This is a genomic window from Micromonospora sp. DT53 (assembly GCF_049841535.1).
Classification (GTDB): Bacteria; Actinomycetota; Actinomycetes; order Mycobacteriales; family Micromonosporaceae; genus Micromonospora.
Genome location: NZ_JBNCKM010000007.1, coordinates 1 through 230,686, shown reverse-complemented (window position 1 = coordinate 230,686; position 230,686 = coordinate 1). Strand labels below are relative to the sequence as shown.

Annotated in this window: 192 protein-coding genes, 3 pseudogenes and 1 riboswitch (1 of these 196 cut by a window edge); of the genes and pseudogenes, 114 read left to right on the top strand and 81 right to left on the bottom strand. The window is 68.9% G+C overall.

Annotated elements, in window-relative coordinates; translation table 11 throughout:
• Positions 1-287, top strand: the final stretch of a protein-coding gene (locus tag ACLQ3B_RS22910) for a gluconokinase (RefSeq protein WP_425782735.1). 1,240 nt of this gene lie to the left of the window's left edge; the window shows 287 of its 1,527 coding nt (coding positions 1,241-1,527); its start codon lies off the left edge, out of view; its stop codon occupies positions 285-287.
• Here the strand turns inward: ACLQ3B_RS22910 and ACLQ3B_RS22905 are convergent.
• Genes ACLQ3B_RS22905 through ACLQ3B_RS22890 form a run of 4 tightly spaced genes read right to left on the bottom strand, consistent with a single transcriptional unit; the run spans position 265 to position 4,374 of the window.
• Positions 265-1,155 carry an ABC transporter permease gene (locus ACLQ3B_RS22905; protein WP_425782734.1) on the bottom strand — a complete coding sequence of 297 codons (891 nt, stop codon included), beginning with the start codon at positions 1,153-1,155 and terminating at the stop codon, positions 265-267. The two genes, ACLQ3B_RS22910 and ACLQ3B_RS22905, sit on opposite strands and share 23 nt — an antisense overlap.
• Positions 1,155-2,048, bottom strand: a complete 894-nt coding sequence (locus ACLQ3B_RS22900) for an ABC transporter permease (RefSeq protein WP_167493079.1) — start codon at positions 2,046-2,048, stop codon at positions 1,155-1,157. The genes ACLQ3B_RS22905 and ACLQ3B_RS22900 overlap by 1 nt, the downstream gene beginning before the upstream one ends.
• Positions 2,045-3,157 (bottom strand): ABC transporter ATP-binding protein, encoded by a 1,113-nt coding sequence (locus ACLQ3B_RS22895; protein WP_425782733.1) that lies wholly within the window; start codon positions 3,155-3,157, stop codon positions 2,045-2,047. The genes ACLQ3B_RS22900 and ACLQ3B_RS22895 overlap by 4 nt, the downstream gene beginning before the upstream one ends.
• Positions 3,154-4,374, bottom strand: coding sequence for an extracellular solute-binding protein (locus ACLQ3B_RS22890; protein ID WP_425782732.1), 1,221 nt, complete (start codon positions 4,372-4,374; stop codon positions 3,154-3,156). The genes ACLQ3B_RS22895 and ACLQ3B_RS22890 overlap by 4 nt, the downstream gene beginning before the upstream one ends.
• Before the next feature lie 185 nt (positions 4,375-4,559).
• Between ACLQ3B_RS22890 and ACLQ3B_RS22885 the strand changes: the two genes are divergently transcribed.
• On the top strand, positions 4,560-5,642 hold the full coding sequence (locus ACLQ3B_RS22885) for a LacI family DNA-binding transcriptional regulator (protein ID WP_425782731.1): 1,083 nt from the start codon (positions 4,560-4,562) through the stop codon (positions 5,640-5,642).
• A gap of 146 nt (positions 5,643-5,788) precedes the next feature.
• Complete coding sequence (locus tag ACLQ3B_RS22880; RefSeq protein WP_425782730.1) at positions 5,789-9,250, top strand: alpha-glucuronidase family glycosyl hydrolase; 3,462 nt, start codon at positions 5,789-5,791, stop codon at positions 9,248-9,250.
• Between the two features lie 146 nt (positions 9,251-9,396).
• On the opposite strand, the gene ACLQ3B_RS22875 is transcribed toward ACLQ3B_RS22880, so the two are convergent.
• Entirely contained in the window at positions 9,397-12,396 is a 3,000-nt protein-coding gene (locus ACLQ3B_RS22875) for a glycoside hydrolase family 95 protein (RefSeq protein ID WP_425782729.1), read from the bottom strand.
• A gap of 516 nt (positions 12,397-12,912) precedes the next feature.
• Here ACLQ3B_RS22875 and ACLQ3B_RS22870 point away from each other — a divergent pair.
• The 3 genes from ACLQ3B_RS22870 (at position 12,913) to ACLQ3B_RS22860 (ending at position 14,939) form a co-directional block, all read left to right on the top strand.
• The gene (locus ACLQ3B_RS22870; protein WP_425782728.1) at positions 12,913-13,173 is read left to right on the top strand and encodes a hypothetical protein; all 261 of its coding nucleotides are present in this window, start codon (positions 12,913-12,915) and stop codon (positions 13,171-13,173) included.
• Between the two features lie 98 nt (positions 13,174-13,271).
• Positions 13,272-14,309 carry a DUF3800 domain-containing protein gene (locus tag ACLQ3B_RS22865; protein ID WP_425782727.1) on the top strand — a complete coding sequence of 346 codons (1,038 nt, stop codon included), beginning with the start codon at positions 13,272-13,274 and terminating at the stop codon, positions 14,307-14,309.
• A gap of 285 nt (positions 14,310-14,594) precedes the next feature.
• The gene (locus ACLQ3B_RS22860) at positions 14,595-14,939 is read left to right on the top strand and encodes a DUF1330 domain-containing protein (protein WP_425782726.1); all 345 of its coding nucleotides are present in this window, start codon (positions 14,595-14,597) and stop codon (positions 14,937-14,939) included.
• Here ACLQ3B_RS22860 and ACLQ3B_RS22855 read toward each other — a convergent pair.
• Positions 14,848-15,456, bottom strand: a complete 609-nt coding sequence (locus ACLQ3B_RS22855) for an RNA-guided endonuclease InsQ/TnpB family protein (RefSeq protein ID WP_425782891.1) — start codon at positions 15,454-15,456, stop codon at positions 14,848-14,850. The two genes, ACLQ3B_RS22860 and ACLQ3B_RS22855, sit on opposite strands and share 92 nt — an antisense overlap.
• Before the next feature lie 315 nt (positions 15,457-15,771).
• Here ACLQ3B_RS22855 and ACLQ3B_RS22850 point away from each other — a divergent pair, with 315 nt between their 5' ends.
• The 3 genes from ACLQ3B_RS22850 to ACLQ3B_RS22840 all read left to right on the top strand — a co-directional run bounded on the left by ACLQ3B_RS22850 (position 15,772) and on the right by ACLQ3B_RS22840 (position 19,139).
• Complete coding sequence (locus tag ACLQ3B_RS22850) at positions 15,772-16,476, top strand: hypothetical protein (protein ID WP_425782725.1); 705 nt, start codon at positions 15,772-15,774, stop codon at positions 16,474-16,476.
• Positions 16,477-16,757: 281 nt separating this feature from the next.
• Positions 16,758-17,972, top strand: a complete 1,215-nt coding sequence (locus ACLQ3B_RS22845; protein ID WP_425782724.1) for a sialidase family protein — start codon at positions 16,758-16,760, stop codon at positions 17,970-17,972.
• 291 nt (positions 17,973-18,263) lie between these two features.
• Positions 18,264-19,139, top strand: coding sequence for an alpha/beta fold hydrolase (locus tag ACLQ3B_RS22840; RefSeq protein ID WP_425782723.1), 876 nt, complete (start codon positions 18,264-18,266; stop codon positions 19,137-19,139).
• Positions 19,140-19,146: 7 nt separating this feature from the next.
• Here the strand turns inward: ACLQ3B_RS22840 and ACLQ3B_RS22835 are convergent, their stop codons facing one another.
• Positions 19,147-19,377: a hypothetical protein gene (locus ACLQ3B_RS22835; protein ID WP_425782722.1), complete on the bottom strand. Its 231-nt coding sequence runs from the start codon at positions 19,375-19,377 to the stop codon at positions 19,147-19,149.
• A 96-nt stretch (positions 19,378-19,473) separates the two neighbouring features.
• Between ACLQ3B_RS22835 and ACLQ3B_RS22830 the strand changes: the two genes are divergently transcribed.
• The gene (locus tag ACLQ3B_RS22830; protein ID WP_425782721.1) at positions 19,474-20,199 is read left to right on the top strand and encodes a TetR/AcrR family transcriptional regulator C-terminal domain-containing protein; all 726 of its coding nucleotides are present in this window, start codon (positions 19,474-19,476) and stop codon (positions 20,197-20,199) included.
• 170 nt (positions 20,200-20,369) lie between these two features.
• Complete coding sequence (locus ACLQ3B_RS22825) at positions 20,370-20,768, top strand: hypothetical protein (RefSeq protein ID WP_425782720.1); 399 nt, start codon at positions 20,370-20,372, stop codon at positions 20,766-20,768.
• A gap of 9 nt (positions 20,769-20,777) precedes the next feature.
• Here ACLQ3B_RS22825 and ACLQ3B_RS22820 read toward each other — a convergent pair whose 3' ends face one another.
• From ACLQ3B_RS22820 to ACLQ3B_RS22810, 3 genes are all read right to left on the bottom strand, one after another.
• Positions 20,778-21,161 (bottom strand): hypothetical protein, encoded by a 384-nt coding sequence (locus ACLQ3B_RS22820; protein ID WP_425782890.1) that lies wholly within the window; start codon positions 21,159-21,161, stop codon positions 20,778-20,780.
• A gap of 135 nt (positions 21,162-21,296) precedes the next feature.
• Positions 21,297-22,466, bottom strand: a complete 1,170-nt coding sequence (locus ACLQ3B_RS22815; RefSeq protein WP_425782719.1) for a hypothetical protein — start codon at positions 22,464-22,466, stop codon at positions 21,297-21,299.
• Positions 22,463-22,978 (bottom strand): SigE family RNA polymerase sigma factor, encoded by a 516-nt coding sequence (locus tag ACLQ3B_RS22810; RefSeq protein ID WP_425782718.1) that lies wholly within the window; start codon positions 22,976-22,978, stop codon positions 22,463-22,465. Before ACLQ3B_RS22810 ends, ACLQ3B_RS22815 begins: the two co-directional genes overlap by 4 nt.
• 355 nt (positions 22,979-23,333) lie before the next feature.
• Between ACLQ3B_RS22810 and ACLQ3B_RS22805 the strand changes: the two genes are divergently transcribed.
• The gene (locus tag ACLQ3B_RS22805; protein WP_425782717.1) at positions 23,334-24,380 is read left to right on the top strand and encodes an SMP-30/gluconolactonase/LRE family protein; all 1,047 of its coding nucleotides are present in this window, start codon (positions 23,334-23,336) and stop codon (positions 24,378-24,380) included.
• A gap of 222 nt (positions 24,381-24,602) precedes the next feature.
• Here ACLQ3B_RS22805 and ACLQ3B_RS22800 read toward each other — a convergent pair whose 3' ends face one another.
• Together ACLQ3B_RS22800 and ACLQ3B_RS22795 are read right to left on the bottom strand one after the other, a co-directional pair.
• Positions 24,603-25,271 (bottom strand): response regulator, encoded by a 669-nt coding sequence (locus tag ACLQ3B_RS22800; RefSeq protein WP_425782716.1) that lies wholly within the window; start codon positions 25,269-25,271, stop codon positions 24,603-24,605.
• Positions 25,268-26,500: a sensor histidine kinase gene (locus ACLQ3B_RS22795; RefSeq protein ID WP_425782715.1), complete on the bottom strand. Its 1,233-nt coding sequence runs from the start codon at positions 26,498-26,500 to the stop codon at positions 25,268-25,270. The genes ACLQ3B_RS22800 and ACLQ3B_RS22795 overlap by 4 nt, the downstream gene beginning before the upstream one ends.
• 196 nt (positions 26,501-26,696) lie before the next feature.
• Here ACLQ3B_RS22795 and ACLQ3B_RS22790 point away from each other — a divergent pair, with 196 nt between their 5' ends.
• Both ACLQ3B_RS22790 and ACLQ3B_RS22785 read left to right on the top strand, forming a co-directional pair.
• Complete coding sequence (locus tag ACLQ3B_RS22790; protein WP_425782714.1) at positions 26,697-27,371, top strand: ABC transporter ATP-binding protein; 675 nt, start codon at positions 26,697-26,699, stop codon at positions 27,369-27,371.
• On the top strand, positions 27,368-29,659 hold the full coding sequence (locus ACLQ3B_RS22785; RefSeq protein WP_425782713.1) for an FtsX-like permease family protein: 2,292 nt from the start codon (positions 27,368-27,370) through the stop codon (positions 29,657-29,659). Before ACLQ3B_RS22790 ends, ACLQ3B_RS22785 begins: the two co-directional genes overlap by 4 nt.
• A 38-nt stretch (positions 29,660-29,697) precedes the next feature.
• On the opposite strand, the gene ACLQ3B_RS22780 is transcribed toward ACLQ3B_RS22785, so the two are convergent.
• Entirely contained in the window at positions 29,698-30,336 is a 639-nt protein-coding gene (locus ACLQ3B_RS22780; protein WP_425782712.1) for a hypothetical protein, read from the bottom strand.
• Positions 30,333-30,494 carry a hypothetical protein gene (locus ACLQ3B_RS22775; RefSeq protein ID WP_425782711.1) on the bottom strand — a complete coding sequence of 54 codons (162 nt, stop codon included), beginning with the start codon at positions 30,492-30,494 and terminating at the stop codon, positions 30,333-30,335. Before ACLQ3B_RS22775 ends, ACLQ3B_RS22780 begins: the two co-directional genes overlap by 4 nt.
• Before the next feature lie 73 nt (positions 30,495-30,567).
• Here ACLQ3B_RS22775 and ACLQ3B_RS22770 point away from each other — a divergent pair, with 73 nt between their 5' ends.
• The 6 genes from ACLQ3B_RS22770 to ACLQ3B_RS22745 all read left to right on the top strand — a co-directional run bounded on the left by ACLQ3B_RS22770 (position 30,568) and on the right by ACLQ3B_RS22745 (position 39,006).
• Positions 30,568-34,650 carry a tetratricopeptide repeat protein gene (locus tag ACLQ3B_RS22770; protein WP_425782710.1) on the top strand — a complete coding sequence of 1,361 codons (4,083 nt, stop codon included), beginning with the start codon at positions 30,568-30,570 and terminating at the stop codon, positions 34,648-34,650.
• Between the two features lie 46 nt (positions 34,651-34,696).
• Positions 34,697-35,437 carry a haloacid dehalogenase-like hydrolase gene (locus ACLQ3B_RS22765; RefSeq protein ID WP_425782709.1) on the top strand — a complete coding sequence of 247 codons (741 nt, stop codon included), beginning with the start codon at positions 34,697-34,699 and terminating at the stop codon, positions 35,435-35,437.
• Positions 35,438-35,818: 381 nt separating this feature from the next.
• Positions 35,819-36,340, top strand: a complete 522-nt coding sequence (locus tag ACLQ3B_RS22760) for a hypothetical protein (RefSeq protein WP_425782708.1) — start codon at positions 35,819-35,821, stop codon at positions 36,338-36,340.
• Positions 36,341-36,342: 2 nt separating this feature from the next.
• Complete coding sequence (locus tag ACLQ3B_RS22755; RefSeq protein WP_425782707.1) at positions 36,343-36,915, top strand: hypothetical protein; 573 nt, start codon at positions 36,343-36,345, stop codon at positions 36,913-36,915.
• Positions 36,916-36,922: 7 nt separating this feature from the next.
• Complete coding sequence (locus tag ACLQ3B_RS22750) at positions 36,923-38,161, top strand: MAB_1171c family putative transporter (protein ID WP_425782706.1); 1,239 nt, start codon at positions 36,923-36,925, stop codon at positions 38,159-38,161.
• Positions 38,158-39,006 (top strand): oxygenase MpaB family protein, encoded by an 849-nt coding sequence (locus ACLQ3B_RS22745; protein WP_425782705.1) that lies wholly within the window; start codon positions 38,158-38,160, stop codon positions 39,004-39,006. Before ACLQ3B_RS22750 ends, ACLQ3B_RS22745 begins: the two co-directional genes overlap by 4 nt.
• Before the next feature lie 145 nt (positions 39,007-39,151).
• Here the strand turns inward: ACLQ3B_RS22745 and ACLQ3B_RS22740 are convergent, their stop codons facing one another.
• Genes ACLQ3B_RS22740 through ACLQ3B_RS22725 form a run of 4 tightly spaced genes read right to left on the bottom strand, consistent with a single transcriptional unit; the run spans position 39,152 to position 44,680 of the window.
• On the bottom strand, positions 39,152-41,476 hold the full coding sequence (locus ACLQ3B_RS22740) for a glycoside hydrolase family 3 N-terminal domain-containing protein (protein ID WP_425782704.1): 2,325 nt from the start codon (positions 41,474-41,476) through the stop codon (positions 39,152-39,154).
• 38 nt (positions 41,477-41,514) lie between these two features.
• On the bottom strand, positions 41,515-42,381 hold the full coding sequence (locus ACLQ3B_RS22735) for a carbohydrate ABC transporter permease (protein ID WP_425782703.1): 867 nt from the start codon (positions 42,379-42,381) through the stop codon (positions 41,515-41,517).
• Complete coding sequence (locus ACLQ3B_RS22730) at positions 42,378-43,376, bottom strand: carbohydrate ABC transporter permease (RefSeq protein WP_425782702.1); 999 nt, start codon at positions 43,374-43,376, stop codon at positions 42,378-42,380. The genes ACLQ3B_RS22735 and ACLQ3B_RS22730 overlap by 4 nt, the downstream gene beginning before the upstream one ends.
• Positions 43,373-44,680 (bottom strand): extracellular solute-binding protein, encoded by a 1,308-nt coding sequence (locus ACLQ3B_RS22725; RefSeq protein ID WP_425782701.1) that lies wholly within the window; start codon positions 44,678-44,680, stop codon positions 43,373-43,375. The genes ACLQ3B_RS22730 and ACLQ3B_RS22725 overlap by 4 nt, the downstream gene beginning before the upstream one ends.
• A 140-nt stretch (positions 44,681-44,820) precedes the next feature.
• Here ACLQ3B_RS22725 and ACLQ3B_RS22720 point away from each other — a divergent pair, with 140 nt between their 5' ends.
• The 4 genes from ACLQ3B_RS22720 (at position 44,821) to ACLQ3B_RS22705 (ending at position 50,892) form a co-directional block, all read left to right on the top strand.
• On the top strand, positions 44,821-45,825 hold the full coding sequence (locus ACLQ3B_RS22720) for a LacI family DNA-binding transcriptional regulator (protein ID WP_425782700.1): 1,005 nt from the start codon (positions 44,821-44,823) through the stop codon (positions 45,823-45,825).
• A 117-nt stretch (positions 45,826-45,942) separates the two neighbouring features.
• Positions 45,943-47,790: a glycoside hydrolase family 15 protein gene (locus ACLQ3B_RS22715; RefSeq protein WP_425782699.1), complete on the top strand. Its 1,848-nt coding sequence runs from the start codon at positions 45,943-45,945 to the stop codon at positions 47,788-47,790.
• 111 nt (positions 47,791-47,901) lie between these two features.
• Positions 47,902-48,456, top strand: a complete 555-nt coding sequence (locus ACLQ3B_RS22710; RefSeq protein ID WP_425782698.1) for a hypothetical protein — start codon at positions 47,902-47,904, stop codon at positions 48,454-48,456.
• Positions 48,457-48,702: 246 nt separating this feature from the next.
• Positions 48,703-50,892 carry a HelD family protein gene (locus ACLQ3B_RS22705; RefSeq protein ID WP_425782697.1) on the top strand — a complete coding sequence of 730 codons (2,190 nt, stop codon included), beginning with the start codon at positions 48,703-48,705 and terminating at the stop codon, positions 50,890-50,892.
• A gap of 22 nt (positions 50,893-50,914) precedes the next feature.
• On the opposite strand, the gene ACLQ3B_RS22700 is transcribed toward ACLQ3B_RS22705, so the two are convergent.
• A complete protein-coding gene (locus tag ACLQ3B_RS22700) occupies positions 50,915-52,225 on the bottom strand; it encodes a caspase, EACC1-associated type (protein WP_425782696.1) in 1,311 nt (436 codons plus the stop codon).
• Positions 52,222-52,632, bottom strand: coding sequence for an effector-associated constant component EACC1 (locus ACLQ3B_RS22695; RefSeq protein ID WP_425782695.1), 411 nt, complete (start codon positions 52,630-52,632; stop codon positions 52,222-52,224). The genes ACLQ3B_RS22700 and ACLQ3B_RS22695 overlap by 4 nt, the downstream gene beginning before the upstream one ends.
• Positions 52,633-52,805: 173 nt before the next feature.
• Between ACLQ3B_RS22695 and ACLQ3B_RS22690 the strand changes: the two genes are divergently transcribed.
• From ACLQ3B_RS22690 to ACLQ3B_RS22655, 8 genes are all read left to right on the top strand, one after another.
• A complete protein-coding gene (locus tag ACLQ3B_RS22690) occupies positions 52,806-54,560 on the top strand; it encodes a putative baseplate assembly protein (RefSeq protein WP_425782694.1) in 1,755 nt (584 codons plus the stop codon).
• A 237-nt stretch (positions 54,561-54,797) separates the two neighbouring features.
• A complete protein-coding gene (locus ACLQ3B_RS22685; protein ID WP_425782693.1) occupies positions 54,798-55,568 on the top strand; it encodes a hypothetical protein in 771 nt (256 codons plus the stop codon).
• Complete coding sequence (locus ACLQ3B_RS22680) at positions 55,565-57,817, top strand: hypothetical protein (protein WP_425782692.1); 2,253 nt, start codon at positions 55,565-55,567, stop codon at positions 57,815-57,817. Before ACLQ3B_RS22685 ends, ACLQ3B_RS22680 begins: the two co-directional genes overlap by 4 nt.
• A gap of 11 nt (positions 57,818-57,828) precedes the next feature.
• Complete coding sequence (locus ACLQ3B_RS22675; RefSeq protein WP_425782691.1) at positions 57,829-59,550, top strand: vWA domain-containing protein; 1,722 nt, start codon at positions 57,829-57,831, stop codon at positions 59,548-59,550.
• Positions 59,551-59,618: 68 nt separating this feature from the next.
• Complete coding sequence (locus tag ACLQ3B_RS22670; RefSeq protein WP_425782690.1) at positions 59,619-60,293, top strand: vWA domain-containing protein; 675 nt, start codon at positions 59,619-59,621, stop codon at positions 60,291-60,293.
• Positions 60,294-60,625: 332 nt separating this feature from the next.
• Positions 60,626-61,531 carry a protein phosphatase 2C domain-containing protein gene (locus ACLQ3B_RS22665; protein WP_425782689.1) on the top strand — a complete coding sequence of 302 codons (906 nt, stop codon included), beginning with the start codon at positions 60,626-60,628 and terminating at the stop codon, positions 61,529-61,531.
• On the top strand, positions 61,528-62,658 hold the full coding sequence (locus tag ACLQ3B_RS22660) for a hypothetical protein (protein WP_425782688.1): 1,131 nt from the start codon (positions 61,528-61,530) through the stop codon (positions 62,656-62,658). The genes ACLQ3B_RS22665 and ACLQ3B_RS22660 overlap by 4 nt, the downstream gene beginning before the upstream one ends.
• A gap of 40 nt (positions 62,659-62,698) precedes the next feature.
• Positions 62,699-63,382, top strand: a complete 684-nt coding sequence (locus ACLQ3B_RS22655; protein WP_425782687.1) for a Crp/Fnr family transcriptional regulator — start codon at positions 62,699-62,701, stop codon at positions 63,380-63,382.
• Here the strand turns inward: ACLQ3B_RS22655 and ACLQ3B_RS22650 are convergent.
• The gene (locus ACLQ3B_RS22650; RefSeq protein ID WP_425782686.1) at positions 63,379-64,920 is read right to left on the bottom strand and encodes a hypothetical protein; all 1,542 of its coding nucleotides are present in this window, start codon (positions 64,918-64,920) and stop codon (positions 63,379-63,381) included. The two genes, ACLQ3B_RS22655 and ACLQ3B_RS22650, sit on opposite strands and share 4 nt — an antisense overlap.
• 86 nt (positions 64,921-65,006) lie before the next feature.
• Positions 65,007-65,972 carry a hypothetical protein gene (locus tag ACLQ3B_RS22645; RefSeq protein ID WP_425782685.1) on the bottom strand — a complete coding sequence of 322 codons (966 nt, stop codon included), beginning with the start codon at positions 65,970-65,972 and terminating at the stop codon, positions 65,007-65,009.
• 449 nt (positions 65,973-66,421) lie between these two features.
• On the opposite strand from ACLQ3B_RS22645, the gene ACLQ3B_RS22640 reads away from it, so the two are divergent.
• The 4 genes from ACLQ3B_RS22640 to ACLQ3B_RS22625 all read left to right on the top strand — a co-directional run bounded on the left by ACLQ3B_RS22640 (position 66,422) and on the right by ACLQ3B_RS22625 (position 69,775).
• Complete coding sequence (locus ACLQ3B_RS22640; RefSeq protein WP_425782684.1) at positions 66,422-67,258, top strand: CPBP family intramembrane glutamic endopeptidase; 837 nt, start codon at positions 66,422-66,424, stop codon at positions 67,256-67,258.
• Positions 67,255-68,412 (top strand): sensor histidine kinase, encoded by a 1,158-nt coding sequence (locus ACLQ3B_RS22635; RefSeq protein WP_425782683.1) that lies wholly within the window; start codon positions 67,255-67,257, stop codon positions 68,410-68,412. The genes ACLQ3B_RS22640 and ACLQ3B_RS22635 overlap by 4 nt, the downstream gene beginning before the upstream one ends.
• A complete protein-coding gene (locus tag ACLQ3B_RS22630) occupies positions 68,409-69,068 on the top strand; it encodes a response regulator (protein ID WP_425782682.1) in 660 nt (219 codons plus the stop codon). Before ACLQ3B_RS22635 ends, ACLQ3B_RS22630 begins: the two co-directional genes overlap by 4 nt.
• Positions 69,069-69,133: 65 nt before the next feature.
• The gene (locus ACLQ3B_RS22625; RefSeq protein ID WP_425782681.1) at positions 69,134-69,775 is read left to right on the top strand and encodes a nucleotidyltransferase domain-containing protein; all 642 of its coding nucleotides are present in this window, start codon (positions 69,134-69,136) and stop codon (positions 69,773-69,775) included.
• Between the two features lie 152 nt (positions 69,776-69,927).
• Here ACLQ3B_RS22625 and ACLQ3B_RS22620 read toward each other — a convergent pair whose 3' ends face one another.
• Positions 69,928-71,262 (bottom strand): dihydrolipoyl dehydrogenase family protein, encoded by a 1,335-nt coding sequence (locus ACLQ3B_RS22620; RefSeq protein ID WP_425782680.1) that lies wholly within the window; start codon positions 71,260-71,262, stop codon positions 69,928-69,930.
• 222 nt (positions 71,263-71,484) lie between these two features.
• Positions 71,485-71,754: a hypothetical protein gene (locus ACLQ3B_RS22615; RefSeq protein ID WP_425782679.1), complete on the bottom strand. Its 270-nt coding sequence runs from the start codon at positions 71,752-71,754 to the stop codon at positions 71,485-71,487.
• A 173-nt stretch (positions 71,755-71,927) separates the two neighbouring features.
• Here ACLQ3B_RS22615 and ACLQ3B_RS22610 point away from each other — a divergent pair, with 173 nt between their 5' ends.
• Entirely contained in the window at positions 71,928-73,169 is a 1,242-nt protein-coding gene (locus ACLQ3B_RS22610) for a PQQ-dependent sugar dehydrogenase (RefSeq protein WP_425782678.1), read from the top strand.
• A gap of 66 nt (positions 73,170-73,235) precedes the next feature.
• Here ACLQ3B_RS22610 and ACLQ3B_RS22605 read toward each other — a convergent pair whose 3' ends face one another.
• The 5 genes from ACLQ3B_RS22605 to ACLQ3B_RS22585 form a co-directional block, all read right to left on the bottom strand.
• Positions 73,236-75,131 (bottom strand): CocE/NonD family hydrolase, encoded by a 1,896-nt coding sequence (locus ACLQ3B_RS22605; RefSeq protein WP_425782677.1) that lies wholly within the window; start codon positions 75,129-75,131, stop codon positions 73,236-73,238.
• 116 nt (positions 75,132-75,247) lie between these two features.
• Positions 75,248-75,829 carry a TlpA family protein disulfide reductase gene (locus ACLQ3B_RS22600; protein ID WP_425782676.1) on the bottom strand — a complete coding sequence of 194 codons (582 nt, stop codon included), beginning with the start codon at positions 75,827-75,829 and terminating at the stop codon, positions 75,248-75,250.
• Positions 75,826-76,260, bottom strand: a complete 435-nt coding sequence (locus tag ACLQ3B_RS22595) for a hypothetical protein (protein WP_425782675.1) — start codon at positions 76,258-76,260, stop codon at positions 75,826-75,828. Before ACLQ3B_RS22595 ends, ACLQ3B_RS22600 begins: the two co-directional genes overlap by 4 nt.
• Positions 76,261-76,345: 85 nt before the next feature.
• On the bottom strand, positions 76,346-78,400 hold the full coding sequence (locus ACLQ3B_RS22590) for a M6 family metalloprotease domain-containing protein (RefSeq protein ID WP_425782674.1): 2,055 nt from the start codon (positions 78,398-78,400) through the stop codon (positions 76,346-76,348).
• A gap of 179 nt (positions 78,401-78,579) precedes the next feature.
• Complete coding sequence (locus ACLQ3B_RS22585; RefSeq protein WP_425782673.1) at positions 78,580-79,497, bottom strand: dihydrodipicolinate synthase family protein; 918 nt, start codon at positions 79,495-79,497, stop codon at positions 78,580-78,582.
• A 256-nt stretch (positions 79,498-79,753) separates the two neighbouring features.
• On the opposite strand from ACLQ3B_RS22585, the gene ACLQ3B_RS22580 reads away from it, so the two are divergent.
• On the top strand, positions 79,754-80,983 hold the full coding sequence (locus tag ACLQ3B_RS22580) for a PucR family transcriptional regulator (RefSeq protein WP_425782672.1): 1,230 nt from the start codon (positions 79,754-79,756) through the stop codon (positions 80,981-80,983).
• A gap of 106 nt (positions 80,984-81,089) precedes the next feature.
• A riboswitch (SAM riboswitch) is annotated at positions 81,090-81,210 on the top strand.
• 28 nt (positions 81,211-81,238) lie between these two features.
• A complete protein-coding gene (locus ACLQ3B_RS22575) occupies positions 81,239-81,841 on the top strand; it encodes a hypothetical protein (RefSeq protein ID WP_425782671.1) in 603 nt (200 codons plus the stop codon).
• 39 nt (positions 81,842-81,880) lie between these two features.
• Here ACLQ3B_RS22575 and ACLQ3B_RS22570 read toward each other — a convergent pair whose 3' ends face one another.
• On the bottom strand, positions 81,881-82,600 hold the full coding sequence (locus tag ACLQ3B_RS22570) for a GIY-YIG nuclease family protein (RefSeq protein WP_425782670.1): 720 nt from the start codon (positions 82,598-82,600) through the stop codon (positions 81,881-81,883).
• A gap of 94 nt (positions 82,601-82,694) precedes the next feature.
• Here ACLQ3B_RS22570 and ACLQ3B_RS22565 point away from each other — a divergent pair, with 94 nt between their 5' ends.
• Genes ACLQ3B_RS22565 through ACLQ3B_RS22555 form a run of 3 tightly spaced genes read left to right on the top strand, consistent with a single transcriptional unit; the run spans position 82,695 to position 84,586 of the window.
• Entirely contained in the window at positions 82,695-83,468 is a 774-nt protein-coding gene (locus ACLQ3B_RS22565) for a hypothetical protein (RefSeq protein ID WP_425782669.1), read from the top strand.
• A 9-nt stretch (positions 83,469-83,477) separates the two neighbouring features.
• The gene (locus ACLQ3B_RS22560) at positions 83,478-83,795 is read left to right on the top strand and encodes a hypothetical protein (protein WP_425782668.1); all 318 of its coding nucleotides are present in this window, start codon (positions 83,478-83,480) and stop codon (positions 83,793-83,795) included.
• A gap of 41 nt (positions 83,796-83,836) precedes the next feature.
• Complete coding sequence (locus ACLQ3B_RS22555; RefSeq protein ID WP_425782667.1) at positions 83,837-84,586, top strand: hypothetical protein; 750 nt, start codon at positions 83,837-83,839, stop codon at positions 84,584-84,586.
• 12 nt (positions 84,587-84,598) lie between these two features.
• Here ACLQ3B_RS22555 and ACLQ3B_RS22550 read toward each other — a convergent pair whose 3' ends face one another.
• Positions 84,599-85,018 carry a hypothetical protein gene (locus ACLQ3B_RS22550; RefSeq protein WP_425782666.1) on the bottom strand — a complete coding sequence of 140 codons (420 nt, stop codon included), beginning with the start codon at positions 85,016-85,018 and terminating at the stop codon, positions 84,599-84,601.
• Between the two features lie 275 nt (positions 85,019-85,293).
• Here ACLQ3B_RS22550 and ACLQ3B_RS22545 point away from each other — a divergent pair, with 275 nt between their 5' ends.
• Positions 85,294-85,551: a transcriptional regulator gene (locus ACLQ3B_RS22545; protein WP_425782665.1), complete on the top strand. Its 258-nt coding sequence runs from the start codon at positions 85,294-85,296 to the stop codon at positions 85,549-85,551.
• A gap of 100 nt (positions 85,552-85,651) precedes the next feature.
• Here the strand turns inward: ACLQ3B_RS22545 and ACLQ3B_RS22540 are convergent, their stop codons facing one another.
• Positions 85,652-87,196, bottom strand: coding sequence for a hypothetical protein (locus ACLQ3B_RS22540; protein WP_425782664.1), 1,545 nt, complete (start codon positions 87,194-87,196; stop codon positions 85,652-85,654).
• A 269-nt stretch (positions 87,197-87,465) separates the two neighbouring features.
• On the opposite strand from ACLQ3B_RS22540, the gene ACLQ3B_RS22535 reads away from it, so the two are divergent.
• A complete protein-coding gene (locus ACLQ3B_RS22535) occupies positions 87,466-88,089 on the top strand; it encodes a DinB family protein (protein ID WP_425782889.1) in 624 nt (207 codons plus the stop codon).
• Positions 88,090-88,283: 194 nt separating this feature from the next.
• Entirely contained in the window at positions 88,284-88,604 is a 321-nt protein-coding gene (locus ACLQ3B_RS22530; RefSeq protein ID WP_425782663.1) for a hypothetical protein, read from the top strand.
• Between the two features lie 53 nt (positions 88,605-88,657).
• Here the strand turns inward: ACLQ3B_RS22530 and ACLQ3B_RS22525 are convergent, their stop codons facing one another.
• The 3 genes from ACLQ3B_RS22525 to ACLQ3B_RS22515 form a co-directional block, all read right to left on the bottom strand.
• The gene (locus tag ACLQ3B_RS22525; protein WP_425782662.1) at positions 88,658-89,200 is read right to left on the bottom strand and encodes a 2'-5' RNA ligase family protein; all 543 of its coding nucleotides are present in this window, start codon (positions 89,198-89,200) and stop codon (positions 88,658-88,660) included.
• A 50-nt stretch (positions 89,201-89,250) separates the two neighbouring features.
• Entirely contained in the window at positions 89,251-89,601 is a 351-nt protein-coding gene (locus tag ACLQ3B_RS22520) for a hypothetical protein (protein WP_425782661.1), read from the bottom strand.
• Between the two features lie 1,291 nt (positions 89,602-90,892).
• Positions 90,893-91,543, bottom strand: coding sequence for a CatB-related O-acetyltransferase (locus ACLQ3B_RS22515; protein ID WP_425782660.1), 651 nt, complete (start codon positions 91,541-91,543; stop codon positions 90,893-90,895).
• Between the two features lie 266 nt (positions 91,544-91,809).
• Here ACLQ3B_RS22515 and ACLQ3B_RS22510 point away from each other — a divergent pair, with 266 nt between their 5' ends.
• Positions 91,810-91,944 (top strand): hypothetical protein, encoded by a 135-nt coding sequence (locus ACLQ3B_RS22510; RefSeq protein ID WP_327031646.1) that lies wholly within the window; start codon positions 91,810-91,812, stop codon positions 91,942-91,944.
• Positions 91,945-92,028: 84 nt separating this feature from the next.
• Here the strand turns inward: ACLQ3B_RS22510 and ACLQ3B_RS22505 are convergent, their stop codons facing one another.
• Positions 92,029-92,196, bottom strand: coding sequence for a hypothetical protein (locus ACLQ3B_RS22505; RefSeq protein ID WP_425782659.1), 168 nt, complete (start codon positions 92,194-92,196; stop codon positions 92,029-92,031).
• 402 nt (positions 92,197-92,598) lie between these two features.
• On the opposite strand from ACLQ3B_RS22505, the gene cspE reads away from it, so the two are divergent.
• The 3 genes and pseudogenes from cspE to ACLQ3B_RS22490 form a co-directional block, all read left to right on the top strand.
• On the top strand, positions 92,599-92,802 hold the full coding sequence (cspE, locus tag ACLQ3B_RS22500) for a transcription antiterminator/RNA stability regulator CspE (protein WP_043326981.1): 204 nt from the start codon (positions 92,599-92,601) through the stop codon (positions 92,800-92,802).
• Between the two features lie 236 nt (positions 92,803-93,038).
• Positions 93,039-93,194: an SDR family NAD(P)-dependent oxidoreductase gene (locus tag ACLQ3B_RS22495; RefSeq protein ID WP_425782658.1), complete on the top strand. Its 156-nt coding sequence runs from the start codon at positions 93,039-93,041 to the stop codon at positions 93,192-93,194.
• Positions 93,173-93,307: pseudogene (locus tag ACLQ3B_RS22490) on the top strand (SDR family NAD(P)-dependent oxidoreductase); the annotation flags it as partial. The gene ACLQ3B_RS22495 and the pseudogene ACLQ3B_RS22490, both read left to right, overlap by 22 nt.
• 341 nt (positions 93,308-93,648) lie before the next feature.
• On the opposite strand, the gene ACLQ3B_RS22485 reads toward ACLQ3B_RS22490, so the two are convergent.
• Positions 93,649-94,851, bottom strand: coding sequence for a low temperature requirement protein A (locus tag ACLQ3B_RS22485; protein ID WP_425782888.1), 1,203 nt, complete (start codon positions 94,849-94,851; stop codon positions 93,649-93,651).
• 380 nt (positions 94,852-95,231) lie between these two features.
• Between ACLQ3B_RS22485 and ACLQ3B_RS22480 the strand changes: the two genes are divergently transcribed.
• Positions 95,232-95,843 carry a hypothetical protein gene (locus ACLQ3B_RS22480; RefSeq protein WP_425782657.1) on the top strand — a complete coding sequence of 204 codons (612 nt, stop codon included), beginning with the start codon at positions 95,232-95,234 and terminating at the stop codon, positions 95,841-95,843.
• A gap of 273 nt (positions 95,844-96,116) precedes the next feature.
• On the opposite strand, the gene ACLQ3B_RS22475 is transcribed toward ACLQ3B_RS22480, so the two are convergent.
• From ACLQ3B_RS22475 to ACLQ3B_RS22460, 4 genes are read right to left on the bottom strand one after another with little or no spacing between them, the layout of a single operon-like run.
• Positions 96,117-96,773, bottom strand: coding sequence for a response regulator (locus ACLQ3B_RS22475; protein ID WP_425782656.1), 657 nt, complete (start codon positions 96,771-96,773; stop codon positions 96,117-96,119).
• The gene (locus ACLQ3B_RS22470) at positions 96,770-97,924 is read right to left on the bottom strand and encodes a sensor histidine kinase (RefSeq protein WP_425782655.1); all 1,155 of its coding nucleotides are present in this window, start codon (positions 97,922-97,924) and stop codon (positions 96,770-96,772) included. Before ACLQ3B_RS22470 ends, ACLQ3B_RS22475 begins: the two co-directional genes overlap by 4 nt.
• A 23-nt stretch (positions 97,925-97,947) precedes the next feature.
• Positions 97,948-98,697: an ABC transporter permease gene (locus ACLQ3B_RS22465; RefSeq protein WP_425782654.1), complete on the bottom strand. Its 750-nt coding sequence runs from the start codon at positions 98,695-98,697 to the stop codon at positions 97,948-97,950.
• On the bottom strand, positions 98,694-99,590 hold the full coding sequence (locus ACLQ3B_RS22460) for an ABC transporter ATP-binding protein (protein ID WP_425782653.1): 897 nt from the start codon (positions 99,588-99,590) through the stop codon (positions 98,694-98,696). The genes ACLQ3B_RS22465 and ACLQ3B_RS22460 overlap by 4 nt, the downstream gene beginning before the upstream one ends.
• A 158-nt stretch (positions 99,591-99,748) precedes the next feature.
• Here ACLQ3B_RS22460 and ACLQ3B_RS22455 point away from each other — a divergent pair, with 158 nt between their 5' ends.
• The 3 genes from ACLQ3B_RS22455 to ACLQ3B_RS22445 all read left to right on the top strand — a co-directional run bounded on the left by ACLQ3B_RS22455 (position 99,749) and on the right by ACLQ3B_RS22445 (position 109,136).
• The gene (locus ACLQ3B_RS22455) at positions 99,749-102,703 is read left to right on the top strand and encodes an ATP-binding protein (protein WP_425782652.1); all 2,955 of its coding nucleotides are present in this window, start codon (positions 99,749-99,751) and stop codon (positions 102,701-102,703) included.
• Positions 102,704-102,783: 80 nt separating this feature from the next.
• A complete protein-coding gene (locus ACLQ3B_RS22450) occupies positions 102,784-102,936 on the top strand; it encodes a hypothetical protein (protein WP_425782651.1) in 153 nt (50 codons plus the stop codon).
• A gap of 14 nt (positions 102,937-102,950) precedes the next feature.
• On the top strand, positions 102,951-109,136 hold the full coding sequence (locus ACLQ3B_RS22445) for a S8 family serine peptidase (RefSeq protein ID WP_425782650.1): 6,186 nt from the start codon (positions 102,951-102,953) through the stop codon (positions 109,134-109,136).
• Positions 109,137-109,372: 236 nt separating this feature from the next.
• Here the strand turns inward: ACLQ3B_RS22445 and ACLQ3B_RS22440 are convergent, their stop codons facing one another.
• Positions 109,373-110,290: an NADP-dependent oxidoreductase gene (locus ACLQ3B_RS22440; RefSeq protein WP_425782649.1), complete on the bottom strand. Its 918-nt coding sequence runs from the start codon at positions 110,288-110,290 to the stop codon at positions 109,373-109,375.
• A gap of 531 nt (positions 110,291-110,821) precedes the next feature.
• Between ACLQ3B_RS22440 and msrA the strand changes: the two genes are divergently transcribed.
• The 3 genes from msrA (at position 110,822) to ACLQ3B_RS22425 (ending at position 112,949) form a co-directional block, all read left to right on the top strand.
• A complete protein-coding gene (gene msrA / locus ACLQ3B_RS22435) occupies positions 110,822-111,328 on the top strand; it encodes a peptide-methionine (S)-S-oxide reductase MsrA (RefSeq protein WP_425782648.1) in 507 nt (168 codons plus the stop codon).
• 327 nt (positions 111,329-111,655) lie between these two features.
• A complete protein-coding gene (locus tag ACLQ3B_RS22430) occupies positions 111,656-112,312 on the top strand; it encodes a TetR/AcrR family transcriptional regulator (RefSeq protein WP_196924001.1) in 657 nt (218 codons plus the stop codon).
• A 208-nt stretch (positions 112,313-112,520) separates the two neighbouring features.
• Positions 112,521-112,949, top strand: coding sequence for a carboxymuconolactone decarboxylase family protein (locus ACLQ3B_RS22425; RefSeq protein ID WP_425782647.1), 429 nt, complete (start codon positions 112,521-112,523; stop codon positions 112,947-112,949).
• A gap of 133 nt (positions 112,950-113,082) precedes the next feature.
• Here the strand turns inward: ACLQ3B_RS22425 and ACLQ3B_RS22420 are convergent, their stop codons facing one another.
• Positions 113,083-116,268, bottom strand: a complete 3,186-nt coding sequence (locus ACLQ3B_RS22420; RefSeq protein ID WP_425782646.1) for a penicillin acylase family protein — start codon at positions 116,266-116,268, stop codon at positions 113,083-113,085.
• A gap of 294 nt (positions 116,269-116,562) precedes the next feature.
• On the opposite strand from ACLQ3B_RS22420, the gene ACLQ3B_RS22415 reads away from it, so the two are divergent.
• Complete coding sequence (locus ACLQ3B_RS22415) at positions 116,563-117,207, top strand: alpha/beta fold hydrolase (protein ID WP_425782645.1); 645 nt, start codon at positions 116,563-116,565, stop codon at positions 117,205-117,207.
• A gap of 154 nt (positions 117,208-117,361) precedes the next feature.
• Here the strand turns inward: ACLQ3B_RS22415 and ACLQ3B_RS22410 are convergent, their stop codons facing one another.
• Both ACLQ3B_RS22410 and wrbA read right to left on the bottom strand, forming a co-directional pair.
• A complete protein-coding gene (locus ACLQ3B_RS22410) occupies positions 117,362-118,789 on the bottom strand; it encodes an MFS transporter (protein ID WP_425782644.1) in 1,428 nt (475 codons plus the stop codon).
• 26 nt (positions 118,790-118,815) lie between these two features.
• The gene (gene wrbA / locus ACLQ3B_RS22405; protein ID WP_425782643.1) at positions 118,816-119,493 is read right to left on the bottom strand and encodes an NAD(P)H:quinone oxidoreductase; all 678 of its coding nucleotides are present in this window, start codon (positions 119,491-119,493) and stop codon (positions 118,816-118,818) included.
• Positions 119,494-119,569: 76 nt separating this feature from the next.
• Between wrbA and ACLQ3B_RS22400 the strand changes: the two genes are divergently transcribed.
• Complete coding sequence (locus ACLQ3B_RS22400; protein ID WP_425782642.1) at positions 119,570-120,034, top strand: MarR family winged helix-turn-helix transcriptional regulator; 465 nt, start codon at positions 119,570-119,572, stop codon at positions 120,032-120,034.
• A gap of 83 nt (positions 120,035-120,117) precedes the next feature.
• Positions 120,118-120,630: an LURP-one-related/scramblase family protein gene (locus ACLQ3B_RS22395; RefSeq protein WP_425782641.1), complete on the top strand. Its 513-nt coding sequence runs from the start codon at positions 120,118-120,120 to the stop codon at positions 120,628-120,630.
• A gap of 26 nt (positions 120,631-120,656) precedes the next feature.
• Here ACLQ3B_RS22395 and ACLQ3B_RS22390 read toward each other — a convergent pair whose 3' ends face one another.
• The 3 genes from ACLQ3B_RS22390 to ACLQ3B_RS22380 all read right to left on the bottom strand — a co-directional run bounded on the left by ACLQ3B_RS22390 (position 120,657) and on the right by ACLQ3B_RS22380 (position 122,599).
• On the bottom strand, positions 120,657-121,049 hold the full coding sequence (locus tag ACLQ3B_RS22390; protein WP_425782640.1) for a VOC family protein: 393 nt from the start codon (positions 121,047-121,049) through the stop codon (positions 120,657-120,659).
• A 124-nt stretch (positions 121,050-121,173) separates the two neighbouring features.
• Positions 121,174-122,097 carry an NADP-dependent oxidoreductase gene (locus ACLQ3B_RS22385; RefSeq protein ID WP_425782639.1) on the bottom strand — a complete coding sequence of 308 codons (924 nt, stop codon included), beginning with the start codon at positions 122,095-122,097 and terminating at the stop codon, positions 121,174-121,176.
• Between the two features lie 106 nt (positions 122,098-122,203).
• Positions 122,204-122,599 (bottom strand): MerR family transcriptional regulator, encoded by a 396-nt coding sequence (locus ACLQ3B_RS22380; protein ID WP_425782638.1) that lies wholly within the window; start codon positions 122,597-122,599, stop codon positions 122,204-122,206.
• A gap of 66 nt (positions 122,600-122,665) precedes the next feature.
• Between ACLQ3B_RS22380 and coaD the strand changes: the two genes are divergently transcribed.
• Entirely contained in the window at positions 122,666-123,190 is a 525-nt protein-coding gene (coaD, locus tag ACLQ3B_RS22375; RefSeq protein ID WP_425782637.1) for a pantetheine-phosphate adenylyltransferase, read from the top strand.
• Between the two features lie 61 nt (positions 123,191-123,251).
• Here the strand turns inward: coaD and ACLQ3B_RS22370 are convergent, their stop codons facing one another.
• Positions 123,252-123,515 carry a hypothetical protein gene (locus ACLQ3B_RS22370; protein WP_425782636.1) on the bottom strand — a complete coding sequence of 88 codons (264 nt, stop codon included), beginning with the start codon at positions 123,513-123,515 and terminating at the stop codon, positions 123,252-123,254.
• 72 nt (positions 123,516-123,587) lie between these two features.
• Entirely contained in the window at positions 123,588-123,746 is a 159-nt protein-coding gene (locus ACLQ3B_RS22365; RefSeq protein ID WP_425782635.1) for a hypothetical protein, read from the bottom strand.
• A 214-nt stretch (positions 123,747-123,960) separates the two neighbouring features.
• Here ACLQ3B_RS22365 and ACLQ3B_RS22360 point away from each other — a divergent pair, with 214 nt between their 5' ends.
• The 11 genes from ACLQ3B_RS22360 to ACLQ3B_RS22310 all read left to right on the top strand — a co-directional run bounded on the left by ACLQ3B_RS22360 (position 123,961) and on the right by ACLQ3B_RS22310 (position 138,440).
• Complete coding sequence (locus ACLQ3B_RS22360) at positions 123,961-125,166, top strand: esterase-like activity of phytase family protein (protein ID WP_425782634.1); 1,206 nt, start codon at positions 123,961-123,963, stop codon at positions 125,164-125,166.
• Between the two features lie 380 nt (positions 125,167-125,546).
• Positions 125,547-129,458, top strand: coding sequence for a Pls/PosA family non-ribosomal peptide synthetase (locus ACLQ3B_RS22355; RefSeq protein ID WP_425782633.1), 3,912 nt, complete (start codon positions 125,547-125,549; stop codon positions 129,456-129,458).
• Positions 129,455-130,798 (top strand): M1 family metallopeptidase, encoded by a 1,344-nt coding sequence (locus ACLQ3B_RS22350; protein WP_425782887.1) that lies wholly within the window; start codon positions 129,455-129,457, stop codon positions 130,796-130,798. The genes ACLQ3B_RS22355 and ACLQ3B_RS22350 overlap by 4 nt, the downstream gene beginning before the upstream one ends.
• 442 nt (positions 130,799-131,240) lie before the next feature.
• On the top strand, positions 131,241-131,753 hold the full coding sequence (locus ACLQ3B_RS22345; RefSeq protein WP_425782632.1) for a flavin reductase family protein: 513 nt from the start codon (positions 131,241-131,243) through the stop codon (positions 131,751-131,753).
• Positions 131,754-132,818 (top strand): ABC transporter substrate-binding protein, encoded by a 1,065-nt coding sequence (locus ACLQ3B_RS22340; RefSeq protein WP_425782631.1) that lies wholly within the window; start codon positions 131,754-131,756, stop codon positions 132,816-132,818.
• Positions 132,815-133,651: an ABC transporter permease gene (locus ACLQ3B_RS22335; RefSeq protein WP_425782630.1), complete on the top strand. Its 837-nt coding sequence runs from the start codon at positions 132,815-132,817 to the stop codon at positions 133,649-133,651. Before ACLQ3B_RS22340 ends, ACLQ3B_RS22335 begins: the two co-directional genes overlap by 4 nt.
• Positions 133,627-134,364, top strand: a complete 738-nt coding sequence (locus ACLQ3B_RS22330; protein WP_425782629.1) for an ABC transporter ATP-binding protein — start codon at positions 133,627-133,629, stop codon at positions 134,362-134,364. The genes ACLQ3B_RS22335 and ACLQ3B_RS22330 overlap by 25 nt, the downstream gene beginning before the upstream one ends.
• Positions 134,365-134,366: 2 nt before the next feature.
• Entirely contained in the window at positions 134,367-135,698 is a 1,332-nt protein-coding gene (locus tag ACLQ3B_RS22325) for an LLM class flavin-dependent oxidoreductase (RefSeq protein ID WP_425782628.1), read from the top strand.
• An 18-nt stretch (positions 135,699-135,716) separates the two neighbouring features.
• The gene (locus ACLQ3B_RS22320) at positions 135,717-136,781 is read left to right on the top strand and encodes an aldo/keto reductase (RefSeq protein ID WP_425782627.1); all 1,065 of its coding nucleotides are present in this window, start codon (positions 135,717-135,719) and stop codon (positions 136,779-136,781) included.
• The gene (locus tag ACLQ3B_RS22315) at positions 136,778-137,329 is read left to right on the top strand and encodes an NAD(P)H-dependent oxidoreductase (protein ID WP_425782626.1); all 552 of its coding nucleotides are present in this window, start codon (positions 136,778-136,780) and stop codon (positions 137,327-137,329) included. The genes ACLQ3B_RS22320 and ACLQ3B_RS22315 overlap by 4 nt, the downstream gene beginning before the upstream one ends.
• A gap of 49 nt (positions 137,330-137,378) precedes the next feature.
• Positions 137,379-138,440: an LLM class flavin-dependent oxidoreductase gene (locus tag ACLQ3B_RS22310; RefSeq protein WP_425782625.1), complete on the top strand. Its 1,062-nt coding sequence runs from the start codon at positions 137,379-137,381 to the stop codon at positions 138,438-138,440.
• A 55-nt stretch (positions 138,441-138,495) separates the two neighbouring features.
• Here ACLQ3B_RS22310 and ACLQ3B_RS22305 read toward each other — a convergent pair whose 3' ends face one another.
• Both ACLQ3B_RS22305 and ACLQ3B_RS22300 read right to left on the bottom strand, forming a co-directional pair.
• Entirely contained in the window at positions 138,496-138,918 is a 423-nt protein-coding gene (locus ACLQ3B_RS22305) for a GNAT family N-acetyltransferase (RefSeq protein ID WP_425782624.1), read from the bottom strand.
• A gap of 44 nt (positions 138,919-138,962) precedes the next feature.
• Positions 138,963-139,346 carry a hypothetical protein gene (locus tag ACLQ3B_RS22300; RefSeq protein WP_425782623.1) on the bottom strand — a complete coding sequence of 128 codons (384 nt, stop codon included), beginning with the start codon at positions 139,344-139,346 and terminating at the stop codon, positions 138,963-138,965.
• A gap of 292 nt (positions 139,347-139,638) precedes the next feature.
• On the opposite strand from ACLQ3B_RS22300, the gene ACLQ3B_RS22295 reads away from it, so the two are divergent.
• Together ACLQ3B_RS22295 and ACLQ3B_RS22290 are read left to right on the top strand one after the other, a co-directional pair.
• The gene (locus ACLQ3B_RS22295; protein ID WP_425782622.1) at positions 139,639-140,139 is read left to right on the top strand and encodes a DUF523 domain-containing protein; all 501 of its coding nucleotides are present in this window, start codon (positions 139,639-139,641) and stop codon (positions 140,137-140,139) included.
• A 294-nt stretch (positions 140,140-140,433) separates the two neighbouring features.
• Positions 140,434-140,682, top strand: a complete 249-nt coding sequence (locus ACLQ3B_RS22290) for a hypothetical protein (RefSeq protein WP_425782621.1) — start codon at positions 140,434-140,436, stop codon at positions 140,680-140,682.
• A 106-nt stretch (positions 140,683-140,788) separates the two neighbouring features.
• Here ACLQ3B_RS22290 and ACLQ3B_RS22285 read toward each other — a convergent pair whose 3' ends face one another.
• The 4 genes from ACLQ3B_RS22285 to ACLQ3B_RS22270 form a co-directional block, all read right to left on the bottom strand.
• Complete coding sequence (locus tag ACLQ3B_RS22285) at positions 140,789-144,544, bottom strand: NACHT domain-containing protein (RefSeq protein ID WP_425782620.1); 3,756 nt, start codon at positions 144,542-144,544, stop codon at positions 140,789-140,791.
• Between the two features lie 434 nt (positions 144,545-144,978).
• On the bottom strand, positions 144,979-145,446 hold the full coding sequence (locus ACLQ3B_RS22280) for a GNAT family N-acetyltransferase (RefSeq protein ID WP_425782619.1): 468 nt from the start codon (positions 145,444-145,446) through the stop codon (positions 144,979-144,981).
• Positions 145,447-145,630: 184 nt separating this feature from the next.
• Positions 145,631-146,488 carry a DUF1707 SHOCT-like domain-containing protein gene (locus tag ACLQ3B_RS22275; protein WP_425782618.1) on the bottom strand — a complete coding sequence of 286 codons (858 nt, stop codon included), beginning with the start codon at positions 146,486-146,488 and terminating at the stop codon, positions 145,631-145,633.
• A 605-nt stretch (positions 146,489-147,093) separates the two neighbouring features.
• A complete protein-coding gene (locus tag ACLQ3B_RS22270) occupies positions 147,094-147,573 on the bottom strand; it encodes a MarR family winged helix-turn-helix transcriptional regulator (RefSeq protein WP_425782617.1) in 480 nt (159 codons plus the stop codon).
• 30 nt (positions 147,574-147,603) lie between these two features.
• On the opposite strand from ACLQ3B_RS22270, the gene ACLQ3B_RS22265 reads away from it, so the two are divergent.
• Both ACLQ3B_RS22265 and ACLQ3B_RS22260 read left to right on the top strand, forming a co-directional pair.
• Positions 147,604-148,707, top strand: a complete 1,104-nt coding sequence (locus tag ACLQ3B_RS22265) for a GNAT family N-acetyltransferase (protein ID WP_425782616.1) — start codon at positions 147,604-147,606, stop codon at positions 148,705-148,707.
• 114 nt (positions 148,708-148,821) lie between these two features.
• The gene (locus ACLQ3B_RS22260) at positions 148,822-149,151 is read left to right on the top strand and encodes a hypothetical protein (protein WP_425782615.1); all 330 of its coding nucleotides are present in this window, start codon (positions 148,822-148,824) and stop codon (positions 149,149-149,151) included.
• 99 nt (positions 149,152-149,250) lie between these two features.
• Here the strand turns inward: ACLQ3B_RS22260 and ACLQ3B_RS22255 are convergent, their stop codons facing one another.
• The gene (locus ACLQ3B_RS22255; RefSeq protein WP_425782614.1) at positions 149,251-150,174 is read right to left on the bottom strand and encodes an EamA family transporter; all 924 of its coding nucleotides are present in this window, start codon (positions 150,172-150,174) and stop codon (positions 149,251-149,253) included.
• Between the two features lie 72 nt (positions 150,175-150,246).
• Here ACLQ3B_RS22255 and ACLQ3B_RS22250 point away from each other — a divergent pair, with 72 nt between their 5' ends.
• Entirely contained in the window at positions 150,247-151,155 is a 909-nt protein-coding gene (locus ACLQ3B_RS22250) for a LysR substrate-binding domain-containing protein (RefSeq protein ID WP_425782613.1), read from the top strand.
• Positions 151,156-151,191: 36 nt separating this feature from the next.
• Here ACLQ3B_RS22250 and ACLQ3B_RS22245 read toward each other — a convergent pair whose 3' ends face one another.
• Positions 151,192-151,548 (bottom strand): hypothetical protein, encoded by a 357-nt coding sequence (locus tag ACLQ3B_RS22245; protein WP_425782612.1) that lies wholly within the window; start codon positions 151,546-151,548, stop codon positions 151,192-151,194.
• A 122-nt stretch (positions 151,549-151,670) separates the two neighbouring features.
• On the opposite strand from ACLQ3B_RS22245, the gene ACLQ3B_RS22240 reads away from it, so the two are divergent.
• The 3 genes from ACLQ3B_RS22240 (at position 151,671) to ACLQ3B_RS22230 (ending at position 155,257) form a co-directional block, all read left to right on the top strand.
• Positions 151,671-152,339, top strand: coding sequence for an HAD family hydrolase (locus ACLQ3B_RS22240; RefSeq protein ID WP_425782611.1), 669 nt, complete (start codon positions 151,671-151,673; stop codon positions 152,337-152,339).
• Between the two features lie 222 nt (positions 152,340-152,561).
• Positions 152,562-153,305: a hypothetical protein gene (locus ACLQ3B_RS22235; RefSeq protein WP_425782610.1), complete on the top strand. Its 744-nt coding sequence runs from the start codon at positions 152,562-152,564 to the stop codon at positions 153,303-153,305.
• Positions 153,306-153,568: 263 nt separating this feature from the next.
• Positions 153,569-155,257, top strand: a complete 1,689-nt coding sequence (locus ACLQ3B_RS22230; protein ID WP_425782609.1) for a hypothetical protein — start codon at positions 153,569-153,571, stop codon at positions 155,255-155,257.
• A gap of 345 nt (positions 155,258-155,602) precedes the next feature.
• Here ACLQ3B_RS22230 and ACLQ3B_RS22225 read toward each other — a convergent pair whose 3' ends face one another.
• A complete protein-coding gene (locus tag ACLQ3B_RS22225; protein WP_425782608.1) occupies positions 155,603-156,439 on the bottom strand; it encodes a hypothetical protein in 837 nt (278 codons plus the stop codon).
• A 39-nt stretch (positions 156,440-156,478) separates the two neighbouring features.
• On the opposite strand from ACLQ3B_RS22225, the gene ACLQ3B_RS22220 reads away from it, so the two are divergent.
• A complete protein-coding gene (locus ACLQ3B_RS22220; protein WP_425782607.1) occupies positions 156,479-157,105 on the top strand; it encodes a TetR/AcrR family transcriptional regulator in 627 nt (208 codons plus the stop codon).
• Between the two features lie 241 nt (positions 157,106-157,346).
• Here the strand turns inward: ACLQ3B_RS22220 and ACLQ3B_RS22215 are convergent, their stop codons facing one another.
• Together ACLQ3B_RS22215 and ACLQ3B_RS22210 are read right to left on the bottom strand one after the other, a co-directional pair.
• Positions 157,347-157,802, bottom strand: coding sequence for an anthrone oxygenase family protein (locus ACLQ3B_RS22215; protein ID WP_425782606.1), 456 nt, complete (start codon positions 157,800-157,802; stop codon positions 157,347-157,349).
• Between the two features lie 386 nt (positions 157,803-158,188).
• On the bottom strand, positions 158,189-158,665 hold the full coding sequence (locus ACLQ3B_RS22210) for a GDSL-type esterase/lipase family protein (protein WP_425782605.1): 477 nt from the start codon (positions 158,663-158,665) through the stop codon (positions 158,189-158,191).
• 449 nt (positions 158,666-159,114) lie between these two features.
• Between ACLQ3B_RS22210 and ACLQ3B_RS22205 the strand changes: the two genes are divergently transcribed.
• The 5 genes from ACLQ3B_RS22205 (at position 159,115) to ACLQ3B_RS22185 (ending at position 162,275) form a co-directional block, all read left to right on the top strand.
• Positions 159,115-159,399: a hypothetical protein gene (locus ACLQ3B_RS22205; protein WP_425688972.1), complete on the top strand. Its 285-nt coding sequence runs from the start codon at positions 159,115-159,117 to the stop codon at positions 159,397-159,399.
• 115 nt (positions 159,400-159,514) lie between these two features.
• Positions 159,515-160,633, top strand: a complete 1,119-nt coding sequence (locus ACLQ3B_RS22200) for a hypothetical protein (protein ID WP_425782604.1) — start codon at positions 159,515-159,517, stop codon at positions 160,631-160,633.
• Between the two features lie 26 nt (positions 160,634-160,659).
• On the top strand, positions 160,660-161,070 hold the full coding sequence (locus tag ACLQ3B_RS22195) for a hypothetical protein (protein ID WP_425782603.1): 411 nt from the start codon (positions 160,660-160,662) through the stop codon (positions 161,068-161,070).
• Positions 161,061-161,528, top strand: a complete 468-nt coding sequence (locus ACLQ3B_RS22190; RefSeq protein WP_425782602.1) for a hypothetical protein — start codon at positions 161,061-161,063, stop codon at positions 161,526-161,528. Before ACLQ3B_RS22195 ends, ACLQ3B_RS22190 begins: the two co-directional genes overlap by 10 nt.
• Positions 161,529-161,678: 150 nt before the next feature.
• Positions 161,679-162,275 (top strand): hypothetical protein, encoded by a 597-nt coding sequence (locus ACLQ3B_RS22185; protein WP_425782601.1) that lies wholly within the window; start codon positions 161,679-161,681, stop codon positions 162,273-162,275.
• A gap of 320 nt (positions 162,276-162,595) precedes the next feature.
• Here the strand turns inward: ACLQ3B_RS22185 and ACLQ3B_RS22180 are convergent, their stop codons facing one another.
• Positions 162,596-163,891 (bottom strand): hypothetical protein, encoded by a 1,296-nt coding sequence (locus ACLQ3B_RS22180; RefSeq protein WP_425782600.1) that lies wholly within the window; start codon positions 163,889-163,891, stop codon positions 162,596-162,598.
• Positions 163,892-164,222: 331 nt separating this feature from the next.
• Positions 164,223-164,441 carry a hypothetical protein gene (locus ACLQ3B_RS22175; RefSeq protein WP_425782599.1) on the bottom strand — a complete coding sequence of 73 codons (219 nt, stop codon included), beginning with the start codon at positions 164,439-164,441 and terminating at the stop codon, positions 164,223-164,225.
• Here ACLQ3B_RS22175 and ACLQ3B_RS22170 point away from each other — a divergent pair.
• The 7 genes and pseudogenes from ACLQ3B_RS22170 (at position 164,433) to ACLQ3B_RS22140 (ending at position 171,513) form a co-directional block, all read left to right on the top strand.
• Complete coding sequence (locus ACLQ3B_RS22170) at positions 164,433-165,293, top strand: hypothetical protein (RefSeq protein ID WP_425782598.1); 861 nt, start codon at positions 164,433-164,435, stop codon at positions 165,291-165,293. The genes ACLQ3B_RS22175 and ACLQ3B_RS22170 overlap by 9 nt on opposite strands.
• Before the next feature lie 486 nt (positions 165,294-165,779).
• The gene (locus ACLQ3B_RS22165) at positions 165,780-166,574 is read left to right on the top strand and encodes a hypothetical protein (protein WP_425782597.1); all 795 of its coding nucleotides are present in this window, start codon (positions 165,780-165,782) and stop codon (positions 166,572-166,574) included.
• 289 nt (positions 166,575-166,863) lie between these two features.
• Complete coding sequence (locus ACLQ3B_RS22160; RefSeq protein ID WP_425782596.1) at positions 166,864-167,748, top strand: DUF1963 domain-containing protein; 885 nt, start codon at positions 166,864-166,866, stop codon at positions 167,746-167,748.
• A gap of 145 nt (positions 167,749-167,893) precedes the next feature.
• Positions 167,894-168,439, top strand: a complete 546-nt coding sequence (locus ACLQ3B_RS22155; RefSeq protein ID WP_425782595.1) for a GNAT family N-acetyltransferase — start codon at positions 167,894-167,896, stop codon at positions 168,437-168,439.
• A 138-nt stretch (positions 168,440-168,577) separates the two neighbouring features.
• A complete protein-coding gene (locus ACLQ3B_RS22150) occupies positions 168,578-168,952 on the top strand; it encodes a VOC family protein (RefSeq protein WP_110565188.1) in 375 nt (124 codons plus the stop codon).
• Positions 168,953-169,230: 278 nt separating this feature from the next.
• Positions 169,231-170,304, top strand: a pseudogene (locus ACLQ3B_RS22145) (IS701 family transposase); the annotation flags it as partial.
• A 321-nt stretch (positions 170,305-170,625) separates the two neighbouring features.
• Positions 170,626-171,513: a GNAT family N-acetyltransferase gene (locus ACLQ3B_RS22140; RefSeq protein WP_425782594.1), complete on the top strand. Its 888-nt coding sequence runs from the start codon at positions 170,626-170,628 to the stop codon at positions 171,511-171,513.
• Between the two features lie 192 nt (positions 171,514-171,705).
• On the opposite strand, the gene ACLQ3B_RS22135 is transcribed toward ACLQ3B_RS22140, so the two are convergent.
• A complete protein-coding gene (locus ACLQ3B_RS22135) occupies positions 171,706-172,515 on the bottom strand; it encodes a nucleotidyl transferase AbiEii/AbiGii toxin family protein (RefSeq protein ID WP_425782593.1) in 810 nt (269 codons plus the stop codon).
• A gap of 434 nt (positions 172,516-172,949) precedes the next feature.
• Here ACLQ3B_RS22135 and ACLQ3B_RS22130 point away from each other — a divergent pair, with 434 nt between their 5' ends.
• Positions 172,950-173,354, top strand: a complete 405-nt coding sequence (locus tag ACLQ3B_RS22130; protein WP_425782592.1) for a hypothetical protein — start codon at positions 172,950-172,952, stop codon at positions 173,352-173,354.
• Between the two features lie 748 nt (positions 173,355-174,102).
• Here the strand turns inward: ACLQ3B_RS22130 and ACLQ3B_RS22125 are convergent.
• The 3 genes from ACLQ3B_RS22125 to ACLQ3B_RS22115 form a co-directional block, all read right to left on the bottom strand.
• On the bottom strand, positions 174,103-175,368 hold the full coding sequence (locus tag ACLQ3B_RS22125; protein WP_425782591.1) for a WXG100 family type VII secretion target: 1,266 nt from the start codon (positions 175,366-175,368) through the stop codon (positions 174,103-174,105).
• A gap of 84 nt (positions 175,369-175,452) precedes the next feature.
• A complete protein-coding gene (locus ACLQ3B_RS22120; protein WP_425782590.1) occupies positions 175,453-175,860 on the bottom strand; it encodes a hypothetical protein in 408 nt (135 codons plus the stop codon).
• Between the two features lie 37 nt (positions 175,861-175,897).
• Entirely contained in the window at positions 175,898-177,553 is a 1,656-nt protein-coding gene (locus ACLQ3B_RS22115; RefSeq protein ID WP_425782589.1) for a S8 family serine peptidase, read from the bottom strand.
• A gap of 262 nt (positions 177,554-177,815) precedes the next feature.
• Here ACLQ3B_RS22115 and ACLQ3B_RS22110 point away from each other — a divergent pair, with 262 nt between their 5' ends.
• The 4 genes from ACLQ3B_RS22110 (at position 177,816) to ACLQ3B_RS22095 (ending at position 181,442) form a co-directional block, all read left to right on the top strand.
• On the top strand, positions 177,816-178,610 hold the full coding sequence (locus tag ACLQ3B_RS22110; RefSeq protein WP_425782588.1) for an aminoglycoside adenylyltransferase domain-containing protein: 795 nt from the start codon (positions 177,816-177,818) through the stop codon (positions 178,608-178,610).
• 273 nt (positions 178,611-178,883) lie between these two features.
• On the top strand, positions 178,884-179,522 hold the full coding sequence (locus tag ACLQ3B_RS22105; RefSeq protein ID WP_425782587.1) for a class I SAM-dependent methyltransferase: 639 nt from the start codon (positions 178,884-178,886) through the stop codon (positions 179,520-179,522).
• Between the two features lie 391 nt (positions 179,523-179,913).
• Positions 179,914-180,594 carry a DUF6226 family protein gene (locus tag ACLQ3B_RS22100; protein WP_425782586.1) on the top strand — a complete coding sequence of 227 codons (681 nt, stop codon included), beginning with the start codon at positions 179,914-179,916 and terminating at the stop codon, positions 180,592-180,594.
• 389 nt (positions 180,595-180,983) lie between these two features.
• Positions 180,984-181,442: a hypothetical protein gene (locus ACLQ3B_RS22095; RefSeq protein ID WP_330438216.1), complete on the top strand. Its 459-nt coding sequence runs from the start codon at positions 180,984-180,986 to the stop codon at positions 181,440-181,442.
• 57 nt (positions 181,443-181,499) lie between these two features.
• Here ACLQ3B_RS22095 and ACLQ3B_RS22090 read toward each other — a convergent pair.
• Positions 181,500-181,966 (bottom strand): annotated as a pseudogene (locus tag ACLQ3B_RS22090) (tyrosine-type recombinase/integrase).
• Between the two features lie 698 nt (positions 181,967-182,664).
• Here ACLQ3B_RS22090 and ACLQ3B_RS22085 point away from each other — a divergent pair.
• The 6 genes from ACLQ3B_RS22085 to ACLQ3B_RS22060 all read left to right on the top strand — a co-directional run bounded on the left by ACLQ3B_RS22085 (position 182,665) and on the right by ACLQ3B_RS22060 (position 187,025).
• The gene (locus ACLQ3B_RS22085) at positions 182,665-183,036 is read left to right on the top strand and encodes a hypothetical protein (RefSeq protein WP_131309512.1); all 372 of its coding nucleotides are present in this window, start codon (positions 182,665-182,667) and stop codon (positions 183,034-183,036) included.
• A 255-nt stretch (positions 183,037-183,291) separates the two neighbouring features.
• Positions 183,292-183,672 carry an Mth938-like domain-containing protein gene (locus ACLQ3B_RS22080; protein WP_425782585.1) on the top strand — a complete coding sequence of 127 codons (381 nt, stop codon included), beginning with the start codon at positions 183,292-183,294 and terminating at the stop codon, positions 183,670-183,672.
• A 192-nt stretch (positions 183,673-183,864) separates the two neighbouring features.
• Positions 183,865-184,779: a protease inhibitor I9 family protein gene (locus ACLQ3B_RS22075; RefSeq protein WP_425782584.1), complete on the top strand. Its 915-nt coding sequence runs from the start codon at positions 183,865-183,867 to the stop codon at positions 184,777-184,779.
• 385 nt (positions 184,780-185,164) lie between these two features.
• Positions 185,165-185,602 carry a DUF6188 family protein gene (locus ACLQ3B_RS22070; protein ID WP_425782583.1) on the top strand — a complete coding sequence of 146 codons (438 nt, stop codon included), beginning with the start codon at positions 185,165-185,167 and terminating at the stop codon, positions 185,600-185,602.
• Between the two features lie 135 nt (positions 185,603-185,737).
• Positions 185,738-186,184 carry a hypothetical protein gene (locus tag ACLQ3B_RS22065; protein ID WP_425782582.1) on the top strand — a complete coding sequence of 149 codons (447 nt, stop codon included), beginning with the start codon at positions 185,738-185,740 and terminating at the stop codon, positions 186,182-186,184.
• A 307-nt stretch (positions 186,185-186,491) separates the two neighbouring features.
• Positions 186,492-187,025 (top strand): DUF3592 domain-containing protein, encoded by a 534-nt coding sequence (locus tag ACLQ3B_RS22060; RefSeq protein WP_405425881.1) that lies wholly within the window; start codon positions 186,492-186,494, stop codon positions 187,023-187,025.
• Positions 187,026-188,082: 1,057 nt separating this feature from the next.
• On the opposite strand, the gene ACLQ3B_RS22055 is transcribed toward ACLQ3B_RS22060, so the two are convergent.
• The 5 genes from ACLQ3B_RS22055 to ACLQ3B_RS22035 form a co-directional block, all read right to left on the bottom strand.
• Positions 188,083-188,328 (bottom strand): helix-turn-helix domain-containing protein, encoded by a 246-nt coding sequence (locus tag ACLQ3B_RS22055; protein WP_425782581.1) that lies wholly within the window; start codon positions 188,326-188,328, stop codon positions 188,083-188,085.
• 230 nt (positions 188,329-188,558) lie between these two features.
• Positions 188,559-189,704 carry a tyrosine-type recombinase/integrase gene (locus ACLQ3B_RS22050; protein ID WP_425782580.1) on the bottom strand — a complete coding sequence of 382 codons (1,146 nt, stop codon included), beginning with the start codon at positions 189,702-189,704 and terminating at the stop codon, positions 188,559-188,561.
• A gap of 406 nt (positions 189,705-190,110) precedes the next feature.
• The gene (locus ACLQ3B_RS22045; RefSeq protein ID WP_425782579.1) at positions 190,111-193,419 is read right to left on the bottom strand and encodes an AAA domain-containing protein; all 3,309 of its coding nucleotides are present in this window, start codon (positions 193,417-193,419) and stop codon (positions 190,111-190,113) included.
• Positions 193,420-193,943: 524 nt separating this feature from the next.
• Entirely contained in the window at positions 193,944-194,204 is a 261-nt protein-coding gene (locus tag ACLQ3B_RS22040; RefSeq protein ID WP_425782578.1) for a hypothetical protein, read from the bottom strand.
• 242 nt (positions 194,205-194,446) lie between these two features.
• On the bottom strand, positions 194,447-195,622 hold the full coding sequence (locus tag ACLQ3B_RS22035; protein ID WP_425782577.1) for a metallophosphoesterase: 1,176 nt from the start codon (positions 195,620-195,622) through the stop codon (positions 194,447-194,449).
• A gap of 287 nt (positions 195,623-195,909) precedes the next feature.
• Here ACLQ3B_RS22035 and ACLQ3B_RS22030 point away from each other — a divergent pair, with 287 nt between their 5' ends.
• The 3 genes from ACLQ3B_RS22030 (at position 195,910) to ACLQ3B_RS22020 (ending at position 199,491) form a co-directional block, all read left to right on the top strand.
• Positions 195,910-196,251: a hypothetical protein gene (locus ACLQ3B_RS22030; RefSeq protein WP_425782576.1), complete on the top strand. Its 342-nt coding sequence runs from the start codon at positions 195,910-195,912 to the stop codon at positions 196,249-196,251.
• Between the two features lie 164 nt (positions 196,252-196,415).
• Complete coding sequence (locus ACLQ3B_RS22025; protein WP_425782575.1) at positions 196,416-196,676, top strand: hypothetical protein; 261 nt, start codon at positions 196,416-196,418, stop codon at positions 196,674-196,676.
• A gap of 787 nt (positions 196,677-197,463) precedes the next feature.
• A complete protein-coding gene (locus tag ACLQ3B_RS22020; RefSeq protein ID WP_425782574.1) occupies positions 197,464-199,491 on the top strand; it encodes a hypothetical protein in 2,028 nt (675 codons plus the stop codon).
• 508 nt (positions 199,492-199,999) lie between these two features.
• Here the strand turns inward: ACLQ3B_RS22020 and ACLQ3B_RS22015 are convergent.
• The 3 genes from ACLQ3B_RS22015 to ACLQ3B_RS22005 form a co-directional block, all read right to left on the bottom strand.
• Positions 200,000-200,344, bottom strand: a complete 345-nt coding sequence (locus tag ACLQ3B_RS22015; RefSeq protein ID WP_425782573.1) for a hypothetical protein — start codon at positions 200,342-200,344, stop codon at positions 200,000-200,002.
• 149 nt (positions 200,345-200,493) lie between these two features.
• Positions 200,494-206,937 (bottom strand): RHS repeat-associated core domain-containing protein, encoded by a 6,444-nt coding sequence (locus ACLQ3B_RS22010; protein WP_425782886.1) that lies wholly within the window; start codon positions 206,935-206,937, stop codon positions 200,494-200,496.
• 229 nt (positions 206,938-207,166) lie between these two features.
• Entirely contained in the window at positions 207,167-210,748 is a 3,582-nt protein-coding gene (locus ACLQ3B_RS22005) for a LamG domain-containing protein (RefSeq protein ID WP_425782885.1), read from the bottom strand.
• 1,044 nt (positions 210,749-211,792) lie between these two features.
• On the opposite strand from ACLQ3B_RS22005, the gene ACLQ3B_RS22000 reads away from it, so the two are divergent.
• The 4 genes from ACLQ3B_RS22000 (at position 211,793) to ACLQ3B_RS21985 (ending at position 220,353) form a co-directional block, all read left to right on the top strand.
• Positions 211,793-213,280: a hypothetical protein gene (locus ACLQ3B_RS22000; protein ID WP_425782572.1), complete on the top strand. Its 1,488-nt coding sequence runs from the start codon at positions 211,793-211,795 to the stop codon at positions 213,278-213,280.
• Positions 213,277-215,913, top strand: coding sequence for a hypothetical protein (locus ACLQ3B_RS21995; RefSeq protein WP_425782571.1), 2,637 nt, complete (start codon positions 213,277-213,279; stop codon positions 215,911-215,913). Before ACLQ3B_RS22000 ends, ACLQ3B_RS21995 begins: the two co-directional genes overlap by 4 nt.
• 120 nt (positions 215,914-216,033) lie before the next feature.
• A complete protein-coding gene (locus tag ACLQ3B_RS21990; RefSeq protein ID WP_425782570.1) occupies positions 216,034-216,726 on the top strand; it encodes a hypothetical protein in 693 nt (230 codons plus the stop codon).
• Between the two features lie 33 nt (positions 216,727-216,759).
• Complete coding sequence (locus ACLQ3B_RS21985) at positions 216,760-220,353, top strand: AAA family ATPase (RefSeq protein ID WP_425782569.1); 3,594 nt, start codon at positions 216,760-216,762, stop codon at positions 220,351-220,353.
• Here ACLQ3B_RS21985 and ACLQ3B_RS21980 read toward each other — a convergent pair.
• Complete coding sequence (locus ACLQ3B_RS21980) at positions 220,259-220,912, bottom strand: DNA-binding response regulator (RefSeq protein WP_328534780.1); 654 nt, start codon at positions 220,910-220,912, stop codon at positions 220,259-220,261. The genes ACLQ3B_RS21985 and ACLQ3B_RS21980 overlap by 95 nt on opposite strands.
• A 189-nt stretch (positions 220,913-221,101) precedes the next feature.
• Between ACLQ3B_RS21980 and ACLQ3B_RS21975 the strand changes: the two genes are divergently transcribed.
• On the top strand, positions 221,102-221,365 hold the full coding sequence (locus tag ACLQ3B_RS21975) for a hypothetical protein (protein ID WP_355139557.1): 264 nt from the start codon (positions 221,102-221,104) through the stop codon (positions 221,363-221,365).
• Positions 221,366-222,609: 1,244 nt separating this feature from the next.
• Here the strand turns inward: ACLQ3B_RS21975 and ACLQ3B_RS21970 are convergent.
• Positions 222,610-223,776: a PucR family transcriptional regulator gene (locus ACLQ3B_RS21970; RefSeq protein ID WP_425782568.1), complete on the bottom strand. Its 1,167-nt coding sequence runs from the start codon at positions 223,774-223,776 to the stop codon at positions 222,610-222,612.
• Between the two features lie 249 nt (positions 223,777-224,025).
• Between ACLQ3B_RS21970 and ACLQ3B_RS21965 the strand changes: the two genes are divergently transcribed.
• Entirely contained in the window at positions 224,026-224,496 is a 471-nt protein-coding gene (locus ACLQ3B_RS21965) for a hypothetical protein (RefSeq protein ID WP_425782567.1), read from the top strand.
• 52 nt (positions 224,497-224,548) lie between these two features.
• Here the strand turns inward: ACLQ3B_RS21965 and ACLQ3B_RS21960 are convergent, their stop codons facing one another.
• The 3 genes from ACLQ3B_RS21960 to ACLQ3B_RS21950 all read right to left on the bottom strand — a co-directional run bounded on the left by ACLQ3B_RS21960 (position 224,549) and on the right by ACLQ3B_RS21950 (position 226,086).
• Positions 224,549-224,683 (bottom strand): hypothetical protein, encoded by a 135-nt coding sequence (locus tag ACLQ3B_RS21960; protein WP_269215519.1) that lies wholly within the window; start codon positions 224,681-224,683, stop codon positions 224,549-224,551.
• Positions 224,684-224,716: 33 nt separating this feature from the next.
• On the bottom strand, positions 224,717-225,007 hold the full coding sequence (locus ACLQ3B_RS21955; RefSeq protein ID WP_425782566.1) for a hypothetical protein: 291 nt from the start codon (positions 225,005-225,007) through the stop codon (positions 224,717-224,719).
• 494 nt (positions 225,008-225,501) lie between these two features.
• Positions 225,502-226,086 carry a transglutaminase-like domain-containing protein gene (locus ACLQ3B_RS21950; protein ID WP_387125243.1) on the bottom strand — a complete coding sequence of 195 codons (585 nt, stop codon included), beginning with the start codon at positions 226,084-226,086 and terminating at the stop codon, positions 225,502-225,504.
• A gap of 374 nt (positions 226,087-226,460) precedes the next feature.
• Between ACLQ3B_RS21950 and ACLQ3B_RS21945 the strand changes: the two genes are divergently transcribed.
• Both ACLQ3B_RS21945 and ACLQ3B_RS21940 read left to right on the top strand, forming a co-directional pair.
• Positions 226,461-226,934, top strand: coding sequence for a hypothetical protein (locus tag ACLQ3B_RS21945; protein WP_145796082.1), 474 nt, complete (start codon positions 226,461-226,463; stop codon positions 226,932-226,934).
• Positions 226,931-230,212: a tetratricopeptide repeat protein gene (locus tag ACLQ3B_RS21940; RefSeq protein ID WP_425782565.1), complete on the top strand. Its 3,282-nt coding sequence runs from the start codon at positions 226,931-226,933 to the stop codon at positions 230,210-230,212. The genes ACLQ3B_RS21945 and ACLQ3B_RS21940 overlap by 4 nt, the downstream gene beginning before the upstream one ends.
• Positions 230,213-230,686 lie beyond the last annotated feature (474 nt).

Here is a 230,686-nt window from a genome sequence, read left to right as displayed (position 1 = left end):
CGGCAGTCCTGGACTGCCCGGTCCGCGTCGCGGGGGTGGGCGACCACGTCACCCTCGGCGCGGCGGCGCTCGGGCTCTTCGCGATCGGCCACACCGCCGATCTTCAGGCGGCGGTCACCCAGCTCGATCCCCGAGTCGCCGGCGGGGAGCCCGTCGCGGTCGATCCCGCTCTCGCCGCGGCCTATCGCGGTCTGCGGACGAGGCTGCCCGCGCTTCTCACGGTCGCGGGTCGCCTGGGCGAGATCCTCGACACCGGCGTCGGCCTCAATGCTCCGGCTCGTCCTTGACCTGTGCCACCAGCTGGGTCGGGTTGACGTAGCGCAGCGCGACGACGAGCAGGACCAGCATCATCGAGGTGTAGATGACCGCCATCGCGTCGACCGACTGCTGGGCCCTGATCCCGGAGGCGGACATCGAGTAGTAGAGCGCCACCACCAGGGTCTGCGAGTCGGGCCCCGCGGTCAGGAAGGTGAGTTCGAACATGCCCACGGTCCGGACCAGCACGAGGATCGCGGACGCGAGGATGCCCGGCACGAGCAGCGGCGTGAGGATCCGGAGGAACACCGTCCGCAGGCCGGCGCCGCACATGCGCGCGGCGCTCTCGATCCGCGGGTCGATCTGTTCGATGAACGGGGTCATGGTCAGGATCACGAAGGGCACCGACGGTACGAGGTTGGCGAGCACCACCCCGGACATGTGCCCAGCCAGGCCGAACTTGTAGAGGACTGTCGCCAGCGGGATGCCGTACGTGATCGGGGGCATGAGGATGGGCAGCAGGAACACGAGGAAGATCAGCCGTTTGCCCGGGAACGAGCGCCGCGCGAGGGCGTAGGCGGCCGGCACGCCGATCACCAGCGAGAGGCCCACGACGAGGACGGAGACCTCCAGCGTCACGACGATGACCGACAGGAGCGCGAACTCGTCCCAGGCCCGGGCGTACCAGCTGGTGGTGTAGCCGTCCGGGAGCCAGGTGTCGAACCACCGCTGGCCGAACGAGCTGACCAGCACGGACGCCACGACGCCCAGCAGGTTGAGGAAGAAGAAGACGACGACGCCCCACACGATCCAGGCTGCCGGCCGCGCGGCGATGCGCCGCCGCCGGTCGGTGCTGGTGGCGGGGGGCCGCGCCGGTGGCGCCTGGGTGGTCGTTGCCATCAGCCCTTGCCTCCGGTGGAGCCGGTGTAGAAGCGGCTGCGAGCGGCCAGCACCACCGCGATGATGACCAGCTCGACGAAGCCCATGATCATCGCGATCGCCGACGCGTACGGGTAGTCGTACTGCTCGTAGGCCGCCTGGTAGGCGGCGAGGGAGATGACCCGGGTCTCACCGGCCGGGTTGCCGACCAGGACCGCCGACGGGAACACGCTGAACGCCAGGACGAACGTCAGGCAGAACGTCGTGGCGAGACCGGGCATCAGCAGCGGCAGGGTGATCCGGGTGAACCGGCGACGCCAGTCCGCGCCCAGCGTCGCGGCCGCCCGTTCCAGGGTCGGATCGATGCCGGACAGGTACGACAGCACCAGCAGGAACGCGAACGGAAAGCCGGTGATCACCAGCGAGAAGAACACGCCCCAGTAGTTGTGGGTCAGCCGCACCGGCTCGTCGACGAGGTTGCTGGCCAGCAGGATCCGGTTGAACCAGCCGGTCGGGCCGAGGAAGTTCAGCAACCCCTGTGCGGTGAGGACCGTGCCGAGGGTGATCGGCACGACCAGCAGCGTGGTGACCAGCCGCTTGCCCCGGAACCGGCCGCGCATCCGGTAGGCGATCGGCACCGCGGCGAGGACGTTCAGGAGCGCGGCGGGCAACGCGATCCGCAGGGTGATCCAGATCGTGCCCCGCTCGTAGGAGTCGGAGAAGAACCGGGCGTAGTCGCTGAACGGCCCGCCCTTCGTCGGCTGGAACGAGAGCGTCAGCCCGTAGAAGAACGGGTAGAGGAACAGGGCGATGACGAAGACCAGGGCCGGGACCAGCAACCAGAGCTGACGATCGACGCCCCGCTCGGCGAGACGGTGGCGCCAGTGCGTGAGCGGCCTCCCGGCGCCACTCACCGCGTCGCCCCCGAGGCGTCCGCGAGGCGGTTCGTCTCTGCCGACGCGTCGGCGGGATAGACGAGCAGCCGCTGCGGGTCGACGGCGAGCTTGACCTGGTCACCCGGTGCGATCCGCTGCTCGGTCCGCAGGTGCAGCAGCAGGCCGGTGTCGGTGCGGGCCTCGGCCGCCAACTCGCGGCCCTGATACTCCACCACCTCGACCGTCGCCGACATGGCGTTGCGCGTCTCGCCGGGCCCGTCGACGCGGATGTCCTCGGGGCGTACGGCGACCACGGCGTCCGCCCGGGTCTGGAGGCCCCCCACCACCTCACCGAGCAGGCGATGGCCGGACGACTCGACGGTGGCCCGGCCGCCGTCGAGCTGCTCCACCCGCCCCCGCCACAGGTTGCGGTAACCCATGAAGTCGGCGACGTGCCAGTTCGCCGGCCGGGTGTGCAACTCGCGCGGCGAGCCGATCTGCTGCACCCGCCCCTCCCGCAGCACCACCAGCCGGTCGGCCAGGGAGAGCGCCTCCTCCTGGTCGTGGGTCACGTAGACGGTGGTGAGGCCCAGCGACTGGTGCAGTCGGCGGATCTCGGTCCGCATCTCCAGGCGCAGCTTGGCGTCGAGGTTGCTCAGCGGCTCGTCCATCAGCACCAGGGACGGCTCGAACACGACGGCTCGGGCGATGGCGACGCGCTGCTGCTGGCCGCCCGAGAGCTGACCGGGCAGCTTGTCGACGTGGTCCTCCAGTCGCACCAGGCGCACGGCCTCCTCCGTACGCCGGCGCGTCTCCTCCTTGGGCAGCCGCCGCATGCGCAGCCCGAAGGCGATGTTCGCCCGGACCGTCAGATGCGGGAAGAGGGCGTAGCTCTGGAACACCATGCCGAAGCCGCGCCGCTCCGGTGGCAGCGTGTCGATGCGGCGCTCGTCCTGCCAGATGCTGCCCGCCGTCAACGGCAGGAGCCCGGCCAGGCAGTTCAACGCCGTCGACTTGCCACAGCCGGACGGGCCGAGCAGGGCGATGAACTCCCCCGCCTCGATCGTCAGGTCCAGCTCGGTGAGCGCGGCCTGGCCGCCGAACCGGCGGGACACCCCGTCCAGCCGCAGCTGGGAGAAGGCGCTCATCCCTGCTTGACCTTCCCGCCGCCGATCTCGCGGTCCCAGCGGCTGAACGCCGCGACGAGGCTCTTCGCGTCGAGCGGCACCTCGGTCGGGTTCCCGGCGATCAGCGCGTCGTACTCGGGGCGGCCGAACTCCCGGATCGCGTCCTGGCTCTTCTGCGGCGCCGACGAGAGCTGGACCTCCTTGATCGCCGGGCCCGGGTAGAAGTAGCCCTCGTCGTACGCCTTCGCCTGCTGTTCGGGAGTGAGCATGAACGCCAGCAGGGCCAGCACCGCGGCCTGGGTGTCGGTCGACACGCCCTTGGGCAGGACGGCGTAGTGCGCGTCGGTGACCCAGTGGAAGCCGTCGATCGGGGTGATCCTGGCCTCCTTGGGCACCGTGCCGAGCACCCGCGGGTTGATGTCCCATCCGGTGGTGCTGACGATGAGGTGCGCGGTGCCGTTGGCAAGGTTCTTCATCGTCTCGGTGGTGCCGGACGGGTAGTAGTCGACGTACTGGCCCAGCTCCTTCAGGAAGGCCCACGTCTTGTCCCAGCCCGCGGTGGGGTCCTTGGGGTTCGAGTCGCCCAGGATGTAGGGCAGACCCATCAGGAACGTCCGGCCCGGGCCGGAGTTGGCCGGCCGGGCGTACTGGAATTTCCTGGGGTTGGCCCTGGCCCAGGCGAGCAGCGCCTCCGCGCTGGTCGGGGGCGAGGCGAGGCGGGCCGGCAGGTATTCGAGCAGCGGACCCGACGGGTAGTAGGTGACGGTGACGCCCGCGTTGCCCGCGAGCTTCTGCATCGCGGCGGCCGGCTCCAGGTAGTTGCCCATCCCGCCGAGGCGGTCCTGGAAGGTCGGCAACACGTCGATCCAGAGCCCCTGCTCGATCCCGGCGGCCAGGCCGTCGACGCCGGTCAGCACGAGACCGATGTCCACCCGGTCCGCACCCTGCTGAGCCTTGATCTTTCCGGCCAACTCGGGCGCCGGCGCCTTCGAGTAGGTCACCCGGGAGATCACGTCGGGGTTCTTCGAGACGAACTCGTCGATCATCCCCTGGGTCAGCTGGAGGTTGCCCGCCACGTCGAGGACGTTGAGCGTGACGGCCTTACCGGGCCGCTGTGGCACCTCGCCGGTGCTGTCGCCCTTGGAGTCGCCGGGGGCCTCGGGCGCACCACACCCGACCGCGCCCACCAGGAGCGACGATGCCGTACCCAGGAGAGCGCCGCGCCGCGAGATACCCATGAGCCGTTCCCTCCGCCAGGTGTCGTCCCCGCTGATTGAGGCAGCCGGCGCGCCGCGGCGGCAACGGGTTGCCATGTATTGCCTCGCGCGAATGCGATCGGGCCGCTGGATTGTTGCAGGGGCATTGCCGAGTATTCACGGCCGCCATACCATGATCACGGCGCGTAGCCGGGAGGAGCATGAAGATGCCCGACCACATCAGGCCGCCGGGACCGCGAGTCACGATCTACGACGTCGCCCTCGAAGCGGACGTCTCACCGTCCACGGTGTCCCGCGCCTTCTCCCGACCGAGTCGCGTCAACTCCGAGACCGCCGCACGGATCCGGCAGGTCGCCGAGCGACTGGGTTACCGGACCAACCCCCTCGCGCGTGCCCTCACCACGTCCCGCACGCAGATGATCGCGCTGGTCATCGCCGACATCACCAACCCGGTGTACGCGGAGATCGTGCGCGGCGCGCAGGAGGCGGCGACCGACGGCGAATACACCACAGTGCTGATCGACGCCCAGGAGTCCGACCGGCTGGAACGGGCGGCGGTGGAACGCACCATGTCCACGGTCGACGGCATAGTCCTGGCCAGCAGCCGGATGTCCGACTCGGCCATCCGGATGGTGGCCAAGCAGCGGCCGGTGGTGGTCCTCAACCGCGCTCTCGCCGACGTGCCCTGCGTCGTCACGGACGACAGCCGTGGGGTGCGGCGGGCCGCCGAGCACCTCGGCGAGCTGGGGCACGACCACATCACCTACGTGGCGGGCCCGCAGGCGTCCTGGCCCAACGGCATCCGTTGGCGCTCGCTGCTCGAGGCGGGCATGGAGCTGGAGATCAAGGTTCGCCAGATCGGGCCGTTCAGCCCCACCATGGCCGGCGGTGAGCGGGCCGCGCAGGAACTGTGCGCGCGTCCCGCGACGGCGGTCCTCGCCTTCAACGACCAGATGGCCATCGGGATCATCCGCGGCCTCAGCCGGATGGGCGTCAACGTTCCGGGCGACGTCAGCGTCGTGGGCTTCGACAACATCCTCGCCGCCGACATCGTCACACCCGGGCTCACCACCGTCGCGGCACCGCTCTACGCGGAGGGCTCGGCCGCGACCCGGCACCTGCTCACGATGATCGAGGGGGCGCCCGGGCACACCGGCCGGCCGATGGTCCTGCCGGTACGCCTCGTGGTCCGCGACTCGACGGCCGCCCGCAACCCGAGCCCTGGTCGCGCCCGACCACAGTGGCCGCGGCAGCGGACCGTGCCCGACCCGGCGGCCCATCTGCGGTGAGGCCGCCCGGCCCGCGACAAGAAACGACAACTCGTTGCCGCGGCGCGGACCCGCCGGGAAGGATCGACGCACATCCATCCAGCAACGTCGTTGCGCTCGCGGGACGGGCCGAACGGCGTGCCCAGCGGACGAACGAGGAGATGGCGATGAACCGAGCTTCGGTGCCCCGGCTACGGCGCACCCTCATCGTGTTGGGCACGGCCCTCGCCACCGTCGCGGCCACCCTCACGGTCGCCACCACCACGCCGGTCGCCGCGGCCCCGTCGCCGGACGACTACAACGGCTCGGACCTGTGGCTGCGGTACGTGCCGGTCGACGACGCGAAGCTGCTGCAGGACTACCGCCGCGCGGCCACCGCGATCGTGGTCGAGAACGCCGACGCCACGAAGGTCCACCGGCACACGACTGACCTCGCCATGGCTCCCGGTTCCAGCGAGAAGCTTGTCGAGACCACGCTGGGCGCCGCCCGGGACGAGCTGGTACGCGGCCTGGGCGGGCTGCTCGGTCAGCCGACACCTGTGACGACGGTCGACGCCGGCTCGGTCCCGGACGGCGCGGTCGTGGTGGGCACGCCGACGAGTTCGCCGCTGGTGGGCCGCACCATTGCGGCCCGCGACCTGGCCAAGGTGGGCAACGAGGGTTTTCTCGTCCGCTCGGTGTCGAAGGGCAGGGCACGGTTCACCGTCATCGCCGGCAACAGTGACCTCGGCGCGCTGTACGGGACCTTCGCCTTCCTCCGGCTCCTGCAGACCCAGAAACCGATCGACCACCTGCGCGTCGCCGAGTCACCGAAGATCAAGCACCGGTTGCTGAACAACTGGGAGACCGAACGCCTCTACGCCGGCAACAACGCCTCCGGAATCGGCGGGCTGAACGGCGAGAGCGGGGCCATCTTCAACTTCGCCGCGACCGGTGCCAGCGCCGGCCGGAACCTGCCCGTCATCCTCGACCGCTACCTCGTCATGGCCCGCGCGTTGGCGTCGCTGGGCATCAACGGCATCACCATCAACAACGTCAACGCCGACAACGCGTACCTGACCAGCGCCCGCATCGCGCAGGAGGCCGCCCTCGCCGACGCGCTGCGTCCGTACGGCATCAGGTTGGGCCTGTCGATCCGCTACACCGCGCCCACCGACAGCCGGTTCGCGCCGGACACGCTGACCAACAGCCAGCTCGACCCGTACGGCGCGGACTTCCGGGGCTGGTGGCACCGCCGGGCCCAGCAGATCCAGGCCGCGATCCCGGACTTCATGGGACTCACCGTCAAGGCCAACTCCGAGGGTCAGCCGGGGCCACAGGACTTCGGGTACGACCACGGTGACGGCGCCAACGGCGTCGCCGCCGCGGTGGCGCCGCTCGGGATGACCGTCCACTGGCGGACGTTCGTCTACAACGCCGAGGTCGACAACGATCGGCTCAAGCGGGCCTACCTGGAGTTCGGGCCGATCGACGACGAGGTCCAGCCGGACGGCAGCCGGGGACGCTTCGCCGACAACGTGTTCCTGCAGACCAAGAACGGGCCACTGGACTTCCAGGCCCGGGAGCCCATCCACCCGATGTTCGGCCGGATGGAGAACACCAACCAGGCCCTGGAACTCCAGATCACGCAGGAGTACACCGGCCAGAACTGGATGCTGGCCTACCTCGGCCCGATGTACGAGGAGATCCTCAAGACCGACACGTACGCGACCGACGCGAACGGGAAGCTGCTGAAGAAGCGCCTAGTCGGCAACATCGTCGACGGGACCGCCCAGCACCACCCGGACACCGCCATCGTGGGTGTCGCGAACCTCGGCAACGCGGACAACCTGACCGGGCACCACTTCGGCCAGGCGAACCTCTTCGCGTTCGGCCGTCAGGCGTGGGACTGGACGCTCGACTCGACGGACATCGCGACCGACTGGACGCGGATGACCTGGAGCAACGACCGGCGCGTCGTCGACACCATCCGCACGATGATGATGGGGTCGTGGGAGTCGCTGGTCAGCTACCAGACGCCGCTGGGCATCGGTCACCAGTTCGCCGAGGGCGTCCACTACCGTCCCGACCCGGCCGACTGGGCGGGCCGCGACGACTGGAGCCCGATCTACTACAACAAGGCCGACAGCGTCGGTCTGGGCTTCGACCGCTCCCCCACCGGCAGCAACCTGGCCGCCCAGTACTTCCCCCGGTTGCAGCAGCGCTACGGAAACATCAAGACGGTCCCGGAGAACCTGCTGATGTGGTTCCACCACGTACCGTGGGGTCATCGGATGGACAGCGGCCGGACGTTCTGGGACGAGCTGGTCTACCGCTACCAGATGGGCGTCCAGTACGTGACCTGGATGCGGGAGACCTGGGACACGCTCCAGCCCGACATCGACGCACGCCGGTTCGCCGAGGTACGCGCCAAGCTGGCGGTCCACGAGGCCGACGCCGCCGACTGGCGGGACACCTCGGTGAACTACTGGAAGGAGTTCAGCGGGCGGGACGTCCCGGTCGACGACGCGCCACTGTCGGCGAAGATCGTCGTCAACGGGAAGACGTTCGGTGGCTTCAACCTGTCGGAGGCCTCGTACACCATCCCGGTGCCGGCCGGGGCGTCGCCGACCATCACCAAGGTGCGGACGGCCGACCGGAAGGCCCGCTACGAGATCATCTCCCAGGCGTCCGCCGTACCCGGTCAGGCGGTCGTCAAGGTCACGACCGAGAGCTTCTTCGGCCCCCTGGTGAAGAACTACGTCTTCAACCTGGTGCCCGACACGACGCTGACGGCCCTGCGCGTCGATGGCAAGCGACTGGCGTCCTTCTCCCCGACGGTGCCGCGCTACAACGCCCTCCGGCCGGCCGGCACCACGACCGTGCCGACGGTCACCGCCAACGCCGCGGACCCCGCCGCCTCGGTCGCGGTGGAGCAGGCGACAAGCCCCACCGGGCAGGCCCGGGTCACCGTCACGAACGGCGCAGCCTCGTCGGTCTACACCGTGGACCTGAACACCAGCAGCACGGGCAGCGACGAGTTCGACTCGACCCAACTCGGCCCGCAGTGGCAGTGGGTCCGGCCGGACGAGAGCACGCGGCGTCTGGCCGACGGGTCCCTGGTCATCACCGCGCAGCAGGGCGACCTCCAGGGCAGCGCCAACACCGCGAGGAACCTGGCCCTCCAGGACGTCGACGGCGACTGGACGGCCGAGTCCAGGGTCGTCTTCTCCCGCCCACTCGCCACCAACAACGAGCAGGGCGGTGTTCTCGGGTACGCGGACGACAACAACTACGTGAAGCTCGCGTGGGAGATGGGCAACGCGACCGCGGCTGTCAACAAGGCCCGGATCGTCTTCCTCCGCGAGCAGAACGGCACAGCGTCGACCCTGGAGATCACCGGTGCCGACGCCCAGCGCATCGTCGGGGCCGACGGCGCCATCTGGCTCCGACTGACCAAGATCGGGGACAGCTACCGCGCCTACTACTCCAGCGACGGAAGCGTCTACCGCTACATCGGCTCCACCACGCTGAACGTCGAGTCGACGAAGGCCGGGCTGCTGGCCTTCAACCGGGCCGGCGCCTCCACCGACCTCGACGTCGCCTTCGACTACTTCCGGATCGAGAGCCGCGGCGAGCGCGTCCGCTAGTGCCGTGACCGGAACGGTGGCCGGGTCCGGTGACACGCCGGATCCGGCCACCGTGCGGCTCGATGGATTGCACCGACAGCCGCGACCGGGCCCGTCCCCAGGTGGGACGGGCCCGGTCACGCTCCCCCGAGCAGGATCAGCTGCCGTCAGCCCCCGATCGCGATGGCGAAGACGTGCATGGTCGGCACGTTCGTGGCGGGCCGGGCACTGATGTTAGGCAGCACGACCGAGGCCACCGCCTTGGTCTGCAACGCGACACCCACGTAGTAGATGCAGGCGGCGGTGGCCTGACGGCCGTTGTTGGGCCGGTTCTGGTACGCGGACACGATGGCCGCGGTAGCCCCGGACACCGGCCCGCCGTACCAGTCGGGCGAGCTCAACGTGAACGTCTGGCGGGTGCCGTCGGCGTAGACCACAGTGCCGGTCCCGGACACCGCGCCGTAGGTGCCGGTCAGCAGGAAGCCGAGCGTTCTGCCGGTGCCGGTCACGCCGATGGTCTGGCCCGAGGCGATGGCGTTGTCGGCGGCCCCGGAGCTGACGTTGGGCCAGCGGAAGTTGACCCCGTTGCGGCTCACCGTGCCGCCCGGGCTCGCGCCGGCCGCCGCCAGGGCCTGCGCGGAGAGCGAGGCCCCGCCCCCGTCGATGTTTCCAACGTTGGTGTTGCTGTCGCTGGTGATGCCGACGTTGCTGAAGCTCTGCTCCAGGGTGGGTGTGGCGACGCCGGTGCTGGTGACCCGGTAGGTGCGTCCGGCCTGCACGGTGACGTCGATGACGTCGGACTCGATCCGGGTGGTCCGGGCCGCCGTACCGTCGGAGGTGTCGACCACCGTGACGGTGCCGGTCAGGATCCGGGAACGCAGGCGGACGGTGCCGGCGCGGTCCGGTCGGACGAGGATCTCGGTGGCCGCGCCGCTCGCCCAGGTGATGCCGACCGTGTGCCCGCCCCGACCACGCAGGCCGGTCACCCGCCCGCTCGGCCAGGCCGGCGGCAAGGCGGGCAGGACGTGCAGTTCGCCGATGTGGCTCTGCAACAGCATCTCGGCGATGCCGGCGGTGGCGCCGAAGTTGCCGTCGATCTGGAACGGCGGGTGCAGGTCGAACATGTTGGGCGCGAGTCGCGCGGTGGTGGCGAGGTAGCGGATCAGGTCGTGGGCCCGCTTGCCCTCCTCCATCCGCGCCCAGAAGTTGATTTTCCAGGCCAGCGACCAGCCCGTTCCGTCATCGCCGCGCAGCGCCAGGGTCCGCCGGGCCGCCTCGAACAACTGCGGCGTGCCGCGCTTGGTGATCTGGTTGCTGGGCGCCAGCCCGTACAGGTGCGAGATGTGCCGGTGGTTGGGCTCGGTCTCCACCCAGTCGTAGAGCCACTCCATGATGTTGCCGCGCGAGCCGATCTTCATGGGGGCGAGCCGGTCGCGGGTGGCGCGAACCTGCGCCCGGAAGGTGCTGTCCACGTCGAGGATCTCGCTCGCCCGGGCGCACGCGTCGAACAGGTCCCGCAGGATCTGGTTGTCCATCGTGGGGCCGGCGCACACGCTGGCGTTCGAGTGGTGGCTCAGCTCCGGCGAGTTCGACGGATTGGTCACCAGGTAACCGAGGGTCGGCTCGGTCACCAGGGTGTTGAGGAAGAACTGCGCCGCGCCCTTCATGGCCGGGTAGTTCGTCCGCAGGAACTCGATGTCGCCGTTGAACAGGTAGTGGTCCCAGATCAACGTGGACAGCCAGGCACCGCCGGTCTGCCACATGCCCCAGAACGCGCCGTCCACCACCGCGGTCGCCCGCCACGCGTCGGTGTTGTGGTGGGTGACCCAGCCACTGGCGGCGCCGTACTGCACCTGGGCGGTCCGCGTACCGGTGACGGCGAGGTCTCTGACCAGGTCGAAGACCGGGTTGTGGCACTCGGCCAGGTTTGTGGTGTTGGCCGGCCAGTAGTTCATCGGCAGGTTGGCGTTGATCGTGTACTTCGAGTCCCAGGAGGGGGCCAGCGAGTCATTCCAGATGCCCTGGAGGTTGGCCGGCTGGGTGCCGGGCCGCGAGGACGAGATCAGCAGGTACCGCCCGAACTGGAACAGCAGCGCCGAGAACTGCGGGTCGTTCACGGTGTTGTGCTGGGCGATCCGGACATCCGTCGTCTGGTCGGCCGCGGACGTGCGGCCCAGATCGAGGGTGACCCGCCCGAACAGCGCCTGGTAGTCGGCCACGTGCCGGCTGCGCAGCTGGTCGTAGCTGCTGGCCCGGGCGGCGGTGAGACGCTGCCGGGCGATGCCCTGGTAGTCGCCGCCGACGTTGCGGTAGTTGACGTAGCTGGAGCCGATGGAGATCAGCAGGGTCACGCTGTTGGCGTTGGTCACCCGCAGGGTGCCGCCGGAGCTGGACACGCTGCCGCCGCTGACCGTGGCGTTGGCCAGGGCGAGGAAGCGGACCGCGCCGGTGACGCCCTCCATGTTCCCGGAGACGCCGTCGAGGCCGATCGTGGTGCCGTCCGGGCTGGAGACCGTGGTGCGCTGCGGGCTGTCGAAGGTGGCGGTGAAGCTGATCGAGCCGGTCCGGTCGGCGGTCAGGCGAATCGCGATGACCTGGTCCGGCGCGCTGGCGAACACCTCCCGCTGGTGACGAACCCCGTTCAACACGTACGTCGTCGTGACGGTGGCGGTGGTGAGGTCGAGCGTCCGGTTGTGCTGTGAGGCTCCGCTGGCGGATCCGAAGGCAAGCCGGAGGTTGCCGACGGTCTGGTAGGCCAACTGACCGCCGGGGTTGCCCATCATGGTCTGGTTGATCAGATCCTGGGCCTGGGTCCACTGGTTCGCGTTGACCAGCCGCCGGATCTCCGCGAGCGCTCCCGCACCCCTGGGGTTGCTGGGGTCGTGTGGCCCACCGGCCCAGACGGTGTCCTCATTGAGCTGAAGCCGCTCGGTGTCGACGTTGCCGAAGACCATGGCGCCGAGCCGGCCATTGCCGATCGGCAGCGCCCGCAACCAGTCGGTGCCGGCGCCCTCGTCGTACCAGAGGGCGAGGTCCCCGGCGGCCAACACCTGCGGCGGTGCCACCGAGTCCGCCTTGGCCACGGCGGTCCAGGGCACCGGCAGGAGAGCGCCACCCGCGCCGGCTGCGCCGATCTTGAGGGCTTGCCGTCGGGTCAGGTCTGACATCGATCCTCCAAACGGTGACCAGTCCGGCCACCCCGAAGCGTGACAACTATGGGACTCGACATGGGGATCCGCTTGGTGGGCCAACCGGGACCCTGCCTGAGCAGGCCGACGCCGGGCCTTGGCAAGCCAGACATCTGATGTGTTTCGGGAAGGTTACTCCGCAGCCACAGAATAGGCAACGGTCGATCGATGGGTGGATGTCGTGCCTCGCTGGCCGGTCAGCAAGATGCGTGGGCGGGTGAGTGGCGGCGGAATGACGCGACACAGCACGACGAATCTCCAGATTGACGCCCACGACGACCCGCCCCGATGGACATACATCAGATGTACGGGGCTGGGCGCGCACCTGCTCCGACGCGCACCCCGAAGCGGCAGCGCAACCCCGGTGGGTCCACGGACGTGTAATGGGAAATCCCGACCGATGCCGCACCCGCCTCGCCCGCCACGCCGCCCACAGCTGTCAACGTCTCGCCGACCCGCAGCGCGTCGTCCAGCACCACCCCGGCCGCCTATCCGGTGAGCGCGGCGACCCTGCAGCGCGCCTCGGGGTTGAACAACAACACCCACCGGATCGACAGGGACCAGATCAGGTGCGCGAGGCAGTGGGCCACGGCCGGCGTGAAGGCCGTCGACCCCGGGATGCAGGGCGACGGTGTGCCGGTGTTCAAGCACTCGGACGGCAGGTGGCAGAAGGTGGGTGAGGGCAGCGCGCTCGAATGCACCCCGTTCGGCATCCCGCCGGAGATCGGCGAGCAGGTCGGCTGCCGCGACCACTGAATGGTCGGCTGGCGTCGACGGGCCGCGCTGCCGTACACAATCGGGTTGTTCTCTGCCGGCGCACGGGTGACCATGGCGGCATGGGCGGGAGGGCGGCGGTGAGATCGCCTCTTCAGGGCGGACTACCGCCGGGCGGCCCGGACGTGGTCGGGGCCGTGGTGGAGATCGCCTGCGACGAGTCGGGCTTCTCCGGCAGCAACCTGCTGCACTCGACCGCCCCGGTGATCACGCACGCGAGCGTCGACCTGACAGTCGATGAGGCGGTTGCGCTCATCACCGCCCTGCGGTCCGGGTTCCGGTTCGCGCCGCACGAGCTCAAATCCGGCCGGTTCCTGCGCGGCTCGGGTGCGGAAGAGGCACTGGAGTGGTTCCTCGCGGCGGTGGCCGGCCGGGCGCACGTCCACCTCATCGACAAGGAGTTCTTCCTCGTCACCCGTGTCGTCGACTTCCTGCTGACCGAGCCGTCGTACGCGGCGGGCACCCGTCTCGCCCGCGAGCACCATCCAGCCGCTCTCGCCCTGTACGAGGCCGGACGCACGACCGGAAGCGACTGGGGCTCCTTCCTGTCGGCGTTCGTCGACCTGGTCCGGATGAAGCGGCGGCTTCCGGTCGACCAGACCGTGCGGCGCTTCTTCCAGGCCCGGGACGCACTGCGGCGACACCGCCTCGGCACGGCGGCCGACGCCGTCCTCGACGGGCTCAGCCCCAGCCACGTGCGGGCCGTGGTGGCCAGGCTCGACGTCGACGACCGCACGGTCCCTCCCCCACTGGAACCGCTGCTGCCGGCGCTGGCCGAGACGGTCCTGTCCTGGAGCGGCGGCCAGCGGCAGGTGCTGGTGACCCACGACGAACAGAGCGCCCTGACGGCCGACCGGCTGACCCGCCTTCAACGGGTGTTGGCCGACAGCGGCGACGGGTCGACGGCCGGCAACCCGTTGCCGAACGGGGCGTCACCCCTGGCGGGGCTGGTGATGGTCGACTCCCGCGACGACCCGCGCGTCCAGATTGCGGATCTCCTCGCCGGAGTGGCCCGGCGCATGCCCGACATCATCGACGACGCGCTCCGTCAGCCGCCGCCCGCTCCCAGGGCTTGGCCGGGATCGTCCGGTCTCGACGAAGCTCAGATGCCGGGCTGACCCTCCCGCCTCGATCGACAGGTCGAGCTGGCTCATCCCGCGAGTCCGGCGCCAGTCGCGCAGCAACTCCCCCACTGGTGGCCCAGGCCGGGTCGAGATCATCACTCACCGACCCTAGTTCCGCGCCGGCACCTCCGCCATTACCCTCGAGGTAATCGACAGCCCGCCACGGCATCGGAGAAACCTCTTCTGGCACGACCGGTCCGGTACGGGGACGCAGCGGCCGGCGCCGCTCGCCACCCCTGCTACCCAGCTCGGAACACCAGACGCAAAGGACCGACAATCATGACCGCGTACGCGCTCGCCCACCTCCGCAAGGCGGCCATCCACGCCGACGTGCTGACGTACCTGGAGCGAATCGACGCCACCCTCGCGCCTTTCGCGGGCCGGTTCCTCGTCCACGGCGGTGCCATCGACGTCCTGGAGGGCGACTGGCCCGGTGATGTGATCGTCATCGAGTTTCCCGACCTGACCCAGGCCCGCTCCTGGTACCGGTCCAGCGCCTATCAGGAGATCAAGCCCCTGCGGACGAGGCACCTCACCGGCGAGGTGATTCTCGTCGACGGAGTCGAGCCCGGCCACGACTCGTCGCAGCTGGCCGCGACCATCCGCCGCGCCACCGATCGTTGACGTCCTCTCCGCCTTGAAGGGGTGGAGATTCCGGTCTGCTATACCCGCGAGGGGCAGGCTTCCGGTGGGTTACCGCTTCCCTGCGCGGTGCCGGCACGGGTGCCGGTCTTGCCTGCGCTCCACGGTCGTTGAGGTCCGCCCGTCCGGCGGCCCTGATGTTCTTGGCGGCGTTCACGTCTCGGTCGTGCAGGCTGCCGCATGGGCAGCCCCACGTCCGGACGTTGAGCGCCATCTTGTCGTTGATCCGGCCGCAGGCCGAGCACATACGGGTCGACGGGAAGAACCGATCTACCCGGGCGAAGGTACGCCCGTACCGGGCGGCCTTGTATTCCAGCATGGCCGCGAACTGCGACCACCCAGCGTCATGCACCGACTTCGCCAACCGTGTCCGGGCGAGACCGCTCACGCACAGGTCCTCGACGAACACCGCTTGGTCGTCGCGGATGATCTGCGTCGAAAGCTTGTGCTGCCAGTCCCGCCGGGTGTCGACCACCTTCGCGTGTCTCCGGTGAGCTATGACGCGGCTGCGGTCCGGGCGCCCCGGGCCGGCAGGCCTACCCTAGGCCGGGGCGGAGTCGCGCGAGTTGAGAACACCAACCTCACCGGAACAACCGGCATAGAGTCCCGCGTTCACGTCGGCGGTGGCGAGCGCCAGCGTTTGGCCGGGTGGTACCCCCTCGCGCAACGGCAATACGCCGTGGAGCGCAGTCAGAGATACGACGCCGATGCGACGTGGACGGATGACTCCGGCGGCATGCTCGCTCCGTGCATCAACATAGGAGCCCAACACACCCGACAGCCATCGTCGTCTATCTGGCGGGGAGGCCCCGCCGTGCGTGAGACACCATCTGTGGCCTCTCGGCTGCACGCCCTGAGTGGGTTGCTGTACGTCCTGTCGTTCGCCGCCGCGATGCTCCTCCCAGGGCTAATCAGTTCACCCGGCGAGCCGCTGGTTACGCCGTACTCGTCCGACGCCGATGTCCAACAGTTCCTCAATAGCGGCTCACCCAGTGCACCGGTTGGCGCGTTCTTCCAGGCGCTGGCAGCGGTCGCACTGCTGGTGTTCACCGCGTACGTCGCCGTCACGATGCGCCGGCGGGGCGACATCGGCCGAGCCGCTGGGCTGGCGCATGCCTCCGGTGCGGTCGCCTCCGCGCTGCTGCTGTCGTCGGCGGCCGTTCAATGGATCATGTCTCGTCCCGGCAGCGGATCGGATCTGCGGGTCTTCCGGTTCGCCATGGACCTCGCCTTCGTGACCGGCGGTCCCTTGCACATCGTGACGCTCGGCCTCTTCGTCGGCGCCGCCTCCGCCGCCATGCTGCGGACCAGGGCGCTGCCGAGCTGGCTCGGAAGGCTGGGGATCGGCATCGCGACGCTGTGCGTACTCGCGATCTTCTCGCTGCTGGCCTCCGCGGCGTCGGTCTTCATCCCGGCCGGAAGGTTCATCGGCTTCATCTGGTTCGCCGCCGCCAGCGTCCTGCTGGCACGACGCGGCCGACTCGCACCCGATCCGGTCGACCTGGCGAGCACGCGATGAGCGGACGAGCTCCTACCGCCCTGCTCGTCACGGCCCTGTTGGTGACCATGACTCTCACGCCAGGCAGCAGCGCAGCGGGCGCGTCGGTGGCGCCATCGGAGGTATCCACGGGTCGGGCGTGGGTCTCTGGGCCGAGCCCATTCGGCGCCTGCCCTTCGGCCGCCCTTGACGATCTCCTACCCGCCGGCGCGCTCGAACCGACCGTCGCCGCCAACCCCCTGAAACGTCAACAGCTGGTGTCGGTGTGGACACAGGACCGGTTCAGAGGACTGGTCGCTGGGGTGAGCGCCGACGGCGGCCACAGTTGGCGGCGGGTGCTGATTCCGGGGACGAGCCGATGCACGGGCGGGACCTTCGACTACGTCGACGACGTGTGGCTGTCATTCGGCCCAACCGGCATGCTGCATCTGTCGGCGCACGTGTTCGACGCACCCGAGACCACACCCAGCGGACTCATCACAGCCCGATCCCTCGACGGCGGTCTCACCTGGAGTAAACCGGTCCTCGTGGTGACGGAGCGCGATCCGGACGGCGGGACGTACGTCGGTGGGGCGATCGTGGCTGATCCGAAGGACCCCGCACGCGTCTACACGGTCGTACCGAAGATCATGGAACCCGACCAGGAGGGCGAGCCGTTCCGCGGAGCGGTGGTCTTCGCCGCCAGCGGTGATGCCGGACGCACCTGGCGGGCGCGGCAGATCTATGCGCCGGGGGAGAACCGGCTGACCACCGGACACCAGATCGTGGTGCTCCCCAACGGGACCCTTGTCGACTCCTTCACCCTGTTCGACCTCACCGGCGAGCGGCCCACCCGGCACGTTGCCGTGATGCGGTCGCAGGACCGTGGCGCCACCTGGTCACCTCCCCACCTGGTAGCCGAGATGCGGTCGGCCGGCGTCAGCGATCCGCAGTCGCCGGGGGACCAGGTCTCCAGCGGCAGCGCCGCGCTCATCGACGCGGCGGTCGATCCGGCCAGCGGGCGGATCTACCTGGTCTGGCAGGACGCCCGCTTCAGCGGCGGGCAGGCGGACGCAATCGCACTGTCCGTGTCGGACGACAGCGGGCGCCACTGGTCCACGCCGGTAAAGGTCAACCGCAGCCCGACGTACGTCCCGATCGGCAACCAACAGGCATTCACCGCATCGGTTGCAGTCGCCGCCGACCATACCGTCGCGGTCGACTACTCCGATTTTCGTCACGACGACCCCGCCGGGGCGCTATGGACCGATCGTTGGCTGGTGACCTGTCGCCCGACACCCAAGCTTGATTGCGCGACCGGGGTCGGGTTCGACACCGAGGTAAGACTCACCAACGAGCCATTCGACATGCGGCATGCCCCCTTCCTGAATGAAGTCGGCCCCCCGGGCTTTTTCCTCGGCGACTACGCCGGCCTGACCAGCGCCGGACCACACGACTTCGTCGCCACGTTCTCCCAACCCGACCCGGTGGCGTCCCCGCGCGTCGCCGCCGTACGGGTCTGGGACGCCAACCGATAGCCGCGTTGTGGCTGGCCGTGGGCCGGGCGGGACCGGAAACCGGTCCGGTCCTACCGGTTGATGCCCGGCCCGGCGGCTGGCCGAGGGCACTGGACCAGGGCACGACCGGGCCTTGACGGCCCTCCCACGCGGGCCGGTGCACCGCCCTGAAGGGCGGTGCACCAGCCCGCATTCCGATAGCACTCGACCCTCGCCCGCCAGGATCGACGCACGAGCGCCGTCCCGAAGAAACGGATGGCTGGCCGCCCTCAAGGCACCCTGACACCAGTCAGCCGGCCGTAGTCTCATCGGATGCAGGACATCCAGACGCACACCCTGGTCATTCCCGGCGTCGACCTGGTCTACGACGTCCGCGGCCCACTACCTCCCGCTGGCGCCCATCGTGCGCTGCTCATGATCGGCCAACCGATGACGGCGGAGGGCTTCACCGCGCTCGCCCCGCACTTCACGGACCGCACGGTCCTCACCTACGACCCGCGTGGTCTGGGCCGCAGCGTCCGCAAGGACGGTCGGGCCGACCACACGCCGCAGCAGCAGGCCGCCGACCTGCACGCGCTCGTCGAGGCGCTCGACGTCGGTCCGGTCGACGTGATGGCCAGCAGCGGCGGTGCGGTGACGGCACTCGAACTGGTCGCCGCCCACCCCGGCGACGTCGCCACCCTGGTGGCGCACGAACCGCCGATCAACGCCGTACTCCCCGACGCCACGGCCGCCGAACGCGCCCGAGCCGGCTTCTACGAGGCGTACCAGGCGAAGGGATCGGGTGCGGGGATGGCCGCGTTCATCGCGATGACGTCCTGGCAGGGCGAGTTCACCGATGCCTACTTCGCCCAGCCCACGCCCGACCCGGCGATGTTCGGCTTGGCGGCCGACGACGACGGCGGCCGCGACGATCCACTGCTGTCGCAGAACTCGTTGGCGATCTCCGACTACCGCCCCGACGCGGATGTGCTCACCGCCGCGCCCACCCGCATCGTGGTCGCGGTCGGCGAGGAGTCGGCCGGAACGTACACCGCCCGCGCCGCCCTGGGCCTCGCGGCGCTGCTCGGCCAGGAGGCTGTGGTGTTCCCGAGCCATCACGGCGGGTTCCTCGGCGGCGAGTTCGGCTACGCGGGCAAGCCCGAGGAGTTCGCGGCGCGGCTGCGGGAGGTGCTGGACGCCGGCTGAGGTCTGCTCACCGGGTCGTGTCGGGGTAGACCTCGACGTCGTAGAGCAGTTGGACGTTGCGGCGGCCGTTGGTGATGCCGACGAAGACCGGATCACCGGCCGGGGTGCGGCCCTGGCGCCACACCTGCTCCCGGGCGGCCTCCCGCGAGTCGTGATGGGTCTTGCCGTCCTGATGCAGGTGCAGCACCCGACGGGCGGTGACCCGATCACTGTCGAGGTGGACTCGCAGGAGAGGCATTCCGGGGACCTCCTTGCGCCAACCGTCACTCCGACTTTCCTTTGGACAACCACCTTACCGTCGTTAAATTCTCTGTCCATCTGTTTAGGATCCCCCATGACCCCCGTCGAGCTCGGCACGTCCACCTCACCCTCGACGACGCGACCGGACAATCCCACCGCGCCGCCGGTATGGCTGCGCGCTGCGCCGTCGCAAGCGCGGCGGAAGCCACCCTTGACCCTCGAACGCATCGTGGACGCAGCCGTGATCGTGCTAAACGAACTCGGCGCCGAGGGCCTGACGATGCGCTGCCTCGCACAGCGGCTCGACGTGACGGCGACCGCGTTGTACTGGCATGTGAGGACGAAGGACGACGTCCTGGACCTGGCCGTCGACCGGATCTTCGGCGAGGTACCCGTTCCGGACCCGAGCGACGACTGGCTGGAGGACATCCGCGGCCTCGCTCGCGCCTGGCGCCGCGCCATACTGGACCATCCCTGGGCAGCAGGGCTGATCGGACGCCCCATGCTCGGTCCCAACGTGCTGGCCCGCACCGAGTTTCTCCAGTCGGCGCTGGTACGCGGCGGCTGCAGCGGGCTGCACCTCGCGGTGACAACACGCCTGCTGGCCAACTACGTGATCGGCGCCTCGCTCACCGAAGCCACCTGGCGACGGACCACGGAGCCCGAAACCAGGGCAGCGGCCCGCGCCCACATCGTGGCGAACGCCAACGCCTATCCGACCCTCGACGCCTCGGGCCACCTCGACGACACCCGGTGGGACGACGACCTGTTGTTCGACGAGGGCCTCGACGACATTCTCCGCACCGCGGCCCGGCGGTAGCGAGCACGCCCACCGGCACCGGTGCCATCGGACGTCGCCAGCCCCGCACCGCAGGGAACGAGCAGGAAGCCGGGCCTCGTGCAGGTGGCCCGACCAGCCGTATCGTGAGACGCGGAGACGACGATCCGCCGCCTTCGATGACATGCCCCACGGCGGTCGAGGAGAACGAGATGATTGGTCTGGCCACCGTCGGCGCAATCGTGGGCGTCCTGCTCGTCGGTCTCGCGGTCCTGGTCCGCAAGCCGGCCGACACCCGGTCGGTGCTCAGATGGTCGGCCCTGGCGATCACCGTGCTGGTGGCCGCCGCGCTGACCCCCTTCACCGTGGACGACTCCGGCGCCGCGGCAAGCTACCTGCTCGGCGTTCCCGTCGTCGCGGCGCTGCTGCCCGTTGTCGCGCAGCGGGTCGGTCGACTGACCCTGGCCGCCGATCTGGTGGCCACGCTCGTCCTCACCGGCTGGGGCCTGCTGCTCGGGTTGGGCATCGGTGGCGCGTTCCTACCGGCGGTGCTACTCCTGATCGCCAGCGCTGCGGGCAGCTGGGCGCCGCGACCGTCCACAACCGGGTGAAACAGACCCTCAGCCGTCCGGGGTGAACAACCCCTGGACGCCGACGACGATCGCGATGAGGCCGAAGATCGCGAGCAACAGCCGCACTCCGGTGGCACCGTCCGACTGCTCGTCGCGCGGCGTCGACCGTCCGGTCAGCCGGCCCCACAGCAGGGCGAGCCCCACCCCGATCCCCACCACCTCGAAGTGGAACACCCGGGGACCCGACACCAGATGAACGATCAAGTAGTAGCCGCCGGTCACCAGCGCCACGAGCCCGACCACCCACGCGATCGGGGCGGCCCGAGCGGCGAGGCGGCCCAGGTCGTCACCGACGCGCGGCAGCAGCCGCAGCACCGCCACGGCGAGCAGGAAGCCACCGACGATATTGGCGAGGTCGAGCAGCAGCGCCATAATCACGAGAAGTCTCCGTCGATCGGGTGATCAGCCGGTGGGAGCGTACCCACGGACCCGGTCGGTTGAAACGGTCCGGACGGCACGCTCCCGGCACGCCCCGATGGGTGGCGTTCGGCTGGGCCTCTCAGCCGGTCACCGTGTGCACCGCCAGACCAGCGGCCGCCACACCTCGTTCTCGTGGACGGCCCCGACCACCGTCAGACCGTCGTCGCTGATCGCCTCGGCCGTGTACGTGCCCGCCTCGGTCGCCCGGACCTCGGGTCGGCCCGGCAACCGGCGGGAGGTGCCATCCGGGGCGACGACCAGCGGTGCACCGTCGCTGACCAGTACCTCGCCGTTGCCGGCAATGCCGCTCGCCCCGGGGAAGGGCAACAGGCTCACCGCTCCGGTGGCGAGATTCCACCGCACCGGCAGCATCTGCACGCCGCCGTTCTGCCGGCCACCGGGAACCATGCCGACAGCCCATTCGCCGTGCGCCGACTCGACCGACGCCCGCGGGTAGCCGTCGGGCACCGCCAGCGCCGCCCCGACGCCCTGCGGCGTCCACCGGTAGGGCCGATCACCCACCGTGCCGACGATCGTGCCGTCCTCGGTGATCGCGGTCGCGGACGATCCCGGTTGGCCGACCAGCCGGTACTTCTGGGGCTGGTCCGTCGACCACAGCACAGCCTGGTGCGAGTCGTCGGCCCTGCGGGCGGTCCCGACGATGTCGCCCCGGCCGTTGACGGCGTGCACGAGCACCGCGTCGTACCCGCGCGGGGTAGCCAGGGAGCGCAACTTCCCATCCCGGTACAGCCAGCCGGCGCCGTCGCCGTTGGTGCCGACCACCTGGCCACTGGCGTTGACCGCGCCCGCGTGCTCCGCGGCAGCCGGCAGGACGACCGGCCGGCCGTCGGTCCACCGCACGACCCGCCCGTCCTCCTGCCCGGTTCCGATGTCGCCGACGATGTGCCGCCCGGTGGGGTCGACTCGGTAGGCCACCGCGACCGGACCGCCGACCGGCCGCGACAGCCACGACGCCTGGCAGGTGACCGCCGGGCGCGGAGCGGGCGACCCGGTTTCGGCAGGCGACACCGCGAGCGTCGGTGCGGTCGGAGCAGGCGGGCTGGCGGTCCCGCCGACCTGAACGGCGCCCACGACGCCGACCCCGGCCAGCACCGTCAGCGCGGCGATCCCGCCGACGCGGCGACGCTGTCGGCGACGTCGGCCGTCGCGGACCGCCCGGCGCAGGTCGACCCGCGGCTGGGGTACCGGCACCGACCGCAGCAGCTCGGCGATCCGCTGATCGTCCACCGTGGTCATCTCGGGCTCCTCACTGACATCTCGGTGACGTCGAGCACCTGGCGAACGGCCGCCAGCGCCCGCGCGGTCTGCGACTTCACGTTGCCTTCGGAGCAACCCATCGCGGCGGCCGTGTCGGCCAGCGACAGGTCGCACAGGAACCGCAGGACCAGCACGGTGCGCTGACCACGCGGAAGGCGGGCGAGCGCGGTGAGCACGCTGTCCCGCTCGGCCAGGTCGTCATGCGGTGTCACCGGCGAGCGCTCCGGCTCCGGCACCGACCCCAGCAGCCGGACCTTCGCCCAGCTCAACCGCTTCTCGTCGACGAGCTTGTGCACAAGCATCCGATGCACGTACGCGTCGACGTTGTCGGCCCGGCTGACCCGGCGCCAGTTCACGTAGAGCGCCGTGACCGTCTGCTGCACCACGTCGTCGGCCAGATGGGCGTCGCCGCACATCAGGAACGCGGTCCGATGCAGGCTCGGCAGTCGCGCGGAGACGTACTCCACGAACTCACCCTCGGCATCCACCATCGAGGCTCCCTCCTCCGCAAGCTCGACGGGATCGGACGACCATCAGGTTGCGTCCCCGTCGACAGTCATGACCCAAGCCCATTGCCCGCGTCCGGCTGGAGCCCGGGGCGGGCCGCCGCTGATCTGTCCACTGTGGTCGTACCGGAAGGATTTTCCGAGGGGCTACTGCATTGACCAGCGTCTTTACGTAGAAGGCCTGATGCGTTTCGGAATCAACGACGAAAGAATGCTGCGGGTCGCCGGTTCATAACCTAGGCTCCCGAATATCCACACCGACGGCCCGCCCTCACGCCGTGCCAGCCACCGAACCTTGCACGCCGGCCATCGCAACCTTCGACGCCGATTGGAGTATTCGATGACCTGGCGTCCCACCATTGCCGCACTGGCCGGCCTGTGCCTCGCGGTCACCGCCACCGCACTGCCCGCCGGTGCTGCCGTCGACGCTGAGCATGTTAGCGCTCACGCCGCACTCGCCGGTCCGCCCGGCGCACCGCCCGGGGTCTGCCCGACGGGGGCCAGTTACGGCTCGCCGCTGCCGGCCAGCACCGTGACGGCCCCGCGCATCCAGGGCGGGTTCACCTTCCTCGAAGGGCCGGTCTGGGTCGCCGACGGCGGCTACCTGCTGATGTCCGACATGGCCGGCGGCACCGGTCCGTACAACGTCCAGCCGTCGACGATCCGCCGGCTCACCCCGCCGGCGACCTTCGACACGTTCATCGCCAACTCGGGCAGCAACGGCCTGGCGCTCAGCGCCGACGGCCAGCAACTCGTCGCGGCCACCCACGACCAGCGCAGCGTGTCCACCTACCGGCTGAGCGACCGGGCCCGCGGCACCGTCGCGGCGAACTACCAGGGTCGGGCGTTCAACTCGCCGAACGACGTCGCGGTCCGTTCGGACGGCGTCGTCTACTTCACCGACCCGAACTTCCAACGCGGTAACCGCCCGGACCAGATGAACGGACGTACCAGCGTCTTCCGCGTCTCCAACGGCCGGGTGTCGTTGGTCGACGACCGGTTGCGCCAACCCAACGGCATCTCGCTCTCGCCGGACGGGTCCGCGCTGTACGTGGGCGCCTACTCCGAGAACAAGATCTACAAGTACGTCGTCCAGCCCGACGGCAGCGTCGGCGCCCGCAGCGTCTTCGTGAACTACATCGGCGGCCCGGACGGCGGCACGATCGACTGCGCCGGCAACGTCTACTGGACGTCGGGCGGCGACTCCCTGGTCCACGTCTACTCCCCCGCGGGCACCGAGCTCGGCACGATCCGGTCCGGCAGCTCCGGCACGACCAACGTGGCGTTCGGCGGCTCCGACCGGCAGACCCTCTTCGTCACGTCGGGCCGGTGGGGCGACTCCGGGCTGTACAGCGTGCGGCTCAACATCCCCGGATACCCGTACTGATCAGGGGCGACAGCATCGGTGGCGTGGCGGCGGCGAGCAGCCGCCACACGCTCAGTCGAGCACCGGCCGCGACAGCGGTCGCGCAACGACGTCGCCGCCCGCCGATGCTCAACGGGCGGCGACGTCGTGGGTGTTGCCGTCGGCGATGGCCTGGAGTTCGTCGGGGTTGGCAGGGCCAGCATCGACGAAGTCTCGCCGAACAGGCCGAACCCGGCAGCCGGGTCAGTCCTCCGGCGAACCGGGACTGACCAGACCGGTCTCGTAGGCGACCACCACCGCCTGCACCCGGTCGCGCAGCTGAAGTTTGGCCAGGATCCGGGCGACGTGTGTCTTCACGGTCGCCTCGGACAGGTGCAGCGCGGCGGCGAGTTCGGCGTTGCTGAGGCCACCGGCCAGGAGACGAAGAACCTCCGTCTCGCGCCGGGTGAGCGTGGCGAGGTCTCGATGCAGCGTCGCCGCCTGTGGGTCGCGGTTGACGAAGCGTCGCACCAGACGGCGGGTGATCGTCGGCGCGAGCAACGCGTCGCCGTCCTGGACCATGCGCACGGCCGCGACGAGATGCTCCGGTGTCACGTCCTTGAGGAGGAAGCCGCTGGCACCGGCCGTGAGCGCGGCGTAGACGTACTGGTCCAGGTCGAACGTGGTCAGGATGATGATCCGCGGAGCCCTGGCGGCCCCGCTGACGATGCGGCGGGTCGCCTCGAGACCGTCGAGCACGGGCATGCGCACGTCCATCAGGACGACGTCGGGGCACGTGCGCCGGACGGCGTCGACCGCTTCCGCGCCGGTCGCCGCCTCGGCCACCACATCCAACCCGCCGGCCGCGAGGATCATGCGGAAGCCGGTGCGGACCAGGGCCTGGTCGTCGGCGATCACCACGCGAAGCGTCACGCCTCCTCCAGGGGGATCAGGGCCTCGACCGTGTAACCGGCGCCGGGCTGCGCTCCGGCGCGCAGTGTCCCACCGTATAGCGCGAGCCGCTCCCGCAGCCCGATCAGGCCCCGCCCGCCCGTCGCGCCGGACGCGGCCGGGTTGCCGGCCTCGGTGTTGCCGACCTCGATCCGCAGCGTCTCCGCGGAATATTCGACGACGACTGTCGCAGCGGCACCTGGCGCGTGCCGGACCATGTTGGTCAACGCCTCCTGCACCACCCGATAGGCGGTCAGCCCGACACCGGGGCTGACCGGACGCTGCTCGCCGGAGACGGTCAGTCGAACCGGCACGCCCACGTCATGCATGCGTCCGATCAGCTCGGGCAACCCTTCGATCCCGGGCTGCGGGCTCTCCGGCCCGTCGGAGGCCGACTCGGACAGCAGGCCCATCACGTGCCGGAGTTCGGTCAGCGCGGCCCGGCCGGTCGACTCGACGGCGTGCAGCGCCTCCCGTGCCTGGCCCGGCGCGGTGTCGAGCACCGTCCGGGCGGCGCCGGCCTGGATGACCATCACGCTCACGTGGTGCGTGACGACGTCGTGCAGTTCGCGGGCGATCCGGGCCCGTTCACCGGCGACGGCGTCCCGCAGCGCATCCGCCTGGGCGCCGGCCTCGGCGGCGAGCCGCCGCGAGTCCTCGCCCGCTCGGCGTCGCCACACGTGATAACCCCCGGCGGCGGCGACCAGCGGGGCCAGCAGGACGAACGGCAGGTAGTCGGCCGGCACGCTGATCAGCATCAGCTGACGCAGGACCGTGGCAAGCAGCACGGCCACCGGCACGGTGGCCAGCGCGGGAATCCGGTACGGGCTGTGCGCGACCGCGCTGTAGACCGCGACGAGGCAGGCCAGCACCACGCACGGGTACAGGTTCGGCTGTCGGCCCCCGTTCGTCAGCAGCACCAACGACGCGGCGGCCATCGTCGTCCAGAGCACCGCGAGCGGATACCGGCGGCGCAGCACCAGCGGCGCACACATGACGAAGACCAGCAGCAGTGCCCCGAGGTCCGAGTCCGGCTGCGCCGGTTGCACCTCCGGCAACACCGCGATCGGCGGCAGCGGCTGGATGACCCGCGCGTCGTCGGTGGCGGCCTGGAAGCACGCGAGCCCCAACGCGCCCGCCAGCGCACCGTCGAGCAGCAGTGACCGCCAGCCCGGCCGTGGCAGTGGTCCCGTCGACACGATGCTTCTCACCAGCCCATTCTCGCCCTCGACGGCGGCTCGGGCGTCAGCCGAGATGAGCAGATCGACTACATCGCGGGGATGACCCGGACCGAAGATCAACCATCTGCGGTACGGCCGCTGCGCCACCGGACCGACGCGCGGTCCCCGCACCCACACCTAACGTCACAGCCGGCAAAACCACCGAACCGACCCAGAGGGGCGCCACATGACCAACCCGCTGATCGAGCTGTGCGGGGTGACCCGCCGCTACGACGAGGGACCGCCCGCGCTCCAGGACGTGTCACTGACCGTCCGTCCGGGCGAGTCCGTCGCCGTGCTCGGCCCGTCCGGCAGCGGCAAGTCCACGCTGCTCAACCTGGTCGCCGGCCTGGACCGGCCGAACGAGGGCACGGTGACCGTCGCCGGTGAGCGGATGGAGAAGCTCGGTGAGGCCGCGTCGGCCCGCTTCCGACGCGCACACGTGGGCCTGGTCTTCCAGTTCTTCAACCTGCTCGACGATCTGACCGTGCTGGACAACGTGCTGCTGCCCGCCCAACTGGCCGGTACGCCGGGACGCGCGGCACGCGAGCACGCGGCCCAGCTGCTGGACTCGCTCGGCATCGCCCGGCACGCCACCGCGTACCCGGGACGGCTCTCCGGCGGCGAGCGCCAGCGTGTCGCCGTCGCCCGCGCCCTGATCAACCGACCGGCGCTGCTGCTGGCCGACGAGCCGACCGGCGCCCTGGACACCGCCTCCGGCGAGGACGTGCGGCACCTGCTCAACGACCTGCACGACAGAGGACAGACGATCGTGCTCGTCACCCACGACCTGCGGCTCGCCGAGGCGTGTGCCACCCGCACCATCGGCATGCGTGACGGCCGTGTCGAGGAGGACCGGTGAGCGGCCTCGGCCGGGTGATCCGGTCCGGGGTACGACGTCGCCGGGTGCAGACCACGGTGATCGGGCTTGTCGCGGCGGCGGCCGTGACCGCCTCCGTGCTCGGCGCCGGGCTGCTGGTCGCGTCGCGGGCACCGTTCGACGACGCGTTCGCCGCGCAGCGCGGCGCGCACCTGACCGTGCAGGTGGACCCGAACGTGGCCACACCGGCGCAGCTCACGGCGTCGGCGTCGGGTGTGGCGGCATCCGCCGGCCCGTATCCGCTGCGGGTCGTCACCCTGGAGGGTCAGGAGGGGATGCGGATGCCGCCGCTGACCGTCGTCGCCCGCGCGGAGCCCGGCGGCGCCGTGGACCGGGTCGAGCTGGCCGGCGGACGGTGGGCGACCGGACCGAACGAACTCGTGATGGGCGGCGGTGCCGTCCGCATCCCGATCGGCGCCCGCCTGACGACGGCTGGCGGCACCGTGCTCACCGTGGTCGGTACGGCCCGATCGGTCAGCGCCACCGCGTCCGCCTGGGTCCTGCCGTCCACGGTGGCCGCGCTCGACGGGCCGGGCACCGTGCGGGGGTACCAGATGCTCTACCGGTTCGCGGCCGCGAGCAGCCCGGCGCAGGTCGACGCCGGCCGCGACGCCGTGGCGGCGGCGATGCCGCCCGGCGCGGTCACGGCCGCCCGTTCCTGGCTCGACGTCCGGCAGCGCGCCGCCGAGGACTCCGCTGTCTTCGTGCCGTTCCTCGTCGCGTTCGCGCTACTCGGCATCGTGATGGCCGTGCTGGTGGTCGGCACGGTGATCGCCGGAACAGTTGGCGCGGCCACCCGCCGGATCGGCATTCTCAAAGCACTCGGTTGCACGCCCGCCGGCATCGTCCGCGCCTACGTCGCGCAGGCGTTACTCCCGGCCACCGTCGGCGCCGTCGCCGGCACCATCGCGGGGAACTTGATCGCGCTGCCGGTGCTGGCCGAGACCGAGCAGCTCTACGGCTCCGCGAACACCACAATCGCCTGGTGGGTGAGCGTCCTGGTCGCGGGCGGGGTCCTGACGGTGGTGGCGGTGACCGCCTGGGCGGCCGCGCTACGGGCCGGGCGACTCCCCACCGTCGACGCGATCGCGGTAGGGCGCGCCTCCGGTCCCGCACGCGGCCGGCGGGCATCCCGGCTGGCGGCGCGGCTGCCCGTGTCCCGGCCGGTCGGGCTCGGCCTGGCCCGCCCGTTCGCCCGGCCGGTGCGCACGACCGCGATCCTGCTGGCGGTCGCGTCCGGCGCGGCCACTGTCACGTTCGCGACCGGGCTCGGCGCGTCGCTGCTGCGCATTCAGAGCGCGCTCGAACAGAACACCGCGGACGTCACCGTCGGCGGTACGCCCGGCGTCGGTCCCCCTGCCGCGTCCACCGCCGATCCGGCGTCCGTGCAGGCGACCATAGCGACGCGGGAGGACACCCGGGCCTGGTACGGGCTCGCGCAGGCGCCGGGCACAGTTCCCGGCGTCACCGACCCGCTGACCGTCACCGCCATCACGGGCGACGCGGCCTGGGACGGCTTCGAGATGGTGTCCGGGCGCTGGTTCAGCGCACCCGGCGAGGCCGTCGCGGGCGCACCCCTGCTGGCGGCGACCGGAAGCCGGGTGGGAGACGTCGTCACCATCCAGATCGAGGGTACGGCCGTCCGCCTGCGCATCGTCGGCGAGATCTTCGAATCCAGCCGGGGCCTGTTCACCGGCGCCGACACGATTCCCGGCCTGCCCCCGGTGGAGTACCGCATCGCGCTCACCGACGGAGCCGACGCCAGCGACTACGCGGAGAAGCTGACTGGCGCTCTGACCGCCCAGGGCCTCGTCGCGCATCCGAACGGCCTCGACGTCGACCCGCTCCTCGTGGTCGTGCAGGGCCTGACCACCGCGCTGACGCTGCTGCTGATCGCCGTGGCCGCGCTGGGCGTGCTCAACATGCTCGTGCTCGACCTGCGCGACCGGGTTCACGATCTCGGCGTACACAAGGCGCTGGGGATGACCCCGAGACAGACGATCGCGATGGTGGTGGCATCCGTCGCCGGGGTCGGGGTGGTCGGCGGCCTACTCGGCGTACCCGTCGGCGTGGCGGTGCAGCGGCTGGTCGTACCCGCGATGGCCGCCAGTGGCGGGCTGCACCTGCCGGAGACGCTACTCGACGTGTACGGACCCGTCGCGCTGGCCGCGCTGGCACTGGGCGGGCCGGCGATAGCCCTGCTCGGCGCGCTCCTGCCGGCCGGGTGGGCGGCACGGACGCGGACGGCGACGGCACTGCGTACCGAGTAGCGCGGGCCAGGACGGCCTCGGCCCGACGTGGCGGCGCGCTAGCCGGCGGTCGCGGCGATGAACACCACCGCCCCGAGCACCACAAGCGCGCCGGCCACGAAGGTCTGCCGGCGGGCCCGACGCAGCGCCTCCCGGACCTGCCAGGCGTGCGCGGTGGCGAGCAACCAGCGCAGGTACGGGTCGGTCCGGACGATGTTGCGACGCGCGGTGGCGAGCCCTTCCTGGAGGGCGGCCCGCTCCTGCGGCGGGGCCGTCGGCAGGCGGCCGGTGATCTCCGCGGCGATCCGGCGATGCCGCAGCAGGCCGTCGACGTCGCCGGCGTACCCACCGAAGTGGTACCAGGGTTCGGCCTCCAGCCGCTCGCGCAGCCCGCGCAGCTCCGGTGAGGTGAGCGACGCCGGCGTGGTCATCGGCGGAACGAGCACTTCGCTGGTCCGCCAGATCGCCCAGGCCACACCGAGCAGCGTCACCAGCAGACCACCGCCCGCCCACGCCGCGTGACCCCAATCGGTGACTTTGCCGGCGGCGATCAGCGGGCCACCGCCGAGCAGCAGCGCGCCCACCGCGCCGGCCGAGGAGATGATCCACCGTGCCGCCGCCCGGCTGTCCGCGACCGAGTCCAACGGGGACGGCAGCGCGTCCAGCCCCGCGCCGATCGTCGGCGACTCCCCGGTCATCGGGCGTCGTCGCGGAAGACGACGCCCAGCGGGCCGTTCCCGTCGTCGGGCAGATCGGTGTACGGAACCCAGCGCTGGCCGTCGAAGAACTCCAGCTCGCCGCTGTCGTTGATCCGCACGGCGTTGACCTGCGCAAGCTCCTCAGGATCGTCAGCCATGGATACAGTATCGGTCAGTCCGGCAATCCGCCCCGGCGTCGGGTCGTCCGCCGGGTGACCACGGGGGGCCTCTGTGATCCGGTTGACCGTCAGCGCGACCGACGTGGTCCTGGCCGTCGGGGGCGACCGGCGGCGACACCCGGTGGGCCCGGCCGATCAACGCACGGCCGACCTGCTCTGGCGGCTGCGCGGCAATCCTTCGGTGGAGCTGTCGTACGAGGTCGGTGTCGCGCTCGGCCGCCGCTTCCTCGACGCTCCCGGCGCGGCCCTGCGCACGGAGCTGGCCCGACCCGGCCGGCACCGGCTCGGCATCGAGGTCGTCGACGCCGCCCTGGCCGACCTGCCCTGGGAGACCCTGGTGCTGCCCGGCGACGAACTGCCGCTGGCGCTGCACCCCGACGTCGACGTCTGCCGGACCGGCCCCGACACACCGGTACCCGCGGTCCGGGTGGACGGCCCGCTGCGGATGCTCGCGGCGATCGCGAGCCCGGACGACTCCACCCAGCCGCTGCTGGACCACGAACGAGAACTCGGGCGGATCCTCGGCGCGGTGGAACCGGGGCACCGGCACGGGGCACGGGTGCGCGTCCTGGAGTGGGGTAGCGCCGCCGCGATCCGGGCCGCCCTCGCCGAGGAGCCGTTCCACGTTCTGCACGTCTCCAGTCACGCGCGCCCCGGCGCGCTGCTGCTGGAGACCCCCACCGGCGCGGAGGACCGCGTGGACGCCACACGGTTCCTGGCCGACGTGCTGCCAGCGGGTCGGACCGTGCCGTTGATCGTGCTCGCCGGCTGCTCCACTGCCCGCCAGGATCAGCGGGAGCTGCCCGGGCTGGCCGGCGCGCTGCTGACCCACGGCGCGCCGGCGGTGCTGGCGATGAACGGGACGGTCAGCGACGGGTACGCCATCGAGTTCTGCGCTCGTCTCTACGAGCGGCTGGCCGCCCGCAACGAGCCGGAGTTGCTGGCGGAGGTCTCCGCCGTACGCCGCGAGCTGGCACCGACCGCGGCCGAGTGGTGGGTGCCGACGCTGTTCCTGGCCGACCACGGGCTGCGGCTGGCCGGCGCACGGGTCGGCGCGGCCGTCGCCCCGCCGCCCGGCCAGTCGGTCGTCGGGGACGGCGTGGTGCGCGCGCCCACGGACTTCGTGGGCCGCCGGGAGATCCTGCGCCGGCTGTCTCGGGGAAAACTGCGGGTGCTCGTGCACGGCATCGGCGGGATCGGCAAGACGAGTCTCGCCGCGGAACTCGCGCAGCGGTTCCGCGACGCGGACGGCATCGTGGTGGCGACCCACGGCGACGCCACCGTCGACGGGATCCTCGACGAGCTGCGCCGCCAGGTGGAGAGCCGATGCGCGGGGGCGGCCCCGGACGACCCGCTGCGGCGATGCCTCGTCGCCCTCGCCGAGCCCGGCCAGGGCTGGCGGCGACGGCTGGACGCGATCGACGGCGACGGCCCGCCGCTGCTGCTCGTCCTCGACAACGCCGAGGATGCCCTGGACGCCGAGCACCGGTTGACCGACGCGGACCTGGCCGCGTTCCTCACCGCCTGGGCTGCCCGGCACGAGGTGGTCGTGACCAGCCGGCACCCGTTCCCGGTCGCCGGTCTGGAAACCTGCCACCTCGGTCCGCTGTCCTGGCAGGAGACCCGCAAGCTGCTCTGGCGGCTGCCGGGCGTCGGTCGGCTGGCGCCGGCGGAACAGCAGCGGATGTGGCACCGGCTGGGTGGCCACCCGCGCGCGCTGGAATACCTCGACGGCCTGCTGCGCGACGACGGCGCCCGATCCGGCGAGGTGGCCAGCCGCCTGGCGGCGGTCGACGGCGGCCGGGACGCCGGGCCGGAGCAGGTCGGCACGCCGCTGGCCGAGGCCGGCGCGTTGGCCGCCGAGGACGTGCTGCTGCCCAGGCTGCTCGCCCGCCTGGACGCCGTCCCGGCCGCCCGCCGGTTGCTGCTCGGCGCGGCGGTGTACCGCACACCGGTAGACCGCACCGGCCTGGCCTGGCAGCTCGCCGACCCGGCGGACGGCGGCGACCCTCCAGCGGAGCCCGCAGGGCTGGACGAATCGGTCGAGGCCCTGTCGCACCTGGGGCTGCTCGCCCCGGTGACCGGGGGCCACCTGGTGCACCGGTGGACGTCGGCGAGCCTGCTGCGGATCGTCGGCCGCGACGCGGTGGTCGACTCGCATCGCCGGGCGGGCCGTTACTGGGGCTGGCGGGCCCGGTCCAGCAGCGACCAGCACGACTTCATCCGCCGAGCGGTCGAGGCGCGGTACCACCACCTGGCGGCGGGTGACATCGACGAGGTCGTCACCTACTCCGAGCTGGCCTGCCAGGAGTTGCACGCGGCCGGGCACTGGGCCTGGGAGGAGAAGATCTGGCGGGAACTACTGCCGATGGCGCCCCCGGGTTCGGCGCGCTCGGCGAGCTTCCTCAAGGGACTCGGCGACGTGCACCTCGGCCGGGGCGAGTACCCGCAGGCGACGGAGCGCTACGAGGCGGCGCTGGCCGCGTACCGGGATCTCGGCGACGACACCGGGGTCGGCAAGCTCCTGCACCAGTTGGGCCTGGTCGCCGACGACCGGGGCGACCGGGCGACCGCGGACCGCCTGTACCAGGAGGCGTTGGCGATTTTGAGCCGGCTCGACGACCGCGGGGCCGTCTCCCGAACCCTGCACCAGCTCGCCGGCATCGCCCGCGGCAACGGCGACACCGAGCTGGCCATGTCGCGTTATCTGGAAGAGCTGGCGATCGTCCGGGAACTCGACGACCTGGACGGGATCGCGGCGAGTCACCACCAGATCGGCGTGCTCGCCTTCGAAGCCCGGGATTTCGTGAAGGCGGAGCAGTGCATCGAGGTGGCGATCACCACCTACGGGCGGTTGGGCGTCCGGGTCCAGCAGGGCAGTGGGCTGGTGATGCTGGGGCGGATCGCGCTCGCCCGCTTCGCCTACGACATCGCCGAGTCCCGGGTCCGCGCTGCCCTGAAGATCTTCGAGGAGGTCGGCAGCAACGGTCACATCGCGGAGTGCACGCTGCTGCTCGGTCACCTCGCTCGCGACCTCGACGACCTCGAATTCGCCGAGAGCTGCTTCGCCCGCGCCCGGACGATCGTCGCGGCCCTCGGCGAGGACCGGCTGCTGCGCCGCTGTGACGAACTGCTCGGTTGCGTCCGAACCGTGCTCGGCCGGGCTGCCGAGGCGCTGCCGCACACGCTGAACGCCATCGGCGGGGACGACGAGCCGCCGCACCAGTCGGCCCTGGAATGGTTGGCCGTGCAGCGCCTGGAGCTGGGTCTGCCGGCCTTCTCCGACCTGCTGGCGCGGCACCTCGACCCGCGGCAGGCGGCGCAGCGGGTCGAGTGGGTCGAGGCGTACCTGCGGTTCCGCTTCGACGGTTCCCACCCGACCCCGCTGGGCAGCGGATACGTCCTGCTGGCCATCGCGGCCGCCCAGGCGGGCGAGTTCGGCACCGCACGGATGTGTCTCCTGCGGGCGTTGCCGATCTGCGCCGCCGCCGGCCATCGGGCGGGGGTCGCCAAGTGCCATGAGGACCTCGGCCGGGTGGCTCTGGAGACGCGCCGGCTGGTCGAGGCCCGGTCCCGTTACGAGCAGGCGCTGGAGGTCTACCGGGTGCTGCGCCACGAGCCCAACCAGGCCATCGTCCTGCACCAGCTCGGCCGGGTCTGCGAGGAGCAGGAGGATCTCGCCGGCGCGGACGGGTTCTACCGCCGCTCGATCGCCATCAAGAAGCGGCTGGGGAACCGGTCGGGTGTCTCCAACAGCACCTTCCACCTCGGCCGGGTGGCAGGTCTGCGCGGGGACCGGGCCCTGGCCGAGCGGTGCTACCGGACCTGCCTGGGGATCGACCGCGAGCAGGGCAACTGGGAGGAGGTGGCGCTGGACCAGGTGGCGATCGGGCAACTGCGCGTCGAGCAGGGCCATCCTGCGGAGGGGATCCCGCTGATCGTCGAGGCACTGGCCATCGATCGGCAGATCGGGTCGACGAACGCGGCGCTCGACCTCAACGCGCTGCGGGAGCTGCGGGCCACGCTCGGCGACGAGGTGTTCACGGCCATCCTCACCGACGCCTTCGGCCCGGCCCATACCGTCGAGGTGCTCAACCTGATCGCGGTGTTACCGACAGCGGCCGAGCCGATCTGAGCCAGCCACAGCCCGCGCCTCCGAATCTCACCCGTAAACTCGGCAGATGCGAACCGCCCGTGGCACCGGGGTCGGTAGACCGATGAGGGGGTCGGCCGCAGGCATCGTGATCTTCGATTTCGACGGTGTCCTGCTGCGCGGGGACGCATTCGGGTTGTTCCTGCGACGCAATGCTTTCTCGGGTGCGCGGCTGCCGCTCGCCGTCGTCCTGCTGGTTCTCCTCGCGCCGATCGCCACCATTCCCACCTTCCGTCCGTGGGCGGCGCGGTGGGTGAGCCGGATCGGTTTGTTGGGCCGGAACGCCGAGGAGTTGCGGGCTGAGCTCGAACGCTTCGGCGCGGGCCTCGGCGCGGAGCCGGGGCGGATCATCGGGCCCGGCCTGGGGATGATCCGGACCCACCTCGCCGCGGGCGACCGGGTCATCGTGGTGACCGCGTGCGAGCACACCCTGGCGCGCGCGGCGCTCGACGCGATCGGTCTCGCCGGAGTCGAGTTGGTGGCCTCGCGCATTCGCGGGCCGCGGCTGATCGTGCACAACCACGGGGTGACCAAGATGGCGCAGCTCGCCGCCCAGGGGGTGACCCCACCGTGGCGGGTGGCCTACAGCGACTCGCTGTCGGATCTGCCCGTCCTCAGTGCCGCGGAGCAGCCGGTGCTGGTCAACGCGAACGCGCGTCAGGTCGCCCGGGCGCGGCGGATACTCGGTGCCCGGCTGACCGCCGTCACCTGGATGGGTGGCCACATCCCGAGGGAAGAATCGGAGAGCGTCGGCGGCCTTTCCGGGTGACGGCCCGCGCCACCGTCGCTGGGCCGCTGGCAGAACGGTTTTCTGCCAGCGTGGCCCAGCGACCCCCCACTAACAAGCGGCGACCGGGCAGGGGCGGTCCACCGCCACCGACCGACACGCCAGCCACCGCCGTGGGAGGAGCCCCCGTTGTGCTCCTTGCGGAGCTGACTCCTCCCACCGATGGCTTCCCCCCGGGTTCGGCCGGCCGGACCGCGTGCATCCGGCGCGCAACGGGCGTTGAGCCGATCGTGTTCGCACTCAACGCCCGTTGTTCCAAACAGGAGCGAGCATACGCTCACGTTCCGTGCAGGTGTCAACCTCTGTTTCGCCGCGTAGCGCATCTGCGACACTGTCGTTTAGGCGGCTGGAGGGTGAAGAATCATGGTTGACGATCGGTACGCAGAGCAGGAGCTGCCACCCCTCGACACGCTGGCCGCGAGGTTGGAGTACCTCTTCGACAAGATCCGCCCGACGCCCGACGAGCTCGGCGACTCCGACGAGCCGGAGCGCAAGTACACGAACAAAGAGATCGCCGACAAGATCAACGAGTTGGCGACCGATACGGGTGTGACGATCAGCGCCGCCTACATCGGAGAGTTGCGCCGCGGTGTGGCAAGCGATCCCCGCACCTCACACGTCCGCGCCCTGGCCGCCGCCTTCGGGGTCAACTCGGGTTACTTCGTCGACGACGCGGCAGCACGCCGCATCCAGGACCAGATCACCCTGCTCAACGAGTTGCGCCAGATGGATGTCAAGCGGGTGGCGCTGCGCCAGGTGCTGGCCGACAACGGGCTCTCCGCGACGGACACCCGGCTCATCGAGCAGATGGTGGCGCGACTGCGAGCCGTGGCGGCAGCTGTCGGCACTGGCACGACCAGTTCCACTCCGGCCGATCGCGGCTGACCATGCAGATCCTTCGGTGGCAGTACACCGACGAGCGGGAGAACGTTGACGTGAGGTTGCACCGACTGCGCAGACGCTGCGAGCAGCTCGTCGCCGAGCTTGAGGTGCCCGAGCCCTTCGACATCCGGAAGCTGTGCGACGTCCTCGGCGAACGGCGTGCCCGGCCCATCCACCTGGTGCCGATCAAGCTGCCGGCACACACCGTGTGCGGGATGTGCGTGCCAACCGGCGACTTCGACGCCATCTTCTTCGAGCTGGACACCTCGCCGCTGCACCAGTTGCTGATCATCGGTCACGAGTTGGGTCACCTCCTCGCCGGTCACGAGGCGACCGAAGTGCTGGACGCGGACGCCTCCCGGCTGCTACTACCCGACCTCGACCCACAGCTGGTCCAACGCAGTCTCGGTCGCAGCAACTACGCCGCCGACGAAGAACGCGAAGCCGAAATGATCGGGTCGCTGCTCCTCCGGCGGATCCGCGGCGACCGCAGCGACGTGGACGACGCGCCGTTGCACGGCCGGGACGTCGAGCTGTACGACCGGCTGCGGCACTCACTCGAACATCCCCACTGGTAGCGCCGAGATGGACACCGTCCTCTACGCCGTGTGCGCCGCGGCCGGCTGGATCGCCCTCGGGTACATGGTGCGACTCCAGCGCCAGCATCCCAGCCACGCCCGCCGCGCGATCTGCTTCGGCCTCGGGGCGTTCGCCGCCGGGATCACTGTCGCCATCCCGCCCGTCGCGACCGCTGTCGACCAGGTGTCGGGGCTACCCAACCTGGCCAAGGTCATGGCCCACGCCGGCGCTCTGACCATCTCGGCGAATGCCGAGATCATGCTCCTGCACTTCGCGCTTCCCCCGGCGACGGCCAACGCCCGCGCCCGCAAGTGGATCTGGGTCACCGCGTGCGCGTTTCTCGTCATGCTCGGCCTGTTCGTCCACACCCTCTCGTACGACGATCCGGTGCTCCTGACGGTCGAGTACGCGACCGACCCCGTCGTGACCGCCTACCTACTGATCTTCCTGTTGCTCGGCTTCTTCGCCTACTGCTTCGACATCACCCGACTGTGCTGGAGCTTCGCGAAGATCTGCGGGCGCCCCTGGCTGCGCCGCGGCCTGCGCATCACCGCGGTCGGCGCCGCCTTCGCCCTGCTCTACAGCACCAACAAGATCGGATATCTGGTCGCCTACTGGGCCGGCTACCAACCGTCCGGCGAGCGGCAGATCGCGGCGGTCCTGGTGACCGTCGGCGCTCTGCTCATCACGATCGGCCTCACCATGCCGGCGTGGGGCCCCACCCTCAAGATCACCCGCCGGTGGGAGGACTACCACTCCTACCGACGACTCGAACCACTCTGGCGCGACCTCGTCGCGGCCTTTCCCGAACTCGAACTCGATCCCACCCTGCGCCGACGCTCGGCAGCCGTCCGCGACACCGACTACGCGCTGACCCGCCGGGTGGCCGAGATCCGCGACGGCCGACTGGCGCTCCGCCCGTACATGGAGATCAGTGTGACGGCGCTGGCCGCACGGTTCGCCGAGCAGGCCGGGCTGACCGCCGAGGAGCGGCAGGCATCCATTGAGGCCGCCCACCTGGCCTGCGCCCTGCGTCGCCACGGCGCCGGTCTGGTGGCCGAGGTCCCGCAACCCGCCGACCAGTTGCACCGCCCGGACGGTGGCTACGCCGGAGAGGTCGCCTGGCTGACGCTCGTCACCGAGGTCTACGCCCGCTCGCCGGTGGTGGCGCGGACGATCGCCGCGACCCGAGAAGGCACCGCCCCGGGCACCCCGCATCCCACCGCTGGAGACGCCCGCCGATGAGAGACCGCTACGACAACCTGACCCGTACCCGTGCTCTCGACCCGGAGCGTGACTACCTGGCCATCTACCAGACCATGCTGCGCCACGAGTTTCCGTGGGACATGAAGCTCGGGCTCAACCTCGCCTTCAACCGGTCCTTCTCCGTCCCCGCCATCGCGAAGGTGCACACCGCCACGGGTGAGCTGACCGAACGCACCCAGAAGCGGATCGACGACACCGGCCTGCTGATGTACGAGATGATCCTCAACGGCTTCGAACAGCCCCGGGGCCGCGACGCGTTGCGGCGCGTCAACCAGATCCACCGTCCGTACGACATCGGCAACGACGACTTCCGCTACGTCCTCGGCTGCCTGGTCGTGATCCCCACCCGCTGGTTGCAGGAGTACGGCTGGCGCCCACCCTGCTGCCACGAACGCCACGCCACGTACCTGTTCTACCGGGAGCTCGGCCGACGGATGGGCATCACCGACATCCCCGGGTCGTACGACGAGTTCGAAACCTGGTTCGACGCGCACGACGCCGCTCATCTGCAGCCCAACGAGGAGGCGGCGGCCATCGAACGAGCCACCCGCATGCTGATGCTCACCCGGATCCCCCGGGTGCTCACTCCACTGGGAAACGCGCTGGTCAGCGCCATGTACGACGCGCCACTGCGGCGCGCAACGGGAGTCGACACGCCAGCCTGGCCGGTCCGGGTGGGGTTGCACCTTGCCTTGAAGACACGCTCGCGGTTGCAACGCTGGTGGGGAGCGCCACGGACGACGGCGTTGTTCGCCGACGGGATCAAGGCCAGGAGTTACCCGGACGGGTACGAGATCAGCCAGCTCGGCCCGCACCACGACTAGCACGGGGGTGTGCTGGCCTCGTCGACTCGGCCGGCGCGCGGCCGGCCGGACGGTGGCCGAGCGAGATCAGCAGCGCCGCGACGCCGGCACCCGAGTGGAACGCGGTCCGCCGACGGCCCGCCGCGGGCAGTCGGCGGATCGGCTCTCAGCGGATGTCGGTGGTGGTCCAGCGTGGGGAGGCGATGGTGACCGGCACGGTGTCACCGACCAGCGTGGTCACCGCCTGGATGTCCCGCCGCACGCTGGTGCCGACCCAGAGCTCGATGTCACCGGGCTCCACGACGCGGGTGAAGGTGCGGTCGGAGAAGGCAAGGCGGGTGGTGGGAACCGTCAGCTCGACCGTGACGGACTGGCCCGGCTCCAGGTGGACGCGCTGGTAACCGAGGAGCTGCGCCACCGGCCGGGTCACCGAGGCGACCAGGTCGCGACCGTAGAGCTGGACCACGTCGTCGCCAGCGACCGCGCCGGTGTTCGTCACCCGCACGGTCACCCCCACCGCCCCGTCGGTGGGAACCGTGCTGGGCACGGTGAGATCGCTGTACGCGAACGTCGTGTAGGACAGGCCGTGGCCGAACGGCGCCACGGGCGTCGCCGGCAGGTTGGTTCCCGCGTTCCCCGCGCCGAGGGTGGGGTGCAGGTAGGAGTACGGCTGCGCGCCGGCCGACCCGGGCAGGGTGACCGGCAGCCGACCCGACGGGTTGACCCGCCCGGAGAGCACCCCCGCGATCGCCCCGGCGCCCTCCTCACCCGGGAAGAACGCCTGCACCACCGCCGCACAGCGGGCCAGCGCCCAGCCGACCGTGTACGGCCGGCCGGTCACCAGCACGAGGACAACAGGTGTGCCGGTCGCCAACACCGCCTCGACCAGTTCGCGCTGGACGCCGGGCAACTCCAGGTCGTCCCGGTCGCAGCCCTCGCCGACCGTGCCCCGTCCGAAGAGGCCGGCGTGGTCGCCGACGACCAGGACGGCGACATCGGCGCCGGAGGCCGTGGCGACAGCCTCGTCGAAGCCGGACCGGTCGTCGGTGTCCACGTCGCAGCCGCGTGCCCAGGTGACGAGATCGTCGCCGAACTCGGCCCGCACGGCGTCGAGCACGGTCGGCACCTCGATACCGGTCTCCACACCGGGATGCTGGACGAGGACGTGGTTGAGGAAGGAGTAACACCCGAAGAGCGCGCTCTGCCGGTCGGCGTTCGGGCCGATGAGGGCCACCCGTCGACCCGCCGGCAGCGGGAGCGCGTCCCCGTTGGCGACCAGCACTATCGATTCCTCGGCGAGCCGGCGGGCGATCGACCGGTGCTCCGGCGAGTCGAGGTCGATCACCTCAGGCGGCTCGTCGTTGAAGGTCGCGTCGAGCAGACCCAGATCCTGCTTCTGGCGCAGCACCCGCAGCACCGCGCGGTCGATGAGCGCCTCATCGAGCTTGCCCGCCCGCACCGACTCCCCCAGGGTCAGGTAGGCGTCGCCGGTGGGCAGTTCGACGTCGAGACCGGCGGTCAACGCCTGCCGGGCCGCGTCCGCGTGATCGCCGGCCACGTGGTGCAGCAGGTTCAGGAACGCGACCCCGTAGTAGTCGGCCACGACCGTTCCGTCGAAGCCCCACTGGTCCCGCAGGATGCCGGTCAGCATCGTCGGGTCAGCGGCCACCGGCACCCCGTCGATCTCGGTGTACGAGTGCATGACACTGCGCGCGTCGCCATCGATGATGGCCATCTCGAACGGGAGGAGCAGCACGTCGGCCAGTTCCCGGCGGCCGACGTGCACCGGGCCGAAGTTGCGCCCGGCGCGCGAGGCGGAGTAGCCGGCGAAGTGCTTGAGGGTGGCGTGCACCCCCTGCGACTGCAGGCCGCGCACGTACGACGTGCCGATGCTGCCGACCAGGTACGGGTCTTCGGCGATGCACTCGTCCACCCGACCCCAGCGCGGGTCACGGATCACGTCGAGCACCGGGGAGAGCCCCTGGTGGACGCCAAGGGTCCGCATCGAGGCGCCGATCGCCGCGGCCATCTCGGTGACCAGTTCGGGGTCGAACGCGGCGCCCCAGGCCAGCGGGGTGGGAAACGTGGCCGCCTTCCACGCGGACAGCCCGGTGAGGCACTCCTCGTGGACGATCGCCGGGATGCCGAGCCGGGTCCCGGTGACCAGGTCGCGCTGGAACTTCCACAACCAGGCCGCGTGTTCCGCCGCGTCCACGGGGCGGGTGCCGTAGGTGCGGGTGAGGTGACCGAGCCCCTGCCGGGAGAACTCTTCGAGCTTGGCGTTCCCGCCGAACTCCCCCTGCAGCGGTGCCACCGCCTCGCCGTCTTCCTTCTCCCAGAAGCCGACGAGCTGGGCGATCTTCTCCTCGATCGTCATTCGGTCGAGGAGATCGCGCAGGCGTACGCCGCCGTCGTGCCCGTCCGGTCGTCCGTGTTCCGGGCCTGCCTGGGCCGGTGCCGGCCCGTCCACCACCGCGTGGACCTCAGTCATGCTGTGCCTTCCTGTGGTTGTGCTCGTACCGCTGTCGCTCAGCCCTTGACCGCACCCTGCAGGCCACCGACGATCTGCTTCTCCGCGAGCGTGAAGAAGAGCAGTGCCGGCAGCATCGCCAGCGAGGTGAAGGCGAGTACGCCTGCCGTGTCGGTGGTGTACTGGCTGGAGAAGTTCTGCACGCCCAGCGGCAGGGTGTGCAGGCCGACGTCGCTGAGGACGAGCAGCGGCAGCAGGAACGAGTTCCAGCTCGCCACGAACGCCAGGACGCCGACCGTGACGAGCGCGGGCCGCGAGAGCGGCATCGCGATGCGCCAGAGGAAACCGAGCCGACTCGCCCCGTCGATGGCGGCTGCGTCCTCCAACTCCCTCGGGATGGCCGACAGGAAGGGACGCAGGATCACGATCGTCAGTGGTAGTGAGAAGGCGACCTGCGGGAGGATCACCGCGTAGTAGGAGTTGATCAGGTTCAGGTCACGCAGCATGAGGTAGAGCGGCAGGATCGCCGCCCCGGCGGGAAACAGCAGGCCGAGGGTGAAGAAGGTGTAGAGCCCCTCCCGCCCGCGGAAGCGGTAGCGGGCGAGCACGAACGCGGCGGCCATGCCGAGTACGACGACGGCGAGCGTGGTGCCGAGGGCGATGACCGCGCTGTTGAAGGCCTGTTGCCAGAAGTTGCTCTGGGTCAGCACCCTGGCGTAGTTGTCCCAGACGAACGGGTCGGGCAGGCCGGCCGGGTCGGCGACGATCTGCGGGGTGGTGCGGAAACCGCCGATGACCACGTAGATGACCGGGGCGATCGACACCGCCGCGATCGCGAGGGCCAGCGCGTAGGTGAGCGGCGTGCCCCAGGAAACCTGACGGCGTCCGGTGGACGGGGGGAGAACCGAGTTCACGGCCATCGTCACTTCGCCCTTCCGGTGATGGCGCCCTCGATGTCGCGGCGAAGCAGGAACCGCTGGAACAGCAGCGCCGCCACGAAGGAGATGGCGAACAGGATGACCGCCACGGCGTTGCCGTAGCCCCACAGCCGGGCGAAGAACCCGTTGTCCACCATGTAGGTCGCCATGGTGGCCGACGCGCCGAGGGACCGCACCGCGGGCACCGAGGTCACCCAGATCATGTCGAAGATCTGCAGTGAGCCGATCATGGACAGGAACATCCAGATCCGGATCGTCGGGCCGAGCAGCGGGATCGTGACGTGCCGTTGGATCTGCCACCAGCTCGCGCCGTCGATGGCCGCCGCCTCGGTCAGCTCATCGGGCACATTGGACAGCCCGGCGAGGAGCAGGATGATGGCGAAGCCGACGTATTTCCAGGTGAGGATGGCCAGCAGGGTCCAGATGACCACATCCAGGTCCGCCAGCCAGGCCTGCACCAGGCCGCCCATTCCCAGGGACCGCAGCAGCGCGTCGACGGTGCCTTCGCCGGTCAGCAGCAGCTTCCACATGATGCCGACGGTGACCTCGGCCAGCACGTACGGCACGAACACCAGCAGGCGGAACACCGCCCGCCCACGGAAGCGACGGTTGAGCAGCAGGGCGACGCCCAGGGCGATCGGGCCCTGGATCAGCAGCGACCCGAACACGATTATCGCGTTGTTGCGCAACGCGTCGAGGAAGATCGGGTCCTGGAAGGCGAGGGTGTAGTTCCGCAGACCGACGAACTCGGTGGGAGGGCCGACGCCGCGCCACCGGAACAGGCTGTAGTAGACCGCGAAGCCCATCGGCACCAGCACGAACATCACGTAGATCACAACGGCCGGCGTGGTGAGCCCGATGATCTCGTACCACTTGCGGCGGTTGTCGGCTCGGCGGGCGGCGTCGCGCCCGGCCTTGTGGGGGCCCGCCGGCGACGCGGAAGCGCCGCCGGCGGGCATACGGATCTGGTTGGCGGAGGTCACTTGCTTGCGGCCGCCTTCATTGCCGAGACGACCTTCTCAGGCGTCCCGTTGCCGGCGAAGATGGCGACGATCGCGTCGTTCATCGCGTTGCCGACCGTGCTGCCGTAAGCCGTGTCCAGCCAGAGCTGGACGTAGCTCGCTCCAGAGGTGGCCTCCAGGATGGACTTCAGCGCGGGGTCCTTCACGGCGTCCGCCGCGCCCTTGGCGACAGGCAGGCCGGTGCCGGTCTCGGCGTAGCCCTTCTGCACCTCGGGGCTCACGAGGTACTTGAGGAACTCGACGCACTCCGCCGGGGCGTTCTTGGCGCAGGAGAACCCGTCGCCACCGCCGAGAGCCGCCTTCGGGTCGCCCGGGGAACCGGAGATCGCCGGCACCGGGAACCAGCCGAGGAACGACGCGAGCTTCGCCTTGTCCGTGGTGACGGTGTCCAGCGTGCCGCGGTTCCAGTCACCCATGAGCTCCATCGCGGCCTTGCCGTTGGCGAGCATGCCGTTGGCGCTGGTCGGGTCGTTCTGGCCCGGCGTGGCGATGAAGTTGGGCTGGAACGGCTTGGTGTCGATGAAGGTCTTCAGGTCCTGGCCGGCCTTCACGAAGCACGGATCGTCGAAGTTCTTCTCCGCGGAGGCCTTCTTGAGGGCGTCGACCGAGCAGGCGCGCAGCGCCATGTTGTACCACCAGTGCGCGGCCGGCCACTTGTCACCGGCACCCACGGCGATCGGAATGACGTTGATCGCCTTGAGCTTGGTGACCGCGGCGTTGAGCTCGTCGAAGGTGGTCGGCGGAGCCGCGATGCCCGCCCTGGCGAACATTTCCTTGTTGTACCAGACGCCCTCGATGCCCATCCGGAACGGCAGGCCGTACTGCTTGCCCTTGACCTGCCAGATCTCCGCGGCGCTGCCGATGTTGCCGACCTCGGTCTTGGTCTGGTCGGTGATTTCCTTGAGGTAGTCGGCCTCCACCTGCTCGGTCATCTCGCCGCCGCCCCAGGCCTGGAAGATGTCCGGCGGGTCGCTGCTGAGCAGCGCGGCGGGGAGCCGGGTGCGCTGGAGTTGGTTGGTCTCGATCGCCTCGATCTCGATCTTGACGGTGGGGTGGAGTGCGGAGAAGTCCTTGGCGACCTTCTCCCAGTAGATCTTGCCCGGCCCGTCCTGTGAGGCGTTGTGCCACCAGGTCAGGGTCACCGGGTCCTTGTACAGCTCGCTCTGAGGCGCCGCCTCTTCGCCGCCGCCGGAACACCCGGCGAGGACGACAACACTTGTCATTAACAGTGCCAGGACGGCACTCGCACGCCGCTTCGTTGCCATCGATGTCTCCTCGACTAGTCAGTCGCGGTACTCGGCCTGCGGCGAAGTTTTACAGTCATGTAACTTGATGTCAATCGGTATCGATAACGTTTTCGATTCGGTGACCACGTACCCTCGGCGGCGGCCCTATCATCATCGACGTGGTGTTTCAGCAGCGCGTCAAGATGTCGGATGTCGCACGTACCGCCGGCGTCTCGGTCGCGACCGTATCCAAGGTTGTCAATGGCCGGTACGGCGTGGCACAGGCAACCGTGGAGCGTGTCCAGCAGGTCATCCACGAGCTCGGCTACGAGGCGAGCCTGGGAGCGCAGAGCCTGCGCAGCCATCGCACCAACGTGCTCGGCATCCTGGTCGCCGAGTTTGAGCCGTTCTCGACCGAGCTGCTCAAGGGGGCGTCCCAGGAGGTCGCGGGCAGCGGATACCAGCTGCTGGCCTACTCCAGCGGCGACGGCGAGGGCGCCGCCGTCGGGTGGGAGCGGCGTTCGCTCGCCCGCCTCTCCGGCACCCTCATCGACGGGGCCGTGATCGTCACGCCGACCGTGGTCGAGACCGAACACAGCTTCCACGTCGTGGCCGTCGACCCCCACACCGGGCCGTCCGACCTGCCCACCGTTGATTCGGACAACTTCGCCGGCGCCGTGCTGGCGACCAACTACCTCCTGTCCCTCGGCCACCGGCGGATCGGGCACATCAGCGGACGCACCGACCTGAAGTCGGCGCAGCTGCGCGAGGCCGGCTTCCGCAGTGCGATGGCCGACGCCGGCGTGCCGGTGGACGAGCAACTCGTCCGCGTCGGTGGGTTCCGGGTCGAGAGCGCCGCCGGCACGGCCGCGGAGCTTCTCGCCCTCACCGACCGACCGAGCGCGATCTTCGCGGGTAACGACCTCTCGGCGATCTCCACGATGAACGTGGCCCGCGACATGGGCCTCTCGGTGCCCGACGACCTGTCCGTGATCGGCTTCGACAACGTACCGGAGTCGGCGCTGGTCAACCCGCCGCTGACGACCATCATGCAGCCGCTGCAGCGGATGGGCGCCGAGGCGTTGCGCCTGCTCGTCGACCTGATCGCCGGCGTCGAACGCGACACCCACATCCGGCTCCCCACCGAGTTGGTCATCCGTTCCTCCTGCCGCCCGCTGCACTGACGTCGCGGGGCACGGGGCACGGGGCACGCGACAGGGTGGCGGAACGTGAATCTCACCTAAGTCGCGAATTCTCCCCCTAGGTTCGATGCGCAGGACGCCGCCGAACCGGGGAGAGACGTGGACAGCTATCCGGCGATCGAGGATCACGGACTCATCGGCGACCTGCAGACCGCCGCGCTGGTGACGTGTGACGGGACGGTCGACTGGTTCTGCGCGCCGCGGTTCGACTCACCGAGCATCTTCGCCGCGCTGCTGGACAAGGAGAAGGGCGGCTACTTCCAGATCGCGCCGCACGACGTGCGGTACGTGACCAAGCAGCTCTACCTCCCCGGCACACCCATTTTGATCACTCGTTTCATCAGTGTCGACGGCGTGGCCGAGGTGATGGACTTCATGCCGGTCACCGGCGAGCAGGCCACCGACGCCCACCGCCTGGTCCGCATCGTCACCATGGTCCGCGGCAGCATGCGCTTCCGGGTGGAGTGCCGGCCACGGTTCAACTACGCCCGCGAAGAGCATCAGCTGGAGCGCCACCCCAACGGCTACGTCTTCCGCAGCCGATCCGCGTCGCTGACCTTCAACCCGGTCGACCCCGTGCGGCGGTTGATCTCCGAACAGGGTGACATCCACCTTGAGGGCGGCGACCTGGTCGCGTACGGCACGCTGAACGAGGGCGACACCGGCGGGGTGGTCCTGGAGACGGCCGGTACCGAACCGCGCGTCATCCCGCCGGAAGAGATCCAGGCCATGTTCGAGTGGACCCGGGACTACTGGCGGCGCTGGCTCGAACGCTCCCGCTACACCGGCCGCTGGCGGGAAATGGTCGAGCGTTCCGCCATCACGCTGAAACTCATGACGTACGCGCCCACCGGCGCGATGATCGCCGCGCCCACCGCCGCGCTGCCCGAACTGGTTGGCGGAACCCGTAACTGGGACTACCGCTACACCTGGGTACGCGACACATCGTTCTCGGTGCACGCGCTGCTCGGACTCGGCTTCACCGAGGAGGTCAGCCGGTACATGAACTGGCTGGACGAGCGGATCCGCGAGGCCGGCGACCACCAGGACCCACTGAAGATCATGTACCGGGTGGACGGCTCTTCCGACCTGCACGAGGAGGTGCTGGACCACCTGGAGGGCTACCGCGGCTCCCGGCCGGTGCGGATCGGCAACGGCGCCGCCGACCAGCTCCAGCTCGACATCCACGGCGAGGCCCTCTACGCCATGCACCTCGCCGACGAGCAGGGCATCCGCGTCTCGCACCAGGTGTGGAAGAGCACCGTCCGGCTCGTCGACTGGCTCTGCCACAACTGGGACCAGCCCGACGCGGGCATCTGGGAGAGCCGCCACCACCCCCGCAACTACACATTCGGCCGGGTGATGTCCTGGGTCGCGCTGGACCGGGCCATCCGGCTGGCCACCCGCACCGGCCGCCCCGGTGACATGACCTGCTGGACCGAACAACGCAACCGCATCTACGACCAGGTCATGGCTCGCGGATACAACCGGGAACGCGGCACCTTCGTGCAGGCGTACGACGAGACCGTGCTGGACGCGGCGCTGCTCGCCATGCCGGCCGTCGGTTTCGTCACGCCGAGCGACCCCCTGTGGCAGTCGACCCTGCAGGCGATCGAGCGCGAACTGGTCTCCGACAGCCTGGTCCACAGGTACGACCCGGTCCACTCCCCCGACGGTCTCCCCGGCCACGAGGGCACCTTCAACATGTGCACCTTCTGGTACGTCGAGGCGCTGGCCCGTTCCGGCCGCCTCGACGACGCCCGACTCACGTTCGAGAAGATGTTCACCTTCAGCAACCACCTCGGCCTCTACGCCGAGGAGATCGCCGCGACCGGCGAGCAGATCGGCAACTATCCCCAGGCGTTCAGCCACCTCTCGTTGATCAACTCCGCGCTGACGCTCAACGACCTGCTCGACACCGAGGCCGACGCCCACCGCCGCCGATAGCGCGAGCACGCTCAGGTCAGCCGACGGCGGGAAGGGCTTGACGCGCCCATGTGCAGCGCGCATCGTCAATATGTATCGACCGTCTCGAATGTATTGACGCGGGGAGAACCGATGAAGGCCTTCGTCACGACCGCCTCGGCTGCGGCCCTCCTACTCCTGGCCACGGGCGGCGCATCCCCCGGCCAGCCGGCGGCCGACCCGCCCTGCGGCGGACAGATCCACGCGAACCCGGGGTTCGAGCACGGCACCACCGGCTGGACCGCCGGCCCCCGCATCGTCGTGTTCGGCGACGCGACCCGGCCCGCACACACCGGCCACGCGTACGCCGCGTTCGCCGGGCTGGACGTGACGCGTGGCGACCTGCTGCGCACCACCGTCACCGTGCCGGCCAACTGCGACCTGACGGTCCGCTTCTGGGTGCGGACCACCACCACGGAGACCAGCCGCAGCGACTACCTGAACGTCGGACTGGCGGTCACCGGGGTACCCCCGAAGACGAGGTTCTCGCTGGCCTTCGACGGTGGGGCGCAGTGGCGGCAATACAGCATGTCGACCGGGACGGCGACGACCGAGCGCACCGCGACGGCCAGTTTCGTCGCCAGCGAGACGGCCGGCAACGGCGCCACGGCCTTCGACGTCGACGACGTGACCTTCACGTTGAGCTGATCCGAGCGGGATCGGATCGCACAGCCACGGTGCGCCGCCCCGCGCCCGGACTGGTCGGAGCGCACCCACAGATCACCGCGAATCGGGATTGGTGAGGCCACAAGCATCCCCGAAACTGCAAGGCATTGAGATACCGATCTCTGCCGGCGGATTTCCTGGTTGGAGAGGGGCATCGACCCTATGCTTGCCGCCGAATGCGCTGCGGCTCATCCGGGCCGAGGGTTACCCCGATACAAGGATCTGCGAATGCGCCGGAAGTCTGCTCTCCACAACGACACTGCTGGCGTCGGCGACGTGACACCTGACGGCCACCTGCCGACCTCTACCGCCGAGGGCGTCGCGCTCCGATCCGCCGTCGCCGAGGAGCAGGCGTTTCTGGACCTGGCCACGGCCCGGCGCGACCGGCTGGCCGACCACCTACAGGCCGAGCTTTCGTCGGAGGCCCTGGACACGTTGGAGCAGGCCCGGCAGCGCATGCTCCGCCAGCAGCACGAGGAGTTGCTGCGAGCAAGGGAAGGGCTGGTCTTCGGCCGCCTCGACGGCCTCGACGGCACCGTGCGACACGTGGGCCGGGTCGGTCTCCGCGACGACGCCGAGGGCAGTGAGCCACTGCTTGTGGACTGGCGCGCTCCCGCAGCTCGACCCTTCTACACCGCGACGGCTGTCGACCCACAGGGTCAGGCACGGCGGCGGCACATCCGCACGACGGGATCGACGGTCGTCGGCGTGGACGACGAGCCACTGGACGGGACCATGACGGCGGAACTCGTCGGGGAAGGCGCTCTACTGGCCGCCCTCGACAAGCGCCGCACCGGCCAGATGTCGACGGCGATCTCCACGCTGCAACGCGAACAGGACGACATCGTCCGGGCTGAGGCGACCGGCCCGCTGATCGTTCAGGGCGGTCCCGGCACGGGCAAGACCGTGGTCGCGCTGCACCGCGTCGCGTACCTGCTGTTCACCCACCGAAAGATCGCCGAGCAGGCGGTCCTGGTGCTCGGCCCCTCGCCGCGGTTCCTCCAGTACATCGCCCAGGTGCTTCCCGCGCTCGGTGAGACCGCCGTCGTCTCGGCGACCTGCGACACCCTGCTGGCCGACATCCAGGTAGGTCGCGACGAGAGCCGGCTTCTCGCCGAGATCAAGGGCCGGGCCCTCTGGCAGCCCGCGCTCGAAAGCTACGTCGCGTCGCTGCGCCCCCGGCCCCGCGAGCTGAAGCTGCGCTGGGAGGGCGAGTTCTACGTCATCCCCGCCGAAACAGTGGCGCAGGCGCTCGCCTCGGCGGTGCCGGGACGCCCGTACCACCGAGCCCGCGCGGCCTTCGCCGAGCAGTTGCACCATCTGCTTGCCGATGTCGTCGCCGAGCAGCGCGAGGCGCTGATGAACGAGATGGAGGAGGGCTTCGAGGACATTCTCGCCCGCGTCGACAGGAGCATGGGGCACGACCACCACTCCGCCCGGACGTCCACCGGCAGCGACATCGACGGATTGCTCTCCGAGGAGGAGACCGAGCAGCTTCGTCGTCGTATCGCCGAGAACGCCACCATCGCCCGTTTCATCGAGGCCTGGTGGCCCACCCTCGACGCCGGCGCCCTGCTGGGTGATCTCCTGACCGACCGCACCCTGCTGGCCCGGTTCGCCCCGCAACTGTCACCAGAGGAGGTCGCCGCCGTCGCGGCCGAGCCCGCCGCCTGGGCGGCGAGCGACATCCCGCTGCTCGACGCGCTCGCCGACCTGCTCGGCGAGGTCGACGCACCACGACCACCTGGCGAGTTCGTCGCCGACCGCGCTCGCCGGCAGCGCGGCTGGGTGTATGGCCACGTCGTCGTCGATGAAGCGCAGGAACTCTCCGAAATGCAGTGGCACATGGTGCTACGGCGTTGCCCCAGTCGCTCCATCACCGCGGTCGGCGACATCGACCAAGCCGAGGCGGCGCACCGACACGCCAGTTGGGCAGAAGCGGTGCGGGCCGTTCTCGGAGACCGCTGGACCGCCGCGGAACTCACCATCTGCTACCGGACCCCGCGCGAGGTCATGGACCTCACCGGACCGGTCCTGAAGGCGGCCGGCAGCCACAACGCGCCGCCACGAGCCGTACGCTCCTCCGGTGTCGTCCCCTGGGAGCTCTCGATCGCGCCCGCCGAGCTTTCCGGTGCCGCCGTCGACGCGGTGCGGCAGTTGCGGCAACGGTGGCACGGCGGCACGGTCGGCGTCATCGCCCCCGCGGGCCGCATCGCCGAACTCCTGGGCGTGCTGGATGATGTGCCCGTGCTCACCGCGAACCAGTCCAAGGGATTGGAATGGGACGCGACGCTCCTCATCGACCCGCAGGGCATCGCCGCCGAACCGCGCGGCTGGAACGGTCTCTACGTCGCGCTCACCCGATGCACCCAGGAACTCGGCCAGCTGATACTCACGGAGCAGCCGCCGCGCCCATGACAGAACAGGCGCTCGCCGCGCACTACGGAAGCCCGGACAACCGTTCGGCGCCCGTTGACGCCCAGGGTGGGTCCGGCCGACCGGCCAGGCGTCGGTAGAGCGCTCGGGCGTCATCGTGCCGACCGACCTCGCGCAGCGCGTCGCCGGCCTCGAGTACCAGAGAGGGATCGTCCAGGCTGGTCAGCGCCTGACGGTAGTAGGCGAGGCCGGCCGACCTCGTCGCCGGGTCGGCGCAGAGCAGGCGTGCCAACTCGCGGGCCGCGATCGGCGACCAACGCGCGTCGTCCAACTCGACCGCCTGACGCCAGGCCTGTTCGGCGCGGCCGGCTTCGCCCAGGGCGGCCAGCCGAGTGCCCCGACGGCATGCGGCCTCGCCGGCCCAGCGTGGGTCCCCGGCCTCGACCACCTTGGCGTACGCCTCCGCGGCCGTGGCGTCGTCCCCGTCGGCCGTCGCCAACTGACCGAGTCGCATGGCGGCGAGGGTTCCCCAGCCGCTGCGGTCCTCGCTGAGCCGGCGCAGCGCCGCTACCGCCGCAACCCGGTTGACCCGTTCCAGCCGCACGGCCTCGTTCAGTCGTTCGGCGGCACGATCGACGGTTGCGTCACGGGTGGTCCGAGTGCGGCCCAGCGCCACCAGTCCGATGAGCTTGTTGCTGTACGTGGGCCGGATCGCGCCCTCGTCCTTCATGCGCTCGTGCACATAGTCGTAGACGTCGTCCAGCAGCAGGAAGCCGTCACGTCCCGTGGCCGCGCCGGACAGCCCAGCGATGAGGTGGCCGGTGAACTGGCTGGGCTGGTTCGGGGCGAGCGCGTCGCGGCTCGGCCGATCGGGCTGAGAGCTGGTCAGCGCGGCGACCCCCTTACCGTCGAACTCCCGGCCGGATGCCGCCCCCTTGAACCGGTAGTTGCCGGACTGGCAGCAGTCCAACACGACGATCTTGGCGGAGGCGTGGCTCGCCTGCGCCTGACCGGCCAGGACGGCGGTGCTGACCGTCGTGCTCTGGATGGCCCTGCGGGTCGTGTCGCGGGCACACAGGTACAGCTCGCCGTCATCCTCCGTCCACCCGTGCCCGGAGTAGTAGATCAGCAGTTGCTGGTCAGGCTTGCCGTCCTTGAGGAACACCTCGATCTCCTGGCGCATCGCAAGGCTCTCGAGATTCCTGCGCACGATGACGTCCGCGGGGCGATGCAGGCCGCACTCCCGGTCGGTCAGCGCCTCGCGCAGCCGTTCCACGTCGGTCGCCGGCCCGGCGAGTTTCGGGAACATGTCCGGCTCACGCGGAAACTCCCAGTTGCCGAACAGCAGAGCGCGGTACCGGCGATCAGGCTTCATTCGCCGGGCGGCAGCTCGGCGGGTGTGTCCCCGCGGGCATCGTCCGTGGTCTCCGGGCGGCCGAGCACGGCGATCAGGGCGGCTCGCATCGAGCTGTCGCTCAATCCCTCGCCGACCACCTGCACCGTCCGTCCGTCCGCGCCCTCGCCCACGGTCAGCGTCAGCCGCCGGGTGCTGCGCGCGGTCAGCCAGTTGAGCAGAACGGTCGTGGCCGCGCCGACCGTGCCGGACGCGCCGAGCGCCAGGATGATCTCGGAGGCAAGGCCCTTGTCGCCGGCCTCCGGCGGCCGTCCCTGCTGCCGGACGTCAAGGTCGTACGCCCGCAGCAGGCGGACGAGCGTGCGACTCTGTTCACCCCACTGCCAATCTCCCGGCTCCAGAGAGAGGTCCTCAGGAGTCAGCACCACCGATCGGACGGAATTGCGCACCACGCCTCACCCCACAGTCGACGGACCGAGCAATTGCGTGCTTACATCATCTGCGGGTGACTATCCCGGTCCCGTCGGTGATGCGACAGAACCCTTTCGGCCCGGCGCCTCGCGTCAGACCCGGCGCCTTGCGGAAGAAAGGCGGAGAACGGATGACCGACCGACGACTCCTCTTCGACGATCGCCGCTTTCCCGATCTCGTCGAGCAGGCCCGCGCCGAGCTACGCCGGCGTCTCACCGACGCGGGGGCGAGTCGTCCGATCAGCTCGGCGGAAGACGCCGTGCTGGTGTCGGCCGCCCACCTCGTCGATCACCTGCACGACCGGCTCGGCGAGCTGTCCGAGCGCCTGCGCCAGCCGCTGTTGGAGCTGATCGGCCTGCGACTGCGGGGGCCTCGCGCCGCACAGGCCCACGTGTACCTCACCTTCGACACGCCACTGACCGCCGCGCTCGACGTTCCCGCCGGCACCGAGGTCGGGAGCGACGCGGGCACACCGCTGTTCACGACGGTGCGAGACCTGCGGGTGGTCCCCAACCGGGTGGTCCACGTGCTGGAGGACGACCCGACCGGGCTGCTCGTTGGCCTGGCCGAGCCGGGCGACGGGACGACGGTGGAGCTGTTCGGCGTGACCGGTGCCCTGTCGGGCGAGTTCTGGGACGGCAGGCAGTGGCAGGCGTGCCGGCGCCAGTCCGTACCGGACGACGGGCTGTTGCTGGAGATGCCGCCCACCCACGTCCGAGATCGTCGGGGCGGGGTGGAGGCGGCGTGGTTACGCCTGCCCGGCGGGCGCGTGTCTGGTGCGGTGCGAGCGCGGACGGTCGCGGCGGTCGTCGTCGCCGTGCACGCCCGCCGCATCGCCGAGGAGCCCCTCGGCATCAGTGATGGCACCGCTGGCCAGCGCTTTCGTCTGCGGGAACGGCCCACCGTCGTACCCGGCCAGGTGCCGGTGGTGGAAACCTCGCACGGCGACGGCTGGCAGTCCTGGAAGCCGGTCGACTCCTTCGCGGAGAGCAGCCCGGACGACCACCACGTCCGGTACGACGTGGCGGCCGGAGACATCGTCTTCCCACCGGCAGTGGTCGGTCCCGACGGGTCGCGCCGAGCTGTCGGCCCGGTGCCGTCGGCGGGGGCGCTGGTCCGCGTCCGCCACTACTGGACAGGCGGCGGCGCGGCCGGCAACGTTCCGGCCTGGACGCTGCGCAGGCTCGACACGCACCTGTCCGGCGTACGGGTGGCGAACCGGTATCCGGCGACGGGCGGGAGCGACGCGGAGACCGAGGCGGACCTCTGGCAGCGGGCCCCCGGCCTGCTGAAGGCCGTTGACCGGGCGGTCACCCCGGCTGACCACGAGCAACTCGCCACGCAGGCCGACTCGTCGCTGGCCCGAGTGCGCTGCGTCGCCGACGCGCAGTCCGGCGGCGTTCAGCTGCTGCTCGTGGCCACGCCGTCCCAGGCACAACAGGACCGGCCGTCCCTCGCCGACCTGCGGCCGAGCGTGGCGACGTTCGAGACGGTGCGGACGTACCTCGACGAGCGTCGGCTGCTCACCACCCGGCTTCATCTGATGCCCCCGCAGTATCAGGGCATCGAGGTGGATGTCGAGGTCGCTGCGGTGGCTGGGGCCGGTCCTGTGGACGTGCGGGCCCGCGTCGAACAGGCCCTGTACGCGTTCCTGCACCCGATAACCGGTGGCGAGGACGGCATGGGTTGGCCGTTCGGTGGGGCGGTGCACGAGTCGACGATCAAGAAATTGGTCTTCTCGCTGCCCGGTGTCCAGGACTGCGTCCGTATCGCGATATCGCCAGTGGATCCGGTGGCCGGCACTCGCGGCGCGACCCAGACGGTCATTCCTCTCGCCTCGACGGCCCTGCCCCTGTCGGTCGGTCATCGGGTTCGAGTCGTCTGAGGGTGCTGGCAGGCACCAAAAGGGACGGACGTATTCAGCCCGGCAGAGACGCCATCGGCCGATCGTGCTCTCCGTAATGTTCTTGTAGCGGAACGCGAGAATGACGGCATCCGCCTAGGTTGAAATCCGCGTCACCAGTCCGGAAGGCCGTCGAGCATGCCAGATGGCCTGTTCATTGCCTGGCGCACTGCTCACAGTGCTATCCGACATGGCAGTTCTTTTCTCGGAGGATGCGGCATGGCCGAAGCGGCCTTTCATGCGGTCGCGCTCGTCGACATCGAGCGTTTCGGCGACCGACCCAACCCCGTCCAGCGGCAGGTGCGTGCCGACCTGTATCAGGTGGTCCGCACCGCGCTGACCGAGGCTGGTCTCGACCCCGGCCGCATCGACCAGGAGGACCGCGGCGACGGCATCCTGATGGTCGACCCCGACGTGTCGGTGCTCGAACTCGCCGGTCGGTTCGTCCGCGAGCTCGACTACGGCCTGCGAGAGAAGGCGCGCACCAGCTCCGCGATCGCCCGGATCCGGCTTCGCGTGGCGATCCACCAGGGGATGTGTGAGCACGACGGTGAGGGTTGGGTGGGCGCGGCGGTGAACACCACCGCGCGGCTCGTCGACGCGCCGCCGCTCAAGGCCGCGCTCGCCGCCGCCGCGGACCAGGTGAACCTGGCGCTGATCGTGTCCCGGCAGGTCTTCGACGAGGTCATCCGGCACGACTACCGGTCGGTCGACTCGTCGACCTTCGAACGCGTCGCGATCGACGCGAAGGAGTTGCGTGGCGAGACCGCCTGGGTCCAGGTGCCCGGCTACTCCTACCCGCCGGGAGTGACGCCGGCACCCACTCCGGCACCCACTCCGGCGCCGACCGGCACCGAGCCGAAGAAACCGAAGCCCAAGCCCAAGAAGAAGGCCACCCGGAGCGGGTTCGTCTTCCAGGGCAACACCAAGATCGAGGTGAAGGGCGATCAGGTCGGCGGCGACAAGATCGTCAACGGAGGTGCCCAGTGACGGCCCCGTCGCCCGCTCCCGCCGCCGCGCCCGCTCCCGCCGCCGCCCCCGCTCCCGCCGCTGCGGCGGCTCCGGTGCCCGACACGACCGCCGAGCCGCCCGCCTCCACACAGCCACCCGCGCAGACGCCGGTACTGCCCGACGCCACCGTCGACGGCTTCCTCAAGACCACTGTCGACTCGGCCGACCCCGACGCCTCCCGGGTCGAGGGTCGCGCCGGGCGTCAGCGACAGCGCAGCATCGAGAACGCCCGGGTCAAGGTCGCCGGGGACATGGTCGGCGGCGACAAATTGGTGTTCGCCCTGGGCGACGCGGAGCCCGCACCGCTGCAGGCCCTCGCGACCTGGATGAGTGAGCCGGTACGGCACGCGTTCGTCGCCCCCGACGGCTGGGATGCTGTCCGTGGCACCGTCGGCGATCGGCACGTCATCGTGTTGCGCGCGGGGCCTGGCCACGGCAAGGTCGCCGCGGCGATCAAACTGCTGCAGTCGCCGCCCGACCGCCGCATCTTCAACCTCGACCGCAACGTCGACCTGCGCCGCCTGGGTCACTGGTTGGACACCGACACCAAGAGCGACGATCCGCTCCCCCGCGCCGCGGGGTTTCTGCTCTGCGAACCGCTCGCCTGGGATCAGATCTCCGCCTGGGTCCTGCAGCAGCTCGAGACCCGGCTCGCGGCGATCGACGCGCGGCTGGTGCTGACGGTCACCGCCGACACGCCGCTGGGCGATCCGGACCTCACCACGTACGTCGTCACGCTCCCGCCGCCGCGGTCGCAGACCGCCGTGCTCGCCGCGCACCTGGCGTGGTCCCTCAACAAGCCGCAGGCCACGGCCGAACGACTGCTCGCCGAGCCCGAACTGGCCGAGTTCGCCGATCGGGTGTTCGGCGCGGACCAGTCGATGAAGGCCGCCGCCGACCTCGCGGTGATGATCGGTCAGGAGTTGGACGGTGCCACCGTCGACCTGACGCGGCTGAAGCGCCGCTGGGCCGAGCGCGCCACCGAGGACTTCGAGATCTGGTTCGGTGGGTTGCCCGATGTGCAGACCCGATGCCTGGCCATCGCCCTGGCGGTGCTCAACGGTCTGCCGTACGAGATGGTCGTGCACGCCGCTGGACGCCTCGCCGAAACTCTGGACGGCCCGCACGACGGCGCGGGCGGCGACAACCCCCGGCCACCCTGGCGGGACCCGTTCGCGGCGACCCGGGGTGAGTTGCTGCGGCTGCTCCGCGCCCGGGTCCGCACCACGACGGTGCGCGGGCCGTTCGGCGCCACGCCGGCCGAGGTGATGGAGTACGTCGGCGAGGACTACGCCTCAGCCATCCTGACCCGCGTCTGGTGCGAGTACCGGATCCAGGTCCCGTTGCTGCGGTGGCTACGCGACCTGGCCGACAATCCGTCGGAGGACGTGCGGATCTGGACCGCCACCGCCATTGGGGTCTTCGCCAAACAGGCGTTCGACTTCGTGCACCGCCACACCATGGCGATGATGGGCGTCGACAAGAAGTTCTGGCTGCGCGACGTGGCGGCCAATGCCCTGAGTGTGCCGGCCGGCAACGTCCGGATGCGCCCGCTCGTCGAGGCGGTGGTGGCTGGCTGGTACGGCAACGACAACAACCGCCTCGGCCAGGCGACCGCAGCGCGGGTGTGGGGCACGGCGCTGGGCGTTCACGACCCCGACCGCGCGCTGAACGCGTTGGAGCGCCTCACCACGATCGACGACCGCCGGGTGGCGCAGAGCATCGCCGACAGCCTGGCCGACCTGCTGTTGGTCGACGAGGCGGGCAACGCCACGCGGGTGTTGCGCCGCGCCGGCAGCTGGTTGTTCGACGACCGCCGCGCCCTCAGCGGCACGTTCGTCTTCCTGGCGTTGGCCGAGAACCTCACAGTGGAGCCCGCCGGGGGTGGCGGCACCTGGCCGATGCTGCTGTTCCTCGCCGACCAGCGCACCGAGCTGCGCGACAAACTGCTCGCGATGTGGCACCGCGTGATCCAGTCCGGCCTGCTGGCCGACGGCACGGCCCGGGTGCTCGCTCGCTGGGCCGATCTGGCCGAGGCCGACGCCGGCGTGCGTACCGCGCTCGCGAACATGCTGGCCGCGCTGCCCGGCACGGTGGGCCGATTCGACGCTGTCGAGCTGAACCTGCGCTCCCATCTGAGCCAGTGGCTGGCACCGGACAACCTGCAACCCAAGACGCTCACCGCGTACGCCGTCGAAGCCGAACTCGCGAAGAGGAACGGGTCCTGATGATCAACTCCGTGCCACTCATCCAGAATCAGACACCCGTCCAGCGCGGATTCCGACCCGAGCCCAACCGCGATCCGAGTGTGGCCGCCGTCTACTCGACGGCCTCGGGTGAGCTGGTCTTCTTCTCCGGCCGCACACTGTCGCTCAGTCAGCGGCTGTTCACCGAGTGCCGCACCCGGTACGACGTGGACCTGGGCGACCACCGCCGTACCGCGGAGCTGGCGAGCACACCGCTGCGCACCAGCGACGGCCACCACTTCATCGCGACGGTGAATGTCGGCTTCCGGGTACACGACCCGTGCGAGATCGTCCGGCGCAACATCCGCGACGCCCTCCCGGTCGTCTACACCTTTCTGGGCCGCGCCCTCGAGACGGTCACCAGCCGGTTCGACGTCGAGAGTCCGAGCGCGGCGGAGCAGGCCATCCGGCGCGAGTTCGCCATCGCGGTGCCGCTGCCGGACGGCATCACCATCTTCGAGTTGACGCCCCACCTGCGGCCGGATGACGCGACCGCCGTCTACCTGCGGACCCGCCGTGACGCGCGGCGGGCCCTGGACACCGACGCCGACCAGCACCGGGTCGAGCTGCAGCGGGAACGGCAACGCGTCGAGCGGGAGGGGCTGGTGCAGGCCAGCCGGCTCAGCGCGCTGGAGAACGAACGCCAAGCGCTGGGCAGCCGCGGGTTCACCGCCGCCGACATGGCCCGGGAACACCTGATCCGGCACCCCGAGGACACCGAGCGGGTGACCAGCATGCTGCTGGAACACGAGCGCGCGATGCTCACGGCGCAGGACTCGCACGGTCAGCGCACCACCGAGTTCATCAAGTTCATGATGGACAAGGGCGTCGTACAACCCGGCCAGTTCCAGCCGTTCGTGCAGGGCGCGGCCCAGGCGTACGGCCTGCCCGGCACGGCGGGCGCGATCACCGGGCCAGGCACGTGGCAACAGCCGGCCGTGCTGCCACCGTCCGGAGCCGCCGGTCCCGCCGTCCCGGCCACGACGGCCGGTCCGCCGCCGCGCGAGCAGGTTGTGCTGGAGCAGGACCCGAAGACCAAGGTGTGGGGGCCCACCGACGGCGTTCAGCCGGTCTACCTGCTGGTCGACGAGTCCAGCGGGGCAGCTCCCTACCTCGACGACCTGGGTGACGGGCTGCAGCGGCTGCTCGACGGCCTGCGCCGCGCTGCCGACATCGCCCCGGCGATCCGGCTCTCCGTGCTGGGCTTCGCCGACCAGGTCGCCGCCCGGTTGTCGATGGCCGCCGTCGACGCGAACACGTCGGTGCCGTGGCTGACCTCGCGGGGACCGGCGAGCTATGCCAACGCGTTCGAGACGCTGTACGGCCGGATCTCCCCCGACGTGGACGGGCTCAAGGCGCAGGGCATCACGGTCCGCCGACCGTTGGTGTTCCTGCTCGCCGCGGCGCCGCCGGCCGACGAGGGCATCTGGCAGACGCCGTACGCCAGGTTGACCGACCCGGCCACCCACCGGTACGCCCCGCAGATCGTGGCGTGCGGCGTGGGCGGGGCGACGGCCGGGCTGATCGCCGCGGTGGCCAGCAAGCCCGAGTTCGGGTACGTGGCGACGGCCGACGCCGACGTCCGGACGGCGATCGTCGACTACTGGGACGCCTTGACGCGCTGCCTGGTGACGTACGGCCGCACGTTGCTGGCTGGCGCACCCGACCTTGAATTCGAGCTGCCGCCGCACTTCCGTGTGGCCGCGCCTTCCTGACCCTGCCGACGGTCGTCGGCAGAACCTGATCCCATCCGGCCCCGTGCCGGGGAGAGCGAGTTGATGAGATGGCGGAGAACAGCGGGAACCTGCTCCCGGTATACATGGTGGCCGACGAGTCCTTCTCGATGAACGACTACATCGACGACCTCAACGACGGCCTGGCACAGCTGCACGGCGTGCTGCTCGGCGAGCCGATGGCTGCCGCCAAGGTGCGGATCACCATCCTCGGGTTCTCCGATGACGTGCAGGCGCGCCTGACGATGGCGGATCTGCGACACGAGAACGAGCTGCCGCAGCTGGTGGCGCGCGGCGGCACCCGGTACGGCAAGGTCTTCGAAGATCTTCGCGCCCGCATCCCCGCCGACGTGGCCTCCCTCAAGGGCCAGGGATACGTCGTACACCGTCCGGCCGTGTTCTTCCTCAGTGACGGCCAGCCCACCGACGGCCGCGGTTGGCGCAAGATCCGCGACCAGCTGGTCGACCAGAACGTCACGAAGGCCGCGCCGAACATCATCGCCTGCGGGATCGGCGACGTGAAGCCGCAGACCATGCTGGACGTGGCGACCAAGCAGGAGTACGCCTTCGTCTCGACCGGGTCGGACCTGGGTGCCGAGATCGCCAAGTTCTGTGCGGCGCTCACCAGGAGCATCGTGAAGTCCGGGCGCACGGTGGGGTCGGCCCAGCCGGAGCTCGTGGTGGAGCAGCCGCAGAACTTCAAGATGGCGATTGACGTGGTCTGACCGTGACTACCTTTCTGCAACGGGTCGCCAACGGGTTGGGCTGGTTCTTCAACGGAGCGGGCGAGGAGCCACGGGCGGTGCCGGGCCAGCCGCCGCATCCCGGGCACGGCACCTATTCGTCGTCCGTTCCGGTCCGGGCCGCAAGGCAGCACGGGAACGCCGACGCCGTCCATCGCGGCGAGCGGAAAGTGACCCCGGAGAACCCGCCCGTGAGGGTCCCGAGTTCGCCGCACGGGGCGGGGAGGCAGGTGGACCCCTCCGGCCCGGGCCCGCTCGGGCTGAGCGCGCCGGCCGGGCCCTCTGCGCCACCGCAACGAAGGCCCGCGCCGGGGGTGACCGCGCGACCCGCGCCGGCCCCCCGCCCGTGGGAGCCGGTGGTCGTCGGGCCGCCGATGTCCAAGTTCGCCCCCAAGCCGTCGACGGCGACGGCGTACCGTCCCGACTACCTCGTCGATGGGTGGAGCACACCGGACTTCACCGTGCGGGCCGCGTCGGTCCGCGGCTACTCCCACCGCTACGGTGGCGAGCCACGCCAGGACGACGTCGCCGTGGCCTGGCACCGGTCGAGCGGGGCCGTGTTGTTCGCGGTCGCCGACGGTGTGGGCGAGGCCGCGCTGTCACACATCGGCGCCACGTCGGCCTGCCGGGCCGCGATCGGCGTCATGACGGCGGGCTTGGACGGCCCTCAGCACGAGGTTGACTGGGAGCGGTTGCTGGAGAGCGCGGCGTGGCAGATCTGTGAGCAGGCCCGGCTCTCGCTCGACCTGCCCAAGATCGACCGGATCGCCGCGGAGGAGCAGATGGCCACCACCCTGGTGGCCGGGCTGGTGCTGCCGACGCCGGACGGACCACGGGTCCAGCTGGTGCAGGCCGGTGACTCCAGCGCCTGGATGCTGAACACCCGGTCACGGCGTTTCCGGTGTCTCGCGCCGACCAAGTACCGCAGAGGCGAGCAGGTGATCAGCAACACGGTCGTCGCCCTGCCCCGGGTGCCACCTGTCGACGTCAAGTCCGGGCTGATCAGCCCCGAGGAGGTGCTGCTGGTCGGCACGGACGGCTTCGGCGACCCGCTGAGCGACGGCGAGAACGCGGTCGGCGCCCACTTCGCCAGGGCGCTCGCCGGTGTGCCGCCGGTGCTGAAGTTCGCCAACGACCTGGACTTCTCGTTCGAGACGTGGGACGACGACCGGACCCTGTTCGCGCTCTGGCCGTACCGGATCGAGGGCCGATCGGCATGACGGCCGCCGATGTTCCCGAGGTGCACCGGGCGAAACTGGATCCTCTGCGGCGAGCGGGTGATGGTGGGCAGGGGATCGTGTACTTCACCGACCGGGTCAAGATCAATGTGAGCTGGGAGGCTGCCTACAAGGAGTACCTGCCGACGACGTCCTTCGACCCGTACGCGCTGCGCCGGATGGTCGCCTTCGTGCCCGAACTCGACGGGGGCAGCGGCCGCTGGCTCTGCGAGAACACCGCGTGGCCGGCGGCGCTCGTGGTCAACGGCGGCCAGGTGAGCGGTTTCCTCATGCGCCGCATCCCCGACCGGTTTCGGATGCCGTGGGGCGAGAACGGCGCCGACGTGCCCGCCGCACTGCAGTACCTGCTCAATCCGCAGACATATCTGAACCGCAAGGGTGTCCACCTGGACGAGGGCATCCGCCTACGGCTGCTCGAAGCGATCGCTGACGTCATGGCCCGGCTGCACAGCCTCGACGTCGTCGTCGGCGACCTGTCCCCGAACAACCTCCTCGTCGACATCGGTGACCCCGGCTGCTTCTTCATCGACTGTGACGCCATGCGACTGCGCGGCCAGGACGTGCTCGAACAGGTGGAGACACCAGAGTGGAGCATTCCGGCGCGCGGGCGCGAGCCCATCGCGACGACCGCCTCCGACTCGTACAAGTTCGGGCTGCTCGCGATCCGGCTGTTCGCCCAGGATCAGATGGGGCAGGACGCCTCCGTGTTGGCCGGCGTCTCCAGCGATCTGGGGGTGCTGGCCCGGCGGAGCCTGGACGGGAACTCGACTCGCCGCCCGTCAATGGGCGACTGGCTGGGCGCCCTGCGGACAGCGCAGTCCCGCCCGGGGTCGCGGCAGGCGCCAGCCGCGCGCCAAGCCGCCACCGTTGCACCGCAACGAACTCCGTCGACGGCGTACGTGCCGACCGCACCGCGGGCGTCCACGCGGCACGGACAGGCCTCGGCGCAACAGCCACGGCCGGTCGCGCCAAAGCCCGCATCGGCGGCCGGCCCTCCGCAAGGCGTCCAGAAGCATCCGGTGTTGTCCGCGGTGCTCGGCTGGGTGGTGATCCTGCTGGCCTTCGCCTGTGTCGTCGGCGCGATCACCTCTATCGTGAACCTGTTCTGAGCCGTACGGCGGCCTGGACGGCGGACCCTACGATGAGGGCATGACGTCCGGTCACCCTCGGGAGCCGTTCTGGTACGCGCTGAGCGAGGATCAGCGCGCCACGCTCATGCGGATGGGTTCGCGACGGCACTATGCCCCCGACGAGGTCCTGATCCGTGAGCACGACGCCTCCGACTACGCCTTTGTGCTGCTCAAGGGCTGCGTCAAGGTCTCGACGATCGCCCATGACGGCTACCAGGCGATCCTTGGCCTGCGCGACGCCGGCGAGTTGGTGGGCGAGCTGGCCGGTTCGGACGGCGGGCTGCGCTCGGCGACGCTGACCGCGATGACCGAGGTGGACGTGCTGCGGCTGCCCGCAACCTCGTTCGGGCCGTTCGTGCGCGCCGATCCGGAGGTGGCAGCGATTCTACACCGCACGGTCTCGGCCCGGCTACGCGAGGCGGACCGGTCGCGGGTCGCGTCCGGCGCGGAATCCGCGCAGCAACGGCTCGCCGCGCTCCTGCTGCATCTGAGCAGGCGCTACGGCAGCCCGCAGCCCCAGGGTGAGATCGTCATCGATCTCGCGCTGTCCCAGCACGACCTCGCCGGGCTGGCCCTCACGTCGCACCGTTCGCTGGGTCGCATCCTGGCGGAGTGGCGCCACGACAACGTGGTGCTCACCGGCCGGCGACGCATCGTGCTGGTGCGCCTGGCGGAGCTGGCCCGGCTGGCCGGCGGCGGCTAGATGTTCTGATATGACACCTGGTCGTGGCCGTACTCCGGTCCGATCTGGTTCCACAACTCGGCGAACTGCTGCTTGGCCTTCGTGGACGCAATCGATTCCTTGTCGCCCCGCTTGCGATCCGGTCCGTTGAGCGTCGACTTGCGGCAACCCTGCTTGCCCAGGTTCAGACCCCAACGGCGGTACGCGTCGTCGGCGGCCTTCGAGTGCGTGAAGGCGGAGACGAGCTCGTCCTTCATCGTCGCACCGTTGGGCAGATCGGTGATCTGCAGTCCGTTCGCGGCGGTGAGCGATCGCTGCCGGGCCGACGCGGCAGCGCCGAGGTTGGTTACCGACCGCTTCACGTTTGTGCAGGCCGCCAGGTTGGCGACGGCGGTCTTGACACTGTCGCGCACGGGCGCGGACGACGCGAGCAGGCTGGCGATCGACTCGGCCTGAGCACGGGCTGCGGCGTCGTCGTCGGCGAAGAGCGTTTCGGTGACCTGGCGCGCCGTGGACTCGATCTGGTTGGTGTGCGAGGCGACGTAGCCCAGGAGCAGCGACAGCACCACGAGCTTCACCAGGCCGCGACGCCGCGCCCGGGTGAGGCGCGGACGGGTGGGGGCCGGCGCGGCGGGCGGTCTCGACACCGCTGCTCTCGGCGACGGCACGCTCGTCCTGATGGGCGGCGATGGCACGGTATCCGTGACGGTCTGCTCGACCGGGACGGGGCGAGCGTTTCGTAGCTGTTTCTCCCACTTGCCGAGGCCGGGGCGGTCGCCCGCATCCCCGGACAGTGCCCGTACGGCCAGGGCGTGCACGTCCGGCCCGGCCCGCAGCAGCGCCGAGGGGTCGGTGGTGCTCTGGTCGCCGGCGAACAGCCGCACGCAGAGGAGGGCGAACTTGTAGGCGTCGCTGACCGTGGAGCCGAGCGCACCGCCGCCTTCCGGCACCTCCCAGTCGGTGGTCTCCACCTGAGGCAGGACCGTTCGGCCGTTCAGTTGCATGGCGTCGCAGTCGATGAAGTGGCAGCGAGGCCTGCCCGTACGGCTGTAGATCAGGTTGTTGGGTGACAGGTCACCTACCGTCAGCCCGAGCCGATGGAACAGGCGCATTGTCCGGGCAACATCGGCGAGCAACTCCAACCGGAACTGGTCGTCGATGCGGAGTTCTACCCGATCCAGGTAGTCCGGTGGGTTGAGCAGCAGCTGGGTTTGGCCGAGGCGCACGGGTCGCTCGTTGAGCAACTTGAGCGTGGTGTGAAATCGCTGTGGGACCAACGCCATGGTGAACCCTCGGACGCGATCGTTCTCGGTGACGATGTCGCGCGGCCAGGCCGCAGCGGCCAAGAGCTCCTGCCGGTCGTGGGCGGACAGGCTGGACGGGACGTCGATCATGGCGGTGAGCACGTCCGTGTCCAGGACGGTGAGCATGTCCTCCGAGTACGCCTTGTAGACCAACGACGGTGACTGGGACTGCGGGAGCGCGTAGACCTTGCCCTGGCCGCCGGAACCGAGCTCGTCACCCAGCGGGCCCAGGCTCGCCAGTGTTACCCGGCCCATTCGTGTTGTCCTCTCCCCTGGTTACCTGCTACGGGACACTGCTCGGTCCGGTACGTGTGCACCACGCCATTTGGCTAACAGCCGCGTCACCGACGTTGGCGACGCGATACCTGAAAGCCGACACCGACGGGCAGCGCCGATCGGATCACCTCGTCCAGCCCGTCGAGCGGCTCGTCGGTGTCGAGGAGCACCGTGACCGGCGCGGACGGCTGCCGGACGGGTTCCTGGAACGTGCTGGACCAGACCGTCCCGCCGGGGTCGACGACCTCGGCGTCCACTCCGTAGCGGAGATCGATCAGTTCGGTCAGGCCGCTGGCCGTGCCCCGCCTCAGGTAGCAGCGCACCAGCCGCGACAACAGGCGGCGGCCGTGCCGGTCGTCGAGCAGGTGCGGGCTGTCCACGCCGAGGGCCCGATACATCCAGGCCAGCACGTCGGAAGGCGCGACATCGGGCGACAGCATCAGGGGCAACTGTTCGGCGAACCCCGCGACCGGTTCGGCGACGGTGTGCACCACCTCGGCGATGTCCGTCATCGCAGGCGCGACCCGCCCAGGCACGACCGCCGCCGGGCTCAGCGGTCTGCCGCTCGCCGTACGAACCCAGTACGGCGGCTGCGCGTCGGCCACCTCGTCGTAGTCCGCGCCGACGGCGCCCGCGACGTCGAGCACCGCTGCGCTGATCGCCAGACGCACGGCAGCCGATGTCGACGCCGGCTCGGCGAGCCGGCGGGCGGTCGTCACCGCGTCCCCGAACCAGCCCTTGGTGTCGCGGTGGCACAGGCCGACGGCAAGGCCGAGACCCAGGCGCACCGGCCCGGGCAGTTCGGAGAGGGCGTCGGCGAGCGCCTGCACGAAGCCCTCGGTCAGTCGTCCGGCAGCCGCTGCTGGGACCGCGACGAGCAGCCCGGGAGCCGATCGGACGTGATCGGCCTCCTGCCAGTCCAGACCGGACGCCCTGAAGGCGGTGGGCAGCACCGAACGCGTGAGTTCAGCCCATGGGGGTGCGCTCGCCACGGCCACGATCGCCAGTACGGCCCGGTACCTGTCTGCCATGGCCCGATCCTGGCGCGCGTCCTTACCCAGGGCCACCATCCGTACGCACAGTGCTCACTGGCCGCTTTCTGGTGTGTCGACCCGGTCGCGGCCCCGAACGCGCCGGACGACCGGCACCCGCGGGCTTCGAGATCGTCCGGCCGACCCACTCGCCGTCGCCCACCTGACTCGCCCCACCAACCACGGAGCAACGGTGGACGCCGACGGCGCCGTGGCTCGCGACGCCGTGCTGTGGAACGACACCCGCTCGGCCGGCGGCGGCGAGGCCGGACGGCGCTGGCAGGGACGAAGGCCTCGCGGCCGAGTCGAGCAGCGACGCTCTGCACAGGTCCTGTCCCCCGTGCGAGCTACCCGCAGGTGTCCACCGCACGGTGACGACTACGGCGGCGGAAAACCATACGTTTCTTCGTGTCCGCGGCGCTCCGGTCACGGTCTGCGAAGGAGTCACCATGCGATTCGTCAAACAGCTTCTCGCCGTCGCCGTCGTCGCCCTCGTCGGCGGGCAGAGCGTCGCCGCCGTCGAGGGCGGCTTCTTCCTCACCTTGGCCATCGGCGCCGTGACGGCGGTGCTGGGCGTGGTCGTCTACCGGTGGGTCGTGCGGCGCACCGAACGCCGTGAGCCGACCGAACTCGGCCTGGACGGCTGGGGCCGGAAGCTGGGCCGGGGGACGCTCATCGGCTTCGCCATGTTCGCGGCCGTCATCGCCAACATCGCGTTCCTCGGCGGCTACCACCTCGAGGACTGGGGTTCTCCGACGGGAGCGCTGGGTCTGCTCGGATTCATGGCGGCCGCCGCCGTCAGCGAGGAGCTGCTGTTCCGGGGGGTGCTGTTCCGCATCATCGAGGAACGTACGGGCACCTGGACCGCTCTCGCGCTGACCGGCGTGGTGTTCGGCGCGATCCACCTGGCGAACCCGGACGCCACCCTCTGGGGGGCGACCGCCATCGCCATCGAGGCCGGGTTCATGCTGGCCGCCTGCTACGCCGCCACCCGGAACCTGTGGGTCCCGATCGGCCTGCACTTCGGCTGGAACTTCGCCGCCGGCGGCATCTTCAGCGTCGTGGTCTCGGGCAACGGCGAGTCGAAGGGCCTGCTCGAAGCCTCGACGTCGGGGCCGGTCGCCCTGAGCGGTGGCGACTTCGGGCCGGAGGGCAGCCTGTACGCGGTGCTCGCCGGCGTGGTGCTGACCGTGGTGTTCCTGTGGCTGGCCAAGCGCCGTGGGCACATCGTCCCGCGCCGCCACCGCGAGGCGCAGGCCCCGGCAACCACTATGGTCAGCCAGTGATCAAGCTCCGGAGGCTCCCGGATCTGTGGCGGCAGTGGCCGATCACGGTCCGGGACCTCCCGTTCGCCCTGGCCCTCGCCCTCGCGGCAGTGGTCCCGGCCCTGGACCAGCAGGGTACGCAGCTCGGTGACCTCCCGGACCGCCCGTACGACGCGCTGACCATCGGTGTCCTCGCCCTGGAGTGCCTGCCGTTGGCCGTACGGCGTCGGTGGCCGGCCGCCTGCCTCGCGCTGGTCTCGCTGGGCTTCGTGATCGACCAGCTCCGCGGCTACCACACCATCGCGGGTACGGGACTGGCCATCGCGCTCATCAGCGCCGGCGCCCACCTGGAACGGCGCAGGTGGGCTGTCGCGGGTCTCGCCTCGGCGGCGTACGTGCCCCTGGCGATCTCCCTCGACCGGCTCGGATCGGGTGAGGGCGTCGCGGGGTTCACCACCTTCTACCTGCTGCTGGCGCTCGCGTGGGGCATCGGGGCGTGGCTGCGCCAGAACCGGGCCGCCGAGGCGGAACACCGCCGCCATGTCGAGGAGACCACCCGTACCGCGGAGCGCACGCGCATCGCCCGGGAGCTGCACGACGTCGTCACCCACCACGTGACGGCGATGGTCGTGCAGGCCGAGGCGGCGCGCTACCTGACGGGCGCCCCGGACAAGCTGGACCAGACCTTGACCGCAATCACCGGCACCGGCCGCCGGGCCGTCGGCGACCTGCGGCAGCTGCTCGACCTCCTCAACCCGGACCACAGCACAGGCGATCCACGTACGCCCTCCGTCGGCGACCTGGACGCCCTCGTCGACCATTCCCGGCAGGCCGGGCAGCCTGTCGAGTTCGTCCGGGAGGGCACCCCGGCCGCGGTCACCGGCAGCGCTGAGATGGTGGCGTACCGGGTGGTGCAGGAGGCGCTGACGAACGCGCTGAAGTACGCGCACGGCAGCCGGACCAGGGTTCGCGTACACCACGGGGAAGGGGAGACGACAGTGGAGATCAGCACCGACGGCTCCGGATCTGACAGCGCGTCCCCGGGGGGCAGCGGTCGCGGCCTCGCCGGGCTCCGCGAGCGGGTCACCGCCCTCGGTGGCGACTTCAGCGCGGGCGCGCAGGCCGGCGACGGCTTCCTCGTGCGGGCCCGCATCCCGGCGGGAGACCCGTCGTGACGCCGCCGGTCCGGGTGCTGGTCTGCGACGATCAGGTGCTGATCCGCACCGGATTCGCGACGATCATCGACGCCCAGCCCGACATGACGATCGTCGGCGAGTGCGGCGACGGGCGCGCGGCAGTCGACCTGGCCGTTCGGCTACGGCCGGATGTGGTGGTGATGGACGTCCGGATGCCGGTGCTCGACGGCATCGAGGCGACCCGCCTGCTGGCCGGCGCCGGGGTCCCCGTGCCGGTGAAGGTCCTCATGGTGACGACGTTCAACCTCGACGAGTACGTCTACGAGGCGCTGCGCGCGGGCGCCAGCGGCTTCCTGCTCAAGGACGCCCCACCGGCGCAACTGCTCCACGGGATCCGCACGGTGGCGACGGGCGCCGCGCTGCTGGCCCCGGAGGTGACCCGGCAGCTGGTGGGCAGGTACGCGGCCCGCATCCGCCCGGCCGAGGGTGACCCGGGCCGCGGCGCGCTGACCCCGCGCGAGCTGGAGGTGCTCCGGCTCATCGCGGAGGGCCTCTCCAACAGCGAGATCGCCGCGGCCCTGGTGATCAGCCAGGAGACGGTCAAGACGTACGTGTCCCGCATCCTCACCAAGCTCGACCTGCGCGACCGGGTGCAGGCAGTGGTGTACGCGTACCGCCGGGGCCTGGTGACCTGACCCCTTCTCAACGGCAGACAAGGATGCCGGGGCGAGGCGTAAGCCGACTCGGATATGTTCGGCGGATGAGCGACCAGTTGCTCAGCGGCGGTATCGAGGTATCGCCCGGCGACGTCGAGGCACTCGAAGCCCGCTGGGCGGAATGTTGGACACCGCAGGACGTCGCACGACGCCTGGCCGGAGTCTCCGTGCCTTGGTACGTGGCGGCAGGTTGGGCCCTGGACCTGTTCCGCGGCAGCCAAACCCGCGAGCACCACGACATTGAGATCGGCGTGCCGCGCGGGCAGTTCCAGGAGATTCGCGAGCGCCTTGCCGAGTTCGCCTTCGACGCAGTCGGCGACGCTCGAATCTGGGAATCAGCGACGCCGCACGTGCTGACCGCCACTCATCAAACATGGCTGCGCGACCCGGCGACGGGACGCTACCTCCTCGATGTCTTCCGTGAGCCGCACGACGGCGACGTCTGGATCTGCCGGCGAGACGAGACGGTCAGGCGGCCCTACACCGAGATCATCCGGCACACCCCGGACCGGATCCCGTACCTGGTCCCTGAGCTCGTTCTGCTCTTCAAGGCCAAGCACGTACGCCCAAAGGACCAGGCCGACTTCGACGGCACACTGCCGCTGCTGACTCCGACCCAACGCCAGGTGCTGTCCCGGCTGCTGGCACAGGTGCATCCCGGCCATGCCTGGCTAGCGGCCTTGTAGCCGATGACGTGCCGGGCCGATCTCGGCGTGGTGGTCGACCGCCCAGGCGGCCAGCGCGGAAAGCGGTTCTGGAAGGCTGACCCGGCGCCCGGCCGGCGAGTGGGTCTCGTCCCGGCGCCAACGACGACGCCGGGACGAGTGGTCGGCTCACCTCAGCGGCCGTATGTCTCCAACAACCGCAGCCACACCTCGCTGACCGTCGGGTACGCCGGAACCGCATGCCACAACCGGTCCAGCGGGACCTCACCGACGATGGCGATCGTCGCGGCGTGGATCAGTTCCGCCACGTCCGGGCCGACAAGAGTGCAGCCGACGATCACCTTCCGGTCCTCGTCGACGACCATCCGGGCGTGCCCCTGGTAGCCATCCGCGTGCAGGGTGGACCCGGCAACCGCACCCAGGTCGTAGTCCACGACCCGGATCCGCAGCCCGGCGGCCTCGGCGGCGGCCGCCGTCATGCCCACCGACGCGATCTCCGGGTCGGTGAAGACCACCTGGGGCACCGCCCGCTCGTCTGCCGTCGCGACGTGCCGGCCCCATCGGCCGTCCTCGACCGTGGCACCCTTCGCCCGGGCCACGATCACGTCGCCCACCGCCCGCGCCTGATACTTGCCCTGGTGGGTCAACAGCACCCGCCGGTTCACGTCGCCTGCGGCATACAGCCACTCCCCGCCGCCGAAGACGCGCAGCGTGTCGTCGACCGCCAGCCACGCACCGGGCGCGAGCCCGACCCGGTCGAGGCCGATGTCCTGAGTGTTCGGTGTACGACCAACCGCCACCAGCACCTGGTCAGCCTCGACGCGCTCGCCGGAGGCCGTCTCGATGTGGACGGTGCCGCTGTCGTCACGCTTGACCGATGCGGCCTCCGCACCGAGGCGTACCGACACACCTGCCGCGCGCAATGATTCGGTGACCCGCTCACCGGCGAACGGCTCCGCCGACGGCAGCACGCCATCGCGGACCAGCACCGTCACCGACGATCCCAGGGCGGCGAACGCGGTGGCCATCTCGGCCGCCACCACGCCACCACCGATGATGGCGAGCCGACCGGGAACCGAACTGGCCGAAGCCGCCTCACGACTGGACCACGGGGCCGCCTCACGCAGACCCGGGATATCCGGCAACAGGGCGCTGCTGCCGGTCGCGACGACCACCGCGTGCCGCGCGGCCAGCCTCGTCGTGACGCCGTCGACGCCTGTCACCTCGACAACCCGGGCGGAGCTGATCCGCCCATGACCGCGGTGCAGCGCGATGCCAGCCGACTCCAACCACGAAACCTGACCGTCGTCCTGCCAGTGCGACGCGAAGGAATCCCGTCGGCGCAGCACCGCAGCGACGTCCAGGTCGCCCGTCACTGCCTCCCGCGCACCCGGCAGATGACGAGCCGCCCGCAACGCCGACGCGCTGCGCAGCAACGCCTTGGTCGGCATGCACGCCCAGTACGAGCACTCACCGCCGACCAACTCGGCACCCCGCCCCGACGCCATCGTCCGCCCCCGTTCGCCCCTGTCACCAACGAGCCGGTAGCCGAAGGAGTTGCGTCGACCCGGGCCCGGCGTACAGGCCCGTCCTGGCACATGAGATTTTTGGCCGGACGTGCCTCAGCGCCCCCGAGCACGCGAGCGATGTCGCTGCTGTCAGGTGGGTGGCAGCACGGGTCGGCGGCTGAGGAATCCGTCGACCAGGTGGTCGGTGAAGTCCGCGGAACGCTAGCCTTCGGCGGCGGGTCGACTGTGCACCACCAGCTCACCGATCTCCAACCGGCCGACGCGCAACTCCCGCACGACCGCCCGGCGGATCACCAGCCGCCCGATGGCCAGCGCCCCGACGGCCACGGCCCCGACGGCCAGCGCCCCCACGGCGAGGGCGCCGACCGATGCCGCCCCCGCAGCTCGCGCGCCGGTAGCCGCCGCACCTGTCGCCACCGCGCCGTTGGCGCGCGTCCCGGTCAACCGCATCAGGCGTACCTCTCGCTTCATCCCCCCATTGTCCGCGTACCGCCGGCCGCCCACTCCCCACAGATCCCGGATGTCATCGCACTGCCCCCTCGCCGCCGCAGGTAGGGCGGGTGGGTTGGGTATTGATCCGGTTCTATGTATGGTGGGAACGCTCCCAGACCGCGTCCACCACCCACCTAATCGAGGAGCTCACCATGTCGCGACGGCGAAGTCGCCCGGCCACCATGCTGGCCGGGTTGCTCATCCTGACCATGTCCGCGTTGCTGTTGCCACCGGCGTCGGTGGCCGGCAGCGCCGCAGCCAGCCCACCCCGCACCCGCGCGGTGCCACTCACTGAGCTGACCGTGACCTCCGAACGGGTGGCTTTCGGTCTGCAGCGTCCGATCGCGATCACCGCTCTGCCGGACGGCCGGATGCTGATCGCGGAGAAGAACGGCACCGTCCGCGCCTACCACCCCGACACCGGCCTGGCAGCCGAGCCGGTGCTCGACCTGACCGCCCGGATCGACACGTCGGACAACGAGCGCGGCCTGCTCGGCATCGTGCCTGCGCCGAACTTCGCGCGGACCGGGATGCTCTACGTGGCATACACGAGCCTGCCGGCCGGTGCGCTGACCCTGGCGCGAGTGCCCATCAACGCTCCTAGTCGGGTGCAGGTGCTGTTGACCCAGGAACACGCCGAGTTCGGCAACCACAACGGCGGACAGGTGGCGTTCGGCCGCGACGGCTACCTCTACTGGTCGCTCGGCGACGGCGGCAACGCGAACGACCCGTTCAAGAGCGGTCAGAACCTCGGCACCCTGCTCGGCAAGATTGTGCGGATCGATGTCAACCGCAGCTGCGGGGGGAAGCCCTACTGCGTGCCCTACGACAACCCGTTCGTCCGCACGGCGGGCGCGCGGCCGGAGATCTGGGTCTACGGGCTGCGCAACCCGTGGAAGTTCTCCATCGACCCGGCCGACAACTCTCTGTGGATCGGTGACGTCGGCCAGGGCCTGGTCGAGGAGGTCAACCACATCCGCCCGTCGCAGCGTGGCGCGAACCTCGGCTGGTCCTGTCGAGAGGGCACGCCGGTCTTCGACGAGACGCAATGCCGGCCGGGCGTGCGGCTCACCGACCCGGTCGTCCAGTACGACCACTACCTGACGGAGAACTGCTCCATCATCGGTGGGCTGGTGTACCGGGGGTCCGTCACGCCGGCGGCGCGGGGGACGTACATCGCGAGCGACTACTGCTCGACCCGCGCGTTCGCTGTGCGGCCCAAGTCCACGGGCGGCTACGAGTCCGCTGAGATCGGCACCTTCCCCACCCAGCCGACGGCGTTCGGCGCCGATGTGAACGGCGAGCTGTACGTGCTCAGTGACCTCCCGGGCTGGCTGAGCAAGGTGCGCTTCGAGCTGGTCCCGCAGGCCTCCGGCGGCGCGGCGAACCGCTGAACCTCGAAGCCCTCCGCAACACCCGTGGGGACGGCCGCTTTCGGGCGGCCGTCCCCGATCAGCCGGTCAGAGGCCGGCGGCGTGCGCGGCGGCGGTGCCACCGACCACAGGCAGGACGATGTTGCTGCTCTTCAGCGCGACCTGCAGGTTCGCGGCGGTGGTGTCGGCCTGGCTGGAGTACTGCGGGTAGCTGGCCACGATGATCACACCGATCCGGTGACCGGGCTTGAAGACATAGTCCTCCGGGAGCAGCGGGAAGCTGAAGTTGTACGACTCCCCCTGCACCAGCGGCACGGCGACGCGGATCGACTGCCGGTTCTGGGCGTCCATGATGCCCTTGGTGACCAGCTCGTAGTCTGCCGTGGCCACCCGCTTGCTCGTCTGCTTGTAGCAGCCGTCGTCCGTCGGGCTGCTCTGGCCCCAGCAGTCCTCCGTGGTGAGGGTGGTGATTCCCTCGCCCGAGGCCCGGTGCTCGACCCGCTCGTCGGTGCCGTAGTCGACAAGGATCGCCCCGAGGTTGGTGTCGGTCTGGTCGGCGGAGGCCCGCAGTTGCACGGTGGGGGTGCCGGAGATGTGCAGCGGCGCGGAGAGTGGCGCGGAGAGGAAGGCCAGCCGGTTTGGCTGTACCACGTCCGGGTTGAGAATCATGGTGTTCTGACTCTGCGTGCGGCTGTCCTGGAACGCCCCGGTCGCCGGCTTGGCGGTGGGCACCAGCCCGAGACCGCCCGCGCCTGTGGTGCCGGGCTGGAGGAACACCTCCGTGTCGGCCTTACCGGGGATCGGCCAGTCGGCGTGGGTCTCCCACACGTCGGCGGAGCGCTCCAGGTCCACCCGCGGCTCGTCCATGATGCCGTTGGCGACGTTCTGCAGCCAGAAGTCGAACCACCGGTGCAGCGTCGACACCCACACCGCGCGGCGCGAGTCGAACGGGTCGACGTGGCCCTCCTGCGACAGCCACAACTTGCGCGGCACGTTGTTCTCGGCCAGGGCGTACCAGAACTTGCTGAAGTGGTCCGGCCGGACGTTGTCGTCGTTGAGGCCGTGGTAGAGCAGCACGCTCGCGGTGACGTTGGGGACCTTCTTGACGTAGCTGCGCTCGTTCCAGAAGGACGTGTAGTCGCCGTGCTCGTCGCCGTCGGCGGCACCTATCGCGTCGCGCACCGGCTTGCAGTACTCCCGGCGCTCGGGGTTGGTGACCGTGTTGGCCAGCGAGGACACGTAGCTGTTGCCACGGGTGACCACGCCGTTGCTGCGCACGTAGTCGTAGTACTCGGTCGGTCCGCTGATGGGCACGACCGTGGTCAGGCCCTTCACGCCGGTCACCGCCGTGGCCATGGCCAGCGAGCCGTCGTACGACTTGCCGATCATCCCGGTCTTGCCGTTGTGCCAGTCCGCCTTGACGATCTCACCGGCGGCGTTACGGGCGGTGGCCCGACCGTTGAGCCAGTTGATGGCCTGCTTGGCGCTCAGATTGTCCTGGTTGGCGTTTGTGGTCGGGCAGCCGGTGGAGTTGTTGGTACCGACCATGTCCAGCAGGATGACCGCGTAGCCGCGCGGCACGAAGTAGTTGTCGTAGAACAACGGCCACTTGTCCAGCAGCCCGTCGCCGTCGAGGTCCGCCTTGCACTCGGACTCGTTACCTCGGCAGACCGTCGAGTAGTAGGGGCTGGCGTCCATCACCACGGGGGCCTTGAGCCCCTGCGCGGTGGCCGCCGGCCGCATCAGGTCGAACGCGATGATGTCGCGCAGACCGTCGTTGTCGCTGTCGAAGGTGGAGTCGATGAAGAGGCGTTCCCGAATGGCGTCGGCGTAGCCGAACACCGGCTGGGTGACGCCGTCCTGGACGACTATCGACGGCGGGCCGTCCGCCGCCAGCGCCTGCGGTGCCGCGCCGAGGGCGGCGAGCACCGTCGCGGACAGTACGGCCACGCCTCTGCGCCAGCGCGTTCCCACTGTAGCCATGCACTCTCCTTGATGTGTCCGAGGCTGCGTACGCTACGAGCCGGTGGCCGGTGCCACCACCTGCACGTGTAGGAACTTCGCCGGGTGTGGTTCGACGGGGTGCCTGGGCGACGGGGCTACGGCTGGCCGGCCAGCACCAGCTCCCGCAGCCGGCGGTCGAGCGTCGGAGCGTCCAGCCCGCCCGGCCAGCCGCGGAGCAGGGCGCCACCCTTGGCCACCAGCACGACGGCCGGCGGCTCCCGCACCGCGTACGAACGCCAGATCGTCTGCTGGTCGTCCAGGACGACCGGATACTCCACCCGGTGGGTGCGCAGGTAGTCCTGGACCTCGTCGGCCTGGTCCGCGCCGGCCACGCCGACGAAGATCACCCGGTCCCGATAGCTGCGGGCGAGCTCACTGAGGGCGGCCTGGCGGCTGGCGCAGGTGGTGCACCAGGAGCTGAAGAAGGTGAGCACGACGGGACGCTGCCCCCACAGCTCGGCGGCGACGAATGGCGTACCGTCGGTCAGCGCGCCGGTGAACGCCGGGGCCGCCGGGGCGGTGCCGGGCGCCGGACGCAGGGCAAGGTCGGCGGGGACCGGGCCGGGCAACGCCGCCGCCCCTCCGGCGGGCGCCGGCGCGGGTTCGGGCTCCGGCGTACTGCTGCATCCAGCCAGCAGCGCCACCGCCAGCACCAGCGGCAGGAGTGCCCGCCTCATGACGGGACCACCGCCACCAACGCCGGGCCCTCGCTGCTGTCCGACGTCAGGTCGAGCGCCGGCCGGCCGTCCACCTCCAGCCGATAGGAGGCCCGCTGCGGCACCCGCACGCCGACAGCGAACTCGCAGTAGGTGGGCAGGCGCTCGACGCCCAGATCCTCGGCGAAGGCGGCCACCGCGGTCCCCGCCGGCAACTGCCCGCTGGCCAACGCCGCCCCGTCCGGGTCCAGCACGCGGAACGGCGCCCGGTTGTGGAAGTGCTGGTACGGGCCGGTGCCGGCGCAGTCCACGCCCGCGGCCCGGATGTTGATGTCGCGGACCAGGACCCGGACGGTCGTCGGGGAAACCGCCTCCTGGGCGGCGCCGACGGCACCGCAACCGGTCGCGCCGACCAGCAGCAGGGGCAGCACAGTCATGATGCTTCGCCGCACGTCATCCTCCTTCCGCCCGCCTGGCGGGTCCGCGGCGGCCTTCCGCCGCGGACCCGCCAGAAACGGGGTCAGCCTCGGACGCCGGTCAGGACTTCTCGACCCGGCACTGCTTGGTCACCGTCTTGGTCGGGTCGCTCTCCGAGGTCGCGGTGAGCTTCACGAAACCGGTGTCCGCGGCGGCGGCGGTGGCACCCACCGACACCTTGACCGTGGTGGCCTTGCCGAACTGCGCGGTGGCGAGCTGGTTGGGCAGCCAGGTCCGCCAGCCCTTGCCGGCCACCTCCGCCGACAGGCGGTAGACGTCCGACTTCAGGTACGCGCTGACGTTCTCCGGGTGCTGCTGGCCGCCGGCCGAGTACGAACCGGTGTTGGTCAGCTCGAACGAGCAGGCCACCCCGCGGTTGGTCGGCTTGCCGCCGCCGGTCACCTCGCCCCTGCCCAGCAGCACGCCGTGACTGCTCGGCCCGCCGGTGCCGTCCAGCGAACGCACCGCCACGGTGTAGGAGAGCGAGCCGGCCGAATCCCGCTTGAGGTCGATGACGTAGAAGTGCAGCCGGTTGGCCTCGTCGACGTACTCGTACTGGCTGCCGGTGTCCGCCCCGGCGTGGAACAGCGCGTCGGAGAGCTGCCGGTAGTCACCCATGGTGATCTTCTGCGGGGTGCCGTCCGGCCGGTAGAAGTCGATCATGTCGATGTCCTGCGGGTTGGCGTCCACGACCCACTGGAACGGCGCGCTGTCGGCGTTCTTCGTCTTGCTCAGCAGCACGCCGCTGTCCGGGGTGAAGGAGTCCGCGCCCATTCGGTCGACGACCTCGACCGTGTAGTTGTTGAAGCTGCCACCGTCGCACAACGGGTCGGTGCTGACACCACACGTCGGTGACAGGTCCTTGTTCAGCGCGATGTTCACGCCGCTCAGACCCTTCGGGCCGGCGTCGACCGCCCGGGCCGTGACCTGCGCGACCACCAGGCCGGACGAGGCCAGCGACTCCCGCGACAGCCGCAGCACGTGCTCCTCACCGAGCAGACCGATCTTGAGCTTGTCCCGCACGGTGTGCAGCGAGCCCATCGAGCCACCGTTGGTCGGCGGGATCTGCCAGCGGGTGTGCGGACCGCCCGGGCCGTTGAACGACCCGCGCGACATCATGCTCCAGATCCCGGTGTACGCCCTGCGTAGCGGCTCGCCGTACGGGTTGTTGTAGTTGTCGCCGATGCCCAGCAGATGGGTCAACTCGTGGGCGTAGACGCCCATGCCGGAACTCTCCCCCTGCGTCGAGGAGCCGCCGCCGGCGTTCGGCCACAGTGTCGCCGCCGCCTTCCACGAGGTCCAGTCCACGTAGCGGGTCTTCGCCCAGTTCGGCAGGTTGGGGTCCGGCGGGCCCCAGGCGTCCGGCACGTCCTCCTTGTTCTGGAAGATCATCTGCCCGAACTCCTGCCAGGTCGACGACTCGTCCTGCCCGGCGCTGAGGATGAACACCAACTCGTACTGGTTGGCGACCTCCTCGCCCACGGCCGCCCGCCAGGCGCCCAGGCCGTCGGTGCGGATGTTCTTGCCGCACACGTCCCCGCTCGGGCAGGCGCCCGGGTTGAACCCGTTGTCCAACCCGTACTGGTAGGACTTGGCCGGCATCTGGTACGGCCCGAACCCGGTGAGGTCGACGCCGTAGCGGCCGTTGGAGTCCTGCATCCAGTACTCGTGCAGGGTGTGACCCTTGTTGAGGGTGTTCGGGGTGTTCGGGGTGTTCAGGAAGTCCTGGTAGAACTTCGGCACGTCCGCCCGGGGGATGTTCGTCGCGACGGACTGGGGGTTGCCGAACACCGTCGAGCGGGCGCGCTGGGAGACCGCGAACGTCTCGTCGGGATAGTCGAGCGCCACCAGGGCGATCTTGAAGTTGCGGGCCGAGCCGGACACGCTCGGGTCGGCCCAGTTCTTGCCGGGCACGGCCTTGTAGTCGTTCCAGGTCATCGTGTCCGGGTTCTGCCAGGCCTGCGGGTCGAGTACCTGGAACGGCGCGGTGCCGCCGGCCGGGTTGGCCGGGGCCGCGGCGGCCTGCGCCGCCCCGGTCGCCACGAGCGTGGTCACCACGGCGGCGGCCAGCACGGCCCGCCTCAGCCGGGTTCGGTGGGGGGTAGCACGGTGCACGGAACCACCTCTCGTCGGAGGAAAACGCGGCGCTGGCGTCCCGGTGGGGGTTATCGCGGAACACCTGTCAGCAGGCCGCGCAGCGAATCTAGGAGGGCGGGCCGGTGCCGGTCACCGTGCAGATGTCGGCAGGTGGGCCGGCGACTTCCGACACCTGAAGGACCAGGGCCAACGGCGGATCAGCCGGGGCCGGCCTCGGAAGCTGGTTCGGTCGTTGCCGCGAGGGCCCGCAGCACGTCCCGGCGCACCTGGTCGGCGGTGGGCCCGGACAGGGGTCCGCGCGGTGGACGGCACTGCCCGCCGAACCGCCCGGCGCACTCCATGGCGAGCTTGACGGCCTGCACGGCGTCCGGGCGGGAGGCCCAGCCGAGGATCGGGTGCAACTCGGCGTAGAGCGGCAGCGCCCGGCCGAGGTCGCGGGCGACGCACAGCTCGTACAGGCGCACGGCCTGGCGGGGCAGCGCGTTGGGGAGGGTAGCTACCCATCCCGTGGCGCCGCACAGCACCAGTTCGAGCACCACGTCGTCGGCACCGACCAGCACGTCGACGTGCGGGCAGAGGTCCCGCAGGCGATGCAACCTGCGCACGTCGCCGGTGACCTCCTTGACCGCGACGATCCCGTCGATCTCGGCGACGGTCGCCAACAGGTCCGGCGTGAGATCCAACCGGGTGTCGGACGGTTCGTTGTGGGCGACCACCGGCAGGCCGACCGCCGCCACCTCCCGGTAGTGGGCGACCACGTCGGCGGCGCGGGCGGCTGGCCCGTCGGGTGGCCGCGCGAGCACGCCGTGGGCGCCGGCCTCGGCGGCCTGCTCCGCCCAGCGGCGGGCCTGCCTGCTGCCGTAGCCGCCGACACCGGGCAGCACTGCGCAGCCGGACGGCGCGGCCTCCACCGTCGCCTTGACCACGGCCGCTCGCTCGTCGTCGGAGAGGGCCCGATACTCCCCCATCGACGCGCACGGCGCGACCCCGTGACACCCCTCGGCGGCGAGCCAACCGACGTGTTCCTGGAGCCTGTCGAAGTCGACCGACAGGTCGGCCCGAAACGGCGTGGCGATGGCGACCAACACGCCCCGCCAGGGCCTACCAGCTCCCACTCGGAAATCCCCTCCCCACCGGCACCACCCGTCAGCCCATGCGCGCCGTGCGCGGCGCCGCTGGTGCGGTCCGTACCGGAACCCTAGGAACGCCTGTCGCTCCCGGTCTTCGGACAGATGCCGAAACCGTCGCGTGGCCGCCCGTCTTTTTGTCGTGACTTCGACAGTGGACCTTGCGCGATGCCCCACCCGCACCGGAGGGTAAGGACTGGCGGTCGTGCGCTCACCAGAGCGCACTGAGAGGTAACGGAGTTAGATGCACGGTGAGCTCCAGCGAATCGTCGACGCCGTCGCCGCCCGGGTGGGGCGACCCGCCCTCATCGAGGACCGGCGACAGCGGGTGGTCGCCTACAGCGAGCACGACGGCCCGATGGACGACGTCCGCCGGACGTCGATCCTGCGGCGGCAGACGACGCCGGAGGTGATCGCCTGGTTCCGAGGCATGGGCGTGCTCACGGCGCACACGCCGGTCCGCACCCCCGCGTGCGCCGAGCTGGACCTGCTGGCGAGGGTGTGCGTGCCGATCCGGCACGACGACCTGCTGCTCGGGTTCGTCTGGTTCATCGACGCGGACGGCTCGATGACCGACTCCGACATCGCCACCGCCACCGGCCCCTTCACCGACCTGTCGCTGGCCCTGTACCGGGAGAACCTGCTCGGTGAGCTCGCCGCACAGCGGGAGACCGAAGCCACCCGCACCCTCCTGGTGGAGAGCCGGCAGGCGCGCGAGCACGCGGCGCGGGCGCTGCTGGAGGAGGGCGTGGTGGTCGCCGACGGGTCGACCGTCGCGCTCGTCGCCCAGCTCGTACCGGCCGCCGGGCGGCAGCCCGACGAGGTGGCCCGGATCGCCCTGGAACAGGCCCTGGTCACCACCCGCCGGTGGATCGGAGTACGGGAGACGCTGCACCACGTCTGGCACGACCACGGGGTGCTGCTGGTCTGCGGCGACCGGATCGCTGGTCGCCCCTCGCCGGAAGCCTCCGCCGGGCACCTCACCGAGGCGCTGGCAACCGCGACGCGGGGTCTGACCTCGGTGGACCGGACCGTGACCGGCATCGGCCAGCCCCGCGCCGGGCTGTCCACCGCGGTCGAGTCCTACCAGGAGGCCGCGCAGGCCGCCCGCGTCGGCACGCAACTGCCCGCGCTGGGCCGGGTGGTCTCCTGGGCCCGTCTGGGCATCTACCGGGTGCTGTCCCAGCTGGACAGTCAGCACCTCGACGTCGCGGGCGTCCATCCCGGGCTGGAGCGGCTGCTGCGCGACGACGCTCACCAGGTGCTGCTGGAGACCCTGGAGGCCTACCTCGACCTGGCCGGCAACGCGCACGCCACCGCCGAGAAGCTCCGACTGCACCGCACGACCCTCTACTACCGGCTGCAACGTGTGGAACAGCTCGCCGGGACCGACCTCAAGGACGGCAACGAACGGCTGTGCCTGCACCTGGCCATGAAGCTCGGTCGGCTCAGCGGTCACTACCGCACGGCGTGACACCGCCTGGGGAAAATTCCGCCACCGCCGACCGCCATCTACTCCGGCCTTTCCGTGTGTTGCCTGGAGGTTGCTCTCGACATCGGTGATCTCTATGCTTCCTGGGCGTCAAGAGTGGTCAGCGTCAAGCCTCCCGGCTTGCTGACCCGGCAACCGCGCCACCCGCGCACGGTGCCTCCGGGGGAAGACCAGGCCGACCGCAAGCTGCGGTACGGCAAGAGCGGGTGCCTCATGGCACCGGAGAGCGAGTTCACCGTGTCATTCGAAGAGCTGGACCTGGCAGCTTTCGCGGTCTGCCTGACCTGCGGGCACCTGCGCGGCGGTGCCCCGCGCGAGCAGCGGTGCCGCTGCCAGCCCCGTACGCCGGAGTGGGAGCAGCAGTGGCAGGACCAGGACATCCCCGGCGACCTCGACCTGTGTGTGTTGTGCGTCCGGGCCACGGTGACCACCCGAACCCGGTGGTCGTGGCTGGCCTGCGAGACCTGCCGACTCGTCTCGCAGGTCGTCGGCGAACGGTACGGCCACCGCGCCGCGCTGCCGCTGGGCCGGCACTCCCTCATGAACGGCGACGTGGCCCAGCCGCAAACGGCCACGACCACCGAGGTCGCTGTCTCGCTGGTGGCCTCCGCGCGACGGTGCCACGAGTTGCGCGAGTGGCAGCAGCTGGAGTTCGCCCGGCTCGCCGAGCCACTACGCCCGATTGTGTCGAGCGTGCGGCTGGCCGAGTGGCAGCGGCAGTCGCCGCCCTCGCTCGGAGCAAGCGTCGACGCCTTCGACCGCTACGGCGTCCTGCCCGTGCCGGACGACCTCAGCAGCCTCCGGCAGGCCCAGACCCAATTCCTGTTCACCGCTCGTTGACCATCAGCCATCGACGGTGCGCTGACGACGGCGACCACGTCAGTCCTCGCGTCGGAGACCGTCGATGTAGCCCTGGATGAGGGCGGACGCGTCGCGGAAGTCGAGGTCGAAGAACTCGCGGTCCTTGCGTACCCGGTAGGGCGCCAATCGATCGTGCACCTCGGCCTCCACCGACGGAGCATCCGCGACCACCCACAGAGCCCGCACGCCGAACGGGATGACCACGCCTGTCGCCCGATTGATCTCCCTCACCCGCTCCTCGACGGTCCGCTCGGTGTAGCCGACCTTGAGCATCCGAGGCTGCTCGCGAGTCGACAGCACGTAGATGTAGCCAGCTCCTCGCGGTTCACGCGGCTGTTCCCCGACGAGTCCGGCCAGATGGACCTGCGCGTCCGCGTCAGTCAGCAGCGTGAGCTGCTTGGCAGCTGTGGCATCGTCGCCATCCCTGATCGCGGTGCGTAACCGACCGAGCGCGTCACCAGCTTGTCGGCAGCGCTTACGTCCAGGGCGGCCCAGTTGCTGCCACACGGTGAACCAGTCCCACTGGTCCTGCCTGTGACAGCGCGTGTAGAGCCCCTTGACTTCCGACAGTGCCTCCAGCAGTGCCGTGGTGGGCTCAGCCGGGTCGTTCTGCAGGTAGCTCAGCACGGCCGCCACCGACTGCCGTCGTCTCTGCTGGACCTCGGGCTTGACGGGGGCCATCCCGAAGCCCCACTTCTGCGCGACGTGCACGCGGTGGTCTTGAACTGGAGATGCCACGACCGCCCTCTCCTCCCGTAGCTGCATTCGCCGTCGGATGCGGCGATCCCGGCCACCTCAGCAGCGGCCGGGAAGAGCGGCAAGAGTATCCACCATGACCAGCCCAGCGTCCGGGGTCCCACGGATCATGGTCATTCACGTACCGTGGTCCTACCTCGCCGTGGCGGGCGCATCACGGAAAGCGTTGACCGAGCAGGAAGCCGGGGGGCGAATGCAGCAAGGCCGCAGGCATGAACGCCTGAGACTGGCGAGCCTGGACTTCCTTGGCGACGATTCCGCCTTGCGGGAGCAGGCCGGTCGTGCGCTGCGCGAGACGGGACGTGAGCTGCGACCCGAGGAGTGCTCCGGGGCGGACCAGACCGGGTCCGTCCGCGTGGTGGTCGACACCCAGCGACAGGTCTCAGCTGTCACGATCGTTCGCGACTGGCGCAGCCGGCTCGGCCCTGGTGGGTTCGCCGATGCGCTCTTCGAGGCGTACGCCGCCGCCGTGCAGGCCGCCCTCGAACTGGCGGCGCTCCTTCACCTGCAGGCGGAGGAGAAAGGTCCCGCGGCTCCGGATCAGGAGCCGCTCGACAGCGGCCCCGAACGGGACGTCGACGAGCACACCTGGCTGCGCGACACCTGGCGAACGCTGTCCGACCTCGACGCAGAGCTTGATGCGGCGACTCACCGGTCCAGAGTGGAGGGCGACTCGAGCATGTCGAGCCCCGACGGCTGCCTGACGCTGCACATCCGCGGAGGCGGCATCACCGGCATCACCGGTGACGTCGGGCGGATCGCCCGGGCAGACGCGGGTGAGCTGCAGTTGGAAGCCCGTTCCCTTTTCCGCGCGTTCGCGCTGACCAGCTCCGGGCCGACCGGATCGTGAGGTAGTGAGATGGATGAACTGAATGTCATCACCGACTCGCTACGTGATGAGGGAGTCAAGTGGCTGACGCTGTCGGACCAGGTCGCTGCCGTCAAGGTAGCCGCGGAGCAACTTCATCTGGACCCCTCGGCCTTCTTCATCGGTGACGCGAACGTCCTCATCCACTCGCTGGCGTACAACGACTTCCATGCCTTCATGGTCGCCGTTCTGAATGGAGCGGTGACCGAGTTCGAACAGGTTGGCAAGGCCCTGCGTCGCATCGCCGACGAGTACGACCGGGCCGACGAGATCGTCTCACTGGACCTCAACGAGATCTACAAGGCCTAGCGACCCACCGGGCGACGTTCGGAGAGGGCACGGAGCACCCGATGCAGCCAGGGACCACTGATCTTGAGTACGGGGAACCGTTCAACAAGGCGTTCGACCATATCCGCGCCGGCATCGACACGGCGATCGCCAAGTTCAACGAGATCGTCGAGCAGGTACAGCAGTGGAAGTGGCTCCTCGGACCCGCGGCACTCTTGTGGATCAAGCACAGTCTGGATGGCACCAAAACGGCACTGAACTCCGTCCTCGACCGCGTCGAGCAGGCTTTGGAGCATCAACTGCCGGTGCTCTCGCTGATCGAGGTCAGCTTCCGCTGGGTCAACGACGTGAAGACGCCGGTCTCCGACCTTTCCTCCGCCACCACCGACCCGGCGAACGAGAACCTGCCGAAGTGGACCGGCGACGCGGCGAGCGCCTACAACGCCAAAGCCGGCAAGCAGAAAGCCGCGGTAGACGAGTCAGTCGTCAAGTCGGAGTTCATCAGCCAGTGGCTGTTCACGATCGCCAAGGCGAATGTCGACTACGCCGTCGAACTCGCGAAGATCGTCACGGGGCTGGTCGGCAAACTGGCGCAGGCGGCGTCCGAAGGGGTGACCGTCATCGACCTACCGTGGGCCATCTCCACCCTCGCCGAGTCGGTCGGAGACCTGGTCACCGCCGGCCTGAACACTCTGCTCACCATCGGCCAACGCTTCGTCGACGCGCTGGGCAACATCCGGGACATCGCCACGCAGGTCGGCGACCACTCGAAGCTACCCGGTGGGCGGTGGCCGGAGGCCGTCCGAGGATGACCGACGGGCCCGTCACACCGTGGGTACGGCCGCCTGGGTCGCCTTGAGGATCGTCAGCGCCTTCGGCGCGAGCGTTTCGGTGGCGGCGTACGAGGCACCACCGATGGCCAACCAGACCTTCACCACCAGGTTGCCCGTGCGCGCGCGGACCATGTACTCGGCGTACTTGAAGCCGGGCTCGGAGCGCCTGGTGAAGGCCTCGGCCTCGTCGCCCACGCCGGTGATGACGCCGGCTGGCGTCATCACCGTCACCTGCGCCGTGGCCCGGTAGAGCAGCCGAGCCTCCTGCTCGCTGACCGGCGTGGACGCCTCCACCCGCAGATTCGCCTGATGCCCGTCCTTCGTTCGCATCTCGAACAGACACGACGCCCCCGGCTGCCCCAGCGGTGGCTTCGGATCGGTGCGGGCCACCGTCAGGGACAGCTCCGCCAACGGCCGAAGATCAGTACGCTTGCACAGCTCCAGATCTTGAGCGCGGTAGACGGGGCCGGCTGAGGCGGTGGGCGGGGTGGAGGCGACGCTGCTCGTGGCCGCCCCTGTTGTCGGCGCACTCACTGGAGCCGAGGCACCGTCGCAGGCGGCAGCGGCGAGCACCGCAACGAGCGCCACGACAAGACGAGAGACACCGGCCGACGCAGACACCTCTCGAACATACCGGCTGCGATGCCGGCAGACTGCCCGAGCGACGAGCCACTATGGTGCGGGGTATGGCCGCCGCAGAGACCCCGGAGCAGATCACCCGGACCCGGATGGTCACCGCCCGGGCGGTCCTGCAGGGCCAAGCCGATCTTCGGACGTACCCTTATCGCCTGCTGGCCGTGGTCTCCCAGCACGGCATCGGCGGCGACAAGGTCAGTGAGGCGGTCGCTGCCGCCGAGGTGCTCGGGCAGTTCGGCTGGGACCTCGTCAACATCTCGGAATTCGCCTCCAACAAGATCGTCTACGCCTTCCTGCGGAGACGGTGACGATGAGTCTCGGGCCGTGCCGGACCTGACGCAATGGTTGGGCTACGACGGCGGCATTGGTTCGGGGTTGCTCAGGCATGCCGGGCGATGTCGTCGCCGGTCACAGCGCCTCCTGATGGTGCAGGCCGGCATGGAACCGCAGCAGCCGGATTTTGTCCTCGCCCAGGATCGGGCGGGCATGCGCGATCAGCTTGTCGAGCTGGGCGGCGCGATCGCGGGATGGGCCGTGATAGGTAGTGGCCGCCTGCCGATTGAGCCATGTGCTGATGTCCGCCCGCGCACCGGCGCGCAACCGGTCGTCGGGATCATCGATCAGCCGTAGGTTTGTGGCCAGTCGCTGCCACGCGTTGCCCGAGGTCAACAACCGGTAGCCCGCGAACCGGACATGCGCCGCGTTGCCCGGCCTGAGCAGGGCCTCGAGCATCTCCGGGTCGAGGCCGCCGAGGTCGTGTCGCAGGACCGCCACCACCTGGCGGGTCACCGCGCCAGACTCGTCGCCCAGCAGTGGCACCAGGTCGGCCGACCGGGTCACGCCGAGGCGACGCAACGCTCGGACCGCTTCGACCCGACCACGCGCCCGTGGATGCGCCAACCACCGTCGAACCAGGCCGGCATCCTCGACGCCACCGGTCTCGCCCAGCCCGGCGAGCACCCCCGGCGCCGGCGGCTCCCGCCGAGCAAGCAGGCGATAGGACCCTGCCGGATCCGCGCCGCTGCCGCGAAGCCTGTCTTGAGCGATCGCCCGCACCAGCGGATGCCGATCAGGCAACGCCGCCTCAGCGGCGCCCAGATCACCGACTGCGGTCACGGCCTGCAGCGCCTCGGCCCGAACCAGCGCGGTACGGCTGACCAGTAACCCCCGCAACTGAGCCGGGCCCGTCGCGGCCTGAACGGCACCTCGGGCGCACAGGGACCGGATCGGCAGGTCGTCGTCTGTCATCGCGGCCGTGATCAACCGGCGCACACTCAACAGGCCACCTGTCATCGCGGCACGGTAGGCCGCCCGCCGGGTCCGACGATCCCGCGCCGTCAGCAACGGCTCCAAGCCGTCCAATGGCAGGTCCCGCAGGACACCTTCGACGCGCTCGGCCAACCAGGCGCCCTGACCCCGACCGCGCAGGGCGAACGCCATCTCCGTGAGCTGGGTCAACGACCCCCGCGATGACCGCAGCCAACCATCCACCGCCGCCCTTGCCCGCTGGCGCACCTCGGGCACCCAGTCGGCGGTCCGAAGCGCCAGCACCGCCAGCGCAGCCGGGTGCGCATGCTCAGCCAGGTGGACAACCGCCGCTTCGCGGATCCGCCCGTCACGGTGGCAGCCGGCCACGACCAGGCGCAGCACCTCGACCTCACCGTCAGCCAGCTCGGCCGCAAGGCTCCGCGACCAGCGCGGCGCCGACCACCACCGTTCGCGCAGCGCGTCATCCACCGCCAACCACCACCGCGCCTCAGCGGAACCAAGCGCATCCACAACCGCCGCCCGCAGGCCCGGCTCAGCGTCGCGGGCCACCGTCAGCAAAACGGCCGAGAACTCCGCGGGGCCAACGCTTCGATCGGCACCGCCGGCCCCAGCCCGCACCCACTCGACGGCCGGCAGTTGCGGCAGATAGTCACGCTCCGGCGAGTCGTTCGCGCTGGCAGACATGGCTCGCAGCCACCGCCGCAACACTGTGCCCAGCGACATCGCGCCCACCGACGCCCCCGTTCCCACCGCAGGTCACCACGATCGCAGCCATTCTGTCGCCCATGGGCCGACCGAGCCAGCGCATTCGCCCGCAGCCACGGTGACTCCGCAGCCGGGTGGCAACCAACAGCCCGCCGAGGCCGACGGCGCCCCGCCACCGGTTCTCCCGTCCAGGGCGACGCGGTGAACGCCAGGGCTCCATTTGCCCTCGTGTGGCAGCCTCATTCTCCGTGATCGATGATTTCGCGAAGGACTACCTGCACGACGAACTACGGTTCACGCGTCAGGCGCTGGTCTGGAAGCTCGACGGCCTGTCCGAATACGACATCCGCCGCCCCCTGACAGTGACCGGGACCAACCTCCTCGGCCTGGTCAAACACATGGCGGTCTGGGAGGCCAGATACCTCGGCGAGATCTTCGACCGCCCGTTCCCCGAGCCGTTGCCTCGATGGCAGGACTCGGACGGCCGTGACCTGTGGGTGACCCAGGACGAGACCCGCGAACACGTCGTCGGCTTCTACCGGCGCGCCTGGGAACATGCGGACGCGACCATCACAACGCTTCCCGTCGACGCCACCGGTCACGTGCCATGGTGGCCGCGCCCCGACGTGAAACTGTTCAACGTCATGGTCCACGTCCTCATCGACACCACCCGGCATGCCGGACACGCCGACATCCTGCGCGAGCAGCTCGACGGCCGAACCGGCGTAGCAGCCGGGTACGAGGAACAGATCGACACGGCAGCCCGCGAGGTTCACCGGGCAAAGATCGAGCGGGCCGCCAAGGCAGCCGCCCGCAGGTGGGATCAAGCTGGCCCATCCGAGGCGCACGACACGGCCGGGCCTACGCCCTAAGCAAACGGCCGGGCCTACGCCCTAAGCAAACGGCCGGGCCTACGCCCTAAGCAACCAGCGCCCCGGCTCGACTGTTTCCTCGACCTGGTCCGGATTTTCGCGGCCAACCCAGGTGCCGACGCACGCCTCATGCTCCGCGGTCACGCCGTTCCGCTGGCGACTGGACGAGGCGCGCTCGCTCTACGATGGGCCGCATGTCGCTGGTCGCGAGTGATGCCCTGCTGGACATGCGCAGAAGTTCGATGTACCGCGCCGGGATCTGGCTGGCCCGCACGGCCAACCTCGTGCTGCTGCCGGTGGTTGTCTGGGGCATCGCCTCCGGGGCGCCGAATGTGCCCGCGTTGCCAGACTCGGTCTTCATGGCCGCCTGGGCCGCCGGGTGCGTGACACTCGCGCCGGCCGTGGTGCTGTTCTACCGCTCCGGCATTCCGTTTGAACACAGGCTTGCCACCTGGGTCACCGACAGACGTGTGGGCAATGCCATCCTCCGGGATGTCTTCTGGCGTCGCCCCTGACAGGCAGCCGTCCTGTTCGGGCAGTGAGCGACGGCGGCACCTGCGCCGGACGCTCAACTCCTGCCCGGCTCCGCCAACGGAAAGGTGCTCTGCCTGATCCACGTGCCGCTGTCATCGGCCTGAGCGATGAGCGTCATCTTCCGGGCACGTCCCACGATGGGCAGGTGCTGTTCGAGGGCCCGTTCCGCAGCTCGCATGTCCTCCAGGTCGCAGCCGTGCGCCACTGTCAGGTGAGGCACGACGTCGTCGAACTGCCCTTCGAACGGCGGGAAGTCCGGGAATGCTGAGTGCACGAGCTCTGTGAGGATGCGGAAGGGCTGGGGATCCTCCGGCGCGAGCCACAGGACCTCGTCGCCAAACCATGCGGTGCGGGTCAGCCGAAAGTCGAACGCCGCGGTGTTGGCGAAGATCCGCCGAAGCTCAGCTATGACCACCCGGTCGATCTGAGCGGGAGGCACGAACGGGAACAGCACGGTGACGTGGGCCGGGACCCCTAGCCGGGCGTTGGCGTCGAGCACGTCACGGTGCCGTCCCACTGCGGCTTCGGCCTCGGGAACCTCGAGTATCAGGCCACTTTGACGAAGTACCGCACCCATGATCCGAGCCTAGATCGCGACGTCGACCGGGGGCGCACCGGGCTCCAGGCTCAGCGCAAGGCGATGTGGGCGTCGGTGAGGAAGCGGTCACGGTCGTCACCGTGGGCAATCGCCGCGTTGTAGATGGCGTCGATCGCCGCGGCCAACGGATCCTCATTAGCCAGGGCGACAAGTGCGGGGAACGCGGCGGCCTGCTGGAGCGCCTCGGTGACGAGACGTGTGCCGAATGCTCTCGAACCCACGTGCAGCGTGACGGTGGTGTGGGGCACCTCGGGGTCGGACAGGAGCCGGTTGAACGCGGCGGCGCCGCCCTGTTCGGTGAAGGAGCGGGGCAGTGGGCGGCCGGCCTCGGCGGTGGCGAGCGCGTCGGCGATCCACCCGATCTGCTCCAGCCCGGCCACCGCATCGCGCGCCGGGCCGCCCAGCGGGCTGCCTCGTGCTGGCGGGCGGCAGGCAGCGCGTCGATGCGGTCGAGCAGCCGGCGGTCGATGCGGGCCAGGGACCGCGCCTGACCAAGGAGCCCGCGGACACGGTCCGACGGCGGCGCGCCTCCCCACTGCTCGGCGTCACGCTCGGCCCGCAGGCGGCGGGACTTTTCGGCCAGCGCGGTCGCCTCGGCGGCCTGCCCACGCAAGGTCTCCACCCACGGGTACGAACCGGCGGCGTCGAGCAGATGGTCCCAGATCAGGCCGAGGGCGAAGGCGTGCCGGCCCAGCACCCCTTCGTGGCGCACCGTGAAGCCGTCGGGGCCAGACGTCAGCCGTACGGTACTCGGCTCGTCGTCCGGCAGCGTGGCCAGCGGATGAGGAAAGATCGGTTCGTCGGCGGTGGACCACGACCACAGCAGTGTCTCGTCGTCGACCCGCTTGAGCCGGACCTCAAGGTCGCCGGCGGGCAGCACACCCGCCGGGACCTCGACCGGCGCGGGCCGGTGGCGGACCACCGCCACCCGGGACAGATCGGCCTCGTCCTCGTACCGGTCAGGCGGCGGCAGGATCGCCGAACGACCAGACGGACGCGGAACCAGCGACAGCATCCCCCACTCGGCGGCCTTCGTCGGCTTCTGCTCCCAGTCTCGGCCCCCCGGGTCGGCCAGCACGGTGCGCCATGGTGTCTCCTCGGGCACCGCCCAGATGTGCAGCTCGTGCCGCTCGGGCGGGTCGTCGTCGGTGCGTACGCTCTCGTGCAGGCGGTCGCGCGCGTGCACCCGCACCCGGATCAGGCCGCGCGGGACAGCGATGTCGGTGAGGGCCTCTGCGGTGTCACCCATCAGGCCGATGACCGACAGCCTGCCGCTGGGGCTCCAGAGGGTTGCCTCACTGATCGCGTCCCAGCCCCTGTCGGTCTCCCCCGGCGGACCGGGCAGGACACGGACGTGTGTTTCGATCCAGCCGGTGTGAATGCCGCAGATGCCTGTGAGCTCAGACGGCCCGACGACGTGTACGAGGTCGTCGCCGAGGGTGTAGATCCCCATGCCGGACACGCCCGGCGCGGCGGACACGTCGTACTGACAGTGGCTGACGAACAACCTCGTCCAACTGGTCCCGGATGCCGGACTTCGACGGTCTGCGTCAATCACATCGGCCACTGTCAGATCCTACGGCCGACCTGACCAGGCCCTCGCAGCTCGGGATCGCGTTCGTGTTCTGCACCGAGGTTGAGTTTCGATCGTCCCTCAGCGCGAGGCTGCCCTCACCGATGCTTGGGCGCCACGGCCTCGAGATCGTCGATGCTGCCGGACATGATCGTGCGCAGGTGCTCGGTGATGTCCTGAGGTGGCCAGTCCCACCAGGCAAGCGCCAGAAGGCGGGCGACGTCCTCCTCGCTGTAGCGGTGGCGGATGAGCCTGGCTGGGTTGCCGCCGACGATGCCGTAGTCGGGGACGTCGTCGACGACGACGGACCCGGCAGCGATGACCGCTCCGCTGCCGATCTGGCCGCCGGGCATCACCATGGCTTGGTATCCGAACCACACGTCGTTGCCAACCACTGTGTCACCGCGTCCGGGCAGGTTGGTGATGAGATCGAAGTGTTCGACCCAGGAACCACCCATGATCGGGAACGGGAAGGTCGACGGGCCGTCCATGCGGTGGTTGGCGCCGTTCATGATGAACCGCACGCCCTCGCCCAGCGCGCAGAACTTCCCGATGATCAGCTTCTCCGGCCCGTAGTGGTACAGCACGTTGCGGGTCTCGAAGGCGGTGGGATCATCCGGGTCGTCGTAGTAGGTGAACTCCCCAACCTCGATCAGCGGCGAGGTGACCAGCGGTTTCAGGAGCACCACGCGCGGCTGTTCGGGCATCGGATGCAGCACGCCCGGATCGGCCGGAACACCTGTCACCATGATCTCCTCTCGGGCCGCTGAAGAGGCGAAACCAAGATCGAACAACCTTGCCGCACGCTACCACCGCACGCGGGCCGACGATCCCGCCGCACGCCACTCCCCCACCACCGGTGATGCACTTTCCCAACGTCGGCTATGGCTGGAACAGCGTAGGGTCGGCGTGCAATGACGGACTTCGCGTACGCCGCGGGTCTCCGTCACCTGCACGCCGCGATCAGGCGAGTACCACGCTGCACGTTCACCGACCTGCTCCAGGAGGTTCGATCATGTCCAAGGACTCGACGAGCAAGGCGAACGTCAAGAAGAAGGGCAAGACGATCAAGGAGAAGCAGACTGCGAAGCGCCTGAAGCGCGACGAGCAGAACGGGCATTCCTCGAACATCGTGCCCACCGGGCGCTGACGCCGGCAGCATCGCTCGATTGTCCGAATGCGGCGATGAAGGTGGGGGCTGACGATCGTCGATCCCCACCTGCCGCCGCGGTGTTCACTGACGGCGGCGAGCCGTGACGATCCAGGCACGTGAGTCGAAGTACACGCCGCCGTCGGTGTCGTGGGCGTCGAGGGTGGCGCGTAGGCAGGTGCGTACCTGCTCGGCAGCCTTGGCGTCGAGATTGGCCAGCAGGTTGTTGGGCTCCCACGGGGAGAGCGCCATGCTGACCTCGCTGGCATCACCTCGATGACCCGCCGGTCAGCCACATAGCAGCGAATCGCACCCACTCTCCACTCGCGGCACGGACGATCGAGATCGCCGTGGACGTCGCAGGTGAGATCGCCAAGCGCACGTGACCGTCAAGTGCCCCCGTGGCCAGGCGCGGCATCAACGACGCAGACACGTGACCAGCTCCGCCCACCTGCATGGGATCGCCAACGGATCATGTGTGCTACGGTAACCTCGTTGCAGTTTTGATTTCCGTAGACGTTTTTCAGCGCCTGATGGGGTATCAGAAACCCACCCAGGCGCTTTTTCGTTTTCGTGTCGTTTCGACGCGGGTGATCAACGCAGCGGCGTAAGGGTCCGCACAGTGCGGTCTCTAACAGCCTGCGAGGAGCAGACATGACTACTGGCACCGTGAAGTGGTTCAACGCCGACAAGGGCTTCGGCTTCATCAGCCCGGACGACGGCGGCGCCGACGTCTTCGCCCACTTCTCCGCGATCTCGGCGAGTGGCTTCCGCAGCCTCGACGAGAACCAGAAGGTGGAGTTCGACGTCACCCAGGGCCAGAAGGGCCCGCAGGCGGAGAACATCCGCCCGCTCTGATCCACACTCTGCGAACGGCGGCCCGACTGATTCAGCGGGCCGCCGTTTGGCGTTTCATGCGCTCACCACGGCACCTCGTCATCGGCAGCACCGCGGGAGGCCTGAGCAAGGCCAGGGAACTCGCCGCGGAACTGGGCGAACGTGCCCTCGCGGTCCGCCTGGACGTCGCCCGTTAAGACGACTGGACAACCGCCGTCGCCGCGGCCGAGCAAACCTTCGGCAAGCTGACGATCCTGGTGAACAACGCCGGCGTCCAGAATCCCGCCACCACGATCGAGTTCACCGACCTGGCCCTCTGGGACCGCACCTTCGCGATCAACGTGACCGGGCAGCTCCTCGGCATCAAGGCCGTCACTCCGGCGATGCGGCGATGCGGCGAGCCGGCGGCGTGATCGTGAACATCGGTTCGACGATGGCGTACGGCGGCACCGCCCTCTACGCCTCCTACGTCGCGAGCAAGCGGGCGATCCGGGGCTTGACGCTGAGCGCCGCACTCGAGCTGGGCCGGGACAACATCCGGGTGAACGCCATCCACCCCGGGGTCGTCTCGACCAAACTGATCCACGAGCCAGCCGCGCCCGGTGAACGGCCGATCTCGGACTTCTATGACCCGAAGCCGTTCGCGATCCCGCGCCTCGGCACAGGCCGCCGCCCGATCATCCGCTCGGTTGGTCAGGCGGCGGCCTGTCCACCAGGCGCGCAAGACCCACTTGGCGGCGGTGTTGTTGCAGGTCCACTGCCACACGGCGTTGTCCGCAACGGGGTCGCCTCAGGGGACATCGACGCGTTGTCCTGTGATCCAGGGCGCCTCCGGCGGCGTTCGCGCAGGCCCTGTCGTGTCTGCGTTCACCGTCGGGAATGGGCCGGGTGCGGACGTTCGGGCGGTCCTCCCCGGGCGTGGGCGGCGTCGGTGGCGGCGATGCCGGCGAGGATGACCACGGCGGTGACGGCCACGGCCAACGGCGGCAGCAAGATCATGATTGGCGAGGCGGCGGCGAGCGCGATCGCGCCGATGATCCGGGAATGGGACACCCGGTCGAACACCGCGTGTTCCACCAGGGCTCGCCCGATCAGGAACAGCATCGGTCCGCCGAGGACAACGAGAATCCATGCGGCGTTGGTGTGCCCGAAAGGGTGTTCGATCACGATTTCGTATCCGACGGCGACGGCGACGGTGCCGGCCACCATGAGAACGTGCGCGAGGAACGCCTGCCGAATGAGGTGCGAGGGGTTGGCGACAACTCTGATCGCTTCGGGCAACAGCTGACCCGCCCTGAAGAGGTAGACGCGGAACAGCAGGACGGTGGTAATGAATGCGACCGCGAAGGCTGCCGCGGGGCCGACGTGCCGGAAGGAGGTGTCGCTGTAGGCCGAGCCGGTCGTCAAAATCAGTTCGCCGAGAGCAATGATGAAGAATTGTCGGTAGCGCTCGGACAGATACTCGGCCAGGACTGGCCACTGCTGTTGGGTGGGACGGGACCACGGCGAGGGATAGAACAGCAGCAGGGCCACGCAGTCGATGGCGATCGCGAGCGTCCACAACAGTCCGCGGGCCAGATCCGTCACGATCGCTCCAGCGATCCACGGCACGGCCGACAACGTGAACCAGAAGAACACCCCAGCCGCCCGACGCTGGGCTTCGTGGCCACGCAGCATCGGCACGATGATCAGCCCACGAGTGATGTGGACCGCGACGTACGCGCCAGCGAACGCCAGACCTCTGTCACCGAACGCCTGCGGCACCGCGACCGCCATCACCAGCGCGCCGAGCATGGCCGTGTAGACCAGCAGTTGGAGCTGCGGCCGCTGCAGATCGTAGAGGTCGGTGACCCACGCCGTGACGAACCACAGCACCATGAAGGCCAGCAGCAACAGCAGCGTCTCGCCGGCCTCGGCGAGGACGACCCGCCCCTCGGTGAGCTCCTCGACCAACCGCTGTGAGACCCGATTGAGAGCAAAAACGAACACCAGGTCGAAGAAGAGTTCCAGCAGACTGGGTCGCTGCGGTTGCCCCGGCTTTCGAAGCAGCGCTGCTGCCCTTGTCGACATGGGCCGCCCACTTCTGCCGGCTTCGCCTGTCCGAGTATTGGTACCACGCCGGACAAGTCGTCGAGTCGAATCCCGAAGAATGCCCGCGGGCCTCACCTTTCGGTAGTCGTCGCGATCCCTTCCTTCTCGGTGCGCGCGTCCGTCACCCTGTAATCGGCGGTGATTCCGCGCTGACGGCGGGCGGACCCACCCACCACCCACAGCTCACGGTTGCTTCTCCCTTCCTGGGGTACGCCCGCTGCGCCGTGCGGGCGCCCTCGGATCAGCCGAGCGGGTCGGTGTGAGCCGCGGACACGCCGGGGGGCCGGTACCGGATGGATCAGCGAGAGGCGGGCGGGCGCGCTGGGCCTGACGGCGTCGTGCAGCTGCGGGTGCACGGGGTGTCCGCCATTGGCCCGGACGACCTGCTGGACCGATCGCACTTGCAACAGGTGGCGGGTGACCGCCGGGGCGGGTTCTACCGGCCCCGACCGGGTAACCCCGAGGGCGGCGAGGCGGACGGGGTGACGCTGGAGGCCTACCGCTGGAACAACCTGCCCGCGGGCAACGCGCTGCGAACGCTGTCGATGGTGATCCTGTTGCCCTTCATGCTGATCAACCTCGCCATCTGGATGCGTCCGGCCGGAGCGCGCTCCGACCCGGTGATCAAGGCGCTGTGCCGGTTGTTGGCACTCACCCTGACCGCGATGTATGTGCTGAGCATGGTGGGGATCGCGCTGGATGTGATCGCGTGGAAGTGCATGTCCTCACCGGAGTGCCTGGCCGGACGCAGTTGGCTCTCCTGGCTCGGGGGCCGTCCGGCCGGACTGCGCCTGGCGGTGCTCGCGCTTGCGCCAGTTGCGGCCATCAGCCTGGTGTGGGGGCTCAGCGCGCGACCGGCACTCCCCTTCCACGTCTTCCGCGCGGCCAACCAGACTCTTGCGGCGCACCGGCTTCCCGCCCTCGGCTCGACCGGTTGGTCAGCGCGCTGTGTACGGTCACCCTCGGCCTGACCGCGCTGGTCTGGATCCACGTGCTGACCAGTTCCGCCTCCTGGCCGGAGCGCAACGGTGGACCGACGACTTCGCGACCCGGATGGCGTCGTCGCTCCGGCTGGCGACCTCTTTCCACCACAGGTCAAGGGACACAGCCCCTGCGAATCCGACGAGGCGTTCGACGAGTCGGCGAGAAACCTCGCCGACCGCATCCATTGAGCAGGCGGCGCAGGCAGGCGCCGGTGGGAGGGAGCCGGATCCGACCTGCCGCCGAGCTGTGGCAGCGGGTGCTCAGGCCCGTGGTTGGACCAGGCCGTTGTCGTACGCGAAGATCACGGCCTGGATTCGGTCTCGCGCTCCGATCTTGGCGAGGACCCGCCCGACATGCTTCTTCACTGTGGATTCGGTGAGGGTGAAGCGTTCGGCGATCTCGGTGTTGGTGGCTCCCTGACCGATTGCTTCGAGAACCTCTCGCTCCCGCTCGCTCAGGACGCTCAGGCGGGGATCGGCATGCGCGGTCGGCGTCGGATGCTGCAGGTAGGCGTTCATCAGCTTGCGGGTCAGGCTGGGGGCTACCACCGAGTCTCCGCTCGCGACGGCGCGGATACCGGCGATCAACTCCTCGGGCCGGGCGTCTTTGAGCAGGAAACCGCTCGCTCCGGCTCGAAGTCCGGCGTAGACGTATTCGTCCAGATCGAAGGTGGTCAGCATGAGAACGCGGCTGCGCGAACCGGCCGCGGTGATCCGGCGGGTGGCCTCTATGCCGTCCATGCCGGGCATGCGCACGTCCATCAACACCACGTCGGGGCGGGTCTGTTCCACCATCCGCACCGCCTCAGCGCCGGCCGAGGCTTCACCAACCACTGTCATCTCGGGGGTGCCATCCAGCAGCATCTTGAACCCCATGCGTTGCAACTGCTGGTCGTCCACGAGTAGCACGGTGGTCATGAGGGCTCCCTGAGGATGACGTCGACGAGCCAGCCCCGCTCGGCCGGGCCAGCGGTCGCTACCCCGTCGTACATGGAAGCGCGTTCCTGCATACCGAGCAGGCCGTGACTCGGGGCCGCCGGTCCGCCGAGGCCGTTGTCGCGTACCTGCACCCGTACCACACCTCCGTCGACAGCGAGAGTGACGTCCGCGGCCGCGCCGCCTCCCGCGTGTTTGAGGGTGTTGGTAAGCGCTTCCTGAACGATGCGGTAGACCGCGAGCTGCACGCCCTTGCCGAGGGTGTGCAGCTCGCCCGAGGTGGAGTAGGTGACCGGCAGCCCGGCCGCCCGTACGCTCGGCAGCAGCCGGTCGAGATCGTCGATGCCGGGCTGGGGGCTCAACTGCGGATCGGCGTCTCCCTCGCGCAGCACGCCCAGCACCCGGCGCAGCTCGGACAGCGCCTGCCGGCCGGTGTCACCGATCAACCGCAGTGGTTCGGCGGTCTGCTCGGCCCGCGAGGTCGCAAGCGCGGCGCCGCCGTCGGCCAGGCCCACGATCACCGAGACGTGGTGGCCGACGATGTCGTGCATCTCGCGGGCCACCCGGGCTCGCTCCTCGGCGACGGCGAGGCGAGCCCGCTGATCCCGCTCGACTTCCAGGCGGGCGGCGCGGTCCTCGAGGGCGATGAGGTACGCCCGGCGGGTGCGCACCGCGACGCCGGACGCGACGGCTGCCCCCGACGTGCCGATCACCAGAAACAGCGTGATGATGCGATTCTCGGTCACCGGGTTGATCACGTAGATCTCGGCAACAAGCAGCGCGATGGTGATCACGGAGGACCAGGCCAGCGCCCGCCACGAACCGCGGGAGGCCACCCCGAACAGCATCACGAGCAGGATCACCCCGGCGCCGACGCCGACGCCCAGCAATCCCTCGATCAACTCGATGGTCGCGGTGGCCAGGAACGCCGGGAACGGGTACCGCCGCCGCCAGTACAGCGGCGGCAGCAGGGCCAGGGTCGCGATCGTCGCCGACAGGGGCTTCTCGATGAGATTAGGGATGCTGAAGAGCACGATCGGAACGGCCACCAGGGTGTCCGTGACCCACGGGTGGCGCCGGTCGAAGGCCCGCAACCGCGCCTGCCGGTCCACCAGCCACCCCTGCGTGCTCATCAGCCGATTCTCCCCCTACGCGCTCACGCGTCGCTCGTCTTGAGCCGGTACGCCGCCGCGGCGAGCGTCGCGATCACGTACCCGGCGAAGACCGCGAGGCCGGCCCATGGCGCCAGGGCGCCGTCTGCCGGAGTCAGCATCATCACGGCGCCGCCGGCGTTGCTGGGCAGGTACGGGGTAATGGCCTCGGAGATCGAGTCCGGCAGCAGCGCGGCCAGACCGGGCACGATCAGCAGCACGCTGGCCAGAATCGCGATGGCGCCGGCGCTGGAGCGGACGAGCATGCCGAGCGCGACGCCGAGCACCGCGACCAGCCCCAGATAGAGGCCGGCGCCGAACAGGGCCCGCAACACGCCGTCGTCACCGAGGCCTACAGGACCGACCTTGTCGTTGAGCACGGCCGAACCCGCTGCGAAAGCGGCGAACGCGCCGGCGGTCATCGTGACGAAGGCGGCTGTCCCGGCCACGATGCTCTTCGACCACAGCACCGGCAACCGGCGCGGCACCGCGGCGAGAGTCGCCCGGATCATGCCTGTGGTGTATTCGCCGGCACCCAACAGCGCGCCGAGCACGCCCACGGACAGCGCGGCCAGGGTGCTGCCGGACAGGGCCAGGTCGATCGACGTCAGGTCGTCGCCCGAGAAGGAAGCCGAGGCGATCATGCCGAAGGCGATCAGGAGGAAGACGGAGATGCCGGTCGTGATCCAAGTGGAGCGCAGCGAGGAGAACTTGGTCCATTCGGCAGCGGCGACGCCACCAGGGGTGATCTTCATCGGGATGCCTCGTATTCGACAGCGTCGCGGGTCAGGTCCATGAACGCCTCTTCCAGCGAGGCGTTCTGCGGGGTGAGCTCGAACAGTGGAATGCCGCGGGCGGCCGCGGCCAACCCGATCTTGCGGGCGGAGGTGCCGGCGACGAGCAGTTCCTCGGCGCCGGTCGAGGTGACGGTGATGCCCGGGCCGGCAATCGTCGTGCGCAGCGCGTCGGGGGCGGGAGTGACGACCCGGACACCTGCGGCGGTCACGAGGTCGGCCACGGTGGTGTCGGCCAGCAGCTTGCCCCGGCCGATGATGACCAGGTGGTCCGCGATCAGCGAGACCTCGCTCATCAGGTGCGAGGACAGCATCACTGTGCGGCCCTCGGCGGCCAGGCCGGTGAGCAGGTTGCGCACCCAGAGGACACCCTCGGGGTCGAGGCCGTTGACCGGCTCGTCGAGCATCACCACGGCCGGGTCAGCGAGCAACGCGGCGGCGATGCCGAGCCGCTGGCCCATGCCGAGGGAGAACGCGCCGACCCGCTTGTGGGCGACGGCCGAGAGGCCGGCCAGGTCGAGCACCTCATCGACGCGCGAACGCGGGATGCCGTTCGTGCGGGCCAGGGCCAGTAGGTGGCTGACCGCGGTCCGGCCAGGGTGCGCGGCCTTGGCCTCGAGCAGCACACCGATCTCGCGCAGTGGCGCCTTCGACGACGCGTACGGCTTGCCGTTGACCAGCACGTCGCCGGAACTCGGCGCGTCGAGGCCGACGATCATCCGCATCGTCGTCGACTTGCCGGCGCCGTTGGGGCCGAGGAAGCCGGTGACCTGTCCGGGCTTCGCGGTGAACGAGAGGCGGTCGACGACCGTTTTCGCACCGTATCGCTTGGTGACTTCGCGTACTTGAATCATGCTCACGACGCTAATTTCGGGCAGCGCCGGGATCGTGGTACCGCAGTCGACACTTCCCGACCGCCAGTGGTACCCAGGTACCAACGAGCGACGACCCAGGGCATTGTCCGGCCGCGCTGGCACTTGTGCCCGAGCAGGGAAAAGCGAGATCATCACGCATGCTCGACCCCTCACCCGAGGACGACGGGACTTCACCGACCGTTTCTACGCCGCGCTTCGTCGGCCGTGATCGGGAGATGGCGGCGCTTCGGGGCGCCTTGGCCCGGCCACCGGCGATCGTGCTGGTGGAGGGCGAAGCGGGGATCGGGAAGAGCCGACTGCTGCGAGAGTGGCTGGCCGCGCCGGGCCAGCGCAGTGCCTTGGTGTCGGTGTGTCCACCGCTTCGCGAGTCGCTGACGTTGGGGCCGATCGTCGACGCCTTCCGTGGAATCGACCGCCCGGTGTCGCGATTGCAGCTCACCGAGCTCGTGGGCGCGTTACGGCCCCTGTTCCCGGAATGGTCCTCGGACCTGCCGCCCGCGCTGCCGCCCTTGGCCGATGCGAAGGCGGCACGGCATCGCCTGTTCCGCGCCCTGGACGAACTGCTGCGGGCTCTGCGTGTCGATGTTCTCGTGCTCGAGGACGCTCACTGGGCCGACGAGGTGACCTTGGAGTTCCTGCTGTTCGTCACCTCCCGACAGCAATCGCACGGGCCCAGCCTCGTGATCTCGTATCGGCCGGAGGAGGTGGACGACGGATCGCTGTTGCTGCGGCTGACGTCCCGGTTGCCTGCTGGAGTGACCCAGCTGAGGATCGCGCTGGCGCCCATGCGACCCGACGACACGGCAGCGTTGATGTCCTCGATGCTGGACGGCAACCCGATATCACAGGAGTTCACGACGTTCATGCACGAGCGGACCGGTGGGGTTCCGCTGGCCGTGGAGGAGTCGGTGCGCCTCCTGTGCGACCGCGCCGACCTCGTCTTCCGCGACGGGCAGTGGGTCCGGCTGAAACTGCGCGAACTACAGGTGCCGCCGACGGTGCGTGACTCCACCCGGGAGCGGGTGGGCCGTCTGTCGCCGACGGCGCAGCAGATGTTACGAGCCGCGGCTACGTTGGCTGAGCGGTCATCGGTGGCCACGATCGCGATGGCCGCCGGTCTGTCACCAGCCGCGTGCCGAGGCGCTGTCACGGAGGCGGCCGGCGCCGGCGTTTTGGACGGAGACGACCGCGGCCGGTGGCGATTCCGACATGTGCTGGCCGCCACGGCCGTCTACGAAGCGATCCCGTTGACCGACCGCAGGCATTTCCACCTGTTGGCCGGCCGGGCCTTGGAGCCCCTCCAACCGCCACCTGTGGCACGCCTTGCCCACCACTTCCGTGAGGCGGGCGAAACGCAGTCCTGGGCGCGGTACGCCGAGCAGAGTGCCGAGCTGGCCATGGCCTCGGGCGACCACACCAAGGCTGTCGATCTGCTTGTCGATCTGTTGACGTGGGCCGTGCTGGCGCCGGTGGATCGGGCCCGGGTCGCGCGCATCGCCGGGGTTGCCGCACTGGGCCGTCGTGAACAAGTCGACGAGGTCTACCACCGCGTGATCCGTACCCTGCGCTCGGTGCTGGAGACCCCCGGTCTCTCCGCCGGTCAGCAGGCCGATATCCGCAACCCCCTGGGTCGACTCCTGATCACCGGGGGTGAGGCGCAGGCCGCACTCAGCGAGCTGGAGCAGGCGGTTGCCAACCTCGACCATGACCCGGTCGAGGCGGCTCGGGCAATGACCTACCTTGGCTGGGCCTATGCGGGACCGTGGCCGGCGTCGACCCATCGGCGTTGGCTGGATCGCGCCGCTGAACTCACCGCCGAATTCGACTCTCCCGCAGAGCGGCTGAACCTGGCCGGCAATCGAGCCGCGGCGTTGCTCATGCTCGGCGAAGAGGAGGCCTGGGACGTCGTCGCCGACCTGCCCGTCGACGGCGCGACCGCGGCGGAGCGTCTCGACGTGGCCCGCATCCACGCAAACGTCGGGACCGGCGCACTGATCTGGGGTCGGTACGCCGACGCGGAGGCACACCTCACCGTGGCCATGCGCCTTGCCGAGGCCGAGCAGGCGTCCCGGTTGCACCACAACGTCCGACTCGAACAGGCCAACCTGGCATGGCTCACCGGCCAGTGGGAGGGTCTCGCGGAGCGGAGCGCGGCACTCGCCGATGCCGACCGGGACCGGCCGGCGCACTACCTCGGCAGCATTCGCCTCGCTGCCCGGCTGGCAGCCGCAGCCGGAAGGCGGCGCGCCGCGGAGGAGCAGTTCCGGCTGGTCCTCGAGGAGTCTGCCCGTCTCGGCGCAGTCGACGACACGATGGAGGCCGCCGCCGCGCTGGCCCGACTGTGGCTGACGGACGGAAACAGCGGCCGGGCGCTGCAGATCACGAACGAGCCGATGGACACCGTCCGGAGAAAAGGCATCTGGGTCTGGGCGACAGACCTCGTCCCCGCCCGGATCGAGGCGCACCTCGCCGCAGGCGATCTGTTGACCGCGACACGCCTGGGCGACCAGTTCGCCAGAGGACTGCGTGGCCGTACGGCGCCTGCGCCTCGCGCCGCGCTCACCGTGTGCCGTGCCCTGCTGCTCGCCGCAGCCGGAGACCACGCCCGCGCGGCGACGGCATACGATCGGGCGGCGCGCGCCTGGAGCGCGTTGCCGCGCCCCTACGACGCCATGCTCGCCCGGGAGCAGCAAGCCGAGGCGCTCATCGCGCAGGGCCAGATCGAACGGGGCCGAGAGCTGCTGGCGGCACAGTACGAGCGGCTGTTCAGGCTCGGAGCCCGGGGCGATGCGGACCGCGTCGCACAGCGGCTTCGCGAACACGGCGCCGAGGTCCCGCGACTGTGGCGCGGCGGCCGACGCGGGTACGGCGACCAGCTCTCACCTCGCGAGCTCGACGTGGTCCAACTGGTTGTCGCCGGCAAGACGAACCGGGAGATCAGCCGGATCCTGGCCAAGTCGCCGGCCACAGTGGATCAGCAGTTGCGTGCCGCGATGCGCAAGTTGAAGGTGAGCTCCCGGACCGCGCTCGCGGTCAAGGCGGTGGAGGCCGGAGTGTTCGCCGAAGAGGACTCCCTCCACGACGCGTCGTGAATATTGACGTATCCGCTGGATAGCGAAGGTCACGTGTCCGGCCGAGCATGAGTCCATGATCCATAGCCATTGGGCAATACATGCCTGAGCGACACGTCGCGCGTGACGACGCCGCGATCGAGCAGCAGCCGCCACCTGAGCCGCCCCGCGAGCCGCTCGTCAGCGCCCCCGACGCCCAAGACGCCGACGGTGCCGACGACCACATGAACCACGACCCCTACCAACCCCTGTAGGTCGAAGGACTCTCATGAGACTCAAAGCCCTCGCGGCTTCGCTGGCCGTAGCGGTAGGCCTGAGCATGATCCAGGCACCACCGGCGTCCGCCGCCGAGCCTGATCCAGGCCCCGCCAACAAGATCGCCTCGAACCTGAAGGACCGCTTCCGCGCGCAGCCACAGTCCGACTTCTGGATCACGTTCGAGACCGGAGCCGACCTCGGGCCGGCGAAGAAGCTCGCCGACTGGACCGCTCGTGGTCAGTTCGTCTACGACGCGCTGACCGCGGCGGCGAAGGATTCCCTGGCATCCGTCTCCCCCGACCTCGACCGGGCGGGTGTCAAGTACACCTCCTACCCGATCGCCAACGCCGTGCTCGTCAAGGGGGGCACCGAGAAGCTCGCCCTCAACGTGGCCTCGAAGGTGCAGGTCGCCGAGATCCACGCGACGCCGCAGGTCGCGCTTGTCGAGCCCGTGGACGAGAAGATCCCCACCGACCAGGGTGCCCGACCCGCCGCCCCGAAGAAGGCCGCCGAGGCAGGGACCGTCTCGTGGGGGCTGGACTCCATCCACGCGCCCGAGGCGTGGGCCATGGGCGCCACCGGCGCGGGCATCACCGTGTCCAACCTCGACTCGGGCGTCCAGTTCGACCACCCCGCCCTGATGCACCAGTACCGCGGCGCGAAGCCCGACGGCACCATCGACCACAACTACAACTGGATGGCCACCCGGGGCACGTGCACGGGAACACCGTGCGACGACAACGGGCACGGCACGCACACCATGGGCACCATGGTCGGTGACGACGGCACCAACCACGTCGGCGTCGCGCCGGACGCGCAGTGGATCGCGACGAACGGCTGCTGCGACAGCACCGGCGTCGAGTCGCTGCTCCGCTCCGGCTGGTGGCTGCTCGCCCCGACCGACCTTCAGGGCAACAACCCCGACCCGTCCAAGCGCCCCCAGGTCATCAACAACTCGTGGGGCCAGACCATCGAGCACAGCTTCGACGACTTCTTCCAGGCCATCGACGAGGCCTGGAGCGCCGCCGGCATCTTCAGCGTCTGGTCATCGGGCAACACCACTCCGTACGCCGCCTGCGACACCGTCTCCTCGCCCGGCTCCGCCGAGAGCGCCTACTCCGTCGGCGCCTACCAGCCGGACGGCACGCTCTCGTTGTTCTCCCGCAAGGGCGAGGGTGAAGGTGGCCGGATCAAGCCCGAGATCTCCGCTCCGGGCGACGGCGTCCGTTCGTCGTACCCGGGCAACAGCTACGTCGAGATGTCCGGTACCTCGATGGCCGCACCCCACGTCGCCGGCGCCGTCGCGGCGCTGTGGAGCTACGACCCGACCCTCATCGGGCAGGTCGAGGAGACCCGCCGCCTGCTCGGCGAGTCGGCCGTCGACGTCGACGACACCGAGTGCGGCGGCACCGCCGAGATCAACAACAAGTACGGCGAGGGCCGGCTCGACCTCGTCCGCCTGCTGGAGCTCGCGCCCCGCAAGGGCGGCACCCTCACCGGTGTCGTCACCGCCGACGGCGCCCCGGTCCCCGCGGCCGACGTGACGATCAGCGGGCCGTTCAGCCGGTCGATCGGAACCGACAAGGACGGCAAGTTCACCACGAACCTCCCGGTCGGCGACTACCAGCTCAGCACCAAGGTCTTCGGTTACCTGACCGCGACCGCCAACGTGACGATCTCCCTCGGCCAGGACACCTCGGTCAAGCTGCCGCTCACGGCCGCCGCGAAGCACGACATCAGCGGCCGGGTCGTCGACGACAAGAAGCAGCCCGTCCCGAACGCCGACGTCTCCGTCACGGACACACCGCTGAAGCCGGTACGCACCGACGCCAACGGCGCGTTCACGATCACCGCCGTGCCCGAGGGCGCGTACAAGCTGGCCGTCAAGCCCAACGCCTGCTTCTCGCCCACGACCATCGCGCTGACCGTCGGTGCGCAGAACGAGTCGCGCGAGATCCCGGTCGGGCTCGTCATCGACAAGGGCGGCTACAGCTGCGCCGTCTCCGACGGCGAATACCTGCGCGGCACCGACCCGGTCGCCTTCACCAGCGGCGTGTGGGCGACGGTGAAGCTGCCGTTCCCGATCGCGCTCTACAACGGCAGCCACGACACCCTCGGGGTCAGCCTGCGCGGCGTGATCTCCCCGGACACCACCACCGGCCCCGGCTACGGCGGTGCGGGCATCTTCCCGTTCTCCGTCCAGACCCCCGTCGAGTTCGCCCCCGGCGGGGGAGTCTTCACGGCAGCCACCAAGGTCAACGGCGAGGACGCGTTCGTCGTCGAGTACCGCAACGCCAAACTCTGGGCCTATCCGGAGCGGTCGGAGGAAACGGAGCCCGTCAGCTTCTCGGCCACGCTCACCCGCTCCGGCACCGTGATCTTCGGCTACGGTGACGGCATCGGGACAGACGACCCGGTGACCGCCGGCTCCCTCGCCATCAGCGGCATTCAGGGCTGGGCCGGCGTCGACGGCATCCGGTTCTCCGACCACGCCCCGGTGCTGCGCGACGGGATGATCGTCACCTACGACATGCCTGACTTCGGGTACCTCGACGCGACGGTCGTCGACAAGAACGACGGGCTGCCGGTGGCCGGCGCCAAGGTGTCGTTCACGAACAAGGATGGGCTCGTCGAGACCGTCACGACCGACGGGACCGGCGTCGTGCATCGCCAGCTTCCGCTCGGCGACTACACGATGACCGTCGACGTGCCGAACTACACGACCGTGTCGTACCCGTTCTCACTCGACAAGCTCTACGCCAAGGCCACTATCGACGCACGGCTGACCACGGGCGTGGCCGGGCTGAAGGCCGACGGCCTCGAAGCGCTGTTGGGCACCGGCCAGAACGGCGTGGGCTCGCTGACGCTCACCAACAACGGCTCCGCCCCCCTCACGTACAACCTGGGCGAGGCCGCGCGGCACCCCGAACTCGACGGCGCCGGCACCACCGGGCGCACCGGCAAGGGCGCGGCCAGCACGATCGACCTCGCCGCCTGGAAGGCCGGCGCGAGCGGCATGAAGCCGTCGAACGTCGACGGCAAGGCCGCGACGGCGAGCGCCGCGGAGGCGCAGGCGGCCGCCAAGGTCGGTACGACCTCCGGCGGTGACGTCATCACCCGGATCGCCATCCCGGGCACGATCGCGGAGAAGGAGCCCTCCGGCATCGGGTACGACGGCGACGTCTGGGTCCACGACTACAACGCGCGGACCAACACCGCCTACACGGTGACGGGCAAGCCGACTTCGAAGGTCTTCGACGCGTCGTGGAACCCCGCGTACCGGGCGTTCGACATGGCGCTGGACACCAAGACCGGTGACATGTGCCAGATGGAGGACAGTCCGGCCAGCTACATCCACTGCTTCGACCGGAAGACCGGGAAGGAGACCCGGCAGGTCAAGGGTGACTGGTCCACGCTGCCGCTGACCGGACTCGCCTACAACCCGAAGGAGGACGTGTTCTACGTCGGCGGGCGGGCGAACGGCTCGATCGGAACTGTGGCCGGGACGTCGCACGACAACCCGGGTGCGCTGCTGTCCTTCTGCTCACCGCCGCTGCCCGAGGTGATCGGCCTGGCCTACAACCAGGCGTCCGACACCATCTGGTACACCGACCTCACCACGGACCGGTCCAGCCGCCTGCTCCAGGTCGACCCCGACGACTGCTCGCTCGTGAACGCGTGGTGGTTCCCCGGCCAGAAGGTGGGCCAGGGCGGCGGCCTCGAGACCGACTCGACAGGTGCGCTGTGGGCCGTGGACCAGATCGCCGATGACGTCGTGCTCGTCGACGTCGAGGACGACCTGCTCACCGACCTGCCGTGGCTGTCGCTCTCCTCGACCGGTGGCACCCTCGCCCCGGGTCAGTCGACGACGGTCAAGGTCTCGATCTCGTCGAAGGGCGCCAAGCCAGGAGTCCTCGGCGCGAACATCGTGGTGCGGTCCGACTCCGGACGCCAGTCCAAGACCTACGTCCCGGTGACGCTCACGACCACGAAGTACCAGGTCGGCGTCAACGCCGGCGGCGCGAAGTTCACCGACGGCTCCGGCTACACCTGGTCGGCCGACCAGCCCGCGAGCAAGAAGGCGTGGGGCTACGAGGGCAAGACGAAGGTTGCCGCCACGAACGCCGGGATCGCCGGCACGACTGACGACGCCCTGTTCCAGTCGCAGCGCACCACTGCGGACAAGCAACTGTTCTACACGTTCCCCGACGCGCCCAAGGGCACCTACGCCATCGACCTCGGGTTCGCCGAGATCGACAAGGTGGCCAAGGGCAAGCGGGTGTTCGACGTCGTCGTGGACGGAGCGCTGACGGACTACGCGTACGACACGGCCGCGGCCGTGGGGCCGAACGCCGCCGACTGGCGGAGGGCTGTCGTGCAGCACGAGGGCGGTCCCCTGACCGTGGAACTGCGGGGCTCGAAGGGTCTGAAGGCCCCGAGCATCGCCGCGCTGCGGGTGACGCTCGACCCGCGCGCCGACGCGGTGGAGCCGGAGCCCGAGCCCGAGCAGCCGGCGCCGGGTCCCGTACCGGTGGCGCCCGCCGGCCGCTCGTACTCGATGAAGGTGGCCGACGGGCTCTACCGCCAGGGCACGGAGGAGTCCGGGTGGCACGGCGATGACCTCTGCGGCGTGCTGTGGTTCGACTCCAGCTTCGTGTTCCCGTTCTACGACACGGCTTGGGACGGCGTTTGCGTGACGACGAACGGCACGCTGGCCTTCGACCGCGCCAGCACGTCGGGGAGCAACACGGCACTGCCGTCGCCGTACCCGATCGATGCGATCTATCCGCTCTGGGACGACCTCATCGTCGACGATGAGGCGGGCATCTACTACGGCACGACGACTGTGGACGGGCTGGCGGCGCAGGTGATCGAGTGGCGCAACGTCGCCTTCTACGGTGACCAGACGGCCCGCGTGAGCTTCTCAGTCACCCTGATCGCGGACGGACGGATCCAGATCGGGTACGCCGACGGCGTCGGCGGCGACAACCCCCTCACCAAGGGCTCGTCGGCGACGGTCGGCGTGGAGAGCCTGACGCGCAACCCCGCCAGCCAGTACTCCTTCAACCAGCCTGTCCTGAAGGCCGGCCTGGGCCTGGAGTACACCCTCCCGTCCGCGGGCACGATCGAGGGCACGGTCACCGACAAGAACGACGGCAAGGCGATCGCGGGCGCGATCGTCACGCTCAAGGGACCGAACGGTGAGCGGGTCATCACCACCGATGTGCAGGGCCGGTGGAAGGCCCAGGCACTGGTCGGTGAGAACACCGTGCAGGTCGAGGCGCCGAACTACGTCACCGCCAGCCACCCCGTGACCATCACGAAGAAGGGCCAGGCCGAGGCCGTCGACACTGCGCTGACCACGGGCATCGCCACCGTCACCGGAGCTGACCTCGACTGGCTCCTTGACAGGAACCAGAAGGCGACGGCCGACCTGACAGTCACCAACACCGGCTCCGCCCCGCTCGACGTGCGGGTCAGCGAGCAGACGCGCACCAGCGACGGTGGGCACGAAGCCGCCGACCTTCCCTGGCTGGCCCTGACGGGTCCGGCCGCAACCGGCACGGTCACGCTCGCGGCTGGCACGTCCACCACGGTCACGGTGACGGCCGACAACGCCGGCATCAAGCCCGGGGTGTTGGTCGGGGACGTGCTCGTGTCGTCGAACGCCGGCAAGGGCGAGACCCAGCTCAAGCCGGTCCGCCTGGCGACGTCCGCCTACTGGAAGGGCGTCGACGTGGGCGGGTCGGGATACGTCGATTCCGACGGCTTCTTCTGGGCGCCCGACCAGGCGCTCGGCTCGCGGCCCTGGGGCTACGTCGGCGGCAAGGCGCATGTCACCAAGGCCAACATCGCCGGCACCGAGGACGACGCGCTGTTCCGCACCCAGCGGACCGGCAAGACGTTCAGCTACGTGTTCAAGAACGCCCCCGCCGGGACGTACCGGATCGCCCTCGACTTCGCCGAGATCGAGAAGGTCAAGGCCGGCAAACGTACCTTCGATGTTCTGGTCGGCGGCAAGGTCGTGCTCTACGACCACGACGTGCAGGCGAAGGTGGGTGCCCTGACCGCGGACGTGAACACGGTCACCGTCGAGCACGCCGGTGGCGATCTGAAGGTCGAGCTTCTCCGCGACAAGGGCGAGAGCGACCCGATCCTCAACGCCCTGAAGGTCCAGCAGGACCCGCGCCTCTGAGCTAGCCAGCCAGTTAGCGAGCAGTGGTCAGAGCCTCCTCGGAAAGGATCGCCGGGGAGGCTCTGACCATGACTACCCAGGGTTGCTGTGGTTCTTTGGACGGTCAAGTCCAAATGGACACGTCCGCAGCTCCGCCGGCGAGATCGCGGTGGCACGTTCCGAGGGCCAGGTGCCGCCGACCATGCCGTCAACGGTGATCCACAAGAACGGCGGGACCGGTAGCTGCCCCCGAATCCTTACGAGCGAGCGAGGATGATCGTCTTTCCGGTGATCCGCTCGGTCGGGTTGAGAGCCGCGACGGCGTCGTCGAGGTCCGCGACTTTGCCGATGTTCGTCCGCAGGCGCCCGTCGCGTACCCGTTGGACGATTTCAGTTAGCTGGCCGCGATCAGACGTCACGACGAAATCGATCGTCAGGGCGTCCACGGGCCGCACCTCGGGCGCCCCTACGACGGACACCAGGCTTCCTCCGGGTCGAATCAGGCCTGCCGACCGTTTCCCGATGTCGCCGCCGATGACGTCAAAAACCAGATCAGTCCCACCGACGTCCTCGAGGACGTCGTTCTCGAGGTCGACGAACTCCTGCGCGCCGAATTCGAACGCCTTCTGCCGGTCGGCAGCGCGCCCGGTGCCGATGACATAGGCGCCGAACTCGCGAGCGAGCTGCGTCACCATCGAACCGACAGCGCCGGCTGCGCCGTGCACGAGGACGCTCTGCCCCGCCCGAAGGCGGCCGTGCTCGAACAGTCCCTGCCAAGCGGTCAGACCAGAGATCGGCAGGCTCGCGCCCACCGTGAAGTCGACGTCGCCGGGCAGCGGTGCGAGGTTGCGCGCCTCGACAGCCACATACTCCGCCAGGGTGCCGTCGCGGGTCCAGTCCGTGAGGCCGAAGACCCGCTGTCCCACCGACAGTCCCGTCGTGCCATACCCGAGTGCGCTTACCACTCCGGCCAGCTCGTGCCCGGGTATCGACGGAGTCCGGTCACGGCCGAGGCGATCGGTCCAGGTCGAGGGCCATGCCATCTCGGTTGGGACGAACCCCGACGCATGAACCTGGACAACGACGTCGTTGATTGCCGGTTCCGGCTCGGGCCGCTCCACCAGCGTCATTCCGGCCGTTCCCGCAGCCTCGTCCGTCACCACGATCGCCTTCACCAGGTATCTCCTTGCATCCAGTCCTCGCCGCACTGCCACGAGGAGCACAACTGCGTTCCCAGCATTGGCGGCGCCAAGCCTCGGCGCCGTGCCACACCACGCTGACCGGTAGCGACTGCGGAGCGACGGTGAGGATGTCGCCGAGCGGCGGGGACGCCCGCCCAACTCAAAGCCGGCGCGCAGGTCGGGCAGCGCATCGCTACCGGAGGCATCCGGTCGGACGCTCCGAACCTAGTTGCGGCCAAACTGGTCTGTCAAGTCCACTATCGGGTCGGGTGATCACTGCCGTGTCAGAACGTAATCGCAGCTCAGAGCTGAGGAACAAGACGAGCTGGCACCTCAATCAAAGGCCTCGGTCAGGACTTTAGGGTCCATTCATGGCAGCGGCTGCGGGAATACGGCCGACCCGGGGATTGTCTGTACTTGCGTGTCCAGGTGGGCTCCGTTCGCCAACGCCTACTGGTACGGCGAATACCGCACCCTGTTCACGAGTGACGCCAACACCAGCACGACGACAAGCAAGGAGACGATGTGAACACCGAAAAGGCGATTCTCGCCGGCGGCTGCTTCTGGGGCATGGAGGAGTTGTTCCGTCGCCAGCCCGGGGTCGTGTCCACCCGCGTCGGGTACAGCGGCGGCGACGTCCCGAACGCCACCTACCGCAACCACGGCACCCACGCGGAGTCCATTGAGGTCGCCTACGACACCGACCAGACCGACTTCCGGGCGCTGCTCGAGTTCTTCTTCCAGATCCACGACCCGTCGACGAGGAACCGCCAGGGTAACGACATCGGCATGAGCTACCGCTCGGCGATTTTCTACACAAGCGACGAGCAGAAGCGGGTCGCCGAGGACACCATCGCCGATGTCGACGCCTCGGGCCTGTGGCCTGGCAAGGTCGTCACCGAGGTCACCGCAGCAGGGGACTTCTGGGAGGCCGAGCCTGAGCACCAGAACTACCTGCAGACCTACCCCAACGGATACACCTGCCACTTCCCCCGCCCGGGGTGGAAGCTTCCGAAGCGGACGACGGCCTGACACCTCCGGCGCGCGGACGGCGGGTCCGCGCGCCGGATCGGGGCCGAGGTGAGCGGCGGCCCGGATGAGGAGCCCGCCGGATGGGTTCGGACTCTAGCCGGAGCGCCGCTCACGGGGCGTCGCCCACAACAGCAGAGACCTCTTTTTTCTAGGACCAGATGGTCCAGTGGCACTTCCCACGGAAAATGATCTGACGATCTGGAACACGTTCATCGAGCGGACAACTCGGACGTCCGTCGGTCACCATCACGGGAATGCGACGTGACAATGATGGACTCCAAGGTCCCACCCCCCTAGATTATCTGATGCACTGGATACACTTGACAGATGAGCGACGAGCAGGTGGCTGCGCCGACGAATAGGCGGAGGATCAGTCAACGGGGCATCGCGACCCGAGAGCGAATCCTCGAGGCCGCGAACCGCCTGATGCTCGTGCGCGGAGTGAACGCGACGACCCTCGACGACATCCGCGAGGCAAGCCAGACGAGCAAGTCTCAGCTCTACCACCACTTCGCCGACAAGCAGGAACTTGTGCGCGCCTTGGTCAAATATCGAGGCGCGCTCGTGCTTCAGCGTGAGCGTGCAGGGCTCGAACGACTGAGATCATTCTCAGGGCTGGTCCGGTGGCGTAACGCGCTGGTCCAGGCCAACTCGTTGAACAACGGCAAATACGGGTGCGGCCTCGGGTCGATGGCTCTTGAGCTGTCCGATCAAGATGAGCAGGCGCGATCGTCGCTGTCGGAGACGTTCGCGGCATGGGAAAAGCTGATCAGCGATGGTCTGCACCGCATGCGGGACAGCGGCCTGCTGCGCCAGGACGCCGACCCGGAGAAGTTGGCCACGGGGTTGATGGCCGCGTTGCAGGGCGGCTACCTGCTGGCGAACGCCGCGCACGACGTCGCACCGATGGGGGTCGCGCTGGACATGGCACTGGAACACATCAAGTCGTTCCTCGTGCAGCCGTCCGGTGAGCCGACCCCCTAACTGGGGCCAATGCGACCCTGGTTCCCATCCGGCAAGCCCCCTTCACCCGACGCCACCCTCAAGACCGAGCTGATCCCTGGCCTAGCTGCGGGCCTGCTGCGCACCAAGTGACGTCCCCACGACTGGTGTGTCGTTGTGACCTGAAGGAGGTCACCTCTTGGATACCAGGATTCAGAACGTCCGACTGAACGTCACAAACGAACGACTCATGGCTCTGGCAAACGCGGGTGCTGCAGCTTTCGGCCATACCGCCACGCTCCAGGTGGACCAAGCCCTGGCTCAGCTCCTGCGATTACGCGTCGCGCAGATCAACAATTGCAGCTACTGCCTTCTGGTGCACCACGCCGCCGCCCGCGCCGCCGACATCCCGCCGCCCAAGGTCGAGACCCTCAGCGCGTGGTGGGAGACGCAACTGTTCACCGAAGAGGAACAAGCCGCCCTGGCCTATGCCGAGGTGTTGACCCGGGCCGCCGACGTCACCGTCAACGCGCGGCTCCAGACGGCACACGACAGAATGGCTGCGCACTTCACGGAGGACGAGATCCTGGAGATCGTCGCTGTCGTCATCAACATGAACATTTGGACGCGACTCAAGCTCGCCGAGGGTGCCATGCCCACGACGGCGCCTGCCGTGTGAGGTGACCCCCGGCGCTGCGATCGGAGCAGGCTCGCAGCCGTGCTGATCGCTTCGGGCGCCGACTGCCAACCATGGCGCTGCGCACGTCCGGAGGGGTCGGCGAGTGGTTCCCGCCGCCCCCTCCGGGCTGAGATCACCGTCCGTACAGTTCGAACTCGTAGAGCGAGAACCCGTACGAGGTGGCCCGCTTGACCCCGTACACCCGCACGTAGCGGGCGGTGACCGGCGCGAAGGTGGCATTGTCGACGCCGCCGTTGCCGGTGGTGGTGGCGAACACCGGCGTCCAGGAGCTGCCGTCGCCGGAGACCTCGATCCGGTACGCGGTGCCGTACGCGGATTCCCAGCGCAGCACCGCCCGGCTGACGCTGCGGGTCGCGCCGAGGTCGACCCGCAGCCACTGGTTGTCGTTGTAGCTGCTGGCCCACCGGCTGTCGAGGCTGCCGTCGACCGCCTTGCCCGGGGTGTAGCTGGTCAGGAACTGGGTGCTCGACGCGGTGGTCGGACGGCCCTGCGCCAGGTTGGTGACGTCGTCGCCCCGGTGCGCCGGGAACGAGACGACCTGCTGGTAGGTGGGGCGGTTCTGCCAGGCGATCAGCGGCTGGGTGATGCCGCCGAGGCCGGACTGGGCGATCGAGTCGGCGCACCACTGATCGCCGGCCCCGCAGGACTTGTCCCCCGGGTAGACAGTGGTGGCCGGCAGCGCGGCGGCCTGGCCGAGCGCGTCGAGCAGGGCCTGCCGGCACGCGCCGAGGTTGCCGTTGCCGCAGTACGCGCGGCCCAGCCCACCGGCCACCGAGTCGCCGAGTACGGCGCGCAGGTCCTTGTCGACGTAGCCCCACCAGCCGTACTGGAACGACGAGCCCTTGTGCGCCTGCCCCTGCGACCCCCAGCTCGCGGCGCCGTCGCGTCCCCCGTTCTGGCCGCCCGACGGCGCCTCGTTCACCTCGATGGCGTCGACGAGCGCGGCGTAGAGGTCCGGCCCGAGGCCGGGACGGAACTGCGCCGAGGCCAGCAGCGGCCACCAGGCGTCGAAGATCCGGATGGCGTCGGCGTGCTGGTAGACCTTCGAGCCGGGGGACGTCTCCACCCGACGGGCCCCGGCCTGCTGCCAGGCGCGCAGCTTGCCGACCGCCTCGGCCAGCGCCGGATCCGTGACCGGCGTGCTGTCCAGCACCCGCAGCAGGTCATCGAGAACCTGCTGGCCGCGCAGGTCGGTCACCGCCGCGTCCGCCATGATCTTGACGACGTCGGCGCGGCCGAGCTTGCGCTGGGCGATCGCGGCGCGCACCGGGCCGTCGAGCATCTGAGCCCGGTGTACGGAGCCGAAGCTGAAGTTGCCGTCCGCGGCCCCGAAGTCGCGCGCCTGCTTGTTGTTCCAGCTGACGTAGTAGTCCTGGTTGATCGACTGCGGATGCGCCGACGCCGGAGCGTAGGTGGCGTCGTTGGTGTCCGGGTTCCAGCCGGCCCACTCGTACGCCGGTTCGGCCTTTGTGGGCAGATTCGGGTCGGCGGTGGCCGGACGGACCGGGTTCGAGCCGGAATTGACGTACGCCGCCTCGGTCGAGTTGACGTAGAACCAGTTGAACGCGTACCCGACGTTGGCCGCGGACCCCTGGAAGGCCGCCGCGCTGCCCATCGCGGACGGGTCGTTGAAGGCCTGGAAGCCGATCGCCGAGTCAGCCTCGTGCCGGTAGGTCGAGCGCAGTTTGGTGAACGCGGTCGGCTGCCCGTTCACCAGGCCCCGGTGGGCCACCAGCCCGTACTTGGTTCGCAGCGCGCGCAGCGTGTATGAGCCGGCGGGGGTGGAGTCGGCCAGCGTCGGGGACCAGGAGTTGCGTTGCTCCAGCGCCTCCATGGCGAGGCACTGCCCGTGGTAGAGGTAGCGGTTGGTGCGCAGCGTCGGGGCGCTGCCGTCGGTGGTGCACAGCGGCACCGCGTACGTGTCGGTGAGGTCCTGTGCGGCGGAGGTGGCGCTCCACGCGTAGTCCTGGCCCCGGCCGAGCAGCACGTAGAGGTTGAGTCCGGCGAACGCGGCGCCGCGAGCGCTGATGCCCGGCCCCTGCAGTTCCTGGAGCATCAGCAGCTGCGGAGCGAAGTAGCCGGTCTGCGGCCCGAAGACGGCGACCGGGTTGCCGGTGGTGGTGTGCCGCCCGGAGACCACGACCGCGTTGGACATGCCGTGCGCGCGCAGGTTCGCCAGGCCGCCGAGCAGCCCCGGGGTGGCGGTGCTGGCGCCGGTGCGGGCGGCGGCCCCGCCGGTGGCGTCGTGGGCGAGGGGCTCGGCGACCACCGTGCCGGCGTCGGGGAGCACCGCGCTGGTCGCGCCGGGCGGCGTCGCCCCGTACGGGAAGCTCTGCCCGTCGTGCAGGGTGAGCACGGTCTCCGGGTCGTTCTGCGAGCGGAACGCCGCCCACACCCGGTCGCCCTCGGTGGCGCCGTACTTGGCGCGGGCGGCCACCCGGACCAGCGCGGACTGGATCTCGCTGCCGCCGCCCCCGCCGAAGAGCCCGCCGACGACGCCGGCGGTCGCGATGAGGTCGGTCATGGTGAAGTGCGTCGGCTTGCCGGCGCCGGCGAGGACGTACTCACCCGGGTAGTTGTCGTCGGCGATCGACCTGTCGATGTAGGCGTTGATCCCGGCGATGTAGTCGGCCACGTCGGTGTAGAGCTGCTGGCCCCGGGTGCCCTTGAGGCGCAACGCGTCCACCTGGGCCTGGAGGTCGGCCTCGGAGTAGGGCGAGTTGGCCCAGATGCTCTGCTCCAACTCCCGGTTGCCGGGCGCGCCGCCGGCGAACGAGGTGAGCGTGCCGCGACCGGCGTGCCGCAACAGGTCCATCACCCAGAGCCGGTCCTGGGCACCGGCATAGCCGGCGCCGAACATGGTGCCGGCGCGGGTGGTGCCGGTGACGTGCGGGACGCCGGTGGCCTTGTCCCGCACGATGGTGACGTCCGCGCGCGGCGAGACGGTGCTCTCGACCTGCGCGGCCGGTACGCCGAACGAGGCGTCGTTGTAGAAGCGGGCGATCTGCTCGTCGGTCAGCCCGGCGTAGTTGTAGACCAGGTTCGCGTACTCGTCGAGCTGGTCGCTGGAGTGCGCCGGGCGGGTGCCGAGCGCCTGGTGCGCCAGGATGGCGACAAGCGTGGCGTTGCCGTTCTGCCCGGGCGGCAGGATGTCGGCGCACTGGCCGAGGCAGTAGTCGTTGGCGGCGAACGTGGTGGCGGCCAGCGCGGGTGACGGCGGGGTCACCGTCAGGACGCTCGCGGTCAGGGCGGCGGCGGTGAACGCCGCCAGCCGGTTACGGACGGCGGTACGGGGCATGGCGATCCTCCGGGGGACGCGGAGTCGGGCCTTTCGGTCACGCCCGGCTGCCGGTGCCGACGTCTCGCCCTCCGTGCCCGGGCGTTCCACCCGGAGGTGAGAGTGACTCACATCTATCTTCGGGCAATGATCGACGCAGGATCCCCCTCGGGGATACCCGTCGTTCACCACGCGCCAATGCCGACGTTTCGCCATGAAGGCTCTTATCGCTACCCGTGCTGCTCCCGTACCTGACCCTGGCTCCTGCGATGACGCGAGCGGTGGCTGTCGTACCGGCGTGTGAGGCTTCGGGCCATGGCGACTTTCGTTCTGATCCACGGCGGCGGGGGCAGCGCCTGGGACTGGCATCTCCTCGTTCCCGAGCTGGTCAGCCGCGGCCACGACGTGGTGGTGCCGGAGCTGCCGATCGAGGACAGCTCCGCGGGGTTCGCCGAGTTCTGCCGGACGGTCGTCGACGCGATCGGCGACCGGAGCGACCTCGTGGTCGTCGGCCACTCGTACGGTGCGTTCACCGCGCCGCTCATCGCCGACAGGCTGCCGGTGCGGCTGCTCGTCCTACTCACACCAATGGTCCCCAAGCCCGGTGAGAGACCCGGTGACTGGTGGGCCAACACCGGTTACCGCAGCCCGGAAGGGCTCAGCGAGGAGCAGCAGTTCTACACCGGTGTGTCGGCCGAGATCGTCGCGGAGGCAGCGACACACAGCCGGGACCAGGCCAGCGCGGAGGGAGACGAGCCGTGGCCCCTGGACGCCTGGCCAGACGTGCCGACGAGAGTGCTCATCGCCCGGGAGGAACGGTTCTTCCCGGCGGATTTCCAGCGCCGGGTGGCCGCCGACCGACTCGGCACCACCCCGGACGAAATCGACGGCGGCCACTCGGTTCCGCTCAGTCACCCGCAGCAACTCGCCGACCGGCTGACCGCGTACCTGCTGCCCTGACGGCGGGTCAGCGGAGGCCGCCTCGGTGGGCTGACTGCCGGGTGCCGGCCCACAGTGCGTCCGCGTTGCGGTTCGCACTGCTTGCGGCCGGATCGCACGTCATTCGGCACCCGGAATGTCCGGACGCACCCGCGTCGGCCTGAACGGACGGCGGTCAGCCGGGCCGGTGTTGCGGCAGCAGCAGGCTGACTATCCCGACAGCCAGGCCGATCCCGGCTGCCATGAGGAAGACCAGGTCGTAGCCGGCGGCGAGGGCGGCAGGAGAGTCGGCGTGGGCGGCATCTGCTCCAGCCCTGGCGCTGGCGGCGGTGGCGAATACGGCGAGGGCTACCGAGCCGCCGACCTGGGTGGCGGTGTTGGCCAGGCCGCCGATGATGCCCGCGTCGCCTTCGGGCACGTCGGCGGTGGCCGCGGCCATGAGGGTGGGAAACGTCAGGCCGATGCCGACAGCGATGAACAGCGTGGGTCCGAGCACGTTGGTGACGTAGCCGCTGCTGGTGTGGGCCTGGCCGAGCCAGCCGAAGCCGGCGAGGAAGCAGGCGCTGCCCGCCAGCACCAGCGGGCGTACACCGGTTCGGGGCAGCAGGTTGGCGGCGAATCGCGCGATCACCACGAACGTCACCGCCGCGGGTGTCTGCCCGAGCCCGGCTTCAAGTGCGCTGTAGCCGAGTGCGTTCTGCATGAACAGCGAGGTGAAGTACCACATCGCGATGGCGATCCCGCCGAAGAGCAGCAGCATGCCGTTGCTGACGGCCACGGTCCGGATCGTGAACAGCCGCAGGGGCACCATCGGCTGGGTGGCGAAACGTGCCTCCACCACGGTGAAGAGGACGAGCAGGAGCAGGCCCGCCACGGCCGGCCCGAGAACCCGCACGGACGTCCAGCCCTGGTCGGCGCTCTGCATGACCCCGTAGATCAACGCGGCCAGCCCTGCCGTTCCCGTGACCGCGCCAACGAGGTCGAGCGATCCCCGCCGGCTGGCTCGCGCTCCGACCAGCGCCATCATGGCCAGGACGATCAGCGCGGCGCCGATCGGTACGTTGACGAGGAAGACCCACCGCCAGGACAGACCGGTGGTGATGGCGCCGCCAGCGAGCGCACCGGCCATCCCGCCCACTCCGCCCGAGGCGGACCACGCCCCGAACGCACGGGCCCGCGTCCGCGGCTCGGCGAAGTGCCTGTTGATCACGGCTAACGTCGTCGGGGCCAGCATCGCGGCGCCGACGCCCTGTGCGACGCGGGCTCCCACCAGGATCTCCGGAGCGCCCGCCAGGCCGCCGACCAGACTCGAGGCGGAGAACAGCAACAGCCCGGCGACCAGCATCCGGCGCGGGCCGAACAGGTCAACGGCTCGGCCGCCCAGCAGCATGAAGCCGGCGAGGGTAAGCACATAGCCATTCACCACCCAGGCCAGCCCGGTGGCGGTAAAGCCGAGATCCCGCTGGACCGAGGGCAGCGCGACGTTGACGATGGAGACGTCCAGGATCACCATGAACTGGCAGGCACAGGCCAGCGTCAGGACCATCCAGGAGGATCCGGTCCGCGGCCTGGTCCGCTGGGGTGCGGTGCGGGAACGTGTCATGGCCTGCCTCCTGGCCAATCCGCCACTCACGCGGTCCGGGAGACTGCTCGGGCCAGCGTTCCTTGCCTGTTCCCGCTGTCCACAGCCGCGTCGGCGACGTGGTCCCGCAGCAGCTGGAGCGTGATCGTGGCCAGCCGAAGTCCCTGGTATCTGGCCGCGTCCAGCGTCGCGGCATCGGGACCGTTCGCGCTCGGGCTGGTCACATGCGACGTGCCGTAGGGGTTGCCGCCCGCGGCGGACACGATCGGATCGGTGAATCCGGGCGGGACGATCAGCGAGCCCCAGTGGTAGAAGACGTTGCTCAGCGACAAGATCGTGGCTTCGTTGCCGCCGTGCCGGTTGAACGCTGAGGTGAACGCCGTCACCGGTTTGTTGGCCAGCTTCCCCTCCTGCCACAGCCCGCCGGCCTGGTCGATGAACTGCTTGAGCTGCGCGGCCGGCGCGCCGAATCGGCTCGGCGTCCCGAACGCGTAGGCATCGGCCCACGCCAGGTCCTCAAGTGAGGCCTGGGTAATCGAGGCGGTCGCGTCGGTGTGCCGCCGCCACTGTGGGTTCTGGTCGATTGCGCTGTCCGGTGCCAGCTCGGCGACCCGCCGCAGCCGCACGACGGCCCCGGTCGAGGCGGCCCCCTCGGCGACGGCCTGCGCAAGCGCATGCACACTGCCTGTCGCGCTGTAGTAGATGACAGAGACTTTCACGGTCATGTCCGACTCCCCGGTGCTGCTAGAATTAGTTATCCGCATAATGTTATGCGGATAACTAACCTGTCAAGGAGAGTCCGTGGACTTCGAGTACGCCGACGCCCTCAACCAGGCCATCCGCCTGCTGAGCCTGCGCCACCGGGCCAGGGCCGCCGCGTTGCTGGCCCCGCTCGGTCTGCACCCTGGCCAAGAGGCACTCCTGCTCGAACTCGACCGGACCGGCCCAAGAATCCAGGCCCAGCTCAGCGAGGCGCTCGGCTGCGAGCCGCCCAGCGTCACGCTCATGACCCGCAAGCTCGAAGCCTCCGGGCACATCCGCCGCGAACCCGCCCCCTTCGACAAGCGCGCCAGCATCGTCGAACTCACCGAAAGCGGGAAGGCACTCGTCGACCAGGTCAAGCTGCTATGGCACGCCCTGGCAGAGGAAACCGTGACCGGCCTGCCCGCTCAGACCGTGGCCGAACTACCCGCGATCCTCAACGCCATGACCGGCAACGTCGACACCAGACGCCCGACCACCCACACAGCCGCCGGCACTGTCTAGCCGCTCCATCGAGGAGGTTCCGGTGCCAGCTCCTTTGCGGCGAGGACCGGTCCGAAAACGGCCGACGGGCGCTCCCGCGCACGGTGAGGGAGAATCGAAGAATGTTTGTCATCAGGGAGCGGTTCTTCTCGATGGGCGACGACTTCGACGTGCTCGACGAGCACGGCACCAAGGTTTTCCACGTCGATGGCAAGGTGTTCAGCGTTCGCAACAAGGTCGTCATCGAGGACGCTTCCGGGCATGAGGTCGCCACGCTGCACCGGCACCTGGTGGCGCTGCGCCCCACCTACGAGATCCGGATCGGCGGCGAGAAGGCCGCAGAGGTCCGCAAGAAGCTCCTCACGCCGTTCCGGGAGAAGTTCACCATCGACGTGCCGGGGTCCGACGACCTGGAGATGAAGGGTGACCTGCTCGACCACGAGTACGTGATCGAGCGCGACGGCGTCGAGGTGGCCGCGGTCTCCAAACGGTGGCTGACGATCCGGGACACCTACGCCGTGCAGGTCACCGCCGGCGTCGACCCGCTGCTCATCATCGGCAGCGTCCTCGCGCTCGACCTGGCTCTGGACCGCGACAAGAAGGACGACCAGGACTGACCCCGTGAGGCAGCTGCGCTGCTACGTCAGCTGGCCCCGAGCAGGTCCCACCGGTTGCCAGCGATGTCGAGGAAGACCGCGACCCGACCATAGGGCTCGGTCCGCGGCTCCCGGACGAATGTGACATCGGCCTCGACCATCCGCCGGTAAGCGGCGTCGAAGTCGTCGACGCGGAGGAAGAACCCGACTCGGCCGGCTGCCTGGTAACCGATCGCGGCGCGTTGGTGTTCTCCGTCGGCGCGAGCGAGCAGGATCCCGGTCTGGGCACCCGGCGGCCGAACGACCACCCACCGCTTGGGTCGACCGTCATTTGTCAACGATGGGGAGTCCTCGACGAGGTCGAAGCCGAGTACGTCGGTGAAGAAGGCGATCGCGGGGTCATACTCGTCGACAACCAGGGCGACCAGGTCGATCTGCACCCAGGCAGCGTACGCGGGGACAGCGTCCTGCCGGCTGCTCCCCGCTCCCGGGTCCACCCAACAGCCCCCGCGGGCACGTCAGTCTGCTGCGTATGGCTTCCGGTGCCGGTCGGCCGGGCAATTGTCATGCCACCTTGATGACAACCTTGCCCGACGTGTGACCGTTCTCGACGATGGCGAGGGCGGCCGGAGCGTCGGAGAGTGGATGGACCGCACTGATCACGGGTGTGAGGACTCCGTCGACGGCCAACTGGGCGGACCGCTCCAGGTTCTCGCGGTCGAGGCGACGCTCGACGAACCGCCCACCCATCTCGGCCACCGACATGTCACCGACGGCGATGACGTTGCGGGGGTCCTTGGCCAGTGGGGCGACCGTCCGCAGCGAGGTGCCTCCGACCAGGTCGACGATCCCGTCGAAGCCGCCCGGTGCCAGCTCGCGTGCCGCGGCGACGACGTCCCCGGCGGTGTAGTCGAGGAACCGCACCCCGACGGTCTCGGCGGGCTCGCGCTTGGCGGTACTCCCGGTGCCGATCACGCGCAGCTCGCGCGCGACGGCCAGCCGGGCGACGAGGAGGCCGACCCCGCCCCCGACCCCGTTGACCAGGATCGTGGCGCCGGCCGGGAGGCCGAGTTGGTCGAGCGCATCCACCGCGGTCGTCCCGGCCACCGGCAGTGTTGCCGCCACGGTCGCGGACAGGCCCACCGGGATGCGCGCGGTGTTCGGTGCGGACAGCACCGTCGTCTCGGCATAGGTGCCGCCACCGGTGAGAGCGAAGCCGAAGACCGCGTCACCCACCTCGAGCCCGTCGACGCCCTCGCCGAGGGCGAGAACGGTTCCCGCTGCCTCCATGCCCAGAACAAGCGGAAACGGACGCCCGCCGTCGAGCCCGGGGACCAGACCCAGGCGCAGAAGGTAGTCGAGGGGATTCACGCCGGCGACGTCGACCCGGATCAGCACCTCGCCGCGGCCGGGGACTGGGTCGGGACGATCGAAGAGCTCCTGCACCTCGGGCCCGCCATACCTACCGAAACCCCACACCTGTCCCATTTTCTGTCGCCTCCCGGGTGACCGACCCGGTGGTTCCGGGCTCTACAGCCATCCTCACCTCTCACACCGATGTAAGGGGCAAATGGCTGAGGCGCGGGTCACAGCATCAGGCCGACGGCGTCGCCGGGTCCGGCGCCGTGGGTAGCTCCGCCCAGTGCTGGCGGTTGATCCTGATCAGCACGTCGAGCGCGTCCCGGGCCTCGGTCAGGTGCGCGATATCGGCGTCGATCCGTTCGCGCTCGCGCGTCATCGTCACGAACGCCGACTCGATCACGCCCGGGTCGCTCGGGGTCTCCACGCACGGGAGCACAGTCGCGATCACCCGGCTGGACATACCCGCGTCGAACAGCTGCTGGATCAGCGACACGCGCTCGACCTCGGCATCGGAATAGTGACGCTGCCCGGCGTCGGAGCGTGAACTGCTCAGCAGGCCCTGCTCCTCGTAGTACCGCAGTGAGCGCGGACTCACGCCCGTGCGCTTGGACAACTCGCCGATCCGCATCCCGAAAAGCCTACGCCCGCATGCGCCACGGCTCAGACCAACGGCAAGCCCCGGGCGGGTCGGCACATGTACGGCTGCGATGATCGCAGCCATGCGGTGGGTGTCGCGGTGACGGCTACGTCGGGTCGTGGAATGGCGCCGCTAGGCGGTTCGTTGGCGGTCTATCCCGGCACCTTCGATCCGTTCACGCCGGGGCACCGCGACCTGGTGGCCCGTGCTCGTGTGATGTTCGACCGGGTCATCGTGTTGCTGGCGGTGAACGCCGACAAGCGACCAGCCGCCGTGGCCACGGCCAGAGCCGCCCTCGTGCGCGACTTCGTGCCGGCAGCCTGGGGCAATGTCGAGGTGGACACGTGGACCGGCCTGACCACTGCCTACTGCCTCCGCCGAGGTGCCACGGTCATCGTCCGCGGGGTGCGAACGGCCGCGGACCTTCGCTACGAGTACCAGTTAGCTGCGATGAACGAGCAACTCGGCTTTCAAACCGTCTGGTTGCCCGCCCGTCCGCAACTGGCGGCCACGTCGTCAACTGTCGCACGCGCAGCCCGCTCGGCGCAGTCGGCCCGTCCGCCGCACAACGATGAGGAGTGACACCGGATCGGCGGGAGATCAGTGCGGCGGGTGAGCAGCCGCAGCCAGAACAAGTGCCACGTCACGCCTCGTACGGCAACGGCTTGAGCCCGTCCTCGCCTTGCCACCAACGCGAGTCCTTACCGTAGTAGATGGTACGAGCCCATTCGTTTGGCGATTCGTGGAAGATCAGGTCGTCGTCGCCAATGTGGTCGAGGTGTCCCCAAGCCTGATTCACCCGGCCCACCGCCTCGTCCCGGGTGATCGGGAATCGCACAAGCATCTCGTGCAGGACCTGCTCGACGAAATCGCGAGCCTTGTCGGACATGCGTAGTTGCAGCTCCACGGTGCACTCCTCCCTTCACCGCACCGAATTCCTATCCATCAGGTCAAACCGAACCTAGCAGTCCTCTCGGGGCTACTCGGGATGCTCCTTCGGGACGCGCAGCGTTCGCCAGAGCTTGGGGTAGTCAACCGCCGCCGCAGCCGCGGGCCGACGCCGGGCCCGCACGATGATCGCCCGCCACAGTGGACCCGTTCCTGCCGGTGGTGTGCGGATGCCAATGGCCTGGTTCATGAATAGCTCCTGGGTGTCGCAGACAGGCACACCCGGTTGCGATGAACTATGCGTGAACTCCACGACGTCGGAGTGGGGTCGTGGTTGCGCAGTCACCGCACGGTTCGGGTGCGGATTCCCTTTGGTCAGAACGAATTCACCGCGCCTCTCTACCTTGCCATCGGGTCACTACCGAGAAGTAGCTGGTCCTTCGTTCCTGACGAGATGAGGACTGATGGCAGTAAGCAAGCGGGTCGGCCTTGGCGCTGCGGTGGCCGCGCTGATCCTGACGCTGCCGGGCGCGGCGTCCGCAACCGAGCGGAGCACGTGGAACCGGGCGGAGTTGATCAAATTCGCGATGCTGCCGGCAGCGACGTTCGTTCCCGGCAGCGAACCGTCCGGCTCGTCGCTCGGCACTGCCCCGATCAACGGCATCATTCCGCCGTTCGTCGACCAACCGGTCCAGGGGTTCAGCGGCGTCCTCCGCAACACCGACGGCACCTTCGACGTGTTGTCCGACAACGGCTTCGGCAACAAGGCCAACAGCGCCGACTTCCTGCTGCGCGTCCAGCGGGTCGCGCCCGGCTTCGTCGGCGGTGCCGTCGACGTGGTCGGCGGCATCAACCTGACCGACCCGTACGGCAAGGTCCCGTTCGCTCTCACCCGCGCCGACCGGGTGCTCACCGGCGCCGATTTCGACGTCGAGTCGATCACTCGGACGGCCGACGGCACGTACTGGATCGGTGACGAATTCGGTCCGTACCTGCTGCACTTCGACCGGGCGGGCCGTCTACTGCAGGCGCCGGTGCCACTGCCGGGAGTGTTCGCTCCCGAGAACCCGGCCCGCGGTACGACGCTGGCCAACCTCGCCAGCAGCAAGGGCTTCGAGGGCATGGCCCAGTCACCGGACGGCGCCACGCTCTACCCGCTCCTCGAGGGCACGGTCGCGGGCGACCCGACGGGCACACTCCGGCTCAACGAGTTCGACGTCCGGACCAACGCTTACACCGGTCGGCGCTGGACGTACGCGCTCGACGCTGCCGACCACGCTATCGGCGACGCGATCATGGTCGACCGCGACCGCTTCCTGATCATCGAACGGGACAATGGCCAGGGCGAGACGGCGAAGGTGAAGAGGGTCTACCTGGCCGACAAGCGCGACCGGAACCGCGACGGGCGCCTCGACAAGACGCTGGTGGCCGACCTGATGAACATCGCCAACCCGCGACACGTCGGCGGGTTCGGCAGCACCTTCACGTTCCCGTTCCAGACCATCGAGGATGTGGTGATCCTCGACGACCAGACGATCGCCGTCCTCAACGACAACAACTTCCCGTCCTCCTCGGGCCGCACGGCCGGCCAAGCGGACAACAACGAGTTCATCGTGATCAAGCTGGACCGCCGTCTGGATGCCGACAAGCGCGTCCTGCGTCGCTACTGACCCGGACACCAGGGGTGGGTGGCCTGATCCGCCGCCCACCCCGCATCGGGCACCCACACGTCGCTTGTCGTCCGCCCTATTTGGGACAGGCCACGAGCACGGTCGTGATCAGCGCGGCCGCCACCGCCAGGCTCAGAGCTAGGAGCGCTCCGGTAAGGCGGTGATGGAAGGCGCATAGACGCGAGTGTGATCAGCCGGTGCCGCGCCGCCGTTGGGCGCTCCCGCAGCGGGTCGCTGTGGTGGTGGACACGATGCCGTTGCTTGACCGTCGTTTGCGGCCGGGTGCGACGTAGCGTTGAGGGCTGCCCAGGGCGGGTCCGCATGCCGCACGCCTGGCTGACGCCGATCCGCGAGACGAAAATGGTGAACGCCGGGTGCCCGTGACGAGTGAACCCCAGGTGGTCGCGCTACCGCCGTCAGCTGCCGCACCGGCGATCCCCGCGGTGTTCCGATCCGCCTCGGCCCCGGCCCGCCGCACGCTTGTCGACATTCTCGACGACTCCGTGCGCGCGTACGCCGACGCCGGTGCGCTCGACAGCGGTGCCACCACATTGACGTACCGCGACCTGGCCGATGAGGTCGAGGCCGTCCGGAAGTCGCTCTCCGGGCACGGCATCGGTGTCGGCGACCGCGTGGGCGTCCGGATCTCGTCCGGCACGGCCGAGCTGTACCTGGCGATCCTCGGCGTCCTCGCGGCAGGCGCCGCCTACGTGCCGGTCGACGCGGACGATCCCGAGGAACGCGCCGAGCTCGTTTTCGCCGAGGCGGGGGTCGTTGCGGTCCTCGGTGACGGGCTGGCGGTGTCGCTGCGTCGTACCCCCGCGGGTCAGGCCGGTCGGCCCGGCCCGGACGATGACGCCTGGATCATCTTCACCTCCGGCTCGACGGGCACCCCGAAGGGGGTGGCGGTCAGCCACGGCGCGGCGGCGGCTTTCGTGGACGCCGAGGCGCGGTTGTTCCTCGCCGACGAGGCGAGCGAGGCAATCGGCCCGCAGGATCGGGTGCTGGCCGGGCTGTCGGTGGCGTTCGACGCGTCCTGTGAGGAGATGTGGTTGGCGTGGCGGCACGGCGCGTGTCTGGTGCCGGCCGCGCGGTCGCTGGTCCGCAGCGGTGTCGACCTCGGTCCGTGGTTGGCCGAGCAGCGCATCTCGGTGGTGTCGACGGTGCCGACACTGGCTGCGCTGTGGCCGGTCGAGGCGTTGGAGGAGGTGCGGCTGCTGATCTTCGGTGGGGAGGCCTGCCCGCCGGAGCTCGCGCAGCGCTTGGCCGTCGAGGGTCGCGAGGTCTGGAACACGTACGGGCCGACCGAGGCGACGGTGGTCGCGTGCGCCGCGCGGATGACCGGTGAGGGACCGGTCCGCATCGGGTTGCCGCTGGCCGGCTGGGAGCTCGCCGTGGTCGACGGGTCCGGCGCCCCGGTGGCGATGGGTGAGACCGGCGAGCTGGTCATCGGCGGGGTGGGGCTCGCCCGATATCTGGATCCGGGCAAGGACGCCGAGAAGTTTGCGGCGCTGCCCGCGCTCGGCTGGCAGCGGGCGTACCGCAGTGGTGACATTGTGCGCGCGGAGCCCGAAGGGCTCCTCTTCGTCGGCCGCGGTGACGAACAGGTGAAGCTCGGCGGACGCCGGATCGAGCTGGGTGAGATCGACGCCGCGCTGCAGGCGCTACCCGACGTCGCCGGTGCCGCCGCGGCGGTGCGGCGCACCGCCGCGGGCAACCAACTGCTGGTGGGGTACGTGGTTCCGCACGACGGCGTCACCTTCGATGCCGCGACGGCGGCGCTGCGGATCCGTGAGCAGCTTCCGGCCGCGCTGGTGCCGCTGCTGGCCGTGGTGGACGCGCTGCCCACTCGGACATCCGGCAAGGTGGATCGGGCCGCGCTGCCCTGGCCGCTGTCCACCCCGCAGGACGCCGCGGGCGAGCTGACCGCGACGGAGGACTGGCTCGCCGGCGGTTGGGCGGAGATCCTGGGCGTACGCCCCACCGAGGCGGACGCGGACTTCTTCACCCACGGCGGCGGCAGCCTGAACGCGGCGCAACTGGTGGCGTGGATCCGGCGCCGGCACCCACGGGTCTCGGTGGCCGACATCTACCTCCACCCGAAGCTGTCGCGGCTCGCGGCGGTGCTCGATGCGCTCGACAGCTCGGCGGCGACGCGCCGGGAGGTCCGGCCGACGCCGAGGCGCGCCGGGCTGATCCAGGCGGCGATGCTGGTGCCGATGCTGGCGCTGGTCGGGCTGCGCTGGCTGACGGTCCTGGCTGCCCTCGGCAACGTTTTCGCCCTGCTCGCGCCGGTGCCCTGGGCACCTGTCGTGTCCTGGTGGTGGGTGGCGCTGGGCTGGCTGCTGCTGTTCAGCCCGCTGGGCCGGATCGCCGTGGCCGCCGCGGGAGCGCGACTGCTGCTGCGCGGGGTACGCCCCGGCAGCTACCCGCGCGGTGGCGGCGTGCACCTGCGACTGTGGGCCGCCGAACGCCTCGCCGAGCTGTCCGGCGCCACAAGTGTCGCCGGAGCATCGTGGATGATCACGTACGCCCGGGCTCTCGGCGCGCAGATCGGGGCCGACGTCGACCTGCACTCCGCGCCACCGGTGACCGGCCTGTTGAAGCTGGGTCGCGGCGCGGCGATCGAGCCGGAGGTCGATCTGTCCGGCCACTGGGTGGACGGCGACGTCGTCCGCATCGGCAGGGTCCGGGTCGGCGCTGACGCCCGGGTCGGGTCCCGCAGCACCCTGATGCCGGGCACTCGGATCGGCAAGGGCGCCCGGGTCGCCGCGGGCTCGACGGTTGCCGGCGCCGTACCCGCCAACCAACATTGGGCCGGCTCACCGGCCGCGGCCGCAGTTGGCAAGGATTCGGACGGGTGGCCCGGGCAGCGTCCCCCTCGATCGCGGACGGGCGCACGTCTCTGGCCGCTCGCGTACGGGTTGACCGCCCAGTTGCTGGGGCTGGTTCCGGTCGTGGCCGCCCTGCCAGCGCTCGCCCTGCTCGGCTGGACGCTCGCCATCCGACAAACGGTCGGCGCTGTGCTGGCCGCCGTCGCGGTGGCGACCGTCGCCTACGTGGTGGGCTACGCGCTGCTGGTGCTCGGGGCCGTCCGGGCGCTCAGCATCGGCCTGCGGGCCGGGTACCACCCGGTGCAGGGGCGGGTGGCGTGGCAGGTCTGGACGACCGAGCGGCTGATGGGGATGGCCCGGGTGGGGCTGTTCCCGCTCTACGCCAGCCTCTTCACACCCGTGTGGTTGCGGCTGCTGGGCGCCAAGGTGGGACGCGGGGTGGAGGCATCCACCGTGCTCGCACTGCCGGCGATGACCACGGTCGCCGACGGGGCCTTCCTGGCCGACGACACAATGGTCGCGACCTACGAGCTGAGCCACGGGTGGCTGCGTGTCGCTCCGGCCCGCATCGGTAAGCAGGCGTTCCTCGGCAACTCGGGAATGGCGGCGCCCGGACGTTCGGTGCCGAAGCGGGGCCTGGTCGGGGTGTTGTCGTCAGCGCCGTTCAAGGCGAAGAAGGGTTCGTCCTGGCTCGGCGCACCGCCGATGCCGCTGCGCCGGACAGTGGAAGCCGCCGACACCAGCCGCACCTTCGACCCGCCGGTCCGGCTGAAGCTCGCCCGCGCGGCGATCGAGCTGTGCCGGATCGTTCCGGTGATGTGCGCCGGTGCCCTGGCGACCGGCGTCCTGGCCGCACTCGCGCTCGTCTGGCGGGCTGCGGGGTGGTGGGCGGCCGCTCTCGCCGCCGGACCGGTGCTGCTGGGTGCGGCGATCGCCGCCGCCGCCATCGCGACGGCCGCGAAGTGGCTCCTGGTTGGGCGCTTCCGAGTCGCCGACCGCGCGCTGTGGACCTCCTTCGTCTGGCGCAACGAACTCGCGGACACGTTCGTCGAGGTCCTCGCCGCGCCGTGGCTGGTCCGTTTCGCGACCGGCACGCCACTGCTGACGGCGTGGCTGCGCACGCTCGGTGCGAAGATCGGCCGGGGCGTCTGGCTGGAGACCTACTGGCTGCCCGAGTACGACCTGGTGCGCCTCGGCGATGGCGCGACGGTGAACCGCGGTTGTGTGGTGCAGACCCACCTGTTCCATGATCGTGTGATGAGCATGGACCAGGTGACACTGGGCGCGGGGGCCGCGCTGGGCCCGCACGGCATCGTCCTGCCGGGCGCGAGCATCGGCGCGCGGACCACCGTCGGGCCCGGTTCACTGGTGACCCGCGGCGACGTCGTGCCGAGCGACAGCCGGTGGTTGGGCAATCCGATCACCACCTGGTCGACGCCAGCGGCACGGTCGGTATGAATCCACAGGCGGCGTCGGCGTCGAGCGGCGCAACGCCCGGCGCCGGTCGCTCCGGCGACTCCTACCTGCCCGAGCACGGCAACGGCGGCTACCGGGTGCGGCACTACGACCTCGACCTCGACTACCGGGTCGTGTCGAACCGGCTCGCTGGCCGGGCGGACATCACCGCGGCGGCCGTGCAGTCGCTCTCTCGGTTCACTCTCGATCTCGGCCGGTTGCGCGTTCAGGACGTCCGGGTGGACGGGCGCCCGGCGAAGTACCTGCACCGACCGGACAAGCTGCAGATCAAACCGGAGCGGCCGATCGGTGCCGGGGACACCTTCCGGGTGGAGATCCGGTACGCGGGGAAGCCGGTGCCCATCTCCGGCCGGTGGGGCGAGCTCGGGTGGGAGGAACTCACCGACGGGGTGCTCGTGGCCAGCCAGCCGAACGGTTCGCCGTCGTGGTTTCCGTGCGACGACCAGCCCGGCGCCAAGGCCACCTTCCGGGTGGCGGTCACGACCTCCTCCCCGTACACCGTCCTGGTGACCGGTGATGCCGTGCGACAGCGCCGTGGCGCGGGCACCACGACCTGGGTGTACGAGCGCCGCGAGCCCACCTCGCCGTACCTGATGAGCGTGCAGATCGGACGCTACGAGATGGTTGATCTGGCTGTCGGTGAGGTGGCGCAGCGCGCGGCGATCCCGCCCGCGTTACGCCGGAACGTCACTCACGACTTCGGCCGACACGGTCAGATCATGTCGGCGCTGCAGCGGCTCTTCGGGCCGTACCCCTTCCGGGAGTACGTCGTCGTGGTTGCCGACGACGACCTCGACGATCCGGTCGAAGCGCAGGGCATGGCGGTCTTCGGGCGAAACCACGTCGACGGGCGGCGCACGCACGAGCGGCTGATCGTGCACGAGCTGGCCCACCAGTGGTTCGGCAACAGCCTCACGGTGGCGGACTGGCGACACATCTGGCTCAACGAGGGCTTCGCCACCTACGCCGAATGGCTGTGGTCCGGCGTCTGCGGCGACCTGCCCACAGACGCCCTGGCCGCGCAGTGGTACGCGTGGGTCGCGGCTCGCCCGCGCCACGTCGTCGTCGCGGATCCCGGCGTCGACCGGATGTTCGACCCGCTGGTCTACAAGCGTGGCGCACTGACGGTGCACGCCCTGCGGAAGAGGGTCGGCGACGAGTCGTTCTTCGCGCTGCTGCGAGCCTGGGTCGCCGAGCACCCACACGCGACGGTGACGACCGAGCAGTTCCGTCTGCACGCACAGCGCTTCGCCCGCGAGCCCTTGGACGGCCTGTTCGCCGCCTGGCTCGACAGCCCGACGCTGCCTCCACCACCTCGCTGAGACCTCACACCGAGTCGTCGGTCGGGCGAACACTGCGCCTCGTTCCGCATCGGCGTCGGCACGCCGTCGTGTGGAGAGGCGCCGGCAATCTCACCTGAGCAGAATCCGGGACGCATCGACGCATGCGAGCTGTCCCAACGGATAGAACTCCTACTTGACAGGTAGGATTACTCGGATACTGTCGGTGCATGGCCAGCCACCAAATCCCGCTCGACGGCACCGCGGTCGCGGTGTCGCGGGGATGTTGTCGTGGCTGGACCGCCTCGTGCGGCTGCTGCCGCTGAGCGCGCAAGCCTGACTCCTCTCCCCCACTTGCGGCTCTGCCGACTCGACGACGATCGGCAGCCGTCTCCGCGTCCCGAAACCTTGGCTGCTCGACGCGCGCTGCGCCGACTCCTGCCCGGGTGTTGCCTGCACGTCGTTCTCGATCAGGAGGACCGTCATGACCGTCATCGACAAACCGCCCACACCTGTCGAACCGACCCTGTTCCGAGCGCTGCTGCGCCGCCAGGCCGCAGCGGTTGCGGTCATCACCGCCGCCGGCGAGCCTCCGGTGGGATTCACCGCAACCTCGTTCACGTCGGTGTCGTTACGACCGCCGCTGGTGTCGTTCTGCCTGGCCCGGTCCTCGTCGAGCTGGTCGACCGTCGAGGGCGCCGAGCACATCGCCGTGCACCTGCTCGGCGAGGACCAACAGGACGTCGCACGAACCTTCGCCACCAGCGGCATCGACAAATTCGCCGCGCACTCCGGCTGGGGGTACGGCCCCTACGGCGTGCCGCTGCTGCACGAGCCGGTCGCCTGGCTGCTGTGCCGGGTGACCCAGCGGGTTCTCGCCGGCGACCACGCGATCGTGCTGGCCGAGCCGCTGACCGGGAGCCACGGCGAGGGCGCACCTCTGCTGTACCACATGGGCCAGTACGCCGCCCTGAACCCCACCACGAAGGAGCAGTAGGTGAAGTCGCCAATCATGCTGGACCGACGGGCGTTGCTGACCGCCACCCTGGGTGTGGTCGCGCTGGGCGCGACCGCGTGCGTCGGCGAGGACGCACCTCAGGCGGCGCTGGCCGCGGGCGCGCCGCTGCCGGAATCGATACCGAAGGGCACCAAGCTCGTCGTGGGCGACAAGGAGCACCAGAAGGCGATCGAGTTCTCCGGTGAGGCCGAGAAGTTCACGTTCGAGGTGGAGTGGGCCAACCTCAGCGGTGGTCCGCAGACCCTGGAGGCGTTCCGGGCCGACGCCCTCGATGTCGGCGCTGTCGCCGACATCCCGCCCATTCACTCACGGTGGACGAACATCCCCACGAAGATCGTCGCGTCGAAGTACCGCCAGGACCCGCTGAACCACGCCATCTACCGGCTCGGCATCGCCCCCGGCGTCGCGGTCGCCACCCTCGCCGACATCCGCGGCAAGAAGGTCGCGTACAGCCCGGGGCAGGCACAGGGCGCGCTGGTGCTCCGCGTCCTGCAGAAGGCCGGACTGAGCAAGAAGGACGTTCGGCTGGTCGAGCTGCCGAGCACCGGCGACGTGTACGCGACCGCACTCGCCAGCCGCCAGGTCGAGGTGGCCCCGATCGGCGGCGTGCAGATCAAGCGCTACGAGACCAAGTACGCCCGCGACGGTGCCACCACGATCGCGCACAGCTTGCGGGACGATCCGGGACACCTGTACGTGCCGGTCACCGTGCTGGGCGATCCGGCGAAGGCGGCCGCGATCCGCGAGTACGTGCAGGCGTGGGCGCGGGCCTGGCGGTGGCGGGAGGCCAACCCGGACGAGTGGATCGAGCGCTACTACGTCAAGGACCAGGGCCTGACCGTCGAGGACGGCAGATGGCTGGTCCAGAACGGCGGTGTGGCCGACGTCCCGGCGAGCTGGACCGAGGCCATCGCCCGGCACCAGGAGACCATCGACCTGCTGGCGAAGGAGACCAACAACAAGCCCTTCAAGGCCGAGGATCTGTACGACCGGCGGTACGAATCGGTCGCCGCGGACGCGCTCGTCGCGGGAGGGACCCGATGACCGCCTCCGTCCTCACCCGGCACCGGCCCAGTACGAACGTCGTCACCGGCAGGCCGAAACGTCGTCTGCGGCCCGGTCGCCCCATCCCGTTCGGCGCGGCGCTCGGCCCGATCCTGCTCCTCGCTGTGTGGGCGGTCGGCTCCGCGGCCGGGTGGATCGACCCTCGTACCCTGTCGGCGCCCTGGACCGTGGTCACCACGGCGGGTGATCTCATCGCCGATGGCCGGCTGCAGGAAAATCTGGCCATCTCGGCCCGACGGGCCGGCCTGGGCCTCACCATCGGCACCGTCATCGGCACGGTGCTGGCGGTGATCGCTGGTCTGAGCCGGTGGGGCGAGGCCATCCTCGACGGCCCGATCCAGATCAAACGGGCCATCCCGGCGCTCGCGCTGCTTCCGCTGCTCGTCCTCTGGTTCGGCATCGGCGAGCAGATGAAGGTCATCACCATCACGCTGGGGGTGTTCGTCCCGGTCTACATCCATACCCACAACGGGCTGCGCACCATCGACAGCCGGTACGTCGAGCTGGGTGAGTCGCTGCGACTACGGAGGTGGGCGTTCATCCGCCGGATCGTGCTGCCCGGCGCGCTGCCCGGCTTCCTGCTCGGCATGCGGTTCGCGGTGGTGGGAGCGTGGCTGTCCCTGGTGGTCGTCGAGCAGATCAACTCGACAAGCGGCATCGGCTACATGATGGAGCTGGCCCGGGAGTACGGCCAGACCGACGTGATCATCGTCGGGCTCGTCCTGTACGGGCTGCTCGGCCTGCTGTCCGACGGCGTGGTCCGACTCGCACAGAGGAGGGCGCTGTCGTGGCGACGCACGCTGGCGGGCTGACCGCATCCCGCACGGTACGTGTTCAGGGCCTGGCGCGAGGGTTCGGGGACCGGGTGGTCCTCGACGGATTCGACCTGGAGATCGCCACTGGCGAGTTCGTCGCGCTGCTGGGCCGCAGCGGTTCGGGCAAGAGCACCCTGCTGCGTGCGCTCGCCGGCCTGGACGGCGACGCGACGGGATCAGGCGTGGTCGACGTACCGGACAACTCCTCGGTCGTCTTTCAGGACGCCCGGCTCCTGCCGTGGCAGCGCGTCCTGGACAACGTCGTCCTCGGTCTGCGCGGGCCGGACGCCGACGAGCGCGGCCGTGCGGCGCTCACCGAGGTGGGTCTGGCCGGCCGTGAGCGGGCCTGGCCCAATGAGCTGTCCGGTGGCGAACAGCAGCGGGTCGCGCTGGCCCGGGCGTTGGTGTCCGAACCGGAACTGCTGCTCGCCGACGAACCCTTCGGCGCGCTGGACGCGCTGACCCGGCTGCGTATGCACGGCCTGCTGCGCGTGCTGCACGCCCGGCACCGGCCCACGGTGCTGCTCGTCACGCACGACGTCGACGAGGCCATCACGCTCGCCGACCGCGTACTGCTGCTGGACAGCGGCCGAATCGCCGTCGACCTCGCCATCGACCTACCGACGCTGCGGTCGTACCGACAGCCGCAGTTCCTCGCGTACCGCGAAACCCTGCTGCGGGCGCTCGGCGTCGACCTAACGGAAGGATGAGCATGCTGCACCTCAACGCGTTCCTCATGGGCGTCGGCCATCACGAGGCCGCCTGGCGCCTGCCCGACAGCGACCCGTTCGCGCAGACCGACGTCGAACACTTCAAGCGTCTGGCCCGCATCGCCGAACGCGGAAAGCTCGACTCGCTGTTCCTCGCCGACAGCCCGGTGCTGTGGAACAGCATCGGCCGGCGGCCGGGGGGCACCCTGGAGCCGACCGTGCTGCTCACCGCCCTGGCCGGTGCGACGAACCACATCGGGCTGATCGCGACGGCGTCGACGACGTACAACGAGCCGTTCAACCTGGCCCGCCGGTTCGCGTCGCTGGACCACGTCAGCGGCGGTCGGGCGGGCTGGAACATCGTCACCACGGCCGGTGAGAAGGCGGCCCGGAACTTCAACCTGGACGACCTGCCAGCCCACCGGGACCGGTACGAGCGGGCAGCCGAGTTCATCGAGGTGTCCCTGAAGCTCTGGGACAGTTGGGACGACGCGGCGCCCCTCGGCGACAAGGACGGCGGGCGGTGGGGCGACGACGATCTGCTCTACCCGCCGGAGCACTCCGGGCGGCACTTCCGGGTGGCCGGCCCGCTCAACGTTCCCCGCCCCCCGCAGGGCTACCCGCTGCTGGTGCAGGCCGGGTCGTCCGAGGACGGCAAGGACCTGGCCGCCCGGTACGCGGAAGCTGTCTTCACCGCCCAGCAGACGCTTGCCGAGGCGCAGGCGTTCTACCGCGACCTCAAGCAGCGGGCCGCGCAGGCGGGCCGCGACCCGAACACCATCAAGATCCTGCCGGGCATCGTGCCGGCGATCGGCGCCACCGAGGCCGAGGCCCGCGCGCTGGAGGAGGAACTGGACCGGTTGATCAAACCCGAGTACGCCCGGCAGCAACTCGCCACCACGCTGCGGGTCGCCCCGGAAGACCTCGACCTGGACAAGGAACTGCCCTCCGACCTGCCGAGCGAGGACGAGATCGAGGGTGCGAAGAGCCGGTACACGCTGATCGTCACCCTGGCCCGGCGGGAACGGCTGACCGTTCGTCAACTCATCGGCCGACTCGGCGGCGGGCGCGGGCACCGCACCTTCGCCGGTACGCCGGAGCAGGTCGCCGACGCCATTGAGGAGTGGTACCGCAGCGGCGCGGCCGACGGCTTCAACATCATGCCTCCCGTGCTGCCGTCCGGGCTGGAGACGTTCGTCGACCACGTCGTGCCGATCCTGCAACGACGTGGGCTGTTCCGCACCGAGTACACCGGGACCACCCTGCGCGAGCACTACGGGCTGCCTCGCCCGGCCAACCAGTTCACGCGGCAGCTCGCAGCCGCGACCCGCTGACCGAGAGGAAAGAGAACAGTGGTCACCTACCGGCCCTTCGGGCACACCGGCGTACGCATCAGCTCCCTGACCCTGGGCGCGATGAACTTCGGGCAACGGGGCAACCCGGACCACGAGGACGGCGTCCGCATCATCCACCGGGCCCTCGACGAGGGCATCAACGCCATCGACACCGCGGACGTCTACTCCGGCGGCGAATCCGAGGAGATCGTCGGGAAGGCCCTCGCCGGCGGGCGGCGCGACGACGTCTTCCTGGCCACCAAGTTCCACGGCCAGGTCGGTGACAACCCGCAGCACCGCGGCAACTCCCGCCGCTGGATCGTGCGGGCAGTGGACAACAGCCTGCGCCGGCTGCGCACCGACTGGATCGACCTCTACCAGGCACATCGGCCGGAGCCGGAAACCGACTTCGACGAGACCCTCGGCGCGCTCAGCGACCTGGTACGCCAAGGCAAGATCCGCTATATCGGCACGTCCACGTTCGACCCGTCGGCGATCGTGGAAGGGCAGTGGATCGCGCAGCGGCGCGGCCGGGAACGGGTGGTCAGCGAGCAGCCGCCGTACTCGATCCTGGCCCGCGGGATCGAGCGCGAGGTGCTACCGGTGGCCCAACGGTACGGGCTGGCGGTGATCCCCTGGAGTCCACTGGCCGGCGGGTGGCTGTCGGGTCGCTACCACAGCGGGCTGACGGCACCGATCTCCGGACGCGCCGAGCGGCTCCCGGCCCGGTTCGATCCGACACTGCCCGCCAACGCCGCCAAACTGACAGCCGTCGACGAACTGGCCGCACTCGCCGACGAGGCCGGAATCTCGCTCATCCACCTGGCGATCGCGTTCGTCCTGGAACACCCTGCCATCACGTCGGCGATCATCGGGCCGCGAACGCTGGCGCACCTGGAGTCACAGCTCGGCGCCGCCAAGGTGACGCTGTCCGAGGACGTGCTCGCCCGCATCGACGCCATCGTCCCGCCCGGCACCACGCTGAACCCCGCCGACGCCGGCTACCAGCCACCGTGGCTGAGCGATCCCGCGTACCGCCGTGGCGGCGGCTCGTCGGCGCGGCGGATCGGGGTGGCCTCGTGAGCGACAGGCCCTCGTCGACCCCGGACGTCGTCGTGCTGGTGGGTAACCCCCGTGCCGGGTCGCGTACCCGGGGCGTCGCCGACGCGGTGGCCGAGGCACTGCTGGATCGGCGGGGAGGACCGCCGAGCGCGGTCCTGGTGCTGGAGCTGGCCGAGATCGTCGGAGTGTCGTTCGGGCCGGAACCGGCGTACGGGGCGAAGACCCATCCTGATCCGTTCACGGCGGTGCGGTCAGCGCGGCTGCTGGTCGTCGCGACGCCGACGTACAAGGGCAGCTACACCGGGCTGTTGAAGGTGTTCCTGGACCAGTTCGGGCACCGAGAGCTGGCCGAGGTGGTCGCGGTGCCAGTGGCGGTGGCCGCCTCGCCGGCGCACGCGGAGGCGGCGGCGTCGGCCCTGCGCGACGTGCTCGGCGAACTGGGCGCACACGTCCCAGCGCCGCCGCTGGCCGTACTCGAGTCCCAGCTGACCGACGCGCACGAGATCGCCACACAGTGGGCCGACCGGCACAGCGCCGCGATCGACGCCCAGCGGGCCACCGTGGCGTGACACCCGCACGGCAATGCCGCCATCTCTCCGACCTGGAAGGCCGCCATCGATGAGCTCCGAATTCCTCTGGTACATCCCGAACCAGGTCCAGCCCGGCCACCGCGGCGACGACGTGATCGACAACCACAACAGCCTGGAGACCCTCACCGGCCACGCCAGGGTCCTCGAAGAGCACGGATGGGGCGGCGCGCTCCTCGGGACCGGCTGGGGACGGCCCGACACCTTCACGGTGGCCACCGCACTCGCCGCCCGAACGACCACGTTCCAGCCGCTGATCGCCATCCGACCCGGCTACTGGCGACCCGCCAACTTCGCCTCTGCCGCAGCGACTCTCGACCACCTCAGCGAGGGCCGAGCGCTGATCAACATCGTCTCCGGCAAGGACGACCTGGCCGCATACGGCGACGGCGAGGCCGATCCGGCCCACCGTTACGCCCGCACCAGAGAGTTCCTCCAGATCGTGCGGAAGCTGTGGACCGAGGAGAACGTCACCTACCAGGGCGAACACTTCGCCGTCACGGGCTCCACCCTGGCACTGCGGCCGGTCACCCGGGGCGAGCGCCGACACCCCCGGCTCTACTTCGGCGGCGCCTCCCCCGCCGCCGAGGAGGTGGCCGCCACCGAGGCCGACGTCCAACTCTTCTGGGGCGAGCCACTCGACGGCGTGGCCGATCGAATCGAGCGACTCAAGCAGCTCAGCGAGAAACTGGGACGCGAGCACGCTCCGCTGGAGTTCGGGCTGCGGGTCACCACACTGGTGCGAGACACCACCGAACAGGCCTGGGCCGATGCCGAAGCCAAGGTCGCCGACATGGCCAAGGGCAAAGGCGCTGCCCGAAACCCGAACTGGCAGGCCGCCGTCGGTCAGCGCCGGCTGCTCGACCTCGCCGCACGCGGAGAGGTCCTCGACGACAACCTCTACACCACCCCCGGCAAGTTCGGTGGCGGCGGAGCGGGCACCACCTGGCTGGTCGGCTCCGCCGAGGACGTGGCGAGTTCGCTGCGCAAGTACCAGCGGCTGGGCATCACCCACTTCGTGCTCTCCGACACGCCCTACCTTCCCGAGATCAAGCGTCAGGGAGAGCAACTGCTGCCGCTGCTGCGCACGTGAGCACGGCCGCGGTGTGACGAGGCCCGGGCTCCGACTGCCACCCCAGGAGACCCGATCAGGGGGCCGTCGGCTCCCACAGCAGGATCTGACGGTGGTGGCTGAAGCCGTTGCGCAGATAGAAGTCGACCGCGCGGCGACTGGAATGGACGGTCACGTGCAGCAGCCCCCGCGCACCGGCCTCGGTCAGGATCGCGGCCATCAGCGCACTGCCGATGCCGCGGTTTCGGTACTCCTCACGGACCTGGACCGACTGGATGTCGCCGTACCACCGGTTCAGCGACTCGTTACTCGGCACCCGCTGCGCGACGTGGAGCCAGGCCACGCCGACCACGCGCCCGTCCATCTCCGCGACGAACGGCAGGTGCGTCTCCGCGTGGGCGGCCACCCAGTCGGCGTACGCGCCGAGCTTGTCCTCGTCAACGCCACGTAGCTTCGCAAGCACCGCCACGTCTGCCGCACTGGCCCTCCGCACGATCACCAAGTGGAGTCTAGGTGAGCCCGCCGCTGGCGGTGTACCAACCATCACCCAGGTAGTTGCCCGAGATGCCGCAGAGCGCCGGCACCGTCGAGGCCCGGCCCAGGCAGGTGCTGCCTGATCAGCCGCACGAGCGCTCTCGCTAGCCTGAACCTGTGCATGTGCCCCGGCTCGATCAGATGACGTTGGCCGATCGCCATCGTGCCGGGCAGCGCCCGCAGCCGGTGCTCGTCGAAGATCGCGGAGACCAGGCCCATGTCCTTGTCGACCAGGATCTTCGTGCCGTCGCTGACCGCGATCCCGGCGGACTCCTGCCCTCGGTGCTGCAGGGCGAACAGTCCGAGATAGGTCAGGTGCGCCACCGGTTGCCGTGGGTCACGCACCCCGAAGACGCCGCAGGCTTCCTTGGCGCTGTCGCTGCCGTCTGCCACCCGGTGAACTATACGGAAGCGGCACAGCCCAGCGACGAGCTGGAGACTGCCACGTCTGGGGTTCATCCCGAGGCGGGAAGCAGCGTCGTACCTGTTCCTCCGCTCTGCCCGGGCCAGGCCGTCGACTACGACGGCCGGGTGGGGCGGGCGCGTCCGAGCCGGTATGCCTCGAAGAGGTCTCGGCCCTGATACTCGCTGGCCGTGCCGTCCATGTCGAGGACGTGTAGCGCCCTCACGCCGTGAAGGTCCAGCGGGCAACCCTAACGTCGTGAACATCAGATACCGTCGCCTGATGTTGAGGGTCCTGGTCAGCGGCTGCGTGGGAGGCGCTGCGATTCGTTTCAACGAAACCGGGGTGCCGGTCGATTCACCAATTTGGCGCCGGTGGACGACCGAGGGTCGCCTCGTGCCGATTTGCCCAGAACTGGCCGTAGGATTTCCGGTTCCCCGGCCGCCGGCTGAAATTGTCGACGGCACGGCGGCCGACGTGCTCGATGGTCGCGCCCGAGTACGGGAAGCGTCCGGCCGGGATGTCACGGAACTGTTCCGCGCCGCCGCGCACCGAGCACTCCAACGAGCCATTGACGCCCACGTAGCTCTTGCCGTCCTGGTCGATGGCAGCCCCACCTGTGGCAGCGGCTACATCCACGACGGAACCTTCAGCGGAATCACCGTACCCGGGCAGGGTGTGGCCACCGAGGCGCTACGCCGTCACGGCATCCCGGTGTTCCAGCACGATGAGCTGGAAGCGGCGGCGGCAGCCCTCGCGGAGCTGGAACGCTCTAGTGGCTGACAGGGCACAGTAACGCCCAACGTTCCAATGGATGAGCTGGAGCTCGTCCGCCTCAAATCCGGCGAACGTTGCCGGGCGTTTGAACAGCGACTCGACCATGTGCTCAAAGGCAACCTCACCGGCCGAAGCAGACGGGGGCGGCTTCGCCGTCACCTCCGATTCAGAACCGGGCATTTCGCGCTCAGTCCAAAACGGACGTAGCTCCCGGACCGGCCACTCATCGGCGAGGGCGGTGGTTGGCAACTTGCCGCTAGGCTCTACCCCGATTCACGAGCACGGCGGAAGGGGACTGGGATGGGCAACCCGTCGTGGGGCCGCGGCTACCATCAGGGCTTCGCCGATGGCGCCAAGCAAGGCGGAGCGATCGGTGTCGCCGCGACGGTCGCATTCAGCGTCGTCGTCGCAGGAGCCGCCTTCGGGTATCGGGAGCTCAAAGCGAGGAGCTTCGCCAAGCGTGAGCAGGACCTTTCTGCCACGGACTCGGACCCGAGCGCCGAGGAAGGCGACGAGCACGAAGCTGGCGAAGGCGCCAAAGGTAATTAGGTCGGCCGGCCCCGCCTATCGAGGCTACTGCGATCATGCCGTGGGTTTCCGAGACTGGTCGGCCTGTCAGTTGGCGTGCGGTCAACCTGACGACGCTGCCCTCGGCTCAGGCCCCGATGTACTCGCTGATCTCGAAGGGGTCCGGGAAGGGGTCGTGGTTCACGGACAACCGCCCGCCCGACCGGGTCTTGAGGGCCTCCACCATGTCCTCCGTGACACCGGGAACGCCGCCCTCCATGCTCAGATACTCCAGCCGGGGCAGGTCCGCCAGGGCACCCACGTCGATCAACCGCTGGCAGCCGTTCAGGTAGACGCGGCGAAGGTTGACACAGCCGGCCAGGAAGTCGACGTCCGTGATCACCGACCCGCTGAGGTCGAGCACCTCCAGCGCACGGAAGCCGTCGAGCGCTACCCCAGACTTCATCAGGTTCCGGCTGTGGGGCAGCAGCAGGTGCGTGAGCTGGCCGAATACCGGGATCACCCGCAGGTCGGAGAGGTCCCGCACCGCGTCAGCCCGAAGCCGGCGCAGCCCGGTGGCGGGTGCCAGCGCCGCCAGGTCCGCGACCGACACCGAGCCAGTGAGCTCCACGTCGCGGAGGCTGGGGCTCATGGTGGGCAGGGTCGGCCGGCGTGCCCCGGAGAGTCCGACCATCAGGCGGCGCAGGTCCGGGCACGCCGCGAGTTGACGCGCGTCGTCCAGGCCCGACTCAGCGCGGATCCGGATCGTCCGCAACTCCGTCAAGGAGGAGCAGAAGTCCAGATCGGAGACGTAGCACCCGTCGAGGGAGAGCGTGCGCAAACCAGTCAACGACGATAGCCACCCGAAGTCGTAGAGTTGCCGGCAGCCGTCGAGGACCAGGACTCGGAGTGAGGCCACGTCGCGCAGGCGGGCGATCTCCTCCGGCGGCAGCGCGACGGCGCCACGCAGGTGCAGCTCCTTGAGGTGCGGCAACCGGGCCAGGTCGTCAATGTCCAGCAGGTGCGGCTTGTCGTTTAGGTTGACTCGGCGCAGGTGACGCAGGTCGCCGAGGCCTCGGGTGCTCTGCAGCCCGGGTAACCCACTGCAGTCGAGCTCGGTCAGGTCCGGCAGGGCGCTGAGGCTCGTCAGGTCGGCCACGTCGTCGGTCACCCGGATGCACAGGGCGTGCACCCCGGGGACGTGGCGGACCGCGGTGAGTTGTGCGGCCGTCCGCACCGTCACCAGGTGGTCGCGGAGGTCCAGGTCGGCCAGGACCTGCCGCGCGTAGGCTTCGGCATCGTCGAACTCGTGCCATGCCCGGAGCAGCGCCTCGACCACCACCCGGTCGGCGTCCCGGTGGGCGTACTGAGAGATCGTGTTGACCGCCGCCGGGCCACCGATCCGGGCGGCCGCGGCGATGCAGGCGCTGATGACCTCCGGTGACCGCTGCGAATGACCATCGAGCCAGGTCAGCAACTCCTCGCCAATTCCCAACAGGGAACGGGCCTCCTCGGTCGTCCGAGGCGGCAGGACCTCACCGATGAGCCGTTCGGCCCGTCCGGCCACCTCCGGTTCGACGTGGCCCGCCGCGGTGATGCACTCAGCCGCCAACAGGAGAATGTCGCGCCGCTCGGGCCCGGCCGACTCCGCTTTGTCGAGAATCCCGGTGACCAGGAGCGAAGCGGCGCTCGCCTGAACCGGGGCGCCGGCGGCGAAGACGATGATGCGGCGCCAATCCGGCTGCGTCACCCGCTCCACCAGCGATTCGATCTCGTCGTACGCGTACGCCCAGCCGGCGAGGAATTCCTGGATGGATCGGTGAGTGAACTGCGCCTGATTATGCGCGACCTTGTAGAAGACGACACTGCGGTCGAGGAGGTGGGCCAGCGCGCCCCGAGACTCGATATGGGTGTTGACCATCCCGCGGAGTTGGGCCGCCACGATCTCCTGCGCGGTGAGGGCCTGCACGTCCCGCCGGGCGTTACTGCCTGGCCGGGACAGGTGGTGCTTCCGCAGCTCCCGCAACGGCTCGATCCGGATGGTCGTGGTCGAGTTGGCCGTCATCTTCTTGGCGATGGCCTGGAGCAGGAGGAGCTTCTGCTTGTAGGTGAGGCCCACCGCCGAGGTCTCGGACACCTCTCTCCCGTGATCACGGAAGTAGATGAGCGCGGCCACCACCCGTTCGTAGAGCTCCGCCCTGCTCACGGGCGCGACGTCGGAAAGTTTGTGCGCGTAGAAGGCGCACAGCATCGCGCACAGCAGTGGTGTCTCGCTGAGGTCACGGACGTTGGGGCGGTTCTGGAAATCGAACACGAGTTTCGCGTGCTGCCGGCGAAAGTCGGCGATCTTCTCGGCGTCGGACGTGCCACTGATAAGCGCGTCGAACCAGCGGTCGATGCACTCCTCGGCCTCCTCGTCATTCATCGGAAGGAGCTGGAGGGTGACGAAGCCCCGGCGCTGAAACCACCGGTTGTCCAGGACGTCGGGACGGGACGTGACGAAGATGTGTGCCTTCGGATGCTCCGACATCAGGTTGTCGATCCACGTCAGGGCGCGATTCCTGTCATGGTCGGACAGTTCGTCGAACCCATCGAAGATCGCGACGGCATCGCCGCGGTCGAGGCAGTCCTTCACCCAGGATCCCGGGACCGTCGGTCCGCGGTACATCGAGGCACGGATCATGTCCTGGTACTCGGGTTCGACATTCGCCTTGAAGGCGTACCGGAGTTGCGTGACCAGCGGCAAACAGTCCGTCCAGGCGGCCATGGCCTCCGGCAGTCTGCGCTGGGCCATGGAGATGGCCAGCCACTGGCTGATTGTCGTCTTGCCCGACCCGGCCGAGCCGGTAAGCAAGATCCGGGTGCTCTGCCGTTGACCCTTACGGATGTTCGCCAGCTCACCGATGGCCGAGTCAACCTTCGGGTCCACTTCCAGCGGGCCGGTGACCGCGGTGCCGCCGAGGTCGTCCGATGGGCTGTCGTCGGGGAGCGCCCGCAGCCGGATGTAGGTCACGTCGACCGGGTGGCGCCGGAGCTCGACCGGCAGCTTGAGCCCGAACAGGTCCGTGTATTTGTAGGTGTTGGTGATGTCGGACCGGTAGCCGGCCTCGAAGTGGCTGAGCTCCCGGGACAGCCCCGGCCGGAACTTGGGCAGCACGACGCCCGTTATTCCGCGTTCGAGTATCGCCTCCAGTTTCTTGGTGTTCACATACGTCTCCCAGGCCACGCTGCTCTGGAAGCCCGGGAGGTCGTGCACGAGCGCCGAGATGTAAGCGGCGGCTTCGGTGAGATAGACGCGGCCGTAGGCCTGAGCGTCGTCACCCAGTTGATCGGACTGCCAGCGGCGCACGGCTATGGGTTCGAGCGCGGACCGCAACTGCTCGGTGGTGATGGCGTCCTTGATGACGTCGTCGGCGGAAAGCCGCATCTGTACCAGCGCCTGCTCCACACCCGTTATCGCCAGCGACCGTTCGGCTTCCGCGAGCCCATCAAACTCGATTTCCTCGATGCGGCTCAGACGGGCCGATATGCGGTCCGAAGCGTCCGCGAGACGTCGTGGGAGTGCGCGTCCTTCGAGACTGTCGGGGTGCATGCCCTCGATCTCGGCAACGATGTCGTCGAAGGCCTGAATACGCTCCGCCGCCGAGGGAAAGAGGATCTTGAAGGTCGAAATGATGATGCGTCGTGCGACGCCGTCCCTCTGCCCTGCCGATGTCATCACAGATTCCCATCGATCGGCCCAGGTTTCACCTTCCAAAGTGTATGCAGGTCGATGCGATTCGCATGTCGACGTATGGTCCGGCGAACGGGACCGATCCGCCGATGCGCGTGGCCGGAGGATGCGCCTCCGAGTCCGCGCCGCCGCCAGGCCTCCGTCGGCCAGCGCGCCCGACGCCCGTTCCACCCTGGGGGCACACAGGGACCGGCAGACGAACGGACGATCATTAACGGATGAGTAACCCGGACGGCGAGGTGGAGGTCGGCCGCACGGGCAAGACGGGCAGTGGGTTCGCATCATCGCCGTGGAAAACCCGGATGACCCCTCAGAGTGCGCCGACATCGGCCGCCGGCGCAGGCGCGTTGGTTCGGTCACGAAGGCGCCTGGTTTGTAACAGTAACCGGCACGGGTACCAGCATCGTTCCGAGCGAACGGCTGGACTTCGAACCGGTTGTCACAGATCAGCAAGTGAGCCATTTTCATCCTGCCTTAGCGGTTCGCTTCGATGTGGTGCAGGACGAGGATGGCCTGCACCACGGCAGTGGCGCGGAATGGGCAGCTGCGTCGGGCCGGCGACACCACGTACCGGGCCGAGCGGGTGGCCGGCGCGGGTGGCGGGTCTACGCCTCGGAGGCCCAGCTGAGCCACTCGGGATCGTGACCCCAGCCGTTGCGCTCGTAAAAGGAAACCGCCCGGGTGCTGGAGTGCACCGTCACGTGCTCCAGCTCGAGGCGACGGGCCTCGTTCAGCACGGCCGACATCAGCAGCGCGCCGACCCGGCGGTCGCGCAGCTCGGGGACGACGAAGACGGACTGCACGTCTCCGCCGCGCCGGGCGTACTTATCGGCTGTGGGCACACGGTCGAGTACTGCCAGCCAGGCCATCCCGATCACCTTGCCGGCGGCCTCAGCCACGAACGCCCGGTGCTCGGGGTGGGTGCGCATCCAGTCGCCGAGCGTCGCGACGAACTCGTCCAGGTTATCGCCCTGGTAGCCGCGCTCCTGGATGGCCCGCCGCCAGCGCAGACCGGCCAGGGCGGGCGCATCCGCGACGGAGGCCCGGCGCACCGTGACATCAGTATCGATCACGCGATGATCATAAAACCACTTTCTGCGTAGCGGTTCACTTCGACGTGGTGCGAGACGAGGATGGCCTGCACGATCGCGGTGGCACGGCGTGGGCAGCGGCGAAGTTTGGCCAGGAGCCTCGCCCTCATCGATTGCCGGGCCCCGCCACACCCACCCTGATCTGCATGATCAGCTTGGAAAAGGCTCATTGATGGAGGATCTCGACCTGGATCGCACCGCCGAGGACGCCGGCGGGACAGATCGCCGCCAGGGCTGTGACCACGGCAAGGAGGACCCGGGGTCCACGCTCCAGATCCGGGTTGAGACGGTAGACCGCCGTCGCCATGAGCAGCAATCCGGGAAGCATCATCAGGAAGGAACGCCCGCCTTCGGCAGCGCTTGTCGCTCCGACCATAAACACGAACGCGATCGCGAGCAGCCACAGGTCGCCGGGGCGAGGCGGCGCGACCTTCAGGTCGGTGACTCTGATTTTGAGTGCGTCGGCGAGTTCGCCGCGAGTTCGGGCGGCATGAACAGCGACCGTCACATCCGCCATTTCGTCTAGCGCCATCTGACCTGCCGCGACTCGTGCGGCAAGCGTCGCCAGAACATGCTCCTTGTCCCGTGCGTTGATCAGCTTCTGAGCGATCGCAGCGGCACGCTTGGCATCCTCGACCTCGACAACTGCGGGTTCGCACACGTCTCTGTTGAAATAGGACATCTGCTGTGCCCGCACGAAGACAAGGTCGCCTGCTCGTAGGGCTGACGGCTCCGAGACTGTCCACGAGGTCCGCCGTCCAGCCCCGTTGAGCGGCTGGAGAGTGATCCGCGATTGGTCGTCCTCGATCGTGACGTCCGTGACCGCGTGAGCCTTCCATCGACGATCGCGCAACTCACTCGGCTGCTGCGTGACGCTGAAGTCACGGAGGTTCGGTGCCTGGCGACCGCTAAACGTGGTCACCTGCCGCGACGGGTGGTCGGTGCACGGATGCTTGGGCCACGGCGGTCCCACATCATCAAAGAAGACGCGGCTGCCATGCTCATTGGCGTAGAAGTAGACCAACGCGCCACAGAGGGGGCAGCGGGCATTCGGGGCGATCCACCCCACCGCACTCCTAGACGGCGTTGGAGATGGTGACGATCTCGCATAGCTCCGCCGAGGCGGCGCGGAAGCCCTGGCAGTAGAACGGCTCACGTTGTGGGTGGCCACCCAGTGCCGCTTACCGGCCGAATTTGTTCGCCAATGCCCGCGACGTCGGTACGTCGTCACCAGATAACCGCAACGCGTTGCGTCAGCATCGCTGGAGGATAGCCACCCGCACCGACGAAGCCGTTAGTGGCTGGCGCGTGCTGGTAGGTGCCCGGCTTGGCGGGCGCCGATGCACGTCGACCTGGTGTCAACGCCGGTGCCGAGCATGTGGTCACGAAGGGTGGCTATGACAGACGAGATCGGCTCCGCTGGGACGGCCATGACCGGCGCCACAACGGGCTGGTCTCGCCGAGAGTCAAGAGATCGTGTGCAAGGACTACTACTCCTAGTGCTGTCGCCGACAGTGCGCGGATCCGCCGATGTGAGTGCGTCATCGCCGACGAATGTAAGGGCTCAGCCGGCACCGTATGAAGCCCTGTTCCGGGCTGTCCAGCGGATGGCGGTGCCCGCCGGTGTGCCTACCGGACGTTGTCGGCTTGGGGTTCCTCTAGGCGCCGGGCGATCTGTTCGATGGCGGTGAGGTCGTCTGGCGTGAGCCGGTCGATGAAATGGCGTCGTACCGACTCGACGTGGGCGGGTGCGGCCGTGGTGAGGGCGCCCAGGCCCTCTTCGGTAAGCACGAGGAGGCAGCCTCGGCCGTCGGCCGGGTCGGGAGCGCGCCGGAGTAGGCCGCGCTCCTCCATCCGGGTGGCGTGCCGGGACAGCCGGCTGCGGGACCAGCCCATCTTGTCGGCCTGCGCGTGCAGGGTGCTGGTGTGGCCGGGCCTTTCCGACAGGGTGCTCAGCACCTCGTAGTCGGGCTCTGAGAGTCCGACCGCCGCCAGGTCACCCGAGGTGCCGGCCTGGACGGTGACCATCACCCGCAGAAACGCACGCCACGCCCGCTCCTCGTCCGGGTTCAACCAGTGCACCGGCGCTGCCTCAGGTCTCGTTGACATGTAAACAATCTACCCCTATATTTCGTTTCCATGTCAACGAGAACGCTCCGCCTCCTCGTCCTGGTCTGCAGCACACGTCCAGGGGCCCTCGGCCCCGTGATCGGGCAGTGGTTGATCGACGCGATCACGCCCTGCGCCACCGAGCTTGGCGTCGAGTTGGTGCCGGTGGCCCTCGCCGACCTGGATCTGCCGTTCCTCGACGAGGAGGAACATCCGTCGTCGGGCATCTACCGGCAGGAACACACCCGTCGGTGGAGTTCGATCGTGGACACGGCGGACGGTTTCATCGTGGTGACACCGGAGTACAACTACGGGATGCCGGCGACCCTGAAGAACGCGCTGGACTACCTCGGCCGCGAGTGGGCGTGGAAGCCGATCGGCTTCGTCAGCTACGGCAACACGTCGGCCGGCACGCGGTCGGTTCAGCACGCCAAGCAGGTCGTGACCACGCTGCGACTGGTCCCGTTGGGCGCCACGGTCGCGATCCGCATCGGTGACGCGGTGGACGACGGACGGCTGCGCCCCGACGCCGCCCGCGACGCCGCGAGCCTCGGCCTCCTGGACGAACTGGTCCGGGTCTCCCACGCCCTCCGGCCGATGCGCGAACGGGCAGGAGCCGGGACGGTCGCTGGCCCCGTGCCCGGATCGTATGCGCGGCGGCTGACCCCCGACGACGCGCCCGAGGTCACCGTGCTGCAGCGGTGCTGCTGGGTAGAGGAAGCCGTCGTCAACGACACCCTGGCCATACCCGCCCTGCACGAGTCGTTGGAGCAGGTCCGCGAGTGGCTGGCGGACCAGCACACCACGGGCGTCTGGCTGGACGGTCGACTCGTGGGCATGGTGCGTACCCGCCGCGAAGGCACCGACTGGCACGTGGGCCGCCTCGCCGTCGTACCGGACCTACGCGGTCACGGGCTCGGCCGGTGGCTCCTGCGCACCGCCGAAGCCGCCGCCGACCCGGGTATCCGCCGCATCGTCCTGTTCACAGGCTCCAATAGCCAGCGGAACATCAACCTTTACCAGAGCGAGGGATACGAGCTCGCGTCATCGACCAGCACGGACGGAACTGCGCTCCTCACCAAGGACGCTTCCGCCGACCGGCTTGACGCTGCCACGATGCAGGCGGCGCACTGATCTGCCGCGATCCGCACGATTTGTTCGCAGCGCCAGTCCGCCGAAGTGACCTTGGACGCTACGGGGGGCTCGTAGGAGGCCGCGCGCCGGTCGGGAGTGATCGACAATGGTTGCGTGCCTTCCGGTGTTCTTGCCTACTACAAAGACCTCGCGACCACTGGGCTGCCGGTGGCGATGTGCTGCACGGTGGCACAGCCGCTGGGCGTGGCCCTGACCCTCGAGGATGTGGCGTCCCGCCTTGGTGGCGACCCCGACGATCTTGAAGTGCTTGACCTGTCCGAAGCCTACGAGATCGGCCCGAACGACGGATGGGTCCTGCATCTCGATCAGGTAGGCCCTGCTGTCACCAATCTCGAAAACAACGGCTTCCAAGGAGCCCGCCCGGAGGTGCTGCGAGCGCTCAGCGTCGACGCGAAGGTTCACAGCGCCTGGCGGGAGGAGTGAGACCCGACGCGCTCGACGCCGAGCTTGCTGATCGCTGCGAGCGTCGTACCGGTATCCGTCTTGATTGTGACCAGCGTGCTGAGATGTCGTAGCCGCGGACTAGGCAGTCGCGGCCGGGGCGTACTCGGGCTCGCGGCCCTCGCTCGCATCCGTGGCGTTGGTGCGGTCCGCTGTGGAACGCCGCACCACCAGCGCCAGCCCGACGAGGACGGTCGCGGCTGCGGCCAGCTCCGTCGGGCCGACGGGCTCGTCGAGCAGCAGCCACGCCGCGCTGAGCCCGAAGACCGGCACCAGGAGGCTGAACGGCGCCACTCTCGCGATCGAGTACTGGGTGATCAACCGGTTCCAGATACCGAAGCCGACGAGGGTCGAGACGTACGCGACGTACGCCACGGCTAGCAGCCCGCGCCACGACAGACCGGTGATCGCATCCAGCACCGCCTGTCCGCCGTCGACAACGCCGGCCAGGCCGAGCAGCGGCAACGGCGGCACCAGGCTCGACCAGACCAGCAGTGAGAGCGGGCGCGTCTCGTCGCTGGCCCGCATGACTAGGTTTGCCAGGGCCCAACTGGCCGCCGCGAACAGCGTCAGCACGAAGCCGATCGCGGAGGCGTGGCCGCCGCTGCCGATTGCCAGCATGCCGATCCCGACCGATCCGACCAGCACGCCGGCCACCTGCGCCCGCGCCGGCCGCTCGCCCAGCACCGCCGCCGCCAGCAGCACCGACATCAGGGCCTGCGCCTGCAGCACCAGCGAGGCCAGACCGGCCGACATGCCAGCCGCGAGCGCCGTGAACAGCGCCCCGAACTTCAGGACGCCGAGCACCAGCCCGTAGGCGACCACGTAGCGGAGCCGGGCGCTGGGGCGCGGCACCAGGAAGACCAGCGGCACCGCCGCCGCGACGAAGCGCAGCGCGGTCAGCACGAGCGGCGGCAGGTCGCGTAGGCCCAGCTCGATGGCGACGAAGTTGACGCCCCAGATAGCGGCGACGAGCAGGGCGAGAAGTCGGTGTGATGCTTTCATGCCGGCTACGCTGCCCGAGGCAACGCTTAAGGACCAGTTCAGCGTTCTTCATTGCTGCTGTAGCTTGGCTACATGAATCTTGACGTACGCCGGCTCCGCGTGCTGCACGAGGTCGCGCTGCGCGGCAGCGTCACCGCCGCCGCCGCGGCGCTGCACGTCACTCCGTCGGCGGTCTCCCAGCAGCTCGTCCAGCTGTCCCGAGAGGCCGGGCACGAGCTTGTCGAGCGGGCCGGGCGCGGGATCGTCCTCACCCCGGCCGGCCAGGTTCTGGCCAGCCACGCGAAGGAGGTGCTGGGCGCGGTGGAGCAGGCGGTGGCCGGACTCGCCGCGCTTCGCCACGGCGTCAGCGGTACGGTGCGGGTTGGCGCGTTCGCGTCCGCAGCCGGCGCGCTGGTGGCTCCCTCCGCCGCCCGCCTGCTGGCGAAGCACCCCGAGCTGGACGTGCGGGTGATCGAGGCCGAAGACCAGCAGAGCCGCCTCGACCTGCGCTCCGGCACCCTCGATGTGGCGGTGCTGCAGGAGTACGACCACGTGCCCGCGCCGCTGGTCGACGACCTTGACCGGCATCCGGTCACCACCGACCCGATGCACCTGATCACCCCGGTCGAATGGCGCCGTCGCACCGGACGGCTGAGCGAGCTACGCGACCTGCCATGGATCGCCAGCGCCGAGCACACGCCGTGCCTACGGTCCACATTGCACGCTTGCCGGCTTGCCGGCTTCGAGCCGGACATCCGGCACCGCGCCGTCGACTTCGCGCTCACGCTGGACCTCGTCGCGGCCGGGCTGGGCGCCGCGCTGGTGCCGGAGCTGGCGCTGCGCCACGTGCCACTCGGGGTGCACGTGGAGCCTCTGGTCGAGCCGGTCACCGAGCGACGCATCTTCGCAGTCACTCGCGCCCTCGGCGGCACGCCGCAACGGCCAGCGGTGGACGCCCTTTTGGCAGAGCTAAGCTCGGCCGGCTGCGGGAAAGCGGCGTGATCGCGTAGGCCACGGTCCGGTGGGCCAGTTTTCTCTTCACTCGATCCATCCGCCGAGCTGTTGCTGCGCCTGTGCGACCCTGAGGACCTTCTCGCGGGCATACCGTTCCTGCTGGTCCGGGCTCAGCCGGACGGCCTCCTCTGCCGCGGTGACCGCCTCGCGGATGACCGCCGGATCTTGCGTCCTACGGTGCAGCAGCACGAGCAGACCGGACAGATGGAGCAGGTACTTGCCGCGCTGCTGGGGGTCTCGAGCGGACCCCACCGCATATCGGGCGGGGGCGACAGCTTGCTCGAGCAGCCCGGCGTCGGCGAGCTTTCGCCTTTGATGTTGAGGCACGCCGGCCCCGGCACCGATCGTCGCCCAGGCCCTCGGCTTCCACCACACCACCACCCAACGGCACTACGCCGCCGCCGGCGGAACCTGGAACCGATACGCACCAACGACAGATGGTCAGGCCAGCGGCTGATGAGCGTGCTTGAAGCAGACGGACAGCGATCAGTTACCGTGCCACCATGCAGCGACTGGCGTTGTTCGACCTGGATAACACCCTCATCGATCGCCAGCCAGCGTTCCGCGCATGGGCTGAAGAGTTCGTGACCGATCGCGGGCTTGACGATAAAGCCCTGACCTGGCTGATCGGCACCGACGCACACATGCCAGGCCCCAGAGGCCCCTTCTTCACCGCAGTCCGCGACGAATTCGCTCTCACGCAAGCCGCTGACGATCTCTGGCAGCAGTACCGCCAGCGCATGCCCGAGCTGGTCTCTTGTAGAGCCGAGGACCTCGACGCACTTCGACAACTGAGCTCGGCAGGCTGGCGCATCGGGATCGTGACCAACGGCATGACCGACAACCAGCAGGGAAAGATCCGCCGCACGGGGTTGGACGCGCTCGTTGACGCCTGGTGCATCTCCGACGAAGTAGGCATCCGCAAGCCTGACCCGACGATCTTCCAGATCATCGCTCAACGCTGCGGAGCCCCCACGCAGCACGGTGGATGGATGGTCGGCGACGACCTGACACTCGACATCGCCGGCGGTCAGGGCGCCGGCCTACACACGATCTGGATGCAATCGACCCAGACACCTCAGGAGTTCGTGGGCCCCCGGCCCGACTTCACCACAGCCACCGTGACCGACGCCGTCCGGATCCTCCTCACGCATGATGTACCTTCCGCCTGACGCTGCAGGTACATCTCGATGATCACTGCGCGTGACGATCAAGACTGAACTCGGCCGAATACGCGACAGTCCGATTACTGCGACGCGCTCACCTTCGCCATTGCGGCTCTCGCGTTCACCGGAGTCCGGGTCGCTCCCTCGCCGGCGAAGAGCACCCGCACGAGCATCCTCAACGACCTCCGGGAGGGCTGGACGGAATTCACCGCACGGACCTGGGTCTGGGTGGTAGTGCTGGGCTTCATGATCCTCAACGCGGCCCTCGCTGGCGGCGTGAACGTGCTCGGCCCGGCCGTCGCGGACGAGACAATCGGCCGTAGCGCCTGGGGCGTGGTGCTGGCGGCGGAAACCGCCGGAATGGTCGTGGGCGGGTTGATCGCCCTGCGGATCCGAGTGCGCCGGCTGCTGTTGCTCGGGGTGGCCTGCATGTTCGCCGAGTCGTTCCTGCTGGTGGGGCTGGCCCTGGCACCCACCATCGTCGTGCTGGTGTCGGCCGGAGTGGCGGTCGGCATCGCCGTCGAACAGTTCGCGGTGGCCTGGGACACGTCGATAGCGCAGCACATACCGGCCGACCGACTGCCTCGCGTCTACTCCTACGACATGTTGGGATCCTGGATCGCCATCCCATTCGGCCAGATCGCGGTCGGACCGGTCGCAGCGGCGATCGGCACCCGCGACACCCTGCTGATCCTGGCGACATTGGTGGTGCTCGCCGTCCTCGGCATGCTGGCCAGCCGGGACGTCCGCCGGCTGCAGGCGGTAGCCCCCGCGATCTCCACGGAGCGGCTCGATCCCGAAACCATCGTCGCGATCGCGAGCAGTCCCGGCAGCGGATGGATCCGGGCGCCAGCGTCTCGTGGGTCCGGAACCCGGGCGAGGGCCTGCAGCAACCCTGGCGTGTCCTGTTCCGACAGCGGCAAAATTCGCCGCTGCACCGATCGCGACTCCTGCGCGACGAGGCGCCCTTGACAAACAGCGTAAGGCCCGGCTACCGGAAGACATTGATGGATGTCTTGACTCCATGCGCCGCCCTGCCCATGATTTACTGCGGCGGCGCAGAAGTGAGGGTAAATGTGATGACGCAGGGAGAGCCACCGGCAGGAGGCCCCACATCAGCCATCACTAGCGGCGAGCTTGGACAAACTGGCCGACTCGCGCGCGCCGGTCGAGGCACGAGGGACTGGCTGAGTAGGGCCCATCGGCGGGAACTGAGTATCGCGAGCCTCGGTTCGGTGCTCCTCGCTGTCGCGATGATCTGGCTGATTCCGCCGTACGCGGTTCGCGCGGTGACTGCCGGCGCCAAGACTGTGCCGATCGCCGACCCGGCCCACACCATCGTCGGTGACGTGGGTGACCCGACGGCCCAAGCATGGCTGGTGGGATGGGGTGGCCACGCACTCACCCACGGTCTGCGTGGCCTGTGGGATACCAACGCTTTCTATCCCGACAGGTACGGCCTAGCCCTGAACGACAGCCTGCTCGGCTATGCCCCGGCAGGGCTGATAGGCAGCGGTGTAGTTGGCGCCGTGCTGCGCTACAACATCCTGTTCGTGTTGGCTTTCGCGCTCGCTTTCCTCGGCGGCTACGCGCTCCTGCGCCAGCTTGGCGCGAACAAGGTCGCCGCCGCGGTAGCCGGGGCCGCCCTCGCCTACGCACCCTGGCGCTACGGCCACGACGGCCATTTGAATATTCTCTCCACCGGTGGCATCACTCTGGCCCTGGCGATGCTGGCGCGCGGCCACGGACTCTCGTTCACCCGCGGCTACCTTGCCGAACGAGTTCGGCCGGGCTGGGCGTTCGCTGGCTGGCTGGTTGCGGCCTGGCAGGTCAGCCTAGGCTTCGGCGTGGGGCTGGGGTTCGTGTACGTCCTCGCCGCCCTCTGCCTGATCACATTGATAGCCTGGCTGATCCACCGCCCACGCCTTAGCCCTCGGCTGATCGTCGGTGATCTGATCGGCGGGCTGGTCTTCACCGCGGTGACCGGATACTTCGCCTACGCGTACAAACACGTGCGCGAGCTCAACCCAGATGTCACCCGGGACTGGGACTACGTCGCGCACTTCTCCCCGACACTGCGCGGGCTTCTCGTGGCGCCGCAGTCCTCGCTGCCGTGGGGCACCCTGCACACCGAGGCCCGCACCGCTCTTGGTGACGTACCGACGGAGAAAGTGCTGCTATGCGGGTACGCACTGTATCTACTGGCCTACGCCGGCCTGTTCCTATCCCGCTGGTCACCGGTGCAACGGCTTCTGCTGCTGTCTGGGGCGGTCGTCGGAGTGTTGTTCGCGCTGGGCACGAACGGGCCGATCTACCGCCTGCTCTATCTCTACGTGCCCGGGTTCGATGGATCCCGTACACCAGGCCGGTTGATCTTGTGGCCCACTCTCTGCCTGGCCATCCTCGCGGCCGGCCTGGTTACCCACCTGGCCGAGGTGGCTCGCAGGGGCGCCAAGCCAAAATGGTCGGTGAGAGCGGCACGTCTGCTGACCGTTCCGTTGCTGGTCCTCGTGCTAGCTGAGGGCCTGCCTGACCTGCACCACCCCCAAACCCCAGCCAGACCGGCCGCGATGGCGCTAGCCTCCGCGCACGCTCCCACCATGGTATTGCCGTCCAACGACGGCATCGACCTCCACGTCCTACTCTGGTCGACCGACGGTTTTCCCACCATGGTCAACGGTGCGGCCAGCTACACCACACCCAACCGTCAGGCGATCCGCGACGTTATGGCGACCTTTCCCAGCGAGCCGGCCTTGGATCGGTTGCACCAGCTCGGCATCCGCAGCGTCGTCCTGCTGCGCGACCGGGTCCAAGGCACCCCGTACGAACCACTGCTAAACATCCCCGGCGCACCCGGCATCACCCGCCATGACGTGGGGCCAGACGTGGTTTACACCATCGACACCAACACCAAGAGCCCCTAACTAACCGATGCTGGGCGTCTCCTCGGGACACGAGGATCTGGGCCGAGATCGAACCACTGTTGCCACCCCGACCACCACGCCGGCACCGGTTCCCCGAGCGTAAGCGCCTCGACGACCGCAGAGTGTTGTGCGGAATCCTGTTCATGCTTCACACCGCGATTCCGTGAAGGTTCCTGCCCCAGGAGTTGGAGTTCGGCTTTGGGAAGACCTGCTGGCGCAGGTTGCGGGACTGGAACGACGCCGGCGCATGGCAACGACTGCACGAGATCCTGCTCGGCAGGCTGCGGGCCACCGATCAGCTGGACAAGTCGAGGGCGGCGATCGACGGCTCCCACATCCGGGCGCTCACGGCCCAAAACCGGTCCGAGTCTCCGGCGGTTCGACGCGCTGCTGTGCTGGATGGCGACGCTGGCCGTCGGGTAGATCGGCCTGCCGATGGTCTGATCGAAATGACTCAACGGGACCGGTGCGTCGGTTATTCGGTATCGCCTGGATGGAAACGGATGTCAGGCGGATCAGGGTGATGCTGTAGGCGACGATCCACACGACCCAGATCAGCCAGCCGACAAGGCCGAGGAGACTCACCGTACCGGGGTCGTCGATGACCAGGGGGCTCAGCACGGCCGAGCCGAACTGGAGTGCGGCGGCAAGCAGGCCGATCCCGCTGTGCCAGCGGCGGATCAGGTCGGCGCGTCGGCCGCTGATGGACAGGCCGGTCATTGCCAGTGCCAGGAAGGTGCCGTTGAAGATGAACAGCGCGTTGTGTAGTGCCCAGAGTCCGGCAACCGTGCTGCTGTCCTGCGCGGTCGTTGACGCGAGCGCGAGCCGGGTGGCCATCACGCCGGTGAAGGTGACGTTCTGCATGATCACCCCGGCGAATCCGACCAGGGACCAGGCTGTGCCGTGCTCGCGGTCGGAACGCCACAGCACGGAGACCGCGCCGGCGCCGAACACGGTTGCCAGCACCCAGGCGATCGGGGCGAGTGCTGACGCGAGGCCGACGGCGTCCTGTTGGGTGGTGAAAAACTGGACAACGTCGTTGGTCTCTGCGCCGGTGTGGGGCAGGCCGGCTGGCACCAGGAAGGCGTTGGTGGAGGCAATCAGGATGGCGAAGCCGAGTCCGGCGAGTCCGGCGATCCGCGAGAACATCCAGGTGCTTCCGACGCCGAGTTTACGCAACATATATTCAATATAAGGATCGGAAACCGAAAGAGGCAAGCCATGACCGACGAGTCAGGCAGGCGGAGGTACGAATCACTGCGCCGGGCGGCGCAAGCGGCAGAGACCAGGGGTGAGATCGCCAGCGCCGCTCGTCGACTGTTCCTCTCCCGCGGCTGGGCGGCGACCACGGTACGTGACGTGGCACGGGAGGCCGGGGTCTCGGTGCCGACCGTCTACGCGGTGTACGGGAACAAGACCGGGCTGATCCAAGCCCTGGCCGACGCAGCCGACATCGCCGCGAATCCATCGCAGTCGCTCGCCGAACTGGAAGGGGCCGAGAACGATCCGGTGCGGCAACTCGCGGCGATGGCCGGCTACGACCGGCGCCTCTTCGAGCGCACCGGTGACATCATCGCGCTCGTGCGCGAGGCGGGCCGCACCGAGCCCGAGCTGGCGAACGTCTACCGCGACGGCCGTCAGCGGGGGGACGAAACCAGGATCCAGGTGTTCTCGTCGTGGCCGGGCGGCGTTCTCCGGCAAGGATTGGACGTTCCGTCGGCCGTCGACATCTACGCGGCGATCTGCAACATCGACGTCTACACCACACTGACCGACGAACGCGGCTGGCAACCTGATCAAGTCGAACGCTGGTGGACCGAGGCCTTGGCCCGCGAACTCCTGACCTGACGGGTCATGAGGCGCCTCATGACAGGCCGTCCTGGTACGGAAGACTACGAGGTAGACGACGACCACGAAGGCCACGCCACCTCGTCCCACGGGCACCGCATCCAAAGCCCGGCGGGTACTGGCCGCGATTGACCGTCGGCAAGCCGGTCGCACTCGATCCGGTATCCGCTTCTGCAATCCCCTACACCACAACGGACCCCGGCAACTCACTTCGCGCGGTCAATGGGTAACCAACACTCTCTCAGCCGACCGTGGCGACCGAGAGAGCGACGAGCAGGAAGGCCGCGAGATAGGCCCACGAACGGTATCCCTGAAACCACTCCCAGCGGTTACGGCGCTCTTGCCAGCGCTCCGGAGGGAAATCCTTGTCCCAGCGCAGTGTGGACAGGTTGATCGGCACGTTCACGACCACGGTCGTGACGATGCCCGTGGCCCAGGTCGCGGCCGCAACCCAACGCAACACCTCGGGCAACCCCGCCCCATCAGTGCGGGCCGCGTAGCTGATAGCCAGCACGAGCGAAGCCGTCATCAGCACCGGCATCACAATCCCGAAGGTACGCAGCAGACCCTGTTCGACCAGGATGTGGTCACGCGGCGCCAGACGCTTGACCACCGGATGCACAAAAGCATAGGAGCCGAACTCGGCGCAGGCCGTGAACCCCAGCACCGCGACGGTGGCGAACATCAGCACGTCCATACCCGGTCCTCTCATCGTGCCGGACTGCGCAGTGTCACGCCCATCGGCGAATTGTGCCGCAGCATCCGCGACGTGACACCGCACATGCGATGTTGCTTTCTCTACCTGCGAATCCGGTCCTGACCCGCCGTGCAGGGGAGTAGCGCTTCCGGCCATCCCGGCGTCCGGCGCTCACGCTGATCGGGTATCGGATCTGCCGCGATCCGCACCTAGGCGACCTTGTCCGCGTACGCCTCGAACTGCAGAGCCTCGTATGCCATGAAGTACACAGCAGCCATTGACGTCGGTACGTCCGCGAGGGCAGGCCGCGAGCATTCGTCGACTATCCAAGTCACCGCAAGCGGGGACGGCGGTGCCAGATCCGATGTGCGGATGTTGCCCGCCGGCTACCTCCGGCCGGCTTCTTCTGCAGTTGCGCCCCGCGTGTGGCCGTCACGCTGACTGGCAACATTCGGTTCCACGGTCATAGGCAGGACTGCATCGACGGTCGTGGCCGTCTGTGCACCCAGCGTTCGGCCCCACACGCGGTATCCGGCTGGGCCGGGATGGAAGCGATCCGAGGCGAAGAAGTCGTCTCGTTCGATGGGCAAGTGCCCGACCGGCAGGTGGAACACGCCCGTGTCCCGTCGAGCCAGGCGCGTGAGTTGACGGTCCAGCCGGCGCGCGTGGGTCCCAAGCAGCAGCCGCACCGGCGCAGGCAGGGCGGGAAAGCGGTGCACGGGGGGCAGCCCAGCCAGAAGCACAGGGATCGGGGCACCGAGCCGACGCCGAATCACCGCCACCAGATGCTCGACGTCGCGCCGAAACCGGCCGGGTCGCCGCAACCGGACCGCGTCGTTGACCCCCACAACCACGAGGACCAAGTGTGGGCTCCTGCATAGGGTCTACCTCGACGGCGCAGAGAGCGGCATTCGGAGAGATTTTCATCACGACGCCATAAGGGTAAACCAGGCAGACTTGGGATTCATCAATCATTTCATTGATTCCAAAATTGCGTCGAATATTCGAAACCATTCGGAAATCGTTTATGCAAATCTCGGCGATTCTTCGCTGATTGACCCGCTGGCCCCAATTCCGATTATAAGGAAATACCATAACAAGTGCTGGCTCAACGCCGCAGACGGCCCGATGAGGCCGCCCCACCCACCCACGCTCTGGTTCTTCTATACCCGCAGGTGTCGGAGCTGCGCGCTCTCGTCGAGCAGCAGGCTGAGTAGTTGCGGGTCGGCGGGGGTGTTCCGGGCCTTCGCCCACTACCGGACGACGCACGGCCGGCTACCACCGCCTGTACCCGTACGGCAGAATCCGTCTAGTGAAGTTCAACTTTGACGTCGGTGTCCGGGAGCGGCACGAGGTGACGTTCTCGTTCAGCAAGTTCTGGGGAGGCCTGTCGATCCTGGTAGACGGCCAGCCTGTCCGCCAGGAGCTGCGGGTCCTGTCGGTCGAGCTAGTCAAGCGGTACGAGTTCGTGGTTGGCCAGGAGGAACGTCACTCGGTGCTCATTGAGAAGGAGCGCAAGCTGCTCTTCGCCGGCTTCCGGCCGCAGCAGATCAGGGCTTATGTCGATGGGCATCTGGTCGCCGAGCACACCGCCTGAGCAAGGCCACGCGCCTCCAACACGCCGCCCCCACAGAAGTTGGCGGCTGTAGCACGATGTGTGAGCCGATTTCGGTGGCGGGGGCCATCGGTCGGCGTACACGGGGGCTTGGGTCATGGGTTTTGCAGTCGATGTGGCCGCGCTACGCGGCCTTCCACCGTTGTTCGACCGGCTCGGGGATGACGCCCGCGCCGGGTTGACCTACTTCGATTCGAACACCGCGTTGGAGTACGGGCCGGGTTTCATCAACCGGATCAGCGGCAAGCACGAGAACGCCATGCTGGCCATCCGAGACCTTGTCGAGGACGTCGCGAAGTACACGGCGGCCGACACCGGCGGAACGTTGCGGCAGTCGCTCGACTACTACGAACGCACCGACGCCGCGGCCGCTGAGCGATTGGACCAGGCCTTCCGGCGTGACTGGGCGCTGGACCGCTCCGAGTACGCGGGCTTCTACCGGGACACCGCCTTACCAGCACCGTTCGCCGACCGGACCGACCCGCAGCAACTCCTGCGCGCTGTACCTGACTACGACAAGGACGACGCGTTCCAGTTCGAGCCGCAACTGTGGGACATGGCCAGCCCCACGTCAGCGACCCGGGACGTGATCTGGGGCGCCACCTGGCTTGCCGCCAAGCTGGGCATTTGTGACCGCGCGTACGACCCGTACGAGTCGCTGCTGAAGCCGGTCGCCGGTGACTGGGCCGGGGTGCGAGGCTGCGCGGACGTGTTCGGCAACCTCGCCGCAGCCTTGGCGGGCATGGCAGACAACGTGCGGTGGGGCGCCCTCAGCTCCGAACAGCATTGGCAGGGCAAGGCCGCCACCGCCTTCCAGGCGCATCTGGTCGACTCGGCACGCAAACTCGACACCGCCGGGGGGCCGTTGCTCGCGCTCGCCGCCGAGTACCGCAGGACGGCCGAGGCGATGTTCGAGATCGGCAAGGTCCTTGGATCGCTGCTGTCTGACCTCGTCGACGCCGCCATGATCTTCACGGTGACCGCCAGCACGGCCGTCGCCACGTCGGAGACCGTCATCGGCGGCGTCGTGTTCGGAGCGGCGGCCTTGTACGAGGGTTACAAGATGTGGGACATCTTCAAGGAGGCGCTGGACCTAGTGGGCCGCGCTGACTCGCTGACCAGCGCCTTCACCGCAGCCGTCGGCAACTTCGGTATGGCGGCAGCCGCCCAGGAGTTGCCGGTGCTCGCACCGGCACCCAACGGGATGCCCCACTGATCCCGCCCCAGGTAAGGATGATCCGCGTGAACGACACGACGCACTCCCGACCAGCGGATGTCCTCGCCGCCGTCGACCGCACACCGTACGGTTCCGTCGTGCGCGACGAGGCCCTACGGCGGCAAATGGTCTACGAATCGTTGAGCTCCGGAGCTGACCCCGTCGGCCGGGAGATCGGGCAGCAGTTGCGCGACGGCAGCCTCAGCCCTCGGGAGTTGCTCGCCGCCAGCGACTACCAGGACTTCTTCCGCCAAGCCCGCGCCCAGGCGGAACGACTCGACTTGGACGCCCTGGCCACCGCCGCCCGTGCCGTCGCGACAGGCGACACCTCATCGACGTCCGATGAATGTGCGGCCGCGTCCGACAGCGCGCCCAGCTCGGGCTGGACTTGGACGAACGACGGCGACGAGCCGTCCAGGGAGGACCGATGGCGGTAAGAGCGCGGTCGGAGCGGACCACCCGATTGTTGGGCCGAGGGCTCGTTGCTCTCGGATGTGCGATCGTCGCGTTGTGCCTGGCTCTCATGGGTTACGCCCGCACCGGGGCCGTCGGCACTGGGCACACCTGGGCCGGCACCGGTCCGGCGTACCTCACCAGCGCCGTCCGCGGCGGCACGCACACCTGCACCATCACCCCGATGAGCGGCGACGAGCGGACCGTCGACGTGCCGTCCTGGCCCAGCCGTGGCCCACACATCGACGGCCGTCGGATCAACCCGTGGTTCTCCGGACCGGCCGCGGTCTCTTGCACGGACGACGTGACATTCACGCAGGGCTGGGCCGTACCGTTGTATCCGCTGGTCGAGCAGTGGCTGGTGCTCCTGGCCGGAATTGTGCTGACCCTGGTGGGACTGGACCGGCTTGGCCTGTTCCGCCACACCTCCCGCTACCCCTAACGAACGGCACAAACAGCCACTGGACGTCCGACAAGAGCTAATTACGGCTGACGTCAAGCGGGGCGACCCTCGGCCGACCGCGGCGCCGACGACATCGCGTTCCTGCACTCGGTGCCACACCTGTCCGTACCAGCCCTCGACGACCACCGCATGTACCTATCCGAGACCCGGCTGGAAATCGGCGCGGGCGCCATCACGTTCGAGACGCAACGGTGTGGCTGGGCGGACCTCTGGACCGGCACCACCCGGTGCCCGGTCACCCGCAAGACCATGCCGTGTGGCCGCCTACACCTATACCCAACGCTGAACCCGCGCAGCTTCAGCCGACAGAAGGCCGCCACGACCGCGATGTTCCCCTGCGGTCCACGCCCTCACCTGGACCACCTAATCGAGGGCATCCTGCACGGAACGTGGCTGCCCTACCGGCACCGCGACCGGGTCAGCTGGATCCCCGCCGACGCACACACCACGGTCACCACCGAACGGGGCGGGACCATCGAGCTGGCCGAAACCGCAAGCGACCCCCGCCGCGACGAGACAGCCGATCGTGCCTGCGAACGGCGATACGGCCCGGGCATCGCGCAGGCCGAAGCACCCGAGGCGGAAAGCCTGCCCCTGTGCTGCGGTAGGAAACCACCCGGACGAGCCGGTCAGCCGCTGGTTCTCGCCTGCCAGCTCTGCAACAACTCCCCTACCTACTGGCGCAGAGACGAGATCGACGGGAAACGGTCCAGCGCCCACCTGTGATCGGGCCGCCAGACCGGGAAGGGCTGGGAGAGGTGGCCGGGCTGCGAGTCAGCACCCCTGCAAACTTTCCAATCGCTGAATGTCATACGCCGCCGCTACCCTCTCGCGTCATGCGGTGGTCGAAGTTCGCCGGATCCAACGGTCGATACGCCCCCGGCTGGTGCACGCCGATGTGCCCGCAGCCCGGGCCGATGCGTCGGCAGCCGGTCGATAGGTGTGACCGGCGATTTTGGCCTCCCGCCTGGCGATGCGGCGATGACCTTGCGTAAGCGCCCCGGTGGGCCGTCCGGATTCCGACGGCCCACCGGGGGTACGACGGGTCAGAGGCGGCCGGCCGGTTCCGGGCGCGCATCCGGCTTGATCAGCGCCGGGAGCTTACGCTCGAATCGGTTGAAGAGATTCAGCGACGGCAGGATGGGCCGGGTGCCCGTGGCCTGCTGGGCGACCTGGGCGCCCCAGACCGAGGCCCGCAGGCGCTGGTTCGGGGTGCCGTGGTGTCCGGGGTCGTCGAAGAAGCAGTCGCCGACCTCGTAGAAGGTTTGCTGCGCCTGGTGGATCTGGACTCCGTTGAAGTTGAGCCCGCGCTGGTGGGTGACGAAGTAGGTACCGAAGGCGTCGGCCATCAGTTCGGTGCGGCGGGTCGCCTCGGCGCCGGTCAACGGGCTGTCGAGCAGGCCCTGTTCGAATTGAACGTGGTGGGCCATCTCGTGGGCGAGGATCGCGCGCGTGCCGGCTGTTCCCAGGCCGAGTGCGCCGATCGCGGTGAGCATGCCCTCGCCGTAGACGACCTTGTCCGGGACGTCACGCAGCAGCGGGTCGGTCTCACCCTCGGTGGTGAAGGCGAAGGCGTTCAGGGTGAAGATCGGGTTGCGTCCTCCGTCGAGCGCGGGGACGGAGTCGATGATGGCCATGATCTCGGCTGCGACGGCCGCCGCCTGATCCTCGTCCACTCCCCAGATGAAGGAGACCATGCGAGCCACTCGCGCGGGGTCCTGCAGCATGTCGTTCTGCATGGCCATGAGCTTGACGTCGAACAGGTCGACGTCCCAGAACTGCTGTGCGTCCTTGAAGGTCCGCTTCAACGTGCTCTTGTGGCTGGCGGGCAGGCCGTAGTCCGCCTCGTTGTTGGGCTGGCCGTAGATGAGCGCGTCGTAGGCCGCGTAATCCAGGACGCCAAAGATCAACAGAACCAGCAGGGTGTCCAGGTCGACGCCTTCGAGCAGGCCCTGGGTGTACGTGGTGAACTGGGTGTCCTGGCACTGGTAGAGCGACGGGTCGATCGCGTCCGCGGCCAACTCCTGCACGAGGGACGGTTTCAGGCCCATCCTCTCCCGCTTGTCGGCAAGCATGGCCTGCCAGTTCTCCGGTAGCAGCGCGGCGATGGCGGCAATGCGTGCCTGGGTCTCCGGGTCCGCAGCAGCGCGGGCGCTCGCGAAGTCGAACCGCGGCGGGGCGACGACGCCCCCGCCTGCGCTGACGCTCGCGCGGGGCGCCGCGTGGACGGGCCCCGGGGTCAGTCCCAGGCCGAGGACGATTGCCGCCAGCAGTGCGGGGATCCGTCGCCTCATGCACGCTCCTCGTTGTCCTGCGAGCCTCAGGTGGTAGGCCTCGATCAACTATTCCCTAGCGGCATTGAAACACATGGGTGCATAGCTGCGCACCCTCCGAAATCAGCTCGTCCCGCAGTCGAGGAGTGCGGGCACCCACACCTCCGGCCGCAGATAGAGCTGGGCGGCTTACTCAGGCAGTACGGCCGCAGCTCTCGATCTCGCAGCGGGGATGCATCCCACTGACCGCCAGTAAACGCCGAGAGGTCAACCAATCCGGCGCGGGGTTGCTGGCCGGCTCCAGCGCCTGACATGATCCGGGCATGATCGAAAGAATTGGATCCTCCGTCCGCCGGTGAGCGTGACACCCGAGCCTGGACTGCTCGGACCCCACATGTCGTTATTTGATCATGCGTTGCGGATGCATCGCGAGGATCCCTACGCGCCTCTTCTCCGTGACGGTGAGCCGTATCCGGATGATGGACAGCACCGAGGCCGGAAGTCCCGTCCTCGCGAGCCGGAGGATCGGCGCCGCAGCGGTGCTGATGTCGCCGCCGTTTTGGACACGCATTTCGCCGATCCGTCCGCCGTTCCAGGCGATCTTGCCCGGGTGTTCCATGACATCTATGTTCCGATCCATCCCAATGAACACATCATGGCTGCGGCCTGCAGAGTGGACGCCGAACGTGTTCGAGCGACCGGTCGCTGGCTTGTCCAGCACGCGACCGATCGCTGCGCTGCGACTGTTGGTCTGGCGTTGCTGACCACCGTGTGGGATGAGGACGACATCGAGTTGATCAAAACGATCGGGTTGCTGTCAGGCCGCTTCGGCCCACTGGCCGCCCGCGCGCTCGAACGGCGGTCGTGGTGCGGCGGCTCGGACGCATTGCTGTGGCTGGCCGAGCGGGTCACGGGCTGGGGACGGGTCTATGTCGTGGAGTCCCTGTGCACGATCGGCAGCACCGCAGCGCGTCCGTGGATGCTGCGACGCGCCTGTGATGGCGACTACCTCAACCGCTACTTCGCCGGCGAGGTCGCCACGGCGGCGCACCTGCAAGAGGCGATCACCGCGGCGAACCCGGACAGCGAGTTGGTCGATCACACCGGCCTGCTGCTGACCATCATGGCTGACAGCGCCGGCACGGGCATCACGCTCGAGCACTACCCGCCCGCCTCCGCCGTTCTCGAGGCCCACTGCGAACACGCCGGCCGCCTAGAGCCGTCGGTAGAGCGTTTCGTCATCGCCGCGCAACTGGCTGCGCATTTACACCAGCCAGCGGCGGAACGAATAGCTTGGCCCGAGGGCGGACGAGAGCGCGTTCTGAGCGGCTACCTTTCCCTGCTCGATCGCGACGACTGGTGCACGGTCGCTCGCGCTGGGCTGACCGCTGGTGATCACCGTGTTACCTGGCTTGCCGAAGCGCTGGCACCAAGCCTTGGGCTCCGAGCGTTCACCGTGAACGACGAGTAGCGTCCGGAGGTAAGGCCGGCGGGGAGCACGTTCGCGGTCTCTGCCGGCCTGCCGCCGGTCGTCCTCTTGATGGCCCTGTGGCATGGGGCTACAAGCGGTGGCACCACTCCAAATCACTATCACGATGGCGGCGGTCGGTCATGGAGCTGCCAACACCGCAAAACCAAGGCATCCCCGGGTCCGTTTGATGACTACACGATTACTCGCGGCGGTGGCCATGCGTAACTTCACGGGATGCAGCCGAATCATTTACCCACCGAGCAGACTCCTCGGCCCCCACTGGGGTCTGTCCAATCCGGTGCCCCCACGGGGCCTGTCCATCCCGACGAGCCGACCCGCCCGCCACGGGACGCCACCGCTGACCCTGCACGGACGCAACTATCAGCACCGGTCCCGGATCAGGCACTGTCCGCGCGCCTGGCGCACTGGTTCGCGGCCGAGCAGGTGGTCGCCGATGTCGTGAGAGTCATCGAAACCAGATACGCCATGCCACTGACGGTGGGTCTTCTCCACACGCCCGTCGGCAGCGACCACGTGCCGGGCACCAACACCATCGTCCTGTCCCCGAAGTACGCCGCGCCGGAGCTCGTCGCCGTCGCGGACAAGCTGATCCTGTACCGATTGGCCACAGCATTCGAGCACCTCGGCGTGGACACACTCACCGAGGAGGCGCTTCTGAGGCACAACGAGGTTCAACAACAGCTGTGGGTGTTGGCCAATCCGCCTCCTAAGCCGCCGTCCGCGGACGTCTACCGGTTCTACCACGGCACCAACCGGTGCAACTATTACGGCGACGGCATCCAGGCCACGGGGCTGATGCCGGGCAAAGCCGGCAGCGACATCGGTTGCAAGCGCTGGGAGAATCACGACGTCGCCAGCGAGAGCAAGGACAAGGGCTGGAACACCGTCACCCTCGACTTCAACCTGGCACTGTCCTACGCCCGGCAGCACACCGAATGGGCCATGGGGAAAAAACGCGGCGAGCCAACCCTGCGCGACGTCGCCGACGAGGGCGGGATCGTCCTCGCCTTCGACATGCCGAAAAGCGCCCTCGACGGCAACGACGCGTGGCGACACGACCACAGCGGCGACTCGAACAACTTCCAGACCAAGGAAGAGATACCGGCGAGGAGAATCCGGGTGGTGGAGGAGCTGGGTATCCCAGGGCCGTTGAAGGCCGTCGCGCCACCGCCGATTTCCACCCCGGCCCCGAAGGCGGCGAGCAACTCGGCGGCGGGCGCCGGGCGACGCCGCGACGTAGGAGCGCCAACCGGGAGTTGACCTCGTTCTTTATCTGACGCGAGCTGAGACGCTCAGGGCTTGGGCACCATTTGGAGGACGCTCTCCCCATTGGCCCTCGCGGCGCCGGCATGGAGGCGGCCAGGTTGCAGTAACCCGGCACCAGGTTGATGAGTCGATGGAATATGGGCGGCGTCTACCCCGCTTCCGCGGAGGCACACCAAACCTGGGCAGTACCGCCTGCAATGAACATGCGAGACTCCGACGACAGCGCGTGCGGGCCGTGGGGCATCCGGTCGCCGGGCTCGCCCTCGTGGCACCATGTTGCGCTATGGATCATCAGGGGCAGTTTCGTCGTGCAGCGCTCGCGTTGGGCATCCCGGACGACGAGGTCAGCCGGTTCATCCAGCACCTCCGTTTGTCGATCCGGTTGAGCGGGGGATCCGGCGGTGTTCCGGTCGGGCAGTTCGGTGGGTTGCCCCGGCTGCCGGTGGGCATGGACTGGCCGTCCGACGGGGTCAGTCCGTTGCCGTTCATCTTCTCGGTCGACTGTGCGGCGCTGCCAAGAGTCGATGGCTTCGGCCTGCCGGCAGACGGCTCGCTGCTGTTCTTCCTGAACCACGAGCAGGCCGCTGCCACCGGGGAGCGGAGGTACGGGCGAGTCGTGTATGTGCCGGCCGGTACCGATACCGAGATGGCGGCAGAATCCACCGACGACGCGTTCGTCGGCGAGCAGTACGAGGTCGGCGCCACGCTGCGCGCGGAGTTCCCCGATTGGTTCGGGGGGGACGACGAGGACGAGGAGGACGAGGACGACCTGTCGCCCTTCCAGCAGCAGTTGGCCCGTGACCTCGAGCGTGACCTGCCGCACCTTGACGAGCTCTGTGCTCTGGCCAACGATCTCTGGCCGTCTGACGACGGGTACGCCAGCGCCTATCTCGGCGGGTATGCCGACGAGGAGGTAATCAAGAGTTTCGCGGAGCAGACCCTCGCGTGGCGCGAGAAGACCGGCGAGATCGTCATCCCGGTCGCGAAATGGTATTCCCATGTGGAGAAGGAGACGCACCGGCTGACGAGTGAGTGGGTGTCGCTCGCCCGCTTTCCTGTGGACAGCGAGCTCTATTACCGCAGTGACGGGGGTTTCGTGATTCGCCACGACGACCTGGCCGTTGGTCGGCTGGACGAAGCACTTCCCGTGGCTGAGTTGATTCCATAGAACACCGGCGGCGCCGTGTACGGCCACGATCTGCGTTGCCGGCGATGCCGACGTCAATTGCTGGGCATCCGCTATTACCGATGTGCGGCCGTTCACATGGGTGGCGTAGCGGCCTCGGGAGCAAGTGCATGAGAGCATAAAGATCATGGAGGTCAGGACCGGAACCCCACAGGACGCCTTACTTGTCGCAAGCCTGCACACCGATAGTTGGCAGGCAGCGTATGCCGGCCTGATGCCAGCTAGCTATTTGGACGGCCCGCTGCGGGATCAGCAGGCAGACATGTGGAAGAGCCGACTGGCGTCCTCAACTCAGCGCGACGGCGACGCGGATGGCGGCCACCTGCTCATCGCCGAGCACGGCATCGACCTACTCGGCTTCGCCTACCTCATCCCCGGCCATGACGGACGGATCCTGCTCGACAACCTGCACATCGATCCGGCACAGACCGGCGGTGGTATCGGAGGCTGCTTGCTACGCCACGCCTTTGCCTGGGCGGCTACCACCCACCCTGGCCAACCCGTGTATCTGGAAGTGCTACGCGACAACGCCCGAGCGATAGCCTTCTACACCAAGGCTGGCGGGCACGCCACAGCGGCCCGCATGGTGCGCTTCCCCGCAGGGTTCGAGTTGCCCGAGATCGAATACACCTGGGATGCAGACGCCATCAGTGCCTACACTGCAGCCCACTGAGAGGCCCCGGAGCGAAGCCATCGGGCGCGCCTGCCAGCGGTGACCTGTCACGCTCGGTGGTCGGCCCGCATGCCGGGCGACGTCCTGAACTGGCCGAGATGAGTGCGCCCCAGTGGGAGCGGGCTGCACATCGTCGCTATGGTCGGTGTCGTGGAGACACTGGGCCGACTTGCCGGAGTCACGGTCGACTGCCGGGATCCGCAGCGACTGGCTGACTTCTGGTCCGTGGTGCTTGGAGGACGCGTGACGGAGTCTCTTCCCGGCTGGCGGCGCGTCACTGTCGCCGGGGGCGGCCCGGTGCTGACATTCCAGCCGGTCCCGGAGCCCAAGGCCGGCAAGACGCGACTACACCTCGACATCGCCGTTACCGACGTTGACGAAGCGGTCGATCGGATCGGGATGTTGGGCGGGCGGTGGACAGGTGAACGGCATGACTACCAAGAGGGCGCAGTCCTCGTCATGACCGACCCGGAGGACAACGAGTTCTGCGTCGTGCAGTACTACCGGGTGTGATCTGGTCAGGCTTTCGGCCGAGCATCCGAAACCTGCTGATGGCGTCGTACGCACCGTCGTCGCTGCACACTGATCACAAGCGGCCGCGAGAGCGCGGAGCCGTCGACACGCTCTTCTAGTACGGCAGCCGCCGTTCGAGATGTCGCTGCTCTGATGGGGTGGGCGCGAGGCGGCCACCGTGTGATCGTCTGTGTGTTGTGGACACAACTTCAGATCTTGCGCTGGCCGCGTGCCACAGCGTAGCGGTTGGTCGGTGGGAGCGGGTGCTGGCCGAGGTGCTGGGTTGCTTCGCGGGCCGGTTCGGGCGGGTGGAGCCACGTCGGGCGGCGGGACAGTTCGTGACCGGGCTGCTCTCCGATTGTGAGGTCAAGACGTGCTGGCAGTTGGCCGAGCAGGCCGGGCATGCCCGGCCGGATGCGATGCAGCGGCTGTTGTAGCGGGCGGTGTGGGACGCCGACGCCGTCCGCGACGACCTGCGGCAACTGATCACCGGCCGGTTCGGTGGTCCGGATGCGGTCCTGGTCGTTGACGACACCGGTGACCTGAAGAAGGGCGTTCACACGGTCGGGGTGCAGCGGCAGTACACCGGCACCGCGGGGCGGATCGAGAACAGCCAGGTCGGGGTGTTCCTGGGCTACGCCGGCGTCGATGGGCACACCCTGATCGATCGGCGGGTGTATCTGCCGGCGTCGTGGACCGAGGACCGGGACCGCTGCGCGGCTGCTGGCGTGCCCGACGAGGTCGGGTTCGCCACCAAGCCCGAGCTGGCCGCCGAGATGATCACCGCCGCGCTGGACGCCGGAGTGCCGGCCGGCTGGGCCGCCGCGGACGAGGCTTACGGCAACAGCAGTGTCTTCCGCGCTGGCCTGCGCGAACACGAGATCGGCTATGTCTTGGCGGTGTCCCGCAGCCACCTGGTCCCGCTCGACGGCGGCAAGACCCGCGTCCGCGCCGACCGGATCGCGGCTGACCTGCCCGCCTCGGCATGGCAACGCCGATCGGCCGGCGCCGGGTCCAAGGGCCCGCGCTTCTACGACTGGGCCTGGCTCGACGACGTCTGCACCGACGCCGACCCCGACGACGACGGCCGACACAGCCTCTTGATCAGAAAGAACACCACCACTGGTGAGCTGGCCTTCTACTGCTGCTGGACCCCCAGACCGGCCACCCTCGCCCAACTCGTCCGCGTCGCCGGCATCCGCTGGACCGTCGAAGAAGCCTTCCAGGCCGCCAAGAGCCAGATCGGCCTGGACCAGTACCAGGTCCGCCGCTGGGACTCCTGGCACCGCTTCACCACCCTCGCCCTGGCCGCCCTCGCCGTCCTGGCGATCTGCGCCGCCGACGCGGCCCGCCACGACCCTGCCGACACCGGACTGATCAAGCTGACGGTCAATGAGGCCCGCCGCCTGATCAATACCTGCATCATCCGCCCGATCAGCGACCTCGCCCACCGTTTGCACTGGTCACAGTGGCGGCACCGGCATCAAGCCCAAGCCCGACGATCCCACTACACACGCCGCCTCAACCTCGTCACCAGTGGTTGTCCTTCGTCGTTCCGGATCGGCTTCCGACTGCCTGGTGACGACCTGGATACAGACATTCCGCGGCCGTGACGAGCACCGGCTGCTTCGAAAATCGATGGTGCCAGGCCGCTCTTTGGGTTTGGGTGCACCATGAGCATCATTCTGAGCACCCCGAGCGTTGATGAGCTGTCACCAGCGGTGGACGCGCTCAAGCGGTGGCAGTACGACGGGGGACCGCTGCATCTGCATCCCGGCGATCTCGGCTGGCACTCGTCACGTGGTGCCGAGGCTACGGCGGCCGCCATCCGGATGTGGTCGCGCGACGGGGAGGTTCTCGCGCTCGGGCTGCTGGACGGCCCCGACCTGGTGCGCATGGCCGTCGCTCCCGACTGGCGTGATGACGAGGCACTGGCCCACCAGATCGCCGCTGATCTGGACGCCCCAGGGCGTGTCCTGGATCCCGACGATGCCACCGTCGAAGCCCGAGGTGCGGAGCGTCTCACCCAGATGCTGCTGAAGCGGGGCTGGGAGCGGGATGAGCCGTGGACAACGTTCCACCGCAGTCTCTCGGACCCGGTGAAGGACTGCGGTCTGCGCATCGAGACGATCGAACCCGATCGCGCCGAGGTATGGGTCGCCGTCAACTGGTCCGCGTTCCGCGGCTCACCCTTCACCGATGCCGACCGACGCCGCACGGTCGGGCGATGGCTCACCATGGCCGGTGGCCCGTTCTACGCCGACGCACGCTGCCTCGCCGCATTCGATCAGAACGACGACGCCGTGGCAGTCGCGGCTGTATGGTCAGCCGGCCCGGGGCGACCAGGACTGCTGGAACCGATGGGCGTCCACCGCAGTCACCGAGGCCATGGTTACGGCACGGCGATCACGCTTGCCGCCGCTGCGGCCCTTCGCGACATGGGTGCGTCCAGCGCGAGTGTGTGCGTGCAGAGTTCCAACGTCGGTGCCGTAGCTACCTACGCCTCAGCCGGCTTCACACCGTCAGACGAGGTGGCCGATCTGCGCCGAGGTTCCCGGTGAATACCGCGACGCCGCCGACCAGGACCCGGCCGACACCGCACTGATCAAGCTCACGGTCAACGAGGTCCGCCGCCTGATCAACATTTGCCTCATCCACCCGATCAGCGACCTCGCCCTCCGTTTGCACTGGTCAGGCAGGCGACGCCAGCATCAAGCCCGAGCCCACTACACACCCCGGCTCAACCTCGAACCTCAGCCATGATCCCAAACGGCGGCTGTCGTACTAGCCGCTTGTCGCGCGCTTCCACCTATTACGAGCCGGATGGAGCGAGTGCCAGTCCTGTCGACCTGTTCTGGCTTGGTCAGGTCCAGGTGTGGTCGAGGGCCAGTGCGAGCCGTCTGGCCCACTGCTCGGCGGTGCCTGTGATTTCGGAGTACTCGTCGGTGAAGTTGGACCAGTCGACCTTGCGGGTACCTGTCGGTGGCCAGCCACAGCAGCTTCCATGCCAGCGCCAGCGGGGCGGGCGCGGCCAGTAACGGCTTGTCGACGTCGGGCAGGGTCAGCGCCTCTGGTGGGACGGGAAGCCGTTCGCCGAAGACGATGTCGATCTGTACGTGGCCGTCCGGTGCCTCCGGGGTGCTGAACGGGATGAGCAGGCGGCGTCCGTCAGCGCGTTCGTACGTCCAGGTGGCGGATTCGGTGATTCGGTCTGGTTGCAGGCCGGCTCCCGTTGCGGTTCGGATGGCGGTCTTGATGTCGTCGAGCAGCGTGCGGGCGTCGGTGCTGTCGCTGGTGATGGTGTGCGGGGTGACGACGAAGTCGAGGTCACCCGGCTCGCGGGCGGCTTCGCCGACCCAGGCCGCCATGGTGACGCTGCCGCGCAGAACGAGATGCTGACCCCAGGTGGTTGCGGCAATGGCCGCCAAGACGTGATTCATGGCGGCGCGTCGGGCGTTAGTCCACCGTTGGCCGGTGGCCGCCACCAAGAAGTCGGGCTCGCCAGCGCGGTAGGCATTCGGGTACTGCTTCAGGGCCGGATCGAACGCCGCCCGCTGGCGCACCGTCGGGCCGGCGGGTAGGGGCTGGTAGGTCGGCGGGTAGCCCGCCCGGCGTGCCGCGCACCATCGCGCAGGCCGTGTGGTCCCTACTTGGTCCCCGCGACGCCGACATCAATGACCGCAGCGCACGGTTCAGGAAGTGTGGACACGGGCGGAAGCTGGTCGGCAATGATCTGGCTTGACCTCTGTCGCCGTGTTGGTTCGCGTACAGGAGCTGACCGCCATTAACCCTCGGCAGCGGCCCCATCGGGCACGGAATGGGCACGCCCCGCTTCCCCTGCTTTGCAAGGATCAAGACGTCTGTCGGCGAGCGTCGGCCATTGCCGCTGACCTGCTCGACTTGTCGGCTGCTGTCAATTGCAACCTGTGCCCGTCCGCTGGCTTAGCTGTACGGACGGCTCCGCAGCCACATCGTGCGACACCTGGACAATGCCCTGATGGCGGACGACAACCGCGTGGTGATGGCGGTCGGCAAGCATGAGCTGAGGCTGGGCGTTGACCCTGGAGGGCACTGGATAGTCCTCTCGACAAACGACGGCCGCCACTGGACACCAGCGGAGAACATCCAGTCGCTGCTACCACTCTTGGAGCGGCGCCACGAGGACGTCACGACTCTCAGCATCGACCAGGCGTCCGATCGGCCACCTTGGGATGATCTTGTTCTTTACGCCCTGTCCTGCTGGTCCGACTACTGGGCGAGTCTCGCGCTCGGCTGGCTTGAGGACGGCTACCCAGCCGCTCCGTTCCGGGACACGTTGCAGTCCCTCAAAGACGCGCCTGGACGTACCGAGATCATCCGGCACAGGGCGCTGCGGCTCTGGTGCGAGTTGACCAAGCCCTGAGCGGGAGCCTTGCTGACCGCGCCACTGCACATCCACTTCCAGAAGACCCGCGCTGGGGTCGCCGTATGGCCCCCCCATCTGGCAGGCTCGTCGCCACTCCCAGCAGGTGAGGGCTGATCATTCTCGGATGACGGGAGCTTCATGAGCAGTTCCGACGGCCAGGTGTTCGTCACCCCGCAGGCGTACCCAATGTGGGGTCGCATGGTTTGAGCCAACCCGAATTGAGCTCGTCGAGAAGGGGCGAATGGCCGTCCTCCCGTGGCAGGCGATCCAGGGGGCGACGGTCCGCCGTCCTGGCCCGTTCGCCGTCCTTCAGGTCACTTTGTGCCCAGGAGCGGTCGCGCCGTCCGGCACGACGTTTCGTCCACGAATCCGTGCCGGTCAGCCTGTCTACACGGTCAACGTCGGACTGCTTCGGCCTGCGACGGGCGTCCTGCGTACCGAACTTGCCCACTACCTGCCACAGGTCGCTTCCAACGGCTGATTTTCGCTCGTGAAGACACCCGGACGACCATCGCCAGCACCGGTTCAGAGCCGCCTCGCGACCCGCCGTCTGTCCCCGAGGACAATCGCAGAAGGTGACGTAGCGAAGGTCGTATCCACTGCCCGGCCGGAGCGGATCCTCCCGTTCAACGGTATGCAGCCGGCCCAGTCTCGCCGGCTGGTCCGCCTCATACTGGGGACGTCATCACCGACGGCCGGCCGAGCCGGCAGTGGACGCGCGGATAGCGCCGATCGATGGCGAGCCTCAGCGCAACACGCCGTCCGTGCCGTCGTCGTCGGCGCCCCATACGTCGTCGTCTTCCCTGAGCCAGGTGTGGTGTTGGGACTCTTCGTTGCCGTCGTCGGCCCCACCGTTCGTCCCGGTCAGGCCGCCCCGGACGCCACCGCCGGCAGCACGGGCGCCCGTGCTGCCGGACCCACCCCGGCCGCCTGCGCCGACCATGCCAGGCGCCATCGCCGCACCGCCCCTGCTGGACGGACCATTGGCACCGCGTCCGGCACCACCGGTACCAGCCGCGCCACCCATCATCGGTGACATGCCGAGGTTGACCGGGCGGCCCAGGGAACCACCGCCCGGAATGGGGACGCCGGCCCCGCCCAGGCCTGCCGTGCCACCAAGGCCGCCGCCCCCGGCGCCCAGGCCGGTCGAGCTGGGCACACCACCGCCGGCACCAAACCCGGAGTTCACGCTGGTGAGGGCACCCGTACCTGCGCCGGCCAGGCCGCTGCTGTACGCGCCGCCGTCACCGAGGTCGCCGCCGGCGCCCGAGGGCTTGCCGCTGCCGCTTGGGGCGTTGCCGTCGTAGCCGCCAGTGCCGGAGGAGAGGTCCGGGTGGGTGCCCGAGCCGAAACCTGCCCCGCCGGAACTGACGTGACCGGTTCCCAGAGAAGACTCACCGCCGACACCGCCGGCTGAAGACCCTCCGCCGAGGCCGGCCGACTGGCCGGCACCGCCAGTGCCTGGCGGACCTTCGAGGTCCACACCGCTCGGGCCGCCGTCTGTGTACCTTTCCAGCAGAGCGCCTCCGGGGGTCTCCCGCTCCCGGGCTGCGTAGTCGTCGCTGACCTGGTCGTAGGCTTTGCGCGCGTCCTCGGTGTTGTTGTTGAAGAATTCGCCGATCCGGTCGTTGAGCTGGCCGAGCTTCTCCATCGGCCAACTACCCGCGAAGTCGGCCCGGATGCTCGCCTCGAACAGCCCCGTTTCGATGACTATGGCACCGTTGCGGGCCGCCGCCAGGTCACCCACGCACCCCTGTGGGACCGGCATCGCGTTCTGCGCACGCTCCAGATCCTGCGCGGCGGTTTGCAGGACGGTCACGATGCTGTGCTGACCGCTGCCCGACTCCCGGGCACCGTCCACGATCGTCTCGGCTTGCTGGGTCAGCCCTTCCATGTGCGTACGGAACGCGCCGTACGCCGGGCCCTTCCAGCTCTCGCCCAGGTCGTGGATGTCGGCGTCCACCAGCCGTTTCACCTCCTCGACGTTGCCCAGCAGCGCCTGCCAACCCAACCCAACGCAGCGCTGGTAACGTCGGCCGGCCGGCCTGCGACCAGGACCTGCCGCGCCATGTCCTCCCAGCTCAGAGCACCCACGTCAGACCCCTTCCGCGCTGTTGCCCGGACCGAGGCCGCCGGCCTTCAAGGTTCGCTGCATCTCCTGCGCTGACATCCTGTTCGCGTCCTCGGCGTTGTCGTACTCACGCTTGACCTCGCGCAGCGCATCGGCCGCCCGGTACATGTCGTTGGAGAGATTCGTCAGCGACTCCGAGGTCGTCCGGTGCAGACCATAGTGAGCGGCGGCCAGGCTCAGCCCTTTGGGAAAACCGCCCAGCGCGCCGCCCGGGCTGGCCAGCGCCGCTTCGCCGCCGAGCAGGTCCTTGATCTCCTCCATGTCGACGGCGAGCCGGCGCAGGTAGCTTGCGTGCCGCTCGATGTTGTCGGCGGCCGCTTCCAGACGGTCCGCCTCCCACTCGGTGACGTCGCGCTGACCGGGCCCGCCCACGAGCTGTGACGGTGCCGATCCTGCGCCGGCGCGGACGTCATCCTGACGGAACCCCACGGCCGGCCCGTGCGCAGCCACCGTGGCAATGGGCCGCAACGGGCTGCTCGCTGGCATCGCGTCGGCGACACCGGGCGGCACCCGCGTCCAGTCCTCCGCCTGTGGTGGGCTGTTGCCCTCGTCGCTCATCTCCGTCCTCCCCGTTGATCGGGCGGTGGTGTGTCAGCGCTGGTGCGGGCCGCCCAAGCCCTGGGGCGGTGCGGTCCCGGGCTGCCCAGATCCACCGGGCTGCCCCGGTAGCGACGTGGGCGGAGGGAATGGGGGTACGGGCTGCGGCCTGGGCTGATGTGGATGAGGATGCTGCGCAGCATCTGACCGCGGGGCGGCGTGCCTCCCGGCGGACCGTAGCCGGGCGGCGGGACGGCCGGGTGCCCGTATCCGGGCGGCGGAAGCCTGGCCCACCCGCCAGCGCTCTGCCCGGTTCGGGTCCGACCGGCGGTGCAGTGCGACGGCGCCGGCGGCGGGCGACGACTACGGCCAGCACCACCGCGCCGATGACGACGGCCAGGCACAGTACGCCCGCGACCATGATGCCGGTCTTGTTCTTGACCTTGATGGCGACAGCCGGCCCTTCGGTCTGCTCGCCCTTCGGGGCGGCCGTCGCTCCACCCGGCTGCGCGCCAGCAGCCAGCAGCGGGTTGCCGCCTACGGCTGGCACCGGCCGCTGCAACGCGGCAAGCGCGTCCACCGCGCCGAAGCCGAACTCCGGATCCCGACCCGGCACCCCAGCATCCCGGGCCGTCCGGATCAGGCGATTGATCACGTTCGCCGCGTCCAGGTTCGGGTAGCGTGACCGCACCAGCGCGGCCACGCCGGCGAGGATGGCGGTCGCCTGACTAGTGCCCGATGCAACCGCGTAGCCGTTGTCCTGCACCGCCGTCGGCACGGGAGCGATGATGTCGTCGCCTGGGGCCGCGAGGACCACTTCAGGGCCGGCGACCGAGGCGCGGGCGAGGCCTCCCGATCGGGTTGTCGCATTGACCGCAATCACGCCGGGTGAGTTGCCCGGAGAGTTGACCGTTCGACCGCCCGCGCCGGTCGCCGCGACGAGCACGACGTTCTTGGTCAGGGCGTACTGGACCGCCTCGACGATCCGGACGTTGGCGGGCTGCTCGAAGCCGATGGACAGGCTGATCACGTCGGCTCCGGCGTCGGCGGCCCAACGGATGTCGCGTGCCACCTCACCGTCGTAGCCGTTGCCCTCGCTACCGCTCAGCGCGATCGGCAGGACCTTCGCCTCCGGCGCGATCCCGAGCTGCCGGTTCCGGTCGCCGCCCCGCCCGACGATCAGGCCGGCCATCGACGTGCCGTGCCCCTCCTTCGTGTCCCGGTCGATCCAGCCTTGCGGCGACCCCGCCGGGGCAGCACCGGGGCGGCCGGCCAGTTGGCCGGCGAGCGCCGGGTGCGACGCGTCGACGCCGCTGTCGATGACAGCGATCGTCACCCCACGCCCCTTGGTGATCTCGTGGGCCTGCGGGATCTGCAGCGCGTCGATATACCACTGCAGGCCGCGTACCGTGTCGGCCGCCGACGCTGGAGCTGGCACGCCCACCACCCCGGACCCGACCACCGCGCCGATCATCGACACGGTGACGGCGAACTCCAGCACCGATCGGCGACCCTTACCCGTACGCACCGCACTCCCCGAACCTCGTCGACTCATGACGCTTGCGGCTCTGGTCCGGCTCGAGCCGGACCAGAGCCGGACGTCTGATTTTCTCAGCCACGCACCTTGGTTGGCCTTGCTCATCTCGATGGAAACGTCGTTGCACGGCCAGCACCGACGGCGCCGCCGATCTCATCAAAAACCTTGCCGACGTCCCGGACGGCGGGGCAGTCGCTGCTTCGATCTCAAACACCAGGTTCCGCCCTTCGAATGCGGCATGTAGGGTCACCCCGTGAGTCTTCCGGGGGCCGTCCAGGAACTCTGCCAGCGCTTCCTCTCGCTGGCTCCGAAGGGACTGGTGACCGGCCTCTACTTGACTGGTGGTACCGGGTTCGGTGAGTGGGTCGAGGGGCAGTCGGATGTGGACTTCGTCGCCACCCTCGCTCACCGGCCATCCGACGAAGAGGTGGAGCAACTGCGGCAGGCACACGAGCAGATGGCGGCGTACTCCCCGATCGACTTCGACGGGATGCACGTCCTCGTCTCCGACCTGGCGTCCGATCCGAGGAACCTGCCACCGGTGCCGGTGGTGCTGCAGCGCGAGTTCCGAGTTGGGCACCTGGACCAACTCGTCGCCTGGCACGAGTTGGCCCGACACGGCGTCACGATCACCGGCCCGCAGCTGTCGACCCTCGACGTCTGGACCGACACGCATGTCCTGCACGCGTACACCGTCAACAACCTCGACACCTACTGGCGCAGCATCACCAACCAGCTCGCCACCTTTTCCGCCAACGCGCCACAGCCGGAGCTCGACTACACCTGCTGCTGGTGCGTCCTCGGGGTCGCCCGCCTGCACCACCTCATCGTCACCGGGGAGATGACCACCAAGTCAGGTGCCGGCCGCTGGGGCCTTTCCTACTACGGCCAACGCTGGCACCGCGTCCTTCGGGAAGCACTGCGCCTGCGCGAAGGCGGACAACCCCAGTACGACGACCAGGCATCCCAACTCCAGGCCACGACCGCTTTCACCGCGTACGTCGTAGAGGCCGGCACGGGCCGCCCGGTCACGCCTAGAACGGACTGACGACGAGAACCGCGGGCAGCACCATCACCCCCGGTCGAGCGGGCGGTCCCTCCCTCAGCATCCTCGCGACTACTCCCTCGGGTCGCTGTCATCGAGACGTCCAGACGGCATCCCGGCCAGCTCGGCGTAACGCTGCAGAGCACACGGAGCGCTGAAGATCCGCGCACATGATCATGGGCTAACGGACACATGGCTACGGTCTGACCCAGGCAGGTCGATCATGGTGTCGGCCCGACCGATGCCGTTGGACGAGTCGGCGTTATCGTGCAGCGCATGGCCGTTCCCGGTTGGCTCGACGACACCCGGATTTCCTACGACACGGTAGCGGTCAGCTACGCCGACATGCTGCGCGACGCTCTCGCCGACGAACCGTTTCAGCGCGGCATCCTTGCTCTCTTCGGCGAGCTGGTGCGGGCCCAGGGAAACGGGACGGTCGCCGACGTCGGCTGCGGCCCGGGCCGGATCACCGCGTACCTGCACGGTCTCGGCCTGAAAGCGTTCGGTGTCGACCTGTCACCCGCGATGATCGAGGTGGCCCGGCGTGATCATCCCGGCCTGCGTTTCGAGGTGGGCTCGATGACTCGCCTCGACCTGCCCGACGACTGTCTAACCGGCCTGCTTGCTTGGTTCTCCCTGATCCACGTCCCCGACGGCGAGGTACCCGCGGTCCTCGCCGAGTTTCGCCGGGTGTTGCGGCCCGGCGGCGTCGTGCTGCTCGGATTCCACGCCGGCGACAGCAGTCGACTCAAGACGGAGGGCTACGGCGGTCACCCGATGCACGTCTACGTGCACCGCCGCCCGACGGACCGGGTCGCGGCCTGGCTGGACGCCGCCGGCTTCACCGTCGAGGCCGAGATGACACATCGGCCAGCCCCGAATGTCGAGGGCGGGTTCGTCTTCGCCCACCGCTGAAGACTTGCCGAGGCCACCCGGAACCGCGGTCTCAGGCGGCCTGGGCGGCTCGTCTGGCTACCCTCGCGAGGACTTGCGCGGTCCGGGCTCGATGTCGGGTGTTCAATGCGGAACACTGTCCCGATGTGTTCCCGTGCACGTTTCTCGGCACGACCGTGCTGGCCCCAGCCGCTCCTACGTCGCCTGCTGCGACGCTGGTCGGCGGCATCGGGGGATAGCCGATCTTGATCGGCCCTCGCCTGGTGCCAGGAGCGGCAGGGTAGTTGCGGCTCCGCCCCCAACAGCATCACGATGAGGTAGTCCTGGGTGAGGAGATCTGGATCCGCAGGGGCCTCGATTCGGTCGGCGGAAACACCATGCGTCTCAACATGCAGGGCCATATCGTCGGCGGATGGTGAGGTTGGACGAGCTGCAAGCGCAGGTAGCGGTGCGCTATGACAACCTCGGCTTGCCTTCCTGGCCCAATCCGCACGCTGGGACGGCGTCGCCGCGCGAGGAGGAATACGAGCGGGTCACCGAGCCCGATCGGTACGGCATCGTGCACGCCCGGGCACGCGTATGGGCCGACACGCTCGGCGATGCGCCAAAAGTCGATGTCGAGACGCTCGCACCGGCCCCCCTTGACGACAAAGGGCACTTGGGCCGGTTTGACCGCGGCGTCCGGCTCACCTCGCCCCGACCAGGCACGCTGCCGCTGTTACTGCTCGAGCGCGACGCGCCGTTGTCCGGGCTCGAAGCCCCGCTGGCGGTGCTGCAGATCAGCGTCGTCCGGCCCGAAATCGCCCTCGAGGTGCTGCCTGACTGCGGGTGCGATGCCTGCGACTGGGGCTCGGATGATCTGCTCCGCGCGATCGACCAGACGATCGGCTACGTCATCGGCGGTCCGATCGTGGTGCTGCGAGGGAAGGGGTGGCACGCGCGGTGGCATCCGGACGGCGGTAGCTCGGGCGGCACGCCACAAGGCCCGGACCACGCCCAGATAATGCAGCTGTGCCGCGGACTCGCGGGCGGTGAGGACGTTAGGCTGCCCAATGGCACCGAGGTCTTCGTGGGTCGCCCGTGGCTCAACTGAGCCTCCTCGAAATCCGCCGCCTCGACCAAGGCGGACACGACGCACTCCCCGGCGAGGCCTACCCACGCGACATGACGTCCGAGGTGAACTCTCGGGTGTGCAGCCCTCGGCGCTCAGCATCTCAGCGAGGTCGGCACCGCCCGGTCAGCCCATGCCAACGGACACGGAGGGTGACACCGGCTCGACAGGCAGCGCGCGCTCGGCGGCAGATCCGTGCACGCGGTCAGCGCGTGACGCTTCGAATCGGAGGCAGCTCACCTCTGTCATGATCTCGGTGCAACTGGATCCGACGACGGCACTGCGTCCAAGGCCATCGCCCCCGCCCTCAACGACCTCCGGCACTGCCGCTTCGGATCGACTACATCAGCTGGCATAGCTGGAGGTGCTTCATGCGAGAAAACCATCCCATCGATCGACTCGTGGTCGCGCTCGAAGACGAGGTATCCGCATCACTCGTCAGCACGATGCAAGCGTCGATCGAAAGGCTTGCTGGCCGGCGGACCTGGGTCCTCGGTCCGCCGGTCTTCCTTGACCAGTCAGTTGAGCACGGCTCTCACTGGGTGGGGTTCGGGCTGATGCTTTATACAGCTCTGCCCCCTTGGGGAGAGCAGATCGATCCTCAGGTGGACAGGGCGCATCTTGAGGAGATCAAGGAGCTGCTCGGCGAAGTCTGTCGTATCTCGGATGAGTATGGTGCCTCATTCCAGGCTGAGTACGCCGGCGAACTTGTAGGCATGGTCGAGTCTGGTCAGATGGACTCTGGGCTTGAGGTCACACTGATAGGCGAGTGGGAGCGTGTTCTCAACGCCGCGAGCCCTCGTGGAATGACACCGGGCAGCAGCGCATGACGTGGTCGATGGGTGTCCCGCAGACACGCCCTCGATTCGGCAAAGGCGCCAGCCTGGCTACGTCCCGGAGGCCATGTAGGCGGCGAGGATGTAGTTGGGATGCCGGTCGAGGTTCTTGCGGGCTCGGTCGTAGCGCATGGTGGTACGCGGGTCGGCGTGACGAGCGGCGATCTGCACGTCGCGCAGGCTGACGCCGGCGTCGAGCATGGTGGTCACGAACGTGTGGCGCAGCATGTGGGGTGCATCCTCGGCATCCGGATCCCCGCGATGTGGGCCAGGTGCTTGAGCCGACGAGTGGCGGCGTGTCGGTCCATTCGCCGACCTTGGGTGTTGCGCAGGAGCGGCCCGCTGGTGCGCTCATCGACGGCCCGGTCGATGGCTCGGGCGACTGCGGGTGGCAGCGGGACGAGCACGACCTTGCCGCCCTTGCCGCGCACCCGTAGGACCCGGTGGCCGTGTTCCTCTCCCAGGTCGGCGATGTTCGACCCGCAGGCTTCGAAGATTCGTAAGCCGAGCAGGCCCAAGAGGGCGACCAGGGCGAAGTCGTTCGGGTTGGCCGACAGCCGGGCGGCGGTGATAAGGCCTCGAACTGCAGGTGGCCCAGTCCGAGTGTCGGTGACTCGGCCGGCACGGTGGGCCGGCGGACGTAATCGGCTGGCGAGTGCTCCAGGATCGCGTCGATAACACAGACCCGACAGAACCCGACCACGACCGACAGCCGACGGGACACCGTCGAGGGCTGGTACCGGCGAACGTCTTGCAGCCAGCGCACGTACCGCTCGATATCCACCCGAGCTGCGGAGAGCGGGTCAAGTTCGTGGTCGCTGCACCACCGGAGGAAGACCCGTAGGTCGGACTCGGTATGCACGCGGGTCTGCCCACGGTAGCGGCCCAAGAAGGCGGGCACCGCGGCGCGCACGACAAGTTGGTTGGCAGGTACGACACTGGAACCGAAGCAGGAGAGGTAGCCATACATCACCGTGCGTCACCACCAACGATGAACGCCAGCCCTCCCGGAGCGGCATTTCCGGGCGTCGCGGGACAGCATGGGTAACACAGAGCGTGACGGCCCCGCCGGCGCGAATAGCTCACCGAAGAGTTGCGGACTTCCGCGCAGCGGTCGCAGTTGTCGGCGCCGACTGTCGGCCCCAGTGGCCCGCACGGCGGGCGCAGGATCCGCCGACCGAAGCGGGGGTTACGGTGGATAAATAACAATCCGACGATGAGGCTGCAAATGATCAATGTCCAGGAGTTCGCGCGACGGCTGAGTACTCTCGGAGCTGATGCGTTCACCAGCGACGACGTCGTGGACCTGGCGACCGCGGCCGATGTTCGCATCAGCGCAGACGTCGAGATCGACGCCACCCTGGCGCAGCGCTTGCTCGACCAGATCTCGCCCACCCTGCCGGTCACCGGGGCCCAGATCGCGGCGTCGCAATGGCCGCCACCGAAGTCTTCCCGTCCTGCAGCGCCTTCGGTGTCGTTCTCCAGCCCTGGTGCCGTCGACGGACCGGCTGATCAGCCGACCCGACCCCGCAGTTCTGGGTCTGCGGGTAGCGGTCGGCGACCCGGCTCCCGACGAACTGGCAGGTGAAACTGCAGTCCCAGCTTTTTCAGCAACCGCCAGACTGCTCGCCGCAGCCGTCGACTACGACGCGAGCTGCGAACCCAACTCTCGCCGCCATCATCGGCTGAACTTCGTCCTCCTGTCCGGATCCGTACGCCCGGGCAGGCTCGACGCACGATGATCCCGGTAAAGCATGCGGATCGCGGCGTGAGCGCAAGGTCTGGCAGCCTGCACAGAACGTTCAGCCGCGGCCGACGCGGCTCCGTCCAACGAGGGGCCGCCGTGTCCAGCGAAACAACTCGGTCGCCGCTCGTACTGTCGATCTCATGGGGCCACATGGACGTCGAGGACCTTGGAGTTGGCAAGGACTTCAAGCTCTACCCCAGCGGTGGCCGCCCGTGGGACTGGTCCGAAACCGGTACCCGCCACAGCCCCGGTGTTCAGCCCGATGATGTCCAAGAGCTTCTGGCCCACGGCGCCACGACCGTCGTACTGTCGCGTGGCATGCAACTGCAGCTGCAGGTCGACCCGCTTACCCTCAGACTGTTGGAGGAGCGCGGGGTGACCGTCCACGTGGCCGAGACCACCGAGGCAGTCCAGATCTACAACGACCTCGCCACCAGTGGCACCGCAGTCGCAGGGCTGTTCCACTCGACCTGCTGAACGCAACGATAGAGACACGCTTGCAGCGGCATGAGAACGCCTGCGTGGCATGATCACGTTATCGGGTAAGTCCGTGCGGCAGACCGCTGAAAATTCGCTCGAAATCCGCCGTGATGGGCTTCCTGGTGAAGCGGAGCGGTCGGTGACCACCACCGCCAACCGGTCGCAACGGGGTTCACAGGGGAGGCACTGATGACGGAGTGGCCGGATCCGACGGTGTATCTGCCGTACATCGTGGAGATCGAGCAGGAAGATGGCGAGGTTCGGTCGTACCCGGCCCATTTCGTGACAATGACACCGGACTTCGTCTTCGTCCGCGATCCGGCTGGCGGGTCGGCGAGTCTTCCGACGCGCTCGGTGCGTTCGATCAGGGTCGCGGTGCAGGATCTGCCGGCAGACCATGACTCGTTGCGGGCCGAATACCCCAACGCCTATCAGCCCTGGCACCCGCTCGACGAATTGAGCCTCGAAGACATGCACAAGTCGAGGGGGACGCTCGCGTACGCGCAGCTGCGCCGCCGCCCTCCGGCGCATCTCGTCATCAAGGCGCGCGAGCGCGGCTACGACCCCACCGCCATGCTGAACGCCATCGAGAACGAGCCAAAACCCGAGCCGCACTCGTTGGAGGCGCGGTATGCGAGACACTCCGCTGAGAACGACTACCTCGTCATCGTCAAGCCGGGAACCGATCCCTATCAAATACTCAGTCGACACCAGCTTTCGCCCGACGACTTGTACCGCATCGTCGCCTCTTGGGGATTCGGCGCCAGGCTGACCGGCCTGCAGTTGGCACAGTCGCCGAGGGCCGGGGGCCCGGCACTTTCCGAAGATCCCGACATCGATCGCATCGAGCCCGACCCCGATCGGCTTGCACCGCATTTCCATGCCCCAGATGAACAGCGTGTCGATGGCGAGTACATAGTCTCCGTTCGTTGCAGCGGTGATCCGCTTACCGTCGCCGCGCGAGCCGGGGTCTCCCCGAGCAGAGTGTTCGACTTCATCAACAGCTTCTCCGCTGACATGACTGACGCTCAGGTTCAAGCTCTGCGCCGGGACCCCGACGTGGTGCAGATCGAGGACAATGCGACTGCCGAGCTGGACTGCTGATCGTGCGGCTGGCTGGCGTCTGACTCCGCCACGGCGATGTGCGGAAAGCGCGTGCAGCCGACGATGCACTGTTCTCGGCATGAGCGGACGTCACCCGACCACGACCGGGACCACCAGTGCTGACGCCTTCGGGTCCACCGAAGTGGTCGTCACAGCGGATGTGCTGGTTAGGGCACCACGGGGTGGCATTGCTGTCTCAGCTGACTACACCAGTTACCGATCCGGTGGCGCCGGAAGCCTTCGGCTCGCCGCGCCCTGTCCGGGCCTTGCTGGTCGGTGCAGGGATTGCAGGGCTGCCCGAGCGGGCACGTCACCGCCGACGTGCAGGGGCCTGGGTTACAGGATGCTCGGCGACGACCTGGAGGATCCAGGGAAGCATGGGTCCATGACCGAGCGCGTGGAACCGACCGGGCTGATCGAGCAGACCGGCAAGTGGCTGCTACCGGTCGGCGACGGCGTCGTGACACAGCTGCGGATCGACTTTGCATTCACGCTCATAGTCGAGTCGTGGATCGAGATCCGCATCGAAACTGAGTTCTCCTACGGCGCACCCGGCGCCGAAAGCCGGTTCGCCCCCTCGACGTCAACAGGTCTGGCACCGTTGCTCGACCGGCACCAAGCGCAGATCACGGCCGCCGAGATCCGCAAGGACGGTCGGTTGACTCTGACCTTCGCCGACGACGCAGTCCTCGTCGTCGAGCCGGACGATCAGTACGAGGCGTTCACCGTCACGAGTATGCCGCCGCCGGGATTCCGGGGATTCCGCTTCGTCGCTGTCCCCGGCCGCGGCCTCGCCCACTGGGTAGCCGAACATAGACAGTGATGCACGCCTTTACGACCAGCGACAGGTCCGTGTGCCCGATCTTGACCACGGTCCGTTGGTCCGACGGCCCAACGCCGCAGTTAGACTGGACTACCCGCTGTTGGCGGGACGGGCTCCTCCCTAGCATGTTCCGCCATGCACCGCATCGTCATCAGGCCACGCATCCAGATCCCGGTCCTGGTCGTGATTTTCGCCGTATGGACCCTCCTGGGCGCCACGTACTTCACCTCCGGGGACGTACTGGCCGAACGCGACTGGTTCGGCATCGTGCTGGGATGCCTACTCATCACGAGCGGCATGGCCGGGATCTGGCGGACCCTTCGACTCGGCGTGGTAATCGGCGAAGAGGGTGTCCGTGTCTGCGGCTTCGACAGCCGTGACCAGGTCACACCGTGGAGCGCGGTCCAGTCGGTCGACTGCGTACAGATCGACGTACGGGGAGGCTTACCGCTCTACGCTCCCGTCCTCCGTCTCGGCGACGACGCCATGCCTCTCTCAGCGCTCGGCTCGTACTCACGGCAGGACGCCGAGCGCAAGGTCGCACAGCTGCGGAGCCTCAAGGCCAGCGTCGCGCGTTCCTGACCGATACGCAGAGGCGGACGCCCGACCAGCGGCAGATGCGTGTACCTGATCTTGAGGTCGTTCGCCTGCGAATGAATCATCAATGGCCGTCGCCGCGGCTGCCGTGTAGCGGCGCGGACCGGGCCGCTGGTCAGCCGAGCAGACTTTGGTAGCCGCCAGGGAGGTTGCCATTAGCGCTGTCCGCGTGCTGGCGATGACGCTGACCTGCATTCCGGCTCGGCCCCGTCTGAGAGCAGGGTACGACCGGAGTGGTTCGTCAACCTGCCGGATGAGCTGACTCCTTGTCAGGGTCCACTACAGTCTCGCCATGATCGAGAACCTGGCCTGGTTGCCGTACGTCACGGCCTTCGTGGTGGGCGTTCCCGCCCTGGTCGGAGCTGGGCTGATCTTCGCGGCGGCGCGACGGTGGAGCAAGCTGCGCGCGCTCGCCGCCTCGGGCCAGCGAGCGACCGCGCAGGTCGTAGACAACCAGTTGGAGTCGTGGTCCGATGGGAGAACGGCGTTCCGGCCCGTGGTCACGTTCCAGGCGAGCTCGGGTCAGGAGGTGACGACGGTGCTCGCTGATCTGGGCGGGTTCCGGTCCCACTTGGTGGGCACCGAGATCGACGTGCTCTACGACCCGCAGAAGCCCACCGAGGCGGCACCGGTACGCAAGGGCAACACGAGGCTGATCATCACACTGGTGTTCGGCCTAATCTTCCTGACGTTCTCGTTGTGCGCGTACCAGATGGCCGACCTGGTCCTCAGCGAGTTCCGCGATTTCGGAGGATTCTCCGATTCTGGGGATCCGGGAGATTTCAGAGACCCCGACTTCAACTTCGACGAGTTCGATGGGCCGTGAGTCGGCGTGGTGTCGGGCGTGCAGCGATGAGTAGTTCAGCAGGCAGAGGGGCTGCACTGTTCTCGGCAGATCCGGATGCCAGCGCTAGCCCGTTTCGGCTACGGTCAGGGATGCGCTTCGGCAGCGGGCGCCCCGTCGAAGAAGAACTCGCTCAGAACGAATACACGCTCCTGCCAGTCTGTCAGTCGCTCCCGGTCTTCCGCGCAATGGTGGTTCCGATCTTTGAGGGCCCGTCAGGCAAAGGGACGCCCCCTACCTGGTGACCGTCACCCGGCACCGGACTGACGTCAGCCTGCGACGGATATGTCCTGGAGATGGGCAATGCCCGAAGCGACGTCGGCTCATTGCAGCCGGCGCGTCTGTGGCCGCGCAGGAGCTTCCAGCACTTCATCTGGCTGGTAGACCTCGGCGTGCACCGTGCAGTGCTGCTTATCCGTTGGTCGCTTCACTTGAGCTTCATCAACTACCCTGTAGCAGAGTTCTCTTGCCTCCTACGTAGCCACTACGCGAACCTGAACGAAGACCAAGTGGGACGACCTTGCGAAACCTAGTGATTGAAAACCACGAAGTCGATCTCTAACGCAGCAGGTCAAGAAGTCTCCCCGCGCGCGCGGGGGTGATCCCTGCTCGGGGAGTAGGCGTGGCTGATCTGGTGGGTGCTCCCCGCGCACGGGGGGGTGATCCGCCGGGCCGCCCGGACAGCAACGCCGCCTGGCTGTGCTCCCCGCGCACGCGGGGGTGATCCCCGAACCGTCGTTATCGACCTGGCCGAACAATTGTGCTCCCCGCGCACGCGGGGGTGATCCCTCGGCCTTGATCGCTGCGACGTAGGCAGGGTCGTGCTCCCCGTGCACGCGGGGGTGATCCTCTATCGGACCATGACCCTGCATCGGGCGGACAGGCTTCCCGCGCAAGCGGGGGTTGTCCATTCCTGCCGTCCCTCGTGGTGACCGCCGAATCTGGTGCTTCCGCGCACACAGTGGGTTGTCGATCGGTTGGCGAGTCGCGGGGATGGCCCGGTCGCGCTAAAGCCCAATCGGGCTTGCTCGCAAAGTGCCTACTCGACGGCAAGCAGCTTGAGGATCGCCGGTACAGGCACTAGGTACCGCCGGCCGATGCGCAGAAGGCGCACTGGGAACCTGTTGGTTTTGGCGAGCTCGTAGGCCATGGTTCGTCCGATGCCCAAGATCGCCGCAGCGGTCTCCACATCGGTGGTAACACCAAGGTCCCGTACCGCGTCGACTGTCCATACCTGGTCCTGCACCCGACCCGGCTTGTGACCCTCGCTTTTGGTGGTTGACATCGTCGGCGCCCTCCCCCTGAGGTCGTAAGAACACCGGTATCGGCGTCAGCCCTCACGATGCAAGCAGCTGATTGCCTGGTCCGTTGCCAAGTGAACGCATCCGCGACAGGTAACGGCGTCAGCTACAGCAACCAGCTGCGGCGGCTTAAGCCCTGCCGACAACCGGGACGCCGGTTTGCCACGGGCGAGGAAGCAAGACGGCCAAGCGTGAGCCGGCGTTTCCGGCACAGCTACGTCCTGGGCGACCAGCTGGCAGCGTCCCCGAGCACCGCTTCCATCAGCTCGGCAGCCTTCCGTTCGCTCTCCGGCAACACGTGGGTGTAGACCTCTCGCGTCGTACGGCTGTCGGCGTGACCAAGCCGCCGCTGCATCACGTGCTCGGGAACGCCGGCATCAGCGCCGGTGGTAGCGGAGGTGTGACGCGCATCGTGGAGAGAGATCACCGGGACACCGGCGTCGGCGCACGCCTTCGCCCACTGGTCGGTGAAGTACTTCGGGTAGTACGGCTCCCCGTCCTCTCGACAGAACAGGCAGCCGCCGTCGTGGTACAAGACTCCGGCATCGACCTTCTCCGCGTCCTGGCACGTCCGATGAGCGTCCAGCTCCGCTACCAGCGCTGGCCCGAGCGCTACCGCACGCTTGCTCTTGCCCTTGGGTGACTTTTCGACCACGCCGTTGCTGGTCGTGGTGCGCTGCCAGTGCAGAAGCAAGACGCCGCGATCGAGATCCACGCGCGGCCACTTGAGACCGGCCAGCTCCCCTCGCCGAGTGCCGACGACGATCGCCAGCACCCAGGCCGCACGCAATCGGTGGTCGGCGTGGTACTTGAGGAACTTCGCTGACTGCGCGGGCGTCCAGACGCCCTTGCGGCCCATCGTCTCCCGCTCGACCTGCCGAGGTTGCCGCACACCCTCAACGTTGACCCCGAGGTCGCTCAACGCCTTCATCATGACCCGGTGCACGATCCGGACGGTGGTCGCCGACAGCGGGCCGCCGGTCTTGCCGCCGCCCTTCAGCAGCTTCTTATACAGCTCGTGGATCACTCGCTTGTCGAGAGCATAGAGCTGCCGCGCGCCAATGTGCGGAACCACATAGCAGCGCATGATGTCCCGGTAGTTGCTGAGCGTCGTCTCCTGGACGTCCAGTTCGCGCTCGTTGAGCCAGCTCTCCAGCTGGGCAGCGACGGTGCCGTCGGCTCCGAGGTCTGCTCCACCGTAGGCGGCTCGTGTGTCCTGCTCCGCCTTGAGGGCAGCGGCCTGATTGGGGAACCCCTGCCGCTTGTGCTGGCGGCGCCGCCCGTTCGCGTCGGGCGGGAGGTCGATGATGAAGAACCAGCGGGTCTGGCCGTTGGCGAGGCGGTAGTTGTAGACAGCCATGAGGCTGCACTTCCGCAGTAACGGGATCGAGGGATGCAATCCACGTTAAGCGATCTCCGTTACCGCAAGATCACACACGATCTTCTATATCCGCTGGTGAATACCAGTCGGGACGGCCGGATTCGAACCGACGACCCCTTGACCCCCAGTAGTTGAGGGTCCCAGCGCGTGCTCAAGCACGTTCTCCCAGGTCGCTGATTAGCATACTCGCCCGAGTAAAGGAGTCGGTAGCCCGCGGTTCCTCGACTATGGTCTGTCGCGGAATGCCTGGCTACCTTCGGTCTCGAAGGCGCAGCGACCTGCGCGAGCGGCGCTTACCTACCCCGCCTGAACGGAGCTAGCGATCGAACCGCCTTCGCTCTGCTTAAACGCCGGTACTTGCCGAAGCAGCGGAAGATGATCCACTCTACCTTCGAGGGCCAGGCTCGAAGGCGATGTCCTTCTTCCAGGACTTACGTCCACCCGATGACCATTGCGGACAGCTTTGGGCATAGCACCGCCAGTACCAGGAGCCCGCTCCTTTGCGGCGGAGGTCAACCGAGTCACCGCCGCAAGCACCGCATCGTGGTGGCTTCGAGAACTCTCTTGCGTGTTCGTGCTCCAAAAGCTTGCGTGCGAAGTGAGCGCCGCGCATCGTCACCATCACCTCACGCGTCCAACTCTGAGATAGCGAGTTGAGGCTGCCGAGAAGCACGGTCTGCTCGTCGATGATGACGATCTTTTGATGCATGACGTTGACCTCGACGACAGCTTGCAATACCGAGCGAAGATCGGTCAGGTACTTCTGGTACGTCGGTTTGCGCTGCAGGTTGTCGCCGGGATCGCGGACGAAGAGGGTCACCCGGACACCCCGTGCGACAGCGTCGGCGAGCGTTGGCAGGATGGACTTGACCCTAGTGGCCGTCCATGGCGCCCAGATCCAGATTGATCGACGTGCCGCCGTGAGATGGCCGGCAAAGACATCGTAGAACGTCCGCTCATCATGAATGTCGGTCAACCGGACGTGTTGCGCCAAGAGCTCAGCCAGTTCTCCGGTGAAGGTGCCTGCGAGCACCGACCGGACTTCGTCAGGAGCCGTGGTAGGGGTGATCAACATTGCGGCCGGGACGACCCTGGCCCGCCGGCTTCGGATCAGGCCGGCGACGATGCTGAGCGGTGTGCCGGCCGGGGCCTCGTTAATCTGTCTCCGGCTTCCAATGAGGTAAAGCCGAGTTTGGGTACGAGTGATCGCGACGTTGAAGAGCCGGACGCCCTCTTGCTCCCAGCTGCCTCCGCCGCGGCTGGCCAGCGCCATCCAGCGCTTGTCGTACTCGTCCTCCACCATGTCGAACACGACGACTGGGAACTCCCGCCCCTGGAAGCGGTGTGCCGTACCGACCTCCGTACCTACGGACGATGCGCTCTCGTGGTCGCGCAGGGCCTCAAGGGTGGCTTCAACCTGCTTGCTGTAGGGGGTGACGACCCCGGTTCGTTCCCCGCGCGCCTGGTGATAGTCGGCAAGGACGCGAGCGAGCAGCGCTCCCGCTGGCCACCAACCGCTACGCCGTTTGACCGGTCGGACGCGCGCGATCTCTCCGAGCCCGTCGACGTCGATAAGGACGATCTCTGGGTCATCGTCGGCGTGTTCGCGGATCTTGTCGCCGGGCTTCAAAAGCCCGTCATAGGCGATGGCATTGGCCAGCCTCATGATCTCGGGCCCGAACCGGTGCTGGACGTCCAGCGCGGTGCAACCAGGATGTCTCTCGGCCTCTTGAGGGGAGGTGATCCCGCAATGCGCGAACACGTCGGGAAGCAGCCATCGGTGGACGTCCGGCCGGTTGGCGCGCTTGACGTCCTCGTTCCGGATCGCTCCAAGCTGCATGAAGTCGCCCAGCAGGACAGCTGCTTGGGCCGCCCGGGAGACCGCGAGCAGGACTTCGGGGAGGTTCGCGGCGCTGACCTCATCGACGAGTACGACGTCGTACGGTCCGTCCATCAGAGCCTTGCTTGTGCGCAGGCGAGCCAAGGTGGTGGCGACCATCCTGGCGCCCTTGATGATCTCACCTTCCTCGTCTCGACGTAGCCGATCGAAGTCCTCCTGCAGTTTCGCGTGCCGCTGCTCGAGCCGCTCGCGTTCGAGTTCGGTCGCGCTAACCCTGCTGCCAAGAACCCGCATCTGCGCCTCCAAGATCGGAAGCTGACGCTGATCAGCATCCCGGACCAGCGCCCGCTGCGCCTCGGTCGGCGCGCCGGCCTCCGCGGTCAGCAACCTCTGCCGTGCCAGCTCGAGCCGCTCGCTGGCTTCGCGAGCGTTGACGGTCGCCCGGTCGGCGTGCTCGCGCGCCTTGGCCACTATTGCGTCGGCGGCCTGAAGGTCCGATCGGCTGCAGATGATGGCATCGCCGAGCTGGCGAATCCGTTCCTCAGCTTTCGCCTCCTGTCTCTCAGCGAGGCCGCTCGCTTCGCGTGCTCTACGCTCCGCGCGATCTGCGTCGGCCCGAGCAGCGTCGAGCTGCTTGCCCAGTCCCTGCAGTCGTGTGCGATCACGCAGCCGGGCGAACTTCCGTGTCCCGCGCAGGTTCTGAATCTCAGTCTCGATGACATCGACATTGTGCCCGGCGGTTAGCGCACGCGCGGCGAGGTTCTCGGCAGCCGCCTTCACCGCGATCACTTCCCTCTTCACCTGATCGATCTCCGCGTACGCGGCGCGTGTCGAATCGAGTTTCGCCAGATCGCTTCGTGCTGCGGCAAGCCGTGCTGCTGACTCGACCGCCTGGGTCTCCTTTTCGCGCATTGCCGCTTGCGCGTCTGCGGCGGCAGCGGCAAGTTGGGGAACTGCCGACTCGGCAGCCAAGACCCTCTTGGCTAGGTGGTAGGCCGCCGAGTCGAACCCTGCCAACTCTTCCTGGAGACCGGCCAGTCGCTCGGCGTCTTCCCTCATCCGGACCAGCCGCTGTTCCGCGTCATGCAGCTGCTGGTCAACCTCACGCAACCTCTTACGGACAAGAACGGGCAGGCAGACCTCGGGATGCTTGAGCACGTCGGGATGGTGCGGAGGTCCGACGCGGAGGAGTTCGCCAGCTTGATGCTGCCGCCGTCCAACGACACCGAGGAGCGCGTTGTCGACGGCGATGTTGGTGGCCGACACCAGCAGGACTCGCTTGCCGGCCCCGATCAGGTCACCGATTGCCTCGGTGAGGACGCGGGTCTTGCCGGTTCCCGGCGGTCCCCACACCAGATGCACGCCGCTACCCGTGCACGCTCCGAACGCAGCCATTTGCATGGGCGTGAATCCGGAAATGTCCCGCAGGTTCGTTGGTGTCGGCGCGAGTCGACCGTTAGCCAAGTCGTGCGCCAGCCCTGCATCGGTGAGGCCCGCGATGGCCTCGCGCAGCTTCACGAGGAGATAGGTTGCGGGTTGTTTGTTCTGCCAAAGGTGGGCATCGGCAAGGTCGACGAACTCGGCAACCCGGAGTCGGACGACTTCACCTTCCTGTACCGCCTCCAGGACCGCGTAAGACGATCCTGCCTCTGGACCATCTGCACCTGACAGGCGAAGGGACTCAACCTGATCCAGATTGGCTGCCGAGCCACGGAGGTCGACCGCGAACCAGCCGCGCTGGCTTTCCTGACGAGCGCGCCCAATGCGGACGAGACGCTCCTTCTGTTGAGTCCCACCCTCGGAGGCGATCCAGAGGTCCAGTGCGCTGCACACCTCGTCGCGCCAGTCCGGCAAGACCGACCCCCATCGCGTCGCGGCGAATGTCCGCCGTGACATTACCCTCTGCTATCGATCAAGCACCAGTGTCGCGGTTCCGACTACAGGCTCTACCAACATCACACGGGGGCGAGCGCCAAGGGGGTTCCGCCCTGGAGCGCAAGCAGGCTCTCACTCACTCCGGCAACCCCCTGCATTGCCAGCTGCCCGAACCGCCCGGATCCTGCGAGACTTCCCCGCTTCGCAAGGACCCTCTGCTTGAACTCGAGGCCTCCGACAAACCACGGGATATCTCTTCGCGATCAGCCAAGGTCAACATCGCACGCGCGGCGAATCAACCCTGTCCCGCCGAACCAGCAAGGTCAAATACTGTGACCAGTTGAACCTTCCCAGCGCTGCCTCCTAGCAGATTTGGGTCAGCACGCCGGAGGGCCAGAGCGTCATGTCGGAGGTCCCGTCGAGCGCGAAACTGGAGAGGCCACATTCGCGAACTTTGTAGCCAACTCGAACACGTCACACAGCCAGACTTACACACTGCCCGGCTACGTCTGAACGAACCGCGTAGGCTCCTGCAGGACAGCGGTTGCGCCACCAAGGTAGGCGAGGCGAGACGCCAACGTCGCCAACGCAAGCCGCTCCGGCAGCGCTTCGCTGAACTTGAGGCCGTCGAGAGCCTTCTTGTTGACCTCGGGCAAGCACAGACGCTGGTCTGCGTCGGCGATGAGTTTCCGCCATTCGTCCCGAGTGAGATTCGTCCGCAGGCGGATCTGGCAGTCATCGAAGCGTTGAACAGGGTCAACCACCTCGGTCAACGTGGCCGCCAACGTTGCGTTCGCGCGAAAACCGGCCCAGGTCCAGCCAGCGTCATCCTCACGATCGCACTCGCCCTGGAGGTCTTGTGCCTCGGTCTGTCGGTGAGCGCCGCATTGACCAAGCGGGGCGACTGGGCATCGGGTGCATGCGGATGGATCCCGGGGCCCGGGGATAGCCACCGGGGAGTCCGGGTCACGTTCAGGTGAGGCGGTAGGTGTTGGCCCGGTCGGGGCTACTTCGCTCGGAGGGTGAGCAGGGTGATCTCGCTCGGCGCGAAGATCCGGAATGGCGGACCCCAGAAACCGGTCCCCCGGCTCGTGTAGAGCTGGGTCTGGCCATGCCGGCTGAGGCCCTGCACGACCGGCTGGTCGAGCCGGACCAGGTAGTGAAACGGCCACATCTGGCCGCCGTGGGTGTGCCCGGACAGTTGCAGATCCACGCCGGCCGCGACCGCGTCGTCGATCTGCTTGGGCTGGTGCGCCAGCAGCAGCACGGGCAGCCGCGGGTCGGTGCCGGCCAGCGCTGCGGCGTGGTCGGCGCGGTGACCGGCGACGCCGGACGAGGCGGCGGTCACGTCGTCCACCCCGGCGACGACGAGCCGGGCGCCGCCTCGCTCCACCACAAGGTGCCGGTTATGCAGCGGCTCCCAGCCGAGGGTCCGCATGTGCTCGACCCAGCCCTCCGCCTCCCCGTAGTACTCGTGGTTGCCCGTCACGTACACCCGGGCCAGCCGGGCCCGGACGGCGCCCAGCGGCGCGGCCTGCGCCCGGCGCTGGTCGACCGTACCGTCGGCGATGTCGCCGGTGTGGCAGACGATGTCGGCAGCCAACCCGTTGACCACCTCGGTGGTCCGCGCGGACCAGCGGGCCCGGTCGATCGGTCCGTAGTGGGTATCCGTCAACAGCACCACCCGGACCCCGTCGAGACCCGCACCCAGCCGATCCACGGTGACGTCCACCCGCCGGACCCGGGGCACTCGCATTGCCTCGGCGTACCCCCACACGGCCAGGACGACCGAGACGACCGCCGCACCGACCGCCACAGCCCGGGACCGCACCGGATCGGCGACCCCCGCGGCGGCCAGCGGAAGCCGGGCCACGTTGCCGAGCAGCGCCCAGACGAACAGGATCCAGACCAGCCCAAGGAGCGTGTCCCCCGCGCGGGCCGCCGCGTCCAGCCGCCGGCGGCCGTGCCCGAGATACATCAGAACGGGGAACGCGACCAGCGCGACGACGAACACGCTCGTGCCGGCAGCCACCACCGGCGCCGGCCACCGCGCCGCCACCGTCAACGTCCACCACGGCAGCCCGAACAGCAACGCCAGGACCGCGACCAGCGTCGCCCCGGACACCAGCGATCGCAGCAACCCTCGCGCCGGCCGCACCTGTACCGCATCGCCAGCAGCCATCGTCGTCCTCCGTTCGGGTCCGTGCAGCATGACACGGTCCGAGCCGGATCGACCACGCCCGGAAACCGGGACGGATCCGGCCCGGAGGTGATCGACCGGCAACCCGAGGGTGCCTCGGTTCAGGTACGGTCAGCGGGTGGCGGGCGACGCCCCGGCCGAGAGTCTGCGCCTGATCATTTCAGGCTCGCCGGACGGCCCGTGCGGTCGAGTCGGCGCTGTCGTTCGCGCCGGTCGCGATCGACGTGGGCGGCGACGTAAAGTAGCCAACCGAGCTGCTGCGGGGCCGGTTGGCGGAGCCGAGCGGGGCCGCAGCCGCCGGGCATCTGCTGGTCAGCACCGACGCGTTCCGAGGCACCGACGACCTCGGGCTACGGACTGACGTGCTGGCGGCGCTGCTGGAGCACTGGGCCGACGACGCGACCGGCGACACCGGCCGGACCCGCCTGTCGCTGCTGCGTACGCTGGCCGTTGACCAAACCGACCGGGACCTACTGTTCGAGATCGGCGCAGACGTAAACCAGCCCACGGCCATACGCCAAGCCGTCACGCGCTTCTTCCTCGCCCACGGGACGCCGACGGTCGACCGCACGGTCCGATCTTCAAGTGCGGAGGGTAACGGTGCGGTATAGGCCGGTGGCCGCACCACCGAACGCCCACCACACGCGCCCAACCCGTCACCGGCATCGCCGCTGCGCCGGCCGTCTTCCTACCTGATCGCGCTTCCCAGGTTGACCTGGCTGGCCGTCGGCGGCCGCCTGATCCGCCGAACCCGGCGAACGGTCGGAGCGGTGTCATGACCACTCCGCTGCCGGTACGGCCACCGCAGGTACTCGCCGCCACGTACCTCTTCTCGGGCTTGTCGGCGCTATGGCTGGGCACCAGGCTGGCCACGCTTCTCGGCGTCCCCGCAGTACGCCCGCCAGAAAGCCGACACGGCTCGAGACCCCGCCGCCAAAGTGCCGCGAGTGCCCTGCTGGTGCTGGTGGCCCTGGCCGCGATGACCGGTGCCGTCCCGGCCCTGCTGTTGTCGGCGAGCGATCGCCCTGCGGCATGAACCTGAGCTGCGCGTCAGGCGATGAGAACCGCCGCAACGGCGCCGACCAGAACTCATAATTCGAGCCGGTCAACCGCCGCTGGGTGGCGGAGCAAGCGACGAAGCGCGGTCATGCCCTTTTGTCCAAAATCGTCTGCAGTCAAGAGGTCCAGCAGCGACCACACCACAACCACGCAGTACCCCTACCAGGCGATTCACGAGCCGAGGGCAACCAATATCGGCTCGAAAACCACCCGAGTTAAGGGTTCCAGCAGCGCCTCACCCGCCACTAGATCGAGCCATAAGAATAGAAAAAGGGCTTCCGCAAGTCATTGACCTGCGGAAACCCTCTCGCTGTCGGGACGGCCGGATTCGAACCGACGACCCCTTGTTACCATCCGTAGCCGCCCCAACCTTGTCATCAGCTGTCAGAGATAGTCGATGAGCTGCGCAGACACGATCAAACGATGATCGCCATTTGTCACTGGTTGTCAACCACGGGCGGGGGTTTTCGGGGGGTAAACGGGGGTGGATCGACAGGACAGGCACGGTCCGACCACGGCTCGCTCCCCACTACCGCGACGTCCGTCACCAAGAGAACGACGTCCGCCTACCCGTCGCGCCCCGCTTACAGCAGGCAAGTGGGTTGGTCGAGGGAGTCCTCGACATAAACTCATGATCGTCGTTGATGAGGAACTACAGCTGATTCGCAAGTGACGGCAGCAACCGTGACAGCAGCCGGCATGCCGCAGACCGATAGACGACACCCGGCTGCTTTGGACTGAGAGGACCAGTATCGTCGCTTCGCGTGCGCTATCGCCTGTGGGATGTCGAGACACTGCGCGCGTACGAACGCGCCGGCTTGGGTCACCAGCAGCGCGCTCTGATTGAGCGACTGCTGCGGGCGTTGGAGGAAGGAACGTTCCTCAGCGAACACGTGTCCACCGCGCCGAGCGTGCTTCTGGCCCTGCACCGGGCAAGGCATGCGTTCGACAGTTGCCTGAGCACATCGCCCTCCCAGCCTCGGGCCGATCTGGTTGTTGCCCTGCTCGACAGTGCTTTTACCGAAACACACAACGCCAATTCGGCATATTCGCTGACACCCTCGGGTTCGTCCGCGATCGCCTCGGCTGGCCAGGCGCTCACGGGGTCACGAGCGGCAATGTCCGGTGGCCTCTCCACCACAGCCGGACGGCGGGCCGTGCACGCCCTCGACCAGGCGCTGGCCGCGCTGCGCGAAGCGGTACCCACACTCTTCGATTTGATCTGGTCCGGGACGCCGGTGGCAGCGTCCGCGGCCGGGCGCATTCGGGACGAGGTGGCGGTGTCTGTCGTCCTCGAGGGACGTGACGGCCGCGCGTTCGGCGTCGACCTCCTGCGCCTGCTGAACAAGGGCGTCGCGGAGCGAGCTTTGCTGGCCGGAACCTTGTGGCCGCCGCGCCAAGGCTATCGGGTTGCCCTCACTGTGGCTGGCACCAGATCGTTGGAAGGCCTCGACCGTTTGCTGCCCGGCGCTCGGCAATGGCCGCTCGGTGGGCTGCCGCCGCTGGGCATCCCCCGAATCGAGCTGCAAGTGCTCATGGACCAGGCATCGGCGTCGACCGGCGCGAAACTGTTGCTCATCGTTCCAACCATGGCGGCCGACGGCCCGACGGCCGTGGCGACGGCGCGGCGGGACCTCGCCGAGACGCTCGACCAGTATGCAGCCGGACAGCGACTGCTCGACCTGGCCATCGGTCCGGCAGCGGTCGCGATCGGACCAGGCAGCAAGGCGACTACGCTGAATCTGTTCGACGAAACTGCGAAGGCCGCTCGGCCGCTAACGTTTCACTGGGCTGCGCCGGTTCGTCCTGCTCTTCGCATGGCGAACCTCGCGTGGGCCATGGACGCGCCAGTCGCCGGGGTGATGCTCGCCTGGAGCGCCCTGGAGTCACTCGGCGTTAAGAAAAGTCACCGCGCTCTTGTCGCCAAGGCATGTGCCCTGCACAGCGTGCGGCAACAGATCCTCAGCGTCTTCAAGAGCGTCACCGCGTCGGCCACTGCGCGGCTGCGCCTCGGCCGCTACCAGGTGGCCCTGGCACAGGAGGGGCTGCGGAAGGCGCAGGTTGCCCTGGCCCGGGTCGAGCTGAGCCCATCACCTCGGGCGGCGGCAGCGGCGGCGGGCCTGAGAACCGAATCCAGCAAGCGCCGGGCCGAGCTCGCCGCAGCCCGGTACGAGAATGACCAGCTGTCGGCCGTTCTACTGCCGGCCGTCGCCGTTGTCCGTGAGCACCTACTCGGTGGTGGCGACCAACAACAGCCGCTCAGCATGAGCAGTTACACCCTGGACATCAACGCCTTTTTCGACGTGCTGCTTAATCCGACCGCCGCCGAGCCCCATGTTGTCGGAGAGGTGCGCCGAGCCGTGCAGCTGCTGGCGGAGCACGGCGGCGGGATCTCCCAGGAGCTGTGGGAATCGTGGCGCGCACGGCTCGTTGATCCATCCGCTGTCGCCGATTGGCTCGACGCTCAGGAGCACAACGTCGAAGCGCTTCTGACGTGGATGTACGTCAGCCGAAACCTCGCTGTGCACAACGGTGAGTTCGCCATGCCGGCGGACACGCTCACCGCCCATGCGGCCAAGGGAATCATCGACATGGTGCTCGAGTTCCTCGGTCACTGGTACCAACATTGCGATGCCCAAGGACTGCCCGATCCAGATGCCATGTCCGTGATCCGTAATCTCGCCCAGCGCAAGGATCGGCTGAACACCCGCCTGAGGGCGGCCACCTCGTGCCGCCCTCTCGAGGTGGCCGCGATCAGCGCCGCCGACGGTGATTGCTGGGGGCGCTCGTAAGCGTCGGCGAGTGTGGGCGGGATCAAGGGGGCGAGTAGCACCGAAACGAGGTCCGAACTGGCTTGTCGTTGGTCGTCTGATTCTTGCACTGGTCTGCACGAACGTCCCCAGGTCGTGGTCGTTGCTTGTCACTGATGGTCACCACCTGGAAGAGTCCTCGGGGAGTAAACGGGCGCCACAAACCGGGTACGGGTCCCCGGTGTCCCTGCGCCGCACGGGAGCGGACGGTGGCGCAGATTGGTGCCTCGCCGGGGAAGCAGAGCTTTCCGCTCGCGTCCGCACCACCTGGCGATCAACGACTATTATTCGGCTGCAGTGTGGTCGACATGCCGCTGAGGCCGCGCTGAACCGAACTCCAACGGACCAGGCGTGCTAGGGCGTTTCTTGCAGGTTTGCAACCGTGGTGTCAAGCGTCTCGATGATCCCCTCCAGGCCCCCTCCTCGAGCCTTGGTGGCAAGCCACAAGAATCTCTCGGAAACACGCGAAAGCCTTGAATAAGTCCGACGTTTATTCGTCGCGAGGAAACACGCCGTCAGCGGTATACCGCTCACCGTCGTCACCCTGAAGATTGGCCTGCAAATCCCTCCCAATTCGCCCGAACTCCTGATAAGCATCGCCGCCGAATTGCCCTTTGATGTCAATAGCACCTTCGGACCAAGTCAGGACTACTACACTTCCATCAGTGCAAGTGTATTGATAGATCGGCTGGCGGTCATCGTCCGAGCCGAGCCACCCGCCTGCCCTGAGCGCAGCGCTACTCTCTGCGTAGGACAGCCACTCTTCCAGGGCTATCGGGTGCTCTTCACTTTCGTAGTATTCCTCCGCACGGGTGATGTGCAGCTCGTATGCCACGATTCCTCCATAAAATTTGGCACTCATGCCGGCAAGCGAAGACTACAGGGCAGTCGGGTTGCCTGCCAAAAGGCCGGGCCGGCGCGGCTAGCACGCCGGCCCCGAATCATCGTCCTATGTGTAATGCGGATGAGCTTCGAGCCGATAGTTCACTTAACGATCACATACGTGACGTTCACCCCTCGTCCCAGCCCGTAATGATAAGCGTCCACCATGGCAGAGTATTGCTGCGACGAGACCGTCCCGGAAGGGATGCCGACAATCAACTGACGGTGCTTAATGTCCGCATTATTGATAACCATGTCACCGAACGTTCTCCCCTTATACCTCTCGAGGGTTCGGACGTCTTTTCGGAGTTCCCCTTGGAGAGACTTTCCGTTGCGATAACCGGTGTGAAGAGCCTTTGTCTTGACACTAATCGCGGTCCCCGAAGCGACATCGAATGCGTCGATGGATGGATTGTTGGGAGCGGGCAGGCCATCCAATCCCATATCATCGAGAATGCGCCTCTCGAGTGCATAACCCCGTTCCCTGAACGGCAGGTTCCACAAACCGCGCCCAGCCTCGAAGTCGTCGGCATGTCTCGCAACTCGCCGCGCGGCAATTAGCGCCGATCCGGCGGCGCCGATCCCGTTAGCGATCTTGCCGCCTGGCACCGCGTCCAGTGCGGTAAAGCCGCAGGCAAGCTCGTCGCCCTCTAGGCAATCTGGCGCGTCAGAGAAGGGCACAAATCCTATAGCGAGTTCGAACAGCGGGTCTTTGCACGCCTCTCTCGGCACGCATGAAATAGGAATGGGTTCACCTTGCGGGGAGGGCGATGGAGTCGTCCTCGATGCAGATCTCCCGCTATTTCCGGAGCCACCTTTACCTGGCGCGGGTGCAGGCGACGGCGTGGGTGAGGGTGAACCAGAGGACGGCGGAACATAACTTCCGCCCCCGTCGTTGATCCAAAGCATGCCTGTTGGATCGCTCTTCGTCACCGGCGAGTTGTTAGAGTACGCGTAGGGGTTCCATTGCTGCGGGTCGGACACGTCCATGAGCGGGTCGACTGAGATGAATCGACCCAGCGTCTGATCGTATTGCCGGGCACCGATGTTTACGAGGTTGGTGGGGTCGTTGTCGCCGCCGACGAAGCCCTTGCTGTTGGGCCAAGTGGGATTCGATCCGCGTGGGGAGCCGTAAGGGGTTTGCCTGCGGATGTCCACTTTCTGGGTTCCGGCGTTGATGGCGATCTGTTGGGTGCCTTGATGGTCGTTGTACAGCCAGGTCAGGTTGTTGATTGCAGAGCTTGCGGTACGGCTGGCGATGGTACTACCGGCGAAGTCGTAGTAGCGGGTGCCAGTCTTGACGGTGCCTTGGAGGCGGATTTCTTGGCCGGGTAGGTACAGGGTGGTGCTGGCGGTGCTGCCGGTGGTGTCCCGGCGGATGAGCCGGGTGCCGTTGGCGTCGTAGATGTTGGTTTCGATGTTCTTCCCGCCGGCGTTGACGGTGGCGAGTTTGTCTTCGGCGTTCCAGCCGAGGGTTTGGCTGTTGGTTCCGGTGGCGCAGTCGTTGGCGGTGTTGCCGGCCGGGCGGCAGGTGGTGTTGCCGGTGTTGTCGTAGGCGTACTTGTTGATTAGGTCGCTCTGGCCCGAGGCTCGCGTCGTCATGGCCGTCACGGCGTGCGGGCGTACGACGTTCTGGCCTCCGGTGGGCGTGGCGTACGAGCGGGTGGTTTCCCCTGTGGCGGTGTGACTGGTCTCGGTCGCCCGGGAGCCGGTAGTGGTGAACGTCCAGTCCTGCCAGTAGGATGCCGGGCCGCCGAGATTAGCAACGCTCGGGTCGGTCTTGCAGCTCACCCCCACCTTCGGCGTCCAAGCGGTCTTGAGTCGCGCGAGTTCATCCTGGCGAAAACACTGGATGTCGGCATCGCCGACCTGCGGACTGTCCGCGATCGAGGTGACGTTGCCGGCGTCGTCGTGGTCGTAGTTGCGGTCAGAGACGGTGCCCGCCACGTTCTGCCGTTCGATGGTGGTGCGCTTGATCCTGCGGGTCGCCTCATCCCGGTAGATGGTGTCTTGGGTGTAGACACCGTTGGGCATTTTGTAGACCGACCCGTCGCGCTCACCGAAGGTGGTGTAGGTGGCGGTGGCCATGGTGCCCACCGAGCCGGTCAGGCTGGTGTTGATGCTCGTCGGCATGCCGGTGGTGGCGTTGTAGTCGGTGGTGATCTGCTCGGTGACCAGACCACCAGCAGCCGGGTAAGAAACCGCCACCGGCGCGCCGGTGGCGTTGGCGTATTCATAGCCGTAGACGTAGGTGGAGTCCAGGCCCGCCTCGACCGCAGGAATCACGTAGTGGAAGCCCTTGGGCTGGTAGCGAGCGTCGAAGCTGCGCACCTGCCATTTGTAGGCGTTCGCCGACCCAGCCGGCTCGTACCGGATCGCCTGGGTCAACTGGCCCTTGTACCCAGGTTGACCGGTATACAGGGTGTCGTACTTCCACTCCGCGCGCAGCGCGCCCGTCGAGGAATCGTCCCGCAGTTCCTTCTTCCGGCCGAGAGCGTCGTAGACGTACCACAGCGCCTCACCGCGGGCATCGACGGTGTTGATCAGCTCGTTGGCGTCGTTGTAGGCGCTGGTCGTGACACCCTTGTCCGGGTCGGTCGTCCGCCATTGCCGGCCCTTGGCGTCGAACTCATACACCCATTCGTTGCCGTCGGGATCGATGTTCTTGACAGCCTGGCCCTTGCGGTTGAACTCGTACCGAGTTTCCAGGTAGCCGCCCGTCACACCGGCGGGGGTGTTGTGCTGCCGCACTGCGATGGTGCGGCCCTCGATGTCGGTAATCGTGGTGGTGGGGGTGCCACCGGCCGGCGGAGTGACCGCGGTCAAGTCACCCTCGTCGGAGGTGACGGTGCGCCACTTCTCCACCAGGTTGATCTCGCCGTCACCTGCCAGGAAGATGCTGGTCGTGGCTCTGGATGCGCGGTCGAACAGGGTCTTAGTTAGGGCCGGCAAGGACCACTCCGGCTCCCCCCAGAGGGTCCCGGACGGGGCGCCCGGTTCGGCGTGGGCCGCGTAGCTGGTGGCGGCCCGGCCGAACTCGTCGTAGATGGTGTCGGTGACGACCCGGGAGCCGCTACCGCTCATCGACAGACTTTGCGTCTGTCGGGGGCGGAGCAGGCCGTCGAGGATCTGGTAGGAAGTAACGTAGTTTGCGTCGGCGTTTAGGATCTGGCTGGTCACGTACGGGTAGGTGTCCCGGTTGGGCGCGAAGTTGTAGGTGTAGTGGGCGGACGGCTTGTCCGGGTTGCTTTCGATCGACCAGCCCAGTTTCCATACCTTGGAGATGCGGCCCAGGGCGTCGTACTGCACCTGAGCGGTCACTCCGCCGTTGGGGTCGGTGGTCTTGGTGGTGGATCCCCAGTACGGGTTGGTCTCCGCAGACGAGGTCCAGTTGAACGATGTAGGGCCTGTCGTGGCCACCTTGGTGACTGGGCCTCCGACCACGGGGGTGTATGCGGTGGTGGTGACGTTGCCCTTGATGTCGGTGGCGGTCAGCGCTCGACCCGTGGGGTCGTAGCTGGTCTGCGAGACTGTTTGCCACGCCGTGCCTGTGCCCGACGCCCAGTCCTTGAGCTGTTCGGTCCTGGTGACGGCACCGAACTTCGGTGTGGTGTCGACGCTGCTCGCGCCGTCGTAGTAGGTCCTGACGTCGGAGATCACGTCATCGACGCTGCCCGGGTTCTTGCCGCAGGCCAGCGCTGTGGTGGTGGTCTGCTTGACCGCTTTCGTGAGGTTCTTGCTCAGATTGCGGTTGTAACTGTAGCTGACACATTTTTCGTCGCCGGTCTTCGAGATGTCACCATCATCTTGCGACCACGTCTGCGTGCCGTACGTGTCGTCGAAGCTCGTCGTCCGCCCCGAGGTACGCCAGCCCCTCGCGCCATCTACGCCGAGCGCGGTGGACGTATAGGTGGCTTGCGTGTTTCCGAACCGCGCCTCAACCGTGTCACCGTTGATCGTCCGGCTGGCGGTCGGCGGGGACCGCCACGGCACGTTCACGGTCTTCGATACCGGCTTGGTCGCGACCCCGTTATAGACGACCTGTTCGCGTACGTGGCCGGCGAACTGGTCCTCGTCGTAGACGGTCTCCGAGCCTACGGAGGCGGGGACGGTCACGGTGCGTGTTCCGCCGGACGGGCTGGCCTTGTCGCCGTGCATACCGCGCATGAATTTGGTGACGGTCAAGCTCTGGGTGGCCGGGTCGGATCCGACCCGGGTGTTGACCTGGGCGTAGCCCCGCCACTGCGACCAGGTCTTGCGGTCCGGCTTGGACAGCCCGTCGTCGTCGGCGTAGTGCCACGCGGGCGCGCCCGCGTACTCGTACCAGGTGTGAATGGCGTCAGCCTGCCGACTGTCTTTGAGCTGCACATCGTTCTCGGCGATGTGCTCGACCCGGTACTTGTGCCACCACTGCGTGACCAGCCGCTCGCCGCTGGGGTCGTCCGGGTCCGGCACCAACACCGGGTAGCAGCGCTTCGTGTTCGTGTGCGCCGCCAGCGATTCGGTGTTCGCCGCAGTGCACTCGGTGTCGCTGTAGTCGACGTGGATGATCGCGCCGGCTTCGGTCTTGATGTCGGAGATCCGCAGCCAGTTGTCCGATGTGCCGTGCTCGGTCAACACCCGGTTCGCCAGCGTCGTCGCGGTGAACGTGACCGGCGGCAGGCTGACGCTGCCGCCGACGTGCCCGGCGTGGTCGATCTTGTCGAGCCACAAGCCGGTGTGCGTGGAGTCTGCGGTGGCGGTGAACGTCTGGTTCAGGGTCCACGACTCCACGGGTTGCCAGTCAGGAATTGTCTTGGTGGTGTCGTAGACCTTCGTGGTAATCGTCTTCAGGCGCTTGGTGGTCCAGAAGGTCGGCGAGTACTGCTGCGGACACGACGTAGCGGACGCTTTGCATTCCTGGTCCCAGGGGGTGTCTTTCCAGGAGTCCTTGACTGGGCTCGCCTCGGTGCCGCAGTTCGAGAAACAGCGCATGTCGGTGTCGAACACCACCTGGGCGTAGGGCGTGGTGTTGCGCTCGGTGACGCCGTGCGTCGCCGCGGTTCGGTCGTAGGTGCCGTAGTCGATGCGGGTGAGGTAGCCGGCCCGGTCGTACGACACGTCGTCGGAGTCGGTGACGTTGCGGGCGTACTTGTTGGTCTCCTTGCCGTACCACAGCGACATGGTGTTGCCTCGTACGTCCACGACGTAGTCGAGGTTCCACCGCCACGCCTGGACACAGTCGGAGCCGGTGAAGGTGCTCTGGTGGCAGGGCTCGCTTGAGTGGTTACCGAACACTGGCATGGTCAGCGTCGAGTTCGTCTTAGCCGATTGACCCGGCAGGGCATGCATGCCGAAGAAGTACTGCGTACCGTCGGTGGTGGTCACCTTCCAGTACTCCCCCACGTCACCGTAGGTCGAGTCGCCGCTGTCGCCGTTGGTCGCGCCTGTCAGCTTCTCAATCTTCAGGCCGTCCTCGGAGCGGGAGTGCCAGCCCTTACCCGCCTGGAACACGAGCTCGCCACCGCCGCCGTTCAGGCTCAGGGTGGCGTTGTCGGATCGCCAACACTGGTCACCGGTGCGCTGGGTGTTGTTCGCGCCGTTCTTCATGTCTTCTAAACATGGCACGTAGCGGCGCTCGATGAAGCCGGGCGAGTAGTCGAAGCCCTCACCGATCCACGAGGGCTGGTTGTTGGTCACCTCCGACCGCCCATCCACCGCCGACGACGAGTAGGCCAGCGTCACCGACGGCGCGGGGCCGGTCGCCGGCGCGGTGCGTACCGGATACGACCATGAAAAGTCGCCTGCCGGGCCGCCGGAGGACCACGTCGATGAGGCAGTCAGACTGGTGGCGGTGAAGTCACCGTCCTTGCCCGAGGCGCCTGCGGCCAACACCACGAACGACGCCGCCTGCTGCTCGATTGCGGCACCGCCCGACGGTCGTTCGCCGGTCGTGGATACCGACGGTGGCTGCGCGGCGGCCACTGCGACCTCCGCCGTCGCGACACCGGTGGCGAGGTCATTGGCGGTGCGCAGTGGCACCGACCGGCACCGCGGGTCGTCCGGGGTGGACAACGCGCATTCGGGTACCTGCCACAACTTCAGCCGCGACGCCCACTCGCCACCGGCGGCGTACCGGAATTTGCTGTAGTCCACCGAGATCTTCGCCGTGCCCACTGCGTCGTCGCGCGGGGTGCTCACCTTCATGACAAGCCCGTCACGCCACGACTGCGGCACTGCCGCTCGGTCCATCACCTGCACATCGACCGCGGCCAGCCGCTCGCCGGCCTTACCCGCGGCGCGGTCCACCCAGACCGGCAAATCACCCGCCTTCGACCCGCGGCCACCAGCCGCACGGGCACCAGCCGCACCAAGCTCCACATGGGCGCTACCGGCGGCCGGCCACACCGGTGCGGGTGCGGGTGCGTATTTCACCCGCTGCTGCTCCCAGCCTTTACCCGCCACCGGCCCGCCGTCGTTGTCCAACTTCTCGGCCGGCGCCGGATGCGGTCGCCGGTCGGGCTGGGCCTGGGCGGCGGGCACACCCACCAGGAGCGACGCCAGCATCACGGCGGCTAGAGACCCCGCCACTGACAGGCGACGCGTTGGCGTACCGAGAATCCGCCGGTGCAGCCGGCGAAGAGAAGACCCCGTCAACATGTGTTCCCTTCCCAGGAACCAAGAGCCACTCGAACAGAGGAACTGGTGCAACATGACGGCGCGGACCGTGGCCGCCGAAGATCGACGTTCGCGGGTGCGGTGGTGACGACGTGTCACCACCGCACCGGCAGACGGGTTAGCTGGCTTCCTGGGCTTGGTGCAGGGCCAGGACTTGGGCGTCTGTCATCGCGCCTTGGTAGAGGCCGAGGTCGTCGACTGTGCCGTGCAGCGGGTGCCAGGTGCCGTTCCTACCTACCAACAAGGGGCCGTTCGCCTGCCAGGGTCGCCAGGATGTCCGGAGCGTGGCCGTCGCCTCGCGTTCGCCGTTGACGTACAGCTTGAGTTGCCGGCGGTCGGCGTCCAGGACACCCACCAGGTGCTGCCAGGTGTCGCCGACGTTCGGTGCTGGTGCCGTCGCGAACGTGGCCCCGGTGCCATCGTCAGGCGTTGCCGCGGTGTCGAGCATCTTGAGCTTCCACACGCCACCGTTGTCATTGCCGTAGTACAGGTAGAAGCCGCCGACGGCTGTCCCGTTCTGGATCATCACTGTTTGGTAGTCGTCGGTCTGCTCGAGCCGCACCCACACGGACACGGTGAATGACTGGTCGGTACGCAGCACCGGGGTGGCCTGCCACTGCGCCACCTCGCCTATCGGATTGAGCTTGTAGGCCGAGCGTCCGAACTCGTTTGTCGGTGCGGGTGGGGTGTTCGGGTCAGCGTCGTCATCGAGCCCGCTGTCGACGAAGAGGCCGCCGCTGCCGTCCCCACCTCGCCCGGTGTCGACCTCGACGCCCTTCGACAGGGCCAGCCACCGATCCCACGCCGTCGCGTCCTTGGCTTCACACGAGTTCACGATCGTCGGGTCCCAGCACGCGCCTGCAGGATCGCTCTCGAATCCCCAGCCACCAACCTGGATCGGCGTCAACATGCCGGGCTCGTCGAACCCGCCTGAGTCGGGGTCATCCTTGAGGATTCCGGTGAAGTCGTGCTCGACGATCGCTCGGTCGAACACCTGAACGTCGGCGATATTGCCGGCCCACCAGTTGCCCGCGCCTCCCCAGAATGTGCGCCCGACGGTGAAGCGGCCGGTGGCAGCCCACGGGGTGGCCGCACGTGGCGTCTCGCCAGCATCCTCACCATTGACGTAGAGCTGCATTGTCTTTGCCACGGCGTCGTAGACGCCGGCGATGTGCACCCATTTTCCGATGTCCGCGCTACCCAGCGTCGGGGGGGCGTAGATCGTCGCGCCGCTGCTGTTCTTGTCCAGGGAGTTCCGCATGTGGAACGACCAGTGGGGTCCCTGGGAGTCACGGCGGACGCCCAGGTAAAAGCCGCCCGCCATGGTCGTATCTGGGGTCATCGCCGGGTCTTGCCCCAACACGTTACGGTCACCGACTGTATCGATCAACGACGGCCGCACCCACGCCGCCACGGCGAACGACTTGGTGGTATCCACCACCGGCCCCGACGATGCCACCTGGCTGCTGGAACCGTTGAACGTCGCGGTCATCCCGTCGACCATCCGCACGTCATCACTCCACCCGACGCTGGTGGCAGTCAACGGCGTGCTCGCGCCCACCCCCGATTTGTCCGCCAGCGCTGCCGCCTGGTCGATTCCTGGATAGGTCTCCAACCCCCACTGGGCGATGGCGGGCAGCGGGTTGCCCACCGTGAACGAGTACCCGAACTCGTTGCTCTCGTTCAGGGTTCCGTCGATGGCCTTGGCCTTGAACACATTGCGGCCATAGCTCGGAGCGGTCGCGTCCACTTCGACGTACTTCGGGCTGGTGCCCTGCGCGGGCTTGGAGAACTCTCCCGCGCTGCCCCACCCGTAGGTGAAGCTTGCCACCGTCGTGTCCGACGACTCGATCCGGAACCTGCCCGCGCGCCCGGGGCTGGGGGGCGCCGTCACCATGCTCACTGTCACCGGAGGTCTCGTGTTATCTACCGCGAAACGGCACCACGGCGACCACGCCGACTGGAAGTACGTGTCGGTGTTCTTCACCCGGTACGCGTAGGTCTTGTCCTTTACCAACCCGGACAACGCGACGCTGGTCGCCACCGTGTTCGGGGTGATACCCGTCTTGTCGCCGGGTCCCGGTTTGCGTGCCGGAGAGGTGTCAGTCACCGTGGCCATGCCACCGGATGGCACCTCGATCCACTCGAAGTGGGCCGTGAGGGAGTCCCACGAGTCGGCGTCCGGGAACGTCGCCCGCAACGTCGGCGTGAACGTGCCGACCATCAGCACACCGCTGTTGCATGCCACGCCCGCCACCTGCAAGCCTGCCGGGGCGCCGGGCTTACTGTCATAGTCGACGAACAGCTTGGCGTTCCCCGGGAAGTACTTCTTCCAGCGGTCCTGCGTCGACTCGCCGCTGCCGTTCTTATCTCCGGCGGCACTGAACCCAAGCGTCATCGTTGACCAACTGTTGCCTGCCACCGCCCGGAGCTGGGTGGTCACCGCCGAACTCTCAAACTGCACCGTCATGTCCGGCTGGATCGCACCGCACCCACCCGCCTCGTTGGCGTGACTGCCCGCGGCGGCGAGCATCGTCGACAGACCCATCTTCGACCAGGTTGCCCGCATCGTCTTGTCGATCGCCGGCGACAGGTACATCCAGGTCGGGGTGTCGTCACACGAGTGGGTGTGGTCCACCTTCATCTCGACCCGCGCGTCGGCGATGAATTTCCCCTTCAGTGAAACCTTGTTGTCAGCCACCGTCGGGAACTCGAAATACGACCGGTAGATGGCGCCGGTGTCCGGGTTCAACCCCACCCGCGCCACGCTGTAGTCGCTGTTCGACGACCCGTTGTTGGTCGAGTACGCCCACTTGTTACGCAAATCTGACCAACGCCACTGCGGATCGATGTAGATCGGAAAATGGGCGTTCGGGGAGTCCAGTAACGCCGGGTCCGGGGTCAGTAGGAGGTCGCCGCCGCCCGTGATCTGCGCAGCCACCGGAGCCACTTGCGCGGCGTCGCCAGCGGATACGTCGGACGACGGCTCGTCACCGGCTGACTGGTTCCGTCCGATCGCTTTGGCTGCCACCGCCGAGGGCCGCGAGTCCCACATCGCCGCGGGCTCTGCCGAGGCGACCACGACCGCGCCGGCAGTCGCCTTCAAGGCTCCACTCGGGCTGTGACGCACCTGCGCGTCGCCACCCAGGTCGAAGCGGATCTGACGCACTGCGGGATTGGACGCCGCCGCGGCGGACTTGACGACAAGGACGTGAGTGAAGCCGACACGCGTGGCCCTCAGCACCAGATCGACGTCTGGCAGAACGTTCGGGAAGGTAGCTGAGTCGCCGTCAACGGCCGGCTCCGGCAGGCTCCCGCCCGACCACGACATCGTCATCGACTTTGCCGCGTTCTTCACGATCACCAGCGGGCCGGGCCCGCCGCTGCTGAAAGTGACATCGGCAGCGGAGGCCCGCGGCCGCAGCAGACCGTCGGCGTCGCGGAGTAACTCGAGGTTGATGTCGGTCCATCCGCCGGTCTTGCGGGTCCATTGCGGCACCACAGCCGACTCGAACGTCATACGGCCGTCCGGCTGCGCAACAACCCGCGCGTACTCAGACCGCGATGCATCGACCACCACCGCCTGGTCACAAGCGGCCGCCATCGCCGCAGCTGCCGTCTCCGTCCGAGCCTCGTCCGCACACGCCGCCGCAGCAGGTGCGGCCGCCACCGGCAGCACAACCCCGGCAGTGGCAACCACCAAGGCCGCCGGCAACCCCAGACACGCCATCAGTCGGCTAAGCCCAGGCCCTGCGACCTGTCGGGCGCGTCGCCCTACCCGCCCACCGGACCCCGCCCCGACACGCAAATGTGCAGCAACCACCGCAAGGCCCCCGTTGATCACGCCCGATGAACGGCCGAACTGTAGAAAGCTTGATGATCAGCTGTAAAGAGCGGTTACAAGTTGCCAGGATGAAACGGACAGCAACATGTCAGTCCGGCATCAAGATGACCCAAAGTAGCCAGACAGCGCCAGCCGCGGCAGCAACCGTTACCCACCCTCAGGCCGAGGACCCGTCCAACCCTGGCATGAGCCGGGAGACCGTCCACCGGACGCCGTCCGGGCCAATCGGATAGACGGGTGTCACAACAACTGATGCTGATTACTCAAGACACTGCACAGAGTCGATTCCTCACATCAGCGGACCGAGAGCCCACTCCGTCAGGAGTTCACCGTACGCTGAGCCGTGCCCGGCAAGGGGTGGTCGATGCTGAGGACGGCAAGGCAACGAGGTTGCGCTACAGCCATCTTGGACAGCCGGTCTCCGAGATCGGAACCGAGGCGATTCGAACCCACAACAACCTCTTGTCGAGCCTCGTTCAAGGCTTGTCATTGCTTGTCAAAACCCCTTGTTACCATCCGTAACCAATTCGAACTTGTCGTGGATCGTCGAGAATTCACGTTGAGCTGCACAGACGCGATCAAACACTGGTCGTTTCTTGTCACTGATCGTCACCGGCAGACGGGGGTTTTCGGGGGGTAAACGGGGGGTCGGCCGACGTGGCAGCACTGGTTCCCACCGCGCCCCACTCCCCTACCGTCGGGGACGGCCTTGCCCGCAGTCGGCCTCAACAGGACGCCCGGTGAATGCTCGCGGTGGGTTTCTCCATCCGCGGACATGCAGCTCGGGGATGCCGCTGGCAGCCGCTCCGTCCACAATCCATAGTGGTTGCCCGCTCGGCGGTTGTGATACACGGTCCGGACGGACAACACTGGCGAGATGTCAGCGAGGGGACACCGACCGTGATCGCACCGTCGATCGCCGTGGAGGGCCCGGCCTGGGGCGAGCCAGGTCTGACGGCGCGTGCCGGCCGATACCCGTTGGCCGTGGAGGCACCGGTCATGGCGGGTGTCGACATCCTCGTCCCCGGCGTCTCCACGCTGAGCCACTACGCCCGCTACTACGCCCTCTACTGGGCGCTGGCCGCCCACGCGGAGGCCACCGGCCTGGACGAACAGCGGTGCCGGTGGTTGATCCGGCGGACCGAGGTGGCGCTCGCGGTGATCTCCCGGGCCGCCGGCACGGACGGTCTGGATCCGGCGCCGGCACACGGCGTGGACGCCCTGGTCCGGCTCGCCCCGGAGCCGGGCCGCGAGTTCCGCGTCGCCGACCGTGAGGGCCAACGGTCCTACTCGCCCCGGCCCTGGGGTTTCTGGTCGCAGTACGGCGGGTCGAGCATCAAGTTGGGCACCGTGACGGTGGATCGAGGCGCCCTGCGCAGCGGCCGGCACCCCTGCCCGCCGTCGATCGTCGACATGTTCGCCCCGCTGTTTGAGATCGCCGAACGTGACGCCGGGGTGCGGGAGCCGGCGGCGCTGGCCGGCCGGCCCGAGGACCTCAGCGCGCTGACCGCGCTGATGACCGCGACCGTCGCCAGCGGGCACGACCCGGACGACTGGACCGGAGACGACCAGACCCGGCGGGCGACCCTGCGGATCCTCGCCCGCGCCTACCAGCTGCACCCGGCCACGCCAACCTGGGTGGGAGCGTTCCGGACGGCCGTCGCATACGGGGCCGCGGCGCGTGAGGACTCGGTGCTCGCTGCTAACAACCGGACCCAGGCGTGGCGGGGTGTCCTGCTGCGCCACCACTCCGTGGGTGCGTGGCGTCACCTCTGGGCCGCCCTGGTCGGCGAGGTGCACCGCAACGGGCCGGTCACCCGGGAGCACCTGCGCGGCTGGTTCGCCGACCAGCTCCCCGCCGGCACGGTCGCGGGCTTGGAGGCGGGGCTGCCCGACCCCGTGGACGGCCGCGGTGATCCGCTCCCCGCAGAACTGGCTCTGCGGGAGGACGAGACGCTCACCGCCGATGTGGCGCTGCTGCTGCTCGGCGCACGGCGGGCGGATCTGCTCACCGGGACCGCTCGGCGCTACTTCCTCGGTCGTCGTCGGGCCTACCTGGATCCGTCGTGGGTGGCGCAGCGCCGCACCGAGTACGTCGACCGGCCGTTGCGCGACCTGGGTCGCCAGCTGGTCGACGACATGCTCGCCCAGTCCCGGCGGGTGGCGCTGCGCAAGGCGATCGTCCACCGTGACGGCACGATGTCGATGCCCAGCCGGTTACACGAGCGCGGTGGGGCGTACGTGGCGGCCACTCGGGAGAGCCGGGACAACATCGGGCTGCGGATCAACCAGCTCGCCGGGCTCGCCGTCCAGCTGGGGCTGCTCACCGCGGAGGTGCACCAGCCCGTTACCCCGCTCGGACTGGCCCTGCTGGACGTGGCACGGTGACCGACGAGGTGCAGTGGTCGTTCCGGTCGCCGCTCAGTCTGCTCGAACGGTGGCGGGACCGGTTCGACGGGGCCCGGCTGCGGGAGCTCCTGGTCACCGGGTACACCCTCGACCTGGGGTTCCTGGAGCGGTTCGCGGTACCCACCGCCCGGGCGCTCGGCGCGCGGATAACCGTGCTGGCCGACGCCGGGCAGGCGGTGCACGACCCGGTGGACGTGCGGCGCGCGGGTCTGGCGTACCAGCACGGCCACGCGGTCTCCCGGGGCGCGTTCCATCCGAAGCTGGCCGTCCTGCTCGGCGACGACGACGTGTGGGTGGCGGTCGGCTCCGGCAACCCGACGGCCTCGGGTTGGGGCCACAACCGTGAGGTGTGGCTCACCGCCCGCAGCGGCCTCGGCCGAGGCCCACGGCTGCTGCACGATGTGGCGGATTGGTTGGTGGACCTGCCCACGGTTGTGGCCGTACCGAGCTGGATCGCCCTGACCCTCCGGGAAGTCGCCGGGCGGATGCGCCCGGTGGAGGTCGATGAGGGCTGGTCGCAGGTCCGGGTGGTCGGCAACCTCCGCGCTTCGCTGCTCGGTCGCCTGCCCACCGACGCGGTGGCGGAGCTGCGCCTCGCCGCGCCGTTCTACGACCCGCAGGCTGCGGCCGTGCGCGCGCTCGTCGACCGGATGAAACCCCACGCGGTACGCGTCGCGGTGCAGCCCGCCTTCGGCCGATTCGAGGGCGGCGCACTGCTGCGGGCGACCGAGGCAGCGGTGGAGCGCGAGTTCCGGGTGCTGGCGGCCAGCCCGGCGCTGCACGGCAAGGTGGTCGAGTGGACGACGCCCGCCGGGGTGACCCACGGGATGACCGGGAGCGCCAACATCACCGCCGCGGCGCTGCTGCGCAGCACCGAGCACGGCGGCAACTGTGAGCTAGCCGTGCTGGCACCCCACCCAGTGTCACTCCTTCCCGAGGGTGAGGAGCCGAGTGAGGCGGCGATGGCCCAGCTGCGTGCGGGCCGGAGCACGAGCGTGGCAGGGAGCCCGGCACCGGTCCTGCTGGGCTGCGCCGTGGTCGACGGGACGCTGTTGGTGGAGCTGGCCGCCCCGGTCACCGGACGGGTGGTGGTGGAGACCTCGCCCTCCGGTGAGCCCGGCACCTGGCAGGCTATGGGCGTCATTCCGGTCGGCCAGGCCACGGCCCGCTTCGTGCTGACGGAGGTGACCGGTGGCGCGGTGCGCACGGTCGTCGACGTCGACGGCGTACGGGTGGAGTCGGCGGCCGTCTTCGTCACCGATCCGGCCCGGTGCCGACCGGTACGGGACGCGGACGACGCGCCGCGCCTCGGCCGGGGAACGCCCTACGAGGCGATCGAGGTGTTCACCGATCCGGCGCTCGCCGCGCGGTTCACCGCCGACCTGGAACGGCTGACCACGCTCATGCCGCCCCGGCCCCGCACCCCGTCGGCCCCCTCGGACCGGCCGGGGGTCGACGTCCGCACCGACAGCGACCGCTGGCGGGACTACCTGGAGGACTCCGACCGCGTGCTGGGACCGGATTTGTCCCGCCTCGTCTTCCCGCGCCGTCCACCGACGGTGGGCGACCGTCGGTCGGGCTTCGTCGTTGACGACGTACGCGAGGACGAGCCGACCGAGGAGGAGGCCGACATTGCGCCCGACGCGCCGACGGGCGATGACCCTGCGGACGGCAACCTCCTCTTCCGGCTGACCGCGAGCGAGCGGGCCCGCTACCGGGACTTCGCCACCCGGTGGGCGGAGGCGGTCAGCACGCCTACGGTGGACAGCGACCGTGGGTCGCTGCCACCGATGCACCTGCGGATGCTCGCCGCGTCGATGTACCTCACGCTACTCGCCGATGGCATGTGGCGCGACGACGGCTGGCGTACCGATCTGCGGTGGCTGGCGTGGGCGCTGGTGCCCGACGACAACGCCCTGGACGAGCTGCCGGCCGAAGCCTTCGCGCACCTGTACGCGTGGCTCGCCATAGTGGTGGCGACCCTGCGGGAGGGCGCGCGACTGCACGGCAGCCAGGACGCGGACGCGCTGGTGACCGCGGCCTGGCGGGACGCCGCCGAGTGGGTGGCCGAGACCGACCTCGCGCTGGCCGAGGCTCTGCTGCTGCCGGCCGGGCACCTGTTCGCTGTGGTGGCGAGTGCGTCCGCGCTGCGGGAGACCATCGAGCTAGCGCGCGGCGCCAAGGCCGACCCGTACGCCGAGGCGCGGTCCGCGTTCGCCGATGCGGGGCTGGCCGTACGCCTCGAGGAGGGTGTCTGGCGAGTCGACGGTGTCACCGGCAACCCGCAGCGGGCCGCCGCCGACGTGGTGACCACGGTGCGGCGGGTCAGCGGCCGCGCGGCGGTGGCGGTGGCCTGCACCGGAAGCCGTGCGGTGCTGGTCGCCTGCGACGACCGGCTCATGCTGCTGGTCGACTCGCGCACGGCGATGTGGTCGGTATACGAGTTGTCGTCCGTGCGTACGCCGCTTTCCCTCGTCGCCGGTGCGGTGGGCGGGCCCCCCTCCGGCGCCCGCACCCGTCGTCCGCTGCGCACGCCACCCCCGCAGGTGAGCGAGCTGAGCCAGCTACTCGGTGTGGACCTCGCCGCCACGGCCGCCGCCCTGACATCCTGACGTCACGGGCACGGCGGCCCCCGCCGTGCCCGAACTGCCACGTGCACGGCGCAGCGACAAACTCCGGCTAAGCTCAGCACTATCGATCGCTTCGAAGGCTCCTTGCCTCGCCGCCTCACGTTGGCGCTCGCGTCAGGCGCGCTGATCGCCATGGCCGCCGCAGCGATATTGATCATCTGGCACGAATCCGCCACCAGGGTGGTCGGCACCGATGGCTATACGACATTGCTCCAGTTCCTCTTGGTGGTCGTGCTAGGTGGCGGCGTCTCGTTGCTTTACCAGGCTTTCAACCGTCAGGCCGAACAACGGGCCGAGCGACTTAAGCTGGCCGAGGACCGCGCGACCGCCATCCGCGAAACCCGCCAGCGTTACCTGGCCGAGCTGGTGGTGCTGTACAACGCGGTCAAACGCGCACGTCGCTTGCTGCGCGCCCGAGCCCAGATCCACACCACAGCGGGAGACGGAAAACTGCGGGTCGTCACGTACGACGAGCAACTCCAACTCCTCCTCGACGCGCAGCTGAGCCTTGAGCTCATGATCCGCAATGTGATCGCTGAGGGCGACGTCTTCCACGGCGCACCTGAGCTCGTCCCTTCCTTGAGGTCCACCGAGGACTACTTACGCGAGCTGGTCACCGAGTACGAAACCGTGATGCCGCGCATTCCGTCCGGCACCACCGAGATCCCCACACCGCCAAAGCTCGCCGACTTCATCGGCCCGTACGAGCACTCCGAGTTCCGTCCCGATTTCATCCGCCCGGTCCAGGCCGCCATGGCCGCCGTCGAAAGCTTGATCACCGCCCCACAACCCTGATCCCCCGCCCCTTTTGGACATCAGGAGGATGCGATGGAGCGCGACCATGGGCTCGAGGAGATCCTCGACCAGCTCGATTCGGAACCGGCGAAGGCCGCGCTCAGGGCGTGGGCGCAGGACACCGGCGTCCGTCTGACCCCGGTCAACTGGTCGGCCTCGGGTTTCACGTCGGCCCGGGTGTTCGGGGTGTACGCACAGGGGAGGACGGGATCCAGCGAAGGAACCATCATCAAGGTGGACACTGCGCCGGAGCGGGCTCTCACTGAACTCGAAGCCAATCAGCTGGCGGAGTGGCACGTCACGCCGCTCGGGCTCGACCATCTGGTGCGCTACAACTTTCCCGTCAAGCCTCTGCTGGGGGGCGGATGGATCACCTTTCAGCAGGTCGCGGGGGGCGGATTCGACAACACCATCGGATTCGACAAGATCTTCGAGAAGCACAATGATCCAGCGGCGACCTGCAAGGCCATCATCCGGTCACTGCTCCTCGACTGGAATGCCAACACGGTGACGCGTGGTCCGATGACCGCCGGCCGGATCCTGAAGGAACTGCTGGGAGACCGGATCGAGCCGGGTGGGATCCTGCACGCCTGGGCGGACAATTACGCCGGCCTTGTCTCTGCTCCGAAGACCTGGCTGCGTCACCCGGACGGGGACCTCGTCAATCCCTTCGCATTGGCCACCCGCAGAGCGCTCGGTGACCTCGTCAATCTGTATCCCTTCCGCGGGCACACCCACGGTGACTTGCATCCGGGAAACCTGCTGGTGGCCACGGAGGCTGGCGATCCGCCTAACTACTGGCTGATCGACCTTTCGCGATACCGCCCCGACGGGCTCCTGGCGTGGGATCCGTGCTATCTGATGTGCACCACCATCGCGATGCGCCTACGCGAGCAGAAGGCAGTGAACCAGGCCGCGCTAAGGGACGCGCTGCTGCATCCGCAGACCGATTATGGAAAGCTCTCCTCGGAGCTCGACCGGGAGATGCGCCGGTTGATCTCCGGCATCTACGGCGCCGAACACGAATACGCGAACGCAAACGGTCTTCTGGGCGACTGGCCGAAACAACGGCTCGTCTGTCTCACCGCGATCGGGCTGATCCTCTCCGGTCGGTCACTGCTCACACCGGCCGACCGGCAGTGGTTTTTCTGGCTCGCCGCGCATGCCGCCACCGAACTCCTCCCCCGTGGCGAGATCGAGGACACCGACCGGCTACAACTTCCCCTGGAGTTCATCCTGCCGGGAGCCGACGCCAACGCATCGCGCTCCCGTCCCCGCCGAGCGACGGACGGCAGTGCGGTCCCGGCCTTCCACGAACCGGCACGGGTGGCGTTGCGCAAGCGGCTGGTCGACGGGCCGTACGGCGTGGTCGTCGTGGTCGGGCCGCGCGGGGTCGGCAAGTCGACGCTGGTCAGCAGGGTACTGAGCGGTCTGGACAGCAGTCAGGTCCAGGTGTTCCGCACGCCAGCCGTCGGCGGGGCCCTACTGGACACGAAGACCCTCATCGAGTGCATCGAGGGTGGTACAGCCCCGGGGGCTGAACTGCGGCCGGGTGAGTCTTCGTCGGCCCGATTGGAGGCGGCGCTGGACGCGATCGGAGACAAGACGATCGTCATCGTCGTCGAGGATGCGCAGCACCTGCTGGGGCCGGGCGCCGTGCTCACTGACGGCGCCTTGGACGAGGCCTTCGAGTCGCTGAGCGCGCGACCAGAGCACCGTGTCTCGGTCGTGCTGGTCACCAGCGTCGTGCCGACCTCCCCGTCGGACGGCACGTGGGCCGTGACCGAACCACCGATCGCTATTGCGCGCCTGAACTACGACCACTTTGTGGGTCTGCTGCGGGAGCGCCCCGGTGGCTCCTCGCGGGTGCGGCGCCTCGACGACGAAGGGCTCGGCCAGCTCTACCGGGTACTACAGGGCAACCCGCGCCTCACCAACCTGTTCCACGCGGTCTGCGTGCTGTCCCTTCACCGCGTCCGGCTGCGCGCGCTGGTCGACGAGTTGTCCGGCCTCGCACCGAGGGAGGTGCCCGGAACCCTGCTCAGTCTGCTGCTCAACGACCTTGAGCCACCGGCTCGCCGGGTACTGGAGGCGCTGGCGGCCTTTCGGATCCCGGTCGCCGAGGAGCACGTTCTGGCTCTGTTCGACGATGCGGCCGACGAGGAGACTCTGCACGCGCTGGAGAGACTGACCGACAGCATGCTCGTGCGGCGGGACGGCGACCGGTACGAGCTCACGGACGCCGACGCGGACGCGATTCTCCAGCGTATGAACGGAGGTGCTCGGGACCTGTCATCCGACGTGGCGGCCCGTCTCAAGGAGATGCGCAACCGGAATCCACGATCCGTGGCTGATCTTGCAGTTCACTTCGCCGAGCTGCGGGCGCTGATCGAGGCGGGCGAGTTCGAGTCGGCGTACGAGCTGCTGGAGAACATCCACGACCGGCTTCGCGAGGGAAACAACACCTTCCTGCTGCTCGACACCCGCGACACGCTGCGCGGCCGTCTCGGCCACCCGTACCTCGAGATGGCCAACGAGAGTGCGATCGGCGGCATCCACCGTTCGCGCGGACGCTTCGCCGAGGCGCGGGCCGCCTATCAGCGTGCACTCGCCCACGCCGAACAGGATCGGCACGAGGTGGCGAAGCTTAGGATCGGGGCCAACTTGGCCGCGATGTCCTGGCTCGACAACGATGCCGAGGAGGCCTTCGCGCGCTATCGGACGGTGCTCGACGGCGCCGAGCAGCTCGGCGATCCGGTCCTCCGGATGGGAGGGCTCGAGGGCCTGGCCGACTGTTACCGGCGCTGGGGACGGTTCCCGGAAGCCATCCATCACGTCGAGACGGCATACCGCCTGCCCTCGGAGGACGGTTACCCCGACACGCCGACCGCCCGCCGGGCTGCGGCCCGCAGGGTCACCCTCGCCCTGAAGCTCTCCCGCTGGCATGCCGAGCTCGCCCGACTGCCCGACGCCCGCCGGTGGATCGAGGAGGCGCAGCGCTGGGCGAACGACAGCGCCGGCCGTTGGCATCGGGCGGCGCTCGCCGACGGCGAGGCTGACCTGTTGTTCTGGGAAGGCGACAAGACGGCTGCACACGCCCGTGCTGCCGAGGCGGTCGAGCTGGCCCAGCAGCTGCACGACCCGGCCATCTTGACCCGAGCTCGAACGACCCTCTGTCTCGTGCACCTGGAGAACGGCGAACTGGGCGTCGCTGCGCAGGAGATCCTCTCGGTCAGACGCTACCGGCGCCCGGGCCACTCGCTGGTCGTGCTCGCGCTCGAGGCAGTGGTCGCCCGGCGCCAGCGCCGCCCCGCCATCGCCAGCATGCGGTTTCGGCAGTTGGCCGCCGAGTCCGGCGACCGCTACCGGCACGATCCCCGCGACTTCGCGGCTGGTGACTTCCGAGCACTCGCGATGTGCGATGACGTTCTCGACCGCGACGTTCCAGTCGACGACGCCGTGCGGGCCTTCCGGGAGTCACGGTCCGGGGCACCGGAGAGCGAGGGCCTACGCAGACTTCTGCGGTTCCTGGTTAGCCGGATCGACCTCCGCGGCCGCCCCCGGGGTCCATTGCAGCCGGTGCTGGACGAGCTCTCGGCAACCAACCCCGATCACGAGCCCGCATGATGGCCTCAAGGCGGCTGCGTACACCGATCTCCTTGTACAAAGCCTGCAACAGGCGAAACATCGCGCGCTCGGAGTACCCGGCCCGCTGGGCGAGCTGCGCCACGGTGACTCCCTCGGCAAGCTGACGCAGCCACTCCAACCGTTCCGCCGGGGGAAGCGAGTGTTCCTCGCCGGAGGCCAGCGCCACCGCCACCCCGGCGGGCAGGACCGCCTGACCGTCGAGCGTGGCCTCGATCGTGCGTCGCAACGTCTCGTTGGTGACACAGCGCGGTATCACCGAGCGGGCACCGGCACGCACCGCCCGAACGCCGAGGACCACGACGTCGTCCTCGACCACAGCGATCACCGAATGGGGTGACATTTCCTCCCCCAACCGGAACAGCAGATCCCAGTCGCCGTGCCCGATCAACGTCAACAGCACGACCGCGCCCGGAGACCGGCGGACCCATGCCAGCGGGTCTTCAGGCGTCTCGACGATGTGACCGATCGCGGACAGGGTCGCGGCCACTCCCTGCTTATACATCGGCAGGGGGTCGAGGACCGCGACATGGACGGTCACCGGTGATGGACATCCCTTCTCGTCCGCGCGGGCTACAGCGTAGGCACTTGTGCTCGCCCACCGGTCCGTCGACTCACCAGCAGGTCAGGTTTCTGCCACTTCCTGGCACGACCACGGCAGATATCGGTCGGTATTCGGCATGCGCCAATGTCCTTACGCTCGGTGCACCTACGCCTTCGAGGAGTTGCCGTGGTCTACGACGACGACCCCAGCGATCCACCTCACCAGGATTTCGACGTCAGCGGTTTGCCGCTGCCGACACCTGTACCGCCGCCCTCACCCGAGCTGTACGACCTGATCGCCGAGGTCATAAAGGAGTACTGGGATGAGGGCTTGGCCCGCAAACTGACCGAATCTCAGCGGAGGCAGAGGGTCCGACAGGTTCAGCCCCTGTCCGAACTCACCAAGGGAATGGTCCTCTGGGTCCAGAAAACTCTGCACCCAGGCGGATGATTAACCGGCTGTTCAGCCACCGTTGATCGACAGCGCGATGCCGGCGATCATGGCGGCGGCCTCCCTCAGGCGGCACGCAATCGGGGCGGCGATCTCCCCTCCTTGGATTAGCGGACCAGCGGCGTCTGGGACCCGGGGAGCAGACCGACGGTTCCGGCCGCGCTGGTCACGATGCGGAAAGCCGAGACGATGCGTAGACCGCGCACCAGCAGCTTTTACTGGACCTAATCCGGCAAGCGGCCGGAACTCCAGCGCCGGACAACGACTAACGCGACCGGCGACCTTGCCTGTTCGGGCTCGGCAGAGCCCCTGCCAATGCTCGTGAAAGGTACTGACCAATTGGATCGAACGCGCTGAGGAAGCCGAGGAGACGGGCGCTAGTGTAGGTCCATCTTGGACATGGCAAGGGGATCATGGGCCGAAGCCTCCAAGCGTGGGGACACAGGACAACCACAGCGAGCCCCGCCCAGTGCACTGATCATTTGTATGGCCTGTTGCCGGCTAGCTCGCAAGCAGCTCAGTTGAACGTCCCGGGTTCCGTGGAGAGTTTCCGCCGGTAGCTCAGAGGGTTTGGGCCATGCCACGCAGGCCGGCGAGGTGCTCCGACCTGAGACTCCTGTTTCCCTCCACATGCACGCGTCGACTACCGTGACCGCGGGGGTTTCTCTGCCAGGCCAGCCCTCGTGAGGATCGGGGAAATTTGAACCCAGGAGAACCTGCTGTCAAGCCTCGTTCAGGACTTGTCATTGCTTGTCAAAACCCCTTGTTACCAACAGTAACCGAACCAAGCTTGTCATTGCTTGCCGATAGTGGTCGCTGAGCTGCGGAGACACCGCCAGGCGCTCATCGCTCCTTGTCACCCTTCGTCAACGATTGGGCGGGGTTTTCGGGGGATAAACGGGGGTGCCACACAGAACCCCGCCAGGTCTGATCGCCCCCGCTGGCCCTGCCACCGCGTCGCGCCTGCCTCACGGCATGGGTGCTGACCGAATCTGTGGCAGCCCTTCCGCGGTGCTCGGTGGCGGAGCTCGTCAATGCAACCCTGCTTGGCGAGCAAATCGGCGAGACGTTCTGCTGCGGTCCATTCGCCTGTCGGGCTCGAAAATCGAGCTTCGGCTACGCTGCCTGCGAATACTGGTTGATCAGGCCACCGAGGATTGGGCGTCGCTGGACCCGGGCGGTGGTCAGGTAACAAGCTGAGCTACATCAGTATGAAGAACATGGAGCTCACCCCGGCTGCTGATCTAGCCGGCGAGGATCCGGGCGACGGCGGTGCTCAGCACGCGTACGCCGCGGGTCGAGCCCGCCTCCAGCCCGGTCAGGTCGCGCACCCGGGTCAGCCGGTAGTCGAGCGTGCGCGGGTGGATGCACAGCGCGGCCGCGGTGTCGAGCCGGTTCATGTCGTGCTGGTAGTAGGCGTCCAGCGTGGCGACCAGGTCAGGGCCGGCGTCGAGTTGCGCCGCCACCACCTGGAGCCACTGCCCGACTTCCGCCAGCCGGGCGGCGCCCAGCTCGGCGAAGACGTCGGTGACCGTGTACGCGTGGCGCGGCACGGCCCGCACTGGTGCGACCTCGCTGATCTGCCGGGCCAGCGCCACGGCGTCGTCGAACGCGCGCACCCGCCCAGGCGCGGTGCCGGCCGCGCACGGCCGGCCGGTCATTGAGGCCACGTCGCGGGCCAGCGCGAGCCCGCGCTCGACCGCCGGCTGCCGGCCGCCCGGCGAGCTGGGGATCAGCGCGACCACCTCGTGCGGCTCCGGCCAGCTCAGCGGCATCCAGTGCGTCTTCAGCAGCGCGCCGGCGAACTCGTCCCGCGCCGCCTGGTCCGGCCCGGGCGACCCGCCGGCCACCCGGACCACCGTCGCGACGACGTGGTCGGGGACCGGCATGTGCAGGCCGCGCGCCAGGTCGGTCGCGCTGTCGTCGCCGGCCAGCAGCATCACCGTCAGCAGCCGCACCTGGGCGGCGGTCGCCAGCGTGCGCCGCTGCCCCTCGATCCAGCCCCGGGTGTACGCGCCCTGCGCGGCCAGTCCTGCGGGAGCCAGCCAGGCGAGCGTGTGCATCGTCGCGGCGATGTCGTTCGGGCCGGCCGCCTCGTACACCTCACGCAGCGTCAGCCGGGTGTGCACGAGCAGCACCTGCCGCTGCGCGGTCAGGGTGAGTCCCTTCTCGCCGCGCTGGCGGCCCATCGCGGCCATCAGGTCCAGATCCTGCACGTGGAACGGCGCGCTGTCCGCCGCGAGGTCGACCGTGCGCTGACGGAGGAAGACCGCGAAATCGAGCATCTCCGACCGCACCCGCGGCATGGCCGCGAGATTGCGGTATTCCAGCAACTCCTCCTGGTAGGCGTCCACCGCCCGGCGGGCGTTGTCGGCCACTCGCTGCCGCCAGAGGCTGAACAGACCGCCCATGCCGGTCAACGGTAATCGATGCGTTCCGGCCACTCCGCCCGGTTGACGCGGACCGGACAGCCTTGCGGACATTCGCAAGAACCGGGGTACGCCGGCGACCCGGTTCTCGCCCTGTCACGAAGACCCGGCCACCGGCACCCTGGAACGCTTCGCCATGGACGTCAGACGACGGCCCGGCCGGGTCGGGCGCGACCAGGTACGCGCCCCGGCATCCGCAGATCGCACAGCACTCGAGAGGTGGTTCTGGTTATGACATGGCGTAGTCGACCCTCCGCCGGAGCACGATCCGGCATTCTCCGCGCATCCAGTCTGCTGTTGGCCGCGACGGCGATGCTCGCCGCGTTCATGGCCGCACCGTCCGCGGCGGTCGCGGCACCCGCGCCGAGCGGCGACGCGGCTGTCGCCGCCATCGGAACCGAGCGGGCATCGGCGAGCTCCGCCGGCACGTTGAGCGTCACGACGTCGACGGCGGCCGCTGCCTCACCGGCGAAGGGCGGCGGTTTCTCGGTGATGTCGGGCTCCTGCCCGTACGCCGGGCAGTACGTCGACCCGTGGCTGATCGTGTTCCAGGGCTGCACCCTCACCGGCCAGCCGACGACCGCGGTCAGCGCCCGGTGCTCCAACGGGGCCACCCTGGGCCCCGTGCACGTGCCGCCCGGCGTCTACGACATCTATGTCGACTGCTACCCGGCGTTCTTCAGCTCGCTCGCGTTCATCTGATCGGCCCACCCGGCACGGATCCCGTTGCGGGATCCGTGCCGGCGGTGCCGGTCTAGGGCAGCGCGTCCAGGTGCGGGCCGACCGTGTTGGCGAAGCGGTTGCCGTTCGTCACGTCCCAGTTGACCGACCAGGTCATCGCGCCGCGCGGGCAGACGCGGCGGCCGACCTCGTCACGTGTGAAGGTCAATAACCGCTGTTTCCGCCGGTCGCCCGGCGGCTCTCATTTGACACCCAGCCTGCGGGCGAGCTCCTGCCCCCTCGCGTTGGCTTCCGCAACGTGTGCGGCCAATTGCTGCGGGGTACGTGACGGCAGCACGATCGAGCACCAAGCGGGTGGCACCGCCTGCAACTGCCAGCCCAGCTGGTCGGCGAGCTGGGGGGCCTCGGCGCGGACCCGGAGCAAGGAGGCGCCCATATCGCGGCGTACGCGGCGCTGCAGCGGCCTGTCGTAGAGGTCCTCACCTTGGTCAGGAAGATGGGCATCGGATAGACCGACTTCCTTGACGCTCAACTTGTCGTGGAGTTTTTCTTCGGCTCAGAGCTGGTCCCAGGCAGTGGTGGGCGTGATTAGCCGCTGAGGGGCCCGAGTGATGGCCGAAGGTTGAGGCGAAGCTGATGCTGGACTGGCCACCGAGGACATGACGGGTGCGGCAGGGGTGCTCCGCAGCCGAAGAGCTGCCCACGGGCTTCGCACTACCCATCACGGTGCTCGTCGAGCTTAGGAACCACGCGTGCGAGGCCGCACGTCTAGCGGAGACCAGGCGCCAGCTATTCACCGCACCATCAGGTAACAGGGCGGAATGCTCCACCGGCCCGAGGTCGCGGCCCGCCATCTACAGCATCCACGTGCCCAACGGGGACCGTGCAACGACGAGACCGAATGGAACGCTCGCGCTGAGCAACCGCCGATCGCGCGTCTCCGATGAGATCCGCAGCGCCTTCACCGTGCAGGAGAGCGCGCTCGCACGGTTGGAGCGGCTTCTCGACCAGATCCGCTGTGCCGACTCAGGGCGTAGCGGGCAACCCGGCGCGGCACAGTTCAAGAGCGTCTCGAGCACCGCGCAGGGCTGCGATCACATTGGGCGAGGGTCGCACGTGCACTTCAGGAAAGTCGAGACCGGCCGATCCGTCGGTGATCGGGTAGGCCAGTTGCTCACGCCCGAGCCGGAATTGGGCGTCGATGCCGGTGCGGTTGCCGCGCGGGTCCTGGCGATGCCAGCGTCCGGTGAGGTATACGGCGACGAGGCCGTGCAGGAAGGGCTCTCCCCCGTCGGTCAGCTGTTGGTAGCACAACCCGGCCGGAACGCCGCCGGCCCGGGCCACGGCCACCAGCAGGTGCGACTTGGCATAGCAGAGGCCGACGCCGGCGCTGAGCACCTCGCCAGCGGTGACGGTGATCCGCGGATCCTGGGCGTCCACGGAGTGCCGGATCCGGTCACGAACCCATGCGAAGGCGGCCCGCATGAAGTCGACGTCGTCCGGATGCGCCGCGCGTAGTTCACCAGCTAACGCCCGCACTGCCGGATGGTCCACCTCGACGACCGTGTCACCGCCCAGGTACTCCATCGGTTCGCCCGCGACCAGTTGCATAGCTGTCCCTTTCCCCGCCGCTTGTCCAGTCGGGTTCGAGGCTGCTCCATCGCGCCATGACCTCGTCGCGTTGCGGTAACGGCACTATTTCACCGCAGCCACGCTTCGCTTGTCACCCTCATTCCCGGACGCAGCTGCGGATACACGCGCTGATCTGCCGCTTGTCGCGCGCTACCAACTATTACGACAGCCGGATGAAGCGAGTGCCAGTCCTGCCGACCTATTCTGGCTGGCGGCTGGGGGTTTCCGGCCTCGGCAGCCGGCACGGCGCGCCGACCGATTCCCGACTCATCCCGGAGCCCGAGCCCGGACCCCGCGTCGCGCCGGCTTGCTAGCGTGGAAATGCCTCGATTCCTTCGAATGAGGAGGAGAACGTGGATCTCGGTTGGCTGGCGGGGTTGGGCGCGTCCGCGGCGGCGGTCCTGGTGCAGGCGGCCGCGACGGACGTGTGGCAGGGGGCACGCTCCGGGTTCGCCCGGCTCCTCGGCCGCGGTGACCCGCGACGGGAGACCGCCGCGGTCCGGCGGCTGGACGCCCTGGCCGCGGAGGTGGAACAAGCCCCGCCCGCCCAGCGTGACCAGGTACGCGCACGGCTGTTGCCGGCCTGGCAGACGCGGCTGTCAGACCTGGTCGAGGAAGACCCGGTCACCGCCGACGGCGTGCGTGACCTGCGTGACGAGTTGGTGACCCGGCTACCCACCGCGCAGCAGCAGTGGATCCAGCACATCACCGCGACCGCCTCCGGCGCGACCGCTCAGGGAGTGATGTTCGGCAGCATCGTCAACCACCCCACCCCGCCGGAAGCTGACCCGAGCGGCCCGGTGCCCGACCCGGGTCAGCCCCGATGACCGTCGACCCCCTCCTCGTCCAGCAGCAGGTTTCCGCCGGCGCCGGCACCGCGTACGGGGTGATCGGCGCCGACCTGCACGTCTTCGGTGACGGGACGCCGCTGTATCTGTTGGAGGAGCACCGCCGGCCCGACCCGCCGGACTGGAGCTGGCTGCGCGAAATGCCCTCCCGGATGCTCAACGCGCACTCCCGCGTGGTCCCGTTCACCGGCCGCGAGTCCGAACGGGACGAGCTGCGCACCTGGCGGGAGACCGGGCCGCGACTGGCGGTGCGCTGGCTGCACGCCCCGGGCGGTCGGGGCAAGACCCGGCTGGCCGGCCACCTCGCCGCCCAGGCCGCCGACGAGGGCTGGAAGGTCGTCACGGCGGTGCCCCACGTGGGCACGCCCAGCGCCCTGCTGGGCAGCCAGGACCTGCGGCCGGACCGCCACCGGGGAGTGCTGCTGATCGTCGACTACGCCGACCGGTACCCGCTGTCCAGCCTGCTCTGGCTGCTGCGCAACGCCCTGCTCCACCGGGCCGACAAACCGGCACGGGTGTTGATGGTGGCACGCAGCGCGTCCACGTGGCCGGCACTGCGCGCCAACCTGGACGATCCCCGCGTCCAGGCCGGCACGTCCGAGCAGTACCTGGCCCCGCTGCCCGACGACGATGATGCTCGGCGGGCCATGTTCACCGCCGCCCACGACAGCTTCGCCGCCGTCTACGGTCTCTCCGGTCCGGACGCCGTCCCCCGACTCCCCAACCTGGGTCATCCGGAGTTCGGGCTCACCCTCACCGTGCACGTCGCCGCGCTGGTCGCCGTCGACACCCGCGCGACCGGCGCCCAGCCGCCCACCCAGGTCACGTTGCTGACCCGTTACCTGCTCGACCGCGAACGTCAACACTGGACCCGGCTGTACGAGGGCCGCGCCCGCGGGCTGAACCACGGCACGCCCGACGATGTCATGGCCCGTACCGTCTTCACCGCCGCCCTCGCCGGCCCGCTCCCGCACCCCGAGGCCGCCGGGCTCCTGCGCCGCGTCGAGCGGGAACTGCCCGCCGAACGGATCATCAGCGACCACAGCCGCTGCTACCCGGCCGCCGACCCCCATCGGGCCACCGTGCTCGAACCGCTGTACCCGGACCGGCTGGCCGAGGACTTCATCGCTCACACCCTGCCCGGCTCCGATCACCCGGCCGACCCGTGGGCCCCCACCCGGCTGCACGACCTGCTGCGCGAGCAACCGTCACCAGCCTCGGGCCGCCCCCGGCCGCCGGCGACAGCCGCGACGTACACCGCGCGGGCGGTCACCTTCCTGACCGCCGCCGCGGCCCGCTGGCCCCACCTCGGGCCCGCCCACCTGTTCCCACTCCTGCGCGACCGGCCACAGCTCGCGATCATCGCCGGCAGCGCCACCCTCAGCACCCTGGCCGGCATGACCGACGTCGACGTCACCGCGCTGGAAGCGGTCGAGGCGCTGCTGCCCGGCGACCGACACGTCGACCTCGACGTCGGCGCCGCCGCGGTCGTCGACGTCCTCATCACGCGCCGGCTCACCAAGTCCGACGATCCGGCGGAACAGGCCCGCCTGCACGCCACCCGCTCCTGGCGACTGGCCAACGCCGGCCGCTACGCCGACGCCCTGGCACCCATCTCCGAAGCCGTGGCGATCCGCCGGCGACTGGCCGACGCCGACCCCGCCACCCACCTGCCCGCCCTGGCGAGATCGCTGCACAACCTCGGGCAGGTGCTGTCCGAACTGGGCCGGCCGGAAGAGGCCCTCGCCCACAGCCAGGAAGCCGGGGACACATATCGCCGGCTGGCCCGGTCCGATCCCGCCACCTACCTGTCGCACCTGTCGAGAACCCTGCACAACCTCGGCACGGTGCAAGGCAGCCTGGGCCGGTGGGACGAGGCCCTGGACCACGCCCAGGAGGCGGTGACCATCGGCCGGCTGTTGGCCGACATCGACCCGACCGGCTACCTACCCGACCTCCCCGGGCTGTTGAACAACGCCATCAAGCTCCTGGCGGAGCTAGGCCGCCACGCGGCGACACTCGCGCTCGCCGAGGAGGCCGTGACCATCGGCCGCCGTCTGACCGACACCGACCGCGCCGCCCACGGGCCCGAACTCGCCCGATCGTTGCAGAACCTCGGGAACAGCCTGGTCCACCTGCACCGGCCCGAGGAGGCACTCGCCCACAGCCAGGAAGCCGCGGACACGTTCCGACAACTGGCCGACGCCAACCCGACCGCGTACCTGCCTGAACTCGCCAGGTCGTTGACCGCGCTCGGCAACACCCTGGTCGAACTGGGCCGGCCGACGGCGGCCCTCGCCCCCAGCCAGGAAGCCGCGGAGGTGTTCCGACAACTGGCCGACACCAAACCGACCGCGTACCTGCCCGAACTCGCCAGGTCGCTGAACGCCCTCGGTCAGGTCCACGCCGCGCTGGGTCGGTGGACGGAGGCCCTCGCACTCTGCGGGGAAGCCGCGGCCATCGGCCGACGGCTGGTCGAGGCCGGGGCCGCCGCCTACCTGGGGCACTTCGCGAGGCAGGTGGGCAACCTCGGTCTGGCGCAGACGGAGCTGGGCCGGCAGGAACAGGCCCTCGTCCACCTTCAGGAAGCCGTGGACGCGCACCGACGGCTCGCCGCGGCCAACCCCACCGCGCACCGGGGAGACCTCGGCAAGGCGCTGCACAACCTCGGCCTGGTGTGGGACAGGCTGGGCCAGCCGGAGCGGGCCCTGGCCTGCGCCGAGGAAGCCGTGTCCATCGCCCGGCAACTGGCCCGGGCCGAGCCCGCCAGCCACCTGCCCGACCTAGCCCAGTCGCTGAACAACCTCGCCGGCTTCCTGGCCCTGGTGGGGCGCGGCGAGGAGGCCATCGGGTTCGCCGAGGAAGCCGTGGCCGTCACCCGAAAGCTGGCCGGCGCACCTCCCACCGCGTACCTACCCGAACTGGCGCAGTCACTGAACAACGTGGGTGTCTACCTGTCGATGGTGGACCGGCACGAAGACGCTCTCGCCGCCTGCCGGGAAGCCGCGGACCTGTACCGGCACCTGGCCGAAGCCGACCCGGCCGTCTACCTGCCCGCCACCGCGCAGGCGCTGTGCAACCTCAGTCTCCGGCTGACCGAGCTGGGACGGCGCACGGAGGCCCTGGCTCCGGCCGAGGAGTCGGTCGGCATCTACCGGGAGTTGGCCCGCACGAATCCGGCGATCCAGCGGGATCGCCGGTTCTCGATGGCGCTGATGGCGTACGCCCGGGCGAGGAGCGGAGCCCGGCCCGGATGACCTCCCCTCACACCACCGTCCGCCGCGCAGACCTCCGTCATCCGCCGGCAACCGCGGCGGACGGCCCCCGGTCAGCTCGACGCCGGTGAGCGCGCGCCATCTAAGCTGGGCCGCAGCGTTCGCTCGCTGCAGTGCGCTGCGGCCAAGCTCGTCGCGACGCGCCTTCCGCGGCGCCGACCCGGCATCAAGCGCTCAGGGAAACGAGTGACTTGAACCCAAGACAACCTCTTGTCAAGCCTCGTGCAGGGCTTGTCATCGCTTGTCAAAACCCCTTGTTACCAACCGTAGCCACCCGGACCATGTCATTGACTGTCAGAAATAGGCGCTGAGCTGCACAGATACGATCAAGCAGTAGTCGCGTCTTGTCACTGGTTGTCAACCTCAGCCAGGGGTTTTCGGGGGGGTGCCCCTATGGGTTTCGTCAAGGAATCGAGTCGGCGTGGGGGCCGTGGTGAGGGCAGGATGGCGTGGTGC

What these genes read in the sequence shown, in the direction of transcription:
- ACLQ3B_RS22905 (WP_425782734.1), bottom strand. Translation starts at nt 1,155, where the DNA reads ATGGCAACGACCACCCAGGCGCCACCGGCGCGGCCCCCCGCCACCAGC.
- ACLQ3B_RS22895 (WP_425782733.1), bottom strand. Translation starts at nt 3,157, where the DNA reads ATGAGCGCCTTCTCCCAGCTGCGGCTGGACGGGGTGTCCCGCCGGTTC.
- ACLQ3B_RS22890 (WP_425782732.1), bottom strand. Translation starts at nt 4,374, where the DNA reads ATGGGTATCTCGCGGCGCGGCGCTCTCCTGGGTACGGCATCGTCGCTC.
- ACLQ3B_RS22885 (WP_425782731.1), top strand. Translation starts at nt 4,560, where the DNA reads ATGCCCGACCACATCAGGCCGCCGGGACCGCGAGTCACGATCTACGAC.
- ACLQ3B_RS22880 (WP_425782730.1), top strand. Translation starts at nt 5,789, where the DNA reads ATGAACCGAGCTTCGGTGCCCCGGCTACGGCGCACCCTCATCGTGTTG.
- ACLQ3B_RS22875 (WP_425782729.1), bottom strand. Translation starts at nt 12,396, where the DNA reads ATGTCAGACCTGACCCGACGGCAAGCCCTCAAGATCGGCGCAGCCGGC.
- ACLQ3B_RS22860 (WP_425782726.1), top strand. Translation starts at nt 14,595, where the DNA reads ATGACCGCGTACGCGCTCGCCCACCTCCGCAAGGCGGCCATCCACGCC.
- ACLQ3B_RS22840 (WP_425782723.1), top strand. Translation starts at nt 18,264, where the DNA reads ATGCAGGACATCCAGACGCACACCCTGGTCATTCCCGGCGTCGACCTG.
- ACLQ3B_RS22835 (WP_425782722.1), bottom strand. Translation starts at nt 19,377, where the DNA reads ATGCCTCTCCTGCGAGTCCACCTCGACAGTGATCGGGTCACCGCCCGT.
- ACLQ3B_RS22830 (WP_425782721.1), top strand. Translation starts at nt 19,474, where the DNA reads ATGACCCCCGTCGAGCTCGGCACGTCCACCTCACCCTCGACGACGCGA.
- ACLQ3B_RS22825 (WP_425782720.1), top strand. Translation starts at nt 20,370, where the DNA reads ATGATTGGTCTGGCCACCGTCGGCGCAATCGTGGGCGTCCTGCTCGTC.
- ACLQ3B_RS22820 (WP_425782890.1), bottom strand. Translation starts at nt 21,161, where the DNA reads ATGGCGCTGCTGCTCGACCTCGCCAATATCGTCGGTGGCTTCCTGCTC.
- ACLQ3B_RS22815 (WP_425782719.1), bottom strand. Translation starts at nt 22,466, where the DNA reads ATGACCACGGTGGACGATCAGCGGATCGCCGAGCTGCTGCGGTCGGTG.
- ACLQ3B_RS22810 (WP_425782718.1), bottom strand. Translation starts at nt 22,978, where the DNA reads ATGGTGGATGCCGAGGGTGAGTTCGTGGAGTACGTCTCCGCGCGACTG.
- ACLQ3B_RS22805 (WP_425782717.1), top strand. Translation starts at nt 23,334, where the DNA reads ATGACCTGGCGTCCCACCATTGCCGCACTGGCCGGCCTGTGCCTCGCG.
- ACLQ3B_RS22790 (WP_425782714.1), top strand. Translation starts at nt 26,697, where the DNA reads ATGACCAACCCGCTGATCGAGCTGTGCGGGGTGACCCGCCGCTACGAC.
- ACLQ3B_RS22780 (WP_425782712.1), bottom strand. Translation starts at nt 30,336, where the DNA reads ATGACCGGGGAGTCGCCGACGATCGGCGCGGGGCTGGACGCGCTGCCG.
- ACLQ3B_RS22775 (WP_425782711.1), bottom strand. Translation starts at nt 30,494, where the DNA reads ATGGCTGACGATCCTGAGGAGCTTGCGCAGGTCAACGCCGTGCGGATC.
- ACLQ3B_RS22765 (WP_425782709.1), top strand. Translation starts at nt 34,697, where the DNA reads ATGCGAACCGCCCGTGGCACCGGGGTCGGTAGACCGATGAGGGGGTCG.
- ACLQ3B_RS22760 (WP_425782708.1), top strand. Translation starts at nt 35,819, where the DNA reads ATGGTTGACGATCGGTACGCAGAGCAGGAGCTGCCACCCCTCGACACG.
- ACLQ3B_RS22755 (WP_425782707.1), top strand. Translation starts at nt 36,343, where the DNA reads ATGCAGATCCTTCGGTGGCAGTACACCGACGAGCGGGAGAACGTTGAC.
- ACLQ3B_RS22750 (WP_425782706.1), top strand. Translation starts at nt 36,923, where the DNA reads ATGGACACCGTCCTCTACGCCGTGTGCGCCGCGGCCGGCTGGATCGCC.
- ACLQ3B_RS22745 (WP_425782705.1), top strand. Translation starts at nt 38,158, where the DNA reads ATGAGAGACCGCTACGACAACCTGACCCGTACCCGTGCTCTCGACCCG.
- ACLQ3B_RS22740 (WP_425782704.1), bottom strand. Translation starts at nt 41,476, where the DNA reads ATGACTGAGGTCCACGCGGTGGTGGACGGGCCGGCACCGGCCCAGGCA.
- ACLQ3B_RS22725 (WP_425782701.1), bottom strand. Translation starts at nt 44,680, where the DNA reads ATGGCAACGAAGCGGCGTGCGAGTGCCGTCCTGGCACTGTTAATGACA.
- ACLQ3B_RS22710 (WP_425782698.1), top strand. Translation starts at nt 47,902, where the DNA reads ATGAAGGCCTTCGTCACGACCGCCTCGGCTGCGGCCCTCCTACTCCTG.
- ACLQ3B_RS22705 (WP_425782697.1), top strand. Translation starts at nt 48,703, where the DNA reads ATGCGCCGGAAGTCTGCTCTCCACAACGACACTGCTGGCGTCGGCGAC.
- ACLQ3B_RS22700 (WP_425782696.1), bottom strand. Translation starts at nt 52,225, where the DNA reads ATGAAGCCTGATCGCCGGTACCGCGCTCTGCTGTTCGGCAACTGGGAG.
- ACLQ3B_RS22690 (WP_425782694.1), top strand. Translation starts at nt 52,806, where the DNA reads ATGACCGACCGACGACTCCTCTTCGACGATCGCCGCTTTCCCGATCTC.
- ACLQ3B_RS22685 (WP_425782693.1), top strand. Translation starts at nt 54,798, where the DNA reads ATGGCCGAAGCGGCCTTTCATGCGGTCGCGCTCGTCGACATCGAGCGT.
- ACLQ3B_RS22670 (WP_425782690.1), top strand. Translation starts at nt 59,619, where the DNA reads ATGGCGGAGAACAGCGGGAACCTGCTCCCGGTATACATGGTGGCCGAC.
- ACLQ3B_RS22660 (WP_425782688.1), top strand. Translation starts at nt 61,528, where the DNA reads ATGACGGCCGCCGATGTTCCCGAGGTGCACCGGGCGAAACTGGATCCT.
- ACLQ3B_RS22655 (WP_425782687.1), top strand. Translation starts at nt 62,699, where the DNA reads ATGACGTCCGGTCACCCTCGGGAGCCGTTCTGGTACGCGCTGAGCGAG.
- ACLQ3B_RS22650 (WP_425782686.1), bottom strand. Translation starts at nt 64,920, where the DNA reads ATGGGCCGGGTAACACTGGCGAGCCTGGGCCCGCTGGGTGACGAGCTC.
- ACLQ3B_RS22645 (WP_425782685.1), bottom strand. Translation starts at nt 65,972, where the DNA reads ATGGCAGACAGGTACCGGGCCGTACTGGCGATCGTGGCCGTGGCGAGC.
- ACLQ3B_RS22640 (WP_425782684.1), top strand. Translation starts at nt 66,422, where the DNA reads ATGCGATTCGTCAAACAGCTTCTCGCCGTCGCCGTCGTCGCCCTCGTC.
- ACLQ3B_RS22625 (WP_425782681.1), top strand. Translation starts at nt 69,134, where the DNA reads ATGAGCGACCAGTTGCTCAGCGGCGGTATCGAGGTATCGCCCGGCGAC.
- ACLQ3B_RS22620 (WP_425782680.1), bottom strand. Translation starts at nt 71,262, where the DNA reads ATGGCGTCGGGGCGGGGTGCCGAGTTGGTCGGCGGTGAGTGCTCGTAC.
- ACLQ3B_RS22615 (WP_425782679.1), bottom strand. Translation starts at nt 71,754, where the DNA reads ATGAAGCGAGAGGTACGCCTGATGCGGTTGACCGGGACGCGCGCCAAC.
- ACLQ3B_RS22610 (WP_425782678.1), top strand. Translation starts at nt 71,928, where the DNA reads ATGTCGCGACGGCGAAGTCGCCCGGCCACCATGCTGGCCGGGTTGCTC.
- ACLQ3B_RS22605 (WP_425782677.1), bottom strand. Translation starts at nt 75,131, where the DNA reads ATGGCTACAGTGGGAACGCGCTGGCGCAGAGGCGTGGCCGTACTGTCC.
- ACLQ3B_RS22600 (WP_425782676.1), bottom strand. Translation starts at nt 75,829, where the DNA reads ATGAGGCGGGCACTCCTGCCGCTGGTGCTGGCGGTGGCGCTGCTGGCT.
- ACLQ3B_RS22580 (WP_425782672.1), top strand. Translation starts at nt 79,754, where the DNA reads ATGCACGGTGAGCTCCAGCGAATCGTCGACGCCGTCGCCGCCCGGGTG.
- ACLQ3B_RS22565 (WP_425782669.1), top strand. Translation starts at nt 82,695, where the DNA reads ATGACCAGCCCAGCGTCCGGGGTCCCACGGATCATGGTCATTCACGTA.
- ACLQ3B_RS22560 (WP_425782668.1), top strand. Translation starts at nt 83,478, where the DNA reads ATGGATGAACTGAATGTCATCACCGACTCGCTACGTGATGAGGGAGTC.
- ACLQ3B_RS22555 (WP_425782667.1), top strand. Translation starts at nt 83,837, where the DNA reads ATGCAGCCAGGGACCACTGATCTTGAGTACGGGGAACCGTTCAACAAG.
- ACLQ3B_RS22545 (WP_425782665.1), top strand. Translation starts at nt 85,294, where the DNA reads ATGGCCGCCGCAGAGACCCCGGAGCAGATCACCCGGACCCGGATGGTC.
- ACLQ3B_RS22540 (WP_425782664.1), bottom strand. Translation starts at nt 87,196, where the DNA reads ATGTCTGCCAGCGCGAACGACTCGCCGGAGCGTGACTATCTGCCGCAA.
- ACLQ3B_RS22530 (WP_425782663.1), top strand. Translation starts at nt 88,284, where the DNA reads ATGTCGCTGGTCGCGAGTGATGCCCTGCTGGACATGCGCAGAAGTTCG.
- ACLQ3B_RS22525 (WP_425782662.1), bottom strand. Translation starts at nt 89,200, where the DNA reads ATGGGTGCGGTACTTCGTCAAAGTGGCCTGATACTCGAGGTTCCCGAG.
- ACLQ3B_RS22515 (WP_425782660.1), bottom strand. Translation starts at nt 91,543, where the DNA reads ATGGTGACAGGTGTTCCGGCCGATCCGGGCGTGCTGCATCCGATGCCC.
- ACLQ3B_RS22510 (WP_327031646.1), top strand. Translation starts at nt 91,810, where the DNA reads ATGTCCAAGGACTCGACGAGCAAGGCGAACGTCAAGAAGAAGGGCAAG.
- ACLQ3B_RS22505 (WP_425782659.1), bottom strand. Translation starts at nt 92,196, where the DNA reads ATGGCGCTCTCCCCGTGGGAGCCCAACAACCTGCTGGCCAATCTCGAC.
- cspE (WP_043326981.1), top strand. Translation starts at nt 92,599, where the DNA reads ATGACTACTGGCACCGTGAAGTGGTTCAACGCCGACAAGGGCTTCGGC.
- ACLQ3B_RS22485 (WP_425782888.1), bottom strand. Translation starts at nt 94,851, where the DNA reads ATGTCGACAAGGGCAGCAGCGCTGCTTCGAAAGCCGGGGCAACCGCAG.
- ACLQ3B_RS22475 (WP_425782656.1), bottom strand. Translation starts at nt 96,773, where the DNA reads ATGACCACCGTGCTACTCGTGGACGACCAGCAGTTGCAACGCATGGGG.
- ACLQ3B_RS22470 (WP_425782655.1), bottom strand. Translation starts at nt 97,924, where the DNA reads ATGAGCACGCAGGGGTGGCTGGTGGACCGGCAGGCGCGGTTGCGGGCC.
- ACLQ3B_RS22465 (WP_425782654.1), bottom strand. Translation starts at nt 98,697, where the DNA reads ATGAAGATCACCCCTGGTGGCGTCGCCGCTGCCGAATGGACCAAGTTC.
- ACLQ3B_RS22460 (WP_425782653.1), bottom strand. Translation starts at nt 99,590, where the DNA reads ATGATTCAAGTACGCGAAGTCACCAAGCGATACGGTGCGAAAACGGTC.
- ACLQ3B_RS22455 (WP_425782652.1), top strand. Translation starts at nt 99,749, where the DNA reads ATGCTCGACCCCTCACCCGAGGACGACGGGACTTCACCGACCGTTTCT.
- ACLQ3B_RS22450 (WP_425782651.1), top strand. Translation starts at nt 102,784, where the DNA reads ATGCCTGAGCGACACGTCGCGCGTGACGACGCCGCGATCGAGCAGCAG.
- ACLQ3B_RS22445 (WP_425782650.1), top strand. Translation starts at nt 102,951, where the DNA reads ATGAGACTCAAAGCCCTCGCGGCTTCGCTGGCCGTAGCGGTAGGCCTG.
- ACLQ3B_RS22430 (WP_196924001.1), top strand. Translation starts at nt 111,656, where the DNA reads ATGAGCGACGAGCAGGTGGCTGCGCCGACGAATAGGCGGAGGATCAGT.
- ACLQ3B_RS22425 (WP_425782647.1), top strand. Translation starts at nt 112,521, where the DNA reads ATGGCTCTGGCAAACGCGGGTGCTGCAGCTTTCGGCCATACCGCCACG.
- ACLQ3B_RS22420 (WP_425782646.1), bottom strand. Translation starts at nt 116,268, where the DNA reads ATGCCCCGTACCGCCGTCCGTAACCGGCTGGCGGCGTTCACCGCCGCC.
- ACLQ3B_RS22415 (WP_425782645.1), top strand. Translation starts at nt 116,563, where the DNA reads ATGGCGACTTTCGTTCTGATCCACGGCGGCGGGGGCAGCGCCTGGGAC.
- ACLQ3B_RS22410 (WP_425782644.1), bottom strand. Translation starts at nt 118,789, where the DNA reads ATGACACGTTCCCGCACCGCACCCCAGCGGACCAGGCCGCGGACCGGA.
- wrbA (WP_425782643.1), bottom strand. Translation starts at nt 119,493, where the DNA reads ATGACCGTGAAAGTCTCTGTCATCTACTACAGCGCGACAGGCAGTGTG.
- ACLQ3B_RS22385 (WP_425782639.1), bottom strand. Translation starts at nt 122,097, where the DNA reads ATGGGACAGGTGTGGGGTTTCGGTAGGTATGGCGGGCCCGAGGTGCAG.
- ACLQ3B_RS22380 (WP_425782638.1), bottom strand. Translation starts at nt 122,599, where the DNA reads ATGCGGATCGGCGAGTTGTCCAAGCGCACGGGCGTGAGTCCGCGCTCA.
- coaD (WP_425782637.1), top strand. Translation starts at nt 122,666, where the DNA reads ATGTACGGCTGCGATGATCGCAGCCATGCGGTGGGTGTCGCGGTGACG.
- ACLQ3B_RS22365 (WP_425782635.1), bottom strand. Translation starts at nt 123,746, where the DNA reads ATGAACCAGGCCATTGGCATCCGCACACCACCGGCAGGAACGGGTCCA.
- ACLQ3B_RS22360 (WP_425782634.1), top strand. Translation starts at nt 123,961, where the DNA reads ATGGCAGTAAGCAAGCGGGTCGGCCTTGGCGCTGCGGTGGCCGCGCTG.
- ACLQ3B_RS22350 (WP_425782887.1), top strand. Translation starts at nt 129,455, where the DNA reads ATGAATCCACAGGCGGCGTCGGCGTCGAGCGGCGCAACGCCCGGCGCC.
- ACLQ3B_RS22345 (WP_425782632.1), top strand. Translation starts at nt 131,241, where the DNA reads ATGACCGTCATCGACAAACCGCCCACACCTGTCGAACCGACCCTGTTC.
- ACLQ3B_RS22335 (WP_425782630.1), top strand. Translation starts at nt 132,815, where the DNA reads ATGACCGCCTCCGTCCTCACCCGGCACCGGCCCAGTACGAACGTCGTC.
- ACLQ3B_RS22325 (WP_425782628.1), top strand. Translation starts at nt 134,367, where the DNA reads ATGCTGCACCTCAACGCGTTCCTCATGGGCGTCGGCCATCACGAGGCC.
- ACLQ3B_RS22310 (WP_425782625.1), top strand. Translation starts at nt 137,379, where the DNA reads ATGAGCTCCGAATTCCTCTGGTACATCCCGAACCAGGTCCAGCCCGGC.
- ACLQ3B_RS22295 (WP_425782622.1), top strand. Translation starts at nt 139,639, where the DNA reads ATGTTGAGGGTCCTGGTCAGCGGCTGCGTGGGAGGCGCTGCGATTCGT.
- ACLQ3B_RS22290 (WP_425782621.1), top strand. Translation starts at nt 140,434, where the DNA reads ATGGGCAACCCGTCGTGGGGCCGCGGCTACCATCAGGGCTTCGCCGAT.
- ACLQ3B_RS22270 (WP_425782617.1), bottom strand. Translation starts at nt 147,573, where the DNA reads ATGTCAACGAGACCTGAGGCAGCGCCGGTGCACTGGTTGAACCCGGAC.
- ACLQ3B_RS22265 (WP_425782616.1), top strand. Translation starts at nt 147,604, where the DNA reads ATGTCAACGAGAACGCTCCGCCTCCTCGTCCTGGTCTGCAGCACACGT.
- ACLQ3B_RS22255 (WP_425782614.1), bottom strand. Translation starts at nt 150,174, where the DNA reads ATGAAAGCATCACACCGACTTCTCGCCCTGCTCGTCGCCGCTATCTGG.
- ACLQ3B_RS22250 (WP_425782613.1), top strand. Translation starts at nt 150,247, where the DNA reads ATGAATCTTGACGTACGCCGGCTCCGCGTGCTGCACGAGGTCGCGCTG.
- ACLQ3B_RS22240 (WP_425782611.1), top strand. Translation starts at nt 151,671, where the DNA reads ATGCAGCGACTGGCGTTGTTCGACCTGGATAACACCCTCATCGATCGC.
- ACLQ3B_RS22225 (WP_425782608.1), bottom strand. Translation starts at nt 156,439, where the DNA reads ATGTTGCGTAAACTCGGCGTCGGAAGCACCTGGATGTTCTCGCGGATC.
- ACLQ3B_RS22220 (WP_425782607.1), top strand. Translation starts at nt 156,479, where the DNA reads ATGACCGACGAGTCAGGCAGGCGGAGGTACGAATCACTGCGCCGGGCG.
- ACLQ3B_RS22215 (WP_425782606.1), bottom strand. Translation starts at nt 157,802, where the DNA reads ATGGACGTGCTGATGTTCGCCACCGTCGCGGTGCTGGGGTTCACGGCC.
- ACLQ3B_RS22200 (WP_425782604.1), top strand. Translation starts at nt 159,515, where the DNA reads ATGGGTTTTGCAGTCGATGTGGCCGCGCTACGCGGCCTTCCACCGTTG.
- ACLQ3B_RS22190 (WP_425782602.1), top strand. Translation starts at nt 161,061, where the DNA reads ATGGCGGTAAGAGCGCGGTCGGAGCGGACCACCCGATTGTTGGGCCGA.
- ACLQ3B_RS22185 (WP_425782601.1), top strand. Translation starts at nt 161,679, where the DNA reads ATGTACCTATCCGAGACCCGGCTGGAAATCGGCGCGGGCGCCATCACG.
- ACLQ3B_RS22175 (WP_425782599.1), bottom strand. Translation starts at nt 164,441, where the DNA reads ATGGAACACCCGGGCAAGATCGCCTGGAACGGCGGACGGATCGGCGAA.
- ACLQ3B_RS22165 (WP_425782597.1), top strand. Translation starts at nt 165,780, where the DNA reads ATGCCACTGACGGTGGGTCTTCTCCACACGCCCGTCGGCAGCGACCAC.
- ACLQ3B_RS22160 (WP_425782596.1), top strand. Translation starts at nt 166,864, where the DNA reads ATGGATCATCAGGGGCAGTTTCGTCGTGCAGCGCTCGCGTTGGGCATC.
- ACLQ3B_RS22155 (WP_425782595.1), top strand. Translation starts at nt 167,894, where the DNA reads ATGGAGGTCAGGACCGGAACCCCACAGGACGCCTTACTTGTCGCAAGC.
- ACLQ3B_RS22150 (WP_110565188.1), top strand. Translation starts at nt 168,578, where the DNA reads ATGGTCGGTGTCGTGGAGACACTGGGCCGACTTGCCGGAGTCACGGTC.
- ACLQ3B_RS22140 (WP_425782594.1), top strand. Translation starts at nt 170,626, where the DNA reads ATGAGCATCATTCTGAGCACCCCGAGCGTTGATGAGCTGTCACCAGCG.
- ACLQ3B_RS22130 (WP_425782592.1), top strand. Translation starts at nt 172,950, where the DNA reads ATGGCGGACGACAACCGCGTGGTGATGGCGGTCGGCAAGCATGAGCTG.
- ACLQ3B_RS22105 (WP_425782587.1), top strand. Translation starts at nt 178,884, where the DNA reads ATGGCCGTTCCCGGTTGGCTCGACGACACCCGGATTTCCTACGACACG.
- ACLQ3B_RS22100 (WP_425782586.1), top strand. Translation starts at nt 179,914, where the DNA reads ATGGTGAGGTTGGACGAGCTGCAAGCGCAGGTAGCGGTGCGCTATGAC.
- ACLQ3B_RS22095 (WP_330438216.1), top strand. Translation starts at nt 180,984, where the DNA reads ATGCGAGAAAACCATCCCATCGATCGACTCGTGGTCGCGCTCGAAGAC.
- ACLQ3B_RS22085 (WP_131309512.1), top strand. Translation starts at nt 182,665, where the DNA reads ATGAGGCTGCAAATGATCAATGTCCAGGAGTTCGCGCGACGGCTGAGT.
- ACLQ3B_RS22075 (WP_425782584.1), top strand. Translation starts at nt 183,865, where the DNA reads ATGACGGAGTGGCCGGATCCGACGGTGTATCTGCCGTACATCGTGGAG.
- ACLQ3B_RS22070 (WP_425782583.1), top strand. Translation starts at nt 185,165, where the DNA reads ATGACCGAGCGCGTGGAACCGACCGGGCTGATCGAGCAGACCGGCAAG.
- ACLQ3B_RS22065 (WP_425782582.1), top strand. Translation starts at nt 185,738, where the DNA reads ATGCACCGCATCGTCATCAGGCCACGCATCCAGATCCCGGTCCTGGTC.
- ACLQ3B_RS22060 (WP_405425881.1), top strand. Translation starts at nt 186,492, where the DNA reads ATGATCGAGAACCTGGCCTGGTTGCCGTACGTCACGGCCTTCGTGGTG.
- ACLQ3B_RS22055 (WP_425782581.1), bottom strand. Translation starts at nt 188,328, where the DNA reads ATGTCAACCACCAAAAGCGAGGGTCACAAGCCGGGTCGGGTGCAGGAC.
- ACLQ3B_RS22050 (WP_425782580.1), bottom strand. Translation starts at nt 189,704, where the DNA reads ATGGCTGTCTACAACTACCGCCTCGCCAACGGCCAGACCCGCTGGTTC.
- ACLQ3B_RS22035 (WP_425782577.1), bottom strand. Translation starts at nt 195,622, where the DNA reads ATGGCTGCTGGCGATGCGGTACAGGTGCGGCCGGCGCGAGGGTTGCTG.
- ACLQ3B_RS22025 (WP_425782575.1), top strand. Translation starts at nt 196,416, where the DNA reads ATGACCACTCCGCTGCCGGTACGGCCACCGCAGGTACTCGCCGCCACG.
- ACLQ3B_RS22010 (WP_425782886.1), bottom strand. Translation starts at nt 206,937, where the DNA reads ATGCTGGCGTCGCTCCTGGTGGGTGTGCCCGCCGCCCAGGCCCAGCCC.
- ACLQ3B_RS21985 (WP_425782569.1), top strand. Translation starts at nt 216,760, where the DNA reads ATGGAGCGCGACCATGGGCTCGAGGAGATCCTCGACCAGCTCGATTCG.
- ACLQ3B_RS21970 (WP_425782568.1), bottom strand. Translation starts at nt 223,776, where the DNA reads ATGGGCGGTCTGTTCAGCCTCTGGCGGCAGCGAGTGGCCGACAACGCC.
- ACLQ3B_RS21965 (WP_425782567.1), top strand. Translation starts at nt 224,026, where the DNA reads ATGACATGGCGTAGTCGACCCTCCGCCGGAGCACGATCCGGCATTCTC.
- ACLQ3B_RS21950 (WP_387125243.1), bottom strand. Translation starts at nt 226,086, where the DNA reads ATGCAACTGGTCGCGGGCGAACCGATGGAGTACCTGGGCGGTGACACG.
- ACLQ3B_RS21940 (WP_425782565.1), top strand. Translation starts at nt 226,931, where the DNA reads ATGACCGTCGACCCCCTCCTCGTCCAGCAGCAGGTTTCCGCCGGCGCC.